Origin of the sequence: Yoonia sp. F2084L (assembly GCF_023015625.1) — a bacterium.
Classification (GTDB): Bacteria; Pseudomonadota; Alphaproteobacteria; order Rhodobacterales; family Rhodobacteraceae; genus Yoonia.
On the sequence record NZ_JALKAH010000002.1, the window covers coordinates 1 to 225,968 of the forward strand.

A 225,968-nucleotide genomic window follows, 5' to 3' on the forward strand; every position below is an offset into this window, starting at 1 on the left:
GCCATCCAATACCATCCGTACAGCGCGTTCGCGGACTTCTGGTGAATACTTGTTCGTTGTCTTTGTCATGATGCTCCATCCTACTCATGAGTTGGAGCCTCCGGCAAACCCGGCGCGGTTCACCATGCATATTTTCTGGCCACTGATCAGCCCCGGCCTTGGAGCGGATCAACGCGATTGGCTTCCGCCCATGCATTCAGATCAGCGCCGCGATAGATGATCTTGCGACCCAAGCGATAGAACGGCGGACCCATGTTTTTGTGACGCCATTGTGCGAGCTTGTCGCGGTCGCCAATGATCTCAAGTTCGCTATCGCCAAGGACGTAGTTTCGGTTTTGCTCGAAGAGATTTGCCATTTTGTGGCCTCCAACTCATTTTCATTGGAAGCAGGAAAAGCAAATGGAGTTGAAACCGCCAAGACCCAAGGAAAGCCCGAATGGGCCAGACCAGAAGACCTAATCTCCGAGACCTTTTGAATACTGTAACAACGCGTTTACTACATCTTTGTGTTGTGACGGCGGTCGGAGACCCCCAAAAACACTCCCAAGGGCGTTGCGAGCCTGCGGTTCGAGGTCTTCCGGCGTCAGTTGGCCAACGGCCCATTTTGCAGCTCGCCGGACATTTGCGCGTATCTTGAGTAGTTGAAAGATCTCCTCAAGTGCTCTGGCATAGTCTGTTGACGGATGACCACCATCTCTGGACGTACCTACGGTTGGTTTTTCTCCGGTTTCCCGTGCGATCTCTCTCGCAAATCGCAACGCAATCGTTCGTGCGTAGTGATTAGGTGGACGTGAGTTATTGCTCCAGAACTCAAGCTCTTGATCCCGCAGCTCTTTCTGGCGCTCAAGCATTGCTTGGTTATAGTCAAACAAGAGCATCGCCAGCACAAACGAGTGTCCGTCTTCTGCTGCATTTTTCTGAATTAGATCAGTGATGTTTGCAGGTCGGTTAGTCCGATATCGTACCCTGACCTGTTCGTCGACATACGTTACCAAAGCCTTCGCGTGTGTGTCGTCGGTAGCGTCAGAGCTGAAACCTTTCGCCAGCAAGCCCAACAAACCTCTGGTCGCCTTTATCGCATCTTTCACATCTTTAAATTCTGCGGAAAACTCTTTCTTGTTGTCATGCAAATTTGGCTTGGAAACATCAAATGGGGGGCCAGCAGCACCCAGAATTGTCGCCGCTTCTTTTTGGTAGAACCGGTTGGTTATAGCTCTAAGTTGCTCAAAAAGGTCAGGCTCTTCCATCAAAAGGTAGGATGAATGACACCTTTTGTCCGGTCAATACTTTGCTTGAGTTGCGTTCAATTGGCGATTTCTTACAAAAGGCCTCATTGGGCTAACCTTACGGTCTTTCATTTTGTGCCTGAAATGAGTGAAGAGGCACAACATCACCGCTTTGGCCGGAAGCAAATGAGGACCATCGCTCCATCAGGCCGCGCCGCCGCTCCAACAAATCGGACCGGGCATAGGCGCGCTCAACGTCTGACCCGACCTTATGCGACAAACTCATCTCTGCCACCTCACGTGGCGCGCCTGCCACCTCAGACGCCCAATCTCTAAATGTAGACCTAAAGCCATGAACCGTGACACCCTCAACGTTCATCCGGCGCAAGAGCATCAACATCGACATATTGGACAAAGGTTTGTGCCGTTTCTGTCCCTCGAACACGTATTCCGACTGTATTGCTTTGAGTGGCTCGATGATCGCCAACATTTCATCAGTCAAAGGGACGCGGTGCAATTCGCCTGTCTTCATCCGTTCTTCCGGGCAAGTCCAGAGCCGTGCGTCGACGTCTATCTCCTCCCACCGCATCCCCAGAACTTCGCCAGTCCGCGATCCGGTCAGGCAAGTGAAGCGTAGGGCCTTGGCAGACATTGCATTGCGCCCCTTTAGGTCAGCGTAGAACGCAGGCACGTCCTGCCAGCGCATTGCCTTGTGGTGTTTGGGCTTGGCCTTCACTTTGGGCAAAGCCCCCGCATCCTTAATTGCCGTTACGGGATTTTCGCCAGACCGAAAGCCTTTGGACCGCGCCACATCGAGAACTGTCTTTATCCGCTGAGCCAGTCGTTTGGCAGTTTCGTGCTTTTCCGTCCAGATCGGCGACAGGCACATCATCACTTCGGGCTGGTCGATACTGTCCAACGGCATGCGCCCAATCTTTGGGAAAGCATAATCGCGCAGGGTGTTGATCCATTGCTGGCCATGCTTAGCATTCTTCCATGTTGGCATCCGCTCAATGTGGACCTGTTGTGCAAATTCTTCAAATGTTGGGATTTCGCGCTGGGCATTGAAACGCGGGTTCAGGCCCTGTTTGGCCATGCGCCGATATTCCAAGGCTCGTTCGCGCGCTTGGTTGATCGTGACTATATCTGCCCCGCCCAATCCAAAGTCGGTGCGCAACGCCGCGCCCTTCTTGTTCTTGGCCCCTTTTACCACAACGCGCACAATCCAACGCCGCGCACCCGAAGGATCGACGACGAGATAGAGCCCGCCGCCATCGCCGTGACGTCCCGGCCCAAGGTTCTCGACCAGCTTCTTTGTCAGTTTGCCAGATAGGGCCATGCAAAATACCACATTCAATACCACTCAAGGTATCAATATAGACGGTATCGAAAGAAACTCAACATAACTGAACGCGGCAAGAAAAATCATGTTAACAAAAGAAAAAGGTCGCCCAAGACGACCCGTTCAAAACGTTCAAGAATGGTTAGTGGCGGACTGGGGAGGATTCGAACCCCCGACCCCTTGATTCGTAGTCAAGTACTCTATCCAACTGAGCTACCAATCCGCGTGCCGTGGCATTTAGACCCCGAACACCGATGATGCAAGTCCCAAATCAGATTCTTTCTCATTCCGCCGCGGGCGCTAGTGCGAGGTCTTCTTTGGGTAGCTGGATCACGAATGTCGTGCCTGTGTCATCTGTGCGTTGCAGCTCCAACCGTCCGCCATGGCCCCGGATCAGGTCCGCGGCGATCACAAGGCCTAGGCCGCTGCCGCCCTTCCGCACGCCGCCCTGAAAAGCCTGGAACAGATGTTCCTGAGCTTTCTTGGGCAGGCCCGGTCCGGTGTCGGTGATTGTCAGTTGCCAGGCCTGGTCATCCTCATAGGCATGCAGGCCAATCTCGCCGGGTTCATTGGTGGCCATGATCGCTTGCCGCGCATTGCGCACGAGGTTGAAGATCACGCGAAAAAGCTGTTCGCCGTCGGCCCGCAGGGTCATGGAGGCCGGGATGTCTTCCGCGAACGACAGCGGATAGTCGGCCGCAGCAAGCCTTTCGCTGTCGATCACGTCACTGACGATTTGGGACAGGTTCACGCGCGACAGGGCCGGGGCAGGTTCATCAACCCGACCAAAGGCAAGCGTTGTTTCGCACAGGTTCACGGCGCGGGTGATTGAGCCGACCAGTTTGGGGGCCATGCGTTTGACCAAAGGATCATCAGAGGATTCGATCCGGTCGGTGAAAAGCTGTGCCGAGGTCAGAATGTTACGCAGATCGTGGCTTACCTTGGCAACTGCACCACCCAATTGCGCAAGCCGTTCCTTTTGCTTGAGCGCACCGGTCAACTGCTGCTGCATCATCTGCAGTGCGTCTTCGGCATCGCGTAGTTCTCTGACACCCGCTGACGGTGTAATGATCTGGCGCGCATCCTCGGGTGACTTCGCGTAGGCCTGCATGTGATCCACGACACCCTTGATCGGCCGCACAAGCAGGATCTGGACCGAGAGAAACAATAGGCTGGCGGTGATGATCGAAATGAATGCCGACAGGAACAGAATGTTGCGCCCATAAGCCAGCAGGGCATTGCGCAGTGGCATTTCATCCATCGTGACTTCGATCAACAGGCCGCCATCACGTACGGGGTTGCCGATCACCCGAATGATCCGGTCTTCGGTATCGACCAATGTCCGCAATGCGTCCGCGATCAATGTCATACTGCTGGGATCGCGCAGATCATAGGTGGCTGTGATGGGCGAAGGAATTGGAGAGGACAGCGCCAGCTGCCTGATCTCGTCCCGCCGCAGGACCACGTTATAAACTTCCGCGTTTTTCAGCAGCTCAACTTCAAGTGCCGGGCTGATCATATCGTCGGCCTCCAGCGCGAGCGAGGCAATCTGCGCCCGTTCCAGTCGCGCCAGCAGATAGTCCTCACGGAACCGCGCGATAGATGGCACGAAGATGAAGACTTCGGCCAGCATCACGAAGATCACCGTGAGGATCAGAAAGCGACCTGAAAGTGAGTTGGTCATGTTTCCTCGCTTGGGGGCTTATGGCAGCCACCGCTGCACGAAGCCGACAACACGCTTTACCGTGGGGTTTTCAAAGAGTCTCGGACTAAAATAAGCGCCCGCGGCCCGTTTGTTAACCTCACTGACGGTCGGATAAGGCAGAACCGTGTTTGCGATGGCCGACATCTTCATCTTATTGGCGATGGCCATGGCCCACATGCCGATCAACTCGCCCGCCATATGGCCTGCGATGGATACACCGACGGGGCGGCCTTTGACGACCATCACTTTGATCAGGCCTTTGTTTTTGCGTTCGGCAATCAGGCGATCATTGTGGTGAAAATCAAACCGGACAACCTCAAGCGCTGCACCATGTTTCTTCTTGGCTTGCGCCTCGGTCAGGCCAACTTGTGCAAGCTCAGGGTCTGTATAGGTGGCCCATGGAATGTGGTCTGTGCGTTGTTTGGACGGCAGTCCGAACAGCATTGACCGGATCAGCACACCGGCGTGGTAGCCCGCGACATGGGTAAATTGCAGGCCGCCAGCAACGTCGCCTGCGGCATAGACCTTTTTGTTGGTGACAGAGCGCAGATCGGGGCCGACTTTCAGGCCCGAACGGTCATGGGCGATGCCACCTGCATCCAGATCCAGTTTATCGGTGTTCACTTTGCGTCCTACTGCCATCAGCAGGTGAGAGCCCGTGAAGTCACCTTTTGGCGTATGCACTGTGATTGTCTTGCCTTTGCCGCTGATCTTTTCGGCTTGGGCTTCTTCGATAATGTTGATGCCTTCGTCTTTCATCTTGTCCAAGACGAACGCGGCCATTTCAGGATCGTCTTTCCCAAAGGCCTTCGCGCCTTCGATGACAGTGACGTTGCAGCCAAGCCGTCTGTGCGCTTGCGCCATCTCCATCCCAATGGGTCCACCGCCGATGACGATCAGATGCTTGGGCTTTTCGCGCAGGTCAAAGATGTCTTCGTTGGTGTAGTGCTTGACCGTGTCCAAACCGGGGATCGGCGGGACGAAGGGGCCGGAGCCGGTTGCCACCACGAAACGGCGTGCTTCGATAATGTTGTCGCCTGCCTGCACTTCGGTTTTGGAGATGAATGTGCCGAATTCTTCGATGACCTGCACGCCCAGACCTTCGAAACGCTCAACGCTATCCACTGGGGCAATGGTCGCGATCACGTCGTGGACGTGGTCTTTGGCGGCACCATAGTCGACCTGCGCCTCAACTTCACCCACACCGTACTTCGCGCCGTGGGACATGGCATAGGCTTGCTTGGCCGACGCGATCAGCGCTTTGGAAGGGACACAGCCATAGTTCAGGCAATCGCCGCCCATTTTGTGGCCTTCCAGCAGGACCACTTTGGCCCCCATCTGGACGGCACCGGCTGCGATGGACAAACCGCCCGAGCCGCCGCCGATGATGCAAATATCTGTTTTGATCCGGTTCATGATTACAGGCCTTTCTTGCCGCGAATGGCATTGATCGCGATGGGCAGAGCGGCGAGTACACACAGCCCGATGATGGGGAAGATGATCTGCGGCTCAAAGATGATGCCAAGGTTCGGGGTTTCGCCGCGGGCAAAAACCTCGCCGAGGCCAGCGCCAACAGAGGTGTAGACAACAGCGCCCGGAATGATGCCAAGGAAGGTCGAGATCACGAAGCGATGCAGTGGCACCTCCAGGAAAGAAGGGATCAGGTTGGCCAGGAAGAAGGGGACAGCAGGAACCAAGCGGATCAGGAAGAGCATGGACCATTGGTTCTCATCAATCCCGTCCTTGATCTTCTTTACGGCACCCTCAGAGCTTTCGAGCTTCTTGCCGAGGCTTTCACCAAACCCCCAGCGGGCGGCAAGGAAGATCGCGGTGGCTCCGATGGTCGCACCAGTCATGTTGAACAGCGCGCCGGGGAACGTCGCGAACAGGAAACCACCAGTCAGCGTGGCGATTGTTGCCCCAGGAAGGGAGAAGGCAACAATCACTACATAGGCTGCGATAAAGACCAGGACGGTCAGCAGATAGTTGGCGTCACGGAAGCTAAGTAGGGCCTCGCGGTTTTCGGCCAATGCCTCGAACGTCAGGTAATCACGCAGAAAAAACGCACCCAGCACGGCAACGACGCCGATAATGATCAGGGGCAGCTTTTTGAGTATCGGGTTGGCGGGGGCTTCGGTCATATCGGTCATCTTTCGGGTCCTATGGGTGTCTGTCGTGGTTGCAGGTTAGATGGACCTATCCCTGCGTTCGCGATACCCACTTCACGGCGCATTGATGCAAAGCACCCTTGATGTTTCAGTTTTGCGGGGGTCGCCCGTGAAGTCTGTAACATTTGACGTGATCGAAATATGGGAATTGTTGCAGTTTCACCCCGGCCAGCGCGTTGACATGCATAGCTACCCCCTCTAAAGGACGGGTCTGAATTGTAGTTCGGCTTCGAATCCCCGTCGTGGATTTGGCCACAAACCGGAGAGCACGCGATGAAGCGCACGTTCCAACCATCAAACCGGGTTCGCAAGAACCGTCACGGATTTCGCGCACGCATGGCCACGAAGGCCGGTCGCAAGATCCTGAACAATCGCCGTGCCAAAGGCCGCGCGAAGCTGAGCGCGTAAGCGCAACAGCCGTTTTGACCGATTTGAAACCGCCGGTTGGGCCTGATGATGGCACTCCGGCGGTTTCTGTTTGCGTATTGACCAAGCGCGCCGACTTTGTGCGCGCGTCTCACGCCCGCCGCCAAGGCACCCCCGGCATCCACCTGCAAGGCCGCAAACGCGCTGAGGGCGAGGCCAAGGGCATCCGCGTCGGTTTTACCTGCTCCAAGAAAGTCGGCAATGCGGTCGCCCGCAACCGGGCCAAACGGCGCCTGCGCGAAGTGGCCCGCATTGTCCTGCCCGAAATGGGCCGGGACGGCTGGGATTACGTGCTGGTGGGTCGCAAAGACACGACCGCGACCCTACCTTTTGAAACATTGGTGGCCGATCTGCGCCGCGCAATGAAAAAGGTCCACGGATGAGCCCCTTTGCCTACATCGTTTCATTGCCCGTCCGGGCCTACCGCTTGGTCTTGTCGCCATGGGTTGGGATGAGTTGCCGGTACCAGCCCACATGCTCGGCCTATTCGCTTGAAGCATTGGAAAGGCACGGGGCGATCAAGGGCAGCTACCTGACAATAAGGCGTATCCTGCGCTGCCATCCATGGGGTGGATCAGGGATTGATAACGTACCGGACTAGGAACAATTCGCTTCTCAAGGCAACTGCGCAGTCGCGGCGAATGACTGTTTTTCAGCCCACTGCGGAAGTCTTCAAATTATGCTGCGCACGCTCGCAGCACAAAAATCGCCGCGACCGCTTGGGCCATGCAGCAGCACAGCGGCGACGAAACCAGCCATTAGAACACAGCGCAGAGCGGATCCGGAGAGCAACTTACGGGTCGCGGACTTAGCGATCCTTCCCGTTGCAAGGGTTTTGAGTTATTCATTCTTAGATGCCTACTTGTAAAGATGCCCCCGGTCTATTGCTGCGGCCCCTTCAGAGGGCGGACTGGGGCTGGGTCTTGGATTGGTTCAGCGATCCATGGCTTAACAAAGAGCTTGGACCGCTAGACGACGCGTGGCTAGAGCACGTTCTGAATCAAGTTGATGGTATTGAACTCGTTGCGACGGAGAGTGAGCAACCAATTGGATTGACAGGAATAACATGGTCCGACGCCACGTCTGGCTATCACACAATCACTAGCTTTTCTGTCAACCCTGCTCAACGAGGACGCGGCATTGGTCGCAAGGTTTTGGATGCAACAATCCGATGGTCTGGGCACCCCAAAGGCAGCGGATGGATTGCATTCGTCGCCAAGGATAACCTCCCGCCGGCCAAATTACTCTTGTCTGCTGGGTGGTTAGAAGACAGCGAGATAAAGGGTATGAGAAAGTTTCGGTGGACTTGATAGGTCTGGGCTCAGAGCCGCCGAATGCTCATTCGGCAAGGCCAAAGCAGAACGCGGATCAAGACCGGTCGTTGGCAAATCAGGAGTTGTGGTTTGCGCATCGGGCGGCGAAGATGTCAGCAGAGCCCATACTACCAATTCTCTGCAGAGCAGCGAAGGTCAGTTTCAAAATTGTGCGAATTGTCTCGCCTAAATCTGTGGTATCCGCCAAGGTTGGTCTTAGTATAATGGGATGAGGGAGATGCTTGTACTACTCAACGGTGCACCCGGCGTTGGAAAGCTCACTGTCGGTCGAGAGCTGTCTTCACTTTTGGAAGCCCGTCTTTTGGACGTCCATACGGTCTACAATCTGTCGTTTGCATTGACTGAGTTCAAATCAGAGGCGTTCTTCAAAACGATTAGGTCCATCTGGGCTCTCGCGGACGAATTAATCTCAGAACTACCTGTAGACGAAACTATTGTTTTTACAGAAACGCTCGCTGCAGGATCACCTTGGGCCGAAGAAACGTGGGCTCGATATGAGCGTCTGGCCAAAGAACGTGGTCCTTTGTGTTCCATCCACCTTAGCTGCAGCCTGGATGAGAACTCTCGCCGCATTTCTTCTATTGGAAGAAGCGACAAGCGTAAGCCTCAAGACCCCGAGTATGCTCGAAGCTGGCATGAACGAGACCGCCCTCTCATGGGGTACGATACTGAGCGTCTGCTCACGCTTGAGACCACAAATCTATCAGCAAGACAGGCAGCCCAATCCATCAGAAAGTGGATATATTCTGAAATCCTAAGTTGATCGCGAAAGCAGTCGTTCATCTTCAGCATCGAAACTTTCACTTCGTCCGCGTCTCGTTGGTCCGGTCGGCTTGCGGTGAAAGTCCAATCTCGGTGCACGCAAAATCATCACCCGCGAATGCCCAGATTGGCGACTCGCGCCGCAATGCAACAACCGGGGTGCCGCAACCGCGAAGAAATGCTGAGTCAGCAAAGTGCGAAACGCGAATGGCGGGCACTGCCCGCCACCTACAGCTTCTCAAACGAAATGGTCACGACCCCGATATCCAACCCATAGCGCTTTACATAAGCCAGATTGAGCAACCGATCCTCGGCCAACAACCACATCCAGTCATCAAATGTCACGCGCAGCGTCTCGGTCTCGCCAGTCGCGGAGGGCACGGGCAGGTCGATCTCGTATTTCCAGTTGAAGCGGTCACCCTGTTCGATGCCCACAGCCTGCCCAATCACGCCGGGGGCGGTGCCGACCCAGCTATCATCGCCGGTTTTGGTCAGCGTCCAGATACGCTGCTCGGTCGATCCGTCCTCATAAACGAAATCCTCGACCAACCGTAGCCGCTCACCATCCCAGTCACCGTCGATGGTCACAACAAAGCTGCGGCGCACCGTGCCAAGAATGTCTTGGAATTGGCCATAGGCCACCAACTCGCCGTCAAAGAACTCTTCAAGGTTCAGTTTGCGGTCGCTGAGTGCGGGATCATCAAACGATGGTTTTCCAGTGCAAGCGGCAAGCAAGACAAAGGCGGTGGCAAGGATCAGACGCATGATGTTCTCCGTTTGTTATAGATGATACGTTCCAATACGCTCTTCGGATGCCAATAGGCAGTGATCTGGCGTCCCGGCACCGCCATCGTAAGGGATGATATCGAAACCCGAGTTGGACTTGGTGCTTCAACGGCGGCCATCATCCCGGCGACAAGGTGCAAGGCAAGATTGCCGAAGTACGCGAACGCTCAGGCGTCGTTCCTGTTGGGTCCTGACCCGGGAGGCAAGCGCCGACAACATCTCGGGCCCGACGATCCGCGCATTGGCTTGTGCCTGGGGTGACAACAGCCTCTCAAACTTTGCCAAACGCGATATTGCGATATGAAAACGCGAGATCGCAGGAGTCGTCGCAGCATGAATGTGGCAACAGTGTGGAGATCGTAGAAACAAGGTTTTTGCGCCCCTGCAGCATTGCGAAGCAGATAAGGGGTGATACATTGTCGCGATAAGCTGTACAATTTGGGAAAAATCGGCTGAATCAACTAATTTTTGCCTGCTTTAGGTGTTCTACTCAATAAGTTGAATACACCGACAGATGGCTGGAGCTAACAAGACCATGCTTACTAGAATTGCGACCATACTGTTATGTTCCGTAGCGCCTGTTGCGCTCATCGCGCAGGAAGTTGAACTGCGCTCTTCCGATGAGTTCATCAGCGTCGAAGGTCAGATCGTTGGCTTTAACGGCGTCATGGTGCGCGTGCTGACATCCGTTGGTGAGGTCAGCGTTCCGGCCTCGGAAGTTGTCTGTTTTGGTGCGGGCTGCCGTGAAATCGTGGCTTCGAATACCTTTGGTCTAACGGCTGATGTGTTTCAGGGCATTAATGATGGCACGCAGACCGCCACACAGGCTGCATCGGATGAAATGACGATTGCGTTTGCGGTTCCGGCTTTTGCCACGTTGTATCGTACCGTGTCAGGCGCTTTTGCGGTCGCAAGCCAGACGGCCACGGATGTCACGCTGGGCGCGAGCGGTGAAATTGCGTTGGCAAGCGGCGATGGCGCGCAGACGGCGCGTATCAGTTTTGCGGCGTCGGATGCGGAAGGCGATATCACTGTGCAAAGCGTTTCGCTGAATGGCACGGCCCCCGCGGCATTCGCGAGCCCCTCTGATTGGGCCGGAAATGGACCGTTCAGCCAACAGATGATAGGTCTGGACGCGTTTTCCGTTGTGGTTGCCCCCAATGCGGAAATTTCACAGATTTCGGTCAATGATCTGGCCCGTATCTTTGCGGGTGAGGTGACGAACTGGTCGCAGATCGGTGGGGCTGATGTGAATATCCTGCCGCTTCAGATGCCAGCCACGTCGCTGATTGGCTCTGATGTCGCAAACCTTGTGATGCAGCCTGCTGGCAAAGAGATTGCGGGCAATGTGCTGACCATGGCGCAAGAGGCCGGTATTGTCGCCTCGATCAACCAGTTCCCAGGCAGCGTCAGCATCGTCAGCACTGGCAGTGCCAACCCAGATCTTGTTGTGCCCGTTGCAGGCTCTTGTGGCGTGGCCGTTGCGCCGACGCCGTTTAACATCGTTTCAGGTGACTACCCTTTGATCCGCCCGATCATGGCAAGCTATGCACAGGCACCCGCCACGCAGTTGGTGACTGAGCTGTTTGACTTCGCGTCCTCTGACGTGGCGCAAGTCTTGTTGGATCGTGAAGGTTTCATCAATAACACAACTATCCGGCAAGACGGGGGCACAAAGAATGCGCGTCTTAGTGGATTGCTGGACGCTTCTTTTGATAGCGATCAGCGTGATGCCGCAGCAGAAATGTTTCAGGCGCTGTTTGACGCAGAGCGTCTGTCAGCGACACTTGTTGGTGGTCAGGTCAGTGGCCCGGAAGGGGCATGGAACCGGGCAGTGCTGCTTGATCTGGCGCAGGCTCTGGGTGATCCCGCGCTTGCAGGGCGCGAGATTGCGTTTGTCGGTATCGGTGAAAGCACGGCAGGGAGTGCCGCTGCCGTCGCGGCATCCGCGGCATCTGCCGCTGCCATGCAGGCTGCCTTTGCGCTGATGGCGTCGCGTGAAATCGCAGCCAGCGACGTGACCCTGGCATCATACGGATTTGGCGACGTGTCCAAAGTGACTTGTATTGATGGGCAAGTCGCAGGCTCCGAGTACACCCGGATCGAGGTTTGGGTCCGCTAATCCAGCCGCGCGACACATCCCGATGATGTTGCTGCGAATGTCAGTCACCCCGGCACAAACCCATCGCGGTGACTATTGTCTTTGCAGGCCCCGCTATTGGTAATCAGGTGGCGTGATATCGCTTAACAGCGGATCACATGCTGTTGTACCTGTCATCCAAAGGGTGCATTTCGACGCCCAGCCACATAGGTAAGACACATGAGCAAACGTATCCTATCCATTATCGCTGCTGTCGCACTGACGCTTTATGCCGGTGCTGCATCGGCGCAGCAACTCAGCTTGTCGCAAATCTCGGCCTATCTGAACCAGCTTCAGACTGCGCAGGGGGGGTTCACGCAGATTAACGAAGACGGGACGCTTTATACCGGGCAGATTTACATCAAACGTCCCGGGCGTATCCGGTTTGAGTATAATGCACCATCTGAATCGATGGTGCTGGCAAGTGGTGGCCAGCTTGCGATCTTTGATGCACGATCGAACACGGGGCCAGAGCGTTACCCCCTTAATCAGACGCCGTTGAGCATTATTCTGGCACCCAATGTCGATCTTGAGCGTGCGCGCATGGTCACTGACGTATCGTCGGATGGCACCACAACAAGCGTGACGGCGCAAGACCCTGATAACCCGAACTATGGCAGTATCCAGATGGTCTTTACCGCCAACCCGGTTGAACTGCGTCAGTGGGTTGTGACGGATGATCTTGGGGTTGAGACGACAGTGATCCTGAACGATCTGGTCGCTGGTGGGTCATTGAGGGACATTCTGTTCAACATTCGCGCTGAAACGCGTAATCGCAGCAACTGAGCAAGCAACAGTCTACAATAAAGGGCGGTCCTCGCGGGCCGCCCTTTTCATGTCATCGTTTGCGGCAGGACCGCAGCTGCTGATCATACATCACCGCGCGCCCTTCGACTTCGCCTGCGATGCGCACCAGCCAGCTTTTGGACCGCCAAGTGCCGCGTTTGAACCCGGTCCGACCATCATGATAGGCCAGATACTGATTGCGGGTGTCGTTGATGGGCACGCCGGTCTCTGCGACGGTCTGGGTCATATACCAGCCCATAAAGTCCGTGGCGTCATTGATATCATCACGTCGCGCGCGGCTGCCACCGGGGCCTTGGCGATACTCCTCCCAAGTGCCATCCAGCGCCTGACTATAGCCAAAGGCAGACGACTGACGGCCCACAGGGATCACACCCAGCGCATAGCGGTGCGGCGTGCGGTTATTACCGATGAATTTGCTTTCCTGATAGATGATTGCCATCAGCGACGGGACCGGCACGCCATATCTGCGCTCGACCGCACGGAATGCACGAAGGTATTCGGGGCGCTCGGACACGATACTGCATGCATCATCAAGGTTACGCGGGGCCGAGAATTCACTCGATCCGCCGCCGCAACTTCCCAGAAGCAACACACATGCCATGGCGCGAAAGAAACTGCTCATCTGCCTCTCGCTTTTCTTTGTTTTTTTCAAGCATAGCGTGTTGCGCGCTGTCTGGGAATCCCCAACGCGGGTTTGTTAGATCACAAATGCAAGGATCAGCGGTAAAACGAGCACCGAAAGCAAGGTTGAGGCGACAACAAGCCCAGCCACAGGTTGCGCATCAGCGCCATATTTCTCGGCCAGAAGGTAGGATGTGACTGCGACCGGCGTTGCGACCTGCACGATCAGGACACCGGCGGCAACCGGATCCAGCCCGAACCACGTCGCCGCCAGCCACCCAGCACCGCCACAGATAACGACCTTGATCACCGACAGGATCACCGCTTGGCCCATCGCCTTGGTTTCCAGCCGCGCGACCGCCACGCCAAGCGTGATCAGCATCATGGGAATCGCCATTTGGCCGATCAATTCAATGGCATTCGTCAGAAATTCAGGCGTTTTCCACCCTTGCCACAAGAACAATGCACCCAGCAAAGTTGCCCCGACCAGCGGTTCCTGGATCACACGTTTCAGTGATCCGGCGCCGGCCACCATCCAAATCCCGATAGTAAAGGACAAGATCGCCATGATCGCGAAAACAACCACCGCATAGCCCAGTCCAATCTCTCCGAAAGCAAAGAGTGCCAGAGGCAACCCAAGGTTGCCCGTATTGCCGAAAATTAGCGGCGCCAGATAGGTTTGCACGTCCAGCCGTGCGAGTTTCACAACAATGAAACAACCAACCATTACAAGGCCGTATGCCACAAATGACGCTAGCGACAGGGCGGCCAAAGCCTGCGGTTCGACCTCGATATTCATTAGCGCGACAAAGATCAAACAAGGCACTGCCAAGGTCATCGCCATGCGCGTCACAAACTGGACCCGGTACTCAAACCCCAGCTTGACCCAGACAAATCCGACAGCCGCCAAAAGGAATACGGGCGCGGTGATATTCAGCACTGTCAGGGCGAGGTTCACAGACTGTTTCCTTTAAATCTTGGTTGCAGGCGTGGACTTTGCGCCTGCAGCGGACGTATATTGCCCTGAAATAGGAAGATCATGTTCAAAACGCGCGCGAAATATCATCTGGGCCAGATTGTTAGGCATCGCAAGCACCCGTTTCGCGGTGTCGTCTTTGACGTGGACGCCATGTTTTCGAATACGGACGAATGGTACAACGCGATTCCCGAGGACAGCCGACCGAAGAAGGATCAGCCGTTTTATCACCTGTTGGCCGAAAATGATCAGAGCTTTTATGTCGCATATGTCTCTGAACAAAACCTTGTTGCCGACTATTCGGGTGAACCAGTGGATCACCCTGATCTGGACGACCTGTTTGGCCCGTTTGAGGATGGCCAGTACCCGTTGCAGGTACAATTGAACTAGCCCTCAAAGGCAACCACCTGTTGCCGCATCTTTCCCAGCCCTTCAATTTCAGCCGTAACAACATCGCCCGCGCGCAAAAAGCGCGGTGGCTTCTGCCCGCCGCCGACGCCCGGTGGTGTGCCGGTCAGGATCAGGTCACCGGGGTGCAGGGTGATAAACTGGCTGACGTGTGCAACGATCTGGCGCACCGAAAAGATCATCGTCGCGGTTGAGCCTGTCTGCATCCGTTGCCCACTGACATCCAGTGACATCGAAAGGTTCTGCGGGTCCGCGACCTCATCCTTTGTCACAAGGTAAGGGCCGATCGGCGCAAAGCTATCGGCGGACTTGCCCTTCACCCATTGGCCGCCCAGTTCGGTCTGGAAATGCCGTTCAGACACATCATTGGCCACGAAGTACCCCGCGACATGATCCAGCGCATCAGCCTCCGCCACATGTAGCGCCCGGCTGCCGATGGCGACGCCCAGCTCAACCTCCCAATCGGTCTTGGTCGCGCCTTTCGGGATGACGATCGGATCGACAGGTCCGGTCACATCGCAGGCTTTCATAAACAGGATCGGGTGCTCCGGGATCGCCATGCCCATCTCAGCGGCGTGGTCGTAGTAATTCAGGCCGATGCAAAAAACACGGCGCACATCGCTTAGGAACGGGGCGGGGGTGCCGGTGATCTTGGGAAGCGCGCCCAAGTCGATGGCCGCCATTCTGTTCAATGCTTCAGGCGTGATCTGCCCGGTTGAGACATCATCAATATGCGCCGACAGATCGCGTATATCCCCGTTTGCATCCATTGCGGCAGGTTTGATTCCGTCCACCGTTCTGATCCGACATAGCTTCATGGCGTGGCTCCCTATTTCACGAAAGTCATAGCGGCACGCCAGAGGGGTGGTCAACGCGGCCGACCATGTTACATCCTGTCGCAAGACCGAAAGGATACCCAAATGCTTGTTGTTGTTTCGCCTGCCAAATCCCTTGATATGGACCCAGTTGATGTGCCCGCCACCGCGCCTGTTTTTCAGGAAGATGCGGTGCGCCTGTCCAAGACGGCCAAGAACCTGACGTTGAAAGAACTCAAAGGGTTGATGGGTATCTCGGACGATCTGGCCCGCCTGAACCGTGACCGGTTCAAGGCATTTGCGGCGCAACCTGATGCTGAGGTGACGAAACCTGCGGCGCTCGCGTTCAACGGGGACACCTATCAGGGGTTGGAGGCGAAAACGCTGGCGCAGGATGACATGGCATGGGCGCAGGATCATCTGCGCATCTTGTCGGGTCTTTATGGTTTGTTGCGCCCGCTTGATGCGATCCAGCCATACCGTTTGGAAATGGGCAGCCGGTTGAAAACCCGGCGCGGCAAGTCGCTTTATGACTATTGGGGCGACACAATCGCCAAGGCACTGAATGCGCAGGCCGAGGCTGTCGGGACCGATACGCTGATCAACTGTGCGAGTCAGGAATACTTTGGTGCGGCCGACCATAAGGCGCTGAAGCTGCGCGTGATCACGCCGGTCTTTATGGAAGTCAAAGACGACAAACCACGCATTGTCAGCTTCTTTGCCAAACGTGCACGCGGTGCGATGGCGCGGTTTGTCGTTGAAAACCGCGTGACCGATGCGGACGGGATCAAGGCGTTCACCTCTGGCTGTTATGCCTACGATCCCGACATGTCCGAAGGCGACAAATGGGTGTTTGTGCGGGATTACCCCGCAGCAGCCTAAGGCTGTGCGACAGCCCCGACCAGCCGTGGTTGCTGCATATTCAAGAATACGTCGGCGACCTTGTGGGCTTCATCGCCGGGGGTCACATCCTGACTATAAAGCGCGCGCAGCAGCTGAAAGTCCGGCTCACGGTTTTCGCGCACGGTGCCGGTATTATCGAAGGTGAACACCGAAGACCCTTGCGAGTCGTTCAGCAGCCCAAGCGTCTGCATGAACTCTTCATAAAGACACTCTGCCACCGGGGTCAGCGCATCATCCATATTCAGGAAGATAAAACCGGCCCGCAGTTCGTCATTCAGTGACATCACGTTGAAATAGCAGCGCATATCGCCACCTTCGGCGAATTGGCGGCTCAGACGCTTGGTGCTTTGGGTCAGCGCGCCAAGGGTAATGCCGTCCTCCAGACCGGTCAGAAAGATAAAGATGCTGCCTGTCACGTTCAGGTCCTGATCCGCTTGCTCGCCTGCAAAGGTTGCCCGGACAATCGACCCCGCGACGCCATCATAGTCAGCGGCAGGCATACGGAATTGCGTGTTTCCGGCTAGGCGTCTGTTGAACTGGCTCAGGTCAAAGAATTCCACCGCGCCAATACCGGGAAAGCCGGGCACCTGCGCGTTTACCATGTCCACCATGCCGTTGATCTGGTCGCGATAGGGATCACCATCGTGAATGACGGTCAGTTTCGGGGGATAGGCCCACCGACGCACCGTGCCGCGTTCAGACGCCAGAATCTCGACAACCTGATCGTAAACGGGTTTTTCCTGCGCTGTGACCACGGCTGGAAGCCCGGCGAAAACGAAAGACAGTAACGTGAGTATTCTTAGCATTCGTGGCATTTTCAGTACTCTCTGGCTGGTACGATGAAGGTGCCCCACGCGATTGAGTATTCGTTGCCACAGCTCAAAAAGCGAGCGGTTTATTGCTCAAATCCCTTGTTCTGCAGATAATTGTTGATTGACGTGTCCTCGCCGCAACACGCGCACCCAAGGGTTGTCTGTCGCCCGGTCATGGAAAGGGAAACCGCCTAAAAATCCGCCGCAATCCGCATGTCGCGCAACGGGCGCACTGCGGCGATGGACGCTTCATAGAGGGGATCGGCTTTGTAGGCGGCCAACGCTTCAACGCTGTCAAACTCTGCATAGACGATCACATCAACTTCGGATGAAAGCGCGTCACTCTGCGTATTCTCGCGAACCTCAAAAACGCTGCTGTGTGGAATGCCCGCAAGCAGTTCCAGCCCCGCCACAATGCGGGGGATATCCGCCTTGTCCTTGGCACTAAAGAACACAACATGGCGCAGGGGCGGGCGGGCAGTCACGGGCAGGTGGCCTTACTCGATCATCAAGGTTGGCTTGTTACAAACATGCCAGCCCAACCGGTGCAAGTACCAAGGCCTGCGTTAAATGCGCTCAATCGCCAAAGCGATCCCTTGGCCGCCCCCGATACACATCGTGATCAAGGCGCGCTTGCCGCCCATCCGCTCAAGTTCATACATCGCTTTGACCGTAATGATCGCGCCGGTCGCACCGACCGGGTGGCCTAATGCAATCGCGCCGCCGTTCGGGTTCACACGGGCCGGATCAAACCCAAGCTCATTGGACACGGCCAGTGCCTGTGCGGCAAAGGCCTCGTTTGATTCAATCACATCAAAATCGTCAACGGTCAGTTTGGTCTTCACCAGCAGGTTTGCGACTGCGGGAACCGGACCAATCCCCATGACCTCAGGCCGGACACCCGCATGCGCATAGCCCAGAATGCGGAATTTCGGGGTGAGGCCTGCATTGGCTGCCGCATCCGCCGTCGCCAGCACAATGGCCGCTGCACCATCGTTAAGGCCAGAGGCATTACCTGCCGTCACTGACCCGTCCTTCTGGAAAGCAGGACGCAGACCGGCAAGCGCCTCTGCCGTTGTCGACTTGGGATGCTCATCCGTGACAAAATCGACCATCTCGCGGCGTTTTTTCACCGGAACCGGTGTGATCTGGCTGTCGAAATAGCCCGCAGCAATCGCAGCCGCAGCACGTTCCTGACTTTGCAGCGCAAAGGCATCTTGGTCCGCACGGCTGATATCATGTTCGCCTGCAACGTTTTCTGCCGTCACACCCATATGTCCGGTGCCAAACGGACAGTTCAGCGCGCCCAGCATCATATCTTGCGTGCGTACATCACCCATCTTGGCGCCCCAGCGCTGGTCCGAAATGATGTAGGGCGAGCGGCTCATGTTCTCGGACCCGCCGGCAAGGCCAAATTCAGCATCCCCCAGCATCAGCGATTGCGCGACCGAGATAATCGCCTGCACGCCCGATCCGCAAAGCCGGTTCACGTTCATGGCGGGGGTCGTATCGGGCACGCCTGCATTCATCGCAGCGACACGGCTGACATACATGTCCTTGGGTTCGGTGTTGATCACATGGCCAAAGGCGACATGCCCGATCTGCGTGCCCTCGACGCCTGATCGTTCCAATGCAGCCTTGCTTACAATCGTGCCCAACTCAATCGGAGACGTCCCCGCCAGCGACCCGCCAAAAGCCCCGATGGCGGTCCTTGCGCCACCCAAAATCACGATATCTGTCATGTCAGCCCCTCCTGTCTATCCTGCCATAGTGGTATCCCAGCCACGCCAAGGAAACAGCAAAACGTGACGGCACATCTTGAAAATTGCCTCTTTATGTCCAAATAGTATACTATCGTATACAGTAAGGGGGAGGTCATGCTGCAAGACCTGACCGGGGGCAATCCGATTGTGATTGTCATCGTTTTCATCGCCGTTGTCTGGCTGCTGACACGCTATGGCAGTGGTCGAAACAAGAACGGAAAAGACGAATGATCACCGCTTTGGATCATATCCAACTGGCATTGCCAGCGGGGGCAGAGGACAAGATGCGCGCGTTTTACTGCGGCGTTCTGGATATGGTTGAAGTCGCAAAACCAGCACCACTTCAGGGGCGTGGTGGATTTTGGGCGCAGGCGGATTCACTTGCTTGCCACTTCGGGGTCGATCCCGACTTTCACCCGGCCACCAAGGCGCATCCGGCCTTTGTGGTGAAGGACCTGCGCGGCCTCGCCAACCGTATCGCCAAGGCCGGACAAGATGTGATATGGGACACCTCACTGCCCGACGTCGCGCGCTTTTTTACGGCCGATCCCGCGGGCAACCGTCTTGAGTTTATTGGTCAAAGCTAGATCCCGCCCGATGCAAATTCCGTCTCAGTCTTTTGAAATCCCCGCGGCGCTGATCGTCTTTTTGTTGGTGGTCTATTGGCTCTACCGGAGTCTGAAACAGCGTGAGCAGGATGAAAACGAAGACGACCCGCGACCCAGAATAAAGCTGCGCGGTCCAGATATGGCGTTCAGCGCCGGGCGCGACGCGGCACAGCAGAACGCCCGATTTCAGCAGGTCTTTATACCGATGGAGCCCGAAGAAGAGGACGCCTTGCGCGACTTCTACCTGCGCGAACTTGGCTTGATGGAAATGCGTGCCCCGAATTATCCGCAGAATCAGGATGGGTTCTGGGCCGTCAGCGGCTCGCGGCAAATCTATTTTGGCACCCAACCGAACTTTGCATTCGATGTCTCGGCCTTGCCGGCTTTCCCGCTGTCCAACTTGGAAGCCGTTGCCGACCGGCTGGCACAAGCAGGCCACCCGGTTGCTTGGGACCGCAGCCTGTCTTACGTGCAATGCCTAGTCGTAACAGACCCAGCAGGCACCCAAATCGCATTGATCGGTGGCTAGAAACTGAACCCTGCATCGTCGTCGGTCAAATCGGTCTAGCCAGACGTCAGACCACTGATCAACGTATTGAGCTGCACCCGCAGTTGATCAATCGTTGTGACGTAAGTGGCCATAAACCCACGCGTCTGCGGCAGGTTTTCGGTGATCTGATCTGCAAAGACGTAAGGCAGGATCAAAAGCGCGAACAGGATCAGAATAAAGAAGAAACCGCGCCGGAAACCGCCGCGTTCAACAGCTTCGCGCTTTTCCTTTTCGGTCAGCCCGGATGTATCGCTCGCCTCGGCGCGGGCGCGCAGGGCCGCGTTGATTTCATTGATATCAGGCACAGAGCGGACGTTGGCGGCGCTGGCTGCTGCCGCCGCAGCGGCACCTTGTCCTGCGGGTATGCCGCCTTCCTCATGTGTCATCTTTGCGATGCGCTGTAGCGTTTCTTTCGTATCCACGGTTTCGGCGCGTTTGGCAGCTTCGGTCGCAGGGGGTTTTGGTGTCTTGGGTCCAGGGAACGCGCCTGCGCGTTTGGCTTCTTCGCGCAGGATGTTTGCGACTGTACTATCGAGTTCTTTGCGCTTTGGTTCCGGCGGCGTATCCGCAGACTCATCTTCCGACAGTGGATCGGATTTTGGCTTTGTCTCTTTCACCGCGTCAGGCAGTTTCGGCGTGACCAGTTTTGAGGTTTCACGCCCCGGAACGGTCGGCTTTTCGGTCTGGAACCACGACTGCTGACAGTTCGAACACTGCACATCGCGCCCCCCTGGTGGGATCGCATCGTCCGAGACTTCGTACTGGGCCTCGCAATTGGGGCAAATCAGCCGCATGGTGTTATTCCTTCTGCCCGGCGTGTTTGGTGGTTTATTATTGTCGCCGCCTGCAATTTAACAACGGAAACGCCAAACGCAAAGGTTTTGCGCACACAGTCCCGCGCAGACATTGAAACCTGTTGCAGATTTGGGCAGAAGAGCGGTGTAGGGCAGGGGAAATGCAGTGATTGAACTTGATAGAGTGTCTTATGGGTATAGAGGTAATCCGCTTTTTTCCCATTTGTCGCTGACACTTGCACCGGGATCGTTTCATTTCCTGACCGGCCCTTCGGGTGCCGGCAAAACAACGCTGCTCAGGCTGTGTTATGCCGATTTGCGCGCGATGGGTGGCAAAGTGCGCCTGTTTGGGCAAGACGCCGCCACCCTGAACCGTGACGCGGTGGCGATGTCTCGTCGACGGATTGGTGTTGTCCATCAGGATTGCCAGTTCCTTGATCATCTTAGTATTGCGGAAAATATTGCCCTTCCGTTGACCGTATCGGACCGTGCCGGAGAGGTCGCTGGTAACCTTGAAGAGCTGCTCAGCTGGGTGGGATTGGATGCGCAAGCACGCCAGCTTCCGCCAGAGTTGTCGGGGGGTGAGCGCCAGCGCGCGGCCCTGGCCCGAGCCGTCATTGTGTCCCCGGATGTGATCATTGCGGATGAACCGACGGGCAATGTGGATTGGGAAATGTCACAACGTTTGCTTGGCCTGCTGATCGAACTCAACAAGATGGGTAAGACGATCCTGATCGCGACCCATGATCTGGCGATGATCCGGTCGATGAAATCAGATGTCAGCGCCCGTGTGCTGCGCCTGCAAGGCGGGCAATTGCAACAAGCCGGGGCAGAGTTGTGAAGGCGCTGCTGGAGCTGATCGTTGGTGATCCACAGGCGGACCGCTCTGTGCCGCCGACGGGCCTGACAGCGCGGTTAACGGTGTTTGTGTCCGTCGTCATGGCGTTTTTGGCGGTGATTACGCTCGCGGTGTCATTGACCACAGGCCGTGTGGCCGGACTCTGGGCCGAAGAACTGGCGCAATCCGCGACCCTTCGCCTGCCTGCTGACCCAGCAACGGCAGACGCACTGTTGCTATCCGCGCTTGAGGTGTTGGAAACGACGCCCGGCATCAGCAGCGTGCGCGCCTTGTCACAAGATGAACAGCAGGCCCTGTTAGAGCCGTGGTTTGGCCCTGACTTACCGTTAGAGGCGCTCCCGGTTCCGCAGTTGATTGAGATTGTAGCGGATGGCGATGGCTATGATGCCGACGGTTTGCGCGCGCGGCTGACCGCGCAGGTCCCCGGTGCGATTTTGGATGATCACACCGCTTGGCGCGCGCCGCTATTGGAGGCGGCAAGTCGGGTTCGATTGATTGGCTGGTCCGTGATCCTGCTGATCGGGGCGACTATTGCGGCAATGATCACGCTTGCTGCCCAAGCGTCATTGGCCGCCAACGTGCAGGTCATTCGGGTGCTACGTCTGGTAGGGGCCAAAGACGCTTATATCGCGCGCGCTTTTGTGCGTCGCTACACCTTGCGCGCGGGTGGCGGTGCGATTGCGGGTGTCATCCTTGGTGTCATCGTCGTTCTTTTGATGCCGCAAGGTGACCCCGGTGGCAGTCTTCTGATGGGTGTGGGCTTTGCCGGGGCAGAATGGCTTTGGCCCTTGCTGATACCGCTTCTGGCTGCGATTGTTGCGTTCTTTGCGACCCGTGCCGCGGCGTTTCGCAGGCTGAAGGAACAAACATGAGCACATCAATTCAATGGGTTCGCTCGCTGATCTTCAACGCGCAGATGTATGTGGCAATGCTGGTGGTCGGTATTCTCTATACGCCTGCTGCGATTTGGTCCGCCGATGGCGCGGTCGCCGGATGCCATGCCTATTGCCGCTACATCCGTTGGAGCGCAGGTTGGATCATCGGCCTCAAGTCCGAAATCCGCGGTGAGCCGCCCACGGACGAGGTGATGGTCGCACCCAAGCATCAGTCCTTTCTTGATGTTCTGATGATCTATGGCGCGATGCCGCGTGGCAAATTCATTTTCAAGGCGATCCTGAAGTATGCGCCTATCATCGGGCAGTTTGGTCTGCGCATTGGATGTATCCCGGTCGATCGCGGTAAGCGCGGGCAGGCGATCAAGCAGATGGTGGCCGATGTGCGTGCTGGCCGCGCCCGTCCGGGCCAGTTGATCATCTACCCTCAGGGGACGCGCATCGCGCCGGGCGTGAAGGCGCCTTACAAGATCGGCACCGGTGCGCTTTATCGCGAATTGGGTCAGCCGGTGGTACCTGTCGCAACAAACGTCGGGGTGTTCTGGCCTAAGCGCGGTGTCATGCGTAAACCGGGCACAGCAGTGTTTGAATTTCTGCCACGGATCGAGCCGGGGTTGGATGTGGATGAATTCATGACCCGGCTGGAACATGATATTGAAACCGCCTCGGACAGGCTCAACAAAGAGGCGGGGTTTTATGGCTGATCATGTGATCAGGGATGTGGCCGTACTCGAAGCGCTTTATGGCACTCCGGGCAAGGCATCCTTGATCAAGGTTGCCCCGCATCTGACCCCGCTTTACCGCAAATGGATCATGGCCTCGCGCCTTTGCATCGTCTCGACCGTCGGGCCCGAAGGAACCGACGGCAGCCCGCGCGGCGATGATGGTCCTGTCGTGCAGGAATTGGATCAGACGACGCTGTTGCTACCCGATTGGCGTGGGAACAATCGGATTGATACGCTAAGCAACATTGTCACTGACGGGCGGATCAGCCTGATGTTCATGATCCCCGGATCGAACAACGTGATCCGGGTGAATGGCACCGCCGCAGTTTCGGTCGCGCCTGATCTGATTGACCGGTTTGAACAAAAAGGGCGTCATCCCCGCAGCGTGGTCGTCATCACCATCGCCGAGGTTTACAGCCAATGCGCGCGGGCGCTGATGCGGGCGCGGGTGTGGACCTCTGACGATGAAAGCGACGATCTGCCGACCGTTGGCGCGTTGCTGGCCGAGCAGGAAGAGGCCTTTGATGGTGCGGAATACGATGCGGCCTGGGCTGATCGCGCCGCCAAAACCATGTGGTAGCTAGCGCAGTGTCAGGTTGCTGTTGCGCCCAAGGACATATCGCAGTGACCAGCCGATAATCACAAGGCTGATAATCAGCCACAACCCGCCCCACATCACTGTCGTGCCGCCGAATTCCTCAGCCAGCATCCGTGCGTCTGACCGCAGGTTGGACCGCGCGATGGTGTCGCTGAAAATGTCGTAAGGAACGTAGATCATGCTGGTTAAGCCAATGATGCGCAGGATCATGTCATTGGCATTATGGCTCAGCTTCACGGACGCCGCGATCATCACAAAACCGGTGGCAATCGTAAAACCAAGCGCAAAGACCTCGCGCACATAAAACCCCGCGATGATCAATATGACGACACCGCACAGCGCCATGACTTGACGATCCAGCTTTGTGCGGGTGGCGGCAATTAGCAAGGCGACACCAATCAGCAGTGACCCCAGATACCCCGCCGTTAAGGTCCAGAAACGGCTGCCGCCCCGGCTGAGGACCAATCCGCCTTGGTCCGGAGATATCGACAAGCTGACGACGTCGCCTCCGGTTAGAACCGTCGCGATGGCATGCGATGCCTCATGAAAGAACACGATCAGGATTTTGAGTGGGACAAGGGCGGTGGTTTGCCAAAACGCAAACACAGCTGCGGTAAGCAGGAGTAGCTGCCAATGCCCCTTCAGAATACGCAAGCCTAGGCCGCAAGCCCTTTGGAACCCAAAGCGAGGTATTTGTTGCGCCGGTCCGCCCGCAGCTTATCGCCCGACAGATCACGCAATTCGTTCAGCATGCTGACAATTGCTTCGCCCACCGACGTGATCGCGGTGTCGGGGTCGCGATGCGCGCCGCCTTCAGGTTCGGGGATGATCCGATCACAAACGCCCAACTCATGCAGGTCTTTGGAGGTCAGGCGCAGCGCTTCTGCGGATTCGCGCATCTTCTCGGCGTCTTTCCACAGGATCGAGGCGCAGCCCTCGGGGCTGATCACCGAATAGACCGAATGTTCCAGCATCGCGACCCGGTTGGCCGAGGCAAAGGCCACAGCCCCACCAGAGCCACCTTCGCCGATCACAACGCTGATCAGGGGCACTTTCAGCTCCAGGCACTTTTCGGTCGACCGGGCAATCGCCTCGGACTGACCGCGTTCTTCGGCCCCTTTGCCGGGGTATGCGCCGGGTGTGTCGACCAACGTAATCACGGGCAGGCCAAAGCGGTTGGCAAGTTCCATCAGACGGATGGCTTTGCGGTATCCTTCGGGGCGGGCCATGCCAAAGTTCCGCTCAATCCGGGATTTGGTGTCATTGCCCTTTTCATGACCGATCACCATCACCGGGATGCCTTCAATCCGGGCAAGACCACCCATCACCGACAGGTCATCAGCAAAGTTCCGGTCCCCTGCAAGGGGGGTATATTCGGTGAAAAGCGCATTGATATAGTCTTGGCAATGCGGACGCTCAGGGTGACGCGCCACCTGACATTTCCGCCATGCGGTCAGATCACCGTAAAGCGACTTGAGCAGATCAGCGGCCTTCCGATCAAGCGCCGCCGCTTCCTTCTCAACATCCATTTCAGGATTTTCGCGGGCCATCGCGCGCAGTTCTTCGGCTTTGCCTTCAATCTCAGCGAGCGGTTTTTCAAAGTCGAGGTATTGGGTCATGGCGGACGGCCTTTTGCATGCGTTCACAGATATATGGCGCATGGATCGGGCAAGTGCAACGGCAGCGGGTTGCCACATTATTGCCATTTGCAATGATCCCGCAAACAGGCGAATGTCCTGCCAAATTGTCGCAGTAAAGGATTTTCACATGCGTATTCTGACGATCACAGCCGCCCTTGCACTTGGCCTTGCGAACCCCGCGTTCGCGCAATCAGTCAATTTTGGCGATGACAGCAGCCAATGGGCAAACGATGGCGAGTGTGACGATGGACGGTTCACAGGCCCCGGTCTGACATCCACACCGCTGCTGCAAGAAGATGTTCTGGCTGATGCGACGGACTGCCGGACCGCTTACGAAGCGGGTCGTCTGACGCTGGCTGGTGTTGCCGACGATGGCACCATTGATTTTGGGAACGACGCTGGCGAGTGGTCCAACGACGGTGAGTGCGATGACATGCGTTTTGCCGGCCCGGGCATGACCACGACACCGCTGCTGCAAGACGACATCATGCGCGATGCAAGCGATTGTCGTGATGCTTACGGCGCAGGCAGGCTCACTTTGGCGGGCCAATAAACGCTTCGCGTCAGCCCGCGATCATCTCGGACTGGCGCACAATCACTTCGGCTTGCTTGATCGACGCAATATCAACTAAGCGGCCCTTATAGACGGTCGCCCCTTCGCCGCGTGCCTTGGCGTCTTCCATGGCGGCAAGAATTTCGCGCGCCTCTGCGACGGCTTCCTCTGATGGTGTGAACACCTCATTTGCCAGCGCGATTTGCTTGGGGTGGATCGCCCATTTACCGACCATGCCCAATGTGGCTGACCGTTTCGCCTGCGCGCGGTAGCCTTCATCATCGCTGAAATCTCCGAAAGGCCCATCGACGGGCAGCACACCATGCGTGCGGCAGGCGGCAACGATGGCCGTCTGCGCCCAGTGCCAAGGGTCGGAATAGTGCCGCGTGTCGCCATGTAGCATGTAGTAGTTTTCCTGCGTGCCCCCGATGCCCGTCGTCTGCATACCCATGGATGCAGCAAAGTCAGCGGCACCCAGGCTCATCGCGGCCATGCGCGGGGAACTTGCGGCGATTTCCTCGACGTGGGCAATGCCGGCCGCAGATTCGATGATGACCTCAAAGCTGATGGGTTTTGTGCGGCCTTTGGCGGTTTCAATCGCTGTGACCAGCGCATCAACGGCATAGACATCCGCCGCGCAGCCCACCTTTGGGATCATAATCTGGTCAATCCGGTCGCCTGTCTGTTCCAGCACCTCGACGACGTCTTTGTACCAATATGGCGTGTCCAACCCGTTGATCCGTACCGAGAGGTATTTGCTGTTCCAATCCACCTCGTTGATCGCCTGAATGACATTGGCGCGCGCGGTGTCTTTGTCGGTAGGTGATACGCTGTCTTCCAAATCAAGGTTGATCACATCTGCCGCACTCGCTGCCATTTTCTCAAACAGCTTGGTGTTTGAGCCGGGACCAAACAGCTGGCAACGGTTCGGACGGGCAGGGGCTGTGGGTTGCAGACGGAATGACATCGGTGATCCTCGGCGTATTTTAATTACGTGACGGTTGTTTGTGTCGGTATATTATTGCGCCAAACCTCACAAGGTGAATATGCAGCCGCAGCAAAGAAATGCTGCGACGCAAAATTTCCGCGAAAATTTTTGACGCTCAGAAGGAAATTCCAGAATTTCCTTCGCCCGTCGCTAAACGCCAGCCTCGACGATGGCCTTGGCCAACATAGGCACCGTCTGCGCGTTCAATCCGGCGATATTCATGCGGCTGTCGCCCACCATGTAAATCCCATGATCCGCGCGCAGCTTTTCAACCATCTCTGGCGTTGTGCCCAACCGGCTGAACATGCCCCGATGGTGCGCCAGAAAATCAAACCGGTCGCTGTTTGTCAGACGCTTGAGTTCATCAGCCAGTTGCTGGCGCAGGTCCAACATGCCGTTGCGGGTTTCTTCCAACTCGGCTTCCCAATCGGCGCGCAATTCCGGGTCTTGCAGTATCGTCGTGACGACCCGCGCGCCGTGATCTGGCGGGAAGGAATAGTTCTGGCGGTTCAGGAAGGCGAGGTTTTGCTGGGTCAGCGCCTGCTGGTCGGCGTCCTTGCAGACGGCCATCAGGATGCCTGTCCGCTCGCGGTAGATACCAAAGTTCTTCGAACAACTGGCCGCGATCAGGCAGTTTTCAAAACTGCTGGCGATCTGGCGCGTCGCTTTGGCATCGTCTGCCAATCCATCGCCGAAGCCTTGGTAAGCGATGTCGATGAACGGCACAGCACCTTTGGTCCGCATAAGGCCGATTACATGTTCCATCTGACCGTAGGTCAGGTTCGCACCTGTCGGGTTGTGGCAACAGCCATGCAGCAAGACGACATCACCGGGTGCCACTTTGTCCAGATCAGCAACCATACCTTCGAAATCGACACCGCGTGTTTCGCTATCAAAATAGCGATACTCGGCCATTTTCATCCCAAGGTATTTGATGATCGACGGATGGTTTGGCCATGTGGGGTTCGATAGCCAAACGGTCGCTTTCGGGGCCGCAATGCGGATCAATTCAAGCGCTTGGCGAATGGCACCTGTACCGCCCGGTGTGGCAACAGCGGCGACACGTTCGTTCAGAACACTGTCGCCAAGCACGAGGTCCTTCATCACAGCACTAAACGCCGGATCACCTGCCAGCCCGGTATAGGCCTTGGTGGACTGGTCCGCCAGAATGCGCCGCTCCGCCTCTTTCACGGCCCGCATGACGGGCGTGTTGCCGGTTGCGTCTTTATAAACGCCTACACCCAGATCGACCTTGTCGGCGCGTGGGTCGGCTTTGAATTTGGCGACGAGGGCCAAGATTTTGTCAGCGGGTTGCGCGGTCAGATTTTCCAGCATGAGTTAGGCTCCGGTGGCGATTGGAAGGTCGGCGTACATGCCCCATTCGGACCATGACCCGTCATATAGCGCATGATCGGTTTTGCCGATCCGTTCAAGGGCAAGTGAAAGGATCGCGGCGGTCACACCCGACCCGCAGGTCGTGATGGCAGGCTTATGCAGATCAATGCCTGCATCCTGAAAGACCGTGCGCAGTGCATTGGGCGCTTTCATGGTTCCATTCGCATTCAAAAGGTCCTTGTAATAGACATTCTGCGATCCCGGAATATGCCCCGACCGCATGCCCTCACGGGGCTCAGGCTCATCGCCCCGAAAGCGACCCGGCGCGCGGGCATCAATGATGCTGTGATCGCCCAGTTTCGCCGCACGAGCGACGTCAGTGACATCGCGCATCCGGTGGGGTTCCATTTTCACCGTCATATGGCGGTCACGGATCGTAGGCGGTGTCGTCGTGGTCTTGTGCCCGTCGGCCAGCCATTTTGGCAACCCGCCGTCCAGGACCGCGATATTGTGCTGGCCCATCAGGCGAAACAGCCACCACACGCGGGCAGCGGAGAACAACCCTGCCCCGTCATAGACAACAACCTGATGGCCATCGCCTACGCCCATCGCGCGCATTCGCGACATGAATTTTTCAACTGGGGGCGCCATGTGCGGCAGTTCAGACCGGCCGTCGCTGATCTCATCAATGTCAAAGAAACGTGCGCCGGGGATGTGGCCTGCGGCGTACTCCGCTTTGGCATCGCGTCCGCTGTCGGGCAGATACCAAGAGGCATCAAAAATCCGCAGATCAGGGTCTTTGAGGTGAGTTGCCAACCAATCGGTGCTGACAAGCGTCCTGGGATCGTCAGATGTAGATGTGGTCATGCGCACTCCGGTTCGCAGTTTGCTGATATCGCGTAGCGCGTAGAGCGTTGCATGACAAGAGTTTGGAGCCAATTCCGGGCGTTTGGGGGGTTACCCATGGGTTACCTTTGCTAAAGTTTTAAATAAAGAAACTGCCCGACTGCATCGCACGCAAGACAAACCTATTCTTAATCCCCATGCCGCAACAGCCGCTGCTTTTGACGGCCCCAGTCACGCTTGGCTTCGGTCTGGCGTTTGTCGTGGTTTTTCTTACCCTTGGCCGTTGCTATTTTTAGTTTCACCAATCCGCGATCGTTGAAATACATCACCAGTGGCACCAGCGTCATGCCTTCGCGTTTCGTGGCGTTCCACAGCCGGGCCAGTTCACGATTCTTGACCAAAAGCTTGCGCTTGCGCCGTTCCTCATGGGTAAACATAGCGCGGTCATAAGGGGCGATGTAGGCGTTGGTCAGCCATAACTCACCATCATCAACGGACGCATAGCTGTCAGCAATGTTCGACTGCCCGGTGCGCAAGGACTTGACCTCGGACCCGGTCAGGATAATCCCGACTTCCAGATCATCTTCGATGGCATAGTCGTAGCGGGCACGCCGGTTCTCGGCGATGACTTTGTAGTTTTTGTTTTCCGGTTTCTTGGCCATAGTTGGGATCAGATAGGGGATGCAGGTCTGACGCACAAGATGTGCCAGATACGCAACCGCATGGAGAGACATGGGATGTTTGTGCAAATCGCACTTGGAACACTGCTGATGCTGTTTTCAATTCTGATCGCAGGCATCAGTTTTTGGTTCATGGAAACGTGGCTGTTGAAGTACCGCCCGTGGCTGACCCGCGCGCCGCATCGCCCGAAACTGATCCTTGTGCTGTGTATCGCGGCGATTTGGATCATGGCGCAGATGACGGCGGGTGTTTGGGCCTGGGCGCTGACCATGATGGCGCTTGGAGTTTTTGATACGTTGGAATTGTCGGTTTACTTCTCACTTGTCGCCTTTACGACCTTGGGTTTCGGCGATGTGCTATTGCCGGTTGAATGGCGGCTGCTGGGTGGCATGGCCGCTGCCAACGGGCTTTTGAACATCGGTCTGGTGACTGCGCTCTTGGTTGAGGCATTGCGTCAGGTGCGTTTACAGCAGTTGCAAATGACAAAGGCCGACAGTTGAGCGTTCCGGTTCTTTCCAACAAGACGGCGCGTCATGTTTTTCTGGAAAAACATGGCCTCTCCGAACGCCCTTCGGGGTCTGGAAAAGGCGCTGATCTGAAAGGTATCATCGACGATCTGGGCTTTGTGCAGCTTGACAGCGTGAATACCTTCGCGCGTGCGCATGATCTGATCCTGTGGTCACGGCGGCAGCAATTTCGCCCCAAGGCGTTGCAGCATCTGCTGCACCGGGACCGACAAGTTTTCGAACACTGGACCCATGATGCGGCCACCATCCCGATGGAAAGCTTTGCCCATTGGCGCTTGCGATTTTCCCGCGATGCGGTGCGAATGGAGGAACGTTGGAAAGAGTGGCGCAGGGGTGATTTCACCGCCAAGATTGACGCCGTGCTGCGGCAGATTTCAGATCAGGGCTGTTGCACCTCTGGTCAGGTCGGCACGGATGAAAGCCGCGGGTCGGGTGGCTGGTGGGACTGGCATCCGTCCAAGACCGCGCTGGAATATCTGTGGCGGTCAGGTCAGGTGTCCGTTCTGCGCCGCGATCGTTTTACCAAGGTTTATGACCTGACCGAACGTGTGATCCCGGCAGAACATCTGAACCGACGTCACCATATTGAGGAAACGATTGAGTGGTGTTGTGCGGGTGCGCTGGATCGTCTTGGCTTTGCCACCAGCGGTGAACTGGCCGCTTTCTGGGATCACGTCACGCCTGCCGAGGCAAAGGCATGGTGTGCCGCCGCCTTGGCAGACAGGCGGGTGATTGAGATTGATGTCGAAGGTGTGGACGGCAAGCTGCGCCGCTCTTTCGCTTGGCCGGATATTCTGGATGAGACGATATCACCACCGGTCCCAAGAGTTCGCATCCTGTCGCCATTCGATCCCGCCTTGCGGGACCGCAAGCGGGCCGAGCGCTTGTTCGGGTTTCACTATCGGATCGAGATTTTCGTCCCCGCGCCCAAGCGCAAATACGGCTACTACGTTTTTCCGGTGATGGAAGGCGACCGCGTGATCGGGCGCATTGACATGAAACGCGAGGACGGTGTTCTGGCCGTGCGTGCATTCTGGCCTGAAGACGGCGTGCGGATGGGGGCAGGTCGCCGAAAGGCGCTGCACACCGAATTGGAGCGCGCTGCTGCCTTTGGGGGCTGCGATGCGTTGGAATTCGCCGATGGTTGGATCAGGTAAGGTGGGTTTAAACCCACCTTACATCAGTTCAACAGTCCCGCATGCACCATCGCGGCGCGCAGTTTTTCCTTTGTTGCATCGGTCAGGCCGATCAGTGGCGACCGCACCTCGTCGCTACAAAGTCCCAGCAAAGACATCCCATATTTTGCACCGACCAAACCGGGCTCTGTAAACACGGCTTCATGCAGTGGCATCAGCCGGTCAAGCTGCGTCAGCGCCTTGGCATAGTCGCCAGCAAGCGTGCTGGCCTGAAATTCTGCGATCAGCTTTGGCGCGATATTGGCAGTGACCGAAATGCAGCCCACGCCGCCGTGGGCGTTGAACCCAAGCGCAGTCGCATCCTCGCCGGAAAGCTGCACGAAATCAGGACCGCAGCGCATCCGCGTCGCGGGCACGCGTGATAGATCGGCTGTGGCGTCTTTGACGCCGATGATCATCTCATGCTTGGCCAATTCCGCCATTGTGTCGGGCGTCATATCCACAACAGACCGAGGCGGAATGTTGTAAATGACAATTGGCAGGCCGCAGTCCGCTGCGGCTGTGAAATGTGCAATCAAGCCGCGCTGGGTCGGCTTGTTGTAGTAAGGCGTCACGACAAGTGCTGCATCGGCGCCCGCTTTTTTGGCCGCTTTCACCAGACGCACGGTTTCTGCGGTATTGTTGGACCCTGCGCCAGCGATCACGGGGATACGCCCCGCCGCTTCTGTGACAACCGTTTCAACCACCAGATCATGTTCGGCATGGGTCAGCGTTGGGCTTTCGCCCGTCGTCCCGACAGGCACAAGCCCGTTGCTGCCTTGCTCCACATGAAAGTCCACAAGTTTTTTCAGCGCGTCCACGTCAACTTGGCCGTTCGCAAACGGCGTGACGAGGGCGGGGAGTGATCCCTTGAACATGGCACGCTTCCTTGTTGTTGATGGCCGTGATTGGCCGTGGGTAAAATCGCGCGGACACTAGGCGCAGTTCGCAAATCCTACAAGCCCCGCTTTTCTGCCGATTGCCGTGTTTGTGAGTTGTTATTGTCCTCCAACACGTTATTTTTCGCACCTAGACCAGCAAAACGGTGGGCCGATGCGACTTCTGATCTGGGTGATGATGACGATTGGCGCGGCCGGGGTGGCGTCGGCACAATCAGTGCATCCCAAAAGCGTCGCAGCCCTTGATGCCATCCAAAGCGGCTGGGACGTGGCCTATCAGATCGCCGAAGACGCTGACCCGGTGACCGCAGATTTGCTGACATGGTTGCGGTTGCGCGATGGCACTGGGACATTTGCTGAATTCAGGGATTTTCTAACCCGCCGCGCGGATTGGCCTGGGCAAAGCATTATCCGCGCGCAAGCCGAGCGCGCGATTGTGCGGGGCGAAAACGCTGAGGCGATCATCGCATGGTTTGAAGATGCTGCACCGCGCACAGGTAAAGGGGCAATCGCCTTGGCACGCGCTCATATTGCATTGGACCAAGCCGATGAGGGCCGCGATGTGTTGCGCGACGCGTGGATCGGTTTGCGTTTAAGCGATGATGGGCAAAAGGCCATGTATGACGCTTTTGGTCCGCAACTTGAGCCATTCCATGCCGCAAGAACTGATGCCCTCTTATGGCGTGGCCGTGCAGAGGATGCGGCCCGGATGCTTCCCTTGATGGAGGAAGACGCACGCGCCCTTGCTGCTGCACGGATCGGGTACATCACACGGGCAAGTGGCCTGCCTGCATTGATGCGAGCGGTGCCAAGGGAACTGCGTGAAGACGCCGGTTTGGCCTATGCGCGTTATTCCTGGCTTGCGGCAAGGGGCGAACGAACCAAGGCGGTTGAAATGCTGTTGGACCGCTCAACAAGCCGTGCGGCGCTGGGCGAGCCGCTTCGCTGGTCTGGTTGGCGCCGGGTGCTTGCACGCTGGGAGATGCGCGAGGGAAGGGCCGAACAAGCGTACACACTGGCGTCGCGTCACTACCTTTCCGAGGGTGCACCCTACGCCGATCTGGAATGGCTGTCTGGCTATATCGCGCTGACATATCTGGGCGATCCTGCACAGGCCTTGACCCATTTTGAAAATGGGCTGCGCGCGTCTAGTAGTCCGATTTCGCTGGGCCGCATGCAGTATTGGATTGGGCGGGCGCACGAGGTGAAGGGCAATGTGGATGCTGCCGCAACTGCCTTTGGTGAGGCCGCCGCACATCAGACCAGTTTTTACGGGTTGCTTGCCTCAGAAAAGGTGGGGCGACCGCTGCGAGCGGCACTCGCCGGGAGCGAAGTTATCTGGGAAGATGCATCCGTGTTTGAGGACGACGCCGTCAAGGCGGCGATGGTCCTGCTCGCAGGCGGCGAACGCGGTGCTGCGGTGACGTTTTTTGCCCATCTGGGACGCACGCTCGATACCGAAGAACTGGCACAGGTCGGTGCCTATCTGTCGGATATAGACGAGCAGTATTATGCTCTTTTGCTGGGGAAATCTGCGGTACGTGCAGGCCAGCTTGTACCGAACATCTACTTTCCCGTGCATGATCTGGCCGAAATGGACCTGCCTGCCGACCCTGCGCTGTCGCTGTCCATCGCGCGACGCGAAAGTGAATTCAACATCGGCATTGGCAGTCCTGTGGGTGCGCTGGGCCTGATGCAATTGATGCCTGCCACCGCGCAAGAGGTCGCAGGTAACCTTGGCCTGCCTTATGCGCGGGGACGGCTGACCAACGATTGGCGCTATAATGCGACGCTTGGCGCCAACTATCTGGCCTATCTGGAGGATGAGTTTGGTCGCAGCCCGGTGATGATAGCCGCAGGCTATAATGCGGGCCCAAGCCGACCCAAGCGCTGGATGGACGAACGCGGTGATCCGCGTCTGCTGGAAATGGATGTTGTAGATTGGATCGAGCATATTCCGTTTCGTGAGACCCGAAACTATGTGATGCGGGTGACCGAGAGTATCCCGGTTTATCAGGCACGTTTGACAGGAGATACCGGCCCGGTACGGTTTACCGAATTGCTGATCGGGTCAAAGCCACTGATCCGCCCCCGCGCGCGGCCCTTGCCGCAGGACGAAGCGGCAGTGACACCGGCGGTCAGGCCCATCGCCCGGCCCTAACTTGTTTTCTTTTTGGCCCGCCATAGGGTGAACAATCCGGCACCCACGACAATGGCAGCTCCGATGGCAACGTTTGGCCTGAGCGTTTCACCCAGTAGCAGCAAACCGATGGCGCTGGCGAAAACCAGTTGCAGATAGGCGAAGGGTTGCACTTCGCTGGCCTCGGCCACCTCATAGGTTTTGATCAGCAGCCAATGTCCGCCAGCGCCCGTGATGCAAAGGGCTGCCATCCACTGCCAATCGGTTGCGGTCATCGGCTCCCAAAACCAGACACCGGCAAGCGTCATCACGACGGCGCCTGAAGTGCCGGTCCAGAAGAAGGACGTGGCGGTACTGTCCTTGCGCGCGGCATAGCGGGTCAGCAGGCCATAAAGCGCGAACATGAATGCGGACGCCAACGGGACTGCTGCGGCAGGGGCGAACACGGTGTAGCCGGGTTGCAAAATGACAAGCACCCCGATGAAGCCGATGCCAATGGCGGCCCAGCGTCTCCAGCCGACCTGTTCGCCCAGAACCGGACCGGAAAGTGCGGCAATCAACAGCGGGTAACAGGCAAAAATCGCATGGCTTTCCACAAGGCCAAGCAGGACGAAGGCGCTGACCATCACGCAGATTTCCAGCGCCAGCAGAACGCCGCGTGTGATTTGCACAATGGGTTGCTTGGTTGCCGCTGCTGCCTTGATAGACCCTGACTGGCGTGTGGCAATCGTGATGACGAAGGCTGCAAAGAACCAATAGCGGATCATGACGATCATGATCACATTGTAGTTCTCGGCCAGATGGCGCGATATGCCGTCCTGGACCGCGAAAACGAAGGTCGTGCAGATCATCAACAGGATGCCGAGGCGGGGGTTATTTTGCATCCGGCAGCCTTGCGCGGGTCATATGACGTTTGCGGCCATAACCGGGGGTGCGGGTGACCTCGAAGCCAGCATCTGTGAGTGCCTGCCGGACATGACCAGCGGCAGAGTAGGTCGCGGCTGTGCCGCCGGGTTTGGTATGCGAAGCGACTGCTTGCAGCAGTGCTGGCTCCCAGAGTTCCGGGTTCTTTGCGGGCGAAAACCCGTCCAAAAACCACGCGTCCGCAGTACCGTCCCAAGCTGGTAGCGTTTTCCGGGCATCGCCGGTCACCACATGCAGAGTAGGACCATCGCTAAGTTTGGTCGGACCCGTCGCAGGTGACCATTCAGCGAGCAGAACATCCGCAAACGGTTTTAGCTGTGGGAAGTGGCCGAGGGCCTCTTGCATGTCGGCTATTTGCATCGGGAACGCCTCGAAAGACGTGAAATTGAGACTGCCGGGACGTCCGGCTTCTGCCCATGCCGCCCATGTCACAAGCAGGTTCAACCCGGTGCCAAACCCAAGTTCTGCGATCTGGAACGCACCGCCAAACCGTGCGGGCAGATCATTGCCTGCCAGAAAGACATGCTCGGTCTCAGCCACGCCGTTTTCCAGCGAATAATATGGATCATCAAAGGCCGTGGCGATCGGCACCCCGCCGCGCCAGTCGAGTTTTGCTGTCTGGTCTGTCATCGGCCCATGCCTTACTTAGGCGTCAAGTTTGGGCGGAAGGATGCGGAATGGCAACGGCTGATGTGACGGTCATGGGGGCAGGGGTGTTCGGCCTGTCTGTGGCCTATGCGTGCGCGCGGCGCCGGGCATCGGTGCGGGTGATTGACCCCAATGGTGTAGCCAGCGGTTCCAGCGGAGGCGTTGTTGGTGCGCTCGCCCCGCATGTGCCGGAGAACTGGAACGAAAAGAAGGCGTTTCAGTTTGACAGCCTGATCATGGCGGAAAGGTTTTGGCGCGATGTTGAAGCGCTGACCGGTGCTGACGTTGGGTATGCGCGCTCTGGCCGGTTGCAACCTTTGGCGGATGAGCATGCGGTGTCTTTGGCGCGCGGGCGTGCTGAAAGTGCGCAAGCATTGTGGCAAGGCAAGGCCGTCTGGGAGGTTGTCGCGGCTGGCGATGCAACATGGATGCCACCTTCGCCCAGTGGGCTGGTGGTCCGCGATACCCTGTCCGCATTGATCCACCCGCGCCGCGCGACGCGCGCCCTAGCTGATGCGGTGATCGCACTTGGGGGTGAGGTGTTGGCAGACGGTGCATCTGAAGGCAAAACGGTCTGGGCGACGGGCTGGCCCGGGATGAAAGAGATTGGCGGCAACGGCGTGAAAGGCCAGGCGGCTTTGTTGCGCTTTGACGCGGCAGGCCAACCGCAGTTGTTTGCTGATGCGCTGCATATCATCCCGCATGGTGACGGAACGGTCGCCGTCGGCTCCACGTCAGAGCGTGATTTTGATGATCCCACGGGCACCGATGCTGCACTTGATGATGTGCTGGCCCGCGCCTATGCGGCTTTCCCGGTGCTGAAGGGTGCCGAAGTGATCGCGCGCTGGGCTGGTGTACGCCCCCGCAGCAAAAGCCGCGCGCCTGTCTTGGGGCTGCACCCGACCCGCGCTGGCGACTACATCGCCAATGGTGGGTTCAAGATAGGCTTTGGCATGGCCCCCAAAGTGGGTGAGGTCATGGCTGATCTGGTCTTGGATGGGCGTAACGTGATCCCTGATGGCTTTCGGGTTTCGCCAAAATTCTAGAATTTTGACAGGCTATAGGATTTCTAGAAATCCTATAGCCCACTAGCGTGTCAGCGGCATGTGTCGGTTCACATCCTTGTAGAGCAGATAGCGAAACGGGCCTGGCCCACCTGCGTAACAAGCCTGCGGGCAGAAGGCGCGCAGCCACATGAAGTCACCGGCTTCAACCTCGACCCAATCCTGGTTCAGACGGTAGACCGCCTTGCCTTCCAGCACATAAAGCCCGTGTTCCATGACATGCGTTTCAGCAAAGGGGATCACGCCGCCGGGTTGGAAATTCACGATATTGACGTGCATGTCGTGACGCATGTCTGCGGGATCGACGAAACGGGTTGTGGACCATGCGCCGTCAGTGTCCGGCATCTGGGCTGTCGTTGCATCGTCTACATGCGTGACGAAGGCGGATGGAACGTCGATACCATCAACTGCCCTGTAGGCTTTGCGTATCCAATGAAACCTTGCAGGCGTGTCGGTGGAGTTGTCTAAGGTCCAATTGCAACCCGGCGGTAGGTACGCATAACCGCCAACGTGTAACTCATGGGCGGTGCCTTCCACGGTCAGCGTGCATCCACCCTCAACGACAAAAAGCACGCCTTGGGCTTGCGGATCACCTTCAGGTTTTGTGCTGCCGCCGCCGGGTGCGACTTCCATGATGTATTGACTGAAGGTCTCGGCAAAGCCGGACAACGGCCGCGCCAGCACCCAAGCGCGTGTTCTATCCCAAAACGGCAGGTTGCTGGTGACGATATCGGTCATCGTCCCTTTGGGAATCACGGCATAGGCGTCGGTAAAGACTGCACGGTCGGTCAGCAGCTGGGTCTGCGGGGGCAGACCGCCTGTGGGTGCATAGTAGGGTGATTTGGTCATGCGGGATCCCTTCGCGACCTATTAAAGATGACGGCCCGCCGCGCAGGAAGTGTCATCCATCCGAAAGGTTCTTTCTGATTTCTTTGATAGTTCAAACCTTTGGGGCCGCCGCGAAAGGCAGATGACCGGTCTTGATCCAGAGCTTTGCGCCTTGGTCTCCGGCAGTGATATGGACTGGTGCGCCTTGCGGGAGGCGCAGCCATGCCCCTGTGTGCAGTTTCTCGCCGGCATCCACACCATCTCCGGCGATGATCAAGACCTCAGCGCCCCCTTGAGGCGTCTCGGCGAGAAGAGCACCAGCCTCCAAAGCGATAAACCGCACCGTCTCGCGGGTGTCTTGGTGCAGTGTCTTCGCCATCAGTCCCGGTCCTGCTGTGGTCAGGTTAGTATCCATTTCCACGCGAAACTGTGTGCGATCATCGGGATCAAACTGCCAGAGTTTCACAAAGATCGTGCATCCTTCGGCTGCACCCGGCGTGTGGGATGTGGTGGGTGGATTGCGCACATAGGTGCCTGCCGGATAATCCCCATGTTCATCCTGAAACACGCCCTCCAGTACGATGAATTCTTCGCCACCCGTATGCGTATGCGCCGAAAACTGGCTGCCCGGCGCATAGCGCACAATTGACGTCGCCCGCGCGACCTCATCCCCGATCCGGTCAAGCATCCGCCGATCCACGCCGGGCATAGGTGAGGGGCTCCAGCCGGTATCGTGGGATTGTAGCAAAACCCTTTGGGTGAAATTGGCGTTCAGTTCCATGTGTTGTCCTTAGAGAGGGGCGATTGTAACGCCAGCACGCGTTAGATGTTGGCGAAGTTCGCGTGCCATTGTGACGGCACCCGGAGTGTCGCCGTGCAGGCAAATGGTGTCGATCTGGCATGGAATGTGCTTGCCCGATTGTGCAATGATCGCGCCTGCTTCCAGCATGTTCAGGATGCGCGGCGCTGCTGTGGCGGCGTCGTGCAGAACGGCACCGGCTTTGCTGCGATCCACAAGGGTTGCGTCGTCATTGTAAGCCCGATCCGCAAAAATCTCACCGGCCCAGTTGCAGCCCAGTTCGCGCACCACCTCTTCCATCGCGGTGGCGGCAAGGACCATGATCACGATCTCAGGATCGACATCGAGCGCCGCCTGATAGCAGGCGCGCGCCAAAGCCTGATCGACCGAAGCCATGTTTGATAGCGCGCCATGCAGCTTCAGATGGCGGACCCGGCCCCCTGCGCGCTTTGCGATTCCCTGTGCGGCACCCAGTTGATAAGCCACTGCATTCGCAATCTCATCGTGTGGGATTGGCAGCTTGCGCCGCCCGAACCCTTTGAGATCGGCAAATCCGGGATGCGCGCCAATCCCGACCCCTTTGGCGACTGCGCGCCGCATCGTTTTGTCCATGACATCCGGGTCACCTGCGTGAAACCCGCAAGCGATATTGGCTGATGAGATGATATCCAGAAGTGCGTCGTCATCACCCATCTGCCAAGGCCCAAAGCCTTCGCCCATGTCCGCGTTCAGATCAACGGTGCGTGTCATATCAAGGTCTTTCAAGATCATCGCCGGGCGTCGCCCCAGAGATTAACTGGTAGCGGAGCAAATCCGCAATGTCATGGGGTGCGCGGATCATGGGTTGGCACAACCGAGTGAGCTGTCGCAGGGTTGCGGCCTGCGATATCGCTGTGGCATCGGCTTCTTCCACGGTCAGAAATTGGAATTGCAAGGACGTTCCGGGGGCCGCCTGCGCGATCTTTGGCAGGTCGGACGGGATCACACTGCCGATCCGAGGGTAGCCGCCGATCGTCTGGCATTCACACAGCAGAACATATGGCACGCCATCGCCTGTCATCTGGATGTCACCCGGCACGATCAGGTCAGAGACGTGGTTCAGCCCGTCGCGGGTGCTGAACCCGTTGCCGTCATAGTCGAGCCTGACCCCTTGGCGGTTACCCCGCGGACTGCGCGTGAATGTCGTTTGGGTGAAGGCTGCCAGCGTTTCGGGTGCAAAGAAGTCGGTTTGCGGTCCCGACATGATACGGATGGTGCCGCCCGCAAAACGATCGGCGACAGGCAGTTTCATCGGTGCGCGCATGCGGTCGGCATCCGCACCAAGCGGTAGCGTATCCCCCGGCTGCAAAGGCTTGCCGATACCAGCCGTCAGATGCGTCGCACGGCTGCCCATGATTGGTGGTGTGGCAATGCCACCAGCGAGGGAGAGATACCCAAAGACGCCTTGTTTTGCGCCGCGAATGGTCAGTTTTGCACCAGCTGGCAGCACGTGGGTTGCGTTCGGGCTGATCGGTTCGCCGTTGATATCGGCTTGCATGACTGCACCGGTGAGCGCGAAGCGCACCGCTTGGTTTACGCTGAATGTGCCGCCAAAACCCATCATCTCAATGGCTGCCTGACCCGGCGGAGTGCCCAGTAATGCGGCCGCTTCCAGCAGTGCCAGAGGATCAGCGGCGCCGCCTGTTGACAGCCCCTGTGCCTTCCAGCCCGGTCGTCCCAGATCCTGCACTGTCAGACCCGGCCCGGCGTTGTGAATGGTCAGTTGCGCGGTCATCGCAGCACCTCGCAAGTGGCACCGCCATTGCTGTCGGGGTTCTGTTTGATGTCTTTGAATTCAGCGTCCGAGACCGCCACAAACTGCACCGCATCACCGGGCGTGAAAGCGAAGGGCTGCGATGTTTCGGGCAAGTAGACCCGAAAAGCGGTTTGGCCGATGTGCCGCCAGCCTGTCGGCGCGTCTGCCGCCCAGATAATCAACTGGCGCACGGCGGTGATCAACGCGCCGCGCGGCAAGCTTTCGGTCAGGCTGGTTTGGCGGGGAATGTCCCAATGGCCGGGCAACATGCCCAGATACGGCTGGCCCGGTGCAAAGCCGATGGCGATCACATGGGTTGTCGCGGCTTCGATTTCAGCGACGGCTTGCGCCGGGGTCAGCCCGGCCAATGCGGCGGCTTCTTCCAGTTGCGGGGCATGATCCGGTCCAAAAGCGGCAGGGATACGCCAAAGCCGCTTGGGTTTGGGATCAGGTGTTTTGTGTTCGGCGATCAGAGCTTGGATGGTTTGCGTCACCGTATGACGGTTTGTCAGTTCAGGGTCGAAGCCGATGCGCACGGACACCAGCGAAGAGGCTACTTCGGTGACCCCTTTCACCCCCGCCTCTAGCACCATGTCGCGGAAGCTCAGCGCGCGGGCGTTCGCCTCTTGCGTCAGGGTCCGGGCAAAGCGCACCAGAACACCATCCACGCCAAGTGGACGCAGGTCTGGGGCGTTTTGCTGCGCAGTCATGCGGCTGGGTTTACGAGGTCTGCGCGGGGCTGTCGATGGGGCCATTGTGCTTTGCCCAGTCCGAAAACCCGTCCTTCAGATGTGCCGCTGGAAACCCCATGTCGTTGAGCGCAGCCACCGTCAGCGCCGAACGCCAGCCCGAAGCGCAGTGAAAGATGAAGGTTCGATCCTGCCCGAAGATGGCCTTGAAATACGGGCTCTCAGGATCGACCCAGAATTCGGCCAGACCGCGCGGGCAATGAAAGCTGCCGGGAATGGACCCGCTGCGCTGCCGCTCGCGCACATCGCGCAGGTCGACAAATGTGACCTGCGGGTCGTCCAACATGGCGATGGCGTCGCCGGTTTCGACCTCTTCGATCCGGGCGCGGGCATTTGCAACAAGGGCTGCGGCGGATGTCTTGAGTTTGAGCATGGTCATGTCCTGCGTTTGGGTTGCTATCATCTTGGGCATAAGCCCCCCCGGATTGTCCAGATCACCGCGACTGAAACAACCTATGACAGTGATATGATCAGGGTTCATTTCACCAAAGTCGTGGTCATGCCGTAGCAGTGTGCCAACGCACACTACTATGACGGAGATAACACCATGCGCGCACCTCAGATGTTGGCCCTTTGCCTTTTGGCAGCCACCGCCGGCCCAGCCTTTGCTCAAGATGAATCCACCGATGTCGACACTATGGCCGACGAGGTGATGGAAGAAACGATGGAAGATGCCATGGCCGATGACGCTATGTCTGACGAAGTTATGGAAGACGCAGCCCCGAGCCTTGAAGATATCGCTGCCTCTGATCCGGCTTTGGATGTGCGCACCAATGAAGATGGCGAAGTGGATGCCATGGTCATGCTGTCCGATGTGCTCTTCAGTTTTGGCGATGCATCGCTTGAGCCTGCGGCTTTGGACGTTCTTGGTGGTATCGCCGAGAAGCTGGACGGCGTAACATCGCTTGAGATTACAGGACACACCGATGCGATTGGTGATGAGAATTTCAACCTCGCGCTTGGTCAGCGCCGCGCTGATGCCGTGCGCGATTGGCTTGTTGCGAACACTGATTTGACGGCTGATGTCGTCACTGCGCGCGGCGTGGGCGAAGCCGATCCGATTGCACCAAACCTGACCGAGGATGGTGCGGATAACCCGGAAGGTCGCGCCGCAAACCGCCGGGTTGAGTTTACGTTGCCTGACGAAGGCTGATCAGTCGCAGTCTAAGTTGAGTTGCTGCCCGCCCTGCATCAGTTTGGCCTCTCTCATGCCCGGATCGTCCGGCAATACGAACGCCAAGTCTGACCGCGCCCGGTTGCGTGATTGTCATGGGCGTAAGTGGTGAGATAACATGATCCGGGTTGATATCGGGCATGACAGAGTGCGCAACAGCGTGGGTCGGATGCAGATTACTGTTGCCTACGCTTATAAAATCATCTGCGACAACACCGATTTTCATGGTTTGGGACCTTGGTCTAATCGAGTGATATGGGCGGCTTGCCCGGCTGGAAACAGGTCGCGCACAAGCGGGTCGTGACCGGGGATGATCAATGATGGCGATGAGGCGAGCCGGTAAAGCGTGTCATACCCATCCAGCATGTTTTGCAAATCAACCACGATGGGAAAGGGTTTGCGGGCCTGAAAATTCTCATAGTAGTGCGCCGCATCTGACGCCAGCACCAGCCACCCCGCCGAGGTCCGCACCCGGACACATTGCAGGCCGCGCGAGTGGCCGCCGATGCAATGCACCGTCACACCGTCCGCGACGTCGCCATCGCCATCATGGAAGATCAGTTTGCCCCCGTATAGCCGTTTGACGGCCTCGCAGATATGGCCTGCCGTAAATGGCGTGCGCAGCGTGTCGTGGCACATGCAGGGGCCGGTGGCAAAAGCCATCTCAGCCGCTTGCATGTGCAGTGTCGCATTGGGAAAAAGATGCAGCCCGCCCGCGTGGTCGTAGTGCAGGTGGGTCACAATCACGCTGGTGATGTCGTCGGCTTGCAGGCCAAGCGGGGCCAGCGCCTCTTGCGGGGCCATGCGGATCGGGCGGTCGCGTGCGGCGGCTTCGGTGTCGTCGTAGCCGGTGTCGACAAGGATCACCTCGTCCCCGCGTCGCAAGATCCACATGAAATAGTCCATCGCATGTGGTTGGTCGTGATTGTCATCAAAGATAAAGCTGTCGGCACGGGTGCGTGCGTTCCTGTCGGCGTATTTGACGGCGTGAACTTCCCAATCGGTCATTGTGTCACCTTATCCCAGATCTGCACCTGTTTGTCTGCGATCATCGGCGCTGTGGCTTTGTCGAAAGCCTGAAAATGCGCGCTACTCAGGTGCAGGTCAAAAGCTGCGCGGTCGTCGTAAAGCTCGTACAGAAAAATCTTGTCAGGCGCGTCAGCGTTGCTGAGTACGTCAAATTGGTGGCACCCGGCCTCATGCATCAGGGACGCGCGCGCGTTTTCCATCATCAAGGGCATGAACGCACCCTTATGACCGGAGCGAAGCTGGAATGTTACGCAAACCGCATACATCGGCGACCCTTTCACTGTGTTTGATCACGTTGGACGATGCGACGACCCTACGCAACTGTACACTGGCTTTATGCATACATTAATGTATACGTTGTCAAGAATTGATCAACAGATAGGATGAAAAATGGGGCGCAGCTTTGATATTGCGGTGTTTGATGGCGATGGGATCGGGCCAGAGATCATGGCACCCACGGTCGCGATCCTACGCCAGCTTGCGGATGCCTCGCCTGAGTATGCCCTGTCATTCACGCATCTTCCCGCAGGTGCAGCGCATTATGCAAGGACGGGCGAAAGCCTGCCTGCCGCTTCTTTGGATGCCGCAGGCAAGGCTGATGCCGTCCTGTTATCAGCGATGGGTCTGCCAGACGTGCGCTATGCCGATGGCACCGAAATTTCGCCGCAGATTGACCTGCGCAAGGCATTCAACCTTTTTGCTGGCGTCCGGCCTGTGCGCATTGGTCCGGGGCATCAGACGCCTTTGAAAATTCCCGAAGGGCGCGAGGTGGATTTTGTCCTGATAAGGGAAAGCACTGAAGGGTTGTTCTATACGCAAGGCAAAGGTGAAGTGACCGAAAACGAAGCGCGCGAGACGATGCTGATTACCCGAGAGGTGAGCGAAAAACTGTTCCGCTTTGCGTTTTCGCTGGCGCAGGACCGTAAAGCGCAGGGGCAAGGAAAGGGCCGGGTCACTTGTGTGGACAAAGCCAACGTCTTCCGCGCCTTCGCCTTTTTTCGTGGTATCTTCGATGAAGAGGCCAAGGCCTTCCCTGATCTGGTCGCAGATCACGCCTATGTCGATGCGACTGCTCTTTGGATGGTGCAGAAGCCGTGGGATTTTGACGTTTTGGTGACCGAAAACATGTTCGGCGATATTCTATCTGATCTGGGTGCGGGCCTGATGGGCGGCCTTGGTGTGGCCCCTTCGGCGGATATCGGATTGGAGCAGGCCGTGTTTCAGCCTTGTCATGGATCGGCCCCGGATATCGCAGGGCAAGGCAAGGCCAACCCGATGGCGATGATCCTGTCTGCCGCGATGATGTTGGAGTGGCTGGGGATGCGGCATGATGTGCTGGCCCTGACAGCGGATGGGCAGCGGCTGCGTCAGGCGGTTGAGCAGGTCATGCAGGATGGCATGTCTGTGACCGCGGATCTGGGTGGTCAGGCCACCACGGCGCAGACGGGGGGCGCAGTTATGGCGGCACTTGCATAATGGTTTTACGCGTCGCTTGCATTGGGGCAGGGTACTTTGCCCAGTTCCACATCGGCAGTTGGCAGCGGATGCAGGGTGCAGCACTTGTGGGTGTTTGCGACCTTGATCGGTCCCGGGCCGAGGCGACGGATGCGCTCGCCTTTGACAACACGGAGCAGATGCTTGGCACTGTGAACGCTGATATCGTCGATATCATCTTGCCGCCAACGGGCCATGCGGCGGCAATCCGGGCGGCCATTGCGGCAAACCCGCGCGTGATCATCTGCCAAAAGCCGTTCTGCACCTCATATGATGAGGCCTGCGAGATGACTGATTTGGCCGAGGCTGCGGGTATCCCGCTGATCATCCACGAAAACTTTCGCTTTCAACCGTGGTACAGGGCGGTCAAAGAACAGATCGTGTCGGGGCGCATTGGTGATCCCTTACAAGCGACGTTCCGACTGCGCCCCGGTGATGGGCAGGGGCCCGATGCCTATCTGGACCGCCAGCCCTATTTTCGTGAAATGCCACGCTTGCTGATCCATGAAACAGGCGTGCATTATGTTGATGTGTTCCGGTTCCTGTTCGGTGATCCGCAACATGTCTACGCTGACTTGCGCAAGGTAAACCAGGTGATTGCGGGCGAAGACGCGGGTTACGTGGTCTTTGATCATCCCAATGGTGTGCGCGCGGTGCTGGATGGCAACCGCTGCCTGGATCACGCCGCTGACAATAGCCGCCGCACGATGGGCGAGGGGTTGTTTGAGGGCACGAAAGGCACTTTGACCATTGCCGGTGATGGGGCGGTGCATTTCCGAGCCTTTGGTGAGGTCGCCGAGGCGTTGGTCTTGGCCTCTGATACGCATGATGGTTTCGGTGGCGATTGCACACATGCGCTGCAATCCCATGTGGTCGCGGGTCTGCTGGATGGCGCACCATTTGAAAACGCAGCACGCGATTACTTGCGGGTCATCGAAACAGAGCGTGCGATTTACCGCTCCGCTGCCCAACACAGCAAGCTGGAAATCTGATGGTCGCGTCCGGTCACCCCAAGCCCAAAAGCAACTCGGCTATCGCTGTCGAAAAGCTGCGGGAACTGATCTTTGCAGGGATACTGCCTGCGGGGTCCAATCATCTGGAAAGTGAGCTTGCCTTGCGGTTAGGCATGTCTCGCACCCCGGTGCGTGAGGCCGCGCTGACGCTTGAGGCGCAGGGATTGGTACAGGTTCAGGCGCGCAGGGGCGTGCGCATCTTGCCTATTTCGATCCGTGATATGGAAGAGATTTACGACGTGCTAACAGCACTCGAAAGCATGGCGGCGGGGCAGGCGGCACGGCAAAACTATGCCGAGGAAGAACTGCAGGAATTGCAACAGACGATTGTTGACATGGAAGACGCGCTGGATCGCGAAGATCGCGAGGCTTGGGCTGCGGCAGATGATAGGTTTCACAAAGAACTGGTGCGTTTGGGCGGCAATGGCCGTGTTGCCACGATTGTCGCGCTGATGGCCGATCAGGTGCGCCGCGCGCGTGCCGTCACGCTCTATCTGCGCCCGCTTCCATTGAAGTCGAACGCAGACCATCGGGGCGTGCTGGAGGCTATTATCACTGGCGATGCTGAACGTGCTACACGCATCCATAGCGCGCACCGCTCAGCATCAAAGAAGACGTTGATGCAGCTTTTGAAGCAAACCAAATTGCATATGCTCTGATAGGCTATTCCCAGCTTATCCGGTGAAAAAGTCGGGTGGCTGCGTCTGGTAACTGTGACACTTCGTCCCTATTTAGGGCCAAATGATTTGCGCCTGCCCGATGTGTTGGGGTTGGTATTTTGACGCCGAAGGATTGCTTCATGTCACCTAATAATCAGCCCGACTTGGCTGGAAAATTGAAATTTGATGATGATAACGGCGCTGGGCGCTCAAAATGGATTGCTGGTGTGCTGGCGCTGATCCTGTTTGGCTGGATGGGCAGCGGGTATATCCTGCCTTCGCAGGCAGCCGAGGATGACGTGGCTCAAGAGCCTGCGCCAAGGGCCGTTGTTGTGGCTGTTATGCCATCGCAAGCCGCAGATGTGCAGCTTGTGCTCAGCGCAGAAGGCCAGTCGGAACCTGATCGCGCTACAATGATCAAGGCCGAGGCTGGAGGGCAGGTTTCCTCTGTCTCAGTCGCGCGCGGCGATCTGGTGACAGCCGGGCAAGAGCTTGGGCGTTTGGATGCCGGAACGTTTGAAGCCCAGCTTTTGCAGGCTGAAACGCAGTTGGAACAGACCACACGTGACCTTAATAACGCGATTGCTTTGCAGGAACGGGGTGTTGCTACCGATGACCGGGTCAGTATGGCGCGTGCTGCAAACGCAGCCGCAGATGCTGCAACAACCGCCGCGCAAGAGCAGCTGGAAAACACCATTATCAGAGCGCCATTTGCCGGGCGCTTGAACGACCTGACCCTTGATGAGGGTGAGTATGTTGATGCAGGTGATATCGTGGCCGAAGTGCTTGATAATGATCCGATCACCGTTGTAATACAGGTCCCCCAACAGGCATTGTCCCGCATCCAGAACGGTCAAATGGCTGAGGTGCAGTTTATCACCGGCGAAGAGCGCACGGGTGTTGTCAGCTTTATCGGAGCAAACGCCGATCAGCAGACACGCACCTTCCGGGTTGAGGTCACGGTCGACAATCCCGACAGTGTGATGCCTGCCGGGCTAAGCGCGCGTATCGCACTGCCGACCGGAAAGGCACGCGGCCACTTTATTTCGCCGGCTATACTGTCGCTGGACGTGAGCGGTGAACTTGGGATCAAAACGGTGGAAGCGGATAACACGGTTTCATTCATTCCGGTTTCCATCGTGCGTGCCCAAACCGATGGTGTCTGGATCACGGGTTTGCCGGACGATGCCGACATCATCACTGTTGGCCAAGGCTTTGTGAATGCGGGTGATGTGGTTGATCCGCGACCGATGGGTGCTGATCAGACAGCGGATATCTCACAATGAACTGGCTGATCGACGCCGCCTTCAACCGCAGCAAGGTTGTGCAGCTATTGCTGGTCTTTCTGCTGGCGGTCGGGACGCTGTCCTACATTTCGATCCCGAAAGAGAGCAACCCGGAGATCCCGATCCCAGTGGTGTATGTCTCGGCTTCCGTCGATGGGATTTCACCGGAAGATTCCGAGGATGTCCTGCTTGGCCCGATGGAGACGGAGTTTGCGTCGCTCACCGGGCTGAAATCCATGACCGCCACGGCCAGCGAAGGGCGCGGCAGTGTGCAGCTTGATTTCGAACCGGGCTTTGACGCGGATGAAGCGTTGGATAAGGTCCGCGAAGGTGCGGACAAGGTTGAGAACGATCTGCCGTCGGATGCCACGGTCGTCGTGACTGAAATCAACACAGCCCTTTTCCCCATCCTGACCGTCATTCTGTCCGGGCCTGTGCCAGAGCGGACGCTGAACAACCTTGCAGAGAACCTGCAAGACGACATCGAGGCCCTTAGCGGTGTGCTTGAGGTTGATGTCGGCGGTAAGCGCACCGAGTTGATGGAAGTGCTGATCGACCCGACCGTGTTTGAGACTTACAACATTACGTTTGATGAATTGATCAGTTCAATTACGAACAACAATCAGTTGATCGCGGCAGGTGCGATTGAAAGTGAGGCTGGGCGTTTGGTGCTTAAGGTGCCGGGCCTGATCGAAAACCTAGCTGATGTTATGGAACTTCCCATTCTGGTGCGCGGGCAGACGGTTGTGACCTTCGCCGATGTGGCCACCATCCGCCGCACATTTGAGGACCCGACCGGGTTTGCCCGCATTGACGGGCAGCCTGCGCTGGCGCTTGAAATCAAGAAACGCGTGGGTGCCAATATCATCGAAACCGTGGCCGAAGTCCGGCAGGTGATTGAGGCGACCCAAGACGAATGGCCCGAAAACGTGCAGGTTCGCTATACGCTGGATGAAAGCGAAACCGTCAAGACGATGCTTTCTGACTTAGAGGCCAATGTCATCGCCGCGATCATTCTGGTGATGATTGTCGTGGTCTATGCGCTGGGCCTACGGTCGTCGCTGCTGGTGGGTTTGGCTATTCCGGGGGCGTTTCTGACCGGCGTTGCGGGCCTCTATTTCATGGGCTTCACGATGAATATCGTGGTGCTGTTTTCCTTGATCCTTGTGGTTGGGATGCTGGTGGACGGTGCGATTGTGACGGTCGAACTGGCGGATCGGTATCTGCACGAAGGCCAGTCCCCGAAAGAGGCCTATGCCCGTGCGGCCAAACGCATGGCTTGGCCAATTATTGCTTCCACGGCGACGACGCTTTGCGTGTTCTTCCCGCTGCTTTTCTGGTCGGGGGTCGTGGGTGAATTCATGAAGTTCTTGCCGATCACGGTAATCTTCACGCTTGCCGCATCGCTGTTTATGGCGCTGGTGTTTATCCCTGTCATGGGCGGCCTGATTGGCAAGCGGCAGGCGCAATCGGCCAAATCCAAAGCCCAGCTTTATGCTGCTGAGCACGGTGACCCACGCACAATGACCGGTTTCATGGGCGGCTATGTCCGCGTGCTGCAATGGTCGATCCTGCGTCCGTGGACCACGCTGAGCTTTGCGATGATGGCGCTGATTGCGTCCTTCGTGGCCTATGGCAGCTTTGGCAACGGATTGACGTTTTTCCCCGATGTTGAACCGGAGTATGCGCAGGTTGAAGTGCGCGCAAAGGATAACTTTTCGGTCTATGAACAAGACAGGTTGGTCCGGCAGGTCGAAGCGCGGTTGGCTGCTTATGACGAGATCGCCAGCGTCTATGCCCGGTCCGGCGGCGGCAATGATGGTGGCGACCGGATTGGAGCCATTCAACTGGAATTGGCAGAATGGGATACGCGGCGCCCCGTTGCCCTGATCGCCGAAGATATTCGGGCCGAGATGGCCGAGATACCCGGTATTGATGTGCAGGTGCAGACGGATTCAGGCGGACCCGGTGGTGGCAAGCCCATCAATTTAGAAGTCGTCGGCAACAATCCCGCTGACCAAGAGGCTGCGGTTGATAAGATCATCGCTGAAATGGACCGGATGGGCGGTTTCATTGATGTGGTCGACACAAGGCCCAGCCCCGGCGTCGAATGGCAAATCTCTGTTGATCGGTCCGAGGCCGCGCGCAGTGGGGCCAATGTCGCTTTGCTGGGGCAGGCCGTGCAATTGTTGACCCGCGGGATCACCGTGGCAGATTACCGGCCCGAGGACAGCGATGGCGAGGTTGATATCGTTGTGCGCTTCCCGGCCGGGGATCGCACGCTTGCCGAACTTGAAGCATTGCGCGTTCCAACGAGTGCGGGCCTTGTGCCGATTTCGAACTTCGTGTCCTTCAATCCCGCCCCCCGCAGTGGTGTGATCACCCGTATCGACCAAGAGCGTGTGGTCACGATCTCGGCTGATGTCGCATCGGGCGTCTTGGCCAATGATCAGACCGTCGCGCTGCAAAACGCGATCACCACGCTTGATCTGCCAGCAAGCGTGCATGTTGAGTTTGGCGGCGAGGCCGAAGATCAGGAAGAGTCGATGACATTCCTGATCGGCGCTTTCTTTTCGGCGATTGGTCTGATGTTCGTGATCCTGCTGACGCAGTTCAACAGCTTTTGGCAGGCCTTTATCGTGATGTCCGCAATTGTGTTCTCTATCGCGGGGGTCTTGATCGGTTTGATGGTCACTGGGCGCCCCTTTGGTGTGGTCATGGGCGGGATCGGTGTGATCGCCTTGGCCGGGATCGTGGTGAACAATAACATTGTTCTGATCGACACCTTCAATCAGTTGAAAGCGCAAGGGTTTTCATCGCTTGAGGCGGCGTTGCGTACCGGTGCGCAGCGCTTGCGTCCTGTGGTGCTGACGTCGGTGACGACCGCGCTTGGCCTGATGCCGATGGTGATCGGTTTGAACATCAACTTCTTCACCCGCGAAATCGTCTATGGCGCGCCCTCTACCCAATGGTGGACAGAGCTGTCCAGCGCAATTGCAGGTGGTTTAGTTTTTGCAACGGTGCTGACGTTGTTGGTGACACCGGCAATGCTGATGCTGAGCGAGCGGCGCGCGAAACGGTTTGAGCCGTCGGGCGCTGGTGGTGCCGTGCCGGCAGAGTAGGGTGGCTGGCTTGCAACGTCGTGCGTTACGGTGCGGTGACGGCTATGCGGGACAAAGCGGACTTGTGCTGATGCAGCTATTGCTAACGCAGCATGCCTTTGCAGGTGCGGCATCTCTATCGTCTCGACTCCGCGTATGTCATTAAAGCGGCCATTCGATGCAGAAATGCCAGCGCTGTCACCGCGATAGCTAATCGGTTTGCGATAGTGCAACGGCCGACACGTATTTGTCTCGAAGTTGGCGGACTGCAAATGCACACCGCCAACTCGGATCAAATATATCTAGGCGATATTCGAAACCGCTTGTTGCTCGCTGAAGCTTACAACCACATTGCCCTTCTTACGCCCCGTATCGACATGAACATGAGCGGCTTTCATATCTTCAAACGCGTAGCTTCGGTCTATGACGGGCTGAAGAACACCTTGCGCGGCGAGTTTTACGACTGCCTCCATAATATCCCGGTGCTCAGACGCGACGCCACCCACCATTTTTTTGCCCGCAAGACGCGCCTTGAGGCCGCCAACAAACATGTCCGATGTGATACCCGCGATCAGGACCATTTTTCCTCCGTCTCGGATCGCGTGCTTGGCTTGCGCCCAAGGCAGCGTTCCGACGGTGTCAACGACCATGTCATATTGGACGCCTGTCTCAACAACGTCTTGCTTGCGATAGTCAAGCACGTGATTTGCACCCAAACCACGAACCATCTCTGCGTTTCCACCGCTACAGACTCCTGTGACATGCGCACCGAGATGTTTGGCGATTTGGACACAGGCCGATCCGACAGATCCAGACGCCCCGTTGATCAGAACCGTCTCACCCTGTTGCAGTTTGGCCTTATTGACCAAAAAGTCGTAGGCCGTTGTTGCACCGAATGGGATCGCTGCCGCGTGTTCAAAGCTGATGTTGTCCGGCTTTGGGGTCAACTTTCCATCCTCAGGCATCGTGATGAACTCTGCATGTGCGCCAAATGCAGCGCCGGGAAATCCAATCACGGCGTCACCGGTTTGATAGCTGGTGACCTCTGAGCCGATCGCTTCGATCACACCGGAAAATTCAGTGCCAAGGATCGGCTTGCGCGGGCCGGTGATACCGAACACCAGCCGCCCCATCAGGCCAAGGCCCTTTGGCATGGTCAGGCTGCGGGCCCGCCAGTCGCCTGCGCTGACGGTGGTAGCGTAAATGCGGATCAAGACCTCATTTGGTTTGGGCGTTGGCTGGGGAAGTGTGACCTGTTCGATCACGTCAGATGAACCGTATTGCGTGTATGAATAAGCAAGCATTGAACGTCTCCTCTATGCGGTTGCAGGTGTGAATTGGGGGGAAATGCGGCCACCGCGGATCAGCAGCCAAAGGCCGAAGCTGATTTCGGAAACTGTCACAATGACCAGCAGCGCGATGTAGGTGTAGTCGAGTGCTGCGACATCCGTGAATGTCAGTTCAACGATACCTTGCAGCAGATAGCCAAATGCGCCGATGAACAGGCCCCGACCCAACAAACGCGGGACGATTCCAGATTTCAGGATCAGCCAGCCAAGCGCCGACAGATGCATCCCAAAGAACAGCTGCCAGACAAAGACGCCCGTCGAATGTGCATCAAAGAACATTTGAACAAGGGCATGGAGTTGCGCTGTGTCCCAGCCGGTGTCACGGGTCAGTAAGATGTAGGGCATCACCCAAAGCAGGATGTTAATCCCCATCACGGTTATCATGCCCGCACGAGATATCAGCGCGACCATCGACATCTTTGGACCTACATTCTGGAACATCTGATAAAGGATCGCGGTGATCGCCAATTCAAACAGGATCACCAAGCTGTCGGCGACGATGCCAAGCTTGAACAGCCCCTGATTGGCCAGCAAGTTGGCGCTTGAAGTAGCGGCATCTGCGGCAACGATCTGCATTGGGACATAGCCGATGCTGAAGCCGCCGCAGACGGCGATTGCGAGATAGAGCGCGCCAGCGGTGCGCGCGGCGCCCGGATCCCAGTTTGTATGTGGACCAGTCGTCATCCTCTTTCCTTTCTTGTTTCCAGTTGATGTTGCGAAGGGTCTACGCTTCAAACCCACCCATGCGAATTGACCAAAATTCCATTTTTGATATGCATATGCGTATGGATTGGCGCGCTGTGAAATTTGACTGGAACAAGGCACGCGCCTTTTTGGTGACGGCAGAGGAAGGGTCGTTATCTGCCGCCGCCCGTGCTTTGGGCATGGCGCAGCCGACGCTTGGGCGTCAGGTTGATGGCTTGGAACAAGAGCTTGGCGTGGTCTTGTTTGAACGCGTGGGCCGTGGCCTGACGCTCACGCCAAGTGGCATGGAGCTGTTAGACCATGTGCGCGGCATGGGGGAGGCAGCGGGCCGCGTCTCGCTGACCGCCCTTGGTCAAAGCCAAGCGCTGGAGGGGTCGATCAGCATATCCGCGAGTGAACTCTATGCCACCGTCCTGCTCGCCCCGATCGTTGCTAGGCTGCGCCTTGAGGAACCGGGTATTCATGTTGAGATCGTCGTTTCAAACCACGCGAGTGATTTGCTGCGCCGCGAGGCGGACATTGCAATCCGCCATTTCCACCCAACAGAGCCTGACCTGATCGCCAAGAAGATCGGAACTGCAGATGCGGTTTTATATGCGGCACCTAGCTATGTTGAAAAACTGGGCCACCCGACCAAGCCCTACGATTTGCGCCACGCTGACTTCGTGAACATGGATCGCAATGGGATGATGCTGAAGGGCCTCAATAGCCTTGGGCTGGGCCTGACGGAGGCCAACTTCCCATTATTGACCGAAAGCTATTTGGTGATGTGGGAGTTGGTAAAGCAGGGGGCCGCCATCGGTATTCTGGATGCCGTCATTGGAGACGCCGAACCTGCCGTTGTGCGGGTCTTGCCTGATCTGGAGCCGTTGTCTTTTCCGATCTGGCTGGTCGCGCACCGCGAACTGACAACCAGCCGGCGGATCCGGCGGGTCTATGATTTCCTTACCGAAGAGCTAAAGCGCTAGTGATGCCGGAGACGGCTAAGTGTCACAGGCGTGATCCCCAAAAACGACGCGATAAGTGCGTGGCTAAAGATGTCTTCATAGCCCGGATAGGTCTCGCGAAACCACTTTAGCCGATCAGCGCCACCGAGTGCTGCAAGACACCACTCTCGATCCGCTTTCTGGTTCAACGCCTCGCGCAGTGCGCCATTGGCCCAGTTGCGAATGGGTTCAGACGAAATCATGAGCTGCGTCAGTTGATCGCTGTCGATCCGGGCAATTGTTGCGCTGGTCGTCGCGACAATCGAAACGAGCGACCGTCCCGCGCGCGTGCGCGCAATGTTGGGTGTCACAACACAGGGCCCGGTGTAGAAACCCACACAGACCTCTTTGCCCTCGGGATCGCAAATGGTACTTATGAGGTGGCCGTCCAAAACAAATATTTCATCTACATGAGGGTCTTCTTGACGCACGATGTGCGCCTTTGCCGCCACCCGCGACGTGGACCATTCAGAAGCAAATTTTTCGACGCCGCCGTCCTGTGACAAGTCGGGCGATTGCATCAGAAACGTTCGTAAATCCATGTCTGCAGGCCTTATCAAATGATAATGCGGGGGGCTTTGTTTGCACGCATCTATCGCACAAACAAAGGAGTTTGAAAAATGATTGATAGAATTTGGGCAAGACATTTAGGGTTGGCAGCTGTTGGCTTTGGAGTGGCCGCTGCGACGGTTTACTATCTGATGATAGCCGTCACGCTCTCACATCTCGAGTCGATATCTGGGCATGTGCCATTTGACATGCGTCCGGTGGGTTACAGCCCACAAGAAGCCACAGCACTTTTGGAAGGCTTGGGTGCCGAAGGACGTAGCTATTACCTAACCCGCCAAATACCACTCGATACCGCCTATCCAGCCCTGCTTGCTTTGACTTTGCTCGCCACGATTTGCTGGTTTGGTCAACGAATACCCAACAGCAGACTGGTTCGCGTCGGCGTTTTCCTTTCGGTCGGCAGTGCGCTGTTCGACTACGCCGAGAACCTTGGGATCATCGCGATGATTTGGAGCTGGCCAGACGTATCAGAGCTTCTGGTATATGCCGTTTCCGCCGCGACAATCGTCAAATCCGCCCTGACAACTTTTGCTGTACTACTGACACTTTGCATTGGTTTCGTTTGGATGCGCCAACCCGGACGCCGGCCATCACCCTATGGGTCGATGAATTCTGCGAAGAACGGATAGGCGCATGTTTTATTTAATGAAAATTCCACAAGCCATGTTCTGGTTCTTGTCTATTGTCGTCGCCCTTGTGTCCTATCGATTTGTTGTGCTTGGGATGGATGAGGCGTTTGCGGGCGCAACCCACCAACTTTTGACATCTAGAGACGCATTCTATCTGCACATCATCACTGCGCCGATTGCCTTGGCCATTGCACCGTTTCAATTATCCAGAAGATTTCGTGCGCGCTCAATTCGCAGTCATCGGTTGATGGGCAAAGTATATTGCACCGCGGTTTTTTTGGCAGGGATGAGCGGCGTCATCATTGGCTTCACCGCCAGGGGCGGCCTGATCGCCCAGTCAGGATTTGTGTTGCTGGGGGTGGTTTGGCTGCTCGCGACGTTGCGTGCGCTGCAAGTCGTCATGCGCGGTCAGATTGCGCTTCATCAAGCATGGATGATCCGCTCAATCGCTTTGACGTTTGCAGGCGTGACGCTGAGGGTATTATTGCCCGTTCAACTTTTGGCAGGCATTTCAATAGACGTTGCTTATCCGGTTGTTGCTTGGCTTTGCTGGGTGCCAAACTTGGTCGTGGCTGAATTCGTCATCCGTAGATCGAAGAATTCACTGGGGCATTATGCCGAGACTAGAAAACAAAACTGCCCTCAAAACTTGCGCTCACCCCTGGGTCCTTAAAGTGGTGGCTTGGTCAAATGATGCCCATCTATTGGATCGTCCGGGTTCGTCACGCAGCTTAGAATGGCGCTACACGATACGAATGGGCCGAACACCATCATCAAAGGGAACGATGCGCCGGCGAAATGAGTGTTCTTCAACACAAACAGGTTCCTGAATCCGGTCCATGCGGAAATGGCGAAAATCTTCACGCACCGGATCCCAAGCGACCAGATACCACAGAGGCGGCAGAATCAGCAAAGCTTGCGGTTCGACATGCCGCTCAGTCTCCGCCCCTTTGGCGTCGCGATAATGAAACTGCAAGAAGAACCCTTTGAGAAATGCTGTCTCAAATGCGGGCAGCAAATCAGGTGCCATCTCTCCGAGATTGGATGTGTCGACTTGCGGCGCGAGAGGCCCGACATAAAGGCAATCCAGCAAGCGGCGTAAATCGCGGATTTTGCCAGTTGGAAGGGCTTTCTCAATTTTGGAAAGCCCGGCGTCAGCAAGGCTTGAGAACGGGAGGTTTCCCGCCGCACGCATGGCTGACACACCAATGATCAATGCGAACACCTCTGCCACAGACAGGCGCGCGGTCGTTTGGATGGAAGACGCATCTAGGCTGAGCCCGCCGCCGCGCCCCGGTTCGGTTTGAATGACGAACCCTTCGTCGCGCAATGCCGCAATGTCGCGGATAATCGTGCTGCGTGAGGCCCCGACTGTTGATGCAAGCGTCTCGATCGTTGAGGTGCCGTTGCGGCGGAGGTTGCGCACAATGGCGTCTTGCCGGCTGCGTGTCTTCATAGTGGGAGCTTATCACAAAAGGTATCAGATTTTGGATTGTTTTTGTCTTAGGCGATCAGGACACAATTAAGGAGGAAACTGAAAATGTCTAAGATCACCAACTTTCCAACTCCCACAGTCATCCCAGTAAACGGTGTCGAACTTGAAGTGTTTGAAGCCGGGCAGGAAAATGCGGACAACCCGATTGTCCTTTGCCATGGTTGGCCAGAGCACGCCTATTCATGGCGACACCAAATGCCTGCGCTCGCCGCAGCAGGCTTCCATGTCATCGCCCCGAACCAGCGGGGTTATGGCAAATCATCACGTCCTGATCAGGTCACGGACTACGATATAACACAGCTGACTGGTGATCTTGCGGCGCTGCTTGATCATTTCGCATATGAAGAAGCTGTCTTTGTCGGCCACGATTGGGGCGCGAATGTCGTGTGGAGCCTCGCACAGTTGCATCCAGATCGGGTGTCCAAGATCATAAATCTCGCATTGCCCTATCAGGCACGCACGTCAAAGCCTTGGATCGCGTTCATGGAAGAGTTCTTTGGTGCCGATAACTACTTTGTCCACTTCAACCGGCAACCGGGCGTTGCTGATGCAGTGCTTGACCAGAACACCTCTCGGTTTCTAAGCAATTTGTACCGCAAAAACGTCCCGCTATCTCCGCCTGAGCCCGGCATGACGATGATCAACCTAGCGCAGGCCGAAGCACCCTTGGGTGAGCCTATCCTCAACGACGAAGAACTTGCGGTTTACGTTGAAGCCTTCGAGAACGCTGGTTTCACCAGCAGTATCAACTGGTATCGAAACATGGACCGCAATTGGCAGATACTCGCGGACGTGGACCCGATCATCCACCAGCCTGCGCTTATGATCTACGGCGAACAGGACATGATCCCGAAATCGGAAAATCTGGCGGATTTCGTGCAAAACGTGGATGTGGTCAGCCTTGATTGCGGGCATTGGATTCAGCAGGAAAAGCCGCAAGAAACGACCCGGACAATTTTGCAATGGTTGGCAGAGAGCGGCGGCACTTAGGGCCCAACGCCACTCAGTAAGCCTGATCGCTCGTGTCGCCAAATTCGCCACCAGAACGGCTGAGCTTGTACAGATCAGCTCCGCAGTACGACGTCGCATGCATCCGTCTCTGTTGCTAAAGAACTGGGTCAGGACGTATTCTGTCAACAGACCACCGGATAGGGGCAATAGTCATGACCGAACAAACCATGGCAGCAGGGTTCGCAGCTTCATTTGCCGACTATGCCTGCGACCGAGGCGCAAAGCGACACGCGTTGCTGGCAGACAGCGGTCTGACAGAGGATGATCTGTCTGATCAGGATAACCGCATTCCAATAGCGGCCTATCAGGCGATGATTGGTGCTGCGATCAGGCAAACTGGCGACACCGCCTTGCTGCTGCGACACACATTGGAAACGCGGTTAGAGACAATGTCGGTCGTGGGTCAGATCGTGCATACTTCGGCGTCACTGCGCCACTCTCTTGAGCAGCTCAACCGCTATTTGCACCTGATGGGCGATGTGGAACTGCCTCCAGGCGTCGACCGGTTCGGATTGCAACACAATGCGGACGGTCTTTGGATCGTTGATCATCTCGTGTTGCCTCCTGACATGTCTTTCTGGTCCGAGGTGTCGTTTGCGCGATTCATCAGCGAATTCCGTCGATCATCTTCGGATGCGACGTTTGAGATTGGGATGCAGGTCACTTATCCGCCGCCGCCGCATGTGGATGAGTATCCTGAACTGTTCCGCGTGCCCGTACAGTTTAATGCGACCCGCAATGCGCTTCAAATTGATCCGGTCTGGGACAGTCCCGACACAGAGTTTGAACCCGGGAATGAATATGCGTTCGGCATCTTTACCCGCCATGCTGATGAGATGCTCGCAAAGTTGCCGGCGGATACCTCGATACGAGCGCAGATTGAAGCCCAGATTTTGCCCAAGATACATGAAGGGTCGATCTCGATGGACAAGATTGCACATGACATCGCGATGAGCCGACAAACACTATATCGGCGCCTGAAGGACGAGGGTGTCACATTCGCTGAGATCCACGATGATCTGCGCCAACGCATGGCGATGGAGTATCTGGGTGGACAAAAGGTCACCGTGAATGAAACCGCATATCTCTTGGGGTTTTCCGAAGCCTCATCTTTTGTGCGCGCCTTCAAGCGTTGGACCGGGCTTAGCCCAACTGCCTACCTTAATCAGGCCGCCTGATGACACTCTGTTACGAAGTGTCAATTCATTGATGCCTGCGGTCATGCCGTTACAGTGCTAGGCTGGCTATCTGCTTTCTCGACAATAAGACGAGAAAGGTCAGACAATGAAAACGCAGATTACCCTTACCACAGCCGCATTGGCCCTTGTGACAGCATGTGCTGACAGCGGCGCAGATTACCAGCCCATCTTGGATGGTACGCCGACCGCAGCTTATCAGGCCGACTTGACGAGCTGTCAGGCGCTTGCCCGCAATCAGAAACAGTTCGATCAGGACACCATGGCCGCAGCTGTCTTGGGTGCTGGCGTAGGTGCCGCACTCGGTGAAGCTGACAGTGGCGACGCGCTGGGTGGCGCTGTCGCAGGCGCACTAGCCGGCGGCATTTCGAGCGCCGTAGATGTAGGCGAGCGGCGCGAAGCCATCGTTGTCGAATGCCTGCGTGGTCGCGGCCACCGGGTCGTTGGTTGAGGGCGCCCCCATGACAAACGTCCTCCGCTTACGCGCCAGACGGTTTCACGCGCTCCATGCCATACTCACTGGTAACGCAGCTTCGGCACCTCTCAAGCATAGCGATCTTTCGGATCACTTGTCCCGGGACATGGGCTTGCCGGAATGCAGGCTGTACGAGCGACCTACCAGCCATCTGGGCATCTGCATTTTCCCTGGCAGACCCTAGCGCCTATCTTCACAAGAAAGCTTGTTGATATGAGACGTGTCTTCATCGCTGGAGCGACCGGCTACCTTGGTCGCCATCTTTGTGCCGAATATCAGCAACGTGGTTGGTATGTGATCGCTCTTGTTCGCAAGACGTCACAAGCAGCGCCGATCGCAGCCGACCAGCTGATTGAAGCCCAAGCCACGGATCCCGAGACTCTGAGAGGTGTCATGGCGGGGGCCGATCTGGTTGTGTCCTGTCTTGGCATCACACGGCAGACGGATGGGCTGGGCTATTGGGATGTTGATTATCAGGCCAACCTCAACCTGCTGCGCGAGGCGGAGCGGGCGGGTGTGGGCCAGTTCGGATATATCCACGTATTGCGCGCCAGCGATATGGCGCAGGTACCGATGGTCGCAGCCAAATCTGCATTCGTCGTGGAACTGCAGCGCTCTGCGGTCGCTGCGACGGTCATTGCACCCACAGGGTACTTTTCCGACATGGCCGATTTCCTGAAAATGGCGCAATCTGGACGGGTTTGGTTGTTCGGCAATGGCAACAAACGGATCAACCCGATCCACGGTGCTGACTTGGCAACCGCCATCGCAGAAGCTGTCGAGGCGCAGCTCGATTGGCAAAATGTCGGCGGACCTGATATTTTTACCCAACGGGAGCTGGCGGAACTCGCGTTTGCCAGCATTGGGAAACCCTCGCGGATTACTCTGCTGCCGGACATTATTCGGCGAATTGCCCTGCGCGTTTTGCCGTTTGTCACGCCCAGCCGCATCAGCGGGCCCGCCCGGTTTTTTCTCAGCGCATTGGCCCTCAACATGGTCGGTGCCTGCCACGGCACGCGGTGCCTGAAAGATTATTTTGAAAACAGCATTGCCGATCTAAAGTCGGCAAGCATCCACCCCATTTCAACTGAAAGGAAAGAATTATGACTATGCAACGTATTGGCGGGATTGCCGCGTTGGTCTGCGCCGCCACCTACATTTTTGGCTTTGTTCTGCTTGTAACAGTTTTCGCTGAATCCGGCTTTGGCACTAACCGCATTGATGCAGCAGGTGTGGTTCAATTCACCGTTGAAAACCAAGCGCTCATGATCACGTGGAACACAGTGATCTATGTTTTGAACTCACTGGCGCTCGCGGTGCTGGTTGTCGCACTGGCAAGCCGTTTGAAAACCAAGTCACCGGATTGGAGCACCATCACGCTGGCCTTTGGTCTGATCTGGACAACGCTTGTGTTGGGCGCGGGTATGATCGGCAACGTCACAACAGAACAGATGGCAGTGCTAGCGCCGAACAACTTTGAAACAGCGGTTCAGACTTGGGAAGCGCTGCACGCTGTCGAACTTGGACTGGGTGGCGGAAATGAAATTGCCGGTGGGGTCTGGATCCTCTGCGTCAGCATTGCGGGCCTGATTTACCAGTCGTTTGGAAAGATCATCGTTGGGCTTGGGCTGCTCACCGGCTTGGGCGGGTTTCTGACGATCCTGCCGCCCTTGGGTGAAGTCGCGGGCGCAGTTTTCGGCCTTGGTGCGATTGCGTGGTTTATCGCGGTGGGCTTGGCGCTTCTCTTCAAGCGCGATGCTGTGGCAATGCAGGCGAGCGCCTGATCTTCAAGAGGTTCGAGGAGTTTGCCGATGACACTTTCGCAAAAGATCCAAGCCCTGATCGACGTGGAATGCGCAAAGGCAAACACCCACGGAGTGATCTTGCGGGTCTCTTCCGGCGATGGTCGCGTGGATTTCAAAGGCATTGCGGGGGTTGCGACCCCCGACACACGGTTTCCAGTCGCGAGCATCACCAAGATGTTTACCGCGACGCTGATCATGCAGCTTGTTTATGAAAGACGGATCAATCTTGATCAGACCGTTCAAAGCATCCTGGCCGATGTAGATCTATCTGGCCTGCAAGTCGTGAAGGGGGTGGATTACGGGCCAACGCTGACTATTCGACATCTGCTTCATCAGACATCAGGCCTTGCGGACTACTATGAAAGTGACCTTGCCATTGACCTGAAAAGCGGCAGGGACCGCAGTTATGACCTATACGATGTCTTGCGTATGACAAAGGCGCTGCCACCGCAGGCGGCACCTGAAAGCGGCAAGTCGCATTACTCGGACACCAATTACCAACTGCTTGGAGCGGTCATCGAAACCGCAACCGGTCAAACCTATGATCAGGCGCTGCAAAGCCGCATTTGTGAACCACTAGGACTGACGCAAACCGGCGTGTTACAGGGAAACGACATGGGTCTTCCGGTATATCACAAAGACAAAAGACTGGACGTCCCTCAAATCCTCGCAAGCATGACGTCGGATGGCGGCATCATTTCTACCATGGATGAAATGCTGACTTTTCTGCGCGCCTTTATGGATGGTCAACTGTTCAAGCCAGAAAACGCTGTCCAAATGCGTCAGTGGAACCGGCTCTTTTTTCCGCTTCAATATGGGTACGGGCTTATGCGGGTCAAACTGCCCCGTTGGATGACGCTGTTTCGCGCCACGCCTGAGTTGATCGGGCACTCCGGGGCAAGTGGATCTTTCGCCTTTTATGCACCGGAACCGGACATTTACCTGATCGGGTCGTTCAACCAGACCGACGCACCGCGGCGGCCCATCGCTTTCATGCTGCAATTGCTGAACCTCGTTGCAAAACACGGGGCATCAAGATGAAACGCATGCTCAAGTGGATGACTGGCGCGGCGGCGGTCCCGATTGCTTTTTTTCTGGTCGTCAGTGATGCCAGATAAGAACAACAGACACAGACGTCTCCAATCCATGATGCGACCCTATGAGAGCCCGCACCACGCTGTTGTCGCCTTTCAGTTGCTCAACGAGAAGGTGACATACCTCCACTCCGGGTCAGAGGTCTCTGATGCCCCGTGTGAGGATTGGTTTTTCGAGATTGGCTCCATCACCAAGGTCTTCACGGCAATCCTGCTCTGTCTGCTGGTCGAAGAGGGTAGGATCGACCCACAAGCGCTGGTGCGCGATATGTCTGACACTTTGAAAGACGTGCCCGAGTGGATTACCCCTGAACGCCTGATTTCGCACACAAGCGGACTGCCGAACTATTTCATGCCCCTATGGAAAGCACTGCTAAGGCAACAGCCGGATGGCCCCTATGCAGCGTTTTCGCGTGAGGACCTGCTCGCGTGGTTCCGAAATCGCCGCGGCAGGCCGCGCCCGTCCACAGATCGGCATGTCTACTCGAACCTTGGTGTGGGCCTATTGGGCGAAGCAATGGCCATCTTGGAAGGGAAGCCTTTCGTTGAACTTCTCGTAGAGAAGGTGACCGGCCCGATGGCACTCAAGGACACAACTGATCATCTCGACAGCGGTCAGCACAACCGCTTCGCCAATCCAAAGACAACCAGGGGCAAATCCATCCCGCCTTGGACATTTCAAGCCTTGGCTGCGGCCGGTTGCCTGCGGTCCACGGCGCAGGATCTCGCTCGTTTTGCCAGTGTCGTTATCCGTGCAGCGAACACCCCCAAAACGGCCCTTGACCGAGCGATCCACAGGTCAACGCTTCCGCTATATGGTCTTGGCCCGAAAGGGGCCATGGCTCCGACAGCGCAATGTTCTGGCTGGCTGTTGGTGACGCCGGACAACCGAGAGCCAGGGTTTCTGTTTCACAATGGCGGAACGGCCGGATCGTCATGCGCCCTCTATGTCAATCCTGAACGGAATGCGGCGTTCGCCATCCTGTCAAACAATGGGGTTGCGGGAAATATATGGGGGAGCACAAAGCTCAACTGGTCCAAGCCGATGAAACATGCCAGTGAGCTGTTTGCTATGGGTTGATTTTGCTAAAGCCGTCACCGCCAATAGCTGTGCCCGATTGTTCAACGTTTCGTTTTGCGCACGGTTCGCATGAACGACCGGTTTTTTGCGGCACGGCGGCATCGGAAATTTGTGACCCTGCAGCAATATTCATGTTGGGAGCGCACGCAGCACAAAATCAATGTGTCCGCTATGGGCTCAAAGCGGCCAAAAGGGTCGCTCGCAGTAAACACGAATCTGACGGAACTGTTTGGCTGAGAATTTGAAGCTAATTGTCATAAGTCGTTGTGGCGCAGCCCTATGGAGGGCTGCGCCACAACCATTTACTTCACATCGAAGCGATCAAGGTTCATGACCTTTGTCCACGCCGCAACAAAGTCGTTCGCGAACTTCGCTTTGGCGTCATTCTGCGCATAGACCTCAGCCAGAGCCCGCAGTTGCGAGTTGGAGCCGAAGACCAGATCGACGCGTGTGCCGGTATACTTGACGTCGCCCGTCGTGCGGTCACGGCCTTCATAGGTGTCATCGCCTGCGTTCTTCCACTCGATCCCCATATCGACGAGGGTTGTGAAGAAGTCGTTGCTCAGCGTGTCTGTCTTGTCGGTGAAGACGCCGTGCCTGGACCCGCCTGCATTGGCACCCAACATCCGTAGACCGCCAACCAGAACCGTCATTTCCGGTGCAGAAAGTGTCAGTAGTTGCGCACGGTCGACCAGCAGCTTTTCAGCAGGCACGTTGAAGTCGGCCTGAAGGAAGTTGCGGAAACCATCGGCTTGCGGCTCAAGCGGTTCAAAGCTTTCTGCATCTGTTTGCTCGGCGCTGGCGTCCATACGACCCGGTGTGAACGGCACGGTGATGTCGTGACCGCCGTTTTTGGCCGCTTGTTCAACCCCGGCACAGCCTGCCAGCACGATCACATCGGCAAGCGATACCTTCTTGCCGCCCGATTGCGCGTCGTTGAAGGACGTTTGCACGCCGGTCAGCGTGTCCAGCACCGAGGCCAGTTGCGCGGGCTGGTTGACCTCCCAATCCTTCTGCGGAGCCAAACGGATGCGTGCACCATTTGCACCGCCACGCTTGTCCGACCCACGGAAAGTGGATGCCGAGGCCCAGGCGGTTGAGACCATTTCGGAAATGGACAGACCAGAAGCCAAGATTTTTGCCTTGAGTGCGGCGATGTCTGCATCGTCGATCAGGTCGTGATCCACAGCTGGGATCGGATCCTGCCAGATCAGGTCTTCGTCAGGCACTTCGTCACCCAAATACAGAACCTTTGGACCCATATCGCGGTGTGTCAGCTTGAACCATGCGCGGGCATAGGCGTCTGCGAACTCATCCGGGTTTTCAAGGAACCGTTGCGAGATTTTTGCATAGGCCGGGTCCAGCTTCATTGCCATGTCCGCTGTGGTCATCATCGGCGCATGTTTGCGTGATGCGTCATGTGCGTCTGGCACGGCATCGCCCATCGCACCGCCTTTGGGGTGCCACTGATGCGCGCCTGCCGGGCTTTTGCCCAGTTCCCATTCGTTGCCCAAGAGTGTTTCGAAATAGCTCATGTCCCATTTCGTTGGTGTCGGGGTCCATGCGCCTTCGATGCCGCTGGTCGTGGTGTGAACGCCTTTGCCGCTTTCGAAGCCGTTTTTCCAGCCAAGGCCCATCTGTTCCATTGGCGCGCCTTCCGGCTCTGGCCCCATCAGGTTGGGATCGCCCGCACCATGTGCCTTACCAAAGGTGTGACCACCAGCAACCAGTGCGACGGTTTCTTCGTCGTTCATCGCCATCCGCGCAAAAGTCTCGCGCACGTCATGGGCTGAGGCGAGGGGATCAGGGTTGCCGTTTGGCCCCTCTGGGTTGACGTAGATCAGGCCCATTTGCACGGCGGCGAGTGGGTTTTCCAACTCACGCTCGCCAGAATAACGGCTGTTTGGTTTATCGGATGTGGCCAGCCATTCATCTTCGCGGCCCCAGTACACGTCTTCTTCGGGTTCCCACACATCGGCGCGACCGCCGCCAAAGCCGAACATTTCCAGCCCCATGGATTCCATCGCGCAGTTGCCGCAAAGCACGAAAAGGTCGGCCCATGAAATCTGGTTGCCGTATTTCTGCTTGATCGGCCACAGCAGGCGGCGGCCTTTATCAAGGTTGCCGTTGTCGGGCCAGCTGTTGAGCGGGGCAAAACGCTGTTGACCGGAGCCTGCACCGCCGCGACCGTCCGCGGTGCGGTATGTCCCGGCTGCGTGCCAGGCGAGGCGGATAAAGAACGGGCCGTAGTGCCCGTAATCCGCAGGCCACCAGTCCTGGCTATCAGTCATCAGGGCGTGCAGGTCTTTCTTCAGCGCCTTGAGGTCGAGCTTCTTGAACTCTTCTGCATAGTCGAAATCCAGACCCATCGGATCAGAGGCTGGCGCGTTCTGGTGCAGGATTTTCAGGTTCAGCTGGTTAGGCCACCAATCCTTGTTCCCGCGCACGCTATGGGTCGTATTGATCGAGGCCCCGTGCATGACTGGGCATTTTCCGGCGTCGTTACCGTCCATTTGTTTTCTCCGATGTTGGTTGCGTTGCGTGCGCTACGTGATTGGTTCAAGATCGCGCTTAGAATCATTCTAGCACGTCACCACCATTGGTTTAAGTTGCATTTTTTGATTGTCATCATAACTTCACATTATGAAGAACCTAACACTGAAACAGCTGCGCTATTTCGAGGCCTTGGCCCGCCACGGGCATTTTGGTCGGGCGGCGGATGCCTGTGCAATCTCGCAACCGGCCTTGTCTGTGCAGATCAAGGAGTTGGAGCAAAGCCTTGGCACACCCCTTTTTGAACGGGGTCCGCGCCATGTCAGTCTGACTGCTTTTGGCGAAGACTGGGCGCTGCGCGTGCGCGAGATCTTGCGCGCTGTTGATGAGTTGGGTGACATGGCCCGCGCGGCGCAAACGGGTTTGGTTGGGCGGTTGCGCATCGGCGTGATCCCCACCATTGCGCCCTATCTTTTGCCCGGTCTCATTGGGCATCTTGCCCGCGTGCATGCTGAGCTTGATGTGCACATCCGCGAAACGGTAACGCCCAAACTGATCGAAGAACTTGGTGATGGGCGCATTGATACGGCGATCGTGGCTTTGCCCGTGGCCGAACCGGGGTTCGAAGAAGTGCCGCTGTTTGATGAAAACCTGATGCTGGTGCGACCCAAGGACGACGGTCATCATCCGGTGCCAAGCCCCGATGCATTGCGTCAGATGCGTCTTTTGATGCTGGAAGAGGGGCATTGCTTTCGCGATCAGGCGCTGTCGTTTTGCAATCTGCAAACGACGATGCCGCGCGAAGGGTTAGACGGCAGTTCACTTTCAACGCTGGTGCAGATGGTGGGTGCGGGCATTGGGGTCACCCTGATCCCAGAAATGGCGGTGAGGGTCGAGACACGCTCTGCCCCGGTCAGTATCGGGCGGTTTGCAGAACCGCAGCCGAAACGTACCGTCGGAATGATCTGGCGCAAGACGAACCCACTGGCCGGTCAATTGCGGCAAGTGGCGGATGTGGTGCAGCAGGTGGGCCTTGGTTTGCCCTGCGATGTCTAGTGATCGCTACTCAGTAACTTACCTAGCAACGGATTCGGGAATTTGCGCGCAACGGTGACAGCATGGAAGCTTTCGGTCAGCCCCATTTGATGATGTGCCTCGATCAGCATCCCGGATTGTAGCTCGTTTTGCACGGCAATCGGCGGCAGCACCGCCAGCCCAATATCTTCGCGCGCTAGCAGGCGCATCATCGCCATATCGTCCACCTCTGCCGCGATTGTCGGGCTGATGTCGTGGCGGGCGCAAAGGCGGTCGAAACCAGCGCGCACCGGGCTGTCTTCGGTTGGAACGATCATCGGATTGTTGCCCAGCAGCTTTGGCAGAGGCAGATCACCGGCAAGGCGCGTGGGCGTGCCAATAAGACTGACGGGCTGGTCCGAGATGGGTTGCGAGATGAAATTCGACATCGCATCGTGGGCCGGGGCGCGATTGGTCAGGACCACATCAAGGCTCAGCGTCTCCAGGCTTTGCAGCAGCTCCACCAGCGTGCCCGAGCGCAGGACGAGTTCTACGTCTGGCAGGCCCAAGAGTGGCCGTAGAAACTCGATTTGAAAGTTACGCGACAACGTGGCCAACGCACCCACCCGCAGCACCTGCCGTGGTCGCCCTTGCTGGCTGAGCGTGCCCAGCAGGTCTTTGCCCGCATCAAAAATCGTATCGGCATAATCCAGCGTGATCCGCCCGGCCTCTGTCAGGTGCAACTGCCGCCCGCGCCGTTCGAAAAGCGCATGACCCAAGCGATCCTCAAGCTTGCGGATTTGAACCGAAAGCGCGGATTGCGACAGGTTCAGTTTGCCAGCGGTCCGTGTGAGGTTGCCATCATGGGCCACAGCCCAGAAATAGCGCAGATGATTGTAATTCATATCTGACATTCATTCGTTTTAAGTGAACGATATGTATCAAACAATGTATTTTTTATCTGGATGCCTTTGCCATATCCCGTCGTGAAATCAAAACGCGCGATGGAGACGACACATGCTGCTCAACGCTTTGCCCTTACTGGCCCCCCTGATCCTGCTCGCGGCGGCATTTGCGCCGCGTTACCTGCAAGATGTCTCAACCGCCAAGGGCGCCCTGTGGGCTGAACAGGCAACGTTGGGGACTATTGCGGTTGCGGTCCTGTCGGCGATTGTTTTGGCGGTGAATGGCAGCGGGGATAGCTTTCTGATTGGCCTGTTTGGCGTCGGTCTGTCGGTTCGCCTTGATATCGTCAGCGTCATCATGTTGCTGCTGGTCACCTTCATCGGCTGGGTCGTGGTCCGCTATGCCCGCACGTATCTGGACGGGGAAGAGCGGCAGGATGCTTTTACCTTTTGGCTGTTGGCGACGCTGGCCACCGTCTTGTTTTTGATACAGTCGGGGAATGTCACGCAGTTCGTCGTGGCATGGATCGCCACCAGCATGTGTTTGCACAAGCTGCTGTTGTTCTATCCAGAACGGGTGGCGGCGCAGCGTGCGGCGCATAAGAAATACGTCATGGCGCGGATCGGTGATGTGGCGGTCATTGGTGCTGCGATTTTACTGGCCAGCAGCTACGGCACGACGCAGATCTCGGCCATTCTTGCGCAAGCAGAGCAGGGGCTGGGCGGCGGTCTGGCGCTGGCGGCTGCTGCGCTAATCGCGCTGGCCGCGATCCTGAAATCGGCACAATTCCCCACGCATGGTTGGTTAACCGAGGTCATGGAGGCCCCGACACCCGTATCCGCCTTGCTACACGCAGGCGTGGTCAATGCTGGTGGCTTTGCCCTGATCCGCTTTGCCGATGTGATGCTGTTGTCGCCTCTGGTTCTGGCAATCCTTGTGATGGTGGGCGGTTTCACGGCGCTCTTTGGGGGGCTTGTCATGCTGACCCAACCAACGGTGAAAGCCTCGCTGGCGTGGTCAACCATCGCGCAGATGGGGTTCATGATCCTGCAATGTGGTTTGGCGCTGTTCCCGCTCGCTTTGCTGCACATCGTGGCGCACTCGCTTTACAAAGCGCACGCTTTCCTGTCGGCAGGCAATGCGGTGCAGAACGTGGCCGCTATTCGTAAACCGGGGCCGGTGGCGGTGCCAGATATGAAGGCGGTGACACGCGCCTTTGTCGTGGCCATTGCGATCTATGGTATCGTTTACGCGATCCTTGGGCTGGGTTTTGACTTTGGCGGCAAGTCCCCTCAAGCAGTCGCCTTGGGCGCGATCCTGATCTTTGGGGTGGCGTACTTGCTGGCCCAAGGTTTTGCAGATGAAGCCCCGCAAGCACTGACCCAACGCACGGCGGTTTATGCGGGAACCGTCACGCTCAGCTACCTTGTGCTGCAACGCGCATCGGAGTGGTTGACCGCAGGCACATTGCCCGCGACCCCGGCAGCAGGCGCGCTGGAATGGGCGTTGATTATCCTTGCAATGATCAGCTTTGGTTTGGTCGCACTGGCCCAAGCGACGTTGCCTTTGTGGTCCTATCACCCCGCAGCACAGGGTCTGCGCGTGCACCTGTCCAACGGGCTCTATATCAACGCGATCTCTGACCGGGTTTTAGGCGGTTGGAAGCGGACATCATCCAATAAAGGAGCAGCACAATGATGGCGGATACTTTTTCGGGCTATGCCGGTGTGCATCTGGAGCTGATTGCAAAGGCAGAAAGCGCGGGCCGCGCGATCCCGCCGCTTTGGCCCTTGTCCTCATCTGTCGCGGTGAATCCGTTTCTGGGCCAGACAGAGCAGAGCCTGCCTGAAGTTGCAGCCTTACTGGACCGGGTTGCGGGCACGGCGGTGACGATGCCGCGTGACTGGTATGCAGCGAAGATCGCGGACGGAACAATCGACGATGCCGATCTTTTGGCGGCACTTGCGCAGTTTCCGGGTGCAACGGATGATGTTGCCGCGCTGAAGGCGGCGGCGCAGATGCCATCCACTGCTACTTCTGCACTGCCGACCATCGCCGATTTGGCCGCTGAGGTTTCGGGCATCGATTGGCCGGGTATCATTGCCGAACGGTTTGGCGTCTGGGCTGCGGGTTACTTTGATGCAGGCCAAGCGCTGTGGCAGACCAAACCGGGCCGCCGCGCCTTTGATGCATGGCGTGATTTTGCCAGCCGCGATCTTACGGCTGAGATTGCAGGGCTTGCCGGGTTTGGTGCGCTGGTCGCGAACACACCGCAACAGACACGCAATGCACTCGTGGCGGCGAGTGATGTGTTGGGCCTGACGGTGGAGGCTTCGCAAACCTATTTCCACCAGTTACTTTTGGGTCTTGGGGGATGGTCGCAGGTCGCGCGCTACCGGCTTTGGCAGGCGGAACTGGCAGGTGGCACGGATGTGACGACCACCGACGTTCTGACGATCCGTTTGATTTGGGAACAGGCGCTTTACGCGCAATATCAATCCCAGATTGACGAAAGATGGGCCGAGGTGCGCGCCGCACATGCCGCCCCCTTGGCTCCAAGCGAGGATCAGTTGATTGATGCAGCTTTGCAGGCCGCGGCTGAGTTTGCTGGTCAGCGCGGGCTGGCGGATACGTTGCAAAAGCCGTCCGAGATCCCGGTTGAAGGACGCCCGGCATTGCAGGCGGCCTTCTGCATTGATGTGCGGTCCGAGGTGTTTCGCCGTGCGCTCGAAAGCGTTGATCCCAGCATTCAGACGTTGGGCTTTGCTGGGTTCTTTGGCCTGACAGCATCGCACCAGAGCTTTGCTTCTGATGTCGCCGAAAAGCGTCTGCCGGTCCTGCTCAACCACGGTGTGACCAGCAAGGCGGGAGGTCCGGCCGACGCGACTGCTGATCAGAACGCGCGCTTTGCTGCGCGTGCGGGCCGGGCATGGGGACGGTTCAAGCTGGCGGCGGTTTCATCGTTTGCTTTTGTTGAAGCAACAGGTCCGATTTATATCAGCAAGTTGATACGCGATGCACTTGGCGTGGACGGCGCAAAAACGCCCGATAAGCAAGCACCGGTTTTGGATGACAGCTTTGGTTTGGAAGACCGGATCGGGGCTGCGACGTCCATTCTTGGGGCGATGTCGCTGACCGATAACTTTGCGCCTTTGGTCCTGCTGTTCGGGCATGGGGCCAATGTGGTGAATAACCCCCACGCCAGCGCGCTGCATTGTGGCGCCTGTGGTGGGTATACAGGCGAGGTGAATGCACGGCTTTTGGCGGGCATTTTGAACGACAAGGACGTGCGCGCCGGGCTGGCCGATAATGGGATCACGATCCCGGAGGATACCCTGTTTGTCGGCGGGTTGCATGACACCACGACGGATGATGTGACGATCTACGAAGGTGATTTCGCGGGGCATCAGCACCAGAGCCACTTGAAGACCGCGCGGGGTTGGCTGGCGTCAGCCGGCAAGTTGGCACGGACCGAGCGGGCTTTGCGCCTGCCGCGTGCGACCAACGGTGACGACATTAGCAAACGTAGCCGGGACTGGGCCGAAACACGGCCTGAGTGGGCATTGGCAGGCTGCAAGGCCTTCATTGCAGCCCCTCGTGCGCGCACAAAGGGCAAAGGGTTGGAAGGTCGCGCGTTCCTGCATGACTATGACTGGCAAAAGGACGATGGCTTCGGCGTGCTTGAGCTGATCCTGACAGCGCCTGTCGTCGTCGCCAGTTGGATCAGCTTGCAATACTATGGCTCTGTCGTGGCTCCCGGTGTTTTTGGGGCGGGCAACAAGCTGTTGCACAACGTCACTGGCGGTATCGGTGTGGTCGAGGGCAACGGTGGCGCGTTGCGCGGCGGCCTGCCGTGGCAGTCGGTCCATGATGGTCAGAACTATGCCCATGATCCGCTGCGCTTGTCTGTCTGTGTGGAAGCACCAGCTGAGGCGATCAATGATATCCTGACCAAGCACCCAAATGTGCGGGCGCTGTTTGATAATCGCTGGCTGCACCTGTTCACGCTGGATGAGCAAGGACGGATGTCCGCACGCTATGAAGGTGACCGCAAGTGGTCGCAGGTGGCAGAGATCACCGAGAAGGCTGCGGCCTGATCAGGCGATAACCTGCAGATGTTGTTTCTGTGAGGCCGTGTCGTGCGCTTGTAGCGACATCGGCCAGCGGATGAACAGCATCGCGGCCCCGTTGATTTGATGATGGCTCAGGGTTTGGACCAGATCGCCAATAGCGCAGGTGGCGGTCACCTGTTCTTTGCGCTGGGCCTTGGCGACGATCTGCACCTGCAATGGCACGCCGGGACAGGTGTTTTGTAGCTGGGCACTGATGCCCTCGGCGGCACCGACGGCCATGTAAAGTGCAACGCAAGTGCCCGGTTTTAGATCACGGATCGGATCGGGAACAACATAGCCCTCTTGCCGATGCCCGGTGGTCAGCACCAGCGTATCCACCTCGCCCCGTTCGGTCAGGCTGTCGCCAACTGCAGCTGCAGCGGCGCAGGCTGCGGTGACACCGGGGACGATTTCAAACGGGATGCTGCTGGCTTTCAGTGCGTCTGTTTCTTCAGTGCTACGCCCAAAGACGCCCGGATCACCGCATTTCAAACGTACGACGCGCTGCCCGCGCTTTGCAGCAGCGACCAGCGTTTGGGTGATCTTTTCCTGCGGCCAACTGTGGCAGCCCGGAGCTTTACCGACGTAGATGCGTTCGGCATCGCGCCGTGCCAGTTCAAGGATTTCAGGGTCAAGCAGTCGGTCATAATAGATCACATCGGCCTCTTGCAGCCGTTGCACGCCGCGCAGAGTGATCAGGTCCTTTGCACCGGGACCAGCGCCAACAAGGCTGACGCTTCCGCCTTGTGTTGCGCCAAACTCGCCGGTTTCAATGGCTGTCTTGATTAGCTTGGCTGCGTCGCGTTCGGCCCCACTGGTAAAAAGCTGGCGCGGCGTGTCGTTGAAAACCCAGCGCCAGAGGTCACGCCGGGCGCGCGGAGCAAGCCGGGCTGCCGCAGCTGTGCGTAGCCTGCCTGCCAATGCAGCCAGATCGCCCAGACTTGGCTCTAACACTTCTTCGAGTTTTGTCTTGATCTGACGGGCCAGTACAGGAGCCGTGCCTTCGGTGCCGATCGCCACAACAACCGGGTCGCGATCAACGATGGATGGGGTGATTGCGTCGCACAGATGCGGTTGGTCGACGACGTTGACGGTGGCACCGGCCTCTTGTGCCAACGCGTGCAGCGCCATGTCTGCACCGGGACAACCCGATGCAATGAAAGCCAGTGCGCTGTCTTGAAAGCTGGCGGGTGCGATGGGGCCGGTTTGATGCGTGATACGCCCCTGTGCGGCCAAATCGGCCAGTTCGGCATCCAGTGCTGGCGCGAGGATGACAAGCTTCGCCTCAGTTTTCAGGATCAACCGGGCCTTTTGTGCGGCCTGCTCACCCCCGCCAACAATTACGACGCGGCGACCTGCCATTTGAAGAAACATGGGAAAGGTTTTCATGCGGAAAGGCTTTCTTGTTGTTGGCGATTGGCCCAAAGAGTGCGGCTCATCTCCTGGGCTGTGGCAATCGTGGGGGCGGCTTTCAATGTCCAAAGTGCAAGTGCCGCAGTGCTGGTAATTGTGGCTATGGCGAACGGGTCTTGTGCAGTGCCTTGCCAAAGGGCGCGCAGATCGACCGCGTGGTTCACCTCATGCAGGCGACGTGTTTCAACAAGAAGTGGGGGCGCGGTCTCATTGATACGCGCGCCGTTCCGCAGGCCAAAAACAGCCACCGATTTTGCGGGGTGCCGTTCGAATTCGCCGCCGCCGCCCTTGATGATCGTCAGTCTCTTTTGGCCAAGCATTGCGGCAGCATCGGACTGTAGACTGCGATAGGACGGGTGAAACACCCCTTGCACTGTCGCAGCGGCGCTGGACGGGTTCCACATCCGCAGGACGGTGTTAAAGCAGGACCGCAGGCCAAAGGTGTTACGCAATTGCAGCAGGGCGAATGCTGCGGGGCAGAGCGTTTCTAACGGGCTGTAGTGTACTTGCGGTCCGGCCAGATCGAGTGCGTCGCGCACGGACGCGGCTGCCGATTGGTGGGAATTCCAGCCATGCATGGAGATGCGATATCTTGCCTGCCCTACTAATCGCGCGGCCAGCAGGAACAGGGGCGCACCCCGGCTGCGGCCCGCAGCATAGGACGGCCAGTCGAGGTCTGCGGCGGGCAATGCCCCGCTGACGTGGCGGCGCAGGGCGGCGGTGAAACCGGCGATCTCTGCGGCTGTTTCGCCGCGCAGGCGCATCACCATCAGAAGGGCGCCCACGGCCTCAGGTGCTGCCTTGCCTTGCAGGATCAGGGTCATGGCCTCTTGCGCTTCGTCCAGTGTCATCGCTCGCGCGCGTCCTTTGCCGCGTGCAACGATCTGGACAAAGGGTGCAAGGCTCATTCGGCGGCCATCGGAAGTGATGCCTCTGTCAAAAGGGTGGCCAGTTCGGGCTTGCAGGACCCGCAGTTCGTCCCCGCACAGGTCACATCGCCCAAGGCGGCCACACTGCGCGCGCCATTTGATGCCGCAGCCAGCAGCGTGTTGCGCCCGACGTTGAAACAGGCGCAAACCGTGGCACCGGGGTCGGGCAGATTGGCGCGGGTGCGGCCTGCCAAAGCGTCAAGGGTAGGGGTGTCGGTTCCGATGCAGCTGATCGCTGCGCTGCGGGACAGGACGACGGGATGGGATGATGCAAAAAGCAGGGCGATGATGATCCCGTCAGCCTGAATTGCGACCCGGACCGCGCCAGTCGCCGGGTCGGTTTGCACCGAGACGTCGCCGGTCGATTGCCCGGCAAGGCGCAGGGTCTCCTGTTCCCAGTCATCGGGCGTTTGGCTGGCCGCAAGCTCGGCCTGCCAACCGGTTTGGGTGCGCGCGATGGCAGCATAGGGCGTTTGGGGGCGCAACACCTCGGCGCTGGCCAGAAAGCCGTACCATTTGGGTTTGTAGAGCTTGGCAGAGACAGCCCCCGATTTCAGCGCGGGCTGCCCTGAGATCGGGTCAGTGACCGGCGCTGTCAGGCTGTTGATCAGGCCGGATGATGACCTTTGTCGTGTCCAGTGCATTGGCGCGAACAGCTGGCCTTGGGCCACACGCGGTGTGACCAGCGCCCGCAGAATTGCACGGCCATATGTGTTTTCCAGAGTGACCAGATCGCCTGCTCCGACTTGCAATGCAGCAGCGTCCTGCGGGTGTATTTCGACATAAGGTTCTGCCAGATGCGGCCCAAGGCGTGCGGATTTCCCGGTCCGTGTCATGGTATGCCACTGATCACGATTGCGCCCGGTGTTGAGGGTGAAATGCTGGGTTGAGACCGCCGGCGCCGCGACCGGGATCATGCGGGCTTTGCCATCGGGATGAAAGAACCGCCCGTCGGCAAAGAACCTGTGGTCGTTGCTGGGCCATTGGGTTGGGATCAGATTGGCATAATCGGCATCGGCGAAAATGCTCAGGTCCAGATCGCGGGGAAATTGCGTTGTGGCGGCATCAAGGGCTACATATTCGGCAAATACATCGGCGGGGGTTTTGTAAGCGAAGGCGGCTCCGAACCCCATGCGCGTTGCGACGTCACTGATGATCGCCCAGTCGGGGCGCGCTTGACCGGGGGCGGGCAAAAACGCCCGCTGTCGCGAGATGCGCCGCTCGGAATTGGTGACTGTCCCGTCCTTTTCACCCCAGCCGGTTGCGGGCAGGCAGACATGCGACAGCATCGTCGTGTCGGTCGCCTCGATGATGTCGGATGTCACGACGAAGGGTACATTGGCGATGGCGGTGGCAACCCCGTCCGCATCAGGCAATGACACGGCGGGGTTCGTTGACATGATCCACAGCGCTTTGATCTGGCCGCTGGCGCAAGCCTGAAACAGGTCGACCGCCTTGAGGCCCGCCTTTGAACAGATCGTTGGGCTTTCCCAAAAAACCTGTACTGCTTGCCTGTGATCCGCGTTGTTCAGTTCAAGATGATTGGCCAGCATATTAGCAAGCCCGCCGACTTCGCGACCGCCCATGGCGTTGGGCTGCCCGGTGGCGGAAAACGGGCCCATACCGGGCTTGCCGATGCGGCCCGTGGCAAGGTGGCAATTCAGTATGGCGTTGACCTTGTCGGTGCCACAGGCGGATTGGTTCACCCCTTGAGAATAGATGGTGACGACTTTCGGGGTATTGGCCCAAAGGTTGAAAAACGTCGTCCTATCCTGGGCGGACAGTCCGGTATCGGACAGGTTGGATGCCCGCGCCGCTGCCACAGTTTCCGCCAGCCCGTTCACGTGGTTGTCGGTGTAGGTCTGATCAAAGCTGCCATGATCGTCGAGATGCGTCAGCAGCCCGTTGAATAGCGCCACATCGCCGTCCGGGGCGATTTGCACGTGTAGGTCGGCCAGATCGGAGGTCGCTGTGCGGCGGGGATCAATGTTGACGACCCGCATATCGGGTCGCGCCTCTTTTGCGGAAGCAATGCGCTGGTACAACACCGGATGACACCACGCGAGGTTTGAACCGACCAGTACGATCAGATCGGCCTCTTCCAGATCGGCGTAGATGCCCGGCACGGTATCAGTCCCAAAGGCCCTTTTGTGCCCCGCGACGGATGATGCCATGCAAAGCCGCGAATTTGTGTCGATGTTGGCAGACCCGATGAAGCCTTTCATCAGCTTGTTGGCGACGTAGTAATCCTCGGTCAGCAATTGGCCAGAGGCATAGAAGGCCACGCTATCTGGGCCGTGCTCGGCTATGGCCATGGAAAACTTTGCTGCCACCAGATCAAGCGCTTCGTCCCATCCGGCCTGCCGCCGACCGATTTTCGGGTGAAGCAACCGGCCTTCCAGATCAATCGTTTCACCTAACGCCGCCCCCTTCGAGCAGAGACGCCCAAAGTTGGCAGGGTGATCGGGGTCACCCTTGATGGTCCCGTCAGACCCCGCCAGAACACCGCAGCCCACGCCGCAATAGGGGCAAGTGGTTTTGGTCAGGCTCATGCCGCGACCCGTGCGCGCAGAAAGGCGCGGTCAAGCAATACGCGCCCGTTTTCGATGCGGGCAGGGTAGGTGGCGACGCGGCCTTCGTCTTGGCCCTGTGCCTCACCTGTTTCCAGCGATATGATCCAGTTGTGCAGTGGGCAGGTCACGGATTTGCCGTGCACAATCCCTTCTGCCAGCGGCCCGGCTTTATGGGGGCAGGCGTTGTCGAGGGCAAAGACCTCGTCCGCGCCGGTGCGAAATACAGCAACGCAGCCAAGCGCCGTTTTGACCATACGTGCGCCACGCTGAGGGATCTCATCCAGGGCCGCAATATCAATCCAGTTGCTCATTCAGCCGCCTCCAATGACAGGTTTGCCAAAGGGCGGTAGCTGTCCGCTTTTTGGCTGGAATGTTCGGCCCACGGGTCTTTGCGGTAGATGGATTGGCTGAGTTCGAACCGGTCGACCAATGCGGCGCGTTCGTCCAGATCATCAACGATGCGTTTCTTGATCCAGTCCAGACCTACTTTGCCCATCCATTTGTAGATCCGGTCGAGATATTTTGCGTTTTCGCGATAAAGCTGTGTGACCGCTTTGATCACGTTAATCGCGTCTTGCTCGGTCGGTACTTGCACCAGCAATTCGGTCTCTTTGACGTCCATGCCCGCCGCCCCACCGATGCTGACCTGATAGCCGCTGTCGACACATACAACACCGATGTCCTTGCATGTCGCCTCGGCACAGTTGCGCGGGCAGCCGGACACCGCGAGTTTCAGCTTGTGCGGTGTCCAAGACCCCCACAATTCCTTTTCCAACTTAATCCCAAGGCCCGTGCTGTCTTGCGTCCCAAACCTGCAATGGTCCGTGCCAACGCAGGTTTTGACGGTGCGCAGACCCTTGGAATAGGCATGACCCGAAACCATACCTGCCGCATTCAGATCAGCCCAGATATCTGGCAGGTCCTCGCTTTTGACGCCCAGAAGGTCGATGCGCTGACCGCCGGTGACTTTGACGGTCGGCACCATGTATTTGTCAGCCGCGTCGGCAATTGCGCGTAACTCATCCGGGGTGGTGATCCCGCCCCACATCCGTGGCACGACGCTGAATGTGCCGTCCTTTTGGATATTGGCATGCTTGCGTTCGTTGATGAACCGGCTTTGCGGGTCGTCTTGGTATTCCAACGGCCAGTCTGCCAGCAGATAGAAGTTTAAGGCAGGACGGCACACATGGCAGCCGCAGGATGTCTTCCACCCGCATTCCTGCCAGACCGCAGGCATTGAGGTCAGTTTTTGCGACTTGATCATGCGCCGTACGTCTTCGTGGGTCATGTCGGTGCAGCCGCAGATGGATGCAGCGGCAGGCACGACGAAATCATCGCCCAATGTGACCGCCAGCACCTGTTCGACCAGCCCCGTACATGTCCCGCAGGACCCTGACGCTTTGGTGGTTGCCCGCACGGTGCCCAGATCAGTGGCACCGCCTGCGATCGCATCTTCGATTTGCCCTTTGCAGATACCGTTGCAGCCACAGATCTCCGCGTCACGCGGTAAGGCTGCAACAGCTGCTAAAGGGTCCAGGGGGGTCCCCCCTTGGTAGGCCGGGCCAAAGATGAGCGTGTCGCGCATCTCGGAAATGTCGGTCTTGTCGCGGATCAGGCCGAAGTACCAGCTGCTGTCGGCGGTGTCGCCGTACATGACCGCACCGACCAGAATGTCATCTTCAACCACCAAACGGCGGTAAACGCCGCGCATCGGATCGCGAAACACGATGTCTTCGCGCCCTTCCCCATCTGCAAAGTCGCCTGCGCTGAACAGGTCACACCCGGTGACCTTGAGCTTGGTTGAAAGTTCTTTCACCACAAAGGCGGCAGGCTCATCCAGCAAGGTCCGTGCGACGACCTTGGCTTGGTCGTATAGTGGGGCGACAAGGCCAAAGAGGTGGCCGTCAAACTCCACGCATTCCCCGACCGCCAGAATGTCCGGGTCAGAGGTCTGCATTTGCGCATTCACTTCGACGCCGCGCGCCACACTGAGGCCCGCATCAGTAGCAAGCCGGGTTTCCGGTCTGATACCCACGGCCATCACGACAAGATCAGCTTCTAGCCCGGTGTTATCCTCAAGCATTACACCTTCCACATGGGTGTCACCCAAAATGGCGGCGGTCGATGCCTGACAGATCACCTTTACGCCCTTGTCATGCAAATCGCGCCGCAGCAGGAACCCCGCGCTTTCATCAAGCTGGCGTTCCATCAGATGCCCCATGAGGTGCAGGACAGTGACATCCATCCCCCGCTCAACCAGTCCGGCGGCCGCTTCAAGGCCCAAGAGCCCACCACCGATCACGACGGCTTTGCCACCCCTGGCGGCCGCATCAATCATGGCGTTAGTATCATCCAGATCACGGTAGGTGATCACGCCGGGCAGGTCTTTGCCTTGGACGGGGATGATGAAAGGCGCAGATCCGGTGGCGATCAGCAGCTTGTCGTAGGGAACCGTGCCGTTCTGGCCTGTGACCGTCTTTGCGTCGCGGTCAATCTCGGTAACATGTTCGCCAAAGCGGCAGGTGACGCCATGCTCTGCGTACCAATCGGCATCATGCGTGACGATGTCGTCATATGTCTTGTCGCCTGACAAAACGGGCGACAGCATGATGCGGTTATAGTTCCCCCGCGCTTCGGCATTGAACAGGGTCACGTCGTAGTCCGCGCCTGCATCGAAGAGGTGTTCAAGCACCCGGCCAGAAGCCATGCCCGCACCGATGACAACCAGTTTTTGAGTCATATCTTTCACTCCGCTGCGATGGCTTTGGGTTTCGATTTTGGGGTCGCGCCGTGCTCGTATTCTTCCAGGAAGTCGAGCACCTCCTGGCGATAGCTGTAGTAATCAGGATGCTCTAACAGCGCCTTGCGCGTGCGCGGGCGTGGCAGGTTCACATCAGTGATCTTGCCGATTGTCGCCTGTGGTCCGTTGGTCATCATCACCACACGATCCGCGAGCAAGATCGCCTCATCCACGTCATGTGTGACGCAGATTGCGGTCACTTTGGTACGCGACCAGACCTCCATCAGCACCTCTTGCAGCTCCCAGCGCGTCAGGCTGTCGAGCATGCCGAAGGGTTCATCCAGTAGCAGCAGTTTGGGCGACAGGGCAAAGGCGCGGGCGATACCGACACGTTGTTTCATGCCGTTGGACAGGCTTGCTGCACCTTTATCCATGCTGTCGGCCAGTCCGACGCGTTCAAGGTAGTATTCGACGATATCCTGCCGTTCGGCTTGGCTTGCTTTGGGGTAAACCTTGTCCACACCAATCGCGACGTTCTCCTTGGCGGTGAGCCATGGGAAGAGGTTGGGTGATTGGAAAACGACAGCGCGTTCAGGATCGGCCCCTTCGACGTTCCAGCCATCGAGCTTGATTGCACCCTTGGAAATCGGGTTGAGGCCTGCAGCCATTGTCAGAACCGTGGACTTCCCGCAGCCAGAGTGGCCGATGAGCGAGATGAACTCGCCCTTGTTGATTTTGAGGTCAAAGTTTTCAACGACGGTAAGTGGCCCTTTGGGTGTGGGATATACCTTGTCCAATTGCGAGAAGTTCAGAAAGCGTTCTTCAATGCCGCTTTCCTGGGCCTTGGCAACGGCGGCGGGCACCCCGTGAATGGGTGTGACGTTGGGCAGGATGCGTGACCCTTCGACTTTGGCGGCGATGCCGACATCCATCAGATAGGTCGTGACCTGCCCACGCAGCGCCTTGAAAGTCCCGTTATTGTTCATTGCAATCCGGTCGCGTGGACGCGGGATATCGACTTTGAATTCATCGCCCAACGTTCCATCCGGGTTCAGTGCGATGATGCGGTCGGCAAGGATGATCGCTTCGTCCACATCATTGGTGATCAGAACGCAGGTCTTTTTGTCCTTTTCCCAAATCGCCTCAATCTCATCGGCCAGATTGGCGCGGGTCAGCGCATCGAGCGCAGATAGGGGTTCGTCCAACAACAGCATTTCAGGGTCCATCGCCAAGGCGCGGGCGACATTGACACGCTGGCGCATGCCGCCGGACAATTCCGCCGGGCGGCGGGTTGCGGCGTGGCTGAGGCCCACCATGCCAACGTAGTGATCGACTTTCGCGGTACGTTCCGCCTTGGACAGATCGGGGAACATGGTGTCGACGGCGAGGCCGACATTCCCGTTCACCGTCAGCCAAGGCATTAGTGAGTAACTTTGAAAGATCACACCACGCTCACGGCCCGGTTCGGTGATGGGCGCACCCTTGTAGGTGACGCTGCCACCGGTGGGCTGTTCCAGCCCGGCCATCATGTTGATCAGGGTCGTTTTGCCTGTGCCCGAGAAGCCGAGGATGACAACGAATTCACCGATCGCCACATCGAGATTGATGTCTTTCAGGACGGGTGTTTCATCGTAGTTTTTGCTGACGTCTTTGAAGGAAAGAATGCTCATCTGGGTCACCGGTTCGCTGAGAAGGTGAACATGGATTGCAGGGCGTACATGACCCGATCCAGCAGGAAGCCGATGATGCCGATCGTGAACACGGCAACCATGATGCGGGCGAGCGACTGGGACGATCCGTTTTGGAACTCATCCCAGACGAATTTGCCAAGACCGGGGTTCTGGGCCAGCATTTCGGCCGCGATCAGAACCATCCAGCCAACACCGAGCGACAGGCGCAGACCAGTGAAGATCAGCGGCAGGGCGGAGGGCAGCACCAGTTTGGTGATCTTGGTGTAGGTGTTCATTTTTAGCACGCGGCTGACGCTGACGAGGTCTTTGTCGATGCTGCTGACGCCAAGGGCAGTGTTGATCAGTGTAGGCCAGAGGGAACAGAGGGTCACGGTGATGGCTGAGATCAGGAAGGACTTGGAAAACAACCCGTCGTTGGTCGTATAGACGGCTGAGACAATCATCGTGACAATCGGCAACCACGCGAGTGGTGAGACGGGTTTGAAAATCTGGATCAGCGGGTTCAGAGCAGCGTTGGCTGTGACTGACAGGCCGGCGGCGATACCCAGCGGGATGGCGACAATAGATGCGATCAGGAAGCCGAAGAATACAGTTTTGATCGAGGTCCAGATTTGATCGTAATAGGTTGGCTTGCCGGTATAGACCCGCTCGCGCACCCGGTCTGCGTTGCCTTCAGCGATCAGTTCGGCATTGCGGGCGTCTTGGCGTTCATAGAAAGCAATTTCCTTTTGCGCCTCTCGCTGTGCATCGGCGTGCAGATTACCGACTTGTTCCCAAACCTGAGCGGGGCCGGGGACGGCACCAAGGGATGTCTGAACCTTCGGTGCCAATGTGCCCCAAGCGATCAGGAATGCCGCGATAGCCAGCAGTGGGACACCCAAGAGCTGCCAGATCTCTTTGACCTGCGCGCGTGGGTTATCCCCGGCGGCAGCCTTCAGGATGGGTGTCAGCCATGACAGGCCGAAGACCTTGAACCACGCGTCAGCCTTGTTGATGCGGGTAAAACGCCGGGCGCGGCGGGCCTCAATGTCGAGTGTATCTGGGTCAATCGCGGTCATGGGTTTATCCATTTGCTGCTTTGAAAGAAGGGTGGGCTGAAGCCCACCTTACGTTTCCGCAAGGTGGGCCAGAGCGATTAGCCTTGGATTTCGCTACCGACGACGCTCTGGCCGCTTTTCAGGCCAATCGGCAGGCTGTCGATATAGGCGTTGGGCGCGCGCCCGTCGTAGCCGATCCCGTCAATGATATCGGCGGCGGGGGTGGGCTCTTTGAAGCCGTCGCTGTCCCAGGGGAAGTCCGCCGCGTTCGCCATCCCTTCATCGACCAGCATGCGGGCGGCTTCGAGATAGATGTCAGGGCGGTACACCTTGGCGGCGGTCTCAAAGTACCACTCATCCGGCTTCGTTTCAGGGATTTGACCCCAGCGGCGCATCTGGGTCAGATACCAGATCGCGTCAGAGTAAAACGGATACGTCGCGTTGTAGCGAAAGAACACGTTGAAGTCTGGGGCAGGGCGCACATCGCCTTTTTCAAACTCGAAGAAACCGGTCATCGAGTTGGCGATCACCTCGTAGTCTGCCCCTACATACTCAGAACGCGACAGAATTTCGACTGCTTCGGGGCGGTTGGCGTTGTCATTTTCATCCAGCCAGATGGCGGCGCGGATCAAGGCCTTGGTCAGCGCTATTGTCGTGTTGGGGTTTTCCTCCGCAAACTCTTCCGTAATGCCAAAAACCTTTTCAGGGTTGTTCTTCCACATGTCGTAGTCGGTGATGACCGGCACACCGATGCCTTTGAACACGGCCTGCTGGTTCCAGGGCTCGCCTACGGCATAGCCAAAAATCGTACCGGCCTCCATCGTGGCGGGCATCTGCGGGGGTGGTGTAACTGATAGCAGCACATCTGCGCCGATCTGGCCCGAGATGTCCTGTGGGCTATAGTATCCCGGCTCTAGCCCGCCAGCTGCCAGCCAGTAACGGATTTCATAGTTGTGGGTGGAGACAGGGAAAACCATACCCATATTGAAGGGGATGCCTTGGTCTTTGTAGTCTTCAACCACGGGGGCGAGTGCGCTGGCGCTTATCGGGTGCTGCGGGCGGCCATCGTCCATCAAGGGCACGTTTGGCTTCATCTCTTCCCAGATTTCATTGGAAACGGTGATGCCGTTCCCGTTCAGGTCCATGGAGAAGGGGGTGATGATATGGGCCTCGGTGCCGTAACCGATGGTGGCGGCAAGCGGCTGTCCGGCCAGCATATGCGCGCCGTCCAACTGGCCGCTGATCACGCCATCCAGAAGCACCTTCCAGTTGGCCTGCGCCTCAAGCGTAACAAACAGACCTTCGTCTTCGAAATATCCGAGTTCATAGGCGATGGCCAATGGGGCCATATCGGTCAGCTTGATAAAACCAAGGGTAAGCTCGTCCTTTTCAAGCTCTAGAAATTCGGCCGACGCGGTCGATGCGATCAGGCTGGTTGTCGCAAGGACAAGTGAAAGTGTGTTTCTCATCTATTGGTTCCTTTCAGTGCCAAGATGGCCAAAACGAAAAAAAGCCGCGCGTCAGGTTCACGGGGGAGGAGCTCCGTGTTCCAAACGAGCGGCTTTGCTCTTGTAAAAGCACAGGCCAGCATTGACCGATGCAGAAGTGGGGGCGACGATGCCCTTCGATTTCATTAGGAATGAAGGGTGCGATCCGCACAATGATTTTTTCTGCGCTGCCGCATGATTTTACGCGGCGGTGCAGAAACTGCCTAGTTATTCATCCCTTTTCCGCGCTGAAATCAAAGGTTCTGCCGTCAAAGAAGGCATCTGGCGCAAGAATCATATGGCCGCGTGACGACGCAACAGCCGTTTCAAACCGCAGTGACCCTTCGATTTTCTGCGATGCACCGGGCATGTCAGCGCCGATCCCAACAAGGTTCTGCCGATAAAGATCTGACCGAAAGCATGTTTTTGCTTTTTCAACATCGGCAGCATCCGCGCCAAGCTGATGCGCGATCCAAGCCGCCTGACTGCGCCACGGAAAGCTTGCGGCATGTTTGTGAAACTGGACAAACCGGTCGACCTGCATGGGGTTTTCATCCGCGCTGGGCGCAATATGGCCTGTGAGTGCGGGGTCAATCAGGTCTGGCGAAAGGCTTAGGTGTTCACTGCGTCCCAAAATCTCAACCGCGAGGGGTTTGTTCTTTTTGGCATCAAGCCACTGGGCCGCCTGATAGACGGCGCGCATTAGCTTGCGCGCCGTGTCGCTATTGGCCTCAATCCAGTCGCGGCGCGCAGCGAGCACCTTTTCGGGCGCGAATTGCCAGACATCGCCGCCCGACATCATCAGCCGGGCCACGCCCCGTTGCACGGCGACGCTGCCCCAAGGCTCACCTACCCAAAATGCATCGACGAACCCGTCGGCGACGGCATCGGCCATGCGTGGGGGTGGCACAGTGACTTCTTCTATGATCAGCTTTGGTGCGGTTGATGTCCAATAAGACAATAGCAGGCGGTGCATTGAGTAGTGGAAGGGGACGCCGACGCGCAAAGGTTTGTCGTTCACTTGCGCGATCTTGGTCAGCAATCCTTTCGCGTCACCAAAGGATACATCCCCAATCTGGGACGCCAAGCTCTGCGACACCCCGAAAACGGTACCATTGACCGACAGCACCATCAAAGCGTCGATCTGCGCGTTTAATCCGCCCAAACCAATCGACATTGCAACTGGCATGGGCGACAGCATCTGTGCGGCATCCAAATGCCCCAGCGTCAGCATATCGCGCAGGGCTGACCACGACGGTTGGCGCACCAGATTGAGCGCAAGCCCTTCTTCAGCGGCGAACCCCAGTTCTTTGGCGATAACCAGAGGCGCGCAGTCAACCAGCGGGACATAGCCGCAATGCAGGACAGTTCCGGTCACGACAGCAGGTCCGCCGCTGTAACAAGCGCATGTGCGACGTCAATGACCTTACGCCCTTGGCTCATCGCGGTTTTGCGCAGCAAGTTATATGCATCATCTTCCGACAACCCGCGCTGGCGCATCAGGATGCCCTTGGCGCGGTCAATGGTTTTGCGATCCTCAAGGGCCTGCTTGGCCGCATCCAGTTCTGACTGCATCTGACGCATAATCTGAAAACGCGCGATTGCCGTCTCCAGAACCGGTTTGATCCGATGCATAGTGAGGCCATCAACGACATAAGCGCTGACACCGGCGTTCAATGCGGCCTTCGTCAAATTGTCATCTGTTTGGTCGACAAAGAGAGCGACGGCACGCTTTTCGGTCTGCGTCACATAGGAAATATGTTCGAGTGTGTCACGATCTGGATTGGCCAGATCAATCAGCACGATATCAGGGGCAAACTCGCGGACTGTACGATCAAGGGCCGAGATCTGGCCCAAGGCTTTGACGTCACTCCAACCTGCCGCGTTCAGCGCATCGACGATGTCGCGCACTTTGGCGGGATCGGCTTCGACGACAAGAATGCGGAGGTTTTCGCTCATGCCACCGTCATTGTCGGCTGCGGGCAGCAGGTCTATTGAGCCACGCAGATTTTCTGCGTTGCAGCAATGGGAATGTCACAAATGAGGCAAATATCAATCACCTGCCCAATGCGCGTGCAGTTGTTTGGCGTCAGTGCAGGGTTATCCCGCCCCGCCCATGCGCACGGATCGCCTGCGCAGGAACTCCAGCGTGAAAAGAAGTGCGGCAGACAGGACCACGAGCAGTGTTGCGACTGCAAGGATCGTTGGATTGATCTGTTCGCGTAGTCCAGAAAACATTTGCCGGGGGATTGTCCGTTGTTCTGGCCCTGCCAAGAACAGAACCAGCACAACCTCATCAAAGGAGGTCACAAAAGCAAAGAGCCCGCCAGATATCACGCCGGGCCGGATCAGTGGGATCACAACGTCCCAGAACACTTTCACCGGTGATGCCCCAAGGCTGAGGCCCGCCACAAAAAGCGTGCGGTCAAAGCCGCTGAGGGTGGCTGTGACCGTGATGATGACAAAGGGCACGCCGAGTGCTGCGTGCGCGATGATCAGGCCGGTATAGGTGCCGACCAGATTAAACTGGGTGTAGAAGAAGAACATGCCCGCCGCGATGATGATCAGCGGGACAATCATCGGCGACAGCAAAAGCGCCGTAATCAACCGCTTATAAGGCATCCAGGGCGACGCCAGCCCAACTGCGGCCAGCGTGCCAAGGGTGGTCGCAATGAAAGCAGCGGCAATCCCCACAACAAAGCTGTTCCAGATCGCCAGCCGCCATTTTTGGTCATCTACGATCTCTTGATACCAGCGCAACGAATAGGCGTCCGGGTCCAGCGACAGCATGCCTTCGGTAAACGTGAAAAACGGCTCTGCATTGAACGATAATGGCATCATCACAAGGATTGGCATCATCAGGAAAAACAGAACAAGAAACGCGAACACGCGCAAAGCGTAATGGCCCGCGATATGCCAGAGTGTGAAGTATTCGGGAAACTGCTTCATACTCTAACCCAGCTTGATGTTGTCGGTGCCGACGAAGCGGTCAAACAACCAGTAAAGCACCAGAATGAGAACCAGCAGCAGCGATCCAAGCGCCGCTGCCAGTTCCCAGTTGTTCGACTGCTGCATATGGAACGCGATGATGTTTGAGATCATTTGCCCATCGGTCCCGCCCACCAGCGCTGGCGTAATGTAATAGCCGACCGAAATGATGAAGACCAAAAGCGCGCCTGCGGACAAGCCGGGCAGGCTCATGGGCAGGTAAATCTTATACCAAGCACCAAGTGGTTTGCTGCCCATCGACATGGCCGCACGCATATAGCTTTGGTCGATCCCGCGCATCACCGCATAGAGAGGCAACACCATGAATGGCAACAGGATGTGCGTCATGGCGAGGATGGTAGAGAATTGCGTATAAAGCAGTTCGAGCGGTTGATCCGTAATCCCAATGGCAAGAAGCGTGGAGTTCACCACGCCGTTGGTTTGCAACAACGCGATCCATGCTGTTGTCCGCACCAGAAGTGACGTCCAAAACGGCAACAGGACGAACACCATCAGAAAGTTCGCCATACTGTCCGACGCATGCGCCATGTAGAACGCAAGCGGATAGCCCAGCAGGATCGTCAACACCGTGATGATCAGAGCCATGCGCAGGGTTTTCGTATACAGCTTGACGTAAATCTGTGTGTCCCGTTGAACGATGTTTCCGTCCGGGCCGCGTTCAAGGTCCACAGAGGTCAGGTAATAGCTTGTGGAATAGGCCTGACCTGCTGCTTTCACCGCACTCCATGTAGCCGGGTCTGCCCAACGATCATTCGCTTCTATCAAGAGGGCCGCGCCATTCGTGGCAATTTCGGTATCATCAACGCGGCGTAGGCTGCGTGCGGTTGATTTCACAACGCTCGACATGCCCGGCAGCGCGCGGTTGATTTCATCGGCCAGCTGGCCAGATGTGCGATCATTCGCCATGCGTTTCATGTCGGCGGCGAATTGTATCAGGACCGTGTCATCGGGAATTTCTTCGCCAGACCAATCCCCAAGCGCGACCAAAGTATCAGGTATCAGATTTGCGACCGTCGGATTGTGGATGCTGCGATACAGCATCGTCGTGATCGGTGCGACAAAGGCGAAGATCACAAACACCAATAGCGGCGTTACAAACAGGAACGCCTGCAGCTTGCGCTTGCGCACTTCGCGCGCGGCGTTGCGCGCGTCAGCTGGGATTAGTCCGGGTGCAATATCGGTCATAGTGTGACTTTTGATGTCCCCCGCGCCCGATCAAGGCGCGGGGAACAATGGCTTATTGCAGCAGCCATTCGTTGAACTTTTCACCAAGGCTTTCGCCAAAGTCGGCCCAGAAGATGCCGTCTGCTTTCAGACCTTTGTCAAGGTGTGCGGTCGGCAGGTCCTGCTTTACGCTTTCTGGCAGCAGTGCCTGGGCAGACGCCCGGGTTGGGCCGTAGGCTACATCCTGCATGCCGGACAATGGCACTGTCTGTGTTGCGAACTTGATGAACTCCATCGCGGCGTCCATGTTTGGCGTACCGCGCATGATGGCCCAGACATCAAGGTCATACACGTGACTGTCCCAACCAATCGCGAAAGGTGAGCCTTCCTGAATGGCAGCAAAGATACGGCCATTGGCAGACTGCACCATCTGTGCGCCACCGTCGTTCAGCAAAACGGGGGCCTGCGACCAGCTATCGTACCAAACAATGTCTTCCTTGATGGTATCTAGCTTGGCGAATGCTTGCGCTTGGCCTTCATCTGTCGAAAGAACCTCGTACACGTCTTCAGGTGCGACACCATCGGCAATCAAAGCCCATTCCATGTTCACCTGCGGGCGCTTGCGCAGGCCACGCTTGCCGGGGAAGGCTTCGGTGTCAAAGAAGTCGGCGATTGTCTGCGGACCGGGGCCGTTTTCGGTGTTGTAGGCAAACACGATGGACCACACGATGTTGCCCACACCGCATTCATTTGCCAAAGCGTCAGGAATGAAATCTTCTGCCGCGGGCGTCCCATCATCGCCCGCAGGCAGGACAGATTGGTCAATGATCTCAAGATAACCTTCGGAACAAGCGCGTTCGAGGTCGATCACTTCGACATCGACCACATCCCACTGGATGTTGCCAGCTTCGACTTGCGCTTTCATCTCTGCGATGCCGCCGCCGTAATCCTCGAACAGGATATTCATGCCGGTTTCGGCGACGAAGGGATCAATCATATGCTCTTTTTGTGCAGCACCATATGCGCCACCAAAAGATGTGACGGTCAGATCTTGCGCCGCAAGGGGGCTGGCAGTCAGCGCCAAAGCAGCAAGTAACGTCAGATGTTTTTTCATCAGTGTCTCCTTGTCAGTCCGGGTGTTTTGCAGGGCCCCGGTTTGCCCTGTTTCGCTTACCCAGCCGGGAAAGCGATGCAATCGGATGCCAGCCAAAGAAGCTGGGCTTCGGCACCGTCGTCAAACTCTGGTGCAGATAAGTCGTTGAGAACCTTCACGATAATGTCGGTCCCATCGGGCAGTTTGAAGTAATAGCGGATGAAGTCGCCAACATAGATGCGTGTGTTGAAACGCACTGTCAGGGCATTGTCATAGGCGTGGGTTGTGGGGTGAATGAACAGCTTTTCGGGGCGGATCGACACCTGACAGGGGCCACCCTCGCTCAGGCCCTCAGCCAATTGCGCAACAACAGTACCCCCATCCGTCTGCACCTGTACTGTGTTGCCTTGGATCGCCGTCACTTTGCCGGGGACGAAGTTATTCTCTCCGATAAAACCCGCCACAAATGCGTTCGATGGGCGTTCATAAAGTTCGGCAGGTGGTGCGCATTGCTGGACAACACCGTCATTGAATACCGCAATCCTGCTCGACATCGACAAAGCTTCGGTCTGGTCATGGGTCACATAAATCACGGTGAAACCAAGCTGTTTGTGCAAGCGCGTAATCTCAAACTGCATCTGTTCGCGCAGGTTTTTATCGAGCGCCCCAAGCGGTTCATCCATCAAGATCAGCGTAGGCTCAAAGATCATGGCCCGCGCCAAGGCCACGCGCTGCCGCTGACCACCAGACAATTGGCCCGGACGGCGATCACCAAAGTCTGACAGTTCCACCAGTTTCAGGTATTCCGCCACCCGGTCTTTGATCTGGGCCTTGGGCATTTTGCGCACGGTCAGCGGATAGGCCAGATTTTCGGCCACGGTCATATGCGGAAAAAGGGCATAGTTCTGAAAGACCATGCCGATGTTGCGCTTGTAAGGGGCTGTGCGGTTAATCGACTTGCCCGCAATCGCGATATCGCCTGAGGTCACGCTTTCGAACCCGGCCAGCATCATCAATACGGTCGTCTTGCCTGACCCGGATGGCCCAAGCAACGTGATGAATTCGCCATCCCGCACGTCCATGTTAAAGCCTTTGACCACAAGGTTTTTCTGGTCGTAGCTTTTCTTGACGTCATCGAAACGCAGAAATGTCTCTGATCCGAGATCTTTCATAGCCGTACAAACACTCCCCCAAGTGATTGCCCTGACTTAAGCAGGTGCGATGAGTTTGCACAACAGCGATCTCAGTCGCGTGCGACCTTCCCGTCTTGCAACTGGCCGACTACCGCAAATCGGCAATCACGACGCCATCGCGCGGCAATGCGCCGGGTGACACAAGCTCTATTTTGCCGGTCAGCTTAAGAACTTCCTTGATGGAAGCCGCGAACACTCCCTCGTCGCTGGCTTGTGTTTCAAGCTTGACCACCATCTCATCGCGTTGTCCGTCATGGCTGACTTCGATACGTGCGCGTGCGATTTCCGGGTGGCGGGCAACAAGGCTTGCGACTTGTTCGGGCCGCACGAACATGCCTTTGATCTTGGTGGCCTGGTCGGCGCGTCCTTTCCAGCCAGCAAGTCGCATATTGGTGCGCCCACAAGGCGAAGTACCCTGAACGATGGCTGAAAGATCGCCTGTGGCGAACCGGATCAGCGGATAGTCGGGGTTGAGCGGGGTTACGACCACCTCGCCGATGTCGCCGGGCGTCACTGGATCACCGGTGCCGGGTGTCACGATTTCCACCAATGCGCCTTCGTCGACGATCATGGGGGTGTCCGCGACGGTTTCGTAGGCGATGTTGCCGACGTCTGCGGTGCCGTAGCATTGCAGGCAGGTGATGCCACGATCAGCGTAGGCTTTTCGGACCGGCGGGAACAACGGCCCACCTGAGACGAGCGCTTTGGTGATCCCCGACAGATCAACGTCCATCTCATCGGCCTTGGCAAAGATCGCACCAAGGTAGTCTGGCGTCCCAGCATAGGCCGTTACGCCAAGGTCATGCGCGGCGCGCACCTGTAATTCCGTTTGGCCCGGTCCGGCAGCAAAGACCTGTGCGCCGACAGCTATAGCGGCACTTTCGAACATCGCGCCAGCCGGGGTGAAATGGTAGGAAAAGGTGTTTTGCACCACATCGCCGGCGCCGATGCCCGCAGCGCGCAAGGCGCTGGAAAAACGCCACCAGTCCGCACCTGACCCACCGGGTTCATAGATCGGGCCGGGCGACTGGAATAGACGGGTGATCCCTTTGGTGGGAATGCCTCCAAAAGGCGGGTTTGCGGCTTGTGCTGCGCTCAGTTCCGACTTGCGCAGTACCGGCAGCTTGGCAAGATCGGCAAGCGACGTGACTTGCGCCGCGGCTTCAGGATCCAGTTGCGCTTTCAGTTGCGCAAGTTGATCGGCCTCGCGCGCATCGGCTGATCGCGTCTCGCGGGGATCAAGGGCGGTCATGCCAGCCACCTTTTGCGACGACGATAACTTCGCACGTCGCGGAATGACTTTCGTCCCTCGTCGGACATGCCCAGGTAAAACTCTTTGACGTCGGGGTTGTCGCGCAGTTCGGCAGCCGGACCTTCCATGACGACGCGTCCGCTTTCCAGAATGTATCCGTGGTGCGCGAACCGCAAAGCGACATTGGTGTTCTGTTCGGCCAGCAGGAAGGACACGCCTTCGTTTTCGTTCAGGTTCTTCACAATTGTGAAAATCTCTTCGACCAGTTGCGGGGCGAGGCCCATTGAGGGTTCATCCAAAAGGATCGTCTCGGGCCGTGACATCAGCGCGCGCCCAATGGCGCACATCTGCTGTTCACCGCCTGAGGTATAGCCGGCTTGGCTTTTGCGCCGCTCTTTCAGACGTGGGAAATAGTTGTAGACCAGTTCAAGGTCATCATTGACCTTGGCGCTGCCGTCGCGCCGCGTATAGGCGCCGGTCATCAGGTTTTCTTCGATGGTCAGGTGCTCAAAGCAATGGCGACCCTCCATGACCTGAATAACGCCACGCTTCACCAGATCAGACGGAGAGCTGTCCTGGATGCGCTCGCCGCGATAGGTGATTGAGCCTTTGGTCACCTCACCGCGCTCCGAGTGCAGCAGGTTCGAAATCGCCTTCAATGTCGTCGTCTTGCCAGCGCCGTTGCCCCCCAAAAGGGCCGTGATGCCGCCTTTGGGCACATTTAGCGACACGCCCTTCAGCACAAGGATCACGTGATTGTAGATCACTTCGATGTTGTTGACCTCTAGCAGGGTCTCAACTTTTGCATCGTCCAGCATAGCGCTTTGATCCATCTTTAGATTGTTTGGATTGGGTGGCCCTATGCAGGGCCACCCTGTTGTTGTTTAGAGACAACCTGGTTCGATGTTGTTCTCTGCGGCAAAGGCCGCGGAGTCCTCGGCGATCAGCGGATCAATGACGCTGTCATCCGGCGCAATATAGTCGGTCAGGGCGACCCATTGCGCATCTGCTGCATTCCACTGCTGGACAATGCCAAGGCCGGACCCACCGTGGTTTTCGCACGATACGCTGAACTCTGGTCCGATCTGGGACATACCCAGTTCGGCCATGCGGGCCTCGGTGATTTCCAGATTTGCCATGCCGTCACGTACCATCGCGGCAGTCACGTCAGACACGCCGTGGATTTCCTGCGCTTTGGCAATCGCCTCGGCTGCCAGCATTGCGGCATACATCCCACGTGTATAAAGCACCGAACCCACGTTTGATCCGTCACCAGCAGCATTGCCAGCTTCGTGCACAAGCGTCCGGATTTCGTCGAACACAGGCAGGTTCGCATCAATCCGGTTCATGTTCAGCGATTTGTACCCGTCAGCACCGGCGCCCGCTGGGGTCACGTCATGCTCGGCCCCGGCCCACCAGTTGCCGATGAAGTTTTCCATCGGGAAACCAATGTTGGACGCTTCCTGCACGGCAACCTGGTTCATCACGCCCCAGCCCCACATCAGGACATAATCAGGACGTTCGCGGCGGATTTGCAGCCACTGTGATTTCTGTTCCTGACCGGGGTGGTCGACGGCCAGTTGGCTGAGTTCAAACCCGTGCATCGCGGACAGTTCTTCCAGCGTGCGGATCGGTTCCTTGCCGTAGGCAGAGTTGTGATAGATCAAAGCGATCTTTTTGCCTGACAGATCACCACCGTTTTCTTCCAGCAGGTAGTTCACCATTACGGACGCGGCATCCCAATAGTTCGCAGGGTAGTTGAAGACCCAGTTGAACACTTCGCCATTGGCGGCGGACGTGCGGCCATAGCCCATCGTATGGATCGGGATTTCATCCACGGTCGCTTTGGGGATGATCTGATACGTGATCCCGGTGGACAGCGGTTGATAGATCAACGCACCTTCGCCCTTGGTGCTTTCATAGCATTCCACACCTTTTTCGGTGTTGTAGCCGGTCTCGCATTCGACAATGCGGATCGGCTCACCGCCGATGCCGCCATCGCGGGCGTTCAGCAGGTTGAAATAGTCCTGATACCCGTCGCTGAATGGCGTACCACCAGCAGCGTAAGGTCCGGTGCGGTACGACAGGTCAGGGATGACCAGTTCGGCCATCGCCGGTGCAGCGGCTAGTGTGCCTGCCAAGGCCATTGCGGCCAGTTTCTTCATCTTCATCGGTATTTTCCTCCCATAGGTTTTCCGATCGTACTTTGAGCAATTTCGCCCATTTAATGCGGGAACGGCCAAAGCCGCAGTTTCTCTTTCGTCAGCCGCCAAAGCTGGGCCAATCCATGCGGTTCCTTGATCAGGAAGAACATGATCAGCGCGCCGACGATCACCAATTGGAAATGGGCGACCAAATCGGTGGGCCAGCCCATCACATCTACGCCCAGCCATTTCAGCGCGACGGGTAGCAGCACAAGGAATGCCGCCCCGGCAAAGCTGCCGAAGATCGACCCAAGGCCACCAATGATGATCATGAACAGCACAAGGAACGACTTCTGGATACCAAAGGCTTCACCCACTTCGACAGCACCCAGATACACTGCAAAGAACAGCGCGCCTGCGATACCCACAAAGAAGGAACTGACGGCAAAGGCAGTCAGTTTGGCCTTCAACGGGTTCACGCCAATGATCTCGGCCGCAATATCCATGTCGCGGATGGCCATCCAGGACCGCCCGATTGTGCCGCGCGTCAGGTTGCGGGCGATGATTGCACAGACCGTCACAAAGAACAGGCAAATCAGATATTGTGCCCATGCCGGTGTGCTGGGGCCTGTGACTGCCACGCCAGCGACCAATCTCTCTGGCGCGCTGATCTGGCCGGAGGCAGAGTAGTTGTAGAACCAGCTGACTTTGTTGAAGAGCCAGACGAGGAAAAACTGCGCGGCCAAGGTGGCAACGGCAAGGTAGAACCCCTTGATCCGCAAGCTGGGCAGGCCAAAGGCCGCGCCGACCACAGCGGTGATCCCGCCCGCCAACACGATATGGATCATGATGTTCACATCGGGAAAGGACGTCATCAGCTTGTAGCAGGCATAGGCCCCTACTGCCATGAAGCCGCCCGTGCCCAGCGACACCTGCCCGCAATATCCGGTCAGGATGTTCAGCCCGATCGCCGCAATCGCATAGATCAGAAAGGGTACCAGCAGCGAACTGGCCCAATAGTCGTTGATCACAAAGGGGATCACCAACCAGGCCACGGCCATCGTCACCCAGAACCCGATCCGGTCCAGCTTGAGCGGGAAGGTCTGGTTGTCGGCCACATAGGACGTCTTGAAATCACCGGCCTCACGATAGAGCATTACATTGCACTCCTTTCGTCGAGGTATTTGTTGCAAGCTGTGACAACTGCGGCCATGCCCCACAAGAAGACAAGATCATAGAAACTCCTAACCAAGGCTGCGACGTAGATCGTGCGCTCCACGCTTTGAAAGCTGCTTCCTAAGGCGCCGGGCGATGTTGTGACCCGTAGTTCCCAGATGTTGGCCCCTGTGATTAGGATGCCAAACACAAAGAGGAGTGCTGGAACAAATCGAAAGATTGGTTGCAACTGCGCCATCATACCCTCTCAATAATTCTTTCGCCAAACAGCCCCTGCGGGCGGAACACCAGAAACAGCAGCGCCAGCACATAGGCGAACCAGTTTTCAGTCGCACCGCCCAGATAGGGCGCGCCGATCAGATATTCGAAGAGCTTCTCACCCACGCCAATGATCAGCCCGCCGACAATCGCGCCGGGGATGGAAGTGAAACCACCCAGCATTAGCACTGGCAGCGCTTTCAATGCGATGAGCGACAGCGAAAACTGAACGCCCGATTTCGCCCCCCACATGATACCCGCGACCAGTGCCACAAGGCCCGCCAGCGACCACACAAGGATCCAGATAAAGTTGAGCGAGATGCCGACGGATAAGGCTGCCTGGTGATCATCGGCGACAGCGCGCATCGCGCGTCCTTGCTTGGTGTATTGGCTAAAGGCGATCAGCCCGGCCACAAGGATGATCGCCACGACAGTCGCCACCATATCCAGTTTGTCGATAAAGAAGCCGAAGAAGTCGTCGCCACCCAATCCGGCTGTTGCCTCTTCCACCCAAAGCGACCCGCCTTGCGGTAAGCCCACTGCCAGTGTCTTGATGTCTGACCCCCACATCAGATCGCCGACACCTTCAAGGAAGTAGGCAAGCCCGATGGTGGCCATGAACAGAATGATCGGTTCCTGCCCAACAAGATGTCGGAAAACAAACCGCTGCACGCCCCAAGCAAAGATCACCATGACGATCAGGGTCAGGATGATGGCGGCGAGGACGGGGACGTTCCATCCGAAATAGTGGATATCGGTCCCAAAAATCGCGTTGATCAGATGCGCAAAGGGCACCTGACCCGACATGATCCCGGCCAATGTCAGGGCCGAGAACAGCGCCATCACGCCTTGGGCATAGTTGAAGATGCCGGACGCTTTGTAGATCAGCACAAAACCAAGGGCGACAAGGGCATAGAGGACCCCTGCCATCAGGCCGTTGATGATGACTTCGATACCGTACAGGAAATCAGCGGACATCAATTGCACTCCGTTGGAAAAAGCTCACAGGATGCCGGGCTGTTCCCAACCCGTGCTGCCGTTAGAAGTGCTATGGTTGCCGTTGGACGTTCCCCGACCAGAAAATTGGTTAAAGAAACTTGAACAAAGCCGTCATCGACCGGTGTGGTTGCCCAACCACCGGCCCGTCGGGATGGATTGACGCGCGATAACCCAGCTGGACCCTTACTTCTAAAACTATCCGGAAGAGCCTCATTCCAGTCCGAAACATTAGCGTCCACAGACGCCGAGAGAGACATAACTGTACAGTTGCCAATTTCATCACGCTGCATATCAACTACAGACCATCCACCATCATCGGCTACCCAAATTGCTTCGGGTTCAGAACTAAACCCGAGGTTCTCGGCAAGCTCAGTGATTTGAGCGGCTGATAAGGCGGTCAAATCGTCACGCTGCACTGCCGTATTCGTCAACGCCTGCATAACGCAATACCTCCAAAAACCATCAAACATACTATCGGCATGGCCTGCGCGCGGCTGCACTATTACACCCACGAAAACTAAGGGAATCACGATTCTAATCATGTGCCACCCCCAGATAGGCATCGATCACCTCTTGATTGTTGCGCACCTCATCTGGGGTGCCGTCGCCGATCTTGCGGCCGTAATCCATAACGACGACGCGGTCGGACAGGTCCATGACCACGCCCATGTCGTGTTCGATCAGGGCGATTGTGGTGCCGAACTCATCGTTCACGTCCAGAATAAAGCGGCTCATGTCCTCTTTTTCTTCGACGTTCATGCCCGCCATCGGTTCGTCCAGCAGCAGCAGATCAGGTTCAGCGGCCAGCGCGCGGGCCAGCTCGACGCGCTTTTTCAGACCATAGGGCAGGCGGCCCACGGGGGTCTTGCGGATGGCCTGAATTTCAAGGAAATCAATGATCCGTTCTACCGCCTCGCGGTTTTCGTTCTCTTCGCGCTGGGCCTTGCCCGCCCAGATCGCCTGCGCCAGCATGTTGCTTTTGATATGCCCCATACGGCCTGTCATGATGTTGTCGAGCACGGACATACCTTCAAACAAGGCGATGTTCTGAAAGGTGCGCGCGACGCCTTGGCGGGCCACCTGAAAGGGCTTCATTGGTGGGCGTTTCTGGCCGCGAAAGTAAACTTCGCCCTCTTGCGGTTTGTAGAAGCCTGAGATGACGTTCAGCATGGATGATTTACCAGCCCCATTCGGTCCGATAATCGCGCGGATTTCGCCTTCGCGGATGTCAAAACTGATCGCCTTGATCGCCTCGACCCCGCCGAAACGCAGGGTGATGTTGCGCAGATCCATCATGACGCCACCGATCTGGCGCCCGTCCTCGGTCACATACGGCGCGTCTTTGTCCATGACAGCGTTCTGGTTCATGCGGCCACCTGCGCTTTCGCAATCACCGTGGCATCGCGGATGTCGAGCGTGGCTTTGATCTTGCCTTTGCGCCCATCCTCATAGGTGACTTCGGTTTCGGTATAGATGGTATCAGAGCCGTCATAGAGCGCATCAATCAGGTCTTGATACTTCTCTGCAATCACCGCGCGGCGGACTTTGCGTGTTCGGGTCATTTCGCCATCGTCCGCGTCCAGTTCCTTGTGCAGCACGAGAAAGCGATGAATTTGGCAGGCCGCCAACATGTCATCCTGCGACACGGAGTCGTTCACCGCATTCACATGCGCCAGCACCGTATCAAGCACCTGCGGGTGCTGCGATAATTCCTGATAGCTGGAATAAGCGATGTTATTGCGTTCCGCCCAGTTACCCACTGCTGTCAGGTCGATGTTGATAAACGCGGTGCAACGGTCGCGGCTCGCTCCAAAGACAACGGCCTCAAGGATATTAGGATAGAACTTGAGCTTGTTTTCGATATATTTCGGGGCAAACAGGCTGCCGTCTGCCATTTTGGATACATCCTTGATCCGGTCGATAATCCGGAGGTGGCCTGAGGTTTCTTCGATAAAACCCGCATCCCCGGTCGCGACCCAGCCTTCGGGGTCTTTGGTGGATGCGGTGCTTTCAGGGTTGCGGAAATACTCCACGAATGTACCCGGCGAGCGATAGAAGACTTCGCCGTTTTCGGCGATTTTCAACTCCACACCGGGCGATGGTACGCCAACAGTATCGGAACGTACTTCGCCGTCAGGCTGCTGTGTGATGAAAACGGTCGCCTCGGTCTGCCCGTATAGCTGTTTGAGGTTGATCCCAAGACTGCGGTAGAAATCAAACAGCTCAGGGCCAATCGCCTCGCCCGCTGTATAGCCAACACGCACACGGCTCATGCCGAGGCGGTTTTTTAGCGGACCGTAGACCAGATATTTGCCAATGCTGTGCAGCAAGCGGTCCTTAAATCCGACAGTTTTCCCATCGAGCAGCTTTGGCCCGACCTCTTTGGCGTGCTCCATGAAATAGGCGAACATCCAGCGCTTGAAGCGGCTGGCGTCTTCCATGCGGATCATCACTTGGGTCAGGTGCCCTTCGAAAATCGCGGGTGGTGCAAAGAAATACGTCGGGCCAATTTCGCGCAAATCGGCGTTCATCGTCTCTGCGCTTTCAGGACAATTCACGCAGAATGCCGACCAATAGGCCTGACCGATGGAGAAAATGAAATCACCGACCCAAGCCATTGGCAGATAGGCGAGTGTTTCTTCGCCAGCGCTCAGGTGATCAAATTCGGATGAGTTCTTGGAGGTCTCGATCACATTGCGATTGGACAGCACCACGCCTTTGGGGCGGCCTGTGGTGCCTGAGGTATAAAGCATCACGCAAGTATGGTCGTAGGTCAGCGCGTCACGACGTGCGTTCAGTTCTTTGGACAGTCGTGCTTTGGCGGCGCGGCCTTCGTTCTGGATGTCGGCAAAGGACGTGATTTCACTATGGTCGTATTTGCGCATCCCACGCGTGTCGTAATAGATCACATGGTCGATCCCATGGACCGTTTCCTGCGCCTCGATGATTTTGTCGACCTGTTCCTGATCGCCCGCAATCGCAAAGCGCGCGCCGCAGTTTTCCAGCACATAGGTCATCTCTTCGACGACGGCGTCCTGATAAAGCGGGACGGGCACAGCGCCTACCGATTGCACGGCAACCATCGACCAGTAAAGGGCAGGGCGGTTGCGGCCAATCACGGCGACATGGTCGCCAACGCTCACACCCAGATCAAGCAGGCCCAAGGCCAATGCCTCAACTTCGTCAGCGGTTTCGGCCCAGGTCCAGCTTTGCCAAATCCCGAATTCCTTTTCGCGGTAAGCTGCTTTGTTGCCATAACGCTTTGCGTTGCGCGCCAACAAATGCGGCACGGAGACCAAGGTCTCTTGCTGGTTTTGATCCGTCATGCATCCTCCCAAACGCAATCGCGAACGACCTTCAATGTTCCTCCCAAAGGTCGCGTACGATTCTTTTGACAGACAAGTTTTTCAGAAGTTTATCCGAAATGTTGCGAAACCTTGCAAGCGTCACATGCTCTTGTGGTGTGCCAACCAAGTGCTACTGATATGGGATGAACCGCATGTCACCCACCCATGAAACCCTGACGCAGGCTGGTCTGAACCTGATCAGCCAAGCGATTTCGATCTATGATCAGGACTTGCGGCTTGTCCTGGCCAACCGACAATTTCAGCGGATGTTTGACCTGCCAAAAGCACTGGTTGAGCCGGGTGGGTCCTTTGAGGAAACCCTACGTATCTTGGCAGAACGGGGCGATTATGGCGTGCTGGACGATGTTGATTGCTTTCTCGCTGAAAGGGTCGCACAGGCCAAAGCGTTTGAGCCGCATTACTTTGAACGTACCCGCGCAAACGGCACAACGATTTCGGTTGAAGGCAGCCCGCTTGAAGGCGGCGGCTGGGTAGCTGTTTACTCTGACATCACGGAACTCAAGACCCAAGAAGCGCTGTTGCGCTCGCGCTCGGACAACCTGTCGGAAGAATTGATTTCGCGGTCAGAAGAACTGGCTCGCGCAAACCGCACATTGACTGCGACGGTGACGGCGCTGGAAGAAGCCAAACGCCAGCTTTTGGCGTCACAGGCCCGGCTAAACCTGACTAATTCCATGATTCCGGCGCATATCGCACGGGTCAATCGCGACGGGGTCTATACCTACACCAATCACAAACTGAACTCGATCGTCCCCGGCCGTTCAAACGACATCGTCGGCAAACATATGTCCGATGCCTTGGGGCAAGAGGTGTACGAAAAAATCTCGGATGGTTTCGCTGCAACGCTGCGCGGTGATGCCCCTGTGGTTGAATTCGAACATAAAGAGGCGGGACGCTATAACCGGGTCGCGTTCACGCCAGACGTGAACGATGATGGTGAAGTGGTTGGCGCATATCTGCTTTCGGCCAATGTGACCGAACAGGTGCGCGCGCGGCAAGCGCTTGCGCATACCAAACGCCGGGAACTGGCGGCCCAACTGACCAGCGGGCTGGCGCATGATTTCGGTAACCTGCTGACGATCATTTTGGGCGAGCAGGACAGGCTGGCCCGGCTGGATGACATGCCGCAAGACGCGTTGACGTTTCTTGAAACGATCAAGTCTGCCGCGCGACGCGGTGGCGATCTGATTGCCGGCCTTGGAGAATTGGATGCGCAGCGGTCCATCAACATCCGACTGACTGACTTTGCAGGGTTCTTGAAACAAACGACCCTCTTGGCGAAGGCGGCAACACCTGATGACATCACGCTTACTGTGATCAACAAAGTCAGCGCCTCTCATCTGATGATCGACGCGGGTTTTGCGCAAGATGCGCTGCTGAACCTTGTGTTGAACGCAATTGACGCGATTGAGGGGGCGGGTGCGGTGACGGTCACCGTGTTAGTGGATGCCGCTGATTATTTGACATTCTGCGTTGAAGATACCGGATCAGGGTTTTCACAAGACGCGCTTGCCAACGCTTTGGCACCCTTCTTCACGTCTAAATCCGATCGGGCAGGGCGGGGGCTTGGGCTGTCCACGACCTTTGACTTTGCGCGATCAAGTGGCGGCACGGTGCGGCTGGCAAACCGTAAAGAGGGGGGCGCACAAGTCTCAATGCTGGTGCCCTATTTACCGGCGGACCCGGTCGTGCCGGGTGTTGTCCTTCTGGTGGAAGACAACGTCGATATCCGACAAACAGTGCGGGGCTATCTGCAACGTATGGGCCACGCGGTTGTCGAAGCTGATACTGTTGAAGAGGCACAGAAACTGGCCGTGGTTGGCGATATCACATTTGTGGTCACCGACCTGATGCTCAAAAACGGTGGCACCGGATTTGCATTGGCAGAACATTTGCGCAAACGCAGAAGCGACCTGCCGGTTCTGATTGTGACGGGGCTTCCTCAGAGCGATCCGCAGTGTCAGCTGGCGGCAAAAACCTATCCGATCTTGCGCAAACCCTTTGAATTTGATGCCTTGGTGACGGAAATGAACAAGGCGACACGCACATGAAACCCGGCCCCCTGATTACGGTTCTTGACGACACGCCGGAAATCCGCAGCATTCTGTCGGATGCATTAGAGCAGGCAGGGTTCAGAGTGCGGTCTTTCGGGCGCGCGGCGGATTTCGAACAGGCCTGCAAATCAATATCGCCGGATGCGTGCATCATTGATCTGGGGCTGCCTGACAGTGACGGGCTGGCGCTGGTGCACCGCTTTGCCAGCCAGTCAGATGTGCCGATCCTGATCATCTCGGGCCGATCGCGCACGCAGGATAAAATCGTGGGGCTGGAACTGGGGGCCGACGACTACATCATCAAGCCATTCGAAGTGGAAGAAGTGATTGCCCGGCTGCGCGTTATCTTGCGACGGACAAATGCCGAACCTCACAAGAGTGCCACCCAGACGGCGCGGTTTTGCGGCTGGACCGCAGATCTTAACCTGCTTCAACTGACGAAGGACACGGGCGAAAGCCAGAACCTGACCTATGCTGAAAACGAAATACTGAAAATGTTTCTCGCTTCGCCCAACCGTTTGATCAGGCGCGAACAGATCCTCGACTATCTGGGAAGCAACGCAGACGACGCCTATGACCGTTCCATCGACGTCAAGGTTTCAAGGCTACGCACCAAACTTGGCGATGATGCGCAAGACCCACGTATCATAAAGACCGTCTACGGCGCCGGATATATATTTGTTGCTGAGATCCTTGAAGGATGAGTTTATCGTCAGGCGCTAATCTGACAAACTGACGGTGTGAATCTAATGGGTCCTGACCCTAAGTCATTTATTTGCAGGTGTATGGTGGAGCCTAGGGGAGTCGAACCCCTGACCTCTTGCATGCCATGCAAGCGCTCTCCCAACTGAGCTAAGGCCCCATCCTGACAGCATTCGCTGCGTTACGCTGTCTATGCAGCGATCCGGGCGAGATCAAGTAAAAATCACGCCCGAAGCGGTTGTTTTAGTCGTCGTCGCTTGCTGGCACGTCGGCCAATTCATCCAACGACACCGTGTCATCGTCTTCGTCATCTTCCAGGACATCATCGCCCAGATCGACGTCGTCGCTATCGTCGTCATCGTCATCAAGCACCAGTTCTTCTTCTTCCGAAGTTTCCTTGGCTTTCTTGGTCTGCGCATCCTCGGCATCCGCGACCATTGTGCGGGTCTTGGATGTGTCTACAGTGACCTCATTGCCCGTGTAGGGGCTGATGATTGGTGTCGCGTTCAGGTCGTAAAAGCGTTTGCCGGTTTCGGGGCAAAGGCGCTTTGTGCCCCACTCTTCCTTAGGCATAGGCTATCCCTTCAAAATCCTAGTCTTCCCTTGCGGGTGATCGGTGCCAACTGCCATAAGTGCAGAGCCGAGTCAAAGCCTTTGGCACATGAAATATGAGTAGTTGGATATGGGCCGTCATACACTTGAAGGCAACCCCCCGATTGAGGTCACTTTGCGCCATTCTGCACGCGCCAAGCGATTGTCGTTGCGTGTGTCGCGTCTGGACGGTCGTGTCACGCTGACGTTGCCGCATCATGCGCCTACCCGCGAGGGGATCGCGTTCCTGCGCAACAAAGAGGCGTGGTTGCGTGGCCATCTGAGTGACCTGACGCCTGTATCGTCGGTCGCGGTGGGTCAGACCGTGTTGTTTCGGGGTGCGCCAGTGCCCGTCGTTGTCGGTACGGCCAAGAGGGCGCGTCTGTTGGATCACCAGATCGAAGTCGCGGCACAGGCCCCCGCAGCACCCCAGATCAAAGCGTTGTTTCGCCATCATGCACGGGATGCATTGGCGCAAGCCTCTGATAAATATGCGGCGGCGTTGGGCCAGACCTACACGCGTCTGTCGATCCGTGACACCCGATCGCGCTGGGGGTCGTGTTCCAGCCAAGGCACGTTGATGTATTCATGGCGCTTGATCATGGCCCCGCCTGAAGTGCTTGATTATGTCGCCGCGCATGAGGTCGCCCATTTGGTTGAGATGAACCACCAGCCCGCATTTTGGGCTGTCGTGGCACGGCTTTGCCCCGATTATGCGCGCCATCGGCAATGGTTGCGTCAGCATGGCGATCAATTGCACCGCGTGACCTTCAACGATTGACCTCGGCGTTGTTTGTGATCACAAACAACGGATGATGATCCAACCACGCCCGCAAGACAGCACAACGGCCGCGCATGAGCGCGTCTATCGGGCTTTGCGGACACAAATCATGCATGGCGAAATCCCCCCCGGCGAAGCGCTGACACTGCGCGGGATCGGCAAGGCGTATGACGTCTCGATGACCCCCGCGCGTGAGGCGGTGCGCAGGCTGGTCGCGGAAGGGGCGCTTTTCCTGTCGTCCTCGGGCCGTGTTTCGACCCCGGCTTTGTCCAATGAACGTATCGAAGAACTGGCGACGTTGCGCGCTTTGTTAGAGCCTGAGCTGGCGTCGCGCGCGTTGCCCCGTGCCCATTTCGCCCTGATAGAACGCTTGGAAACCATCAACCAAGGTGTCAGCCAAGTGATCGCCCGCCATGACGCCACGGGTTATATTCGCATGAACCTTGAATTTCATCGCACGCTGTATCTGCGCGCGCAGGCGCCTGCGATGCTGGCGATGGCGGAAACGGTCTGGCTACAGTTGGGCCCGACGATGCGCGCGCTTTATGGGCGACTGAACCGGACCGAGCCGCCTTATCATCATAAGCTGATCCTATCTGCGCTGAAGGCCGGGGATGAACCCGGTTTACGTCTGGCGGTCCGTGCGGACGCAACGCAAGGTCTGCGCATGTTGAAAGGCTGACCCTAACTTTGGGTGACAGGAAACGCATCGAGATCTTCAAGCGCGATATTCATGACGCGACGAAAGTCTTCGCCTGGCATGCCGATGCCATGCGCCAGATCGGATAGAAACGCATGCTCGGACGGTAGAATACGCCCGCTGGACAGCGCGATAAAGAAAGCACCCCGCATCATCACGTCTTTTTCAGAGTCGCGCAGACCGCGGCCAAAGTCGACAAAATCCTGTGGCGATAGGTTCATGTCGATATGGTCCGTAATACGGATCACATCGGCGGCCTGTACATTGCGGCGTGTCAGCCGCCGTGCCGTTTTCCCAATAAGTGAGATTTCTGAGGCCGCAACGATACCGTCGCATTTGCCCACATAACACATCGCCGTCAGTATGCGCTGCGCCGCTTTCTTGCGCATCGGTCCTCGCAGATCATAGCCCATCAGTGACTTGATGCGCCGAATGATGACTGCGATGAGACCAAGCGCCAAGGCGATCCAGATGCCATAGTTGCGCAGGTTCCGCTCAAGACTGTTCTTGGCTTCAGAAGGCAAGGTTGGGTCCACAAGGTTCAGCGATTGCGCTGTTTCCATCTGTGCTTGTGTGAAAGGCCGGTCTGCGATCAAGTTGCACCCGTCGCTGGATAACACATAACCGACGATATCGCTGGACAGTGTATAGCCAAGGATCCGAAAGTCACGGGTCGCGTAACATAGCGACAACGTGTCGGCAGCCGGTCCGGGGATCTGTGTATCGGCAAGATATTCGATCCCGTCAAACATCCCGCTGCTGGTCGTAAATGCCTGCGCCGGGCTACCGGCGAAAAGACTGAGCAGCAAAATATATATGAAACGCTTCATCGGAGTTCTCTGGTTCACCACTCAATAACTTTTGTACCAAACCCGAAGAATGTGGCGCGTATGTGTTCTTAACTGTGCCAGTATGCGGCATTTGTCATCACTTCAGGGGGTTAATGGCCGCTGACGCCGGGTAATGTTTATCCAAATGCGCGCCGAAATATGGGCCCGAGACGTCATCTGAGGCCCTTTCATAGCTACTTTGTCACGCTTACGCGTGAATTGCGCCGTCCCCGCAGGCTAGTGCAGCTTCGCGTACCGCCTCCGAATAGGTCGGATGCGCGTGGCATGTGCGTGCAAGGTCTTCTGCTGCCGCCCCAAACTCCATTGCGACACAGATTTCGTGGATTAGGTCACCTGCCATCGGGCCAATGATATGCGCGCCAAGCACCCGGTCTGTTGTGGCATCAACCAGTATTTTAACAAAGCCGTCGCCTGCGAAATTGGCTTTGGCGCGCGCGTTACCCATGAAGGGGAACTTTCCGACTTTGTAGGCACGCCCTTGTTCTTTCAGGGTTTCTTCGGTCTCGCCGACATTGGACACTTCAGGGTGCGTATAGATCACGCCGGGGATCACGCCATAGTTCACGTGCGGGTGCTGGCCTGCGATGCCTTCTGCCACGGCCATGCCTTCGTCTTCGGCTTTATGCGCCAGCATAGGTCCGGCGATTGTGTCACCGATCGCGTAGATGCCTGCGATATTGGTAGCGTATCTGTCGTTGGTTTTGATCTGGCCACGCTCGGACATTTCCACGCCCAAAGCATCAAGACCAAGGCCGTCGGTGAATGGTTTGCGCCCTGTTGCGACCAGAACAGTGTCAGCTTGCAGCGTATGTTCACTGTCGTCTTTGCGCAGTTTATAGGTAACAGTGGCCTTGTTTCCTTTGACCGCAACACCTTGGACAGCAGCGCCGAGGGTGAACTTCAGCCCTTGCTTTGTCAGCATTTTCTGGAATTGACGCGCGATCTCTTTGTCCATGCCGGGGGTGATGGCGTCGAGGAATTCGATGACCTCAACCTCAGACCCCAAGCGGGCGTAGACTGAGCCGAGCTCAAGCCCAATCACACCTGCGCCGATAACGACGAGTTTTTTAGGAACTTTGCCCAGTTCCAGCGCGCCGGTGGATGTGACAACTGTCTTTTCATCGACCTCAACGCCGGGCAAACCTGAAGCTTCGGAGCCGGATGCGATGACGATATGCTTGGCCTCATGGACCTCATCGCCGACCTTGACTTTGCCTGCCTCAGGAATGGACCCCCAGCCTTTCAGCCAGTCTACCTTGTTCTTTTTAAACAGAAATTCGATGCCGCCGGTGTTTTGGGCAATCGTTTCATCCTTGTAGGACAGCATCTGCTTCCAATCGACCGAAGGTGTTTTGCCCTTCAGGCCCATTGAGGCGAAGTTATGCTCTGCTTCATGCAGCATATGGGTGGCGTGCAACATTGCTTTGGACGGGATGCAGCCCACGTTCAGGCATGTCCCGCCCAGCGTGTCGCGCCCTTCGACGCAGGCCACTTTCATGCCCAATTGGGCGCAACGAATAGCGCAGACATAGCCGCCGGGGCCGGCGCCGATTACGATGACGTCATAGCTGGACATGGGGTCTCCTTAAGCGAGCAATATTGCGTACATATCCTGTACAGAACCTGTACGTACAGTTTTTCATATCAAAGCTGACAGTATCATCAGCATGGTTGAGAGGAACCCCACAAACCAGATCAGCGAACGCCAAGGCGTGAGGCCGAAATAATAAGCGGGGATATAGAGGATGCGGGAACCAAGATAGGTCCATGCGCAGGCAGCGGAAAACCCGGTGCCTTTATCGCCAAGAGTGATAACGACAACGGCGATGGTGAACAGGATCAGCGCCTCAAAATGGTTGTTGAGCGCGCGATAAAGGCGGCCTGTCTTGTCACTGAGCAACTCGACCATAGGTTTGCCCATGCGGCTGTTGTCACGCGGTGACAACGTTTTCCCGACACCAAGTTCGATATTGGCAGGGATCGCCATGAGGGCGAATTGGACGCCTTGGAGCAGGGCGGCGAGAGCGAGGACGGTGAGTTCGGGGGTCATTTTACCTCTGCTTTTGAGTCATCGGAAATCGGTCTGGAGGAATTTGAGTTGCGAGTTTCATCGTCCGGTTTCAAGAACGGAAGACAAATTGCATCTAAATATGCCAAGTTGCGATTTGCGAGCCATTTAATCCCTAAAAGAAGAGTAATGCCTAAAATAATGCACCCTAGAAATCTCTTTATTTCATGTGTTTCGATCAGGTGAAAAAGAAGCCCGAACATGAAAATCACGACTAAGACTGCCGTCCCCTGCAGTACTGTAAGGGAAGACGTATAGTAGTCGTATTCCCTTCCAATAATTGAATTGTCAATTTTGGCAATTTCACCAACCATAGTGAGGTGTGAATTTGTGTCTCCAGAAACCCATAGGGCTCTTCCACATGCCAAACATATCTCTCCGATTACGTACACTATAAACAGAACCATTGCTCCCAAAAGGAAAGTTTCTGCATTGCTAGCTGTATCTAACCAAGTGCTTATGTCAGCTAGAAATAACGCTATTACTCCGTCGTCTAAAAATTTCTTAGGACGCTCCATCGAAGCGACTAGGTCTGAAACATCGGTTTTCGTTTCGTCGACAAGTTCTATAAATAATGTTGCTTCGCCAAGAACTCTTTGGGCTTCCAACTTAATAGCCGGAAGCAACGCCGCGATGGACGCATGCAAGATAACTATTACGGCGATAGCTCCAAAGCCGATGGTCGTAAATGCGCGTGGCCAGCGAGGTGCAATCGTTGAAAGCACGGCTTACAAATCCATCAACAACCGTCGCGGATCTTCCAACGCCTCTTTCACCCGCACAAGGAATGTCACCGCCCCTTTACCATCCACGATCCGGTGGTCGTAGGACAGGGCCAGATACATCATCGGACGGATCACGACTTCGCCGCCTATCGCCATCGGGCGGTCCTGGATCTTGTGCATGCCGAGGATGCCGGACTGTGGCGGGTTCAGGATGGGCGAGGACATCAGCGAACCATAGACCCCGCCGTTGGAGATGGTGAAAGTGCCGCCTTGCATTTCGGCCATGCTCAGCTTGCCGTCGCGGGCTTTGGCGCCCATTGCGGCGATGCTTTTCTCGATTGTCGCGAAAGACATCTGATCGGCGTCGTTGATCACCGGTACCACAAGGCCCGTGGGCGTGCCTGCGGCGATCCCCATGTTGACGTAGTTTTTGTAGACCACGTCGGTGCCGTCGATTTCGGCGTTGACCTCTGGCACTTCGTTCAGGGCGTGCACGCAGGCCTTGGTGAAGAAGGACATGAAGCCAAGTTTGACGCCGTGTTTCTTGAGGAAGAGGTCTTTGTACTCGTTGCGCAGGGCCATCACCTCGGTCATGTCGACCTCGTTGCAGGTGGTCAGCATGGCGGCGGTGTTCTGGCTGTCTTTCAGACGCTTGGCGATGGTCTGCCTTAGCCTTGTCATTTTGACCCGCTCTTCGCGTTCGGCCTGGCTGGCCGCCACTGGTGCGCGCGGGGCTGGTGCCGAAGAAGGCGCGGGAGCGGCTGATGAGAGCGCGTTGAGGACATCCTCTTTCATCACGCGCCCGTCTTTGCCCGTCCCTGCCACGTCAGAGAGGTTGTTTTCCGCCATCAGTTTTTTGGCGGATGGGGCGTCTTCGACGTCTTTTGCTGCCGCAGGCGCGGGTGGCTCATCGGCCTTTGGGGCCTCTTCGCTTTTCTTCGCCGCAGGTGCCGGTGCTGCATCGCCTTCGGCGATTTGGGCCAGCAGCGCATCGACGCCAACGGTTTCGCCTTCGGCGGCAACAATCTCGGACAGGGTGCCAGCGACGGGGCTGGGTACCTCGACCGTCACTTTGTCTGTTTCCAGTTCGCAGAGCATTTCATCAACGGCAACGGCATCGCCGGGTTGTTTGAACCATGTGGCGACAGTGGCCTCTGTCACGGATTCGCCAAGGGTCGGGACGCGGACTTCGGTGCTCATTACTTTGTTCCTTTGATGGTCAGCGCATCGTCAACGAGGGCTGTTTGTTCTGCTTTGTGTTTGCTGGCCAGACCTGTGGCAGGCGAGGCGGCGGCGGCACGTCCGGCATAGACGGGGCGCGTGTGTTTGGCTTTGATCCGGGTCAGGACCCATTCGATGTTGGGCTCCATGAAGGACCAGGCACCCTGGTTCTTGGGCTCTTCTTGGCACCAGACCATTTCAGCGTTCTTGAACCGTGTCAGTTCGTTGACGGCTGACTGTGCGGGGAACGGGTAGAACTGTTCGTAGCGCATGATGTAGACATCCTTGATGCCGCGCGCGTCGCGTTCTTCCAGCAGGTCATAGTAGACTTTGCCCGAACACATCACGACCCGTTTGATCTTGCTATCGGCCACCAGTTTGGTGTCTGAATTGCCCTGCTGTGCATCGTCCCACAGGACGCGGTGGAAGGAGGACCCGGTCGTGAATTCTTCGCGCTTGGACACGGCCATTTTATGCCGCAGCAGCGATTTGGGTGTCATCAGGATCAGCGGTTTGCGGAACGTGCGGTGCAGTTGCCGCCGCAGCAGGTGGAAGTAGTTCGCAGGCGTCGTACAATTTGCCACGATCCAGTTGTCACCACCGCACATCGTCAGGAACCGTTCCAGACGCGCGGATGAGTGTTCAGGCCCTTGCCCTTCATACCCATGCGGCAACAGGCAGACGAGGCCGGACATGCGCAACCATTTGCTTTCGCCAGAACTGATAAACTGGTCGAACATGATCTGCGCACCATTGGCGAAATCGCCGAACTGTGCTTCCCAAAGTGTCAGCGCGTTTGGTTCGGCCAGCGAATAGCCGTATTCGAAACCAAGTACCGCGTATTCGGACAGCATCGAATCGATTACTTCGTACTGCGCCTGACCCTCGCGGATGTGGTTCAGCGGATAGTACCGATCTTCGTTGTCCTGATTGATCAGACCCGAATGGCGGTGGCTGAATGTGCCGCGCGTACAGTCTTGGCCAGACAGGCGCACAGGATAGCCTTCGGTGAGTAGCGATCCGAAGGCCAATGCTTCGCCAGTGGCCCAGTCGATGTTTTCGCCGGTCTCGAACATCTTGGCTTTGTTTTCGATCAGGCGCCCGATGGTTTTATGCAGCGGGAAGTTTTCGGGCGCTTTGGACAGCGCCTCGCCCACGGCATTGAAGGTGGCATCCTCGATCGCGGTCACGCCGCGTTGATAGTCCTCGTCCTTGCGGTCGAGGTGGGACCATTTGCCATCCAGCCAATCGGCCTTGTTGGGTTTGAAGTTCTTGCCCGCTTCGAATTCTTCATTCAGGTGCGCCTGAAACGCGGCCTTCATGTCTTCGATTTCGCCTTCGGGGATCAAGCCATCGCTGACCAGCCGTTCGGTGTACAGCGTCAGCGTGGTCTTTTGCTTTTTGATCTTTTTGTACATCACCGGGTTGGTGAACATCGGCTCATCGCCTTCGTTATGTCCGAACCGGCGGTAGCAGATGATATCCAGCACCACGTCCTTGTGGAACTTCTGGCGGAACTCGGTCGCAACACGGGCGGCGTGCACCACAGCCTCCGGGTCGTCGCCGTTGACGTGGAAGATCGGGGCCTCAACCATCAGCGCGATGTCTGTGGGATAGGGGCTGGAGCGGCTGAAGTGCGGTGCGGTTGTGAAACCGATCTGGTTGTTCACGACGATATGCATGGTGCCGCCGGTCTTATGGCCCTTGAGGCCGGACAGGCCGAAACCTTCGGCCACAACGCCTTGGCCGGCAAAGGCCGCATCGCCATGCAGAAGGATGCCCATAACTCGGGTGCGGTCTTCGTCGTTTTTCTGGTCCTGCTTGGCGCGGACCTTGCCCAGCACAACCGGGTTCACCGCCTCCAAGTGGGATGGGTTTGCTGTCAGTGAAAGGTGCACCGTGTTGTCGTCGAAACTGCGGTCTGACGACGCGCCGAGGTGGTATTTCACGTCGCCCGACCCATCGACATCCTCGGGCTTGAACGACCCGCCTTGGAATTCGTTAAAGATCGCGCGGTAGGGTTTTTCCATCACATTCGCCAGCACCGACAAACGGCCACGGTGGGGCATACCGATGATGATTTCATCCAGACCCAGCTGACCGCCGCGTTTGATGATTTGCTCCATTGCGGGGATCAGGCTTTCGCCGCCATCAAGGCCGAAACGCTTGGTGCCCATGTATTTGACGTGCAGGAATTTCTCGAAACCCTCAGCCTCGACCAAAGAGTTCAGGATCGCCTTGCGCCCTTCTTTGGTAAAGGCGATTTCCTTGCCGTAGCCTTCGATCCGCTCTTTCAGCCAACCCGCCTCTTCGGGGTTGGAGATGTGCATGTATTGCAGCGCGAATGTGCCGCAATAGGTGCGCTGCACGATGGCGATGATTTCGTTCATCGTCGCCACTTCAAGGCCAAGAACGTTGTCGATGAAAATCGGGCGGTCCATGTCTTCGGGCGCGAAACCGTAGGATTTCGGGTCCAGTTCCGGGTGCGGTGTGTTTTCACGCATCCCCAGCGGGTCGAGGTCGGCAATCAGGTGACCCCTGATGCGGTAGGCGCGGATGATCATCAGCGCGCGAATACTGTCGAGGACCGCGGCACGAACTTGGGATTCGTCCAGTTCGACGCCCTTCTCGGCGGCCTTTTCCTTGATCTTCTGGCCTGCGGCTTCGGGTTCGGCGGGCCACTGGCCGTCAAGGGCGGCGGTCAGATCATCCGCCGGGGCAGGGGGCCAATCAGCGCGCGCCCAAGAGGGGCCAGCGGCCTCTGCCTTGGCATCTGTTGGGGCATCGCCGAGCGACCGGAAGAACGCCTGCCAGCTTTCATCGACCGCGCCGGGGTTGTCGGCGTAGCGGGCATAGAGCTGTTCCACATATTCCGCGTTATGCCCTTGCAGGAAAGACGAGGCGTGGAAGACGTCGTTGGGGGAGTGATCGTTCATGAGGGGACCTCGTGAGGGTTGGGGCCGAATTCAGTTGCACCGTCTTCTGAAGGGCGCATGAGCAAGATAACAAGTACGATGGGGCAGACGATCCACAAGATCCAAGAGATCAGTCCGAGGATGGTGGTTATCGACACCGCAAGACCAAACGAAACTTTTGACAAAGCGTAAAAGATTACGACGGTTAGGACGCTGGATAGAGGACCCAAAACGAGCATTGCTAATCCAAAATAGGCTTTTGCTCCCACGTCGTGTAACCGGCGGGAAGTAGCTGCCGAGAGTAAGAGATAGAAGCATCCTGCAATCGTCAGCGAAATTGCGCTCCAGTCGATCCTATATAAGTACCAGGCGGTCTGACGCTCTAGTGATTGGGTCGTTTCGCCAGTGAAGGCGCTGGTCTTTGTCACCAGCACATCAGAGGTGACAGATGAGAAGAAACTTGTATGGGGATATAGTAGAACCGCAGCCACCGCTCCAACGAATACAGCAAACCACCAAAACTCAGACCGCGAGGCGCGGCCTTTGAATTGGAAAGACTTGGCGAGACAAGTCTTGATGGCTGTCGCAGGTCCCATGTGACTACGCCGCTTTTTTCACGGGATTGTATTGTTCGAGGTTTTCAACCTTATGCCCTTGCAGAAAAGAAGAGGCGTGGAAGACGTCGTTGGGGGAATGGTCGTTCATGACCGCTATCCTTTTACCTTGGTAACACTGCAGTAGTGAGAAAGAGATCGTTTTCTAGGTCTATATCTAGAAGCTCATTGATACCTTGGGTATCGAAGATCGTGAGGGCTGCGTCGCGCAGTTTGATGCTATCTGTTCCTCGGAGGAAATCTGGACCTGTTATTGACGAGTACTTCATCAGAGTGCTCCCAGTCGGACTATTGAAGAGGATCGCTCGCGAATTCGTCAATTCTTCCAACCACTCAGAATTTTCTGAAAGCAATCCACTTGCTACACAATAGGTGTTGTCAAGACGGTCCAACCTCAGCGCAAGGAACTGCTCCGTTTCACCTGCAAGGGAAACGAAATAACCGACACGTCCGATTGGTGAGCTAAGGCGGCTTTTGATACCTTCTAGTCTATTGGCAAAGATCCCACGGTGAAGCTCGTCGCCAAGAGCTTGAGATAGTTCATTGGCGGAGTAGATCACAGCCAAGCTGTTAGCAGCGCTGTCAGAAACTTCGTCAGGAGAAACTCGAACCCAACCCAGGTCTTCAAGCTGTGCCTGATAATCCTCAACAGTTTCCATGACGGTCGTACAAATAACGGCCGTGTCTTCCATATAAGGGCTGAGAGTTTGGGCTTGCAGCAAGGACCCTTGGACCGCGAACGTAGTGATCGCGGTTATCGCTGAGAAGAGTTTTTGCATGCGTCGCATGGTGTCAGCCAATCGCTTCCAGCACAGCCTCGCCCAGTGTCGCGGGGCTGTCCGCCACCACGATCCCTGCGGACTTCATCGCTTCGATCTTGCTTTCCGCGTCGCCTTTGCCGCCTGCCACAATCGCGCCGGCGTGGCCCATGCGGCGGCCGGGAGGGGCGGTGCGTCCGGCGATGAAACCGGCTGTTGGCTTCCAGCGCCCCTTTTTCTTTTGGGCGGTCAGGAATTCGGCGGCTTCTTCCTCGGCGGACCCGCCGATTTCGCCGATCATGATCATGGAATGCGTTTCGTCGTCATCAAGGAACATATCCAGCACGTCGATATGCTCGGTTCCCTTAATGGGGTCGCCACCGATGCCGACGGCGGTGGACTGGCCCAAGCCGCTGTCAGAGGTCTGCTTGACCGCCTCATAGGTCAGCGTGCCGGAACGGGAGACAACGCCGACCGATCCGCGCTTGTGGATGTGGCCGGGCATGATGCCGATTTTGCACGCATCAGGCGTGATGACACCAGGGCAGTTGGGGCCGATCAGACGCGAAGCGGAGCCTTCCAAGGCGCGCTTCACGCGCATCATGTCGAGGACAGGGATGCCTTCGGTGATGCAGATGATCAATTCCATTTCGGCGTCGATGGCCTCAAGGATACTGTCGGCAGCAAAGGGCGGCGGCACGTAGATGACAGAGGCATTCGCTTCGGTCACCGCTTTCGCCTCATGCACCGAATTGAAGATCGGCAGGTCCAGATGCGTCTGACCACCTTTGCCGGGGGTTACGCCGCCGACCATCTTGGTGCCATAGGCGATGGCCTGTTCAGAGTGGAATGTCCCCTGCGAGCCGGTAAGGCCCTGGCAGATGACTTTGGTGTTTTCGTTTACGAGAATGGCCATGTTGGTGGCTCCTTAAAATCTTTTCATCGCGGTGGGTTGCACCCACCCTACGGGATCAACCTTTGACGGCTTTAACGATCTTCTGCGCGCCGTCTTTCAGGTCGTCCGCTGCGATCACGTCGACGTCGGAGTTGTTGATGATCTCTTTGCCTTTTTCCACGTTCGTGCCTTCCAGTCGCACGACCAGCGGCACCTTGAGGCCGACTTCTTTCACTGCCGCAATCACGCCTTCGGCGATGACGTCGCAGCGCATGATGCCGCCGAAGATGTTCACCAGAATGCCTTTGACGTTGGGGTCGGATGTGATGATCTTGAACGCCTCGGTCACTTTTTCCTTGGTCGCACCGCCGCCCACGTCGAGGAAGTTGGCAGGCTCGGCCCCGTAGAGCTTGATGATGTCCATCGTCGCCATGGCAAGGCCCGCGCCGTTGACCATGCAGCCGATTTCACCGTCGAGCGCGATATAGTTCAGGTCGAACTTGGACGCGGCGAGCTCTTTGGGATCTTCTTCCGTCTCATCCCGCAGGGCGGCGACATCGGCGTGGCGGTAGACCGCGTTGCCGTCGAAGGCGACCTTGGCGTCGAGCACTTTGAGGTCACCGCCGTCTGTGACGATCAGCGGGTTGATTTCGAGCATCTCCATGTCTTTTTCAACAAAGGCGCGGTAGAGGTTGCCCATCAACGCGACGCATTGTTTGACTTGCTGCCCTTTCAGCCCCAAAGCAAAGGCGACGCGACGCCCGTGGAAAGGCTGGTACCCTGTCGCGGGATCAACGGTGAAGTTGAGAATTTTCTCTGGCGTGTTCTCGGCCACTTCTTCGATGTCCATGCCGCCTTCGGTCGAGCAGACGAAACCAATGCGGCTGGTCTGGCGATCGACCAGCAGGGCAAGATACATTTCAGTCTCAATGCCGGAGCCGTCTTCGATGTAGATGCGGTTGACTTGCTTGCCAGCGGGGCCGGTCTGGTGTGTGACCAACGTACGGCCCAGCATCTTCTTGGCTTCCTGCGCGGCTTCCTCAACCGACTTTGCCAGACGCACACCGCCTGCTTCGCCTGCATCAGCTTCCTTGAACTTGCCTTTGCCCCGGCCACCTGCGTGGATCTGTGCTTTGACGACCCAAAGCGGTCCGTCCATTTCGCCAGCGGCGGTTTTGGCGTCCTCGGCGCGGGTCACAGGGCGTCCGTCCGAGACGGGCGCGCCATAGCTGCGCAACAAGGCTTTGGCCTGATATTCGTGAATGTTCATAAGACAATTCCAATTTGGCTACGGTTGGTCGCAGCTAAACATAGAAAAATCAGGGGTTATAAGCGAAAAATGCGAAATCGCCAGAAATTCGCACATTTGTGATCACAGTAAAAATTTCTGTGATCACAAAAAGGCTCTGCCTTGAATTGCTTCAACTTTAATCAGTTTTGAAAGATTCGCGATGATGATAGCAAAGACATTATGGTGAATGACACTGCAACATGGGCCGTCGTGGCAACGGTGGATGAACCGCCTGCATTGGTGCAGGCCTTTGTGGCGTGGTATTTGTCGTTGGGGGCCGCGCATGTCTTTGTTTATTGCGACAGGCCCAATGATCCTGTGCAAACCATGCTGGCAGAGTTGCCGCAGGTGACGTTTGTGGCCTGTGACGATGCACATTGGCTGAGGGTCGGCAAAAGCCGACCGCGTCGCCATGAGGTGCGGCAAGTGCGCAATGCGCAGGATGCCTATCTGCGCACGGATGCGGATTGGCTGCTGCATTGTGATGCGGATGAGTTTTTGTTTGCCGATACAGTTGTTGGTTCGCATTTGGCGGCTGTTTCGGACGATACCGATTGTCTTGTATTGTCGGTGGCAGAGCGGGTTCATCGGCCCAGTGATACGCTGGCCAGCATTTTTGAGGGTGCCTTTCGCCGGCCATTTCGCGATGCTGCCGATCGCGGGCGCGAGGTTTTTGGTCCTGATTTCGACCTGACCTATCGTGGGCTGACGGGGCATGCGCAGGGTAAGGCCTTTGTCCGCACAGATCGCCCCATGCAAATGTCTATTCATCGTCCGCGGTCGCGCGGTGCAGATCAGGACATTGCGCTGGAACGGGCGCAGGTTGATCGCTTGGAACTGCTTCACTTTGAAGGACTGACCCCGGCATATTGGGCCTTTAAGCTGACGCGCATGATCGAGGCTTTGCAGGAACGGGACGGGATGCCGCCGTCACAGCATAGGCGCAAACAGGCGGATGCGTTGATTGCAGCGCCGGATCAGGCGGCTGACCTTTACCGCCGTTTGAAGTGCCCGGATGCCGCTACCATTGATGTTCTTGAGCGGCTGCGGCTTTGGGCGACCCCCACATTTGATCCCGCATCTGCCGTTGTTCGTTACTTTCCCAATGCGGCATTTGACCCAAGCCCCGCCGCGATTGACCTGTGGCTGCAAGAGAATAAACAGCGGGTTGTTTCATATTTGCATAAGTAGCGGTGCCTGACGAAAAAGGGCCGCCCGATGGGCGACCCTCCAGATTACTCATTTCCACCAAGGCTTAGGCCAAGCTGCTGTCGATACCTTTGCAGGCCTCAACCAGACCTTTCACGGCGTCGACGGATTTATCGAACATCGCTTGTTCGTCCTTGTTCATCTTGATCTCAACGACACGCTCGATCCCGCCTGCGCCGATCACCGTCGGGACACCGACGTAGAACCCGTCAAGCCCGTAAGCGCCTTTGACGTGTGCTGCACATGGCAGCAGGCGCTTTTGGTCTTTGAGGTAGGCTTCGGCCATCTCGATGCCTGATGTGGCAGGTGCATAAAAGGCCGAGCCTGTTTTCAGCAGGCCCACGATTTCAGCACCGCCATCGCGTGTGCGTTGGACGATCGCGTCCAGCTTTTCTTGCGTGGTCCAGCCCATATCGACCAGATCTGGCAGAGGGATGCCGGCCACCGTGGAATAGCGTGTCAGTGGGACCATTGTGTCGCCGTGGCCGCCCAGAACGAAGGCGGTGACATCGCGCATGGAGACATCGAATTCGTCCGCCAGGAAGTGACGGAAGCGCGCGCTGTCCAGAACACCCGCCATGCCGCAAACCATGTGATGTGGCAGGCCGGAGAATTCGCGCAGCGCCCAAACCATTGCGTCCAGTGGATTGGTGATGCAGATGACAAAGGCGTTGGGCGCGTGGGCAGCGATGCCTTCGCCAACGGATTTCATAACCTTCAGGTTGATGCCCAGCAGGTCATCGCGCGACATGCCCGGCTTGCGGGCCACGCCGGCGGTGACGATGCAAACGTCTGCGCCAGCGATGTCTTCGTAGCTGTTGGCGCCTTTGAAGCTGCCGTCAAACTTGGCTGCCGGGCCGGATTCGGCGATATCAAGCGCCTTACCTTGTGGGATGCCTTCGGCAATATCGAAGAGCACGACATCGCCGAGTTCTTTGACGGCTGCGAGGTGTGCAAGCGTGCCGCCGATCTGTCCGGCGCCGATAAGGGCAATCTTTGGTCTGGCCATTGAAACGGGTCCTTTGGTGATTTGGCTTTCGGCGCTTTGGGTAAGGGTTTGGCGGCCTGCGTGCAAGTGTGCTGCATTGCGGCATCACGTAAAGTGCGGTGGCCAAGTCTTTGGCAAACCGCTAACGAGACGTGAATGAAGGACAAATCGGGCCCTCTACGTGATTGAATTTGGCTGGCAATTTTTTGCAGTTGGTATCCCTGCGATCATTTTCGGAGGGATATCAAAAGGTGGCTTTGGCTCCGGGGCCGCATTTGTGGCGGGCGCGATTCTTGCGCTTGTTGTGCCGCCGGGGGTCGCTTTGGGGATTGTGCTGCCGCTCTTTATGCTGGTGGATGCAGCGACCTTGCGCCCCTATTGGGGCAAATGGCATTGGCCCTCTGCGAAAGGGCTGATGTTGGGCGCTGTCCCCGGCTGTATCATTGCAGCCTTGCTTTATGCCGTCGTTGATGCGGATATGTTTCGCCTGTTGATAGGTGCGATCTGTCTGGCGTTTGTGGCATTCCAGTTGGCGCGTGCAAGGGGGTGGCTGACCATCAAGGAAATGCCGTTCCGCGCGCCGGTGGCTTGGTTTGCGGGCATGGTCAGTGGTTTTACCAGCTTTGTCAGCCATGCGGGTGGTCCGCCCGCCGCAGTCTTTCTGCTGTCACAGGGCCTCAGCAAGACGGCATATCAGGCCACAACGGTGGTGACGTTCTGGGCGATCAACTGGATGAAGGCGGTCCCTTACGCGTTTCTAGGTATCTTTAGTTGGGATACGCTCATGGGCAGCCTGGTATTGGCACCTTTTGCCTTGCTTGGCGCGTGGATCGGCGTGAAAGCCCACCATCTGGTGCCTGAGCGGTTGTTCTTCGGGCTGACCTACGTGTTGTTGGTCTTGACGGGTGTCCGGCTTATCTGGGTCGCGTTGTCGTAAGCCGGACCCTGATTTCAGCTTTGGCTGTCGAAGTTGGCCAAAGGTTCGTTCACATATTGATAGGCTTGGCCTGCTGCGACAAGGCAAGTGGGCCCGCCCGGACGCGTTACCGTGATGGTCCACGATCCTGTGTCCATCGAGGCAAAAACCTCAACCACCGCATTGTCACTGCCCAGCCCGATGGATTGACGGCTTTCGCCATAGCGTTCGCCCAGTCGTTCGACCACGATTGCATGGTCTGCGCAATTGCCGCTCTGTGCGCTGACCGGTTGCGCGGCAAGCAATGCGGCACCAATGCCAAATGACATCAGGAAAAGTGTACGTCTCATTTTGTTCCCCTTTTTACGAAAGGCCACCGCAGCATCGGCGCGATTTGCCAAGTGGATCAAATTCTGCGTTCAACTTGCGCTAAATTGGTTAACACACCGTAACGATGCCTATTTTGCTGCATTGCGGCATTTTCACCTTGAATGAATTGCGAAATTCTGGCGTTGTTCGCGCAACTTTATTGCGAGGAAGATTCGATGCATGACCGTCCATACCGATCCGCTCTTTACATCCCCGGGTCCAAGGACCGCGCGCTGGATAAGGCGCGCGGGCTGCCTGTTGATGTGATCCTGTTTGATCTGGAAGATGCGGTGGCACCCGATGCCAAGGTAGCGGCCCGCGACACGCTTTATGCAGCGCTGGCAGATGATGGCTATGGTGCCCGATTGAAGATCGTGCGGATCAATGGGCTGGATACCGAATGGGGTGCTGCGGATGCCGCAGCCGTCGCTGCGATGAACTGCGATGCGATTTTGCTGCCGAAGGTGAATGGCCCCGAAGATGTGGACAGGCTTGCCGCTTTGGTGCCTGATCTGCCGATCTGGGCGATGATGGAGACGCCGCAAGGCATTTTGAATGCGCAGAGCATCGCTTCACACCCACGGATTGCGGGTTTTGTTTTGGGGACGAATGATCTGGCGAAAGATCTCAATTCACGGACCCGTGCCGCTTTGACGATGTCGTTGCAGCACTGCCTTTTGGCCGCGAAGGCTGCGGGGGTCGTGGCATTGGATGGTGTCTATAACGCCTTCAAGGACGAAGAAGGACTGCGCGGCGAATGCGCCGAAGGTCGCGACATGGGTTTTGATGGCAAGACGCTGATCCACCCCGCCCAGGTGGCGATTGCAAACGAAGCCTTTGGCCCGACTGACGATGAAATTGATCTGGCCCGCCGTCAGATCGCGGCGTTCGAGGCGGCAGAGGCCGAAGGGCAGGGCGTTGCCGTGGTCGATGGCCGCATTGTTGAGAACTTGCATATCGTGACCGCCCGGGCGACCTTGGCGAAAGCTGACGCCATCGCCGCATTGGAGACCACATGAACTTACTGATCGCAGGAGTTGCCCTTTGGTGGGCAGCGCATTTGTTCAAACGGCTTGCGCCCGGACCGCGTGCGAAGCTCGGTGAACCTGGCAAGGGGCTTGTCACGGTTTTGATCGTGGTCAGTATTGTGCTGATGGTGCTGGGATACCGCGCCGCCGAGGGCGCAGTCTATTGGGGCCGTGAGCCGATGTGGGTTGGTATCAATAACCTTCTGATGGTCTTGGCCTTCTATTTCTACGCAGCTAGCGGTGCCAAGGGCGCCAAGATCTGGCTAGGTACAAAGGTGCGCCATCCGCAGCTGACAGGTTTCTCGATCTGGGCCTTCGCGCATTTGCTTGTGAATGGCGACACCCCTTCGTTCATTCTGTTCGGCGGTTTGTTGGTCTGGGCTATCGTTGAAATTCTTCTCATCAACACGCAGGAAGGTCCGTGGAATCGGCCGCCGCAAGCCCCATTCAAGAAAGAGATCGTGGCAGTTGTGATCACGCTTGTGATCGTTGGCGTTGTGATGGGAATTCACTATGCGCTAGGCGTGACGCCTTGGGGGTAACGGCATGAAAATCTATCGTTTATTGACTGAGGATGACACATCGGCTTTTTGCCATAAGGTGTCTGAAGCCTTGTCCAAAGGATGGGAGCTTTATGGCGATCCGACCTATGCGTATGACCACGCCAATGGCGTGATGCGTTGCGGGCAGGCGGTGACGAAAGATACCGACACGTCTTATTCTTCAGACATGAAGTTGGGCCAGCAATGACCAAGACGAACGCTGGCCGCTTTTTTGAAGATTATGCCATTGGCGATGTGATCACCCATGCCGTGCCGCGCACCATTTCGGGGGGTGAGCGGGCGATGTATCATGCGCTCTATCCTGCAAGGGGCGCGCTGTATTCGTCGGATGAGTTTGCGCGGGCTTGCGGTTTGCCCGGCTCGCCAGTGGATGATCTGGTCACGTTCCATACTGTGTTTGGCAAGACGGTGCCGGATGTTTCGCTCAATGCTGTAGCCAACCTTGGTTATGCCGAAGGCCGCTGGCTACGCCCGGTTTATCCCGGCGATACGTTGGTTTCGCAGTCCGAAGTGATTGGGGTGAAGCAGAATTCCAATGGTAAATCTGGTGTTGTGTGGGTTCGGACCACGGGGCGTAATCAGCGTGACGAGGTGGTGCTGAGTTATGTGCGCTGGGTGATGGTGCGTAAGCGTGATGCAACGCCTGCGCCGCATACGGTAATACCAGAGCTTGCGGCTGCGGTGGCGCCCTCTGATCTTGTGGTGCCGGATGGTTTGTCCTTTGACGGCTATGATTTTGACCTTGCCGGTGAGCCGCATCGCATGCGTGACTATGCTGTGGGCGAAGTGATCGACCATGTTGATGGCGTGACCATCGAAGAAGCCGAGCATATGCTGGCCACTCGCCTGTGGCAGAACACTGCCAAGGTGCATTTTGATGCGACCAATCGGCCTGATGGCAAGCGGCTGATTTATGGCGGGCATGTGATCTCGCTCGCACGCGCGCTGTCTTTCAACGGCTTGGCCAATGCGCAGATGATCGTTGCGCTGAATGCGGGCGCGCATGCCAACCCTTGTTTTGCGGGCGATACGGTGCGGGCGTGGTCTGAGGTGCTGGATACGGCTGAGACTGCTGCTCCCGGCGTCGGCGCGATCCGGTTGCGATTGGTTGCGACCAAGGGTGATGCGGGTGTCTTGCGTGGCGATGATGGCAAGTACCACCCGGATGTGCTGCTTGATCTGGACTATTGGGCGTTGATGCCTGTCTAGCCCCACAGATGTGATTTGCGCGGGCCTGATCCACCGCTAGGGTGACCGTATGCGTGCGATCTTTTGTGCCTGTCTGATAAGTTTTGCCGTTCCCGCGCAAGCGTGCGAGGTCGCCTTGATGCTGGCAGTCGATGTGTCAGGGTCTGTCGATCCGACAGAGTATCGCATCCAGATGGAGGGGTTGGCTGCGGGATTACTGGACAGTTCGGTCTCGGCCGCGCTGATAAGCGGTCAGTCAAAGCTGGCGTTGATGCAATGGACTGGCACCAGCCGTCAGGAGGTTGTGATTGGTTGGACGACAATGCGCGACGATACGGATGTCCTGGCCTTTGCCAGCGAGGTGGTCGCCGCACCGCGCCTTTGGCGTAATTTCTCGACCGCGATTGGAGAGGCATTGGCGTTGTCGCTGACACACTTCGCGCAGGTGCCCGAGTGCGCGCGTCATGTTCTCGACATCTCAGGCGATGGCCCAAGCAATGAGGGGCGTTTGCCCACTTCGGTCTGGTCCGAATTGCAGGCGGCAGGTGTCACCGTGAATGCGTTGGTGATTGAGGCCAGCATACCTGGACTAACCAAGTATTTTGAAAGTGACGTGATCACAGGGCCGGGCGCCTTTGCCGCGACGGCCAATACTTTTGATGAATATCCGCGCGAAATCGCGCGCAAACTGCTGCGCGAATTGACCAAGTCTTTGGCCGCCGCGGAGTTAAGCGGTCGTTAACTTGTGATCACAGATTTTCTAAGTGTGATCACAAGCTGTAGAAACCCACCAACACGCGACCATTTTTCACGCATCTATCGTGTCAGCCCGCGTGACTCTGCCAAAAAAATCGTGCAAAAAGAACCCAAAGGCGTCGTCTCGCCGGACGACACATGCCAACGAAGGGAACAGTTATGGCTGACGTGAACCGGGGCAATCGCCCGCTTTCACCGCATTTGACGATTTATCGTCCGCAATGGACCTCAATGTCCTCAATTCTTGTACGGATCACGGGCAATGCGCTGATCGTGGCTGCATTGATGATCGTTTGGTGGTTCGTCGCCGCCGCTGCGGGGCCTGAGGCTTTCGCAACCGCAAACGGGTTCGTGACCAGCTGGTTTGGCGATTTGGTCATGACACTGTCTGTCTTGGGCCTGTGGTATCACCTGCTGGGCGGCTTGCGCCACTTGGTCTGGGACAGCGGGCGCATGCTTGATGTTGATAAGTCTGAACTGGCGGCGCAAATGATGATGGTGCTGTCGGTGTTGTTGACCATCTTTACCGTTATTGTCGTTTAAGGGGGGCGCAGACATGGCATTTTTGACCGACCGCAAGCGCGCAACCGGTATGGGGTCTGCCAAGACCGGAACACACCATCACTGGCAAATGATGGTAACCTCCGTCGCTTTGCTGGTGCTGACGCCGCTTTTCATCTTCACCTTCGGGTCGATTCTTGGGTCCTCCTATGAAGAGGTGATTGCCTATTATCAGCGTCCATTCCCGGCTGTCGTCGCGATCCTGACCTTGTTGGTTGGCTTTTTTCATTACCGGTTGGGTGTCCAAACCCTGATCGAGGATTATGTTCACGGTTTCGCCCGCAAAGCGGCGATCATCTGCATGATCTGTGTATCCTATGCGGCGGCTGCCTTTGCGATCTTCGCAATCATCCGCATCGCCCTTTAATTCTTTCGGAGCAACCTCAAGATGGCAGCCTACGAATACGAAACACATACCTATGACGCGATTGTTGTAGGGGCCGGCGGCGCTGGGCTGCGGGCAACTTTGGGTCTGGCTGAACAAGGCCTGCGCACCGCCTGTATCACCAAGGTCTTCCCGACCCGTTCGCACACTGTGGCCGCTCAGGGTGGCATCGCCGCGTCCTTGGGCAATATGGGCCCGGATAGCTGGCAGTGGCATATGTATGACACGGTCAAGGGTTCGGACTGGTTGGGTGACACTGACGCGATGGAGTATCTGGCGCGAGAGGCACCGAAGGCGGTTTATGAGCTGGAGCACTACGGCGTGCCGTTTTCGCGCACCGAAGAAGGCAAGATTTATCAACGGCCCTTTGGCGGGCACACGACTGAGTTTGGTGAAGGCCCGCCCGTGCAGCGCACTTGCGCCGCCGCTGACCGCACCGGCCACGCCATTTTGCACACGCTTTATGGTCAGTCGCTGAAACAGCAGGCCGAATTTTACATTGAATATTTCGCCCTTGATCTGATCATGTCGGATGACGGCATCTGTCAGGGTGTGATCGCGTGGAAGCTCGATGACGGCACGATGCATGTCTTCAACGCCAAAACCGTTGTGTTGGCGACTGGCGGCTATGGCCGTGCGTATTTCAGTGCCACATCTGCCCACACCTGCACAGGTGATGGTGGCGGTATGGTGGCCCGTCAGGGACTGCCGTTACAGGATATGGAATTTGTGCAATTCCACCCGACGGGCATCTATGGTGCTGGGTGTCTGATTACTGAGGGTGCGCGCGGCGAGGGTGGTTATCTGACCAATTCCGAAGGCGAGCGGTTCATGGAGCGCTATGCGCCCAACTACAAAGACCTTGCCCCGCGCGATTACGTCAGCCGCTGCATGACGATGGAAATCCGCGAAGGCCGCGGTGTGGGGGCGGGCGGTGATCATATTCACCTGAACCTGAACCACTTGCCGAAAGAGGCTTTGGCCGAACGGCTACCGGGTATTTCAGAAAGCGCGCGCATCTTTGCGGGCGTCGATGTGACGAAAGAGGCGATCCCGGTGCTGCCGACCGTGCATTACAATATGGGTGGTATTCCGACGAACTATTATGGTGAGGTTTTGAACCCCACCAAAAAGGACCCAACCGCTGTTGTGCCGGGTCTGATGGCTGTGGGCGAGGCGGGTTGTGCCTCTGTTCATGGGGCGAACCGGTTGGGATCGAACAGCTTGATCGACCTTGTGGTCTTTGGCCGTGCGGCAGCGATCCGTGCTGGTGAGGTTGTCGATCGTGATGCGCCGAACCCGACGCTGAACCAAGCTTCTGTTGACCAGTGCTTTGACCGCTTCGACGGGTTGCGCCATGCGAAAGGGACAGTTGGCACCGCCGAACTGCGTCTTGAGATGCAGAAAGCGATGCAGGCGGATGCAGCGGTGTTCCGCACCGACAAGACGCTCGGCGAAGGTGTGGCGAAGATGACGGCAATTGCGGAAAAGATGGACGATCTCTCGGTCACCGACCGCAGCCTTGTCTGGAACAGCGATCTGATGGAGACGCTGGAACTGACAAATCTGATGCCAAACGCACTGGCCACGATTGTGGGTGCTGAGGCGCGTAAGGAGAGCCGTGGCGCACACGCGCATGAGGATTACGCGACGCGCGATGATGAAAAGTGGCGGGTGCATACACTAAGCCACATTGATGCAGCCAAAGTGAAGTTGAGCTATCGCCCGGTGATCACGAAAGGTTTGACCACCGAAGCCGAAGGCGGCATCTCTGAGGCCAAGATCGCACCCAAAGAGAGGACATTCTGATGCGTGCTTTAGCTCTTCCTTGTACGGCTGTGCTCATGCTGGCCGGTTGTATGCAGGACCTTGGCCCTGCTGGTGATACGCTGGCGCGTGATGCGGCAAAAGGTGTGGTCAATACCACCGTACAAAGCCGGTTCCCGGGCGTTGATGCACGGCCCTATACCGACTGCATCATTGATAACGCATCAGGTGGCGAGATTATCCAGATCGCTGAAGCGGCCCTTGTGGGGACCAGTCAGGCAACGACCAACCTGATCGTTGATATTGCGCAGCGGCCAGATACGGTACGTTGTGCTTTGAATAGCTCGCTGGGGACAACGGGGCTGGGTTTGTGAAGCGTTTGTTCGTTCTTCTCAGCGCGTTGGCGGTCACCGCATGTGGTGAAGTCTCGCCCGAGCGTGCCGCAGATCGCTGCGAGGAACGCGCGCGCGCAGCGCAGGGGCCCGAGGTTGGGGTGACGGTCGGTGCGAACAGCAACAGCGGAGCCTTCGCAGACGCCAGCATCGGCATCAGTTTAGACGCAATTCGCGGTCGCGACCCGATTGAAGTTTATGAGAGCTGTGTTTTTGGTTTGACGGGTGAGTTACCGGTGAGGCCAGCGCGGTTGCGGGCGATATAGGCGGCAGACTGGCTTTTGTTCACGGGTGTAAACTCATTTTTTTGCGAATAATCGCAGCAGATCTTGCAGCGGAGAAGTTTGCATTCACGTGAACGCGCGCCTGATCGCCCAGCTGCTCGACCGTTTGCTGATTTTCCAGCAGTGTTCTGATTGCAGTTTCCATTGCTGCCGCATCGTGTTCATCGACAAGGATGCCATGTTTGCCGTCTTCGACAGCCTCGGGAATGCCGCTGTGACGGGTGGTGACGACGGCAAGTCCCGATGACATAGCTTCAAGAATGGCAACCGGTAGCCCTTCAATATCTCCATCAGCTGCGGTGACGGAGTGCTGCAAGAAACAACTTGCTTTTTGCATCAATCCTTGCACTTTTTGGTGCGATGCCGCGCCATGTAAGGTGATTTTGTCGGATAACGCATGTTCTGCTACGTACCCTTTGCAGTCTTCAAACAACGGTCCATCCCCAATAAAATCAAGATGCGCATTTGGCCAGTCTTTTGCGGCAGACGCGAAGGCTGAGATGGTGATATGCGGCGCCTTCTTTTCTACGAAGCGCCCAACGGCGAGGCATCTTTGCGGTATGCGGTCTGAGAGCTGAAAAGCATCTGGTTCGATGCCACAAGGTGTGATGGTTATCAAATCCTCCGGGCACCCGATCTCGATCAACTTATTCGCCAAGAAACGCGAGGGCGCAAAGAACCCCTCAGCTTGTTTAAACAGCTTCTGGTATCTGCGAACGGTCTTGGGTTTCCTGATCTCTTTGGATGCGTCGTATCCGTGGAAATGCACAAAATAACGGCAGTCAGCTTTTCGTGCTGCGGGTAACAGCTTATATCCCAGACCACCAAACTCCGCCATCATTGCTGTGACGCCATGTTCGCGCAAGAAGCCCGCTATGATGTGGTTTGGTCCTCTTAGCTGGTTCAGACCTGATACCGTTCTGCGCGATGTCGCATCAATGATCACCGCGGGCTTCTCGCCCAGATACAGATGCGGCCCTGGAAGCTGTGGTGCCTTTGGCGTCTCAAGCGACACGAAGACAGTCCGGTTCGGCGCTATGAGTTTGCCGTGCTGCCTTACAAATGTTTGCGAGTTTTCGCTAAATGTTGCCGACGCTAGTGCAAACAATTGTTCAGCCTTATACTGTGTCCGAAGCGGAGTAGTCGCAGCACATTAATCAGGTGTGCAGAAAATAACCATGTTGAAAGAGTAAGGTCGGGCGTTGCGTCATATTCATCTTATCGATACCTCAATTGGCTCGGACAATATTGGCGATGAAATAATCGTCCAGGAGGCAAAAAAACACCTCCTTCCCTTGCTGACGGACGCCTACATCTCAACCTCGGCTGGTCACGACGGTCTTGGGAATTACAGCCGCGATATCGCTGCATCTGCGGATGCGATTGTCCTTCTGGGCACGAACGCATTGAGTGCAAAGTACAAGGGCGGGTCAAAATATATTTGGCACGTCGAAAGGCAAGATCTGCCAATCCTTCGAGAGAAGGTGGTTCTTTTTGGTGTGGGCGCGAACAGAGATTTTCGAAAGATTGACAGAAAGCAGCTGAAATTTCTCAAGCATGTGCTGTCCCCGAACCATATCCATTCCGTTCGTGACGAAACTGCGGCCCGCATTGTACGCGCATGCGGGCTTGATGTGTTGAACACCAGTTGCCCTACACTTTGGACCGAACCGACCGTCAATGCGGATCGGGCATCCCCGGCAACGACGGTTTGTTTTACACTGACAAAGCATAAGGGAGACCCGGCAGACCTTGATCTCCTGCACGTTCTACAAAAGACTTATGAGGAAGTATGGTTCTGGCCTCAGCAGCCCCGCGACTTGGCATATTTGCAACAGATGGTTGGCCGTCAAGATGTGAAAGTCTTGCCCGCCAATCTTACGAGCTATGATGCATTTCTGGCTGGAAGAAGTGTCGATGTGGTCGGTACACGGCTACACGGTACGATACGCGGCCTTTTGCACGGTCAGCGGTCTATTGTGGTCGCGATCGATAATCGTGCGCGCGACATAGGCGCAGAAACCGGACTTCCAACAATAGCGCGCGCTGACGTGAATGATCAATTGGCAAACCTTCTGGACAGCGATTTCACGACGACTTTGCAATTGCCCACACAGAACATTGCGAAATTTCTCGCGCAGTTTCGTGTCAGCTAGCTACATTGAGCAGCGGCGTGACATTTTGCAACACGTCAGAACAGGAATTTAACGTCGAGTTTTCATGACTTAGACGGAAAGCCGCATTGTTCTTGGTGCGTTGAAGAGCTATGTTTTACGTGTAAGCGAAGGAAGACAAATGGTACAACTCACACTTCCCAAGAACTCCCGCATGAAGGTGGGTAAGACCTGGCCAAAGCCGGAGGGCGCTACCAATCTGCGCAAAGTGCAGATTTATCGCTGGAATCCTGATGATGGGCAGAACCCACAGCTGGATACTTATTTCCTTGATATGGACACATGTGGTCCGATGGTTCTGGACGCGCTGATCAAGATTAAGAATGAGATTGACCCCACGCTCACCTTCCGCCGGTCCTGTCGTGAAGGGATTTGCGGGTCTTGCGCGATGAATATCGACGGGATCAACACGCTTGCTTGCATCTATGGCATGGATGAAGTGAAGGGTGACGTGAAAATCTATCCGCTGCCGCATATGCCGGTGATCAAGGATTTGATCCCCGATCTGACCCATTTCTATGCGCAGCACGCCTCTGTCATGCCATGGCTTGAAACAAAGACGAACCGCCCCGCAAAAGAGTGGAAGCAATCAGTTGATGACCGCAAGAAGCTGGATGGCTTATATGAGTGCGTCATGTGCGCGTGTTGTTCAACATCCTGCCCGTCTTACTGGTGGAACGGTGACAGATACCTTGGGCCAGCAGCGCTGTTGCATGCGTACCGTTGGATCATCGACAGCCGTGATGAGGCGACAGGCGAGCGTTTGGATGAATTGGAAGATCCGTTCAAGCTCTACCGCTGCCACACGATCATGAATTGTGCCAAGACCTGCCCAAAGGGTCTGAACCCCGCCAAGGCGATTGCGCATATCAAAGGCATGATGGTCGAACGGGTCGTTTGATGATCGAGAGGTCGGAGGGGGGCCGTCTGCCCCCCGCTGCGCCCCCCCGAGGATATTTTTGGGCCAATAATAACGAAGCGTTAACCGTAATACAGCGATTGTAGTGTCGCGGTACAGGCAGGGATGCCGATGACCGTGGCCGGTAATGACCGGATGGGCTCGTTCTTTGGGACGGGCCCATAGTTATTATTGGCCCATAAATATCCTGGGGGAGGACCGGTACGGGCCGGGGGCAAAGCCCCCTCAGGTCGTCAGCTAAATGCCGCTGCCAAAGCAATCTCAACCATATCGCCAAAAGACCTTTCACGATCTTCCGCAGGCAGTGCTTCATGCGTGATCAGATGATCGCTGACCGTCAGCACCGCCAGGGCCCGCCGCCCGTGTCGCGCGGCAAGGTTGTAGAGTTCGGCCGCTTCCATTTCGACGCCCAGAATACCATGCCGGATCATCTGTTCGTTCAGATCGGGGCGTTCATCATAGAAGACATCTGACGAATAGATGCCGCCCACATGGGTTGGCACGCCTTTCGCCTTGGCCGCATCGTGGGCCGCGGCCAACAGCCCGTAATCGGCACAGGGTGCGAAGTTCAACTCTTTGAATATCCCGCTTGATGGGGTGGAAAGGGTCGAGGCCGTCATCGCCAGGATAACATCCCGGATGCCCACGCTGTCCTGCATGCCACCGCATGATCCAATCCGGATCAACGTTTGCGCATCATAGTCTTTGATCAGCTCATTCGCGTAAATCGACAGTGACGGCATGCCCATGCCGGACCCTTGGATCGTGACAGGGTGACCATTCCATGTGCCGGTGAACCCGAGCATCCCGCGCACTTCGTTGATGCAACGTGCGTTTTGCAGAAACGTCTCTGCCGCCCATTTGGCCCGATAGGGGTCGCCGGGCATCAAAACGGTGGGGGCGATGTCGCCTGTCTTTGCGCCGATATGGATTGTCATGCTGGGCCTCCTGATGTGTCGAGGCCCAGCTTAGGGTCATGCGTCTAAAGGGGAAAGCTAGATTTCCATTGCGTCTGGTGACGTGCCGCCTGCGATCGCCTTTTTGAACCAATCAGGCTGGCGGCCTTTGCCAGTCCAGGTTTGATCGGCGTTTGCGGGGTTCTTGTATTTCGGCGCAGACGCGGTTTTTGGACCGGTCTTTGCTTTGCGGGTTTTGCGCACAGGCGCGTCCGCCGTAATTTCTGCCAACGAAAAGCCATGCGCTGCGGCCGCTTTTTCGGCCGCGGCCAGTGCGGCTTTCTTGTCTTTCTCAGCCAATTTCACCAAAGCTTTTTCAACATTGGCTTTGAGCTTTTCAAGCTCTTTTCGTGTCATTGATTTCAGGTCAGGTTTCATATTTACCACTCCAATTGATAAGCGTGGCAATAGCACCGTCATGCGTGAGGGACACGTCGAAAACGAAATATGCTGTACTTAAGCGTATTTTCTGCCGATTATTCTGCTGCGACAGAGCGCGGGTCGACCAATTCTACGATATCGCCCATGATTTTGTTTAACTCAAAGTCTTTTGGCGTGTAAACGCGGGCCACTCCCATTGCGCGCAATTCATTTGCGTCGTCGTCAGGGATAATGCCGCCTGCAATCACCGGGATGTGGGTGATCCCGGCGGCGTTCAGTCGTTTCATCACGTCACGTACCAAGGGAATATGAGAGCCCGAAAGAATGGATAGGCCGATCACGTGGCAATTGCCATTTTGTGCGGCTGTCACGATTTCTTCTGGTGTGAGGCGGATGCCTTCGTAGTCGATGTCCATACCGCAATCGCGTGCGCGCGCGGCGATCTGTTCAGCCCCATTCGAATGGCCATCGAGCCCCGGTTTACCGACAAGGAACTTCAGGCGGCGACCCAATGCTGCGCTGACCAGATCGACTTGTTCGCGTAACTCTTCGAGGCCTTCAGTTCGGTTCGATGGGTTGCTGCTGACGCCTGTTGGCGCGCGGTACTGCCCAAAGACGCTGCGGATGACGTCAGACCATTCGCCCGTTGTGACGCCAGCGCGCGCGCAAACGATTGAGGGGGGCATGATGTTGCTGCCGTCTTGTGCTGCTGCGCGCAGTGCTGAAAGCGCCTTTGTGACGGCTCCACTGTCGCGGTCGGATTTCCATGCGTTCAGGCGGCGCAATTGGTCAGCCTCCGCTTCTGGGTCCGACACCATGATTGCATCATCGCCAGCGGTCAGCGGTGAGGGTTCGCCCGCTTGCCATTTGTTGACGCCAACGACCGTGGTGTCCCCGCGTTCAATGCCGCCAATGCGCGCTGCATTGCTTTCGACAAGCCGGGATTTCATATAGGCAATTGCGCCGACTGCACCGCCCATTCCATCAATTTGCGCCAATTCGGCGCGGGCGCCGTCTTTAAGCTCATTTACTTTGCGATCAATTGCGGGGTTGCCGTCAAATAGATCGTCGAACTCCAACAAGTCAGTTTCATAGGCCAAGATCTGTTGCATCCGCAGCGACCATTGCTGGTCCCATGGGCGAGGTAGGCCAAGCGCTTCATTCCATGCAGGCAATTGCACGGCGCGGGCGCGGGCATTTTTGGATAGTGTGACAGCGAGCGTTTCCAACAAAATACGATAGACGTTGTTTTCGGGTTGTTGCTCGGTCAGGCCCAGCGAATTGACCTGCACACCATAGCGGAAACGACGGTATTTCGCATCTTCCACGCCATAACGATTTGCGCAGATTTCATCCCATAATTCGACGAAGGCGCGCATTTTACAAAGTTCAGTAACGAAACGGATGCCTGCATTTACGAAGAATGAGATGCGACCAACCATTGCTGGGAAATGCTCTGGCGGGACTTTTCCTTTGAGGTCGTCCAAAACGGCAGTGGCCGTTGCCAATGCGAAGGCGAGCTCTTCCTCGGGCGTCGCCCCGGCCTCTTGCAGATGATAGGAACACACGTTCATCGGGTTCCACTTTGGCAGGTGTTCGCGTGTGTAGGCCGCGACATCGGTGATCATCCGCAGCGACGGCTCTGGCGGGCAGATATAGGTGCCGCGTGAGAGGTATTCCTTGATGATGTCGTTTTGAACAGTGCCTTGCAGCGCGCTGACATCTGCGCCCTGTTCCTCGGCGACCGCGATGTAGAGTGACAGCAACCAAGGTGCTGTCGCGTTGATCGTCATGGACGTGTTCATCTGGTCCAACGGAATATCGTTAAAAAGGGCGCGCATATCGCCTAGATGGCTGATGGGCACGCCGACTTTGCCAACCTCGCCTTTCGCCAGCACGTGATCGCTGTCATAGCCTGTCTGCGTGGGCAGATCGAAAGCAACTGAAAGACCGGTTTGCCCCTTGGCAAGGTTGCCACGATAAAGCGCATTGGATGCCGCCGCAGTCGAGTGACCTGCATATGTCCGAAACAGCCAAGGGCGATCTTTCTGCGGTTGCGACATATGCGGCTCTCCTGAATCAGTCTACGTAATTTAATTTCGCGCAGACCCCGTTTATCGGACATTTTATGGCGCTGTCAATTCGCTGCGTTGCGGCATCATGGGATTTACGTCTGCACCGTTCCCTGTCACCTTCGCGCTATGACGCAAACGATTTCAATGCCGATCTGGGCGTTCGTTCTGATGGTCCTGTTCGCCGCAGTGACCTTTGCGTCGCATTTCCTGTTCCCTTCGGTCCGCTGGTTCTTCCGTAAGCGTGCCGAACGGGTGATCGCGCGGGTGAACGAGCGGCTGCAACGCCCGATCGAGCCGTTCAAGCTGGCGCGTCGCTACGACATGATCCAGCGATTGATCTACGATCCCGAGGTGACGCAAGCCATTGTGGAACATGCGCGCAAAGAAAAGATCCCCGAAAACGTAGCCTTTGAGCAGGCACGTCGCTATGCGCGCGAAATTGTTCCAGGCTTTTCAGCCACGGCTTATTTCAGTGTCGGTATCCGTTTGGCACGCTGGCTGTCGAAGTCGCTTTACAGGATCAAGCTGGGCACCTTTGATCGTAAGCGACTACAAGAGATTGATCCCGATGCAGCCGTTGTTTTTGTGATCAATCATCGCAGCAACATGGATTATGTGCTTGTGACTTACTTGGCGGCAAACGCCGGTGCACTGTCCTATGCGGTCGGTGAATGGGCGCGTGTCTGGCCATTATCGCCGATCATTCGTGCGATGGGAGCCTATTTTATCCGGCGTAAATCGCGTGGCGCTCTCTACCGCAAGGTGCTGGCTCGCTATGTGCAGATGGCGACCCGTGGCGGCGTAAGCCAAGCGGTGTTTCCTGAAGGCGGGTTGAGCCTGAACGGATTGCTTGCCCCACCACGAATGGGGCTGTTGAACTATATCGTTGACGACTTTGACCCGAACGCTCGCGAAGTGATCTTTGTTCCTGTCGCGCTGAACTATGACCGCGTGCTTGAGGATACGATCCTGATTGCCGCCGACAAATCAGGGACCCGCAAATTCAAACCGCCTTTGCTCGCGGTTCTGACGCGTGTGCTGCGTCATGTTGTGTTGCGGGTCACGCGCAGGTTTCGTGGGTTCGGTACGGCATCCGTCAGCTTTGGCGAACCGCTTGAGCTGTCCAAGTATCATGCCCAAGAAAGTCAGGACCTGACCGAAGCGATTGCCACGGAACTGATGAAACGGATTGCCGATGTCACACCGGTGCTGGGTGTGCCGCTGGTGTCACGTCTTATACTGGAGCAAGAACAGACCACTATCGCCGATCTTGAGGCGGGTGTGACCCGTTCCATCGCGTTCCTCAAAGACCGCCGGTTACCTTGTCCGCGTCGCAGTGCCACCGAGGTCGTGCATGATGCGCTTAGCCGGATGGGCGGGCGTGATCTGGTGCACGAATCTGCGCAAGGTGTGACTGTCACGCCCAAGGGTCGCGACATCCTGACCTTCTATGCCAACTCAATTGCGCATCATTTTGATGCAGGTGCAGCAAATTCAGACGATATTTCTGCGGCTGCAGAGTAATTAAATTACAAAAGTAGGCTTGATTGGGTTGCAAAGTTACTTTGTGATCGCGTATTTATGCATCAACGCGACCGATTCTGCGGTGCGGCAACAACGGAACCTGAGTGATGGAGACTGAGATGGCCCTCGACCAAGCTGGATACACGGCACCTGAGAAAGACCTGTATGAAGTGGGCGAAATGCCACCCATGGGCCATGTGCCAGCGCAGATGCACGCATGGACCATTCGCCGCGAACGTCATGGCGAGCCGGACAAGGCGTTCCAGTTGGAAGTTGTCGATGTCGCACAGCCTGACAGCAATGAAGTACTTGTTTTGGTCATGGCCGCTGGCGTGAACTACAATGGTGTCTGGGCGGGCCTTGGTATTCCGATCAGCCCCTTTGATGTGCATAAGGCTGACTTTCACATCGCCGGGTCTGATGCGGCTGGTATCGTTTGGGCCGTTGGTGACAAGGTCAAGCGCTGGAAGGTCGGGGATGAGGTGGTCATCCACTGCAACCAAGATGATGGCGATGATGAGCACTGCAACGGTGGCGATCCGATGTATTCAGAAAGCCAGCGGATTTGGGGTTATGAAACACCTGATGGGTCCTTTGCGCAGTTTACCTGTGTGCAGTCTCAGCAATTGATGCATCGTCCACAGCACCTGACGTGGGAAGAGAGCGCCTGCTATACGCTGACGCTTGCCACAGCCTATCGGATGCTGTTTGGCCACGAGCCACATGATTTGAAGCCCGGTCAGAACGTGCTGGTTTGGGGTGCGTCAGGTGGTCTGGGATCTTACGCGATCCAGTTGATCAATACAGCAGGTGCCAATGCGATCGGTGTGATCAGTGACGAAAGCAAACGCGAGTTTGTCATGTCGCTGGGGGCCAAGGGCGTCATCAACCGCAATGACTTTGACTGCTGGGGGCAGCTGCCCACGGTGAACACGCCTGAATACAACACTTGGCTGAAAGAGGCCCGCAAGTTCGGCAAGGCGATCTGGGAGATCACGGGTAAGGGCGTCAACGTCGATATGGTGTTCGAGCACCCCGGCGAGGCGACGTTCCCTGTGTCTTCATTGGTTTGCAAAAAAGGCGGCATGGTTGTGATCTGTGCTGGCACCACCGGATTTAACTGCACCTTTGATGTGCGGTACATGTGGATGCATCAGAAGCGTTTGCAGGGTAGTCACTTTGCTCACCTTGCCCAAGCCAGCGCCGCCAACAAACTGATGTTGGAACAGCGCCTTGATCCGTGCATGTCGGAGTGCTTTGAGTGGGGCGCTATTCCCGCCGCCCATACCAAGATGCGCCGCAACGAACATAAGCCCGGCAATATGGCTGTTCTGGTGCAGGCACCCAAGATGGGTCTGCGGACTTTTGAGGACACGCTTGAGGCCTCGCGCGACTGTTAAGCTGACCAATTTTCCAAGCTGGGCGCGGCTGGAAACAGCTGCGCCTTTTTTGTTGGCCATCCCATTTTTTTGCAAAAGACACACTTATGCCCAAAAGACAAAATACACCCTAGGGTTGTTAAAGGTTAATTAACGATTTGCGGGGACGGTGACGCATGGGACGAGACTGGATCATTGATGTGCTAGCCGATCTGCGCCAATTTACGCGTGAGAACGATTTGCCTATGCTCACGGCGCAACTTGAAGAGGCGGGGCTTGTTGCTCAGGTCGAAATCGCGTCTTTGACGGAACATGGCGCGCTTACGCCGCGCACTGATGCAGATTGTGGTCTTGGGATCCCAACAAAGCTAAGTATCTCGCGCCGCAGCTAATCAAGGCCGCTATCGTGGTGAATTGCGCTGGCTACGCCTTGGGCGTCTAGATACAGTTGCTGGTATGAACGCACCCACGATTACATTCTCCGAGGATCAGGCTGAGGCTTGGGATAGCGTGACGGTTGCGTTGCGTCAGTCAGGTGTTGATCTGGACGATAGCCTGCTTCAGCCGCCGCAGTCGGATACGACATCTGTGATGGCCGTGATCGGCAAGGCCGGGTCTGGAAAGACCATGCTGCTGGCCAAACTCTATCATGCGTTGGAAGAAGCCGGTGTTGACGTCATTTCCGGCGACTGGGAAGGGCGCAAGCGCAAGGACAGGCGCACCCTGGCGATTTTGGCCCCCACGAATAAAGCGGCGAGTGTTCTTCGCAATCACGGTGTACCTGCGACGACGATCCACCGTATTCTTTACACGCCTGTCTATGATCCCGAGTATGAAAAGGTCGCCGAATGGCTGGCCGGGCAGGGTGACAAGCCCGAGATTGAAGGGCTGACGGATGTGGCGCTTGACCGTGCCTTTGCGTCTTTTCAGGCCAACAAATCAGTGCCTGCCGCTTTGGCTGCTGCGGGTCTGCGGGGCAGCGATTTTATCACAGGCTGGAAACGCCGCGAAGAGGCGCTGGATATCGGTTTTGTCGATGAAAGTTCCATGCTGGATGAAAAGCAGTTTGAGGATCTCAAAGAGATTTTTCCGACGCTGCTTCTCTTCGGTGATCCCGCGCAATTACCGCCGGTGCAATCGTCGGGTGGCATGGTTTTTGAAACATTGCCTGCGCCGCGTGTCCTCACGCTCAGCCGTATTCACCGGCAGGATGCGGGTAACCCGATCCTTGATCTGGCGCATGCGCTTGCTGACCCGCAGTTAGATTTTCACAGCTTTGAACGGATGGTCGAAGAGGCTGCGAAAGAGGATGAACGTGTTGTCATGGCGCAAAGGGTCGAGGCCGATTTGATGGCTCGCTCCCCTTGTCTGGTCTGGCGCAATGCGACCCGTATCCGGCTGATCCATGCGTTTCGCGCCGCCTTTGACGCGCCGAGGGATGAGCTTTTGGCAGGTGAGCCGTTGATTTGTGACGGGATCGAGTTACCGCTGAAGCACCGTAAGAAAAGGCTCGATCTGGAAGCGCGCGGACTGATCAAGGGCGCGCAGGTTGTCTACCTTGGACCGGGCAAGAAACCCGGATTTTCACGCTTGCATGTGATTGGGGCGGAAGACCCGCAAGTCAGTGCCGCCAGCATTGTGAAGATCGAACAAGAAGGCGACGAAGAGCCGTTTATCCCATTTGCCGCGAAGATGGGCGCGACTTTCCTGCATGGTGCTGCGGTCACGATCCATAAAGCGCAAGGGTCGCAATGGGATACGGTGCAGGTCTTTGCGCCAGATATTTATGCCGCGTCCCGGATGGGCCGGGTTGAAGCAGGCCAGCCGCTTTGGAAACGGCTGGCCTATGTTGCGATCACGCGGGCTGAAACCCAGCTACGCTGGGTTGTGCGAAACCGTTTGGCAAGGCCACAAGGTGTGCTGCGTGTTGACGATCTTGAGGTCCCAGCGGCCCCCTTGGAATTGAAGAGCGAAGAGATATGAAATCAATCATCATCACTGGGGCCAGCAGCGGGATTGGACGTGTGACGGCCGCGCATTTCTTGGCGCAAGGCTGGCGGGTCGGTCTGATTGCACGGCGCGAAGATGCTTTGCAGGAAATGGCGCAGGACAATGCTGTCATCATGCCATGCGACGTCACCGATGAGGCGGCGGTCAATGCAGCTTTTGCCGGGTTTGGTCATCTTGATGTCTTGTTCAACAATGCCGGTATGTTCGGCCCGCAGACAACAATTGATCAGATCGCCTTGGATGACTGGAAGCAGGTCGTCGATGTGAACCTGACGGGTATGTTTCTTTGTGCCCGCGCTGCCTTTCGTCAGATGCGTGCGCAGACCCCGCAGGGTGGGCGGATTATCAATAACGGCTCGATCTCGGCCTATACGCCGCGCGAAGGGTCGATCTGCTACACGACGACCAAGCATGGTGTGAGCGGTCTTACCAAGACACTGTCGCTGGATGGGCGCGCTTTTGATATCGCTTGTGGGCAAATTGATATTGGCAACGCCCGCACCGATTTGGTTGTCGGCTTGGAAAAGACCCGCGCGGCGCAGGGGCTGGAGCCGCTACCAAGCATGTCGGTGGAAGACGTGGCCCGATCCGTCTTTCACATGGCAACGCTGCCGCCAGAGGCGAATGTGCAATCCATGATGGTGATGGCAACAAAGATGCCGCATATCGGGCGTGGCTAGCGGCGGAAGACGCTGAATGCAGCCGACGCACCCCAGCCCGCCGCAATCGCGATGGACAGCGACATCAACCCGTAAAGGAACGGGTTTTCATGGGCGAGGTTGTAAAGCCAGCGTTCAAGTCCGACTTTCTTGACTGGGATTGTGGTTGCGTAAAGGTCCACGATTTGACGATCGCGGGTCAGGTAAATCTCAACCTTGTAGTCACCCTCGGTCAGGTTAGCGGGCAAAGGGATCAGCGTGCGGAACAGGGATTCTTCCTCAACCCAGACGCCTTCTGGCAAGGTCTGATACAGGCCCTGTCCAGCGCGGATGCGGATCAGTGCCTGGGTGAACCTTTCGGCCCCCGACACGGTTGCCCCGACCGAGCGGATAGCCCTGCTTGTGCTGATACGCGTATTCAGGTCCTCGGTCGCGGTCAGGATTTCATTCAGGGGTCTGTTTGTTGCGACAGCATAGAACGTCGGCGCAACATCCACTTCCACAGATTCGGTGTTCACCCAAATCCCAAAACGGCGGTCTTTCTTGCGCACAGTCACAGGTTCGTCCGGGCCTGCGACCGTCACGATCACGCCCAAATCCCCATCGGCTTGGATCGGGGCTTCGCGTTTGATCGCGCCAAAGATCAGGATTTCAGACCCTTCAAACGTAGCGGTGATTGCGACCTCATCCCGGCTGAGGCCAAGCACGATTTCCTCGGCTTTTGCTGGCAAGGCCAGCATGAGAAAGAGAGCAACAAAGCGGATCATGAGTGCCCCCCGGTGCCCAGAGAAAAGAGCTCGGACGGCATCACCAGAAGGTCGAACGCCAGTTTGCCACAGACGGCCAACACCATGATAGCCAACCAGATGCGCAGTTGCTCGGCTTTCATGCGCACGCCGATGCGCGTGCCGATTTGTGCGCCGATAACGCCGCCGACAAGCAGCAGCACGGCCAGTACGACATCGACGGTAAAGTTTGTTGTCGCGTGCAGCATCGTCGTAAAGGCGGTGACAAAAATGATCTGGAACAGAGACGTGCCGACAACCACTTTCGTGGGCATGCCCAAGAGGTAGATCATCGCAGGCACCATGATAAAGCCGCCACCGACACCCATGATTGCTGCCAAAACACCAACAAGAACGCCGACTAAAAGTGGCGGAATGACCGAGATATAAAGACCCGACACCCGGAATTTCATTTTGAACGGAAGGTTGTGGACCCAGTTATGTTTGCGCCGCGTTGGAGGAGCGCCACCCGGTCGGGAGGATTTGCGGATCGCGTTCAGGCTTTCGATAAACATCAAAGAGCCGATCATCCCAAGGAAAACCACATAGCAAAGCTGGACCAGCAATTCGACCTGACCAAGCGCCTTGAGATAGTTAAACAGGATAATACCAAGGCCAGAGCCGATCAGGCCCCCGATAAGCAGCACCGTTCCCATTTTGAGGTCAACGGTCTTTCGCTTCAAATGCGCGAGTACGCCAGAAAAGGACGAAGCAACAATTTGGTTGGCTTCAGTGGCAACCGCAACAGCGGGAGGGATGCCGATGAAGAACAAAAGCGGCGTCATCAAAAAGCCGCCTCCGACCCCAAACATGCCCGACAAAACGCCCACAATTCCACCAAGCCCCAATAAAAGGAAGATGTTCACCGAAATTTCGGCGATAGGGAGGTAAATCTGCATGAACTAAATCCGGGCGCTTGTGCCACTTTGTAGCACCAAAAACCTAATCATGCGTTGTGTCAAATGATGTCAGGGGAATAATGATGCAAACGCAGCATTTCCGCCACGTGGACATACCGGTGCAGACAGATTGGACCTACGAAAGGGCGCGGAGATAGCCTCGCAAAACTTTCTCAAGCTTGGCGGCACCGATGGGGGCCATCGCTTTGGTGTGTTCATGGCTGATTGCTTCGTCGCTCATGCCCGCCGCCATGTTCGTGATGGTGGAAATGGCCGCAGCTTTCAGCCCAAGAAAGCGCGCGAGGATCACCTCTGGAACTGTCGACATGCCGACAGCATCGGCGCCCAACATCTTGATCGCGCGAATTTCAGCGGGCGTTTCAAAAGACGGCCCCGAATACCAAGCATAGATACCATCAGCCATGTCGACCTGAGCGGCTTCAGCAGCCTTGTGCAAGTCGGCTCTGATCTGCGGATCATAGGCGTCTTTCATCGGGACGAAGCGTGCATCCGTAGGCTCGCCGATAAGCGGGTTAAGACCAGAGAAGTTGATGTGATCAGACAGGCACATGATCGAACCCGTCGGCATATCAGGCTGCATAGAGCCCGCTGCATTGGTCGCGATCATGGTGTCAGCGCCCAGTTCTTTCAACACTTCGAGTGGTAGCCGCATCGCATCACCCCGCCCGCTTTCATAGTAGTGCGCGCGCCCGCCAAAAACGGCGACACGCACGCCTTCAAACGCACCGACGACGATGTTGGGGTTGTGGCCGGACACGCCTGCATGTGGAAATCCGGGGAGGTCTGCGTAGGGGATGGCTATGCCGTCCACTTCATTTGCGATGTGCCCAAGGCCAGAGCCAAGGATCAGGCCAATGCGCACAGGCGCATCGCCCGCGATACCTTTGATCTGTTTGGCGAGGTCTTTAGCGTTCTTTGACATAAGGTTCGCCCCCGGCGCGTGGCGGGATCGCCTTGCCAACGAAACCGGCGAGGATCACGACGGTCAAGATATAGGGCAATACGTCAAGAAACTGTCCGTTCACTTGGAAGCCGACCACGTTTTCAATCACGTCAGGGCGCAAGGACATCGCTTGCAGGAAGCCGAACAGCAGGCAGGCGTAAAGCGCGTACCATGGACGCCACTTGGCAAAGATCAGCGCGGCAAGCGCGATAAATCCACGACCGGCGCTCATGTCTTTGACAAAACCGGCCTGTAGGGCAGTCGCAAGATATGCACCGGCGATGCCGCAAAGGATGCCGCAGATACCGACCGCCGCAAAGCGCAGCCAGATGACCGAAACGCCCGCAGTATCAACCGCAGCTGGATTTTCACCTACCGCACGCAGGCGCAAGCCAAAACGGGTGCGGAATAGTATCCACCATGTAAGGGGCACCATCAGCAGTGCGACATAGACCAATATCGTATGGCCAGAAATAAGCTCGTAATAGATTGGCCCAAGGATGGGAACATTTTGCAAAGCTTCCGCAAAGGGCAGGTCAATCGGGTTGAACCGCGCATCGCCTGTCAGCTGCGGCGTGCGTCCACCTTGCCGGAACCAGCTTTGCGCAATGACAACCGTTAGACCAGCGGCCAGAAAGTTGATCGCGACCCCGGAGATCAGTTGATTTCCTCGGAACGTGATCGAAGCCAGACCGTGAACCACGGACAGCATCATGGAGGCGCCAATGCCTGCAAAAAGCCCCAGCCATACGCTGCCAGAAACGGCAGCGATGGCGGCTGATAGGAAAGCTGCTGCCAGCATCTTGCCCTCTAGCCCGATATCAAAGATACCGGCCCGCTCGGAAAACAGACCTGCAAGGCAGGCCAGAAGAAGCGGGGTTGCCAGACGCAAAGTTGCGTCCAGCATTTGCAAGAGGGTCGCAAAGTCCATTTACGCTGCTTTCTCCATCAGGAATGGGAAGAGGCTGAAGAAGCGATCAGCGACCTCCGGGTTCTTGCGTAAGTAGGATTCAGCCTCTGCTTGCGTGATATCGACCGCCTGGGTCTTGTCACGCCGCAAAAAGAACTGAAGTCCTAACATCGCGTCGAACCGCTCGTCGGTAATGAACGGGTCATGTGGGACGCGCGGCATGACGCTTTCATTGGGCATCAAAACGCTTGTAGGTTTCTGAAGCGACAGTAGTGCAACCAGATGTGGTGGCACTTCGCTTGCGGGTGTGCGGTCGATCACATGGTGAACCCACTGGTGGAGTTCCTCCATCGTAATCATCCCAAGTGCAAGACAACTGAGCACAAAGCCCAGATCTGCACCGGTGTCGTCTTCGACACCTATTTTAAAAGGTCCTGCCTTCATTGTTTTGCTCTCCTCATTGATAGGAATAGCCGCTCGAGCGGCATGCGCACCATATTGTCCAGTGCGCCCGTAAAGAGGATCACCAATGCCTGTATTACGATGATCAACTCACGGGGGATCGACGTCCATAGGGCGAGTTCTGCGCCGCCTTGATATAGAAAGCCGAAAAGAAGGGCCGCCAGTAACACCCCGAAAGGATGGCTGCGCCCCATCAGTGCGACGGCGATGCCAATAAAGCCCGCCCCCTCCACTGCGTTCAGGACCAGCCGTTCGGCCTCGCCCTGTACGTTGTTGATGGCCATCATGCCGGCAAGAGCGCCTGAGATAAGCATGGCAACCATAATAATTTTGGTCGGGCTGATGCCCGCATATTTCGCGGCTGTTTCGGAGTGACCGAAAGACCGGATTTCATAACCCAGCCGCGTTTTCCAGATCAGCGCCCAAAGGGCGACACATGCGGCCAACGCGACAAAGAAGGTGATGTTTGCAGGGGCGCCACGAAAAAACGTGGTTTCGCCGAAGTTGAACATATCTTGGAAGGACGGCAGGTGGGTCGCCTCGGGGAATTTGGGTGTGGCAGGTTCCATGCCGGGGGCCTTCAGCGCGCCAATCAGGAAATAGTTCAGAACAGCGGCCGCGATAAAGTTGAACATGATCGTCGTGATCACGATGTGGCTACCGCGCTTGGCTTGTAGGAATGCGGGGATCGCGGCCCATGCCGCACCAAAGATTGCAGCACCAATCGTGGCACCAAGCAATGCGAGCGACCAATGCGGCCACGGGATAAAGAGACAAATGATCGCAACGCCGAGGCCGCCGATCAGCGCTTGACCTTCGCCGCCGATGTTGAACATCCGGGCGTGGAACGCGATGGATACGGCAAGTCCGGTGAAGATGAAATTGGTTGCGTAATAGAGTGTGTAACCCCAGCCGTAGGTTGAACCGAGCGCGCCATCGACCATCAGTTTGAGCGCTTCCCAAGGGTTTTCACCGATGGCAAGGATGACCAATGCTGACAGGATCGCGGCCAAAAGGATCGAGATCAAAGGGATCAAGATCACATCAGCCCACTTCGGCATGACGTCCATTACGCTGCTTCTCCGCTCATTCCTGCCATCAGCAGTCCGAGTTCTTTTTCATCTGTTTCTTGAGGCATTCGCTCGCCCATTATTTTTCCGTCGAACATAACGGCAATGCGGTCTGAGAGCGACAAAATCTCTTCCAACTCGACTGAAACCAGCAAAATTGCTTTGCCCTGATCCCTAAGTGCAACAATCTGCTGGTGGATGAATTCGATCGCGCCGATGTCCACGCCGCGTGTGGGTTGGCCGATCAGCAGTAGATCAGGGTTCTGCTCAATCTCGCGGGCGAGCACGATTTTCTGCTGGTTACCGCCGGAAAAGCTCTTGGCTTCAAGGTTTGGATCAGGGGGGCGCACATCAAAACGCGCCATCTTTTCTTCGGTATCTTTGTAGATGGCCGCATTGTTCATAAACAGTTTTGAGCGTTGGTATTCGGCATCATGGTGATAGCCGAAGGCAGTGTTTTCCCATGCGTGAAAGTCCATGATCAGACCTTCGCGTTGGCGGTCCTCTGGCACATGGCTGATCCCGCGTGCCCGCCTGCTTTGCCCGTCAGATTTGGCACCGGTTAGGTCGATCTCTTCGCCGTTCACCAAGATCGTGCCCGTGCCCTTTTCATAGCCACCCAACACTTCAAGCAATTCAGACTGCCCGTTGCCTGCTACACCAGCAATCCCAAGGATTTCGCCCGCATGCACATCAAAGCTGACGCCTTTGACGCGGTGTACGCCTTTGTCGTCGGTGACGTTGAGGTCTTTGACCTCAAGAATTTTGCGCCCAATCTGTGCTGGCGCTTTATCGACGCGCAGCAGCACTTTGCGGCCAACCATCAGTTCAGCCAGTTCTGGCGGGCTTGTCTCGGACGTCTTGACTGTCGCGGTCATCTCGCCCCGGCGCATGACGCTGACGGTATCTGTGATTTCCATGATCTCGCGCAGTTTATGCGTGATCAAGATGATTGTTTTACCTTCGCGCTTGAGGTTTTCAAGGATGCGAAACAGGTGATCGGCCTCGGCCGGGGTAAGCACGCCGGTGGGTTCATCAAGGATCAGGATGTCAGCCTTGCGATAGAGTGCCTTGAGGATTTCGACGCGCTGCTGCATGCCGACCCCGACTTCTTCGATCAGGGCGTCAGGATCGACATTCAGTTCGTATTCTTCGGCGAGGCTCTTCAGTTCGCGCCGAGCGCGGGCAAGCGAAGGGCGCAAGAGCCCGCTGTCCTCGGCACCAAGAACGACGTTCTCCAGCACCGTGAAGTTTTCAACCAGTTTGAAGTGTTGGAACACCATTCCGATGCCTGCAGCGATGGCCGCTTGACTGTCAGGAATTGCAGTTTTCTGACCAGAGATGAAGATTTCGCCCGCGTCAGCCTTATAGAACCCATATAAAATCGACATTAGGGTCGATTTACCTGCGCCGTTCTCTCCGATGATCCCGTGGATTGTGCCGGGCATGACGCGGATGGAGATATCTTTGTTTGCCTGAACAGGGCCAAAGGATTTGGAAATACCTTTGAGTTCAATGGCGGGGGCTGCGTCGGTCATCGTGACACCTGTTCTTTGGAATGCAAAAGGCCGCGCGGATTTCTCAGCGCGGCCTTGTGTTATGGCCTGAATGTCAACTTAGAAGTCGAGCGCAGGGCAGCTTTCGTCGGAGGTGTAGTCATGGACCGATAGCTCGCCTGATGCCATGTCGGCTGCGGCACCATAGGTGGCTTCCAGCATTTCGTAGGACACGATTGGCTCATTGTTGGCATCCATCGCGAAGCCTACACCACGGTTTGCAACGCTCATTACGTTAAAGCCGGTTTCGAGATCTTCGCCAGCCATCATCGCATCATAAACCGCGTTATCAACGCGCTTCATCATGGATGTCAGAACCTGACCCGGGTGCAGGTAGTTCTGGTTCGCGTCCACACCGATAGAGAAGATGTCTTCGTCCGCAGCGGTCTGTAGAACGCCAACACCTGTGCCGCCAGCAGCCGCAAAGACAACATCCGAACCTTGGCTGATCTGCGCCAGTGTCAGCTCGGAACCCTTAACCGGGTCGTTCCAAGCGGCAGGTGTTGTACCTGTCATGTTTGCAATCACATTGATATCTGCGTTCACCGCTTTTGCACCCTGTGCATAGCCACAGGCGAATTTGCGGATCAGTGGGATATCCATGCCACCAACGAAGGACACCGTGCCCGTCTCGGACGCCATCGCAGCCATCATGCCGACAAGGTATGACCCTTCGTGTTCGTTGAACACCACGGAACGGACGTTGGGCGCGTCAACGACCATGTCGATGATTGCGAACTTGGTGTCTGGATAGTCGGCTGCAACCTCGGCAAGTGGTGTCGCCCATGAAAAGCCTGCCATGACGATCGGGTTTGCACCGGATTCAGCGAAGCGGCGGATCGCCTGCTCGCGCTGCGCATCGGATTGGATTTCAACTTCGGCGTAAGAACCACCGGTTTCCTGTGCCCAACGCTCGGCCCCGTTATAGGCGCTTTCATTGAAGGATTTATCGAACTTGCCGCCAAGATCGAACAGGATGGCAGGATCTGCAGCAGCGGTACCAGCTGTCAAAGCCAGCGCGGCAGATGCGCCAAGGAATTTGTGCATAAGTGTCATTGTTATTTCTCCCAGGTCGTTACGCGAGGTTTTTCGCGGGTGCCACGCACCCCCTCATTTGAAAGTCGAGCCGATCTATCGTCGGTCATCACATGATAAGGCCTTGCCTTGCAGGGAAGATCAACTGCTTTTTAAGGATTCAGGCGGGTGGGGTCCCCGAAAACGAGAGTTATCAACAGGCTGACGCAAAGTCAGGTTATGGTCAGCGCTTTGCGCAGCACCAAAGCGGCGACGGGTGCACCATCTTTGGGCAGATAGTATCCCGGACGACGGCCCACTTGGGTATAACCGGCAGCGGCGTAAAGCGCTTGCGCTGCCGTGTTGTCTTCGGCGACCTCAAGGAAAATCGCCTCTGCTCCTTCAGCGCGCGCGCGTGTTTCGCCGCTCTGCAATGCTTTGCGCGCACGTCCTTGTCTGCGTTCGTCGGGGTGCGTTGCGAGTGTGAGCACTTCTGCCTCGCCCGCCACGGTGCGGATCAGAATAAAGCTACCAGTATCGCCTTCTGCAAAGGTGCCCGATTGGCCAAGCAAGGTCGCGAATTCCTTCGTGGACCATGCGCGTGTTGCGCTGAAGGCGGCGGCGTGGATGCGCGCGAGGTCTTCGGGGGTCATGGCAGCAGCAACGGTGCCGGGTCACGCGGCGGGGCGGCGTCAGCGCTGCGGATGTAGAGCGGCGTAGGGCGAGTAGTGTCAGCACCCAGTTTGCTTGCCGCGATTTTTGCCGTCGCTGCGATAAGGTCTGCCGCTGCTGTCTGAGGGCCCGCTTCCAGCGGAACCTGCACAGGGTCAGTCGTCATGCCGTCTATATTGAACGTCTGTTGGTAGGATTGCCCCCGCGGCGCGGGAATCGTTGCTGTGAACGGTCGTTCCTGACCCAAGGCGCGGGCTTCGAACCCGTTCACGCCGATGGCGGGTTTGCCCAAACCCAGCGCCAGTCCGCGTGCTGCTGACACTGCGATGCGGATGCCAGTAAAGTTGCCCGGTCCGACGCTGACACCAATGCCATCGAGGTCGCACCAGTTGATGCCTTCGTCATGCAGCATCTTTTCCAGCATGGGCATCAGGTGTTCGGCCTGACCCTTGGCCATCTTATCTACACGGGTGACAATCCGGTCGCCCAACAGCAAAGCGGCGGCGCAATGCGCCGCCGATGTATCAAATGCCAATAGCTTTACTTTAGGCTGCAACCGGTCGTACCTCGACCACCTCGGGAATATAGTGCCGCAACAGGTTCTCGATGCCCATTTTCAAGGTCAGCGTGGACGACGGGCAACCGGCACAAGCGCCTTGCATGTGCAGATAGACGATCCCGCGTTCAAATCCATGGAACGTGATGTCGCCACCGTCTTGAGCCACAGCGGGCCGCACGCGTGTATCCAGCAGTTCTTTGATCTGACCCACAATTTCACCATCTTCGCCGGTATGTTCAGCGTGGCCGCTGACGGGCTTGTGATCTTCCGCCATCACGGATTGGCCGGACTGGTAATGTTCCATAATCGCGCCAAGGATACCCGGTTTGATATGGTCCCATTCGACGTCATCTGCCTTGGTCACAGTGACGAAGTCAATCCCGAAGAACACGCCGGTAATGTTGCCCGTCGCAAAGATACGCTTCGCAAGCGGCGAGCCTTCGGCGGCGTCAATGCTTGGGAAATCGGCGGTGCCGACCTCAAGCACGTTCTGGCCAGGCAGAAACTTGAGCGTTGCGGGGTTTGGTGTTGATTCAGTCTGGATGAACATGGGGCCAACCTTTTTTGTCAGGCTTTAGATATGCGCATGAAGGGCCGCCGAGTCAAGGTTTGGAATGGTTCTAAACTGAAAATCAGCCGTCAAACCAAGTTATGGGCCGCCATTTCGGTGAAGGCAAAGATATTCAGGCCGATGTGGCACAGAATGCTAAACCCGATGCTGCCTGTTTGCATGCGCGCCAACGTCCAAAGTGTCCCAGCAAATGCCGCACCGCCCAACAGTGCGGGAGCGCCGCCAGTCACAACAACCCCGGCGGCAAAAAGCAGGGCGATATGCCAAGCGGTGAACAGAATGATTTGGCCAAACTGCGCAGTCTTTGAGGCATTATCCCGCAGCAGCGTGCCGCGCCAAAAGACTTCCTCCAGCGTACCGTTCATCAGTGCGCCAAGCACCATCACGCCTACAACCCAAAGCGGCAACGGATTGTCCCAAAGTGCAATGCCCGCCGCCCCAGCGACGCCAAGGACCAAAAGCGCATTCAAAGCAATCAGGGGGCGGCTGGGTAAGTCCAGACGAAACTTGGCGCGCTGGAAACCGCCACGCCAGAGGATCAGTGGGACCAAGACGCAAACCCAATAAAAGCCGAGTCCAGCACCATATCCCCAAAAGGGCGGCAGATTGCGCGTGAAAAAGTAAAACACTACCGCCAGCACAGGCATGGCAGCGGCGATGCCCCATGCCGCAGACCGATCCATCAAGTGATCGCTTCAAGCCGTTCTTTTGATAAATCACCCGGCACGATCGTGATCGGTATTGGCAAACTGCCGGATTGACGGCTCAGATGCGTGACAAGCGGGCCGGGGCCTTTGCTGTCATCCCCCGCACCAAGCACCAGAATCCCAACTTCAGGGTCTTCATTGACATGTGCCATGATCTCGACCAGCGGTTCGCCTTCACGGATCACCAGCTCAGGATGAACGTTTTGTTTGTCGCGCATCCATTTTGCAAAGACCTCGTAATGGACTTCGATCCGTTCGCGGGCTTCGGCGCGCATGATTTCACCCACACCGATCCAGTGATTGAACTCATCTGGCGGAATGATGGACAGAATCGTGACACCGCCACCAGTGTGGGCGGCCCGCATCGCCGCAAACCGCATCGCGTTCAGACATTCGCGGCTATCATCCAAAACGACCAAGAACTTACGCATGACGGTCTCCCTCTTCGCTCCAATACTGGAGCATGATCCGGGTGGTGGCAACGACAGATTATGGCGCTTGATAGGTCCAAATCTCAGGCCGAGCTTGCAGCCCAATCCCAATACATATCGCGGACCTGTCGTGTCACGGGTCCGACCTGATACTGGCGGTCTTCGAAGGCCGTAACAGGTGTCACTTTGGACATATTGCCTGATAGAAAGACCTCGTCCGCGCCGCGAAAATCATCAAATGTCAGGACGGTTTCATGCACATGCACCCCGTCTGCTTTGAGATTGGTGATGTGCCGCGCACGGGTGATCCCGGACAGGAACGTCCCGTTCGGGATCGGCGTGAAGACTTCGCCATCCTTGACCATGAACACATTTGCAGTCGCGGTTTCGGCGACATTGCCCATCGCGTCGGCGACAAGCGCATTGCCAAAGCCACGGGCGCGCACCTCGGCCAGCATCCGGGCGTTGTTGGGGTAAAGACAACCAGCCTTGGCGTTGACAACTGCGTCGTCGATGACAGGGCGACGGAACTTGGTCAGACCCAAGGTGGTTGAGGCGGTCACGGGGGCAAAGGGGATTTCCTCAAGACAAATGGCAAAGCCTGTTTCCTCGGGACTGGGTACAATCGCTGTCGGATCGCCATGGATCGCCCAATACATCGGCCGGATATAGACAGCGGCCCCTTTGGGGTAGGGCGCCAACCCCTCTTTCGTGATCGCGATCATGTCTTCGGTGCTGACCGTCGGGGTGATCATCAATGCCTCTGCTGAACGGTTCACGCGGGCGCAGTGCAGGTCCAGATCAGGCATCAGCCCGTTCACGAAGCGTGCGCCATCAAACACCGTGGTCCCCAGCCATGATCCATGATCAGCCGCGCGCATGATAGGCACATTGCCTTCATGCCATGTGCCTTCGAAATACGTGCGGATGTTGGTACCGGTGGCCATTATGCGCCCTCCCTCTTGGGCGAACCCTAGGCGCGGGTCTTGCTAAGGTAAAGTGGGAGCGGCGCCCGATGCCGGGGAACACCGGACGCCAGAGTGAGCCGAGGTGATGCGTGGGACGGGTGAGCACCAAGGCTGGGCTGGCAGAGCGAATCTATGCCGCGCACTTGGATGGTCCCACCTATACGATTCAGTTTTGTGACGGTGAATTGGCAAGGGCGAGCAGCGCTGGCATATCAAGCGGGTCATTGACCATGCGCAGTTCACCCACCTCATTGCGGGGCCAGTCCGCCATTGGTTTGTCGACGTAGAGTTCCACACCGTTGTCGTCCGGATCACGCATATAGACTGCCTCGCTCACGCCGTGGTCGGCGGCACCGTCGAGCGGGATACCTGCGGCCATGACACGCGCAACGACCTGTGCCAGAGCCGATCTATCAGGATACAAGAAAGCAGAGTGGTAAAGCCCTGTATGCCCGGCAGGCGGCGGTGTTGCGCCAAGGCTGTCCCATGTGTTCAGACCGATGTGGTGGTGGTAATCTCCGGCCGCGAGAAAGGCCGCTCTTGCGCCATAGCGCTGCGTTACGGCAAACCCCAAAAGGTCTGAATAGAACGAAATGGCGCGATCCAGATCCGACACGCGTAAATGAATATGGCCGACGCGGGCTGATGCGATCGTAGACATGGGTGGCCTCTCAATGCTTGGTTCACCAGATTTAGGCGATCACATCAGGCGACAGAAGAGCCACTTGCGCATGGCGTCTGTGCGCAGGTCCACACAAGCGTGCTAGCTGCGCAGCAAGCCCACGATATCGTATGTATCCCGCAGAATTGGGTTTGCGATGGCGCGCGCTTTTTCGGCCCCTGCACCCAAGATGCGGTCGATCTCTGCCGGATCAGCCATGAACCGCGCCATTTCGTCCGCGATGGGAGCAAGTTTTGCCACTGCCAGATCGGCCAGCGCTGGTTTGAACGTGCCCCATTGCGCGCCGGAGTATTCGGCAATCACGGCCTCGGGCGTCATGTCATTAAGGGCCGCGTATATTTCGACCAGATTGCGCGCTTCGGGGCGACCGGCAAGGCTTTCCACTGTATCGGGCAGTGGTTCCGGATCGGTTTTTGCCTTGCGGAACTTCTTGGCGATCTTGTCGGCATCATCGGTCATGTTGATGCGTTCCATGTCGCTTTCGCCTGACTTCGACATCTTCTTGGTCCCGTCACGCAGGTTCATGATGCGCATCGCAGGGCCTTCGATGACCGGTTCGGTCAGAGGGAAGAAGTCCGTCTTAAAGTCGTGGTTGAACTTGGCCGCGATATCGCGCGTCAGTTCCACGTGCTGTTTCTGGTCTTCGCCCACAGGCACGTGGGTCGCGTGATAAATCAGGATATCGGCGGCCATGAGAGCGGGGTATGCATAAAGGCCCAGCGACACTTTTTCCGCGTTGCTGCCTGCTTTGTCCTTGAACTGGGTCATGCGGTTCATCCAACCTACACGGGCCACGCAGTTGAAGATCCAACCGAGTTCGGCATGTGCTGCCACTTGGCTTTGATTGAACAAAATGGATTGGCTGGGGTCGAGACCCGCAGCTAGATAACCTGCTGCCACTTCGCGGGTCATGTTGGCCAGCTCTTTGGGGTCCTGCCAGACTGTGATTGCGTGCATATCGACCACGCAATAAACCGTTTCCATCTGACCCTGCATACCAACAAAGCGTTTGATCGCCCCCAGATAGTTGCCCAGCGTCAGCCCGCCGGAGGGTTTGATCCCTGAGAAAACGCGCGGTGTGAAATTTGTCTGGCTCATGGTGCAATGTCCGGGGTGGATTTCGGGGCAGGGCTCGCATACCCATGTCCGAGCGACCCGTCAACGTCAACAGCCCCAGTGAGCCCCCTATGAAGCCAGAAAGCCCGTTCAACGCTTTGCCACCTGTGGTCATCGCGCTGACCCTTTTGATAATTGGTATCGAGGCCGTGTTTCAATTGGCCAACGCCGGCATTATCGGTGGCCCCCGCGGTGTTGGCTGGCGGATTGCGGCGATTGAGGAATACGGGTTCTCTGCTGCTGTGCTGGATCGGGTTTTGGTGAATGGTGACTATTCGCTCGATATGCTCAAACGGTTTGTCACCTATCCGTTTGTGAACGTGCAGATCACACAGGTCGCCTTTTGTGCCGCCCTGACGCTGGCTTTGGGTAAGTTCACGGCTGAGTACTATGGGCAGGTGAAGGTTTTGTGTCTTTATGTTGCGACCAGCATCATCGGGGCGATCGCCTATGGTATGCTTGTTGAGGGCACGTATCCTTTGTTGGGCGGTTTTACACCCGTTTACGGTTTGATCGGTGCCTATACCTACGCGCTTTGGTTGCGGTTGGGGAACGCGGGCGAGAACCAGATCATGGCGTTTCGGTTGATCGGGTTTCTTTTGCTGATCCAGTTGATCTTTGGTCTGATCTTTGGCGGCAACAGCCAGTGGATTGCAGAGCTGACAGGCTTCTTTTCGGGGTTCGTGATGTCTGCGGTTTTGGCACCGGGTGGGTGGAGCAGCCTTGTGGCGCGATTGCGCGAACGCTCTTAGCGGCGCAGATTGCGGCGGAACTCTGAGAGTTTGAATGCGCCTAGCAGATGCCCGAGCCCGAAGTAGCTGATGATGCCAATGGCGACTAAAGCCAACAGCGCCACATAGCGGACGGTCGCAATTGCGAAAAACGGTTTCATCACGGTTGCGGTGATGATCAGGATTAGCCCCATGCCAAGGGCGGCCAGAACGATTCTGATTAGGCGTGTCTTGAACCGTGCGTCAAACTTAGCCGCATCACCCATCGTGCGCGTTCCGCGCATCAGCAGAATGACCATCGCCCAGCCGGTCAAAGAAGTGCCAATAGCCGCAGCCGCAAAGCCAATGATGGGAGATAAACCAATCGCCAAAGCCGCATTTAGCACCATCGCAATCAGCGCGTAATAGAATGGTCGCTTTGTGTCTTCGCGCGCAAAAAACAGCGGTTGCAGCGTCTTTTGCAGCACAAAGGCTGGCAGCCCCAGACCATATATAGCAACGGCGAGGGCCGTTGCGGCGGTGTCATCGCTGGTGAAAGCGCCGCGCTCAAACAGCACACTGACGAGCGGCAGCGGGATCACCATCAGCGCGACCGATGCGGGGATCGTCAGTGCCAGGCTGATCTCTGAGGCGCGGTTGAACGCGTCGCGCCCGCCTGTTTCGTCCCCGGCGCGCAGGCGGCGTGAAAGGTCCGGCAGCAGCACGACACCGATGGCGATGCCGACCACACCAAGCGGGAGTTGATAGAGCCGGTCAGCGTAGTTCAGCCATGCAACAGCACCTTCAAAGAAACTCGCCACCTGACGGCCCACAAGCAGGTTGACCTGTACGACTCCGCCTGCAAGGGCGGCAGGGGCTGCGATGATGGCAAGGCGTTTCAGTTCTGGCGTGATCTTTGGCAAGCCAATGCGCAGCGTATATCCGGCACGTTTGGCAGCGATCCACACGACGGTAAGCTGCGCGATGCCAGCAAGGGGGACGGCGTAGGCGAGGGACTGGCCGATGATGCTTTGACCATCCGGTCCGGTGCAGTCACATGTCAGCCCCGTGATGATCAGCGCGATCACGAAGATGATGTTCAACAGCACAGGTGCTGCTGCGGCGGCTGTAAAGCGACCTGTGGCGTTCAAGACGCCCGAAAGTAAGGCTGTGAGCGAGATAAACAGGATATAGGGAAAGGCGATCCGTCCATAATAGACGGCAAGGTCAAACCGTTCGGTGCCAAGAAACCCGCTCGCCATCATTGCCACAAGCGCGGGCATGAAGATGACGCCAATCACGGTAAAGACCGTCAGGATGCCCCCCAGTCCGACAAATGCGTCCTGCGCAAAGCGCTGGGCATCGTCGTCACCTTCGACCTTCTTTGAAAACATGGGCACAAAGGCCATGTTGAACGCGCCTTCGGCAAAGAAGCGGCGAAACAGGTTGGGCAGGGAGAATGCGACCAGAAACGCCTCGGCCACCGGACCTGTGCCAAGGTAGGCCGCGATCATGATATCGCGTACAAACCCCATCACACGGCTGAGCAAGGTCCAGATGCCGACCGTAAAAAAGCCAGTCATGAGGCGAATGGGTTTCACGCGCAGGGCTCCAAAGTTTCTAGAAACTTTAGTCCAATTATTTGGAAAAAATTGGCCTGTGTTACGACGATCACCCCGCCACCGCCCGCTCAGCACCCTGCGCAATTGCTTCGCGTAATTTACGCTCAAGCCCGGCACGCTTTGCTTCTGAGTGGTACTTTAGCCCCACGATGTCCTTGACGTAAAACGTATCCACAACCTGCTCTCCATATGTCGCGATGACGGCTGAGGCGATGTAGACATGCGCATTCGCAAGAGTTCGGGTCAAATCGTAGAGAAGTCCGGGACGGTCGCGCGTGTCGACCTCGATGATTGTGTAAATCTCGGATCCTTCGTTATCGAAGCTGATGTTGGTAGGCACTTTGAATGCACGCTCGCGTTTTTTGATCTTGTCTTTGTCTTTCAGTGCTTCCTTGGCGACGACTTCGCCCTTCAGCGTGCGTTCGATCATTTTGCGCAGACGGGGCAGGCGCGCGGCCTCGTAGGGGTTGCCGTCGTTGTCCTGCACCCAGAAAACGGCCGTCGCATAGCCGTCTTTGGATGTGTATGTCCGCGCGTCCACGACGTTCGCGCCGACCAGTGCAAGCGCCCCGGTCATGCGGCTAAAGAGGCCCGGATGATCCACCATCGCAAAGCAGGCGCGCGTGGCATCGCGGTCTTCATCCAGCATCAGGTCGATCTTGATCTCATCATCCGCGATTTCGCGCAGCAGCTTGGCAAAAACGGTTTGCGCCGAAAGCGGAAGACCCTGCCAGTAAGGGCCATAGTGTCGTCCGACTTCGGCTTTAAGCGCCTTGTTGTCCCAATCAGAAAGGGCCGCACGCAGCGCGCGTTTGGCCTCTACCTCGCGGGTTTCGCGGTTGAGGTCTTCAAGACCGGTTTCCAATGCAGACTTAGTCGCTTTGTAAAGGTTGCGGATCAGCACCGCTTTCCAGTTGTTCCACGTCCCCGGACCAACACCGCGAATGTCACAGACTGTAAGGGCGGTCAGCAAATCCAGCCGCTCAACCGATTTCATCGCCTTGGCAAAACCGCGCACTGTGCGCGGTTCCGAGATATCGCGCTTTTGGGCAATGTCGGACAGCAACAGGTGATATCTGATCAACCATTCGACCGTTTCGCATTCCTTCTTGTTCAGCCCCAGACGCGGTGCCACTTTGCGTGCAATCTGGGCGCCAAGGATGGAGTGATCTTCGTCCCGGCCCTTTCCGATGTCATGCAGCAAAAGCGCGATATAGAGCACTTTGCGGTTCACGCCGCGTTCCAGAATGCCCGAGACAACAGGCAGTTCTTCAATCAGCTCTTTGCGTTCAATCTGGGCCAGGTTGCTGATGCATTGAATCGTATGCTCATCAACGGTGTAGTGGTGATACATGTTGAATTGCATCATCGCGACGATAGGTGCGAATTCGGGAATGAACGCGGCCAATACGCCCAATTCATTCATCCGGCGCAGCGCGCGTTCAGGGTTGCCATGTTTCAGCAGCAGATCAAGGAAAATACGGCGTGCTTCCTTATTGTCACGCATCTCGGCGTCGATCAGATCAAGGTTGGCTGAGATCAGGCGCATTGCGTCAGGATGCAGCAATGTGCCTGTGCGCAACGCCTCTTCAAAGATACGCAGCATATTCAGCTTATCGGCAAAGAATGCCTTTTCACTGGCAACGGTCAGCCGGTTTTGCTTGATGGCATAAGGGGCCTTGGCCCGTTTGCTTCGTCCAAACAGACGCAAGAGCATTGGTTCTTGTTTGGTGTGGTTGGCTTCCAACGCAGTCAGGAAAATACGTGTCAACTCGCCGACATGGGTCGCCTGCCGGAAATAGGCTTGCATGAAATGCTCAACGCCCCGCCTGCCGCCGTGGTCGGTGTAACCCATGGCTGCTGCAACCTCGACCTGCATGTCGAATGTCAGCTGATCTGCGGCCCTATTCGCAATGAGGTGCAAGTGGCAGCGCACGGCCCAAAGAAAATCCTCGGCGGTGACGAAGGTTTCAAATTCTTCGGCGGTGAAAACCTTCAGATCGACCAATTCGGCAGCGTCTTTAACTCCGTTCACGTATTTGCTGATCCAAAAAAGCGATTGCAGGTCGCGTAGCCCGCCTTTGCCCTCTTTGACATTGGGTTCGACCACATAGCGTTGCCCACCTTGCTTACGGTGCCTTGTTGCGCGTTCTTCCAGCTTGGCCTCGATGAATTCGCTGGCTGTTGATTTGAACAAGTCAGACCAGAGCTTGTCGCCCAATTCAGTCGCAAGCTCTGCGTCCCCTGCAAGATAGCGGTATTCGACCAGCGACGTGCGGATCGTATAGTCTTCTTTGGCGAGCCGCAGACAGTCCTTCACGGTCCTGCTGGCATGCCCGACCTTCAGCTTCAGATCCCATAGCATATAAAGCATGGATTCGATCACGCTCTCTGCCCAGGGCGTGATTTTGTAGGGCGTCAGAAACAGCAGATCAACATCGGAATGCGGTGCCATTTCGCCCCGTCCGTAGCCGCCAACCGCAATCAGCGAGAGCCGCTCGCCTTCTGTCGGGTTCGGTAGCTTGTGCAGATGCTCAGTCGCGACATTCAGCACCGTTTTGACAATCTGGTCGGTCAGCCAGCTATAGGCACGCGTGGTCTGGCGCGATGCAAAGGGCTGCGCTTGAAAGGCGGTGGCAATCTGTGACATGCCCGCTTTGCGCGCCTGCCGCAAAGCGGCAACGGTCGCGGCGCGAACGTCCTTTTCCGATTTTGCAGAAAGAATGGCCTCTGCGATCTGGGTCTGCACCGCTTGCGCATCAAAAATGACAGACGCCGGACAGATCAAACCGTCCGGCGCATCTGCCTGCAAAATAAGGTTGGGTTCAGAGGCCGGGGCCACCAAAGCTTCTTGGAGCTTGTTCAAGGATCACAACCTGATTGTTTTCAATAGTAGCAACGGCAAGCCCACGCTGGTTCAGGCCGTTCGGCAAAAGGCGAAAGACGCCTGACGTCCCACGAAACCCTTGCGGCTGGGTCAATGCAGATTTGGTCACTGCATCGGAATTTCCTGCCGCAGCAAGAGCCCCAATCGCCGCAATTCCGTCATAGGCCAAACCTGCGAGCGGATGCGGTTGCGCGCCATATGTCGCCGCATAGCGGTTTGCAAACAGCGTCGACGTGCCCGGATCAGGCATCGCAAAAAGACCGCCCTCAAGTCCCGGCAAGGCTGCCAATTGCGGCAGCGTGTCCCAGCGTGTCAGACCGATAAACCGGCTGCGGTCAGTATCCATCCCTGCATCCGGCAAGGCTGTTGCCAGGATAGGCAAATCGGCACTCGCTCCGGCCGTTGTGAACACGGCTTGTGCACCAGAGTTTCGCACGTTTGAAACAATCCGCCGTGTCGCGGTAAAAATGCCTTGTTGCGACAGCGCATAGCTTTCAACGCCAACCACCTCTGCGCCATTACTTTGTACGGCTGTAGTAATGGCGTCGCGGCCGACCCGTCCGGGCAGGTCATCGCCATGCACGACCATATAGCGGCTGATGCCTTGGCGTGACCCGTATTGTACGAGCCGCTCGGCGGTATTGCCGAATGTCGCGCCAAGGATAAATACATTACCACCTGCGAAAGCGCGGTTGTTTGAGAAGGCGAGCACATTCACGTTGCGGCCCGCGATTGCGACACCAGCGGCGTTTGCCGCTTCGCCGTAAAGTGGCCCAATGATGATCTTTGCACCTGCATCAACAGCCTGTCTTGCTGCGATGGCGGCCTGTTGTGGATTGCCGCCAGCGGTGTTGTAGACCGTCAGATTGACACTGGCACCTTGCAGGTCTGCAATAGCCAATCGGGCGGCGTTTTCAAAATTCTGGGCAAGTTGATTGTCGGTTGCCTGCGCTGACCCACCCGGCACCAGCAAAGCGACTTCAATGGGGGCTGTCGGATCAATCTGCTGACCGACATTGGCATCCGGTGCCAAGGTCACGTCGCAGGCGGCAAGCCAGAGCAGGGCGGTAAAGGCAAAAAAACGAGCAAGCGTCTTGCGGGCGTTGCTGAAACGGGCAAACATACGCGGTATCCCTCCTGGTTCGCGCGATTGGCGTTTGGGTTTGACCCAAAGTCCTGCCGCGATATTGAGGCTCATCATAAAGCAGGGGGCAGCCGGGTCCAGAGATGAATTATATAACCAAGCCACTCTCTGCCGGTCTGTACTTTGTGGCCACACCGATTGGGTCCGCGCGCGATATGACATTGCGTGGTCTGGATATTCTGGCCTCGGCCGATTTGATCGCTGCAGAAGACACCCGCACGGCGCGCAAACTGATGGAAATTCACGGCGTGCCGTTGAATGGCCGCAAGGTCGTGGCGTTCCATGATCATAGTGGTGATGGCGCTGTGGCGCGGCTGGTTGCAGATATCAAAAGTGGAGTTTCGGTGGCATACGTGTCCGAGGCGGGCACACCTTTGATAGCGGATCCGGGGTATGAATTGGGGCGCGCTGTGATTGCCGAAGGGTTGCCGGTGACTTCAGCGCCAGGTGCATCTGCTGTACTTGCGGCACTGACCGTTTCCGGGCTTGCCACGGACCGGTTCGCCTTTGTTGGGTTTCTGCCTGCGTCAAAGAAACAACGCGAAACCGAGATCGCCGGACTGCGGGATGTGCCGTTTACGTTGGTGTTTTACGAAAGCCCGAAACGTGTTGGGGAAATGTTAGGCAATTTGCGCGATGTTCTGGGGGGTCAGAGAGAAGCGGTCGTTTGCCGCGAGCTGACAAAAAAGTTTGAAGAGGTGACGCGCGGGACATTGGCGGAACTGGCAGATGCATTTGCGGCGCGATCCGTGAAGGGTGAAATCGTTGTTCTGGTTGGGCGCGCTGGTGCGGTTGATGTGGCCAACGATGATATCACCGGCGCTTTGCGCGAGGCGATGAAAACGATGCGGGTCAAGGATGCGGCAACAGTTGTGTCAGGGGCGTTGGGTTTGCCGCGCAGGCAGGTCTATCAGATCGCACTGGGTTTGGGAGAAGACGATTGACCGGAACAGTCGGGTATCACGCAGGGCTTGCTGCTGAAGATATCGTTGCAAATGATTATGCAGCGCGCGCGCACGATATCGCGGCGCGTCGCTGGCGTGGAAAAGCTGGCGAAATTGATCTGATTGTGCGGGACGGGGACACCGTTGTTTTCGTCGAAGTGAAGAAAAGCCGCAGTTTTGCGACCGCCGCTGGCCGGCTGGGTCGTCGGCAGATGGAACGCATTGTTACCAGCGCGACAGAGTTTCTGACTGATGAACCGCGCGGTCAACTGACCGATGTGCGCTTTGATCTGGCAGTTGTGAATGGCATGGGTCGCCTCAAAGTGATCGAAAACGCCTTTATGGAAATGTGACATCCCATTGCACATGATCTGTGGCTAGGCCATCAACGCGGCATATCATCTATGCAAGAGGCCGCACCATGTCGCTGAAGATCGCTTTCCAGATGGACCCTATTGGTCCGATTGATATTGATGCCGACAGCACCTTTCGGATTGCCGAGGAGGCACAGGCGCGCGGGCATAGCCTGTTCTACTACACACCGGACAAGCTGGCCTATGATCAGGGTCGCGTAACGGCCACAGGCTGGCCTTTGACGGTGCAGCGTGTGAAGGGCGATCACTTCGCACTTGGCGATGAACAGACCGTGGATCTGGCTGAATTTGATGTGGTTTGGCTGCGGCAGGACCCGCCTTTTGACATGGGCTACATCACAACCACGCATATTCTGGACATGATCCACCCGGATACGATGGTTGTGAACGACCCGTTTTGGGTGCGGAATTATCCTGAAAAGCTGCTGGTGTTGAATTTCCCTGACCTGACCCCCCCAACAATGATCGCCCGAGACCTTGAGACGTTGAAGCGTTTTCGCGCGCAGCATGGTGATGTCATTCTCAAGCCGCTTTATGGCAACGGCGGCGCAGGTGTCTTTAAGCTGAAAGCAGATGACAGCAATCTGGCATCCCTTCATGAGCTTTTTGCGGGCATCAATCGAGAGCCACTGATCATGCAACAGTTTCTGCCGGCCGTTTCCAAGGGCGATAAACGTGTGATCCTGGTCGATGGTGAACCCGTTGGCGCGATCAACCGTGTACCGGCCGCAGGAGAAACACGCTCAAACATGCATGTTGGCGGGCGACCTGAAAAAGTTGACCTGACCGACCGCGACCGCGAGATTTGTGCGCGAATTGGCCCGCTTTTACGCGAAAAGGGTCAGATTTTTGTTGGTATCGATGTGATCGGTGACTGGCTGACCGAGATCAATGTGACCTCGCCCACAGGCATTCAGGAGCTTGAGCGTTTCGACGGCGTCAATATCGCCGAGAAGATTTGGCACGCGATTGAGGCGCGCCGCTAGACTTCTTTTGCCATAGCCAACCGGTAACTGACAGCTTCGGCAACATGTGGTTTGCGCACGTCTTCGGACCCTTCCAGATCAGCTATTGTACGCGCGACGCGCAGGACCCGGTGATAGCCGCGTGCTGACAACCCGAACCGTTCGGCGACTTTGATGAGAAGCGCACGACCTTTGGTATCGGGTGTGGCGATTTCATCCAATAGATGTCCTTCGGCATCTGCGTTGACCCGCACATCGGGGTGGCCGACAAAGCGCTCTGTTTGTGCATCACGGGCCTGACGCACGCGGGCAGCGACATCAGCAGAGCTTTCGCCGCTTTCTGGCAAATCCAGATCGGTGAAGGCAACGGGCGGCACTTCGACCCGTAGATCGAACCTGTCCATCAATGGCCCTGAAATGCGCCCCATGTAGTCCTCGCCACAGACGGGCACCCTCGCGCAGGCGCGCGCGGGATCAGCCAGATACCCGCATTTGCAGGGGTTTGCAGCAGCGACCAGCATGAACCGGCAAGGATAGCGCACATGCGCATTGGCACGCGCGACGACCACCTCTCCGGTCTCGATGGGTTGCCGCAGTGTTTCCAACACTGTGCGCGGGAACTCTGGAAATTCATCCATGAAAAGTACGCCGTTGTGGGCAAGGCTGATCTCGCCGGGTTTGGCGCTGCGGCCACCACCCACGATTGCTGCCATGGATGCCGTATGGTGCGGCTCGCGAAACGGGCGTTCGCGGTTGATGCCGCCTTCATCGAGCAATCCAGAGAGGGAGTGGATCATTGATGTCTCTAACGCTTCTGTCGGCGTCAGTTGCGGCAGGATGCCGGGAATACGTGCTGCCAGCATGGATTTGCCCGATCCCGGTGATCCGACCAAAAGCAGGTGATGCCGTCCTGCTGCGGCGATTTCCAACGCCCGTTTGGCCCGTTCCTGGCCTTTCACCTCGGACAGATCGCGCGCGCCTGTTTGGCTTAAAACTTCGCCGGGTTCGGAGGGTTGCAGCACGGCCTGTCCAGTGAAGTGCCTGACCATTTCGGCCAAACTGCGCGGGGCGATGACATTGACTGCGCCTACCCAAGCGGCCTCTGCGCCGCAGGCATGCGGGCAGAGGAGGGTGCGATTATCCTGTCCTGCCGCCATGGCGGCGGGCAGCGCGCCCACGACAGGCACAAGAGTGCCGTCAAGCGAAAGCTCACCCAAGGCGACGGTTTGTTCGGCATCGTCGCGGGGTATGATGTCAAGCGCTGCCAGTAGCGCCAAGGCGATAGGAAGATCGAAATGCGACCCTTCCTTTGGCAGATCAGCGGGGGACAGATTGATGGTGATCCGCTTTGACGGCAGCGCAATCGCCATCGCGGTTAACGCAGCGCGCACTCTTTCGCGCGCCTCGGATACGGCTTTGTCCGGCAGGCCTACGATGGAAAACGCAGGGATTCCGGGTGTGACGGCGCATTGGACTTCGACCAGCCGCGCCTCAACCCCTTCGAATGCTACCGTGTAGGTCAAAGCGACCATCGCGTTCCCCCGTTCTTGGTTAACGGGTAGGCGCAGGTTCTTTAAGAATGGTTAATCTGTGGCGCTAGGCCAGGGTATTTGGCCAAGGTCGCTTGGGTAGGGCCACGGTTCATGTACTTCTTCCAAGGCGGCTTTGCGCCATGACAGGAATGCGGAATCATTCAGGTGCGCGTCCACGTAGTCTTTGGCCGCAGCACTGACCGGCAGATTATAAGCTGTGATGCGCATTGCGACTGGTGCATAGAAAGCGTCAGCCAGTGAGTAGTTGCCAAACAGCCACGGCCCACCGCTCCCGTGTTGTTTACGTGCCAATGTCCAGAGCATTTCAATTCTTGCCAGATCGTCTTTCACTGCTTGCGAAGCTTCAAAGCCCACCCATCCAAAGCGGATCATCATGGGGCAAGCATCGCGCAATGCCTGAAAGCCGCTGTGCATTTCTGCCGTGATAGAGCGAGCCAAAGCGCGGGCGGCGCTGTCGCGTGGGTACAGGTCAATGTCCGGGTGACGCTCGACCAGCGTTTCAGCCATGGCAATACTGTCGCTCAGGATGTGCCCTTCTGCCGTTTGCAGAACGGGTACGGTTTTGGCGGGTGCAAGATGCGCCAGATCTGCTTGCATTGTGCCGGAGTACAGCCCCACCATATGCGTTTCAAAAGAAAGCCCGAATTTCTCGAGCATAAGCCAGCCGCGCAAGGACCAGCTGCTGAAGGTGCGATCACCGATATAGAGTTGATATGTCATGACTGCCTTCTTAATGGCCGGCCTTACCCAAGACGAACGATCTTATGTGAACAGCCCCATCAAGGGTTGTGATTGATAGGCCCGCTGGTCCATCGACCATCCGCATGCTCCAGCACTGTCACGGAAAGGTTGTCGATCCGATGGCTGAATGCCTCGTATGCCCCGATGCCCAGAGCGCGCTGCACTTGCGTCAGGATTACACCAAAGTGGGCCACAACGATCAGATCGCTATGCCCGCCTGCCAAGTATGCATCAATTGCGGTGTCGACCCTTTGACGAACGGCGTTCCAACTTTCACCACCCGGCGGCGTAATATGTCCCGGCGTTTCCCAATAGGCCCGGATCGTCTTGGGGTCCTCGGCCTCCACGTCAGCAAAGCTGCGCAGTTCCCAGTCACCAAAGTTGATTTCCCGCAAGCTTGGATCATGTGGCAACCTGATGTCGGGCGTCAGTGCGTCCGCTGTTGCACTGGCGCGGATCAGATCGGATGAAACAACCGGGGCATCGGGCAAGTATCCGCGCAACCGTTTGAGGGCATCGGTATCTGACAAATCTGCCGGAATGTCCGACCACCCGACCATTGTTTTGGCATGTGTGGGGCCGTGGCGTACCATCCAGAGCTTAGTCACGGCGTACTGCCTTTGAGTGTCCGCGGGATGCCGGCCATGACTGCGACGACCAATTCGGCCTCTGCTGCCAGTCTTTGGTTCAGACGCCCTTGCGCATTGCGAAATCGGCGTGACAAGGCGTTGTCGGGCACGATGCCTTGGCCAACCTCGTTTGAGACGATCACAACCGGTGCTTGGCAATCTGCCAAGGCGGATAACAGTGCGTTGCTGTAGTGTTCGACATCATGGTCGCCCAAGATCACATTGGTTAGCCAAAGCGTGACGCAATCAATTAATATGGGATCAGTGCCGGTGCATTTTCTCAACGCGCCTGCGATGTCGATTGGTTCTTCGATTGTGGTCCAGCCGTCCCCGCGCATGTGTCGATGACGTGCAATTTTTTCGACCATTTCCGCATCGAATGCTTGGGCCGTCGCGATATAGACTGGAGTGCCCCCGGCCTGTAAAATAAGGCTTTCAGCATAGGCGGATTTGCCAGAGGCAGCGCCACCTAGGACAAGCGTGAGGTTCGGCAATGGCATAAGCGATACTTTTTGTGATCCATTTTCTTCAACCCTGCGTAACTATTTCAGACAACAAAGTTAATGCACCTCACTGCACGCATGGGAGAAATACAATGGGCGTTTCCGGTTTTTCTGATCAGACTTTGTCTCGGACGGCGATGAAAGCAGAGTTGCTTGACGCTGAAACCGAGCTAGCGTTGGCTTATGCGTGGCGGGATGAACGTGATGAACAGGCCCTGCATCGCCTGATCACGGCTTATATGCGTCTGGCGATTTCAATGGCCTCGAAATTCAAGCGTTACGGCGCGCCAATGAATGATCTTATTCAGGAAGCATCGGTTGGTCTGATGAAGGCGGCCGATAAATTTGATCCTGACCGTGGCGTGCGCTTTTCAACCTACGCGGTTTGGTGGATCAAAGCGTCCATTCAGGACTATGTGATGCGCAATTGGTCGATGGTGCGTACCGGGTCCACGTCTTCGCAAAAGTCGTTGTTCTTCAACATGCGCCGCGTACAGGCTCGGTTAGAGCGCGAAGCGGCGGCTGAAGGTAGAGCCATAGACAAGCACAAGATGCGCGAATTGATCGCAATAGAAGTTGGCGTGCCGCTTCATGATGTAGAGATGATGGAAGGCCGGTTGTCTGGGTCCGATTTTTCTTTGAATGCGACCCAATCGGTCGAAGATGAAGGCCGCGAATGGATTGATGCGTTAGAGGATGATGGTCCGCAGGCGGCTGAAACAGTCGAGAGCAATCATGACAATGATACGTTGCGCCAGTGGTTGCTGACCGCGCTAACCGGTCTGAACGATCGTGAGCAGTTCATCGTGCGTGAGCGTAAGCTGCGAGAAGATCCACGTACTTTGGAAAGCCTCGGCACAGAGCTTGGACTGTCGAAAGAACGTGTGCGCCAGCTTGAGGCCGCCGCATTCGGCAAGATGCGCAAAAGCCTTGAGTCCCAAAGTTCTGAGGTCCACGCATTTTTTGCATGACCCAAGACATTGTGTTTCCGGTCTGATCTGACCTAGTGTCAGGCGACCCCGACCGGAGACCTTTGATGCTGGCAGACAAGCATATTCTGTTGATTGTAGGAGGCGGCATTGCCGCCTTCAAATCGTTGGACCTTGTGCGCCGTCTGCGTGAACAAGGGGCACAGGTCACGCCGGTTTTAACCAAGGCGGGTGTAGAGTTTGTAACTCCGCTCAGTTTGTCTGCCCTTTCCGCGTCAAAGGTGTACCAAGACCTGTTCAACCTCACCGATGAGGCCGAGATGGGGCATATCGAATTGTCCCGCGCGGCTGATTTGATTGTAGTGGCCCCTGCCACAGCCGACCTGATGGCCAAGATGGCAGGTGGTTTGGCGAATGATCTGGCTTCAACCCTGCTTTTGGCCACTGATAAGCGCGTTTTGATTGCGCCTTCCATGAATGTGCGGATGTGGGATCACCCCGCCACTCAACGCAATCTGGCGACATTGCAGGGTGACGGCATCTTGGTCGTGGGCCCGAATGAAGGTGATATGGCTTGTGGTGAATACGGGCCCGGGCGGATGGCCGAGGTGCCCGAGATTATTGCAGCTATTGATGCGGCTTTGGCAGACGGCCCACTGAACGGCCGACATGTTTTGGTGACCTCTGGCCCAACGCATGAACCGATTGATCCGGTGCGTTACATCGCCAATCGCTCGTCTGGCGCACAGGGGACCGCGATTGCCAAGGCCCTGGCGGCACTGGGTGCTGATGTGACCTTTGTCACCGGCCCGGCAGATGTGCCGCCTCCGATGGATATGACCGTGGTGAAAGTACAGACAGCGCAGGAAATGCTTGAGGCCGTGCAAGCGGCGGGTGCTGCGGATGCGGCTGTTTTTGCCGCTGCGGTGGCTGATTGGCATGTAGCCAATGCCGGGGATAGCAAGATCAAGAAGGATGGTTCGGGCCTGCCAAAGCTCGATTTTGCAGAGAACCCGGATATTCTGGCGACCGTATCGCAAATGTCCAAGGGACGTCCCAAGCTTGTGGTTGGCTTTGCCGCTGAAACCGATGATGTCATCGCCAATGCGACGGCCAAACGTCTACGCAAGCAGTGCGATTGGATCGTAGCGAATGATGTATCGCCAGAAACGGGCATCATGGGCGGGTCTGAAAACGCAGTGACGTTAATCTCGGCGGATGGCGCGGAAAGCTGGCCGCGTATGTCGAAAGACGCCGTTGCTGCAACACTTGCCCAACGTATTGCCGAGGCGATTGCGTGAGCGTGACGATCCGGTTTCTTTGGGAAGAGGGTGCAGATCAAAGCGTTGGTTTGCCTGCCTACGAGACCGCAGGGGCTGCGGGTGCTGATCTGAGGGCCAATTTTTCGGATCGCGCGTCTGTGATGTTGGCAAAGGGTGCACGGGCATTGGTCCCCACGGGTCTGCGTATGGCGATCCCTGACGGCTTTGAGGTCCAGATCAGACCGCGGTCAGGCTTGGCTCTGAAGCATGGTATCACGCTGCTGAATACACCGGGCACCATTGATAGCGACTATCGCGGCCCTTTGGGTGTGATCATGGTAAACTTGGGTGACGAAAGCTTTGCGATTTCGCATGGGATGCGGATTGCACAGATGATTGTCGCGCCAGTCATACAGGCGCGCTTTGAAACGGTGCATGATCTTGATGAAACGGCCCGGGGCGCAGGCGGCTTTGGGTCAACCGGCAAATGATTATGGTTGGCACAATGGCAATCACCCTTTGGGTGATTGGATGGGCGATGAAGGTGCCCTATGCCGTGCGCTGGAACATGATGGCGATCTTGTTGGTGGGCGTCATGATCATTCATTTCATCCTGCCCAATGGTCACCCTTTGCGGATGGCGACAGGGGGGGATGCGCGGCTCTGGGCGATTTTCTTTGGCTTCGGCATCTTGGTTTGGGTCTACCGGAAATTTCTGACTAACTTGCGCGCCCGCGTGCAAACCCAAGAAACGCCCGCGCCGAAATCGGACAGTTTTTCACCCACGGAATTGGACCGCTACGCGCGCCACATTATCCTGCGCGAGGTCGGTGGGCCGGGCCAGAAGGCGTTGCGCGATGCGAAGGTTCTTGTTGTGGGTGCCGGGGGATTGGGCGCACCTGCGCTGCAATATCTGGCGGCAGCGGGTGTCGGGACCATTGGTGTGATTGACGACGATGTGGTCGAGAACGCCAATCTGCAACGGCAGGTGATCCACCTGGACCGCAATATCGGTATGCCCAAGGTCCATTCTGCGGCAGAGGCGATGGTGGCGCAAAACCCCTTTGTGACCGTGCGGCCCTATCATCGCAGGCTGGAAGCGGATATCGCCGAAGAGCTGTTTGCCGACTATGATATGGTGCTGGATGGTACTGATAACTTTGAAACACGGTATCTGATCAACAAGACTGCGGTCACCACCGGGCGTCCGTTGGTTGCAGCGGCGCTCACCCAATGGGAAGGACAGATCAGCGTTTATGATCCGGCCAAAGGCACGCCATGCTATGAATGCGTATTCCCCGAGGCGCCAGACCCGTCGTTGGTTCCAAGTTGTGCTGAAGCGGGCGTGATCGGCCCGCTTCCCGGCGTGATCGGCGCGATGATGGCGGTTGAAGCGGTCAAGCTGATCACGGTTGCAGGCGATCCTCTTGCGGGCCGTTTGCTGATTTACGACGCACTCTACGCGCAGACCCGCACAATTGGTGCGAAACCGCGCGCGGATTGCCCGGTCTGCCATGGCAGGGGCTTGCGCGAGGCGGACTGACGTTCATACTGCGGACAAACACAAATCTGGGGAGATTGACATGAGATTACTTGCAACACTGGTCGCGGGCCTTTTGGCGACAACAGCGGTCGCGGATGGCCATTTGCCAGACCTAGAAGGCCGCGAAATCGTTGTTGTGACGGAAAACGCCTATCCCCCTTTGCAGTTCATCGACAGCAATGGTGATGCGGTTGGTTGGGAATATGATGCGATGGCTGAAATTGCCGAGCGGCTGAATGCGACCATTGTTTATGAAAACATCAGCTGGGACGCGATGATTCCAGCCGTGTCGGAAGGCCAGTTCGATATGGGCATGACCGGGATCACGATCCGCGAAGACCGCGCTGAAGTCGTTGATTTTTCAGACAAATATATGACATCCGAAATGGTCATGATGGTGCGCGGTGATGAGGACCGCTTTGCCGACGCCGCCAGTTTTGCTGCGGACGACGACCTGCTGATGGCAGCCCAGCCCGGCACAACGCCGTTCTACGTTGGTGTCTATGACGTGCTGGATGGGGACGAAGCGAACCCACGCATCAAACTGATGGAGACATTTGGGGCGACAGTTCAGGCGCTACGCACGGGTGACGTTGATCTGGTGCTGACCGATGGCACAGCGGGTAACGGCTATGTTGATGCCTCCGATGGTGGGCTCAAGATTATCGGTGAAAAGTTGGGGACCGAGGATTTTGGTTTCATCTTTCCCAAAGGCTCTGATCTGGTTGAACCGATCAATGCCGCGATTGCCGATATGACGGCGGATGGCACGATTGATGCGCTGAACACGACGTGGTTCCTTGAATACAAGCTGGGCGAATAGGCACTGATGTGGAGGTCCGGGGTCACGCCCGATGATCCCTACCTCCCCCAATGACAAGGACTTCCCTTGGTGGCTGGTCGCTGTGGTGGCGATTGGTATCTACCTGTTTTGGCAGGTCCTGACGGTTGAAGAATACAGCCGCGTTTTGTCGACCCTAAGGCGGGGCATCTGGGTAACGATCTATGTGACGGTCGTGTCCTACACGATGGCCTGCGTGCTGGGTCTGTTGCTTGCCCTGGCCGTTCTGTCGCGTTCATTGATCCTACGCCAGATGGCGCGGTTCTACATTGAGATTGTGCGCGGCATCCCGATTATCGTGCTGTTGCTCTACGTGGCCTTCGTGCTTGCCCCTGCCATGGTCGCAAGCTGGAACTGGATCGCGGAAGGCATCGGGTTCGATCCTATCCGCACCCGTGATTTCTCGCTTTTATGGCGCGCGGTGATTGCACTGACCATCGCCTATTCGTCCTTTCTGGCCGAGGTATTCCGCGCGGGGCTACAATCGGTCGACGAAGGGCAGATCGAAGCGGCAGAGGCGCTGGGCCTCAATCGCTGGCAGCGGTTTCGCTTTATTGTGTTTCCGCAAGCGCTCAAGACCATCCTGCCACCTTTGGGCAATGATTTCGTCGCGATGGTGAAGGATTCCTCGTTGGTCAGTGTGCTGGGTGTCACCGACGTCACCCAATTGGGCAAGGTGACGGCAGCGGGCAATTTTCGCTACTTTGAAACCTATAATGTGGTGGCGCTTGTGTATCTCACGATCACGATTACCCTCTCCATAGCGCTACGCCGATTTGAGAGACGGATGCGGTCCCGGTGAGCGCCGAATCTGCGTTTTTTTGCCAAGAAGAAGCCATTGAGGTGGCACCTGGGGTAACGAAGCCCTACCTCTACCGCAAAGGAGTTCTGCCATGACAAATCCACTGCTTGCCGACTGGAACACACCGTTTGAATTACCGCCTTTTGATCTGATATCTGACGATGATTATGCGCCGGCGGTCGAGGTGGCCTTGGCCGAGGCGCGCGCCAACATTGCGGCGATCGCGGACAATCCTGAGCCGCCGAGTTTTGCCAACACAGTTGAGGCGCTTGAGCGCGCTGAGGAAACACTGGGGCGTGTTCTAGGTGCGTTCTACAATGTCGCCGGTGCGGACAGTAATCCCAAACGAGAGGAGCTTCAGCGCGACTTTGCACCGATGCTGAGCGCCTATGGCTCCGAGGTTGTCGAGAATAAAGCACTTTTTGCGCGGGTTGAGGCGGTTTGGGATCGTCGCGCGGAATTGGATCTGACTGATGAACAGCAGCGCGTCCTGATGCTGTCACGGCGCGGCTTTGTCCGGGCAGGGGCGCAGTTGGAAGGCAAAGCCGCCGAGGACCTGCGCGCGGTGAAATCGCGCCTGTCGGTGCTTGGCACCGAGTTTACCCAGAACCTGCTGTCGGATGAGCGTGAATGGTTCATGCCGCTTGGTGCGGACGATTTGATTGGCTTGCCAGATTTTGTTGTGGCCACAGCCAAAGCGGCGGGCGAGGAGAAAGAAGCGGGCGGTCCCGTTGTTACCCTGTCCCGCTCTCTGATTGTGCCTTTCCTGCAGTTCTCAGAGCGGCGCGATTTGCGCCAGAAGGCCTATGAGGCTTGGGGCGCGCGCGGGGCCAATGGTGGTGACACCGATAACCGTGGCATCGCGGCTGAGACTCTGAAACTGCGCGAAGAGCGGGCGAAACTGCTGGGGTATGACACCTTTGCCGATTTCAAGCTTGAGACCGAAATGGCAGGCACGCCGGGGGCCGTGCGTGATCTTTTGATGAAGGTCTGGGAACCTGCAAAGGCGGCGGCCGAGGCGGATGCCGCCATTTTGCAGCGTATGCTGCATGCGGATGGTTTTGACGGGCCGCTGGAGCCTTGGGATTGGCGCTTCTATGCAGAGAAACGGCGCAAGGAACTGCATGATCTCGATGAGGCAGAGCTGAAGCCGTACTTGCAATTGGACCGGATGATTGATGCTTCATTTGCATGCGCAAACCGGCTGTTCGGACTTGAATTCGAACCGATTGAGGGACCTGTCTACCACCCCGATGTGCGCCTTTGGGAAGTGACCCGTGACGATGAACATGTAGCCGTCTTTATCGGTGATTATTTTGCACGTGGGTCCAAACGGTCGGGCGCATGGTGTTCGGCGATGCGGTCGCAACACAGGCTCGGGCGCGATGTGCGACCGCAGGTGATCAATGTCTGCAACTTTGCAAAGCCTGAGGCAGGAAAGCCGGCTTTGTTGTCCTACGACGATGCGCGCACGCTGTTCCATGAGTTTGGCCACGCCTTGCATCAGATGCTGTCGGATGTGACTTATGAAAGCATCTCGGGCACGTCTGTGGCGCGGGACTTTGTTGAATTGCCCAGCCAGCTATACGAACACTGGCTTGAGGTGCCTGAGGTGCTGGCGGAGTTTGCAACACATGCTGACACCGGCGCGCCCATGCCAGAGGATTTGTTGGAACGTATGTTGGGTGCTGCGACCTATGATATGGGGTTTCAGACGGTTGAATATGTGGCCTCTGCCCTTGTTGATTTGGGCTTTCATGATGGGTCCGCTCCGACGGATCCAATGCAGCGTCAGGCGGAGATCCTCGAAGAAATCGGGATGCCCAATGCTATTCGTATGCGCCACGCAACCCCGCATTTTGCCCATGTCTTTGCGGGGGATGGCTATTCCAGCGGCTACTACAGCTACATGTGGTCAGAGGTGATGGACGCCGACGCATTCGCCGCATTCGAAGAGGCAGGTGGCCCGTTTGATCCCGAGACCGCCAAACGATTGGAAGAGACAGTCCTGTCATCTGGTGGATCGGTTGATGCCGCTGAGCTTTACATCGCTTTCCGTGGGCGTCTGCCGGGTGTTGAGGCTCTGCTCAAAGGGCGTGGGTTGGATAAGGCCGCCTAGTCGCGGATTTCTGCGTCAGCCACGCCCCAGATCGTCGTCTTGGGGACCCAGCCTTTGTAGCCACCCGCAGTCAACTGACACCATTCAGGGTTACAATCGCCAAGGCGTGCCACCACACCTGGCTCTAGCAAAGCGTTTTCCAGCGCGTTTGGTTCCGGCCGTGCACGCAATGCTGTTTCTGGCTCTTCAATCACAACGGTGCGCGCGCCGGACAGCATGCGGTAATGCACCCAGCCACCCTGTCCGTCGCGGTCGATCACGCGGCGCCAGTGGCCGTATTCAGCGACCACTTGCAATGGCATATCGCGGCGTTGAAACACCCAGTCGATCCGGTGGGACAAGGACGGGCCACGGCGCACGTTGGCTTCGCTGGCACGTAAAGACACATAGCGTGGCAAAGGCAGGTTTGTTTCGGGTCCGATTGCAGGCCCCGTGTCGCTGGTCTGCGCAGAGACAGCGCCCATACCCAAGACAATCGCAAACGTTGCGATCTGAAACACGCGAAACCAATGCGCCACTGCACCCATTGTTTGCCCTTACTGCTCACTTTTGCGGCGCGCGGTTCTTGTGCTGCGCGTCCCTTTCGCGCAACCTGCCATGACAAGGCCGATTTGAAAACCCGTGGGAGGGCATTGCATGCCAGGTAAGCAGTTAAGTGTTGTCGTGACGCGACGGTTGCCCGAGGTGGTCGAAACCCGGCTGAAAGAGCTTTTTGACGTCGAACTGCGCGATGACGACACACAGATGACGAACGATCAACTCGCCGAAGCGATGGCGCGCGCTGATGTTTTGGTATGCACCATCACAGATCAGATTGATGCTAAGTTGCTGGGGCGTGCAGGCGAGCAGTTGAAACTGATCGCGAATTATGGCGCGGGCGTTGACCATATTGACGTGGCCACGGCGCGCCAACGCGGCATTCACGTCTCGAACACCCCTGGTGTTGTGACCGAAGATACCGCCGATATGGTGATGGCGCTGATCCTCGGTGTCACGCGCCGTATGGCCGAAGGGCTGCGTGTCGCTCAGTCCGAGGATTGGCGCGGTTGGGCACCGACTGCGATGTTGGGTGGCCGGATCAAAGGGCGTCGTTTAGGTATTCTGGGCATGGGCCGGATTGGTCAGGCCGTCGCGCGCCGCGCTGCTGCATTTGGCATGCAGGTACATTACCACAACCGCAAACGTCTGCGGCCTGAGGTTGAGGAAGAACTGGATGCGACCTATTGGGAAAGCCTTGATCAGATGGTGGCCCGTGTCGATATTCTGTCGATCAACTGCCCACATACCCCATCTACATTTCACCTGATGAATGCCCGACGATTAAAGTTGATGAAACCTGATGCTGTGATTGTGAACACGTCACGCGGCGAGGTGATTGATGAAAATGCTCTGACGCGGATGTTGCGCGCAGGTGAGATCGCGGGTGCGGGCCTTGATGTGTTTGAACGGGGGCATGAGATTAATCCGCGCCTGCGCGAATTGCCTAACGCGATCTTGCTGCCGCATATGGGGTCAGCGACCCTCGAAGGGCGTATTGAGATGGGCGAAAAAGTGATCGTGAATATCAAGACCTTTGCCGATGGTCACAGACCGCCTGATCTGGTCGTGCCAGCGATGCTTTAGCCTGCCCAGATTTCTGGCAAGGTTTTGAACTTATCGTCTTCTTCAATGATGTTGATGTAATGTCTCATTGAGTGCGCAAAGAGGCTTTTGTGCTTCACAGACTTGAACAGTTTTGTCTTTCCCATGTGGTGGTAGGCTGAAGGAACCTTTGGCACCGGGTCATCGGTGCGGTTCACAAGCAGGCAACGCCCGTCTTTTACAACGCCGTGTTTGCTCCATTTGGGGCGCGGGGCGGCAAAGCCGATGGCCGGTGTGTTGTAGGTCTTGGACAGGATCTGTGCCGCGGCAGCACCTAGCGAATGACCGATGATGTAGTTGGGCGTGACGCCTTCGCGCTTGAGCCATTCAAAGATTTCGATCGAATACCGCAGAAAACCCTGGTGCCATTTGGTGCCTGATGCGCCTTTTTCGCTGCTGGTTGCATGTTTCAGCACAAAACGCTGACCACCCAGTCGCAGCGGGCGCAGGTTGAATTTGACATAGTCGCGGACCGAATTCGAACCTGGCAACAGCAAGATGTTCCCTTCCAGCAAATGCGCCTGTACGTCGTTGTGATCCAGGGACTTGATAACGCGGGGGCTGACGATCCGGCCTGCCTTGTAGCTGGCGTCGGCCAAAGTTGCTGCATCTTTCAAGCGATAAATCGTCATACCATTCCCCTAAATGGCCCTAACGAAACACGGCATGAGTGATTTGCCTAGTAGGGAAAGCCTGACCCCTTGTCGGTTTTGCGCTTTAAGCGGTCGGCTGGTTCTTTCGCGCGGCTGCGGTTTCGCGCAAGTTAACGCCAAGGATGCCAAGGGAGTCGTCATCATGAAAACGCAGGTCAAAGCACTGGTTGTCGGTGGCGGCGCGGTTGGCACGTCGATTGCTTATCACTTGGCCAAAGCCGGTTGGGATGATGTGATGCTGCTAGAGCGGGATGAGCTGACCTCTGGTTCAACATGGCATGCTGCGGGCTTGCTGCCTTTGTTCAACATGTCTTTTGCGACGACCCATATCCACAAGTATTCGGTCGATTTCTATAAATCGCTTGAAGAGGAAACCGGGTTGAACGCTGGTTTCGCTGTCGTTGGCAACCTGCGCATGGCGCAGACGCAAGAGCGGATGGATGAGTATATGCTCTATGCGTCCACTGCTGAAACCTGTGATGTGCCTTACGTCTGGATGACCCCCGATGAAATCAAGGCGAAGTGGCCGTTAATCCGCACGGAGGACCTGAAAGGCGCGCTTTACCACCACACCGATGGCTACATTAATCCCGCCGATGTGACCCAGGCGATGGCCAAGGGCGCGCGTCAGCATGGTGCGATCATTGAACGCAAGTGGCAGGCTGATGCCTTTGAATGGAACGGTGAAGCGTGGGAGGTGACCTGCACCAAGATGGTTGAGAAGGGCGGTAACCTTGTGCCCTCGGACGAGCAGATTGTGATTACGGCAGAGCATGTTGTCACTGCCTCTGGCAACCACGCGCAGACGACGGCCAAGAAGCTGGGGATCAAAATCCCAGCGATTCCGGTCGAGCATCAGTTCATCGTGATGGATAAAGACCCCGCGCTGGAAGCGTTCCGCGCTGAAGGCAATGTCGAACACCCCGTGGTCCGTGATGCGGATGCACAGTCTTATGTGCGCGAAGAACGGGGCGGTTGGATTTTGGGGGTCTATGAAAAGGGCGCACCGGCAGTTTTCGAATATGGTGTTCCCGATAGCTTCCGTGCCGATCTGTTCCCGCTCGATCTGGAGCGGATTGAAGAGCAGTATATGGCGATGATCCATCGCATTCCGTCTTGCGAAGACAGCGGGCTGAAGGACGATTTCAACGGCCCCATTTGCTATACGCCTGATGGCAACCCGTTGGTTGGTCCCGCGCCGGGGCTGACGAACATGTGGCTGGCTGAAGGGTTCTCGTTCGGGATCACGGCGGCGGGTGGTACGGGCTATTACCTTGCGCAAATGATGGTTGATGGCGAGGCTGAGATCGACATGGCGTCGCTTGACCCCAAACGCTATGGCGACTGGATGACGACCGAGTTTGCGGCGCGCAAGAACGAAGAATGCTATGACCACGTTTACGTGCTGCATCACCCCGATGAAGAGCGCCCGGCTTGTCGTCCGTTGCGTACATCGCCTGCTTATGATCGCCAAGCCGCCCGTGGTGCGCAGTTTGGGTTTGTGAACGGATGGGAGCGTCCAAACTACTATGCGCCCGAAGGCTTCAACGATCATGATAGCCGGTCTTTCCGCCGCGGCGGGTGGTGGCAATATGCTGTGGAAGAGGCCAAGGCGATCCGCGAAGGCGTTGGCCTGATCGACGCGACAGCCTTTGCCAAACACCGGATCAGCGGACCGGGGGCCACGGCGTTTTTGGATTGGTTCACGACGAATAAACTGCCGCGTGTTGGTCGGATTAACCTCACGTATGCGCTGACAGATCATGGCACGACACGTACCGAATTCACGATCGTGCGGCTGGCCGAGGATGACTACTACTTGGTTTCGGCTGGTGGCTGGCACGCCTATGATCAGGACTTTCTCTACAAAGCGGTCATGGAGAAAGAGGAAGAGTTCGGTCGGATCAACGAACAGGACGTGACGACGCAGTGGGGCGTTTTTGCGATTGCTGGTCCCAAGTCGCGGGATGTCTTGAATGCGGTGATCAAGGACGCGGATCCGGCGACAGCACTGTCAAATAAACGCTTCCCTTGGCTATCTGCCAAGCAGATTGAGTTGGGCATGTGTCCCGTGAACGCGATACGGGTTGCCTATACTGGCGAGTTGGGTTGGGAGTTGCATCACCCGATTGAGATGCAGAACTACCTCTTTGATCTGCTCGAAAAAGCGGGTGAGCCGCATGGTATGAAACTGGTCGGCGCGCGGGCGCAGAATTGGCTGCGGCAAGAGAAGTCTTATCGTGCGTTTGGGACGGAGTTGGGCCGGGATGCGACACCGCTCGAGGCCGATTTGCCACGCTTTGTTGATTTGTCCAAGGATTTCAACGGTAAGGCCGCGATGGAAGCGAAGGGTATCCGCTCTAAATGTGTCACCCTCCTTATTGATGGTCCAGATGATGCCGATCCTTGGGGGCGTGAGGCGCTTTATGCAATGAATGGCACCCGTGTTGGCCGTTTGACGTCGGGTGGGTATTCGGTGGCATTCGAGAAGTCGATTGGGATGGGCTATGTGAAGCCGGAATTGGCTGAAGTCGGGACGAGATTGCAGGTTAAAATGCTGGACACGCTTTGGAATGCAGAGATTGTGGAAGACAGCCCCTACGACCCCAAAAACACCACAATCCGCTTGGATGGTTGACAGAAGCGACCCTGTAAGGTGGGTTTAAACCCACCTTACGTCAAAGAAAGGGTCGCATATGTCTGATAAGATCGCAGTGGAAAACATCAATACGCTCGGCAAGACCACTAACGTGGATAAGGCCAAGTATACCGCCATGAAAGACGCGATGCTGGCCACTTTGCCGAAGGCTGCACCGGGCATGACTGCGAAAGAGGTCAAGGAAGCTGCCAAAGTGCATTTGCCCGAAGAATTGTTTCCGGGCGGTGCGACCGCCGGATGGTGGCAGAAGTGCGTGCAGCTTGATTTAGAGGCGAAGGGCCTGGTGATCCGAGAGGACACGAAACCGCTGCGGTTTCATCAGGTTTAGGGACCGGCGCGCCGTTCAGTACGGAGGGGCGTCTTTTGCTGGCCCTGTACGTCAAAGTTTGCGGGATCCAGCCATGCCTCAAATCCCGCCTTCACCTGTGGCCAGTCGCAATCGAGGATCGAAAACCAAGCCGTGTCACGATTTCGCCCTTTGTAAACCAGTGCCTGCTTGAACAACCCGTCATACTGGAACCCAAGCCGCGCAGCTGCCAGTCGAGATGGCGCGTTGAGCGCGTCGCACTTCCATTCGTATCGGCGATATCCCAATTCATCAAAAACACGCTTCATCATCAGATACATCGCTTCGGTCGCCATCGGCGTCCGCTGTAGGACTGGTGAGAATGTGATGTAACCCACCTCTGCCACACCATTTTCGGGTTGGATCCGCAGGTAACTGGCGACACCAATCGGCTGCCCAGTCGTCTTGTCGATGATGGCGAAGAATAGCGGGTCTTCGCTGTGGCACGCATCAGCGACCCATGCGGCGTAGTCAGCCTCAGATTTGAACGGCCCCGCGGGCATGTAGGTCCAAAGTGTGCCTGTTTCATCTGCCGAAAAGGCTGCGTGCAGCGCGGCACTGTGACCCTGCTCCAGTGGAACCACGTTACAGGTACGTCCGTACATCGGGGTGCGAGGCAGCGGTTTACAGCCCGCCCATCCCAGGACCGGTGCACCGATGGGTTGGCCGTGGGTATTGGTATGATCCGTCATGCGAACCTGTGTGGTGAAAGTGCGACGATTGTCTCTGGCGGCAATGTAGATGCAGCACCGCTGATCAGGTCGGCAAGCAGTTGGCTGGCGGCTGGGGCCGATTGCATCCCGTAGCCGCCTTGCCCGGCGCACCAGATGAAACTGGGGTCGCGGGCATCGGGGCCAATGACCAATGTCCTGTCTGACGCAAAAGTTCGCAGTCCCGCCCAAGAGCTGAGCAGGCGGTTGACTGGTTCCGTTACATGGGCCTCATACCGGGCGAGCCCTTCTGCCAGCACCATGTCATCAGCATACGCATCATGCGGTGTTGTTGGGTCTTCCTCGGCGGGTGACACGATCAGCGCGCCTGCGTCAGCCTTGGCATACCACCGCTCGCCTGGGCCGAACAGCATTGGCCATGTGCTCACGTCGTGCCCGCCGGGTGCCGGGATACGCGCCATTGAGCGGCGCAGCGGTGTAAAGCCAAGTGGCGCGATACCTGCCAGTTCAGCAATGTGATCGACCCAGGCGCCAGCGGCGTTGACCAGATTGCGGGTCTCATAGGTTGTGTCGCCCGCGGTGACAGACCAGCCGTGTTCTGTGCGCGTGATCGCGGCGACGGTAGATTTTGTGGTGATGGCGCCACCATTTTCGCGCGCCATCCGGGCGAAAGTCTGGATCAGCTTATCGGTGTCGATATCCCATGCGGAGGCATGATAGGCGGCGCGATTGACCACGCCTTCATTCAGGATCGGCACCATAGCTTTGGCGTCTTCGATACTGATCGTTTCAAGCTGCATTTGGTGTTGGTCCGTGTCAAAGGCCTCGGTATCGTCTGACGTGCCGATCAGCATCAGCCCACGGGGGCTGAGTACGCCTGCGTCCTCGTGAAACCTGCGGCTGGCTTTGTTCAGTTCGATTGTGGAGGGCTTGCCGTAGTTTTCTTCGAACATCGCCGCCGACCGGCCTGATGTGTGATATGCCAGTGCATCTTCACCTTCCAGCAACACGACCTTGCCAAGTTGCGATAGCCGCGCAGCGGCGGAGGTTCCGGCGACGCCGCCTCCGATGATAAGAAAGTCGATCATGCTTCTTCGAGCCTGTCTGTGGCTGGTGCGGGGGTGATGCTGAGGGCGGTGATTTCGGCATAAAGCGCAGGCGTCATTTCAAAGCTTTCCGCAGCTAGTGACGGCTCTAGCTGTTGTACGGATCGCGCTGAGATGATCGGCAGCGGTCTAACCGGATGATGCGCAGCCCAAGCCACAGCAAGAGTTGCCGGATCAAAACCCTGCCGTACTGCTAACGCGGCAAGCTTGGCTGCGGTCTCATGCATCCACGGCTGATCATACCTGGCTTTGTAGCGGTCATCCTGGGTCAAACGCCCAGTTTCTCCGCTACTGTACTTACCCGTCAGAAGCCCGCCACCTAATGGTGAGTAAGGCACAATCACGATTCCCTGATCTGCAGCCATCGGAAACAGCTCAACCTCGCTTTGGCGTTTGACAAGGTTGTACATCGGCTGAATGACATCAATTTTGGTGCCGAGAGACCTAGCAACCGCCTGCGCCTTCATGACCTGCCATGCGGCGTAATTAGACACGCCGATATGCCGGATCAGGCCACGCGATTGCAGATCAGCGAGGGCGCTGAAGGTTTCTTCCAATGGCGTCTCATCGTCGAAACGATGCATGTAAAGCAGATCGACGGCGTCTTCGTTCAATTGCTGGCGGCAGGTTTCAAAATGCTTGCTGATATTGGCTTTCGAGGCCCCTCCGACATAGCCAACCTTGGTCGCCAGATAAATGTCGTCGCGTGCCGGTTTAATCAATGCGCCGGTGATCTTTTCCGAAGCGCCGCCGGTGTATCCGACCGCTGTGTCAAAGTGATTAATGCCACTGTCCCATGCCGCCTCAAACATGGCTCGGCTGGCCGCCTGATCTGCGGTGCCCCCAAATTGCATTGTTCCGAATGTAAGCCGCGATAGCGGTGCGCCATTGCGCGTTGTCAAATCTGTCATTTTCGAACTCTGGCATGCATGTGGTATGATGAAAAGATATTGTCAGTCGGAGGGGCCCGGATGGGACGTGAAGCTGTTGCCGTTTGCCATTGGCAGGGTGAAGTCGCCGAGGCGAAATTGCATTTGGACGGGGCTGCGCTGCAGTTGCGCGGCGATCTGCGTCTCGACATCCCGCGTGGGCATATCAAGGACGTCACGCTTGTTGATGAAGGGGTGCGTGTTGCCACGGATGGGCCAGAGTTGGTGATGGAATTTGGTGCTGCTGAAGCTGTGCGATGGCAGAAGGCCCTTTTGAAGAAGCCGCCGACCTTGGCTGAGAAACTGGGGATTTCTGCGGACAACCCTGCCTTTATCCAAGGAGCATTTGAAGACGTGCCTCTGGAAGAGGCTTTGACAGGGGCCACGGTCCAGACGGTATCTGATGCGACCTTATTGATTGCGATTTTGATGGAAGAGACAGATTTGCATGCGGCCTCTGATCTTGCCTTGGCTCATCCTGAAAAGCATATCTGGATGGTGCACCGCAAAGGCAAGGCTGCTATTGTCGGCGATACCGTGATCCGCGCGCATATGCGCGGACTGGGATTTATCGACAGCAAAACCAGTGCCGTGTCTGATCAATTGACCACAACACGGTATCGTTTGCGCGCCAAGTAGCGGCGGCCATTGACAGCCTTGGCAATGGAATGGCTACTACGCGTCAGACAAACCGGAACCCTGATCAAAGATTGCTGATGCTGATTGCCTTGCCCCTTTTGCACTTGTCAGGTCCTGCGGCATGACAGGGTTGCCTGTCGCAAAGCCCGGGCAAATCATTGGCCTGTTGGGAGGGTCCTTTGATCCACCGCACGAGGGGCATGTGCACATTACAAAGGCCGCGTTGAAACGGTTTGGGTTGGATCGGTTATGGTGGTTGGTGTCGCCGGGCAATCCGTTGAAACAAGATGGACCAGCACCTTTGGCTGAACGGATGCAGGCGGCGACTGCGATGATGCAGCATCCACGCGTCATAGTGACAGACATCGAGGCGCACATGGGCACCCGGTACACCGCACAGACACTTGCTGCATTGCACCGCCGGTATACCGGTGTACGGTTTGTGTGGTTGATGGGGGCCGATAACTTGGCGCAGTTTCATCGCTGGCAGGACTGGCAATGGATCATGGAGACCGTACCGATTGGCGTGGTAGCCCGTCCGGGCGACCGTATGTCTGCACGCATGTCCAAAGCGGCCAAGGTCTATGCCCAGGCCCGCGTTCCGGGACGGGCGGCCCATATCCTCGGCCGCTTGGACGCGCCCGCTTGGGCTTTTGTGAATTTGCCGATGTCTGATCAGTCATCCACCGCAATCAGACAGCGAGGTGAGTGGTGATGCAATTGTCGCGTCGAGCAATGCTGGCAGGTGCGGTGTCGACGCTTGCGACAACAGGTTTTGCCGATGCGCCGCTGACCTCGATACGCCCCCTTGCGCGCACTCCAGCCAAGGATGCCATTCGCAAGATGGTCGCCGGTCGCGGGTTCTCTGGCGATCTGGGGCTGAAGGTTGTTGATCTGCAATCTGGCGAGGTGCTGGAAGATATTTCATCGCAAACGCCCCAGCCACCGGCGAGTGTGACAAAGGCAGTGACGGCGCTCTACGCGCTGGAAACGCTTGGGGTCGGTTATCAATATAAAACACGTCTGATTGCGCAAGGAGACATCGAGGACGGCATTTTAGATGGTAATTTGATCCTCGTAGGAGGCGGTGACCCAAACCTTGTGACTGATCAAATTGCTGAGCTTGCCCAAAGTTTCAAAGATACCGGCCTGCGCGAGGTTCGGGGTGACTTTCTGGTGTGGGACAATGCCCTGACGAACCTTGATGAGATTGATGCGGGTCAGTTGGATCATCTTGGTTATAATCCGACCATCACCGGGCTGAACCTGAACTACAATCGGGTCCATTTTGAATGGAAGCTGGAGGACGAAGATTATGTGACAGCGCTGGATGCGCGCAGCGAGAATTATCGGCCTGCCGTCACGACTGCACGCATGAACATCGTGGATCGCACGACGCCTGTGTTCACCTACCGGGATGCTGGCGATGTGGATCAATGGACCGTTGCCAGACGCGCATTGAACAAGGAAGGGTCGCGTTGGTTGCCGGTCCGGCATCCTGCGCTTTATGCCGGCGAGGTCTTTGCCACCTTTGCGCGTAGTCATGGAATTGTACTGAAGGCACCCAAGGAAACGATGGATATGCCAGAGGGTACCGTACTGGCAAGTTATGAAAGTGCACCACTGCGTGAAATGATGCGCGGTATGCTGCGATATTCGACGAATATCACGGCCGAGGCTGCGGGTCTGACGGCGACCGCCGCGCGAGTGGGGCAGCAGCGCGGTTTACGCACGTCGGCCTTGGGGATGGCGCGCTGGGCGGATGCGCGGGCGCAGGGTATCGCACCTTTCTTTGTGGACCACTCAGGGTTGGGGGATCAGTCACGTATTTCGGCTAGTGATATGGTGCGTTTGTTGGGTGCCACGGATGTCATGCCAACACTGAAGCCTATCCTGCGCGACGTCAGATTGGTGGATGATAACCAACGGGTGATCGAAGACCCGGCGATTTCGATCAAGGCCAAAACCGGCACGCTGAACTTCGTCGCTACCCTTGCGGGCTATGCGCGCACGAAAAGTGGGCGTGATCTGGCCTTTGCGATTTTTGCCTCTGATCTCGCGGCACGTGAGGTGGGAAAAGCGCACGGTGCCGAATCCCCGCCCGGCGCGCGTGGTTGGAACCGGCGCGTGCGCAGTTTGCAGCAAGATATCCTCAAGCATCTGGTGTTAAGGCTGACCTGATCAGAGCGTCATATGCCGGGCCCGTGCGCCGCGTTCGATGGCGGCGGCATGGAGGCGATCAAGCTCTAATTCATCACGAATCTCTTCCAGCATGCGCAATTCGGCGCCAAGGATGCGGCCATCTGCCGCCGCCACGTCGCAAGACAGCGCATAAGCGGTCTCATAAAGATGATCCGGCAGCGCATCGCGGATCAAGCCAAACAGCGCCTCAAGCCCATCTTCCTGCTCAAGCAGATCAAACACCATCTTCGACATGCGCGGCAGGCGTTCGGCATCGTAGCCTGCGAAAACAGGCAAGTTATTGATCGCATTGCTCATTTTCACGAGCTCGGCGGTGCGGATATGCTCGTCTGACGCGGACATCGCAATCATCAGGGCGGCAAGCGCGTCTTGCGCGGTCATCGGGGCGTCTTCGAGCATCATCATTTCCTTTGGTTCTGTCCCACATTTATTGACGCCTTGCCTGTCTCGCAATAGGGAGTGCGCGTTGCGGCGTCACAATGACACCCCCCAAATGAAGTGAGAAAACCATGAGCAGTATGCGCGAAGCGGCGATGACGTCGAAGGCCTGGCCCTTTGAAGAGGCGCGCGCATTGCTTAAACGCTATGAAAACAAGGCACCAGAGAAGGGCTATGTCTTGTTTGAAACGGGCTATGGTCCGTCTGGCCTGCCGCATATCGGCACGTTTGGTGAAGTTTTGCGCACCACGATGATTATGCGCGCGTTTCGTGTGATTTCCGACATTCCGACGAAGCTGATCTGTTTTTCGGACGATCTGGACGGCATGCGCAAGGTGCCCGGCAACGTGCCGCAGCAGGACATGCTGGCGGAACATATGCATAAGCCGCTGACATCGGTGCCTGATCCGTTCGGGACGCATGAAAGCTTTGGCCACCACAACAACGCAATGCTGCGACGGTTCTTGGATACGTTCGGGTTTGAGTATGAGTTTTACTCAGCACGTGAGTTCTATAAGTCCGGTCAGTTTGACGAGATACTGCTGCGCGCCGCCGCGCGGTATGACGACATCATGGCGGTGATGCTGAAATCGCTACGCGAAGAACGCCAAGGCACCTATTCGATTTTTCTGCCAATCCATCCCGAGACTGGGCGCGTCCTTTATGTGCCGATGAAAAATGTGGATGGCGACAAGGGCGAAGTGACCTTTGATGACCCCGACGGTCGCGAATGGACCCTGCCTGTCACGGGCGGCAATGTGAAATTGCAGTGGAAGCCGGACTTCGGCGCGCGCTGGGCTGCGCTGGACGTCGATTTTGAGATGTACGGCAAGGAACACGCGACCAACACCGCAATCTATGACCGGATTTGCGAGATTTTGGGCGGGCGCAAGCCGAACCACTTCTCTTATGAGTTGTTTCTTGATGAGAACGGCCAGAAGATTTCGAAGTCCTCCGGCAACGGTATCTCGATTGACGAATGGCTGACATATGCGTCGACTGAGAGCTTGAGCTATTTCATGTACCTCAAGCCGAAAACAGCGAAGCGCATGCATTTCGATGTGATTCCGAAGGCTGTGGATGAGTATCATCAGCAGCTGCGCGCCTATGCGACGCAGGATGAGGCAGGCCGGGCGAACAACCCGGTATTCCACATCCACGGTCATAACGTACCCGCCTCGGATATGGTTGTGTCGTTTGCGATGCTTTTGAACCTCGCGTCGGTGTCGGGTGCTGAGGATAAGGATACGCTCTGGGCTTTTATCCAGCGTTACGCGCCAGAGGCGTCTGCAGAAAAGAACCCGCAGATGGATCAGGCGGCAGGCTTTGCGGTGCAGTATTACAATGACTTTGTGAAACCCACCAAAGTGTACCGTGCGCCAACCGATCAGGAACGCGCCGCTTTGACCGATTTGGCAGGGCGGTTGAAGGGCTGGGACGGCGGACTGGATGCCGAAGAACTGCAAACGATGGTCTTCGCTGTCGGCAAAGAACATGGGTTTGATCCGCTGCGTGCATGGTTCACGGCGCTTTACGAAGTGCTGTTGGGCGCGTCACAAGGACCGCGTTTTGGCGGTTTCATCGCGCTCTACGGCGTGGATGAAACGGTGGCTTTGATCGAAAAGCAACTGGCAGCGACGGCGTAACCACAAAAAGAAACCAAACTGATCAGCGTCTTTTTGCGTATGTATTATAGGGATACGCAAAGGAGACGTTGATCATGCGCATTGCAAAACTCATTTTGGTGTTCTGGCTGGCGGCCACATCGGCCTTTGCTCAAGACTCTGATGCAATCGAAGGTGTGATTGGCAGCCAGCTTGAGGCGTTTAATAATCGCGATGTTTCAGAGGCTTGGCAGTACGCCAGTCCCAATATCAAACGTCTGTTCGGTAACCCTGGCAGTTTTGGCATGATGGTCCAGCAGGGGTATCCGATGGTCTGGGATAATGCCGATGTGCGGTTCTTGGAATTGCGGGATATTGCGGGCAACCTTTGGCAGAAGGTCATGGTGCGCGATGCGCAGGGTGGTTTGCACATTCTGGACTATCAGATGATTGAAACATCTGACGGCTGGCAGATTAACGGCGTTCAGTTGTTGGCGGCACCCGATGTCGGGGCCTAGGTTGTTGCGTCACCAACCGTGACGGTGCCCTCAGGTTCTTTTTAACTCTGATCATTAGGCCTTGAGACGGGTGGCCCGGTTTTGTGCCGGGCCTTTTGCGTTTCTCAAACAACAAGGGCCTTTTTCATGAACAAAGCCATTACTGATGGGATCGTCTTTGATCCGCTGCCATTTTCTGCGGGGCTTGCGCTCTGGTCGACGACCGACGGCACACCTGGTTCGGATTCATATGCGTTCAGCGGGTCGGGTGTTTTCGTTGCTGCTGATCAGGATTTTGCGGGCTGTCTGGAACTCGTAAAAACAGATCCGACAACGCGCGTGCGCTATATGGGTGAAACACCGATCATAGCGGGCTGCTATTTGCAGATCACCGCGCGGGTCAAGGCCGTTGCCGGTGCGCTGCCTGCTGTCAGCATTGCCGGTTGGGCCGGGCAGGGCGGTGGACTTCAGCTAACGGGTGTGACCGAGGCTGGGCCATCGGTGCAATTGACCACCTATGGCGAGGTTGTCGAAGTCACAGCCATCGTTGCCACGGCGGATCGCAGCGGTGTTGATCTGGTTTGGACGGGCGCGCAATACGGCCACTTTGGTATTGATTTGACAGGCCCTACGGGCGGTGTTGTCCGCGTGGATGATATCACCGTCAGCGACGTATCCTCCGTCTTTACGCGCGATCTGGTTGGTCTTGTCGATGTGCGTGACTATGGCGCGAAAGGTGACGGGGTGACTGATGACAGTGCCGCGTTCAATGCGGCTGATGCGGCAGCCGCCGGTCGGACGATCATGGTGCCAGCCGGTGATTACCTGCTGGAAAGCAACGTAACGATGGAAAACCCGGTGCAGTTTCAGGGACGGATCGTGCAGACCCCCGAGAACCGGTTTATCCTGCAACGCGATTACGACTATGACAGCTATCTCGCGGCATTTCAGAACGAAGAGCTGGCTTTCAAGAAAGCCTACCAAGCGCTGATCAACTTTGCCGATCACGATTCGCTTGATCTTTGCGGGCGGCGTGTCTTGCTGACCGAACCTGTTGATATGCAGGCCGCAGACCCTAGCCGTACCCGGTTTGAAACGCGCCGCGTGATCCGCAACGGTCAATTCCAGCCCGCTGACGGTGCCGCGTGGGATACAGTTGAGGTGATGTCGCAGGCGACTTATGCGGCCAATGACGACAACCGGCTGACGAATGTCGTCAACATCGCAAGCATTCCTGTGGGTTCACTGGTGCAAGGCAATGGCGTTGGACGCGAGATATACGTCACGTCTGTCAATGAAAGCGCACAAACTCTGGAACTGAGCCGCCCACTGTTTGATGCAGAAGGCACGCAGGATTTCACCTTCACACGCTTTCAATACATGTTGGACTTCTCAGGATACGAAAAACTGAGCCAGTTCAACCTGGATGATATCGAGTTCCAGGGCCGCGGTATCGCAAGCGGGATCATGATGGCGCCTGATGGCTTTACCTTCCACGTGCGCGATTGTTTCATTAACCGGACCAAGGATCGCGGGATCACCTCACCGGGACGTGGCTGTCAGGGCATGATGCTTGACCGGTGCAACCTGATTTCGGATGAGCAGGATATTCCCGTGGCTGACCGTGTCAGCGTTGCTTTCAATGCCAACGCCAATGACGTCAAAATCCGCAACAACCGGACCAGTAAGTTCAAGCATTTCTGCGTCTTGGCCGGATCGGGTAACCTGATTGCAGGCAATCACTGGTTCCATGGCGATGATGAGGTCAATGGCCTGCGCTTGGGCGGCATCATCCTGACTTTGCCCAACCCCAAGAGCATCTTTACGGGCAACTATTGCGATAACAACTTTATCGAGTGGACCAATGAACATGACAGCACGCCTGCCTTGGGTACTCAGTTTTCCTTTGGCGGTCTGACTATTACGGGCAATATGTTCACCACGAATGATGTCGCCGACTGGTTCAACTTCATTGTGATCAAACCTTACGGGCCGGGCCACTTCATCAACGGCTTTTCCGTCGTAGGAAATGTGTTCCGCTCACTGAATGGCCGCATTGACCGGGTCGAAAACGTGGATACCACATTTGCCGATCTTGATTATGCTCGCACCCGCAGCTTTGAATTCTCAGGTAACACCTTCCACAACGTGAACGAGCCTGTGTCGAACCCGGCATCCCTGTCGCATCAGCAATCAACGGAGGCCGCGACATGGGTGATGCAGACAGATACTGCGCTGCCCTTTGATGGACGTGCCTTAACCGTCGAAAGCGTGATGCCGATGGGTGCAATCACCGATACGGGCGAGAACCGCGTGCATGACCTGCCGTGGTCTGAAGGCGCACAAGGCAGCGATTTCCGCGATGTGCACTTGAACTGGAGCACGGCGGTCAAAGGTCAGGTCCGGTATCAGGTCAGGATGGATCAGACCGACTAAGCTACAACGGCACGAAAGCATTAGGGGCACCCATTGGGTGCCCCTTTTTCTATGTGTTTTCCCCGTCTTATGCTGCAGTGCAGAAAAATGCTGCACTCGCGAAGCGTTTGGGGTATAATTACAGGGAATCTGAAAACAACCCTAAGGGACAACACTATGATACCCGCATTCACAATCTCACTTGCCGCGCAGGGAATGCACGCCGCTAGCGCCGTTATTGGTCAGCAAATGCGCTTTGCCGATGCCGTGATTGATCAGGCCTCTGTCGCGCAGCGTGCAATCATGCAGCCATATACTGGCGCGCCGAACGCGTCTGTCACGGCGAGAAAGAAGGTCGTGAAAAAAGCAGCAGCCAAATCGAAGGCTGTGCCGGTCAAAGCGCAACCATCCGCGGTCAAGCCCGTCGCAAAACCGGTCGTAGCTAAGGCTAAGCCAGTTGTTGTAACGCCAAAAGCGACGACACCTGTAGAGGCGAAACCTATCGCAAAAGCCGCAGCACCAGTCAAAACAACAACGCCAACGAAGGCCGCGGCGCCGAAGGCGAAAGCTACGCTAAAACCTGCCACTCAGGCTGCTGCACCGACGCCTGCGAAGCAATCAGCGCCAGTCAAAGCGCAACCGGAATTCAAATCCACTCAGACAAATGCAAAGCCAGCGGCTGAAAAAGCCGCGCCGAAAGCCGCAGCAAAGCCTGCGGTAGCGAAAGCGGCGCCAAAGGCGGCCGCAAAGCCTGACACAAAGACGGTGACGTCAAAGCCTGCAAAGCCAGCAGCGCAAAAGGCGAAGGCCGCAAAACCTGCTGCAAAAGTAGACGCTGTTCAGCCCGCATCAAAGGCAAAAGCAGCGCCACGCGGCAAGACGGTGACGGTTCCTGACACCCCTTGGGACGGCAAAGCTGCCCCGCAGAAATCGTAATTTGACTGCACAGCAATAAGGCCCAAACCCACCATGCAAAATTTGCATGGTGGGTTTGCACAAATGGACGTTGTTGTGCATTGGGCGCAGGCATAGCTGTCAAAACGGGAGGCCACACAACCCGTTTTATGAGGCTAAAAATGTCACTGCGTCCAGACAACACACTTATTTCCAACCGCGAGATGCTGATCGAGCTATTCCTTACGCCGTTCCGCGCTCTTGGGGCTGCTATCGAAAACTACGCGGTCAGCAATGCGCGTACACAAACACTGCAAGCTATCGCCGCAATCCCCGAAGAAGAGCTTCGTGCAAAAGGTCTGACCCGTGCAGATGTCGTCAGCATGAATTTTCGGCACGACGCCTAAGTATCACACGGTGACAGATACGGCTGAAACCATGCCGTGTTAAAAACCAATAAGGGCGTGCCATTGGTGCGCCTTTTGTGTAAATCCCTTAACGATTTGCTGATGTTTCGGTCAGGTCACTTTACAAAGTGTAAATTCCCTATCCGTGATCCCTTGGATTCACTGTCATTTTCGCCATGATGCGTGATGAGGAGGCTGCGTGCGACGTGCGCAGTGAAAGATAAAGATCAGGGGGGATTTAGCATGACCGATCAACCAGCCGGAACCTATGCGCCATCGGCCGATATGGCAGCAGGGGCACATGCCGACAAAGCGACCTATGATGCGATGTATAAGGCGTCCATTGACGATCCAGAGGCGTTTTGGGGCGAGCATGGCAAGCGGCTTGACTGGATCAAGCCCTATACCCGCGTCAAGAATACAAGCTTTGCACCGGGCAATGTGGACATCAAATGGTATGAAGACGGCACGCTGAACGTCAGCGCCAACTGCATCGACCGGCATCTGGAAACGCGGGGCGAGCAAACCGCGATCATCTGGGAGCCTGACAGCCCGGATGAGGATGCCGTCCACATCACCTACAACATGCTGCACGAGAAAACGTCGCTTATGGCGAACGTCCTCAAGGAAATGGGCGTGGGCAAAGGCGACCGCGTGGTCCTTTATCTGCCGATGATCCCAGAGGCTGCTTATGCGATGCTGGCCTGCGCGCGGATCGGGGCGATCCATTCCATCGTTTTCGCTGGTTTCTCGGCCGAAGCATTGGGCGCGCGGGTCAATGCCTGTGACGCCAAAGTAGTGATCACTTCCGATGGTGCCCCGCGTGGTGGGCGCGTGACCAACCTCAAAGACAGCGTCAATCAGGCGCTGCTGAACGATTTTGACGAGGTGAAATGCCTCGTGGTCAAGCGCACCGGCCAACAGATCGCCTGGCGTGAAAACCTTGATTACTGGCTGCACGAGATGGAAGAAAAGGTCAGCAGCGACTGCCCGCCAACAGAAATGAACGCCGAAGATCCGCTGTTCATCCTCTACACTTCAGGCTCGACCGGTCAGCCTAAGGGGGTTGTACATTCCAGCGGCGGCTATCTGGTCTATGCGGCGATGACGCAGCAATACACATTTGACTACCATGACGGTGATATTTTCTGGTGCACGGCCGATGTCGGCTGGGTCACCGGCCACAGCTATATCGTCTATGGCCCGCTGGCGAATGGTGCGACGACGGTCATGTTCGAAGGGGTGCCGACCTATCCTGACGCCGGTCGTTTCTGGGCCGTTTGCCAGAAGCACAAGGTGAACCAGTTCTACACCGCCCCGACGGCCATTCGCGCGCTGATGGCACAGGGCAATGCGTTTGTTGAGAAGTATGACCTGTCCGATATCAAGGTGCTGGGTACCGTAGGCGAGCCGATCAATCCAGAGGCCTGGAATTGGTACAACGACGTCGTCGGCAAAGGCAAAGCGCCCATCGTCGACACATGGTGGCAGACCGAAACGGGGGGTCATCTCCTTACGCCGCTGCCCGGGGCGACGGCGACCAAGCCCGGCTCTGCCACCTTGCCGTTCTTCGGCATTCAACCGGTGATCCTTGAGCCGACCTCTGGCGAAGAAATCCACGACACCGCCGCTGAGGGCGTGCTTTGCATCAAGGACAGCTGGCCTGCCCAGATGCGCACCGTGTGGGGTGATCATGAGCGGTTCGAGAAAACGTATTTCAGCGACTACAAGAACTACTACTTCACTGGCGACGGCTGCAAGCGCGATGCAGATGGGTATTACTGGATCACGGGCCGCGTTGATGACGTCATCAACGTGTCGGGTCACCGGATGGGGACGGCCGAGGTGGAAAGCGCCTTGGTGGCCCACGCCAAGGTCGCAGAAGCCGCCGTCGTCGGTTATCCGCACGCTATCAAGGGGCAGGGCATCTATGCCTATGTCACGCTGATGAACGGCGAGGAACCATCCGATGAGCTGCGCAAAGAGCTGGAAACATGGGTCCGGTCCGAGATCGGCCCGATTGCCAAGCCCGACTTGCTGCAATGGGCGCCGGGGCTGCCAAAGACGCGTTCGGGTAAGATTATGCGGCGAATTTTGCGCAAGATCGCCGAGGATGATTTCGGGGCGCTGGGCGATACGTCGACTTTGGCCGATCCGTCGGTGGTGGATGACCTGATCGAGAACCGAATGAACAAAGCCTAGCGTATGCTTGAACGACGAAAAGGCCGCATGGATTTCCATGCGGCCTTTTGTTCATGCCTAGGTGCGGCTGCTCAACAGTTTTAGACCAGCAAGTGCAAAAAACGTACCCAAGATGCCCTGGATAAACCGGCGCGCTTTCGCGTAAATCCGCACCATGACAGGTGTCGAAAATGCCAGCGCGTAAAGCAGGTGGCATATGATGGACAGGATGAAAGTGCCGATAACAATCGCCAGCGCCACCCAAAGCGGCGCACCGTCTTGCAATCCAAGCGAGATGATCGCGATCCACGACAATGCGGCCTTGGGGTTGGTCATCTGAATGATATAGCCACGCCGCATGTATCCAAATGCAGTGCGGCGTCCACCTGCAAGTTCTTTCGCTTCTATGTCATGGGGGGAGGCTGCGGATTTAAACGCCTTGTAGGCCAGCCAAAGCAGATATGCACCGCCGAATATCTTTATCACCAACAGTGCGGATGCGTAGGTGGCCAAAAGCGCCGATAGCCCAAAAGCAGTCAAAAGTGACCATGTGAGCGACCCGACCGCGACCCCCATAGCAAGGGCAACGCCAGAGGTGCGCCCCACGCTCATGGACGTTCCCATGACGGCCAGAACATTCGGCCCGGGGCTGGCGATGCCCAGCAAAAACGCGGAATACGCCAGCATAATTCCCGGAAGATAAAGAGCAAAATCCTGCATTTTGGAGCCTTTCAAATCTTAAATGTGTTCACACAATGTTCTCGGTCTGCTATTTTGGCAATTCATTTCTTGCAGGGTGATCTTTTCGCTCACTGACCCTGCTCAATCTTCACATTTACCTTTTCGCTCTCAAGCAGCTTCACTTCCCTCTGCGGGAACGGGATGCTGATACCGTGTTCTGCGAATGCGTCCCAAAGCGCCAGATAGACATTCCCGCGTATGTTCGTCAGGCCGCCAGTGGGGTCTCTGATCCAGAACCGCAGCAGGTAGTCCACCGAACTGTCGCCAAATCCGATGATGTGACAGACGGTGGGGCGATTGCTCAGCACGCGGTCCACGCCTTGTGCGGCTTCAATGGCAATACGGCGCACCTCATGCGGGTTGTCGTGATAGGCCGTGCCAAAGTTGATATCGAGACGGACGAAGTCGTTCGAATGGGACCAGTTGACCACTTGGCCAGTGATCAGGTCCTCGTTCGGGATCAGGTATTCGCGCCCGTCGCGGGTGACGACCGAGACATAGCGCGCACCCAGCGAATTGATCCAACCAAAGGTATCGCCAAGGCTGATCACGTCGCCGGGTTTGATCGACTTGTCGAGCAGGATGATCACACCTGACACAAGGTTCGAGACGACCTTTTGCAGACCGAAACCAAGGCCCACACCAATTGCACCGGAAAGCACCGCAAGCCCGGTCAGGTCAATTCCAAGCGCACGGACCCCAACGAAGAATGCCGCGCCATAGAAAGCGATCTGCACGCCTTTGACGATCAGCACTTGCATTGATGGGCTGATGTCTTCGTTTGATTTGATCCGGCTTGAGGTGGTTCTGGTCAGGAACCGTGCAAGCGTGATGAGCACGCCAAGAATAACGAGACCCTGAATAAGCAGCAGCAAAGAAAACCGGATCTCTCCGATGCTGAAGCCAATACTGTCAAGCAGGCGCTCTGCTACATCCAGCAGCCCCAGAATCTGCAAGGTGGCCCACGTCCATGCGCCATAGCGGACAAACTTGCGCAATGTCGGGCTTTTGATCAGGCGGGTGGCAAAGACAATCAAAAGCCACGCCAGCGCCAACGTACCGATCACGCTGAGCAGATAACTGCGACTGGGCCATGTCACCTCGCGCATCGTGAAGACCACAACCCACATCAGCAAAACAAAGAAGATTGCCCGCAGACGTTGATGCACCACAACCAGAATGCGCATGCGCCACTTCGGCCAGTTTTCGCGCGATCCCATCCACGCCCGGATGCGTGGGCCCATGATCGCACGCAGCAGATGCGCGGCTATGAAAACACCCAGGGCGATCAGCAGTTGATACAGGTTCCATGTGCGGAACATGCTTTCGCCGAAGGTTTGCGCTTGCGTCAACAAGTCTGTGCCGATGCTCAGCACCTCATCAAGCGGAGCGCCCGCGATGTCATCGGGCGTTAGCGTTGATCCATTGTCGTGTACGGCCATGTATCCGGATTCACCTGTTGCTGTCGCAGCGTGACACGCAAGGTGAATGCGATCAAGTCAGCGCTGCTTGTGACCAGCGTGCTGCACTCTCGCCGTGTTAACGTTTGTTTTCTTGTCTGGAGGTTTTGAAAGGTCTATCAAAAACAGAACTTAGATCACAAGGTTTGGATCCTCATGGATATCAGTATCATTCTTTTGTTGTTGGCCGGTGGTGCGCTGCTTATCCCGCTGCTTGGCGGTGACGATGACGACGATGATGACGCGAACGAAATTTCAGGCACCCTCGAAGACGACGAGCTTGAGGGCACCGAAGGAGCTGATTTGATTCGGGGCTTTGCTGGTGATGACATCATCAATGGCAATGGCGGTCTGGATGTACTCATCGGTGGCGACGGTAACGACACCATCACTGGTGGCGAAGATCGTGATGAGATTTTTGGCCGCGCAGATGACGACATATTGTTCGGTCTTGGCGGTGATGACACCATCGAAGGTGGCGCTGGCATTGATACGATTGATGCTGGTGAAGGCAATGACATCGTGCGTGCCGGCAATGGCAATGACGTCATTTTTGGCAACCTCGGCACTGATAGACTACGTGGTGAAGACGACGATGATGACATCTTTCTTTGGGGTGCTGAAGGTCGGGCGTTTGGCGGTGACGGCGAAGATGAGCTTGTCATGGTTACAGGCCGCGGTGTGCTCGAGGGTGTTGCGGGTGTAAATGACTTCTATGCTTTGGCCAATGATGGCGATGACCAACAAACGGTCGCGATTATTGAAGATCTCGGCGTTGGCGATGAAATCTTTCTGACAATTGATACAAGCGACGCAGGTGCGGAGGATGCTGATCTTCTTGTCACAATCACCGAAGGCATGATCAACGGCAGCGCGGGCTATAACATCGAGGTGTCGTTCCAGAACGAAGCTGATGAGCCGGGTGATGGCGAAACCTTCGAAACTGCGCGCGTGTTTGTACTTGGGACAAGTACACCGATCGAAACGCTTGTTGACTCCATCAAGGTCGATGTGACCGTGAATGCGGGTCTTTCTACCGATGCAGCACAGGACACCTTTGAGGCCGTTAGAGCGGGCGCTGCGGCAGCCGCTGCGACAAGTACCCCCGCCTAAGTGACAGGTGTTCGCTAGTGTGGGCCTTGCAGCTTCGGCTTGCCTTCTGTATCTGATCGCGCATGAAAAAGGTTTTTGACATGGATGATCGCGCCCGGCTGCCTTGGCGGTTTTTTGGTGCGCTCGGCACAATCCTTGCCCGCGACTAACACCGCCGTGTTTCCGCACGCCTGACGACCACTGACATTTTGATACGGGAGAGGACAATGTCCCCCAAAACGCTCTATGATAAAATCTGGGACGCGCATGTCGCCCATGAAGCCGATGACGGCACCTGCTTGCTCTATATCGACCGCCATCTGGTCCACGAAGTGACCAGCCCGCAAGCCTTTGAAGGGCTGCGCATGGCAGGCCGCAACGTCCGCGCGCCAGAGAAAACAATCGCCGTACCGGACCACAACGTGCCAACAACACCGGGCCGTAATGATCCAAAGAACATGACCGAGGACAGCGCCATTCAGGTGGCTGCTTTGGACACCAACGCCAAGGAATTTGGCATCCACTACTATCCTGTCTCTGACGTGCGTCAGGGCATCGTGCATATCGTCGGACCCGAGCAGGGTTGGACGCTTCCCGGCATGACCGTTGTCTGTGGCGATAGCCACACGGCGACCCATGGTGCTTTTGGCGCGCTGGCGCATGGTATTGGTACGTCGGAGGTGGAACATGTGCTGGCCACGCAAACGCTGATCCAGAAGAAGTCGAAGAACATGAAGGTTGAGATCACGGGCAAATTGCGCCCGGGTGTCACGGCCAAGGACATTACCCTGTCTGTTATTGGGGCGACCGGTACCGCAGGCGGCACCGGCTATGTCATCGAATACTGCGGTGAAGCGATCCGCGATCTGTCCATGGAAGGCCGCATGACGGTCTGCAACATGGCCATCGAAGGCGGCGCGCGCGCTGGTCTGATTGCGCCGGATGAGAAGACATATGAGTACTGCAAAGGTCGCCCCCATGCGCCCAAAGGTGCGGCTTGGGAGGCTGCGGAAGCTTACTGGCGCACGCTCTATACCGACGAAGGCGCGCATTTCGATAAGGTCGTGACGCTGAAAGGCGAAGACATTGCGCCTGTGGTGACATGGGGCACATCGCCCGAAGACGTACTGCCGATCACGGCTGTTGTTCCTTCTGCCGATGACTTCAAAGGCGGTAAGGTTGGTGCGGCGCAACGCTCGCTCGACTACATGGACCTCAAGCCCGGCACACCGCTGTCCGAGATCGAGATCGACACTGTCTTTATTGGCTCCTGCACCAACGGCCGGATCGAGGATCTGCGCGCTGCGGCAGCGATCCTGAAAGGCAAGAAAAAGAAAGACGGGCTGCGGGCGATGGTTGTGCCCGGCTCTGGTCTGGTCCGTGCGCAGGCTGAGGAAGAGGGGTTGGCCGATATATTCAAGGAAGCCGGTTTCGAATGGCGTCTTGCAGGCTGTTCCATGTGTCTGGCGATGAACCCGGATCAACTGGCACCCGGCGAGCGCTGTGCCGCGACATCGAACCGGAACTTCGAAGGGCGGCAAGGTCGGGGCGGTCGCACGCACCTGATGTCACCTCAGATGGCCGCGGCAGCGGCCATTACGGGCAAACTGACCGACGTGCGCGAGATGATGTAAGCGGCGCGCTTATCAAACCCTGCCGGGTTTTCTTCGCGAAGAAGGACCGCAGGGACTGATGAGCAGCCCCGAAAGGACAAAAAATGCAGAAATTTACAAAGCTCAGCGGCATCGCCGCACCGATGCCATTAGTCAATATCGACACTGATATGATCATCCCCAAGCAGTTTTTGAAGACGATCAAGCGGTCTGGCCTTGGCGTGAATCTCTTTGATGAGATGCGCTATGATGACGACCGTAACGAAATCGCGGATTTCGTTCTGAACAAGCCGCAGTATCGTGAGGCGCAGATCATTGTGGCTGGCGATAACTTTGGCTGCGGTTCATCCCGCGAACATGCGCCATGGGCCATTGCGGATTTCGGAATCACTTGTGTCATCGCGCCCAGCTATGCCGACATCTTTTACAACAACTGCTTCAAGAACGGCATCCTCCCGATTGCCTTGCCGCAAGAACAGGTCGATGTGCTGATGAAGGATGCCGAGAAGGGATCAAACGCGCGGATCGAAGTTGATCTTGACGCACAGACGGTCACCACCTCGGACGGCGAAACATTCAGTTTTGAGGTGGATGCCTTCAAAAAGCATTGCCTGATGAATGGCCTCGATGACATCGGACTAACGATGGAGAAAGCGGCGTCAATTGATACGTTTGAAGCACAGGCAAGCGCAGCGCGCCCTTGGGTTTAGGCCCCTCGTTTTTTGCTTTAAAAGGCCGCGGGTGTAAGCGGCCTTTTTGTTTGCGCATGTCTGTCACACACGGATAGATTGAAGGTGCTGGTCGTGGTACATCTTAGCGTGATAGACACTTGATAAGTGTTGGTGCATTTTTGCACCTATGTGGTGACATTCTGGCACCACTTGTATTTCAAAGTCGATGGAAAGCCCCGCCCGGTGATGCCTTTGGTTGATGCAACGCGCTGGATTTGTTCAGAATTACACCAATAATAAGATATTCGCTGTCTTGTGTGACCTTGCCGTTCAAAAACGCCCGTCACACCAGATGGCGGCACAAATGAGGAAGATGCGCAGTGCTAGCCCGACTGCCCGGAGCATTGGTGAGAGCCGTTTTGGTCGTGATGTTGATCGTCATGCCATACGCGTTGCTGCCCAGCAGCGACAACGACAACGCGCAGATCATTGTGCTTGTCGCGATCTTTGGCGCGCTTTTCACGATTGTTGAATACAGCTCAAGCAGCCCAAGCCTTGTTGAGTTTCGCGATGCGCCACCATTCAACCGCATCCGATTTTCGGCACTTTTTGCAACCGTCCTATGCCTCGCCGTGATCTTTCGCGGCAGTGATACGCCATCATCAATCTCAGCTTACTTTCAACAAAGTGGCAGCGTCATAGGTCAAGCGATTGATTTTCCCTATTCGCCTGTGCGCCTGATGGTGCTGATGATGCCCGACGGCACCAGCCCCGCCGTTATTGAGCGCCTGCGCGATGCTGCCGGTCTGAGCTATCTGGTATCAGTTTTTTCGGTCATCTGGTTCATTATCCGGCTGCGCCTTGACCGTTGGCCGCGCCGCACAGAGGCGTTTAATGTCTGGATCAATCTGCCAACATTCGACCCGACCGCAGGTGGTGACGTGGTCAAACGCCTCCAACGTGACAGTCGTATTAACATTATCTTAGGATTTCTGTTGCCCTTCTTGGTGCCAGCAATCGTAAAGCTTGTGGCGGCCCTTGGGACGCCGATCAATCTTGATAATCCACAGACGTTGATTTGGACGGTCTCTGCATGGGCATTCTTGCCGGCCAGTATTTTGATGCGCGGTGTCGCCCTCAGTCGGGTTGCGCAGATGATCCAGATGCAACGCAGAAAAGCGTCCGATCGCTAGGTATTTGGGTTTGGCTGGCTGTCTTCACCGCGATCACCAGTCCGGTTGACGCCGACACCTACCGCATTGCCACATTTGCAGCCCCACTCAGCCGGGATGGTCCCGGTTTGCTACTGCGCGATATCAAACGGGACGAAGATCCGCAGATTGACGCCACCCGCAGTATCATAGCCGCCATATCACCCGATATCATTGTCCTGACAGATTTTGATTATGATCTTGACGGGGTCGCCTTGGCGGCCTTTGCGGCCTCTTTTGATCCGCACTACCCGCATCATTTTGCACTGCAACCTAACGCCGGGCTTGCCACCGGGCTTGATCTGGATGGGAATGGGCGTTTGGGGGATGCCCGCGATGCGCATGGATATGGGCGTTTTGCGGGTGATGGCGGTATGGCAGTCCTGTCGCGCTATCCCATAGATCCGTCACAGGTGACCGATCTGTCGCGCCTTTTGTGGAAAGACCTGCCCGGTGCCACCTTGCCGCAAACGGCAGATGGCCCGTTCCCGAGTGCAGCGGCACAACAGGTCTTGCGCTTGTCCTCAACCGGGCACTGGATCGTCCCGGTCATCTTGCCTGATGGCCCGCCGCTGGCGCTGCTGGCATTTTCCGCGACGCCACCGGTTTTTGATGGTCCTGAGGATATGAACGGGCTGCGCAACCGGGATGAGTTGCGCATGTGGGAGGTGGTGTTGGATGGTGGATTTGGCCCGCCCCCCGGGTCGTTCGTGATCGCAGGTAACGCCAATCTTGATCCTGACGACGGACAAGGACTGTCTGACGCGATGGCACGGTTCCTTCAAAACCCAAAGCTACAGGATCCGCTGCCCAGCCAAGACACCGCAGACTGGCCGGAGGACGGTCCGGGCAATCTGCGGGTGAGCTATGTCTTGCCCTCTGTGGATTGGACAGTGACGGACGCTGGCGTCGTCTGGCCTGCGCCAGACGATCCTATGCGTGCCCTAGTTGGTGATGACGGTTTGGCTGCTGGCCCGCACCACCTTGTCTGGGTTGATATCAGCCGGTAAGCCTGCAAGCATCACATCCTCCAGATCGGTCGGCTCAAAATCGGGCAGCAGCCTATTGAACCTGTCTGACCCAATCTGATGCGGCATCGCGTAGAGGTAGCGCATTTCGCGCATTTCACGAGCTAATTCCCACAACGGGCTGAGAAGCGTCATGATCCACCACGGAAAGCGGGTGATCTTGATTGTGCGGCCTGTCGCATCGGATACGGCGGCGTGCAAATCACTGGTCGTAAATGCGTGGCCCGGGAAGGGAACATCTTCGAACTGCCCAAGCTCTGCCCGCTGTTCGGCAAGCTGCACAGCTGCGCGCGCCCAATCAGGAACATAGGCATAGGCCTGCAACGTCTTGGGGTCCGCCGCTGCGGTGATCCTGTCCTTCTTGATATCGCGCATCACGAGCATACTCATGATGTCACCGTTGCCTGCGGGGTCGATAAAGTTACCTGCACGCAGCACGATGGTCTGCACGCCCGAGGCACGATAGCTCTCTTCCATTTCAATACGCACGCGGCCCTTTTTAGTGGTCGCAAGGTGCGGTGTGTTTTCATGCAGTACGCCGGGCTGATCACCGTAGTTATAGATATTGCCAGGGATAATCACCGTCGCCCCGCTGGCTTTGGCCGCTGCGATCACCTGTGCGGTGATTTCGGGAATAGTACGCTCCCACGCGTGATAGGCGGGCGGGTTCAGGCCGTTGACGATCACATCAACGCCTTGGGCAGCTTTCACCATGTCGCCTGTTTTGCGGTCATAGTGGCGCACTTCCCAGCCCGCATCCCAAAACGCGTCTGTTGCGCGGCTGCCGATCTTGCCGGACCCGCCAAGAATAAGAACTGTCTGTTTCATTTATGCGTCTCCCATACGGTTGCTGAGGACAATGTGTGCTATTCAAATCGAGAAATGAATTGCCAGAATTCGCAGATCATGTATTCAATATTGAATGGATAAATCACTCGGATCATTGGACTGGTCGCTGGTCCAAGCCTTTTTGGCAGTGGCTGAAACTGGCAGTCTTTCCGCTGGCGCGCGAGAGTTGGGCACAAGCCAGCCCACGCTCGGGCGCCAGATCAAAGCAATTGAGGCGCAGTTGGGTGCTGAGCTTTTTCGCCGCCAACCGCGCGGCTTTGCACTCACGCAGACAGGTGCAGATCTGGTTGCTCCAGCCATTGCAATGCGCGACGCCGTTCAACAAATCGCCCTTACCGCAGCTGGCCGGCAAGCCCAGTTGGAAGGCACCGTTCGGATCACGGCCAGCGTGGCGACCTCGGCGATGCATCTGCCCTCGATCATTGCCAAAATTCGCAAACTGGAACCCGAAATCGCGATTGAACTCGTGCCGAGCGACGACACCAGCAACCTGCTTTATCGCGAGGCAGACATCGCGGTACGTATGTACCGCCCCACTCAGCTTGATCTGGTGACACAGCATATCGGGGATATTGCATTGGGGGTCTTCGCCGCCAAATCCTATTTGGCAGAGCGTGGTGTGCCGCAATCGCTTAGCGAAGCCACTGGACATGACTTTGTTGGCTATGACGCACTTCCCCATATTATTGATGGCATGATCAAGGCAGGTATTGATGTTGACCGAGACTGGTTCAAGGTGCGCTGCGACGATCACATCGCTTATTGGGAACTGGTGCGCGCGGGATGCGGCATTGGTTTTGCACAAAGGAACGTGGGGTCTATTGATCCGCTGGTGACCGAATTGATGCGCGACATCACAATCCCACCTTTGCCGATTTGGCTGACTGCGCATGAAGCGATGCGCCAGACACCGCGGATCAGGCGTGTTTGGGACTTGTTGGCCGAAGGACTTAGGCCCTTGGTATCTTGAACCCCGCCGCCCTTCGCGCTAGGGCCTTTGCAACCTAATCAAGCAAGGACCAAACCTATGGCAAACCCTTCTCTTTTGATCCTCGCCGGCGACGGCATCGGCCCTGAAGTTATGGACGAAGTGAAGCGGATTATTGGCTGGTTCGGCGATAAGCGCGACCTGACTTTTGTCGTGTCCGAGGATTTGGTCGGTGGTGCGGCCTATGACGCCCACGGTGTGCCCCTGCATGATGACACAATGGCCAAGGCCCAAGAAGTGGATGCCGTTCTGTTGGGTGCGGTCGGCGGTCCGAAGTATGACAATCTGGATTTCAGCGTAAAACCCGAACGCGGGTTGTTGCGCCTGCGCAAAGAGATGGACCTGTTTGCGAACCTGCGGCCGGCACAGTGTTTTGACGCGCTGGCGGATTTTTCTTCTCTCAAGAAAGACCTGATCGCGGGTCTTGATATCATGATCGTGCGCGAACTGACCTCTGGCGTCTATTTCGGCGAACCCCGCGGGATCCACATCGAAGACAATATGCGCGTCGGTATCAACACCCAACGGTATACCGAGGCCGAGATTGAGCGTGCAGCCCGCGCCGCCTTTGATCTGGCGATGAAGCGTGGCAAAAAGGTCTGCTCGATGGAGAAGGCCAATGTAATGGAAAGCGGCATTCTGTGGCGTGACGTGGTGACCGAAGTGCACGCAGATTACCAAGAGGTCGAACTCAGCCACATGTATGCCGACAACGGTGCAATGCAGCTGGTTCGCGCACCTAAGCAGTTCGACGTGATCCTGACGGACAACCTCTTTGGCGATATCCTGTCTGATTGTGCAGCCATGTTGACGGGTTCACTGGGTATGCTGCCATCCGCCTCGCTTGGCCTGCCGATGGCAAATGGGCGACCGAAAGCGATGTATGAACCTGTCCACGGTTCGGCACCTGATATCATGGGCCAAGCCAAGGCGAACCCGATTGCCTGTATCCTGAGCTTCGCGATGGCACTGCGGTATTCCTTCGATGAAGGCGCAGAGGCGGACCGTCTGGAAGCCGCGATCGAAAAAGTGCTCGCTGATGGCGCACGCACGGGTGATCTGATGGGGCCGGAGGACGGAACACCGCTGAGTACGACTGAGATGGGTGATGTGATTTTGACGGCACTTGATGAAAGTCTGTGACGCAGATCAGGCCATATGACCCTACACTTGCGCAGGATTTCCTCGCCCTGAACCGTGCGGTGCTGGTGCATTACGACATTGCGCCGGCCACGTCAGCCGAGGAAGCGAGGCTGATCGGCCTGCTTGATCAGGGCCGCTATCTGTCATGCGAGATAGCCTATGTTGATGAAATACCGGCCGGTTTTGCCACATGGGCGTTGGTTTTCCCGGCAGGTGCTGGAATGGCTTTGTTCATGAAGGAACTCTTTGTGGCACCTGCGTTTCAAGGGCAGCGTGTGGGACGGGCCATGATGGCGCACCTGACCCAGATTGCGATAAACGAAGGGTGCAAAAGGATCGATTGGCAAACCGATGGTGACAATACGGGCGCGCGCGCGTTTTATGCCAGTATTGATGCACCTGTTGTTGATAAGGTAAGTTACCGCGTGACGGCATCGGACTATGACCGCTTTTTAAATCACGGCACCAGCAAAAGCTGACCGCCGCATAAAGGATGACCCGGATGTCCCCGAATGCCAAAGGTGCATTGTTGGCGTTGCTTGCCTTTGGCATCTTCTCGATACATGACGTCGTGGTGAAAATCTTGGGCGGGATCTATTCGCCGTTCCAGATCGTGTTTTTCAGCGTCTTGCTCAGCTTTCCGCTGGCGATGGTCATGCTGATGCGGGATGTGACGCCGGGGACGCTGGTGCCGGTCCATCCATGGTGGCTGGCTTTGCGGACCGTTGCCGCAGTGGTCACGGGTGTGTCTGCCTTTTATGCGTTCTCCGTCCTGCCACTAGCCCAAACCTATGCGATCCTTTTTGCAGCCCCCTTGCTGATCACAGTCCTCGCCATCCCGGTTTTAGGTGAAAAAGTGCGCCTGCGCCGCTGGATTGCGGTGTTGGTTGGGCTTGGCGGGGTGATGGTGGTGTTGCGGCCCGGCCAAACCGATCTGTCGCTTGGCCACCTTGCGGCCTTGGCTGCTGCTATCGGCGGGTCATTGGCTTCCATCGTGGTGCGCAAGATCGGGTCTGAAGAACGGCCCGTGGTCATGTTGCTTTATCCGATGATGGTGAATTTCATCATCATGGCTTGCGCGCTGCCGTTCGTTTACAAACCCATGCCAATTGAGCATCTTGGCCTGCTTGCAATCATCGCAACCTTTGCATGGATCGCCAGCCGTCTGGTGATTGCGGCGTATCAATCTGGTGAGGCAGCCATCATTGCCCCCATGCAATACAGCCAGATCATCTGGGCGACGCTCTTTGGCTCTGTGTTTTTTGATGAGACTATTGATCAGGCGACGACAATCGGTGCCGGGATTATCATTGCGAGCGGCCTTTATATCGTGCTGCGCGAAAGCAAGAGCGGCAATTCTGAGAATACCCCGGTTTTGCGAACGCGGTCACGTTCTGAGACTGGCACGACGCCGCGCGTGTCGCTATTTATGCGTGCTGCTGGTAAGATCCCCCCACGCCCTGACGATCCTTAGCCAGCGGCTTCCGGCGGCGCAAAGCTATGTGGATTGGCGCGTGCCCAGCGTTCGCGATAAATCGGGTTGTCATCGCCGTCATCAAGCAAGAAACCTTCGCGCAAGTAGGTGTAGACATCCGCAGCCTCAGTCATTTGACCGTCAGCTTTGCGGGTCATGAAGTGATAGGGCAGGAACCCGCAAGGATCATCCAGACCAGCGGCACCCGCCATCTCACCCAAGGCTTTCAACGTGTTGGCATGGAAACGCGCAACGCGCTTGCTTTTGTCGTTGACGTTCAGGGCCGCCTGGCGCATCGGGTCTTGCGTGGTCACGCCGACAGGACAGTGGTTCGTATGACAGGCCTGTGCCTGAATGCAGCCAATGGCGAACATGTAACCGCGGGCCGAGTTGCACCAATCCGCCCCAATCGACAGCGCCTTGGCAATATCAAAGGCACTGACGACTTTACCCGCCGCCCCGATTTTCACCTGATCGCGAATACCCGCGCCACGCAGCGTGTTGTGCACGAACGTCAGCCCTTCGACCATCGGCATGCCGACGTGGTTTGCAAACTCCAATGGGGCAGCACCTGTGCCGCCTTCGGTGCCGTCCACCACAATAAAATCCGGGATAATCTCGGTCTCAAGCATAGCCTTCACCATGCACATAAATTCGCGCCGGTGCCCAATGCAAAGCTTGAACCCGATAGGTTTGCCACCTGACAACTCGCGCAGCTGGCCGACAAATTGCATCAGCTCCATCGGGCCAGAAAACGCGCTGTGGCCTGCAGGCGAGACACAATCAACACCCATTGGAATGTCGCGGGCTTCGGCGATTTCAGGTGTAATTTTTGCTGCTGGCAGCATCCCACCATGGCCGGGTTTGGCCCCTTGGCTTAGCTTGATCTCGATCATCTTGACCTGATCGTTTGCTGCTTGTTTCGCGAATTTTTCAGGGTTGAACGTGCCGTCGTGATTGCGGCAGCCAAAGTAGCCCGAACCCACTTCGTAGATCAGGTCACCGCCACCTTCGCGGTGATACCGGCTAATGCCGCCTTCGCCGGTGTCATGGGCAAACCGGCCTTCTTTTGCGCCTTTGTTCAGGGCCGAAATTGCATTCGCGGACAGCGACCCAAAGCTCATGGCAGAGATGTTGTAAAGCGAAGCGCTATAGGGCTGTTTGCACTTGTCCCCGCCAACAAGCACACGAAAGTCAGTGTCGTCAAAATGGGTCGGCTCGACCGAGTGCGTCAACCAAGAATACCCAGCTTCATACACGCGTTCATGGCTGCCAAAGGGGCGTTTGTCCTCGGCCCCTTTTGCGCGTTGATAAACAAGCGAGCGTTGTTCGCGGCTGAACGGCTGTTCCTCTTGATCACCCTCGATCAGATACTGGCGAATTTCAGGACGGATTTTTTCGAACAGAAACCGGATGTGACCCAATACCGGGTAATTGCGGACAATCGCGTGGCGCGTTTGGTTCACGTCCCTTATGCCAAGAATTGTCAGCGCGGCAAAGACAATGAAAAGAACAAAGACCCACGGTGCCCAAAACCCCGCAACAAATGTCACAACGGCCATGAGGCCAACAAAAACGAACGTTGCGTAACGCTGCAACGAGATCAGTTCACGCACAACATACCCTCCCTCTTTTGAGGTAGACTAGGCCGCTCAATTCATTAACGAAAGGCTGATTTGATTAAGTTTTGATCACAAAAAGAAAATGACACTGTTAGAAGTCTGCGGTCACGCCCGGCAGATCCAGTGCCTTGATCAATTCGCGCAGTTCTTGGCGAGCAGCAACGTTTGAGATATTCATACCCTTCACGCCGATATCTCGCAGGTCCAGCAAGGTTAAGCCACGCGGAAAAAGCTCGCGGAAAATCACGCGTTCATTGAAACCGGGGGCGGTGCGAAATCCGATCCGCTTGGATAGTTTGGCGATGACCGCTTCCATCTTTTTCTTGTTCACCATCGCCTGCGCACCCATGCGGTTGCGCACCACCACCCAGTCGATAGGTTTGAGCCCCGCCTGGCTGCGCAACTGCCGCGCATTCCAGACCATTTCGGAATAGACCGAAGGCCCCGTGATCTCTTCCCCGTCGCTGTCCACATGCGCCAGCAGGTCAAAGTCGATGAAACTATCATTGAGCGGCGTGATCAGTGTGTCTGCCAGCGAATGGGCCACTTGGCTCAGGCGCGTGTGCGATCCGGGGCAGTCAATCAGGATGAAGTCCGATGTTGGCTCCATCTTGGCCACGGCCATCGACAGACGGTGGTCAAAGGCGTTTTCGCCCGGCTTCAGCGCATCTTGGTCAATCTCTGGCAGGTCGTGATAGGACGGGGTGGGTAGGTCCAGCCCCTTTTTCATCAAAAAGGCTTCGCGGTTACGCACATAACGTCCCAGCGTTTTCTGGCGCAAATCCAGATCAAGCGTACCAACCTTATGACCCATCCGCGCAAGGGCTGTGGCCACATGCATCGACACGGTGGATTTGCCCGCACCGCCCTTTTCGTTGCCGACCACGATAATATGCGCCACTGGACGATTCCCTACTAATCAAGCTTTGCAAAACTATATGATGTGGTTGGGACAAGGGAAAGCACATGAAACACGCATGCGGGATGTTTTTCCCGGCACCCTTGACACAAGCGCCACAAAGCCTCATGTGCCACACAACCGACGCAAGCTGCCGCGTGAGCAGAGCGAGACCGCAGGTCTATCCGCAAGGCGTCGCTTAAACTTCAGGTTCCCACATCACGCAGGGGTCCCGCGCCACATCGGCGCCCGGACAATGCGGTCTTGGCTGTCAGCATATTGGCGCAACCTTTGCACGGGTTCATGGCGTTCTGCCGTGGGCCAAATGATATGCGCGGGCTGCTGGCCTGCTAGAAATTAGGATATTCCTTTATGGATTTCGACATGCTGGGCCTTGCGCCCCGACTGGTAAACGTACTCAAAGAACAAGGGATCACTGATCCCACACCAATCCAAACCCAAGCCATTCCGCACGCCATGAATGGCCGCGATGTGATGGGTCTGGCCCAAACAGGCAGCGGCAAGACCGCAGCCTTTGGTCTGCCCATGATCCACGCGCTGTTAAAGGCAGGCGTGAAGCCAAACCCCAAAACAACGCGCGGTCTAATCCTCGCCCCAACACGCGAACTGGCCAAACAGATTGCCGATAACCTGACCGCCTATACCAAAGGCACCCACCTCAAAGTGGCGTTGGTCGTTGGCGGGGCAGGGATCGTCGCCCAAACGAAACGGCTTGCTGGTGGTGTTGACCTGCTGGTCGCCACACCCGGTCGCCTGATCGACCTTTTGGATCGCCGTGCGGTACGGTTGGACGAAACCATTTATCTGGTCCTCGATGAGGCCGACCAAATGCTCGACATGGGCTTTATCCATGCGCTGCGCCGGATCGCACCACTGCTGGCAAAAGACCGTCAGACGATGATGTTTTCCGCCACGATGCCGAAACTGATGGGCGAGTTGGCAGGTACCTACCTGACCGACGCCGTGCGCGTGCAGGTGAACCCTCCGGGGCAGGCCGTGAAGAAGATCAACCAGTCGGTGCACTTTGTGGCACAAGCCGCCAAGACCGACCTGTTGGTTGAGCTGCTGGACAAGCACCGTGATGAGTTGGCAATTGTCTTTGGCCGCACCAAGCATGGCTGTGAAAAGCTTTATAAAGTGCTTGAGAAGAAGGGCTTTGCCGCTGCATCCATCCACGGCAATAAATCTCAGGGGCAACGGCAACGCGCGCTTGAGGCTTTCAAGGCAGGCAAAACCCGCGTCTTGGTTGCAACGGATGTGGCCGCGCGCGGTCTGGACATTCCCGATGTACGTTTCGTCTATAACTACGACCTGCCCAACGTTGCTGAAAACTACGTTCACCGGATCGGCCGGACAGCACGCGCCGGGGCAGATGGGAGCGCTGTCGCATTGGTTGCACCCGATGAGATGATCGAATTGAAAGACATCGAGAAAGCGATGAAGGATACCATTCCCGTCGCTTCAGGCCGCGAATGGGAAATCCAACCGGGCCAGAAAAAGCGCCCCAATGGCGGCGGCGGCGGTGGGCGCCGTGGCGGTGGTGGCGGTGGACAGCGTTCCGGCGCGCCACGCGCAGCCGGCAAACCCGGCGGCGGTGCAGGCAAACCCGGTGGGCGTCGCCGCAATGGCGGCGGTGGTGGAAACCGGTCGCGCGGGCAATCGGCAGCTTAGAGCGCGCTCCAAATCATGAGTATCGCGAGATGCCATCTGACTTTTCAGGTGGCATTTTGTTTTTGGGTGGATGACTGCTTTGAGCCCAGTCTTCCCATTCGCCAAGTCTTGGCGAAAGTCTACTTTCGCTTTGGCAGCAAATCCGAACTAGTTCTCGTTATTGTGACAAATGAAAAGGGTCGTGCGAGCAAGCCCAGCACGACCCTTCCAAATATCTAGCCGCTTAGCTTAACGACTGATCTCGTCGGAGATAATGGTCAGCATCGCGCGCAGCCATGCCGGATTGCCCTCAGCCGCGATAACTGCATTGCTGAGCGTTGTTTTTTCGCTGTCAGGTAGATCTAGCGTGTCGATAAGAGCAACTACTTTGTCAGCATCGAAACCTTCGATGGTCAATAATTCTTCCGACATCGCCATGAGGTCTTCTGTGGTGTCCTCTGTCGCAGCGGATGCTTCTAGCGCGGCGGCGGCGTCGACTTCAGCTGCTTGCGCTTCTGCTGCGGCGGCCACCTGTGCGGCAGCTAAAGTTGCAGTCGCTTCTGGTTCGGCTTGTGCAGCAGCAGTTTCGGTCTCTGCGGCAGCAGCTTCGGGTTGCTCAGCGGCTTCCGTGCCTGATGTAGATGCCACCAACTCCTCACCGTCAATACATGGGATGTTGAGTTCCATACCTAAAAGAAGCACGGACCGGTCCGGACCAATCTGATCTGCATTTGCGGCATAAATCTCATCTACACGGCGCGCGGTGCCATATGCCCACTCTGAGATATTCGAAAGGCTGTCAGCCCTCTCAACGACATAGGTTGTTCCGCAGACGATTTCGTCAGAGTGCGCGAACATCGGCGTACCCAAGCTGACCCCGATGAGTGCCAGGCTAATGTTGGCGATTTTGAACTTATTCATTTGAGAACTCATAATCTGTTATCGGCTTGTTAGTATTTGCACGCAAATGCTGACTAAAATATGACCGATTTCACTCAAACCGCGTAAGTACCGCTGCGTTATCTACCGTCATTTTGGGGGCAAGCGCGGGGTCAGCTTCACATTGGCAAGGTCAGGACGGATGTAAGGATCGCAGTCATTGATAGAATGACAATGAACACCCCCCATTCAACCAGTATTGATCGGGCCAGGTGTCGTGCTGCTGTGTGGTCGCCAGCTTGCATGCGTGGAATGAACCGCATTTTGTTGGCAGCGGCCAGCGTCAAAAGACCACCGACAAGTATGACCTTAATGATCAACGCGCGGCCATAGGCACCATTTACTAAGGCACTTAGCGTGCCGACCAGGACGTAACCCATATAGAGACCCGCCAATACAAGAAGCGGGACCAAAACCATCGCAAGCCGTCCAAAACGATGCCCCACCGAAACCGCCTCCGGTAGTTGCGCCGGATGCAGCGAAAGTTTACGCAGCGGCGACAACACTCCGATCCAGAAACAAACTGCGACGAGGTGGAAAAGCAGGATCAGGTTCAGCATGATACTGTCACGATCCGGGATATGTCCGATATGCGCAAAGGACCATAGTGCTATGATCCCCCCGATCGTTGACAAGAGTAAGCCGCGCCGTCCCAGAAACACGCCAACAATCAGTAACCCAAGACCCACCACGCGCAGGACAAATGCCGTCCCGACTGGCGTTGTCCATAATAGACCCAGCATTTCAGGATCTGTCATGCCAGACACGTCACCGGTCAGCATCGCGCCACGCAAGCAGAACCCGACAAGTGTCGCAAACAAACCAATAACGGCAAAGAAGATGATAAACGGCCGATTGATTTTCAGTTGCAAAACCAAACTCACAAGAACGCTGCCGAAAGAAGTAAACACCCCCAGGTAAAGTCCAAACTTCGCCAAGATGGACGCCATGCCCCAAAAATCAAGCACGTCTATTCAACGGTAAAAGCAAATGACCCATTCAGGGCATGGCCATCATCGCCCAGTCCACGCCATTCCACCAGATACGCCCCTATACCCATCGGTTCTAACGGGATGACATAATCAGAGATGAAATCGCGAAATTCACTCAAATTCAGATCAACCCGTGTCTCATCCGCATGGGTCATGCTGACGCGCGTCAGTCTGATCCCGCTGGTGAAATTCATAACGATTTCGGTCGGAGCGTCTGTCAGCGCCGCCTCGTGCGCGGGCAATGTTGTTTCAAGCAGCGAATGTGCGACAGCAGCCGTTCCAGACAGAAACGCAAATAGCACTGTCAGCAAGGTTCGCTTCATGTTTCCATCTTTCCGTCATTAAGCGCGACTACAGCTCTGCCGCTGTGTCAGTAACTTATAAGCGCTTCATGGCAATATCTGGACTTTTTCGCGCCATGTAAACGGAACTCTTCGATTTGGCTAAACGGATATCCTGTCCCTCCGCACCCTCGACCTTAGCCTAAGTCCCGATGAACAGTGAATACCATGCTAGCTCATATTGGCTTTCAATTTCGCCAGTAACGCTTCATCTGCCAATTTCCTAAGCGCCTGCCGCCCTATCCAATTGGCTGTCTTGTCATCCATGTCTTTCAGATCGGTTGCGAACTGAACGGCCGTGCGATTGAGCGCGTAGTTGCGTTTCCCGGCGGCACGAAGCGCCATGTCGATGGCTTTTTTGACAAGTGGACGTTCATCAATGGCCGCCGCGCGCATCAAGGGGAAGGTCGCTTCAAACGTGGCGTTTGACGCCGATTTGTCATGGAAGGCCAGTGCCCAGACCAATGCAAAGCTGGCACGCCGCACAAATTCTTCACTGTTCGGCGCCCACTGATGCACCTTGTCCCATGCGAAGTCCGTTCGGTCGAACAGGTCAAAGCACGCCGTGTCACAGATCGCCCAATTGTCGAAGTCGCTACACCACTGGTCCGCCTGTTTAGACGTAAGCTTGTCGAGTTCTGCCAGAAAGACAGCCATCGTGCGTGCCTCGTAGCGACCATCTTTCCACAGTTGCAGTGCGAGGTCATGGTCGCGATCAAGGGTTTTGGCGTAGCGTTTCATGTCACCCATGCGGACACCAAAGGCGCGTTCATTGGGAATGCCATACCGTAGCAGCCCGGCCTTGGTTTCCGCACTGCTATTGTCTTGTAGCCACGATATGACTTGTTCGGCTTTCATGGATGATCATGCCGCATTGAACGCAGCTTCAAGCGTTCTAATCTCGATCTTGCTCATGTCCATCATCGCAGCTTGCGCACGTCCTGCGGCTGCCTGATCCTCCGCCCCCAGCAGGTCGGACAGCGCCTTTGGAACGATCTGCCACGAAACACCAAACCGATCTACCAGCCAGCCACAGCGACCTTCTTCTCCACCGTCAGAGGTCAATGTGTCCCAAAGCCGATCAGTTTCGGTTTGATCGACTGTCATGACGGAAATCGATGCAGCAGGCGTTTGCTTGAATTGAGGGCCACCATTGAGAATTTGATACGGTGTCCCTGCAAGAGTGAAATCGACAACGACGGCGTCGCCATCAGGTGCTGCGCGGACGACGTTTTCAATCTTACTGTTTGGGATCAGGGCAATATAGGCATTTGCTGCTGCTTCCCCATTGTTCTCAAACCATAGGCAGGTTCTGACCTTGTGATCATTTGTCATTTCTTGCGGCCTCCGTTGCTTTGGGGTGAAAGAGTAGTTCCAGATATCGTTTCAAGTGGTCGAGGCTTTCGACAGCGGCAGCGCTATTGTTCGTGGCCTTCGCCACAACAAAAGAACCCTGGATGACGGCTTGGATATGTGTTGCCAGGCCAATTGGGGTCCAATCAACATCCAGCGCCGACTGACTGATCGCTTCCGCAATATCAGCCTCCAGCGTTTCAGCATGGCCTGTAATACTTGCACCACAGGCATCGCGAATGGCCGGATAGCTTTCAAAGGTTTCCTGGGCCATTGTGCCGACCAGACAGGTAAAATCAGCCAGGTCACCCTGAATGATGGCTTTGCGAAAATCGACATAGGCGATGAGACGATCGGCTGGATCTGCCGCGTCATGATAGGGTGCAGTACGGAAGATGTCTGAGGCGACTGCGGACCAATGATCTGCAGCAGCCACGCCGACATCTTCCTTGCTCTTGAAATGATGAAAGTAGGCTCCTTTGCTCACACCGGCTCGCTTGCAAAGGTCGTCTACGCTTGTGGCCGAAAACCCCTTCTGGCGAATTGCATCCATTGCGGCATTCAGAAGCCTTGTGCGGGCGTCACCACTTTCAGGCTGATATTTTGTGGGTCTTGGCATAGCCTTAAAATACCGACTATACGGTATGTTTGTCAATCCAGATCGAAAGCCATTTGGCGAAGAAACCGGGGCGAACGCATCCATAGGTCACCTGCCTATCGCCGCAACGAAGAGCTTGAAGTTGATGAATTCGAGATTGTCCTCAACTACTCCGAACGTTGGCAGAGCTAGCCATCACAACGATAGAGCCGAACGGGCTTGGTTGACCCTCTCGCGATCAGGCCCTTTGCCTCTAGGTCCAATTGCACAGCCTTGAGCCACCAGCCAGCTTTTGCACCCCCCGGAAACACTTCTTCCGACAGGCGCTTCAACAACTCTGCTTTCGCCTCGGCAACCGTGATCCCAGGTGCTGTGTTGGGCAACACAGGTAGCAGTGCTTCACGCATGGCCATGTATTTGACGCGATCAACACGTTCGGTCCGGTGTGGCGATGTAATGCTCTCGATTTCAATCTTGCTATCGGCTTCAGACATGAAGGTCTCCGCCCACGACAATTTTGGGATTGCGAAAGCCCATTTTGACCCATGCACCAAAGAGCCGGGCGTAGAAAGATAACGAATGCTGCTTCAGGTTTGGAACATCGTTGGGCAGGCCCTCGGCGCTTGCAAGATCGCCTGTCATCGTGCGCATTTCCAGCTTTGGCAAAGCATCCTCGGGCCACAATTGTCCATAGAGGCTAAGCCAATGACCGCCTTTCATCTCCATGAATACGGGCGTGTTGCAGCAAGAGGCAATCACGCGCCGGGTACCTGCATCCGATGACAAGCGATACTCTCTCAATTGATCTGCACCGGTTAGAAACCGAACGCGGTCCTTGCGGTGCATGACAAAGGGCGTTGCCCCCTTTTCGTCCACGATGCGCGGTGCTTTTGGCAACGTCATCATGACGTCGCCCGCTTTCCGGCAACTGTCACAAAGGCACTCCACACTCGCAATATGCGGCCCGTCAACTTCTAAGGTTACTCGCCCGCAAGCGCAGCCTACTCTTTGGGGTGTCGTCATCAGATCATCCTCGAATCCTTATTAATTAGACTGGACCGTCCAGTTTGATCTGTCAAGAATGCGTGCTATGTCGTCGCCTAATCGAGTAAGAGGCCCAACGATGTCGAATGGAGCAGCCACCCGCGTCCGCCGAAGTCGCGAGAAGATCCTCGCGGCGGCAGAGACCGTGTTTTTACAGCATGGGTTTCTTGGCACCAACATGGACGTGGTCGCCGAAAAAGCAGGTGTGTCCAAGCAAACTGTTTATGCGCATTTCAAATCCAAGGAAGCGTTATTCATTGAGGTCGTGGAAGCTATGACCGGTGGTGCTGCGGAAGAAATCGGCGAGGATATAGAAGATGTGTTCGGGGATCAAAGGGTCGAGGATTACCTGCGCGAGGTTGCTATCGACCAACTGACAGTCGTTCTGACGCCGCGCCTGATGCAGCTTCGCCGGATGGTCATTGGCGAAGTCGAACGGTTCCCTGAATTGGGAAAATCTCTGTACATCAACGGACCTATGCGATCCATCAAACGGCTTACGCGGGCATGCGATCACTTCACGAGCGTCGGCCAATTGTACACCCCACACCCCGAGGTGGCCGCAACCCAATTCAACTGGATCGTGATGGGGGCGCCGACAAACGCCGCAATGCTGCTGGGCGACAAGGGGATACCCCAAGAAAGCCAACTTCGCGCCCATGCAAAGGAAGCCGTTCGGATATTTCTGTGCGCTTATGGTGTGCATTCTCCGTGATACATGTGCGGTACACAGCTAATCATTCTGTTGGCATTCAGTAAGGCAGCGCGCGCTTGACCCAAACATAACCACTCAGCTATGAATCTAATCATATCTGACGGGTTATGAATAATGTCTGAGAACGTGACCACATTGCTGAAGGTTCTGGCTGACCCCAGCCGCAGAGCAATCTTTGAACGATTGTGCCGTGGCGGCGAGTTGACGGTTGTTGTCTTGACCGAACATGCCGGGATTTCACAACCAGCCGTTTCCAAGCACCTTGGCGTGCTGAAACGCGCGGGCCTGGTCAACGACCGTCAGGATGGACGCAAAACACATTATTCGCCCAAACCGCGCGCGCTTGGCCCACTCACGGACTGGGCCGCTGAAATGAACGGTTTCTGGGAAGCGCGCTTTGATGATCTTGAAGACCTGCTGAAAAGGACAGACCAATGAACGATACGGCAACCCAGACACAATCCGTCGTCGTCGAACGCGACATCGCCTGAGGTCGAGAAAACCGCGAAAGACGCACTGACTCTGCCGAACGACCTGTTAGATGCCTTCTCGGCTGATCCGGATTATGCGACGGCTTTTGATGGGCTCACCCGAGGTCGCCAGCGCAGCTACATCATCCACATCAACGCTTCAAAGAAACCTGAAACGCGAGCAAACCGGATTGCCAAATCGCGTGACAAGGGTCTCAAGGGCAAGGGTCTACTGGAGCGTTGAAGCCTCTGGGTCGCCAAAGGAAACGGAAGTCCGCTGAGTGACCCGAAAGCGATCTTAGCGCGATTGCAGCGAATGTCTCAAAGGTCCCGCAAAGCAGGCATCCAAAAACAAAACGCCGCCCTGAAATCGGAGCGGCGTTTCAAAATCATAGGGTGGGTGAAACCCACGCGCGTGTCTTAAAAACCAAGACCAGCGTATTTGTTCTTGAACTTGGACACACGGCCACCGGCGTCCATCAGACGGGTGGAACCACCGTTCCATGCTGGGTGCACGGATGGGTCAATATCCAGCGACATTGTATCGCCTTCCTTGCCCCAAGTGGATTTCATCTGCACCACGGTGCCATCGGTCATTTTGACGTCGATGATGTGGTAGTCGGGATGCGTATCTTTTTTCATAGGTTCGATCCTTACGCTTCAGCGCCCTTGGGCGCTTTGTAGTTGGCGACTTCTGCGATACGTGCGGACTTACCGCGACGCGAACGCAGATAGTACAGCTTGGCGCGACGCACGCGACCACGGCGGACCACGGTGATGCTGTCGATATTGGTGGAATGCAGCGGGAAAACACGCTCCACACCTTCGCCAAAGGAAATCTTGCGCACTGTGAAAGACCCGGCAATGCCTTTGCCGTTCTTGCGGGCGATGCACACGCCCTCGTAGTTTTGCACACGGCTGCGTGTGCCTTCAGTCACTTTGTAACCGACGCGGATGGTGTCACCCGCTTTGAAGTCCGGGATTGTCGCCCCAAGTGCGGCGACTTGTTCCGCTTCGAGTTCTGCGATCAGGTCCATCTGAAACGCTCCTTAAAATGCTTGCGGTTATCCGCAATGTTTGTTCGCGTGGCCCAGAGCTCTGTGTCGTTTCCGGGTCCAGTCACCTGCCCGCCAGAGATGCGTCATCATTTCTTTATTGTGGTCGTCCGGCCTGCCTGGTGAGGCATGCACCAACGAAGGTGCTCTCAGTATCCAGATGGTTCCATAAACCAACGCCCGGAATCAGCGAGGCTGACCGGGAATGCTGCCGTATAAGCGGATGCCCGCAGCGGATCAAGGGGTTTTGGGGCGTCTCGCAGGGAGATTGTTGGGCGTGACATGGGCCAGCGCGCCGTCCCCATAGGATTTCACGACCTCCGAGATCACAACATGAAACCCACCATACCATTTCTCGTACTGGGCCTTGGCTTCAACATGCAGCGGATGGCTCGAAAACGCCTTCAATGCAGCCTGATCTTCCCAATAGTAGATCGCGTTCTTTATGGAGCCGTCCGTACTTACCCAATTCTCTTTCCCCAAGAACCCGGGCGTGGTTTCCGCAGCTTGCGCAATCAACCCATCAAGGCGAAAGAACGCCTCATCCAGATCAGTCTCTGCAAATATGAAACTCGCACTTAGAATGGCCACACCTTCGTCAACTTTCTATGTCCAATCAAACTTCGGGGTGGGGCGAAGCCGAGGGGCAGCGCCCCTTGCATTGTGCGACAAACTGGACATCCCGCGCCTGTCATGCTCAAAGCGCCTCAACAGGAGACGTGTCCCATGACCACCACCAGATTCGCCCCATCGCCGACCGGCTGGCTGCACATCGGCAACCTGCGCGCGGCGCTGTTCAACTATGCCATCGCGCGCCAGCAGGGCGGCACTTTCATTTTGCGGATCGACGACACGGATGCGGAACGCTCCAAAGATGAATATGTCGCAGGCGTCAAAGAAGACCTGACATGGCTTGGCTTCACGTGGGACCGGGTGGAACATCAGTCGGCGCGCATGGCAAACTACCTTGCCGCCAAACAAAAGCTGATCGACATGGGGCGTCTTTATGAGTGTTTCGAGACACCGGTTGAACTCGACCTGAAGCGCAAAAAGCAGCTGAACATGGGTAAACCGCCGGTCTACGATCGTGCGGCTTTAGACCTGTCTGACGCCCAAAAAGATACGCTGCGGGCCGAGCGCGGCTCGCATTGGCGGTTCAAGCTGGATCACAAGCGGATCGAATGGACCGACGGAATCATCGGCGACATCTCCATTGATGCAGCCTCGGTCAGTGACCCGGTGCTGTTCAAGAATGACGGGCAAATTCTCTACACACTGGCATCCGTTGTGGATGACACCGAAATGGGCATTACAGATGTCGTGCGCGGCTCGGATCACGTGACCAACACGGCCACACAAATCCAAATGATCGAAGCATTGGGCGGGGATGTCCCTCGTTTCGCACACCATTCCTTGTTGACTGGCCCGCAGGGAGAGGCGCTGTCAAAACGCCTTGGCACGCTGGCTCTGCGCGATTTGCGCAAGCAAGGGATTGCACCACAAGCAATCCTGTCGCTGATGGCGCGTTTGGGCTCGTCAGACCCGGTCGAACTGCGCGGTACCATTGCCGAAGTCGTGGAGGGGTTCGATATCGCGAAATTCGGCTCTGCGCCCACAAAGTTTGACGCGCAAGACCTGATCCCACTGACAGCGCGCCATTTGGCAACCCTCGGGTCCGGTGATGTGGCCGATGTTTTAACATCGGCTGGCGTGCCCGACGATGTCAAAGATCCATTCTGGAATGTCGTGCGCGACAACATCAACAACTTGGACGAAGTGGCCGATTGGTGGGCGCTGTTCCGCGATGGCGCGACACCATTGGTCGAGGACGAAGACCGTGAATTTGTGGCGCAAGCCTTCGCGATGCTGCCGCCGTTGCCCTATACGCCCGCCACATGGGCCGAGTGGACCACTGCCGTGAAAGAGGCGACAGGCCGCAAAGGCAAGGGCCTGTTCATGCCGCTGCGCAAGGCCGTCACAGGCCGTCAGCGTGGGCCTGAAATGGCCGATGTGATGCCGCTGTTGCAAACCGCACCGACACTCGACTAGCTTATAATGCTCGAAATTGGGCGGGTGTCCTGAGCTCTTTTGAACCATGCATGATCTCAAAGCAGGTGCCGCACTGACATGAGCGAACCCGACGCCAAAGCCAAGTTTACCCAAGGCAGCCTGTTTGGGCATATCTCAGTGATGTCACTGACGGCCTCTATTGGCTTGATGGCTGTATTCCTTGTCGATTTTATCGATATGATTTTCATCTCGATGCTGGGCAAGGCTGAACTGGCCGCGGCCGTCGGATACGCCGGTGCGATCCTGTTTTTCACGACCTCGTTCGGGATAGGCATGGCGATTGCGGCGGGTGCGTTAGTTGCACGGGCTTTAGGTGCCGGGCAGGCCGCAGAGGCGCGCAGGCGTGCGACGAATTCGTTGATCTATGGCGTTGTCTTCGGTGCGATTTTCGCCGGTGTTGTATGGCTCAACCTCGCATTTCTTGTCTCGCTGCTTGGTGCCACTGGCGAAACCCTCGACCTTGCCGTGCATTACCTGCAAATCATCGTCCCCTCGCTGCCGTTTCTGATGATCGGGATGATCGGTGGCGCGATCTTGCGCGCGCATGGGGATGCCCGCCGCGCGATGATGGCGACGATCTGGGGCGGGCTGGTGAATGCTGTGCTGGACCCAATACTGATTTTCGGGCTGGACCTTGAACTGACGGGTGCGGCCATCGCCAGTGTTTGCGCACGGCTGGTCATTGCAATCACGGCGTTACTGCCTTTGATCCGGCATTACGATGGGTTTGATAAACCAACCCCCAGCAGCCTGACGATTGATCTGCGTCTGATCCTTGCAATCGCTGTTCCAGCAATCCTGACCCAGCTGGCGACACCAATCGGCCAAGCCTATGTGACCCGTGCAATGGCGGAATTCGGGGAAGAGGCCGTGGCCGGCATGGCCATCGTTGCGCGGATGACGCCTGTTGGCTTTGGTATCATCTTTGCGCTGTCCGGCGCGATCGGACCAATTATCGGACAGAACGCGGGCGCAGGGTTGAATGACCGGGTACGTGGTGCTTTCCGCGATGGACTTTTGTTCACTGGCATTGTCGTGCTTGTTGTCTCGACCCTCTTTTTTCTGGCACGCCCCGGTATCCAGATGCTGTTCCAGCTCGAAGATGGGCTCGCGCTTACCCTTGTGTTCCTTTTTGCCGGACCGCTGTCGTTGATGTTCTTTTTCAACGGGGTGATTTTCGTAGCGAATGCGGCGTTCAACAACCTTGGGCACCCGTTCTATTCGACGGTGGTGAATTGGGGGCGGCACACCCTGGGAACGATCCCCTTTGTGATCGTTGGGGCCGCTTGGTTCGGTGCCCCCGGTGTGTTGATCGGGCAGTATCTGGGCGGCGCGGTCTTCGCAGTTTTTGCCGTATTGCTGGCCCGCCGCGTCATGGCCAAGCAAGACACCGAGGCCGAACCGTCCGAACCTTTCGCCCGCCAAGCGCGCCTATTCAGCCTTCTGCATCACCGCCGCTAGATGTGCATCAACCAACCCGCGTTCTTTTGCGCTAAGGCGTTGGTGGCGGGAATATATCGGCGCGGCACGGTCATCAAGTACAGGCAAATCCCAACCGTCAGTCGTGTCAAAGAAATGGGCAACGCCTTCATGCCCATGCATCCGCAGGTATCCTTGTACGACAACGTCGACATAGCTCAGCAAGATCGGATGATCCTCCGCATCCGCCACATGGATCAGTTTGACCTGATAAACAGCCGTGGGCGCTTTGGGTCCATCGTGGTGCACTGCTTCGCTGACATCATGGCGTTGATACGCGGCCTCGCGCTGATCCAACGCCTGCCAGTCGGCACCGGGCACCTGTGCAAGGACCCCATGCAGTGATGTCCGGGCACAGGGTGCGACCGAAAGGTAAGCTGCCTTGCGCAAGTTCGTGCGCCGCCAAACGCGCCGCCAGCCGTGCAACACCGCAGGACGCGGATCGCCGTAGTCATGGGTCGCCAGATTGACAAGGCTGCCATAGCCAAAGAACGCAGGATCGCTCATTCGCGCGCCCGCAGCACTTGCGCGGGTTTGGCCGACAGCGGACGCCATGCAAAAGCAAGCCCCGCCAGCAGCGACGCCATCACGCCGCCCCCGATGATCATCAGCGCGTTAGACCAGATGACGGTATAGTCGGTTTCCATGATAAAGGTCGAAACGGCCCAGCCACCCAGGATGCCAGCACCCAAAGCCACAATCCCGGCAGCCAAACCAAGGATAGCCGCCCGCAACGCAAAGCTCGTGATGATCCGGCGACGCGATGCCCCCAGCGTTTTCAGCACGGCAGATTCGAACGTGCGCGCCCGTTCACCGGCAGCGGCAGCACCGATCAGAACCAAAAAGCCGGTCACGAGTGTGATCAGCGCGCCGTAGCGCGTGGCCGCTGAAATGCCGCCGACCAGTTCAATCACTTGATCAATCGCATCGCGAATGCGGATGGCGGTGATGTTGGGATAGGCCGTTGCCAGATCGCGCAGGATCGCGGCTTCGGCCTCTTCTTCGGCATAGACCGTGGAAATCCAACTATGCGGCGCGCCCGCCAATGCCCCTTGGTTCATTGCCAGCACAAATCCGATGCCAGCGTCTTCCCAGCTGACATTGCGAAAGCTGGTCACCTCGGCGGTGATGTCGCGGCCCAGCACGTTGACTGTCATCATGTCGCCCAGTTGCAAACCCATCTCGGCTGCTTCTTCGGCGGCAAAGCTGATTTGCGGCGGTCCTGCGTAATCTGCAGGCCACCATTCGCCCGCGGTAATCTCGGTACCGGTGGGTTGCGCGTCTGCGTAGGTGATACCCCGGTCGCCTTGCACAACCCAATGCCTGCCTGCCGCCTCATCCGCGGGTTGCCCGTTGATCTGGGTGATGATGCCCCGCAACATCGGCGCGGTATCAACGCGGCTGACAGCATCGTCGGTGTCAAGGCGTTCGCGGAAGCCCGCGATCTGATCAGGTTGGATATCAACGAAGAAATAGCTGGGCGCCACATCAGGCAGGTCGTTGGAAAATGAGCTGCGCAGGTTGCCGTCGATCTGTCCAACCGCTGCCAGCACTGTCAATCCAAGGCCAAGCGAAAGCACGACAGACGTTGCCTCGCCCCCGCGCGCGCCAATGGACCCAAAAGCAAGGCGCAAGGCAGGGCGGCCGCGTGCCGGTTTGCGAAAACGGCGGGCGATCCAGCGGATAGCGATCGCTGCCAGCACGAGAATGGCCAATGCGCCTGCAATACCGCCTGCGGTCCAGAGCGTCAGAAACACCGTGCCGGAAAACCAAATCGCCGCAGCGATCAATGCGGCAAGTAGCGCTGCAATCGCGATCAGATAGCGGGCGCTGGGCAGGGTCGCGCTTGCTGTGAATGCGTCGCGAAACAGGGTTGCGGCTCGGATGTCTTCGGTTTTGGCCAGCGGCCACAGTGTGAAGACAAGTGCGGCAAGCACGCCATAGACCGCCGCCTCAAACAGCGGGGCGGGATAGACGGTGAAAACCGCGGGGATGGGCAGGCGTGCCTCAATGATCGGGGCAAATAGGACCGGCAGGCCCGCGCCAAGGATCAGGCCGATCAGCACACCGGCGACAGTCAGAACGCCGATCTGGATAAAGTACGTCTGAAAGATGATCTTTCGCGTTGCACCAACCGTCTTAAGCGTGGCGATCACGCCGGTCTTGCCTGCCAGATAAGCGCGCACCGCCGCCGAAACACCAACACCGCCCACGGCAAGGCCGGACAGCCCGACAAGGATCAGGAAGGCTCCGATCCGATCGACAAACTGCGCGACACCGCCTGCACCACGGCGGCTATCGCGCCAGCGCAGGCCGCTGCCGCTGAATTCTGCGTCGGCTTGCGCCTCCAGCGCCTCCAGATCAGTGCCCTCCGGCAAATCCAAACGGTATTGCGTAGAAAAGAGCGTACCTTCCGCGATCAAACCCGACCCGGCCAGATCATCGGTCAGAACAATGGTGCGCGGGCCAAGGCCGAACCCGCCAGCGGCGTTGTCGGGATAACGATCAAGGATGGCACGCAGGGTGAACGCTTGTTCGCCCAGGCGGAAGGTGTCGCCGGGCGCAAGGGCAAGCCTGTCGGCAAGCACGCGTTCCATCACACCGCCTTGGTCAGCAAGCGCTTCGGGCAAAGGGATCGGCGGATCAAGCTGGACCTCGCCAATCAGCGGATAAAGATCATCAACGGCGCGTATTTGGGTCAACCCGCGCTCTGCCTCACCATTGCGATCAACGACCACCATAGAGCGGAAATCAACGGTTTCAGACACCTGATCTGAGACGCTCAGAAGCCACTCCAACTCGGCCTCGCGGGCAAAGCGGTAGGTAAACTCGACCTCTGCATCACCGCCCAAAAGGGCCGCACCGTCGCGCTTGAGACCCGCTTCAATCCCGGCGCGTACGGTGCCAACAGCAGCAATGGCGGCAACACCCAACGCAAGGCAGGCCAGAAAGACCCGAAAGCCGCGCAAACCGCCGCGCAATTCGCGCGCAGCAAAACGGGACGCAATGGCAAGGCTCATTCGGCGGCCTTTGCCATTGGCGCATCAATGCGCCCATCACGCAGACGCACAACGCGGTCGCAGCGATTTGCCAATTCGTTCGAATGGGTGACCATGATCAGCGTCGCGCCATGCCGGTCGCGCAGACCAAAGAGCAGATCAATGATTGCCTGCCCGTTGGTTTCATCCAGATTGCCGGTCGGCTCATCAGCAAGCAAAATGCGCGGTCGCGGTGCAGAGGCGCGGGCAAGCGCGACGCGTTGCTGTTCGCCCCCTGACATTTGATTGGGATAGTGGTCGATCCGATCAGCAAGGCCCACTGCGGCAAGTTCTGCCTCGGCGCGGTCAAACGCATCCTTCGCACCGGCCAGTTCCAGCGGGGTTGCAACGTTTTCAAGTGCGGTCATCGTCGGGATCAGGTGGAAAGATTGGAACACCACCCCCATATTGTCTCTACGAAAGAGGGCAAGCTGGTCTTCGTTCATCGCTGTCAGGTCTTGGTTCAAGGCCTTGATTGTCCCCGATGTCGCCTGTTCCAGCCCGCCCATCAGCATCAGGAGCGATGATTTGCCAGACCCACTCGGCCCCACAAGCCCCAGCGTTTCCCCTGCCGCCACGTCGAGCGAGATATCATGCAAAATGTCTACGCGGCCAGCATTGCCATCAAGCGACAGGTTGGCATTGGCAATGGAAAGCACAGGGTCGTTCATGGGGCGGGCCTCGGATCAGCTATCTGCCTTTGCATATGGGGCCGTTTCGCGCGCTGCCAAGTTGGTTGCCGCCCTTTTGATCACCACAACGGTTGCGCAGGCGGAAACAATGACGATTGCCGCATTGGGCGACAGTCTGACAGCGGGCTATGGATTGCCGCAGGCGCAAGGGTTCGTGCCACAGCTTCAGGCGTGGTTGCAGGATCAAGGTGCGAATGTCACCGTCATGAATGCGGGCGTGTCTGGTGACACCACGGCGGGTGGGCTCAGTCGTGTCGACTGGACTTTAACGCCTGAGGTGGATGCGATGATCGTCAGCCTGGGCGGCAACGACTATCTGCGCGGGTTGGACCCTGCTGTCAGCCGCGCCAATCTTGATGGGATTTTGGCGGCGGGGCAAGAAGCCGGGGTTGAAATGCTTTTGGTCGGGCTGTCCGTTGGCACGAATTACGGCCTTGATTACAAACAAGAGTTCGAAGGGATGTATACAGAGCTTGCCGCCAAATACGACGTACCTCTTTATGCGGACTTCGCGGCAGGACTGCGGGCTGCTGCGGGGATGCAAGACGGCATGGCTGAGTTTTTGCAAGACGATGGGATTCACCCCAACGCCGATGGGGTTTCAGTGATTGTCGCGGCAATGGGCCCTGCGGTTCTGGACCTTGTGATGCCGGCTGAGTGAACGATGCCCGGGCGGTTCTTTCTGACCGAAACGATTGAAGGGTTTACCGATCCGCCGCGCCTGAACATCGCCCCCGGTCAGGATGTGATCACTCTGACTACCGAGCGTCCAAGACACATGCGCTAGGGCATGATCCCTGTTGGCCGCGTCAATGCGCGGGGCCGCCCGGTGATGGAAACCATTGTGAATGCGCGCTCGGAAACCGTGTTCGACAAATCCGCTTTTGCCGATGTGCAGCGGGCCATCGTTCCGGCGAGCGGCTGGTACGAATGGACGGGTGAGAAACGCCGCAAACAACCTTGGCGGATCACCCGCAAGGACGGCGAATTGCTGTATTTCGCCGCCATCTATGACGTCTGGAACGGGCCAGGCGGCGTTCAGGTGCATCAGGTGGCGACCGTGACCTGCCCGCCATCGGCGGATGTGCGCGATATCCATCACCGCATGGGGGTGATCCTGACACAAAGCCAGTGCGCGCAGTGGTTGGAGGGCGATGAAACGGGTGCCAAAGACCTGATGGTCCCCCTTCCCGATGGCAGTCTGCGCGTGCAAAAGGCGGATGATGTGGACTGGGATGGTGCCTGAGGCTAAGCTTGCCGGTCTAAACCAACAAAAAAGGGAGACACATCATGTCAGTTGCTAAGGTCACAGAGATCATCTCATCCTCGTCCAAGTCATTCGACGATGCGGTGGAAAACGGGATCAAGCGGGCGTCAAAGACGCTCAAAGGGATCACGGGTGCGTGGGTTGCAGACCAAAAAGTGACCGTGAAGGACGGCGAGGTGGATGAGTACCGCGTTGTCCTGAAAGTCACCTTCATTCTGAACTAAAAAAATGGGCGCCTGAAAACGGCGCCCATTTCATAAAATTGCTAAACTATAAATTCGCCTTAATCGGCAAGTGTCAGGTTAATAGCACTTTCTCGGCCATCGCGGCCTGCTTCGATATCAAAGTTGACCTTCTGGTCGTCCTTAAGACCGGTCAGCCCTGACCGCTCAACAGCTGAGATATGAACGAAAACGTCTTTGCTGCCGCCATCGGGTGCGATGAAGCCATAACCTTTGGTCGTGTTGAACCATTTGACAGTGCCTGAAGCCATGTCCTTGTTTCCTTATCTATCCCGCTCGCGGAAGTGCAGCGGCGTGGCTCGGTCAAACGTGATCGAAAGACTGGGCCGAGGAGGAAACAGTGGTCGATTAGTCAACTTTGCAGTCTCATTATTACACAAGACAGACGCATTTTCAACAATTTCGAAAGAGATTGATCACGCTGAGTTAACAATAAAAAATGGCGCGCGGAGGCCGCGCGCCACGATTTTTCAAAGAGTTCGCTTACGCGAGTGCGAGATTAACCGCAGATTCGCGACCATCACGGCCAGCTTCGATGTCAAAAGTAACTTTTTGATCATCTTGCAGGCCTGTCAGGCCGGAACGCTCAACAGCGGAGATGTGAACGAATACGTCCTTCGCGCCGCCATCAGGTGCGATAAAGCCGAAGCCTTTTGTAGTGTTAAACCATTTCACGGTGCCAGTAGCCATCGTGTTTTTCCTTTAGTATCAATGCTGTCCGCGAGATTGCGACAGCTTGGCGTCGTCAGTGTCAAGATCGAGAGACTGCAGCCGAAAGGGAAAACAGTGGTCGAGTTGGATAACGTGTGCAATGACCATGTGGGGGGTAAACCACAACAATTCAAGTGAAATTTTCGTAACACCTTGATTCTGATAATTTATCGCGCGTCAATTTTAGCGGATATGCGCCTAGAATAGTGACAACTTAAGGCATACCGCATCTGGAAAAACCAAGTGTCGAATGGGCGCGCTTAGGCACGCGCCACATCGATAAGGGTGTTCCCGCAATTTCCGCTTTAGAAGTTGTAGGACGCACGCAGCGAAAGGCTGTTCACGGTGGCGTCTACGTCTGCCAAGTTCGCAGCGACTGGAAACTCAAACTCAAAGTTACGTGTCACAATTTCTGCACCGAGACCGAACTGATCGTTGATCGCATAGTCTAGGCCAAGGCCGAATAGTGTACCGAGTTCGGTCTGATCAAAATCTCTGTCTGGTGCGGTGTCATCGTCAATGACGAAGGTGCCGGACGATGCACCAACAACCACATATGGCATGATATTGCCGCTGTCGTAGCCAACCCGCCCCTTAAAGTCGATGATGGACGAGTACTCATACTCATCTTCAAAGTCCTCTTCGTTCGCAGCACCGACCATGAAAGAAACCTCGCCGCCGAATACATAAGCGCCAGATTGCATGTTGTAGCCTGCAAAAGCGCCCAACATCTGACCCTCGAGAGGGAAGTCTACATCGTTGTATGTGTTGTCACCGCTAAAGGTTGCAAACGATGCGCCAGCATAAAACCCATCCAAGGCAGATTGCGCATTGGCTGCGCTGCCGGAGACCATTGCCACTAGAAGTGCTATATGTTTGATTTGCATTGAAGAACCTTTCATTTCATCCTTGAAAAAGCGGCGGATCTAAACGTCTGTCCCCACCCGTATTTACGTCATCATCACGTTAAAGGAGAGGCCACACAATCGGAGACTACTGAGAGAATTTGTTTCGCGATTTGCTGTGGTATTTATGCTATGACTCACGCGGACATCTGGACCAGGTATCATTGCCATCAACGCGAAAGGGCCCGCTGATGCGAGCCCTTGTGATTTTATAATCGCGCGTGAGGTGCCCTAGTTGCTCGCGGCGATCATATTCGTGACAAGATCGTAAAGCTCTTGGGCGGGCAGACCCTTGGCTTCGGTCTCGGCGATCCATGCAGCGGCGGCTGGTCCTGCGACCTCTTCGTTGATAGCCGACACGATTTCATCATTGATGGTGATCTCAACAATCTCGTTGTCTCTCAGGGCAGGACCCCAGGCTGACATGGTGACGCTATTGTAGTTGTTCACATAGTGCTCAAGCGCTTCATCGACCGACGACAACAGCGCCACGCGGTGCGGTGTCGAAAGCCGTTCAAGCGCAGTTGTGTTGACGACAACAGGGCAATTCGACGTGCCCGGGTTCAGGTTTGTCGTCCACCACGTACCGCTGTCGATCGTCTCAAATGCCATATGAGCGTGCGGTGCGAAGGCGACGGCGTCTACCTCACCGTTGCTCAAAGCATCTTTTACGGCCGGGGCTGGTATCGTGATTGATTCAGCACCCAGTGCTTCAATCGCGTGGCGCGCGCCACCTGACGCACGGATCGTCATGTTTGAAAAAGCAGCCAGAGACGTCGGCGGAAAGCCAACCCCAATGATATTGTTTTGCGGCTGTGGCGATGGCATCAGCAAAGTGGCATTCCATCGCGCCATGTCCGCGACGGTTGCGGGATGTTCGTAGACCGCAAGCGATAGTTCGACCTCTTGCTCAAGC

General features: G+C 56.7%; 231 protein-coding genes and 2 tRNA genes (1 of these 233 running past the window's edge). 103 read left to right on the top strand and 130 right to left on the bottom strand.

What is annotated here, in order from left to right; genetic code table 11:
• Positions 1-146 precede the first annotated feature (146 nt).
• From MWU60_RS05475 to MWU60_RS05505, 7 genes are all read right to left on the bottom strand, one after another.
• A complete protein-coding gene (locus MWU60_RS05475) occupies positions 147-356 on the bottom strand; it encodes a MerR family transcriptional regulator (RefSeq protein ID WP_247226197.1) in 210 nt (69 codons plus the stop codon).
• A 99-nt stretch (positions 357-455) separates the two neighbouring features.
• Positions 456-1,247: a hypothetical protein gene (locus tag MWU60_RS05480; RefSeq protein ID WP_247226198.1), complete on the bottom strand. Its 792-nt coding sequence runs from the start codon at positions 1,245-1,247 to the stop codon at positions 456-458.
• Between the two features lie 97 nt (positions 1,248-1,344).
• Positions 1,345-2,565 (bottom strand): site-specific integrase, encoded by a 1,221-nt coding sequence (locus MWU60_RS05485; protein ID WP_247226199.1) that lies wholly within the window; start codon positions 2,563-2,565, stop codon positions 1,345-1,347.
• Positions 2,566-2,714: 149 nt separating this feature from the next.
• A tRNA-Arg gene (locus tag MWU60_RS05490) sits at positions 2,715-2,791 on the bottom strand.
• A gap of 60 nt (positions 2,792-2,851) precedes the next feature.
• Complete coding sequence (locus MWU60_RS05495) at positions 2,852-4,252, bottom strand: HAMP domain-containing sensor histidine kinase (protein ID WP_247226200.1); 1,401 nt, start codon at positions 4,250-4,252, stop codon at positions 2,852-2,854.
• Between the two features lie 18 nt (positions 4,253-4,270).
• On the bottom strand, positions 4,271-5,689 hold the full coding sequence (locus MWU60_RS05500) for an FAD-dependent oxidoreductase (protein ID WP_247226201.1): 1,419 nt from the start codon (positions 5,687-5,689) through the stop codon (positions 4,271-4,273).
• A 2-nt stretch (positions 5,690-5,691) separates the two neighbouring features.
• Entirely contained in the window at positions 5,692-6,423 is a 732-nt protein-coding gene (locus tag MWU60_RS05505; RefSeq protein ID WP_247226202.1) for a TVP38/TMEM64 family protein, read from the bottom strand.
• A gap of 291 nt (positions 6,424-6,714) precedes the next feature.
• Between MWU60_RS05505 and rpmH the strand changes: the two genes are divergently transcribed.
• The 4 genes from rpmH to MWU60_RS05525 all read left to right on the top strand — a co-directional run bounded on the left by rpmH (position 6,715) and on the right by MWU60_RS05525 (position 8,964).
• Entirely contained in the window at positions 6,715-6,849 is a 135-nt protein-coding gene (rpmH, locus tag MWU60_RS05510; protein ID WP_008231458.1) for a 50S ribosomal protein L34, read from the top strand.
• 14 nt (positions 6,850-6,863) lie between these two features.
• Entirely contained in the window at positions 6,864-7,250 is a 387-nt protein-coding gene (gene rnpA / locus MWU60_RS05515; protein WP_247226203.1) for a ribonuclease P protein component, read from the top strand.
• Positions 7,247-7,468 (top strand): membrane protein insertion efficiency factor YidD, encoded by a 222-nt coding sequence (yidD, locus tag MWU60_RS05520; protein ID WP_247226204.1) that lies wholly within the window; start codon positions 7,247-7,249, stop codon positions 7,466-7,468. Before rnpA ends, yidD begins: the two co-directional genes overlap by 4 nt.
• Before the next feature lie 950 nt (positions 7,469-8,418).
• Entirely contained in the window at positions 8,419-8,964 is a 546-nt protein-coding gene (locus MWU60_RS05525; protein ID WP_247226205.1) for an AAA family ATPase, read from the top strand.
• Between the two features lie 227 nt (positions 8,965-9,191).
• Here the strand turns inward: MWU60_RS05525 and MWU60_RS05530 are convergent, their stop codons facing one another.
• Positions 9,192-9,728 carry a DUF3833 domain-containing protein gene (locus MWU60_RS05530; protein WP_247226206.1) on the bottom strand — a complete coding sequence of 179 codons (537 nt, stop codon included), beginning with the start codon at positions 9,726-9,728 and terminating at the stop codon, positions 9,192-9,194.
• A gap of 556 nt (positions 9,729-10,284) precedes the next feature.
• Between MWU60_RS05530 and MWU60_RS05535 the strand changes: the two genes are divergently transcribed.
• Both MWU60_RS05535 and MWU60_RS05540 read left to right on the top strand, forming a co-directional pair.
• Entirely contained in the window at positions 10,285-11,871 is a 1,587-nt protein-coding gene (locus MWU60_RS05535) for a substrate-binding domain-containing protein (RefSeq protein ID WP_247226207.1), read from the top strand.
• A 198-nt stretch (positions 11,872-12,069) separates the two neighbouring features.
• Positions 12,070-12,675 (top strand): outer membrane lipoprotein carrier protein LolA, encoded by a 606-nt coding sequence (locus MWU60_RS05540; protein WP_247226208.1) that lies wholly within the window; start codon positions 12,070-12,072, stop codon positions 12,673-12,675.
• 52 nt (positions 12,676-12,727) lie between these two features.
• Here the strand turns inward: MWU60_RS05540 and MWU60_RS05545 are convergent, their stop codons facing one another.
• Positions 12,728-13,318: a lytic transglycosylase gene (locus MWU60_RS05545; protein ID WP_247226209.1), complete on the bottom strand. Its 591-nt coding sequence runs from the start codon at positions 13,316-13,318 to the stop codon at positions 12,728-12,730.
• A 75-nt stretch (positions 13,319-13,393) separates the two neighbouring features.
• On the bottom strand, positions 13,394-14,275 hold the full coding sequence (locus tag MWU60_RS05550) for an AEC family transporter (RefSeq protein ID WP_247226210.1): 882 nt from the start codon (positions 14,273-14,275) through the stop codon (positions 13,394-13,396).
• 81 nt (positions 14,276-14,356) lie between these two features.
• Between MWU60_RS05550 and hspQ the strand changes: the two genes are divergently transcribed.
• Complete coding sequence (gene hspQ / locus MWU60_RS05555) at positions 14,357-14,683, top strand: heat shock protein HspQ (RefSeq protein ID WP_247226211.1); 327 nt, start codon at positions 14,357-14,359, stop codon at positions 14,681-14,683.
• Here hspQ and MWU60_RS05560 read toward each other — a convergent pair.
• On the bottom strand, positions 14,680-15,519 hold the full coding sequence (locus MWU60_RS05560) for a fumarylacetoacetate hydrolase family protein (RefSeq protein WP_247226855.1): 840 nt from the start codon (positions 15,517-15,519) through the stop codon (positions 14,680-14,682). The genes hspQ and MWU60_RS05560 overlap by 4 nt on opposite strands.
• Before the next feature lie 102 nt (positions 15,520-15,621).
• On the opposite strand from MWU60_RS05560, the gene yaaA reads away from it, so the two are divergent.
• Positions 15,622-16,398 carry a peroxide stress protein YaaA gene (yaaA, locus tag MWU60_RS05565; protein ID WP_247226212.1) on the top strand — a complete coding sequence of 259 codons (777 nt, stop codon included), beginning with the start codon at positions 15,622-15,624 and terminating at the stop codon, positions 16,396-16,398.
• Here yaaA and MWU60_RS05570 read toward each other — a convergent pair.
• The 3 genes from MWU60_RS05570 to MWU60_RS05580 form a co-directional block, all read right to left on the bottom strand.
• The gene (locus MWU60_RS05570; RefSeq protein WP_247226213.1) at positions 16,395-17,225 is read right to left on the bottom strand and encodes a DUF2927 domain-containing protein; all 831 of its coding nucleotides are present in this window, start codon (positions 17,223-17,225) and stop codon (positions 16,395-16,397) included. The genes yaaA and MWU60_RS05570 overlap by 4 nt on opposite strands.
• 197 nt (positions 17,226-17,422) lie before the next feature.
• A complete protein-coding gene (locus MWU60_RS05575) occupies positions 17,423-17,716 on the bottom strand; it encodes a Dabb family protein (protein ID WP_247226214.1) in 294 nt (97 codons plus the stop codon).
• A gap of 81 nt (positions 17,717-17,797) precedes the next feature.
• Complete coding sequence (locus MWU60_RS05580; RefSeq protein WP_247226215.1) at positions 17,798-18,973, bottom strand: acetyl-CoA C-acyltransferase family protein; 1,176 nt, start codon at positions 18,971-18,973, stop codon at positions 17,798-17,800.
• 248 nt (positions 18,974-19,221) lie between these two features.
• Here MWU60_RS05580 and MWU60_RS05585 point away from each other — a divergent pair, with 248 nt between their 5' ends.
• Together MWU60_RS05585 and MWU60_RS05590 are read left to right on the top strand one after the other, a co-directional pair.
• Complete coding sequence (locus MWU60_RS05585; RefSeq protein ID WP_247226216.1) at positions 19,222-19,581, top strand: VOC family protein; 360 nt, start codon at positions 19,222-19,224, stop codon at positions 19,579-19,581.
• Positions 19,582-19,591: 10 nt separating this feature from the next.
• Positions 19,592-20,131, top strand: a complete 540-nt coding sequence (locus tag MWU60_RS05590) for a hypothetical protein (protein ID WP_247226217.1) — start codon at positions 19,592-19,594, stop codon at positions 20,129-20,131.
• 35 nt (positions 20,132-20,166) lie between these two features.
• Here the strand turns inward: MWU60_RS05590 and MWU60_RS05595 are convergent, their stop codons facing one another.
• Positions 20,167-20,946, bottom strand: a complete 780-nt coding sequence (locus MWU60_RS05595) for a zinc-ribbon domain-containing protein (protein WP_247226218.1) — start codon at positions 20,944-20,946, stop codon at positions 20,167-20,169.
• 166 nt (positions 20,947-21,112) lie between these two features.
• On the opposite strand from MWU60_RS05595, the gene MWU60_RS05600 reads away from it, so the two are divergent.
• The 4 genes from MWU60_RS05600 to MWU60_RS05615 are packed head-to-tail and all read left to right on the top strand — an operon-like array spanning position 21,113 to position 24,003.
• Positions 21,113-21,787 (top strand): ATP-binding cassette domain-containing protein, encoded by a 675-nt coding sequence (locus MWU60_RS05600; RefSeq protein ID WP_247226219.1) that lies wholly within the window; start codon positions 21,113-21,115, stop codon positions 21,785-21,787.
• Positions 21,784-22,677, top strand: a complete 894-nt coding sequence (locus tag MWU60_RS05605) for an FtsX-like permease family protein (protein WP_247226220.1) — start codon at positions 21,784-21,786, stop codon at positions 22,675-22,677. The genes MWU60_RS05600 and MWU60_RS05605 overlap by 4 nt, the downstream gene beginning before the upstream one ends.
• Positions 22,674-23,402: a lysophospholipid acyltransferase family protein gene (locus MWU60_RS05610; protein ID WP_247226221.1), complete on the top strand. Its 729-nt coding sequence runs from the start codon at positions 22,674-22,676 to the stop codon at positions 23,400-23,402. The genes MWU60_RS05605 and MWU60_RS05610 overlap by 4 nt, the downstream gene beginning before the upstream one ends.
• Positions 23,395-24,003 carry a pyridoxamine 5'-phosphate oxidase family protein gene (locus MWU60_RS05615; protein ID WP_247226222.1) on the top strand — a complete coding sequence of 203 codons (609 nt, stop codon included), beginning with the start codon at positions 23,395-23,397 and terminating at the stop codon, positions 24,001-24,003. The genes MWU60_RS05610 and MWU60_RS05615 overlap by 8 nt, the downstream gene beginning before the upstream one ends.
• Here MWU60_RS05615 and MWU60_RS05620 read toward each other — a convergent pair whose 3' ends face one another.
• Both MWU60_RS05620 and MWU60_RS05625 read right to left on the bottom strand, forming a co-directional pair.
• Complete coding sequence (locus tag MWU60_RS05620; protein WP_247226223.1) at positions 24,004-24,675, bottom strand: M50 family metallopeptidase; 672 nt, start codon at positions 24,673-24,675, stop codon at positions 24,004-24,006.
• Positions 24,676-24,677: 2 nt separating this feature from the next.
• Positions 24,678-25,640: an acetyl-CoA carboxylase carboxyltransferase subunit alpha gene (locus tag MWU60_RS05625; RefSeq protein WP_247226224.1), complete on the bottom strand. Its 963-nt coding sequence runs from the start codon at positions 25,638-25,640 to the stop codon at positions 24,678-24,680.
• Positions 25,641-25,788: 148 nt separating this feature from the next.
• On the opposite strand from MWU60_RS05625, the gene MWU60_RS05630 reads away from it, so the two are divergent.
• On the top strand, positions 25,789-26,214 hold the full coding sequence (locus tag MWU60_RS05630) for a hypothetical protein (RefSeq protein WP_247226225.1): 426 nt from the start codon (positions 25,789-25,791) through the stop codon (positions 26,212-26,214).
• 10 nt (positions 26,215-26,224) lie between these two features.
• On the opposite strand, the gene MWU60_RS05635 is transcribed toward MWU60_RS05630, so the two are convergent.
• From MWU60_RS05635 to smpB, 4 genes are all read right to left on the bottom strand, one after another.
• On the bottom strand, positions 26,225-27,181 hold the full coding sequence (locus MWU60_RS05635) for an L-malyl-CoA/beta-methylmalyl-CoA lyase (protein ID WP_247226226.1): 957 nt from the start codon (positions 27,179-27,181) through the stop codon (positions 26,225-26,227).
• 171 nt (positions 27,182-27,352) lie between these two features.
• Positions 27,353-28,537: an amino acid aminotransferase gene (locus tag MWU60_RS05640; RefSeq protein ID WP_247226227.1), complete on the bottom strand. Its 1,185-nt coding sequence runs from the start codon at positions 28,535-28,537 to the stop codon at positions 27,353-27,355.
• A 3-nt stretch (positions 28,538-28,540) separates the two neighbouring features.
• Positions 28,541-29,404 carry a 3-mercaptopyruvate sulfurtransferase gene (sseA, locus tag MWU60_RS05645; RefSeq protein WP_247226228.1) on the bottom strand — a complete coding sequence of 288 codons (864 nt, stop codon included), beginning with the start codon at positions 29,402-29,404 and terminating at the stop codon, positions 28,541-28,543.
• 167 nt (positions 29,405-29,571) lie between these two features.
• Positions 29,572-30,045, bottom strand: a complete 474-nt coding sequence (smpB, locus tag MWU60_RS05650; RefSeq protein ID WP_247226856.1) for an SsrA-binding protein SmpB — start codon at positions 30,043-30,045, stop codon at positions 29,572-29,574.
• Between the two features lie 75 nt (positions 30,046-30,120).
• On the opposite strand from smpB, the gene MWU60_RS05655 reads away from it, so the two are divergent.
• On the top strand, positions 30,121-30,564 hold the full coding sequence (locus MWU60_RS05655; protein ID WP_247226229.1) for an ion channel: 444 nt from the start codon (positions 30,121-30,123) through the stop codon (positions 30,562-30,564).
• A complete protein-coding gene (locus tag MWU60_RS05660) occupies positions 30,561-31,748 on the top strand; it encodes a crosslink repair DNA glycosylase YcaQ family protein (protein WP_247226230.1) in 1,188 nt (395 codons plus the stop codon). Before MWU60_RS05655 ends, MWU60_RS05660 begins: the two co-directional genes overlap by 4 nt.
• A 23-nt stretch (positions 31,749-31,771) precedes the next feature.
• On the opposite strand, the gene dapA is transcribed toward MWU60_RS05660, so the two are convergent.
• Complete coding sequence (gene dapA, locus MWU60_RS05665) at positions 31,772-32,644, bottom strand: 4-hydroxy-tetrahydrodipicolinate synthase (RefSeq protein ID WP_247226231.1); 873 nt, start codon at positions 32,642-32,644, stop codon at positions 31,772-31,774.
• A gap of 175 nt (positions 32,645-32,819) precedes the next feature.
• On the opposite strand from dapA, the gene MWU60_RS05670 reads away from it, so the two are divergent.
• On the top strand, positions 32,820-34,826 hold the full coding sequence (locus MWU60_RS05670) for a lytic transglycosylase domain-containing protein (RefSeq protein WP_247226232.1): 2,007 nt from the start codon (positions 32,820-32,822) through the stop codon (positions 34,824-34,826).
• Here the strand turns inward: MWU60_RS05670 and MWU60_RS05675 are convergent.
• Positions 34,823-35,689 (bottom strand): DMT family transporter, encoded by an 867-nt coding sequence (locus tag MWU60_RS05675; protein ID WP_247226233.1) that lies wholly within the window; start codon positions 35,687-35,689, stop codon positions 34,823-34,825. The genes MWU60_RS05670 and MWU60_RS05675 overlap by 4 nt on opposite strands.
• Complete coding sequence (gene mnmD / locus MWU60_RS05680; RefSeq protein ID WP_247226234.1) at positions 35,679-36,359, bottom strand: tRNA (5-methylaminomethyl-2-thiouridine)(34)-methyltransferase MnmD; 681 nt, start codon at positions 36,357-36,359, stop codon at positions 35,679-35,681. The genes MWU60_RS05675 and mnmD overlap by 11 nt, the downstream gene beginning before the upstream one ends.
• 47 nt (positions 36,360-36,406) lie before the next feature.
• Between mnmD and MWU60_RS05685 the strand changes: the two genes are divergently transcribed.
• Positions 36,407-37,423: an FAD-dependent oxidoreductase gene (locus MWU60_RS05685; RefSeq protein WP_247226235.1), complete on the top strand. Its 1,017-nt coding sequence runs from the start codon at positions 36,407-36,409 to the stop codon at positions 37,421-37,423.
• 42 nt (positions 37,424-37,465) lie between these two features.
• On the opposite strand, the gene MWU60_RS05690 is transcribed toward MWU60_RS05685, so the two are convergent.
• From MWU60_RS05690 to MWU60_RS05715, 6 genes are all read right to left on the bottom strand, one after another.
• Complete coding sequence (locus MWU60_RS05690; RefSeq protein ID WP_247226236.1) at positions 37,466-38,290, bottom strand: bifunctional allantoicase/(S)-ureidoglycine aminohydrolase; 825 nt, start codon at positions 38,288-38,290, stop codon at positions 37,466-37,468.
• 91 nt (positions 38,291-38,381) lie between these two features.
• The gene (locus tag MWU60_RS05695; RefSeq protein WP_247226237.1) at positions 38,382-39,050 is read right to left on the bottom strand and encodes a cupin domain-containing protein; all 669 of its coding nucleotides are present in this window, start codon (positions 39,048-39,050) and stop codon (positions 38,382-38,384) included.
• 9 nt (positions 39,051-39,059) lie between these two features.
• Positions 39,060-39,818 (bottom strand): 5-oxoprolinase subunit PxpA, encoded by a 759-nt coding sequence (locus MWU60_RS05700; protein WP_247226238.1) that lies wholly within the window; start codon positions 39,816-39,818, stop codon positions 39,060-39,062.
• A 1-nt stretch (position 39,819) separates the two neighbouring features.
• On the bottom strand, positions 39,820-40,842 hold the full coding sequence (locus tag MWU60_RS05705) for a biotin-dependent carboxyltransferase family protein (protein ID WP_247226239.1): 1,023 nt from the start codon (positions 40,840-40,842) through the stop codon (positions 39,820-39,822).
• Complete coding sequence (locus MWU60_RS05710) at positions 40,839-41,573, bottom strand: carboxyltransferase domain-containing protein (RefSeq protein WP_247226240.1); 735 nt, start codon at positions 41,571-41,573, stop codon at positions 40,839-40,841. Before MWU60_RS05710 ends, MWU60_RS05705 begins: the two co-directional genes overlap by 4 nt.
• Before the next feature lie 10 nt (positions 41,574-41,583).
• Positions 41,584-41,985, bottom strand: a complete 402-nt coding sequence (locus MWU60_RS05715; RefSeq protein WP_247226857.1) for a rhodanese-like domain-containing protein — start codon at positions 41,983-41,985, stop codon at positions 41,584-41,586.
• A gap of 174 nt (positions 41,986-42,159) precedes the next feature.
• Between MWU60_RS05715 and MWU60_RS05720 the strand changes: the two genes are divergently transcribed.
• Positions 42,160-42,765 (top strand): OmpA family protein, encoded by a 606-nt coding sequence (locus MWU60_RS05720; protein WP_247226241.1) that lies wholly within the window; start codon positions 42,160-42,162, stop codon positions 42,763-42,765.
• A 243-nt stretch (positions 42,766-43,008) separates the two neighbouring features.
• On the opposite strand, the gene MWU60_RS05725 is transcribed toward MWU60_RS05720, so the two are convergent.
• Both MWU60_RS05725 and MWU60_RS05730 read right to left on the bottom strand, forming a co-directional pair.
• Positions 43,009-43,794: an N-acyl homoserine lactonase family protein gene (locus MWU60_RS05725; RefSeq protein ID WP_247226242.1), complete on the bottom strand. Its 786-nt coding sequence runs from the start codon at positions 43,792-43,794 to the stop codon at positions 43,009-43,011.
• On the bottom strand, positions 43,791-44,081 hold the full coding sequence (locus MWU60_RS05730) for a putative quinol monooxygenase (protein ID WP_281493230.1): 291 nt from the start codon (positions 44,079-44,081) through the stop codon (positions 43,791-43,793). The genes MWU60_RS05725 and MWU60_RS05730 overlap by 4 nt, the downstream gene beginning before the upstream one ends.
• 124 nt (positions 44,082-44,205) lie before the next feature.
• On the opposite strand from MWU60_RS05730, the gene MWU60_RS05735 reads away from it, so the two are divergent.
• The 5 genes from MWU60_RS05735 to MWU60_RS05755 all read left to right on the top strand — a co-directional run bounded on the left by MWU60_RS05735 (position 44,206) and on the right by MWU60_RS05755 (position 51,389).
• Entirely contained in the window at positions 44,206-45,291 is a 1,086-nt protein-coding gene (locus MWU60_RS05735) for an isocitrate/isopropylmalate family dehydrogenase (RefSeq protein WP_247226244.1), read from the top strand.
• Complete coding sequence (locus MWU60_RS05740) at positions 45,291-46,301, top strand: Gfo/Idh/MocA family oxidoreductase (protein WP_247226245.1); 1,011 nt, start codon at positions 45,291-45,293, stop codon at positions 46,299-46,301. Before MWU60_RS05735 ends, MWU60_RS05740 begins: the two co-directional genes overlap by 1 nt.
• The gene (locus MWU60_RS05745) at positions 46,301-46,981 is read left to right on the top strand and encodes a GntR family transcriptional regulator (RefSeq protein ID WP_247226246.1); all 681 of its coding nucleotides are present in this window, start codon (positions 46,301-46,303) and stop codon (positions 46,979-46,981) included. Before MWU60_RS05740 ends, MWU60_RS05745 begins: the two co-directional genes overlap by 1 nt.
• Positions 46,982-47,121: 140 nt before the next feature.
• Entirely contained in the window at positions 47,122-48,267 is a 1,146-nt protein-coding gene (locus MWU60_RS05750; RefSeq protein WP_247226247.1) for an efflux RND transporter periplasmic adaptor subunit, read from the top strand.
• Complete coding sequence (locus tag MWU60_RS05755; protein WP_247226248.1) at positions 48,264-51,389, top strand: efflux RND transporter permease subunit; 3,126 nt, start codon at positions 48,264-48,266, stop codon at positions 51,387-51,389. Before MWU60_RS05750 ends, MWU60_RS05755 begins: the two co-directional genes overlap by 4 nt.
• 281 nt (positions 51,390-51,670) lie before the next feature.
• On the opposite strand, the gene MWU60_RS05760 is transcribed toward MWU60_RS05755, so the two are convergent.
• Positions 51,671-52,672, bottom strand: a complete 1,002-nt coding sequence (locus tag MWU60_RS05760) for an NAD(P)-dependent alcohol dehydrogenase (protein WP_247226249.1) — start codon at positions 52,670-52,672, stop codon at positions 51,671-51,673.
• Positions 52,673-52,684: 12 nt separating this feature from the next.
• Positions 52,685-53,401 carry a DUF4386 domain-containing protein gene (locus tag MWU60_RS05765; RefSeq protein ID WP_247226250.1) on the bottom strand — a complete coding sequence of 239 codons (717 nt, stop codon included), beginning with the start codon at positions 53,399-53,401 and terminating at the stop codon, positions 52,685-52,687.
• An 89-nt stretch (positions 53,402-53,490) separates the two neighbouring features.
• Between MWU60_RS05765 and MWU60_RS05770 the strand changes: the two genes are divergently transcribed.
• Positions 53,491-54,390 (top strand): LysR family transcriptional regulator, encoded by a 900-nt coding sequence (locus MWU60_RS05770; protein WP_247226858.1) that lies wholly within the window; start codon positions 53,491-53,493, stop codon positions 54,388-54,390.
• Here the strand turns inward: MWU60_RS05770 and MWU60_RS05775 are convergent.
• A complete protein-coding gene (locus MWU60_RS05775) occupies positions 54,387-54,950 on the bottom strand; it encodes a Crp/Fnr family transcriptional regulator (RefSeq protein WP_247226251.1) in 564 nt (187 codons plus the stop codon). The genes MWU60_RS05770 and MWU60_RS05775 overlap by 4 nt on opposite strands.
• 78 nt (positions 54,951-55,028) lie before the next feature.
• Between MWU60_RS05775 and MWU60_RS05780 the strand changes: the two genes are divergently transcribed.
• On the top strand, positions 55,029-55,607 hold the full coding sequence (locus MWU60_RS05780) for a hypothetical protein (protein ID WP_247226252.1): 579 nt from the start codon (positions 55,029-55,031) through the stop codon (positions 55,605-55,607).
• A 4-nt stretch (positions 55,608-55,611) separates the two neighbouring features.
• The gene (locus tag MWU60_RS05785; RefSeq protein WP_247226253.1) at positions 55,612-56,280 is read left to right on the top strand and encodes a DUF2306 domain-containing protein; all 669 of its coding nucleotides are present in this window, start codon (positions 55,612-55,614) and stop codon (positions 56,278-56,280) included.
• Between the two features lie 69 nt (positions 56,281-56,349).
• Here the strand turns inward: MWU60_RS05785 and MWU60_RS05790 are convergent, their stop codons facing one another.
• The gene (locus tag MWU60_RS05790) at positions 56,350-57,063 is read right to left on the bottom strand and encodes a WYL domain-containing protein (RefSeq protein WP_247226254.1); all 714 of its coding nucleotides are present in this window, start codon (positions 57,061-57,063) and stop codon (positions 56,350-56,352) included.
• Between the two features lie 84 nt (positions 57,064-57,147).
• Between MWU60_RS05790 and MWU60_RS05795 the strand changes: the two genes are divergently transcribed.
• The 7 genes from MWU60_RS05795 (at position 57,148) to MWU60_RS05825 (ending at position 63,764) form a co-directional block, all read left to right on the top strand.
• Positions 57,148-58,092, top strand: coding sequence for an alpha/beta hydrolase (locus tag MWU60_RS05795; protein ID WP_247226255.1), 945 nt, complete (start codon positions 57,148-57,150; stop codon positions 58,090-58,092).
• Between the two features lie 173 nt (positions 58,093-58,265).
• Positions 58,266-59,291 (top strand): AraC family transcriptional regulator, encoded by a 1,026-nt coding sequence (locus MWU60_RS05800; protein ID WP_247226256.1) that lies wholly within the window; start codon positions 58,266-58,268, stop codon positions 59,289-59,291.
• A gap of 106 nt (positions 59,292-59,397) precedes the next feature.
• Positions 59,398-59,760 (top strand): glycine zipper family protein, encoded by a 363-nt coding sequence (locus MWU60_RS05805; protein WP_247226257.1) that lies wholly within the window; start codon positions 59,398-59,400, stop codon positions 59,758-59,760.
• A gap of 237 nt (positions 59,761-59,997) precedes the next feature.
• Positions 59,998-60,891 (top strand): SDR family oxidoreductase, encoded by an 894-nt coding sequence (locus MWU60_RS05810; protein WP_247226258.1) that lies wholly within the window; start codon positions 59,998-60,000, stop codon positions 60,889-60,891.
• Positions 60,888-61,568: a hypothetical protein gene (locus MWU60_RS05815; protein ID WP_247226259.1), complete on the top strand. Its 681-nt coding sequence runs from the start codon at positions 60,888-60,890 to the stop codon at positions 61,566-61,568. Before MWU60_RS05810 ends, MWU60_RS05815 begins: the two co-directional genes overlap by 4 nt.
• Positions 61,569-61,595: 27 nt before the next feature.
• Complete coding sequence (locus MWU60_RS05820) at positions 61,596-62,630, top strand: serine hydrolase domain-containing protein (protein WP_247226260.1); 1,035 nt, start codon at positions 61,596-61,598, stop codon at positions 62,628-62,630.
• 108 nt (positions 62,631-62,738) lie between these two features.
• Complete coding sequence (locus MWU60_RS05825; protein WP_247226261.1) at positions 62,739-63,764, top strand: serine hydrolase domain-containing protein; 1,026 nt, start codon at positions 62,739-62,741, stop codon at positions 63,762-63,764.
• Positions 63,765-64,066: 302 nt separating this feature from the next.
• Here the strand turns inward: MWU60_RS05825 and katG are convergent, their stop codons facing one another.
• A complete protein-coding gene (gene katG, locus MWU60_RS05830; protein WP_247226262.1) occupies positions 64,067-66,277 on the bottom strand; it encodes a catalase/peroxidase HPI in 2,211 nt (736 codons plus the stop codon).
• Between the two features lie 130 nt (positions 66,278-66,407).
• Between katG and MWU60_RS05835 the strand changes: the two genes are divergently transcribed.
• Positions 66,408-67,313 (top strand): hydrogen peroxide-inducible genes activator, encoded by a 906-nt coding sequence (locus MWU60_RS05835; RefSeq protein WP_247226263.1) that lies wholly within the window; start codon positions 66,408-66,410, stop codon positions 67,311-67,313.
• Here MWU60_RS05835 and MWU60_RS05840 read toward each other — a convergent pair.
• The gene (locus MWU60_RS05840) at positions 67,310-68,185 is read right to left on the bottom strand and encodes a LysR family transcriptional regulator (RefSeq protein WP_247226264.1); all 876 of its coding nucleotides are present in this window, start codon (positions 68,183-68,185) and stop codon (positions 67,310-67,312) included. The genes MWU60_RS05835 and MWU60_RS05840 overlap by 4 nt on opposite strands.
• Positions 68,186-68,288: 103 nt before the next feature.
• Between MWU60_RS05840 and MWU60_RS05845 the strand changes: the two genes are divergently transcribed.
• Together MWU60_RS05845 and MWU60_RS05850 are read left to right on the top strand one after the other, a co-directional pair.
• Positions 68,289-69,875, top strand: coding sequence for a proton-conducting transporter membrane subunit (locus MWU60_RS05845; RefSeq protein ID WP_247226265.1), 1,587 nt, complete (start codon positions 68,289-68,291; stop codon positions 69,873-69,875).
• The gene (locus tag MWU60_RS05850; protein ID WP_247226266.1) at positions 69,872-72,274 is read left to right on the top strand and encodes a DUF2309 domain-containing protein; all 2,403 of its coding nucleotides are present in this window, start codon (positions 69,872-69,874) and stop codon (positions 72,272-72,274) included. The genes MWU60_RS05845 and MWU60_RS05850 overlap by 4 nt, the downstream gene beginning before the upstream one ends.
• Here MWU60_RS05850 and cysG read toward each other — a convergent pair whose 3' ends face one another.
• The 22 genes from cysG to MWU60_RS05960 form a co-directional block, all read right to left on the bottom strand.
• Positions 72,275-73,678 (bottom strand): siroheme synthase CysG, encoded by a 1,404-nt coding sequence (gene cysG / locus MWU60_RS05855; RefSeq protein WP_247226267.1) that lies wholly within the window; start codon positions 73,676-73,678, stop codon positions 72,275-72,277. It lies immediately after the preceding gene.
• Positions 73,675-74,610: a glycosyl transferase family protein gene (locus MWU60_RS05860; RefSeq protein ID WP_247226268.1), complete on the bottom strand. Its 936-nt coding sequence runs from the start codon at positions 74,608-74,610 to the stop codon at positions 73,675-73,677. The genes cysG and MWU60_RS05860 overlap by 4 nt, the downstream gene beginning before the upstream one ends.
• On the bottom strand, positions 74,607-77,183 hold the full coding sequence (locus MWU60_RS05865; RefSeq protein WP_247226269.1) for a nitrate reductase: 2,577 nt from the start codon (positions 77,181-77,183) through the stop codon (positions 74,607-74,609). The genes MWU60_RS05860 and MWU60_RS05865 overlap by 4 nt, the downstream gene beginning before the upstream one ends.
• The gene (gene nirD / locus MWU60_RS05870) at positions 77,180-77,515 is read right to left on the bottom strand and encodes a nitrite reductase small subunit NirD (protein WP_247226270.1); all 336 of its coding nucleotides are present in this window, start codon (positions 77,513-77,515) and stop codon (positions 77,180-77,182) included. Before nirD ends, MWU60_RS05865 begins: the two co-directional genes overlap by 4 nt.
• Complete coding sequence (nirB, locus tag MWU60_RS05875) at positions 77,512-79,944, bottom strand: nitrite reductase large subunit NirB (RefSeq protein ID WP_247226271.1); 2,433 nt, start codon at positions 79,942-79,944, stop codon at positions 77,512-77,514. The genes nirD and nirB overlap by 4 nt, the downstream gene beginning before the upstream one ends.
• Before the next feature lie 5 nt (positions 79,945-79,949).
• Positions 79,950-81,614, bottom strand: a complete 1,665-nt coding sequence (locus MWU60_RS05880; protein WP_247226272.1) for an ABC transporter ATP-binding protein — start codon at positions 81,612-81,614, stop codon at positions 79,950-79,952.
• A gap of 5 nt (positions 81,615-81,619) precedes the next feature.
• Positions 81,620-82,693 (bottom strand): ABC transporter permease, encoded by a 1,074-nt coding sequence (locus tag MWU60_RS05885; protein WP_247226859.1) that lies wholly within the window; start codon positions 82,691-82,693, stop codon positions 81,620-81,622.
• 77 nt (positions 82,694-82,770) lie between these two features.
• Positions 82,771-84,141, bottom strand: coding sequence for a CmpA/NrtA family ABC transporter substrate-binding protein (locus MWU60_RS05890; RefSeq protein WP_247226273.1), 1,371 nt, complete (start codon positions 84,139-84,141; stop codon positions 82,771-82,773).
• A 250-nt stretch (positions 84,142-84,391) separates the two neighbouring features.
• The gene (locus MWU60_RS05895; RefSeq protein WP_247226274.1) at positions 84,392-85,537 is read right to left on the bottom strand and encodes a CmpA/NrtA family ABC transporter substrate-binding protein; all 1,146 of its coding nucleotides are present in this window, start codon (positions 85,535-85,537) and stop codon (positions 84,392-84,394) included.
• The gene (locus MWU60_RS05900; protein ID WP_247226275.1) at positions 85,534-86,118 is read right to left on the bottom strand and encodes an ANTAR domain-containing protein; all 585 of its coding nucleotides are present in this window, start codon (positions 86,116-86,118) and stop codon (positions 85,534-85,536) included. The genes MWU60_RS05895 and MWU60_RS05900 overlap by 4 nt, the downstream gene beginning before the upstream one ends.
• Positions 86,119-86,259: 141 nt before the next feature.
• A complete protein-coding gene (locus tag MWU60_RS05905) occupies positions 86,260-87,108 on the bottom strand; it encodes an ABC transporter permease (RefSeq protein ID WP_247226276.1) in 849 nt (282 codons plus the stop codon).
• Between the two features lie 3 nt (positions 87,109-87,111).
• The gene (locus MWU60_RS05910; protein ID WP_247226277.1) at positions 87,112-88,353 is read right to left on the bottom strand and encodes an ABC transporter permease; all 1,242 of its coding nucleotides are present in this window, start codon (positions 88,351-88,353) and stop codon (positions 87,112-87,114) included.
• A 52-nt stretch (positions 88,354-88,405) separates the two neighbouring features.
• A complete protein-coding gene (locus MWU60_RS05915) occupies positions 88,406-89,446 on the bottom strand; it encodes an ABC transporter substrate-binding protein (protein ID WP_247226278.1) in 1,041 nt (346 codons plus the stop codon).
• Between the two features lie 56 nt (positions 89,447-89,502).
• Positions 89,503-90,597 (bottom strand): ABC transporter ATP-binding protein, encoded by a 1,095-nt coding sequence (locus tag MWU60_RS05920; protein WP_247226279.1) that lies wholly within the window; start codon positions 90,595-90,597, stop codon positions 89,503-89,505.
• Between the two features lie 109 nt (positions 90,598-90,706).
• The gene (locus tag MWU60_RS05925; protein ID WP_247226280.1) at positions 90,707-91,870 is read right to left on the bottom strand and encodes an AMP-binding protein; all 1,164 of its coding nucleotides are present in this window, start codon (positions 91,868-91,870) and stop codon (positions 90,707-90,709) included.
• Positions 91,867-92,688, bottom strand: coding sequence for an ABC transporter ATP-binding protein (locus MWU60_RS05930; RefSeq protein WP_247226860.1), 822 nt, complete (start codon positions 92,686-92,688; stop codon positions 91,867-91,869). The genes MWU60_RS05925 and MWU60_RS05930 overlap by 4 nt, the downstream gene beginning before the upstream one ends.
• Positions 92,689-92,754: 66 nt before the next feature.
• A complete protein-coding gene (locus MWU60_RS05935) occupies positions 92,755-94,041 on the bottom strand; it encodes an ABC transporter substrate-binding protein (protein ID WP_247226281.1) in 1,287 nt (428 codons plus the stop codon).
• 53 nt (positions 94,042-94,094) lie between these two features.
• A complete protein-coding gene (locus MWU60_RS05940) occupies positions 94,095-95,171 on the bottom strand; it encodes a branched-chain amino acid ABC transporter permease (protein ID WP_247226282.1) in 1,077 nt (358 codons plus the stop codon).
• 256 nt (positions 95,172-95,427) lie between these two features.
• Positions 95,428-96,426, bottom strand: coding sequence for a branched-chain amino acid ABC transporter permease (locus MWU60_RS05945; RefSeq protein ID WP_247226283.1), 999 nt, complete (start codon positions 96,424-96,426; stop codon positions 95,428-95,430).
• Positions 96,426-96,989, bottom strand: coding sequence for a hypothetical protein (locus MWU60_RS05950; RefSeq protein ID WP_247226284.1), 564 nt, complete (start codon positions 96,987-96,989; stop codon positions 96,426-96,428). The genes MWU60_RS05945 and MWU60_RS05950 overlap by 1 nt, the downstream gene beginning before the upstream one ends.
• Entirely contained in the window at positions 96,982-97,815 is an 834-nt protein-coding gene (locus MWU60_RS05955) for an ABC transporter ATP-binding protein (protein WP_247226285.1), read from the bottom strand. Before MWU60_RS05955 ends, MWU60_RS05950 begins: the two co-directional genes overlap by 8 nt.
• On the bottom strand, positions 97,812-99,773 hold the full coding sequence (locus MWU60_RS05960) for an AMP-binding protein (protein ID WP_247226286.1): 1,962 nt from the start codon (positions 99,771-99,773) through the stop codon (positions 97,812-97,814). Before MWU60_RS05960 ends, MWU60_RS05955 begins: the two co-directional genes overlap by 4 nt.
• Positions 99,774-99,946: 173 nt before the next feature.
• Between MWU60_RS05960 and MWU60_RS05965 the strand changes: the two genes are divergently transcribed.
• Both MWU60_RS05965 and MWU60_RS05970 read left to right on the top strand, forming a co-directional pair.
• Positions 99,947-101,866 carry a PAS-domain containing protein gene (locus MWU60_RS05965; protein WP_247226287.1) on the top strand — a complete coding sequence of 640 codons (1,920 nt, stop codon included), beginning with the start codon at positions 99,947-99,949 and terminating at the stop codon, positions 101,864-101,866.
• Entirely contained in the window at positions 101,863-102,573 is a 711-nt protein-coding gene (locus MWU60_RS05970) for a response regulator transcription factor (RefSeq protein WP_247226288.1), read from the top strand. Before MWU60_RS05965 ends, MWU60_RS05970 begins: the two co-directional genes overlap by 4 nt.
• A gap of 82 nt (positions 102,574-102,655) precedes the next feature.
• Here the strand turns inward: MWU60_RS05970 and MWU60_RS05975 are convergent.
• Together MWU60_RS05975 and MWU60_RS05980 are read right to left on the bottom strand one after the other, a co-directional pair.
• Positions 102,656-102,731 (bottom strand) — tRNA-Ala (locus tag MWU60_RS05975).
• Positions 102,732-102,814: 83 nt separating this feature from the next.
• Complete coding sequence (locus MWU60_RS05980; RefSeq protein ID WP_247226289.1) at positions 102,815-103,144, bottom strand: TIGR02300 family protein; 330 nt, start codon at positions 103,142-103,144, stop codon at positions 102,815-102,817.
• Positions 103,145-103,253: 109 nt separating this feature from the next.
• Here MWU60_RS05980 and MWU60_RS05985 point away from each other — a divergent pair, with 109 nt between their 5' ends.
• Both MWU60_RS05985 and MWU60_RS05990 read left to right on the top strand, forming a co-directional pair.
• Entirely contained in the window at positions 103,254-103,943 is a 690-nt protein-coding gene (locus MWU60_RS05985; protein ID WP_247226290.1) for a SprT family zinc-dependent metalloprotease, read from the top strand.
• Positions 103,944-103,974: 31 nt separating this feature from the next.
• Positions 103,975-104,625, top strand: a complete 651-nt coding sequence (locus MWU60_RS05990; protein WP_247226291.1) for a GntR family transcriptional regulator — start codon at positions 103,975-103,977, stop codon at positions 104,623-104,625.
• A gap of 2 nt (positions 104,626-104,627) precedes the next feature.
• Here the strand turns inward: MWU60_RS05990 and MWU60_RS05995 are convergent, their stop codons facing one another.
• The 10 genes from MWU60_RS05995 to sucC form a co-directional block, all read right to left on the bottom strand.
• Complete coding sequence (locus MWU60_RS05995) at positions 104,628-105,473, bottom strand: TerB family tellurite resistance protein (protein ID WP_247226292.1); 846 nt, start codon at positions 105,471-105,473, stop codon at positions 104,628-104,630.
• A gap of 208 nt (positions 105,474-105,681) precedes the next feature.
• Complete coding sequence (lpdA, locus tag MWU60_RS06000) at positions 105,682-107,070, bottom strand: dihydrolipoyl dehydrogenase (protein WP_247226293.1); 1,389 nt, start codon at positions 107,068-107,070, stop codon at positions 105,682-105,684.
• A gap of 63 nt (positions 107,071-107,133) precedes the next feature.
• The gene (locus tag MWU60_RS06005; protein ID WP_247226294.1) at positions 107,134-107,544 is read right to left on the bottom strand and encodes an MAPEG family protein; all 411 of its coding nucleotides are present in this window, start codon (positions 107,542-107,544) and stop codon (positions 107,134-107,136) included.
• Positions 107,541-108,287 carry a hypothetical protein gene (locus MWU60_RS06010; RefSeq protein WP_247226295.1) on the bottom strand — a complete coding sequence of 249 codons (747 nt, stop codon included), beginning with the start codon at positions 108,285-108,287 and terminating at the stop codon, positions 107,541-107,543. Before MWU60_RS06010 ends, MWU60_RS06005 begins: the two co-directional genes overlap by 4 nt.
• 3 nt (positions 108,288-108,290) lie before the next feature.
• Positions 108,291-109,487, bottom strand: coding sequence for a 2-oxoglutarate dehydrogenase complex dihydrolipoyllysine-residue succinyltransferase (gene odhB, locus MWU60_RS06015; RefSeq protein WP_247226296.1), 1,197 nt, complete (start codon positions 109,485-109,487; stop codon positions 108,291-108,293).
• Positions 109,487-112,444 (bottom strand): 2-oxoglutarate dehydrogenase E1 component, encoded by a 2,958-nt coding sequence (locus MWU60_RS06020; protein WP_247226297.1) that lies wholly within the window; start codon positions 112,442-112,444, stop codon positions 109,487-109,489. The genes odhB and MWU60_RS06020 overlap by 1 nt, the downstream gene beginning before the upstream one ends.
• Positions 112,441-113,019 (bottom strand): DUF805 domain-containing protein, encoded by a 579-nt coding sequence (locus tag MWU60_RS06025; protein ID WP_247226298.1) that lies wholly within the window; start codon positions 113,017-113,019, stop codon positions 112,441-112,443. Before MWU60_RS06025 ends, MWU60_RS06020 begins: the two co-directional genes overlap by 4 nt.
• A 122-nt stretch (positions 113,020-113,141) precedes the next feature.
• The gene (locus MWU60_RS06030) at positions 113,142-113,729 is read right to left on the bottom strand and encodes a hypothetical protein (RefSeq protein ID WP_247226299.1); all 588 of its coding nucleotides are present in this window, start codon (positions 113,727-113,729) and stop codon (positions 113,142-113,144) included.
• 100 nt (positions 113,730-113,829) lie between these two features.
• The gene (gene sucD, locus MWU60_RS06035) at positions 113,830-114,711 is read right to left on the bottom strand and encodes a succinate--CoA ligase subunit alpha (RefSeq protein ID WP_247226300.1); all 882 of its coding nucleotides are present in this window, start codon (positions 114,709-114,711) and stop codon (positions 113,830-113,832) included.
• 55 nt (positions 114,712-114,766) lie between these two features.
• The gene (gene sucC / locus MWU60_RS06040; protein WP_247226301.1) at positions 114,767-115,960 is read right to left on the bottom strand and encodes an ADP-forming succinate--CoA ligase subunit beta; all 1,194 of its coding nucleotides are present in this window, start codon (positions 115,958-115,960) and stop codon (positions 114,767-114,769) included.
• Positions 115,961-116,161: 201 nt separating this feature from the next.
• Between sucC and MWU60_RS06045 the strand changes: the two genes are divergently transcribed.
• Positions 116,162-117,172, top strand: coding sequence for a glycosyltransferase family 2 protein (locus tag MWU60_RS06045; protein ID WP_247226302.1), 1,011 nt, complete (start codon positions 116,162-116,164; stop codon positions 117,170-117,172).
• 64 nt (positions 117,173-117,236) lie between these two features.
• On the opposite strand, the gene mdh is transcribed toward MWU60_RS06045, so the two are convergent.
• Positions 117,237-118,199, bottom strand: coding sequence for a malate dehydrogenase (mdh, locus tag MWU60_RS06050; RefSeq protein WP_247226303.1), 963 nt, complete (start codon positions 118,197-118,199; stop codon positions 117,237-117,239).
• A gap of 160 nt (positions 118,200-118,359) precedes the next feature.
• On the opposite strand from mdh, the gene MWU60_RS06055 reads away from it, so the two are divergent.
• The gene (locus MWU60_RS06055; protein ID WP_247226304.1) at positions 118,360-119,115 is read left to right on the top strand and encodes a sulfite exporter TauE/SafE family protein; all 756 of its coding nucleotides are present in this window, start codon (positions 118,360-118,362) and stop codon (positions 119,113-119,115) included.
• A gap of 14 nt (positions 119,116-119,129) precedes the next feature.
• Here MWU60_RS06055 and MWU60_RS06060 read toward each other — a convergent pair whose 3' ends face one another.
• Complete coding sequence (locus tag MWU60_RS06060; RefSeq protein ID WP_247226305.1) at positions 119,130-119,444, bottom strand: hypothetical protein; 315 nt, start codon at positions 119,442-119,444, stop codon at positions 119,130-119,132.
• A 195-nt stretch (positions 119,445-119,639) separates the two neighbouring features.
• Between MWU60_RS06060 and MWU60_RS06065 the strand changes: the two genes are divergently transcribed.
• From MWU60_RS06065 to MWU60_RS06110, 10 genes are all read left to right on the top strand, one after another.
• Positions 119,640-120,482, top strand: a complete 843-nt coding sequence (locus MWU60_RS06065) for a CoA ester lyase (protein ID WP_247226306.1) — start codon at positions 119,640-119,642, stop codon at positions 120,480-120,482.
• Positions 120,479-121,033 (top strand): NnrU family protein, encoded by a 555-nt coding sequence (locus MWU60_RS06070; protein WP_247226307.1) that lies wholly within the window; start codon positions 120,479-120,481, stop codon positions 121,031-121,033. The genes MWU60_RS06065 and MWU60_RS06070 overlap by 4 nt, the downstream gene beginning before the upstream one ends.
• Before the next feature lie 4 nt (positions 121,034-121,037).
• Complete coding sequence (locus tag MWU60_RS06075) at positions 121,038-121,241, top strand: DUF1737 domain-containing protein (protein WP_247226308.1); 204 nt, start codon at positions 121,038-121,040, stop codon at positions 121,239-121,241.
• Complete coding sequence (locus MWU60_RS06080; protein ID WP_247226309.1) at positions 121,238-122,263, top strand: MaoC family dehydratase; 1,026 nt, start codon at positions 121,238-121,240, stop codon at positions 122,261-122,263. The genes MWU60_RS06075 and MWU60_RS06080 overlap by 4 nt, the downstream gene beginning before the upstream one ends.
• 49 nt (positions 122,264-122,312) lie before the next feature.
• Complete coding sequence (locus MWU60_RS06085; RefSeq protein WP_247226310.1) at positions 122,313-122,984, top strand: DUF1194 domain-containing protein; 672 nt, start codon at positions 122,313-122,315, stop codon at positions 122,982-122,984.
• 173 nt (positions 122,985-123,157) lie between these two features.
• Complete coding sequence (gene sdhC, locus MWU60_RS06090; protein WP_247226311.1) at positions 123,158-123,541, top strand: succinate dehydrogenase, cytochrome b556 subunit; 384 nt, start codon at positions 123,158-123,160, stop codon at positions 123,539-123,541.
• A 13-nt stretch (positions 123,542-123,554) separates the two neighbouring features.
• The gene (gene sdhD, locus MWU60_RS06095) at positions 123,555-123,926 is read left to right on the top strand and encodes a succinate dehydrogenase, hydrophobic membrane anchor protein (RefSeq protein ID WP_247226312.1); all 372 of its coding nucleotides are present in this window, start codon (positions 123,555-123,557) and stop codon (positions 123,924-123,926) included.
• A gap of 21 nt (positions 123,927-123,947) precedes the next feature.
• Positions 123,948-125,753: a succinate dehydrogenase flavoprotein subunit gene (gene sdhA, locus MWU60_RS06100; RefSeq protein ID WP_247226313.1), complete on the top strand. Its 1,806-nt coding sequence runs from the start codon at positions 123,948-123,950 to the stop codon at positions 125,751-125,753.
• Entirely contained in the window at positions 125,753-126,085 is a 333-nt protein-coding gene (locus MWU60_RS06105; RefSeq protein ID WP_247226314.1) for a succinate dehydrogenase, read from the top strand. The genes sdhA and MWU60_RS06105 overlap by 1 nt, the downstream gene beginning before the upstream one ends.
• Entirely contained in the window at positions 126,082-126,369 is a 288-nt protein-coding gene (locus tag MWU60_RS06110; protein ID WP_247226315.1) for a hypothetical protein, read from the top strand. Before MWU60_RS06105 ends, MWU60_RS06110 begins: the two co-directional genes overlap by 4 nt.
• Before the next feature lie 19 nt (positions 126,370-126,388).
• Here MWU60_RS06110 and MWU60_RS06115 read toward each other — a convergent pair whose 3' ends face one another.
• The gene (locus tag MWU60_RS06115; protein ID WP_247226316.1) at positions 126,389-127,495 is read right to left on the bottom strand and encodes a glycosyltransferase; all 1,107 of its coding nucleotides are present in this window, start codon (positions 127,493-127,495) and stop codon (positions 126,389-126,391) included.
• A 94-nt stretch (positions 127,496-127,589) separates the two neighbouring features.
• On the opposite strand from MWU60_RS06115, the gene MWU60_RS06120 reads away from it, so the two are divergent.
• On the top strand, positions 127,590-128,543 hold the full coding sequence (locus MWU60_RS06120; protein ID WP_247226317.1) for a polysaccharide pyruvyl transferase family protein: 954 nt from the start codon (positions 127,590-127,592) through the stop codon (positions 128,541-128,543).
• 139 nt (positions 128,544-128,682) lie between these two features.
• Complete coding sequence (locus tag MWU60_RS06125; protein WP_100369262.1) at positions 128,683-129,462, top strand: succinate dehydrogenase iron-sulfur subunit; 780 nt, start codon at positions 128,683-128,685, stop codon at positions 129,460-129,462.
• Between the two features lie 251 nt (positions 129,463-129,713).
• On the opposite strand, the gene deoD is transcribed toward MWU60_RS06125, so the two are convergent.
• The 3 genes from deoD to MWU60_RS06140 all read right to left on the bottom strand — a co-directional run bounded on the left by deoD (position 129,714) and on the right by MWU60_RS06140 (position 132,880).
• The gene (deoD, locus tag MWU60_RS06130) at positions 129,714-130,418 is read right to left on the bottom strand and encodes a purine-nucleoside phosphorylase (protein ID WP_247226318.1); all 705 of its coding nucleotides are present in this window, start codon (positions 130,416-130,418) and stop codon (positions 129,714-129,716) included.
• A 57-nt stretch (positions 130,419-130,475) separates the two neighbouring features.
• Positions 130,476-130,814, bottom strand: coding sequence for an H-NS histone family protein (locus MWU60_RS06135; protein ID WP_247226319.1), 339 nt, complete (start codon positions 130,812-130,814; stop codon positions 130,476-130,478).
• A 98-nt stretch (positions 130,815-130,912) separates the two neighbouring features.
• Positions 130,913-132,880 (bottom strand): protein meaA, encoded by a 1,968-nt coding sequence (locus MWU60_RS06140; RefSeq protein ID WP_247226320.1) that lies wholly within the window; start codon positions 132,878-132,880, stop codon positions 130,913-130,915.
• Positions 132,881-133,018: 138 nt separating this feature from the next.
• Between MWU60_RS06140 and MWU60_RS06145 the strand changes: the two genes are divergently transcribed.
• From MWU60_RS06145 to MWU60_RS06165, 5 genes are all read left to right on the top strand, one after another.
• Positions 133,019-134,416, top strand: a complete 1,398-nt coding sequence (locus MWU60_RS06145) for a 1-acyl-sn-glycerol-3-phosphate acyltransferase (RefSeq protein WP_247226323.1) — start codon at positions 133,019-133,021, stop codon at positions 134,414-134,416.
• A gap of 119 nt (positions 134,417-134,535) precedes the next feature.
• Positions 134,536-135,816, top strand: a complete 1,281-nt coding sequence (gene ccrA / locus MWU60_RS06150) for a crotonyl-CoA carboxylase/reductase (RefSeq protein ID WP_247226328.1) — start codon at positions 134,536-134,538, stop codon at positions 135,814-135,816.
• Positions 135,817-135,971: 155 nt separating this feature from the next.
• Entirely contained in the window at positions 135,972-136,187 is a 216-nt protein-coding gene (locus MWU60_RS06155) for a hypothetical protein (RefSeq protein ID WP_247226329.1), read from the top strand.
• Between the two features lie 64 nt (positions 136,188-136,251).
• Positions 136,252-137,778 (top strand): AAA family ATPase, encoded by a 1,527-nt coding sequence (locus MWU60_RS06160; RefSeq protein ID WP_247226330.1) that lies wholly within the window; start codon positions 136,252-136,254, stop codon positions 137,776-137,778.
• Positions 137,775-138,485: an SDR family oxidoreductase gene (locus MWU60_RS06165; RefSeq protein WP_247226331.1), complete on the top strand. Its 711-nt coding sequence runs from the start codon at positions 137,775-137,777 to the stop codon at positions 138,483-138,485. Before MWU60_RS06160 ends, MWU60_RS06165 begins: the two co-directional genes overlap by 4 nt.
• Here MWU60_RS06165 and MWU60_RS06170 read toward each other — a convergent pair.
• From MWU60_RS06170 to trpS, 16 genes are all read right to left on the bottom strand, one after another.
• Positions 138,482-139,231 (bottom strand): TIGR02186 family protein, encoded by a 750-nt coding sequence (locus MWU60_RS06170; protein ID WP_247226332.1) that lies wholly within the window; start codon positions 139,229-139,231, stop codon positions 138,482-138,484. The two genes, MWU60_RS06165 and MWU60_RS06170, sit on opposite strands and share 4 nt — an antisense overlap.
• A complete protein-coding gene (locus MWU60_RS06175; RefSeq protein WP_247226333.1) occupies positions 139,228-140,148 on the bottom strand; it encodes a sulfite exporter TauE/SafE family protein in 921 nt (306 codons plus the stop codon). The genes MWU60_RS06170 and MWU60_RS06175 overlap by 4 nt, the downstream gene beginning before the upstream one ends.
• Before the next feature lie 136 nt (positions 140,149-140,284).
• On the bottom strand, positions 140,285-141,091 hold the full coding sequence (locus MWU60_RS06180) for a purine-nucleoside phosphorylase (protein WP_247226334.1): 807 nt from the start codon (positions 141,089-141,091) through the stop codon (positions 140,285-140,287).
• On the bottom strand, positions 141,075-142,043 hold the full coding sequence (locus tag MWU60_RS06185) for an ABC transporter permease (protein ID WP_247226335.1): 969 nt from the start codon (positions 142,041-142,043) through the stop codon (positions 141,075-141,077). The genes MWU60_RS06180 and MWU60_RS06185 overlap by 17 nt, the downstream gene beginning before the upstream one ends.
• Positions 142,044-142,466, bottom strand: coding sequence for a hypothetical protein (locus MWU60_RS06190; RefSeq protein WP_247226336.1), 423 nt, complete (start codon positions 142,464-142,466; stop codon positions 142,044-142,046).
• Entirely contained in the window at positions 142,463-143,554 is a 1,092-nt protein-coding gene (locus MWU60_RS06195; RefSeq protein WP_247226337.1) for an ABC transporter permease, read from the bottom strand. The genes MWU60_RS06190 and MWU60_RS06195 overlap by 4 nt, the downstream gene beginning before the upstream one ends.
• Entirely contained in the window at positions 143,554-145,092 is a 1,539-nt protein-coding gene (locus MWU60_RS06200) for an ABC transporter ATP-binding protein (RefSeq protein ID WP_247226338.1), read from the bottom strand. Before MWU60_RS06200 ends, MWU60_RS06195 begins: the two co-directional genes overlap by 1 nt.
• Positions 145,093-145,170: 78 nt before the next feature.
• On the bottom strand, positions 145,171-146,166 hold the full coding sequence (locus MWU60_RS06205; RefSeq protein ID WP_247226339.1) for a BMP family ABC transporter substrate-binding protein: 996 nt from the start codon (positions 146,164-146,166) through the stop codon (positions 145,171-145,173).
• A 191-nt stretch (positions 146,167-146,357) separates the two neighbouring features.
• Positions 146,358-146,777 (bottom strand): GNAT family N-acetyltransferase, encoded by a 420-nt coding sequence (locus MWU60_RS06210; protein ID WP_247226340.1) that lies wholly within the window; start codon positions 146,775-146,777, stop codon positions 146,358-146,360.
• A complete protein-coding gene (gene tsaB / locus MWU60_RS06215) occupies positions 146,774-147,352 on the bottom strand; it encodes a tRNA (adenosine(37)-N6)-threonylcarbamoyltransferase complex dimerization subunit type 1 TsaB (protein WP_247226341.1) in 579 nt (192 codons plus the stop codon). Before tsaB ends, MWU60_RS06210 begins: the two co-directional genes overlap by 4 nt.
• Complete coding sequence (locus tag MWU60_RS06220; protein ID WP_247226342.1) at positions 147,342-147,905, bottom strand: NifU family protein; 564 nt, start codon at positions 147,903-147,905, stop codon at positions 147,342-147,344. Before MWU60_RS06220 ends, tsaB begins: the two co-directional genes overlap by 11 nt.
• 89 nt (positions 147,906-147,994) lie before the next feature.
• A complete protein-coding gene (locus tag MWU60_RS06225) occupies positions 147,995-148,609 on the bottom strand; it encodes a CPBP family intramembrane glutamic endopeptidase (protein ID WP_247226343.1) in 615 nt (204 codons plus the stop codon).
• A complete protein-coding gene (locus tag MWU60_RS06230; protein WP_247226344.1) occupies positions 148,609-149,064 on the bottom strand; it encodes a universal stress protein in 456 nt (151 codons plus the stop codon). The genes MWU60_RS06225 and MWU60_RS06230 overlap by 1 nt, the downstream gene beginning before the upstream one ends.
• An 83-nt stretch (positions 149,065-149,147) precedes the next feature.
• Entirely contained in the window at positions 149,148-150,011 is an 864-nt protein-coding gene (locus MWU60_RS06235; protein ID WP_247226345.1) for a branched-chain amino acid aminotransferase, read from the bottom strand.
• Positions 150,012-150,198: 187 nt separating this feature from the next.
• Positions 150,199-150,693 carry a VOC family protein gene (locus tag MWU60_RS06240; protein WP_247226346.1) on the bottom strand — a complete coding sequence of 165 codons (495 nt, stop codon included), beginning with the start codon at positions 150,691-150,693 and terminating at the stop codon, positions 150,199-150,201.
• A gap of 102 nt (positions 150,694-150,795) precedes the next feature.
• The gene (trpS, locus tag MWU60_RS06245; RefSeq protein WP_247226347.1) at positions 150,796-151,812 is read right to left on the bottom strand and encodes a tryptophan--tRNA ligase; all 1,017 of its coding nucleotides are present in this window, start codon (positions 151,810-151,812) and stop codon (positions 150,796-150,798) included.
• An 89-nt stretch (positions 151,813-151,901) separates the two neighbouring features.
• Here trpS and MWU60_RS06250 point away from each other — a divergent pair, with 89 nt between their 5' ends.
• Complete coding sequence (locus tag MWU60_RS06250; protein WP_247226348.1) at positions 151,902-152,582, top strand: rhomboid family intramembrane serine protease; 681 nt, start codon at positions 151,902-151,904, stop codon at positions 152,580-152,582.
• On the opposite strand, the gene murJ is transcribed toward MWU60_RS06250, so the two are convergent.
• From murJ to MWU60_RS06265, 3 genes are all read right to left on the bottom strand, one after another.
• A complete protein-coding gene (gene murJ / locus MWU60_RS06255; RefSeq protein WP_247226351.1) occupies positions 152,579-154,141 on the bottom strand; it encodes a murein biosynthesis integral membrane protein MurJ in 1,563 nt (520 codons plus the stop codon). The two genes, MWU60_RS06250 and murJ, sit on opposite strands and share 4 nt — an antisense overlap.
• 70 nt (positions 154,142-154,211) lie before the next feature.
• The gene (locus tag MWU60_RS06260) at positions 154,212-157,007 is read right to left on the bottom strand and encodes a [protein-PII] uridylyltransferase (protein ID WP_247226861.1); all 2,796 of its coding nucleotides are present in this window, start codon (positions 157,005-157,007) and stop codon (positions 154,212-154,214) included.
• Positions 156,988-158,172 (bottom strand): penicillin-binding protein activator, encoded by a 1,185-nt coding sequence (locus MWU60_RS06265; protein ID WP_247226352.1) that lies wholly within the window; start codon positions 158,170-158,172, stop codon positions 156,988-156,990. The genes MWU60_RS06260 and MWU60_RS06265 overlap by 20 nt, the downstream gene beginning before the upstream one ends.
• 104 nt (positions 158,173-158,276) lie before the next feature.
• Between MWU60_RS06265 and rsmI the strand changes: the two genes are divergently transcribed.
• The 3 genes from rsmI (at position 158,277) to gshB (ending at position 160,497) form a co-directional block, all read left to right on the top strand.
• On the top strand, positions 158,277-159,137 hold the full coding sequence (rsmI, locus tag MWU60_RS06270) for a 16S rRNA (cytidine(1402)-2'-O)-methyltransferase (RefSeq protein WP_247226353.1): 861 nt from the start codon (positions 158,277-158,279) through the stop codon (positions 159,135-159,137).
• Entirely contained in the window at positions 159,134-159,490 is a 357-nt protein-coding gene (locus MWU60_RS06275; protein WP_247226354.1) for a YraN family protein, read from the top strand. Before rsmI ends, MWU60_RS06275 begins: the two co-directional genes overlap by 4 nt.
• A 68-nt stretch (positions 159,491-159,558) precedes the next feature.
• Positions 159,559-160,497, top strand: coding sequence for a glutathione synthase (gshB, locus tag MWU60_RS06280; protein WP_247226355.1), 939 nt, complete (start codon positions 159,559-159,561; stop codon positions 160,495-160,497).
• On the opposite strand, the gene MWU60_RS06285 is transcribed toward gshB, so the two are convergent.
• The 4 genes from MWU60_RS06285 to cobU are packed head-to-tail and all read right to left on the bottom strand — an operon-like array spanning position 160,494 to position 163,899.
• Positions 160,494-162,008, bottom strand: a complete 1,515-nt coding sequence (locus tag MWU60_RS06285) for a YifB family Mg chelatase-like AAA ATPase (RefSeq protein ID WP_247226356.1) — start codon at positions 162,006-162,008, stop codon at positions 160,494-160,496. The two genes, gshB and MWU60_RS06285, sit on opposite strands and share 4 nt — an antisense overlap.
• Before the next feature lie 51 nt (positions 162,009-162,059).
• Positions 162,060-162,749: a glutathione S-transferase gene (locus MWU60_RS06290; protein WP_247226357.1), complete on the bottom strand. Its 690-nt coding sequence runs from the start codon at positions 162,747-162,749 to the stop codon at positions 162,060-162,062.
• Between the two features lie 59 nt (positions 162,750-162,808).
• The gene (locus tag MWU60_RS06295; RefSeq protein ID WP_247226358.1) at positions 162,809-163,378 is read right to left on the bottom strand and encodes a histidine phosphatase family protein; all 570 of its coding nucleotides are present in this window, start codon (positions 163,376-163,378) and stop codon (positions 162,809-162,811) included.
• Positions 163,375-163,899 (bottom strand): bifunctional adenosylcobinamide kinase/adenosylcobinamide-phosphate guanylyltransferase, encoded by a 525-nt coding sequence (gene cobU, locus MWU60_RS06300; RefSeq protein WP_247226359.1) that lies wholly within the window; start codon positions 163,897-163,899, stop codon positions 163,375-163,377. The genes MWU60_RS06295 and cobU overlap by 4 nt, the downstream gene beginning before the upstream one ends.
• Before the next feature lie 95 nt (positions 163,900-163,994).
• On the opposite strand from cobU, the gene MWU60_RS06305 reads away from it, so the two are divergent.
• The 7 genes from MWU60_RS06305 (at position 163,995) to MWU60_RS06335 (ending at position 171,398) form a co-directional block, all read left to right on the top strand.
• A complete protein-coding gene (locus tag MWU60_RS06305; RefSeq protein ID WP_247226360.1) occupies positions 163,995-164,873 on the top strand; it encodes an RNA polymerase factor sigma-32 in 879 nt (292 codons plus the stop codon).
• Positions 164,874-164,938: 65 nt separating this feature from the next.
• Positions 164,939-166,132, top strand: a complete 1,194-nt coding sequence (coaBC, locus tag MWU60_RS06310; protein ID WP_247226361.1) for a bifunctional phosphopantothenoylcysteine decarboxylase/phosphopantothenate--cysteine ligase CoaBC — start codon at positions 164,939-164,941, stop codon at positions 166,130-166,132.
• Positions 166,129-166,584, top strand: coding sequence for a dUTP diphosphatase (dut, locus tag MWU60_RS06315; protein WP_247226362.1), 456 nt, complete (start codon positions 166,129-166,131; stop codon positions 166,582-166,584). The genes coaBC and dut overlap by 4 nt, the downstream gene beginning before the upstream one ends.
• Positions 166,581-167,636 (top strand): molybdopterin-synthase adenylyltransferase MoeB, encoded by a 1,056-nt coding sequence (moeB, locus tag MWU60_RS06320; protein WP_247226363.1) that lies wholly within the window; start codon positions 166,581-166,583, stop codon positions 167,634-167,636. The genes dut and moeB overlap by 4 nt, the downstream gene beginning before the upstream one ends.
• Positions 167,637-167,676: 40 nt before the next feature.
• The gene (locus MWU60_RS06325) at positions 167,677-168,459 is read left to right on the top strand and encodes a transporter substrate-binding domain-containing protein (protein ID WP_247226364.1); all 783 of its coding nucleotides are present in this window, start codon (positions 167,677-167,679) and stop codon (positions 168,457-168,459) included.
• 31 nt (positions 168,460-168,490) lie between these two features.
• Positions 168,491-169,279: an amino acid ABC transporter permease gene (locus tag MWU60_RS06330; protein WP_247226365.1), complete on the top strand. Its 789-nt coding sequence runs from the start codon at positions 168,491-168,493 to the stop codon at positions 169,277-169,279.
• A gap of 91 nt (positions 169,280-169,370) precedes the next feature.
• Positions 169,371-171,398 carry a M3 family metallopeptidase gene (locus MWU60_RS06335; protein ID WP_247226366.1) on the top strand — a complete coding sequence of 676 codons (2,028 nt, stop codon included), beginning with the start codon at positions 169,371-169,373 and terminating at the stop codon, positions 171,396-171,398.
• On the opposite strand, the gene MWU60_RS06340 is transcribed toward MWU60_RS06335, so the two are convergent.
• Complete coding sequence (locus MWU60_RS06340) at positions 171,395-171,925, bottom strand: SH3 domain-containing protein (protein WP_247226367.1); 531 nt, start codon at positions 171,923-171,925, stop codon at positions 171,395-171,397. The genes MWU60_RS06335 and MWU60_RS06340 overlap by 4 nt on opposite strands.
• A gap of 109 nt (positions 171,926-172,034) precedes the next feature.
• On the opposite strand from MWU60_RS06340, the gene MWU60_RS06345 reads away from it, so the two are divergent.
• Positions 172,035-173,021 carry a D-glycerate dehydrogenase gene (locus MWU60_RS06345; protein WP_247226368.1) on the top strand — a complete coding sequence of 329 codons (987 nt, stop codon included), beginning with the start codon at positions 172,035-172,037 and terminating at the stop codon, positions 173,019-173,021.
• On the opposite strand, the gene MWU60_RS06350 is transcribed toward MWU60_RS06345, so the two are convergent.
• On the bottom strand, positions 173,018-173,671 hold the full coding sequence (locus MWU60_RS06350; protein WP_247226369.1) for a hypothetical protein: 654 nt from the start codon (positions 173,669-173,671) through the stop codon (positions 173,018-173,020). The two genes, MWU60_RS06345 and MWU60_RS06350, sit on opposite strands and share 4 nt — an antisense overlap.
• A 163-nt stretch (positions 173,672-173,834) precedes the next feature.
• Between MWU60_RS06350 and MWU60_RS06355 the strand changes: the two genes are divergently transcribed.
• The gene (locus MWU60_RS06355) at positions 173,835-176,330 is read left to right on the top strand and encodes an FAD-dependent oxidoreductase (RefSeq protein WP_247226370.1); all 2,496 of its coding nucleotides are present in this window, start codon (positions 173,835-173,837) and stop codon (positions 176,328-176,330) included.
• Between the two features lie 58 nt (positions 176,331-176,388).
• Positions 176,389-176,679 carry a hypothetical protein gene (locus MWU60_RS06360; protein ID WP_247226371.1) on the top strand — a complete coding sequence of 97 codons (291 nt, stop codon included), beginning with the start codon at positions 176,389-176,391 and terminating at the stop codon, positions 176,677-176,679.
• Here the strand turns inward: MWU60_RS06360 and MWU60_RS06365 are convergent.
• The 3 genes from MWU60_RS06365 to MWU60_RS06375 are packed head-to-tail and all read right to left on the bottom strand — an operon-like array spanning position 176,676 to position 179,385.
• The gene (locus MWU60_RS06365) at positions 176,676-177,389 is read right to left on the bottom strand and encodes a GNAT family protein (protein ID WP_247226372.1); all 714 of its coding nucleotides are present in this window, start codon (positions 177,387-177,389) and stop codon (positions 176,676-176,678) included. The genes MWU60_RS06360 and MWU60_RS06365 overlap by 4 nt on opposite strands.
• Positions 177,386-178,456, bottom strand: coding sequence for an FAD-dependent oxidoreductase (locus tag MWU60_RS06370; RefSeq protein ID WP_247226373.1), 1,071 nt, complete (start codon positions 178,454-178,456; stop codon positions 177,386-177,388). The genes MWU60_RS06365 and MWU60_RS06370 overlap by 4 nt, the downstream gene beginning before the upstream one ends.
• Entirely contained in the window at positions 178,453-179,385 is a 933-nt protein-coding gene (locus MWU60_RS06375) for an aldo/keto reductase (protein ID WP_247226374.1), read from the bottom strand. Before MWU60_RS06375 ends, MWU60_RS06370 begins: the two co-directional genes overlap by 4 nt.
• Positions 179,386-179,445: 60 nt before the next feature.
• On the opposite strand from MWU60_RS06375, the gene MWU60_RS06380 reads away from it, so the two are divergent.
• The 3 genes from MWU60_RS06380 to dacB all read left to right on the top strand — a co-directional run bounded on the left by MWU60_RS06380 (position 179,446) and on the right by dacB (position 182,223).
• Positions 179,446-180,042, top strand: a complete 597-nt coding sequence (locus MWU60_RS06380) for a hypothetical protein (protein ID WP_247226375.1) — start codon at positions 179,446-179,448, stop codon at positions 180,040-180,042.
• Between the two features lie 121 nt (positions 180,043-180,163).
• Positions 180,164-180,757, top strand: coding sequence for a nicotinate-nucleotide adenylyltransferase (locus MWU60_RS06385; protein ID WP_247226376.1), 594 nt, complete (start codon positions 180,164-180,166; stop codon positions 180,755-180,757).
• Positions 180,757-182,223 (top strand): D-alanyl-D-alanine carboxypeptidase/D-alanyl-D-alanine-endopeptidase, encoded by a 1,467-nt coding sequence (gene dacB / locus MWU60_RS06390; RefSeq protein WP_247226377.1) that lies wholly within the window; start codon positions 180,757-180,759, stop codon positions 182,221-182,223. The genes MWU60_RS06385 and dacB overlap by 1 nt, the downstream gene beginning before the upstream one ends.
• Here dacB and MWU60_RS06395 read toward each other — a convergent pair whose 3' ends face one another.
• Positions 182,224-182,643 (bottom strand): tellurite resistance TerB family protein, encoded by a 420-nt coding sequence (locus MWU60_RS06395; RefSeq protein WP_247226378.1) that lies wholly within the window; start codon positions 182,641-182,643, stop codon positions 182,224-182,226.
• A 110-nt stretch (positions 182,644-182,753) separates the two neighbouring features.
• Here MWU60_RS06395 and MWU60_RS06400 point away from each other — a divergent pair, with 110 nt between their 5' ends.
• The 6 genes from MWU60_RS06400 to acs all read left to right on the top strand — a co-directional run bounded on the left by MWU60_RS06400 (position 182,754) and on the right by acs (position 190,701).
• Positions 182,754-184,328 carry a lysine--tRNA ligase gene (locus MWU60_RS06400; RefSeq protein WP_247226379.1) on the top strand — a complete coding sequence of 525 codons (1,575 nt, stop codon included), beginning with the start codon at positions 182,754-182,756 and terminating at the stop codon, positions 184,326-184,328.
• Between the two features lie 74 nt (positions 184,329-184,402).
• Positions 184,403-184,804 (top strand): DUF4864 domain-containing protein, encoded by a 402-nt coding sequence (locus MWU60_RS06405; RefSeq protein ID WP_247226380.1) that lies wholly within the window; start codon positions 184,403-184,405, stop codon positions 184,802-184,804.
• 126 nt (positions 184,805-184,930) lie between these two features.
• Positions 184,931-187,219 (top strand): glycosyl hydrolase family 28-related protein, encoded by a 2,289-nt coding sequence (locus MWU60_RS06410; protein WP_247226381.1) that lies wholly within the window; start codon positions 184,931-184,933, stop codon positions 187,217-187,219.
• A 156-nt stretch (positions 187,220-187,375) separates the two neighbouring features.
• Positions 187,376-188,134: a hypothetical protein gene (locus tag MWU60_RS06415; protein WP_247226877.1), complete on the top strand. Its 759-nt coding sequence runs from the start codon at positions 187,376-187,378 to the stop codon at positions 188,132-188,134.
• A gap of 140 nt (positions 188,135-188,274) precedes the next feature.
• Entirely contained in the window at positions 188,275-188,499 is a 225-nt protein-coding gene (locus MWU60_RS06420; protein ID WP_247226382.1) for a DUF1127 domain-containing protein, read from the top strand.
• Between the two features lie 243 nt (positions 188,500-188,742).
• The gene (acs, locus tag MWU60_RS06425) at positions 188,743-190,701 is read left to right on the top strand and encodes an acetate--CoA ligase (RefSeq protein WP_247226383.1); all 1,959 of its coding nucleotides are present in this window, start codon (positions 188,743-188,745) and stop codon (positions 190,699-190,701) included.
• A 57-nt stretch (positions 190,702-190,758) separates the two neighbouring features.
• Here acs and MWU60_RS06430 read toward each other — a convergent pair whose 3' ends face one another.
• Positions 190,759-191,400 (bottom strand): LysE family transporter, encoded by a 642-nt coding sequence (locus MWU60_RS06430; RefSeq protein WP_247226384.1) that lies wholly within the window; start codon positions 191,398-191,400, stop codon positions 190,759-190,761.
• 89 nt (positions 191,401-191,489) lie between these two features.
• Positions 191,490-192,863: a mechanosensitive ion channel domain-containing protein gene (locus MWU60_RS06435; RefSeq protein ID WP_247226385.1), complete on the bottom strand. Its 1,374-nt coding sequence runs from the start codon at positions 192,861-192,863 to the stop codon at positions 191,490-191,492.
• 174 nt (positions 192,864-193,037) lie between these two features.
• Between MWU60_RS06435 and MWU60_RS06440 the strand changes: the two genes are divergently transcribed.
• The 5 genes from MWU60_RS06440 (at position 193,038) to MWU60_RS06460 (ending at position 198,478) form a co-directional block, all read left to right on the top strand.
• Positions 193,038-193,994 (top strand): calcium-binding protein, encoded by a 957-nt coding sequence (locus tag MWU60_RS06440; protein ID WP_247226386.1) that lies wholly within the window; start codon positions 193,038-193,040, stop codon positions 193,992-193,994.
• A 206-nt stretch (positions 193,995-194,200) separates the two neighbouring features.
• Positions 194,201-195,607 (top strand): 3-isopropylmalate dehydratase large subunit, encoded by a 1,407-nt coding sequence (leuC, locus tag MWU60_RS06445; RefSeq protein WP_247226387.1) that lies wholly within the window; start codon positions 194,201-194,203, stop codon positions 195,605-195,607.
• 83 nt (positions 195,608-195,690) lie between these two features.
• A complete protein-coding gene (gene leuD, locus MWU60_RS06450; protein ID WP_247226388.1) occupies positions 195,691-196,296 on the top strand; it encodes a 3-isopropylmalate dehydratase small subunit in 606 nt (201 codons plus the stop codon).
• Positions 196,297-196,637: 341 nt separating this feature from the next.
• Positions 196,638-197,450 carry a hypothetical protein gene (locus MWU60_RS06455; RefSeq protein WP_247226389.1) on the top strand — a complete coding sequence of 271 codons (813 nt, stop codon included), beginning with the start codon at positions 196,638-196,640 and terminating at the stop codon, positions 197,448-197,450.
• Positions 197,351-198,478 carry an endonuclease/exonuclease/phosphatase family protein gene (locus MWU60_RS06460; protein ID WP_247226390.1) on the top strand — a complete coding sequence of 376 codons (1,128 nt, stop codon included), beginning with the start codon at positions 197,351-197,353 and terminating at the stop codon, positions 198,476-198,478. The genes MWU60_RS06455 and MWU60_RS06460 overlap by 100 nt, the downstream gene beginning before the upstream one ends.
• On the opposite strand, the gene MWU60_RS06465 is transcribed toward MWU60_RS06460, so the two are convergent.
• A complete protein-coding gene (locus MWU60_RS06465) occupies positions 198,413-199,324 on the bottom strand; it encodes an NAD-dependent epimerase/dehydratase family protein (protein WP_247226391.1) in 912 nt (303 codons plus the stop codon). The two genes, MWU60_RS06460 and MWU60_RS06465, sit on opposite strands and share 66 nt — an antisense overlap.
• Before the next feature lie 94 nt (positions 199,325-199,418).
• On the opposite strand from MWU60_RS06465, the gene MWU60_RS06470 reads away from it, so the two are divergent.
• From MWU60_RS06470 to MWU60_RS06485, 4 genes are read left to right on the top strand one after another with little or no spacing between them, the layout of a single operon-like run.
• Entirely contained in the window at positions 199,419-200,315 is an 897-nt protein-coding gene (locus tag MWU60_RS06470; RefSeq protein WP_247226392.1) for a LysR family transcriptional regulator, read from the top strand.
• Between the two features lie 57 nt (positions 200,316-200,372).
• Positions 200,373-201,476, top strand: a complete 1,104-nt coding sequence (gene leuB / locus MWU60_RS06475) for a 3-isopropylmalate dehydrogenase (RefSeq protein ID WP_247226393.1) — start codon at positions 200,373-200,375, stop codon at positions 201,474-201,476.
• A complete protein-coding gene (locus tag MWU60_RS06480; protein WP_247226394.1) occupies positions 201,473-201,955 on the top strand; it encodes a GNAT family N-acetyltransferase in 483 nt (160 codons plus the stop codon). Before leuB ends, MWU60_RS06480 begins: the two co-directional genes overlap by 4 nt.
• A 23-nt stretch (positions 201,956-201,978) precedes the next feature.
• On the top strand, positions 201,979-202,950 hold the full coding sequence (locus MWU60_RS06485) for a DMT family transporter (RefSeq protein ID WP_247226395.1): 972 nt from the start codon (positions 201,979-201,981) through the stop codon (positions 202,948-202,950).
• Here MWU60_RS06485 and MWU60_RS06490 read toward each other — a convergent pair.
• Complete coding sequence (locus tag MWU60_RS06490; protein WP_247226862.1) at positions 202,947-204,512, bottom strand: FMN-binding glutamate synthase family protein; 1,566 nt, start codon at positions 204,510-204,512, stop codon at positions 202,947-202,949. The two genes, MWU60_RS06485 and MWU60_RS06490, sit on opposite strands and share 4 nt — an antisense overlap.
• A 151-nt stretch (positions 204,513-204,663) precedes the next feature.
• Positions 204,664-205,473 (bottom strand): division plane positioning ATPase MipZ, encoded by an 810-nt coding sequence (locus tag MWU60_RS06495; RefSeq protein WP_247226396.1) that lies wholly within the window; start codon positions 205,471-205,473, stop codon positions 204,664-204,666.
• Positions 205,474-205,842: 369 nt separating this feature from the next.
• On the opposite strand from MWU60_RS06495, the gene MWU60_RS06500 reads away from it, so the two are divergent.
• Complete coding sequence (locus MWU60_RS06500) at positions 205,843-207,162, top strand: DEAD/DEAH box helicase (protein ID WP_247226397.1); 1,320 nt, start codon at positions 205,843-205,845, stop codon at positions 207,160-207,162.
• A 228-nt stretch (positions 207,163-207,390) separates the two neighbouring features.
• Here the strand turns inward: MWU60_RS06500 and MWU60_RS06505 are convergent, their stop codons facing one another.
• The 8 genes from MWU60_RS06505 to MWU60_RS06540 form a co-directional block, all read right to left on the bottom strand.
• Positions 207,391-208,062 (bottom strand): LysM domain-containing protein, encoded by a 672-nt coding sequence (locus MWU60_RS06505; RefSeq protein WP_247226398.1) that lies wholly within the window; start codon positions 208,060-208,062, stop codon positions 207,391-207,393.
• Between the two features lie 137 nt (positions 208,063-208,199).
• Positions 208,200-208,952 (bottom strand): CopD family protein, encoded by a 753-nt coding sequence (locus MWU60_RS06510; RefSeq protein ID WP_247226399.1) that lies wholly within the window; start codon positions 208,950-208,952, stop codon positions 208,200-208,202.
• A gap of 98 nt (positions 208,953-209,050) precedes the next feature.
• Positions 209,051-209,395: a copper resistance protein CopC gene (locus tag MWU60_RS06515; protein ID WP_247226400.1), complete on the bottom strand. Its 345-nt coding sequence runs from the start codon at positions 209,393-209,395 to the stop codon at positions 209,051-209,053.
• Positions 209,396-209,584: 189 nt separating this feature from the next.
• The gene (locus MWU60_RS06520; RefSeq protein WP_247226401.1) at positions 209,585-210,271 is read right to left on the bottom strand and encodes a DNA alkylation repair protein; all 687 of its coding nucleotides are present in this window, start codon (positions 210,269-210,271) and stop codon (positions 209,585-209,587) included.
• A gap of 6 nt (positions 210,272-210,277) precedes the next feature.
• Positions 210,278-210,748: a VOC family protein gene (locus MWU60_RS06525; protein ID WP_247226402.1), complete on the bottom strand. Its 471-nt coding sequence runs from the start codon at positions 210,746-210,748 to the stop codon at positions 210,278-210,280.
• Positions 210,738-211,469, bottom strand: a complete 732-nt coding sequence (locus tag MWU60_RS06530) for a TetR/AcrR family transcriptional regulator (RefSeq protein WP_247226403.1) — start codon at positions 211,467-211,469, stop codon at positions 210,738-210,740. Before MWU60_RS06530 ends, MWU60_RS06525 begins: the two co-directional genes overlap by 11 nt.
• Before the next feature lie 83 nt (positions 211,470-211,552).
• On the bottom strand, positions 211,553-211,858 hold the full coding sequence (locus tag MWU60_RS06535) for a hypothetical protein (RefSeq protein WP_247226404.1): 306 nt from the start codon (positions 211,856-211,858) through the stop codon (positions 211,553-211,555).
• Positions 211,851-212,267, bottom strand: coding sequence for a hypothetical protein (locus MWU60_RS06540; RefSeq protein WP_247226405.1), 417 nt, complete (start codon positions 212,265-212,267; stop codon positions 211,851-211,853). The genes MWU60_RS06535 and MWU60_RS06540 overlap by 8 nt, the downstream gene beginning before the upstream one ends.
• Before the next feature lie 220 nt (positions 212,268-212,487).
• Between MWU60_RS06540 and MWU60_RS06545 the strand changes: the two genes are divergently transcribed.
• From MWU60_RS06545 to MWU60_RS06555, 3 genes are all read left to right on the top strand, one after another.
• Entirely contained in the window at positions 212,488-213,123 is a 636-nt protein-coding gene (locus MWU60_RS06545; protein WP_247226406.1) for a TetR/AcrR family transcriptional regulator, read from the top strand.
• 114 nt (positions 213,124-213,237) lie between these two features.
• Positions 213,238-213,561: a metalloregulator ArsR/SmtB family transcription factor gene (locus tag MWU60_RS06550; RefSeq protein WP_247226407.1), complete on the top strand. Its 324-nt coding sequence runs from the start codon at positions 213,238-213,240 to the stop codon at positions 213,559-213,561.
• Positions 213,562-213,645: 84 nt separating this feature from the next.
• Positions 213,646-213,837 carry a YdeI/OmpD-associated family protein gene (locus tag MWU60_RS06555; RefSeq protein ID WP_281493248.1) on the top strand — a complete coding sequence of 64 codons (192 nt, stop codon included), beginning with the start codon at positions 213,646-213,648 and terminating at the stop codon, positions 213,835-213,837.
• Positions 213,838-214,013: 176 nt separating this feature from the next.
• On the opposite strand, the gene rpmE is transcribed toward MWU60_RS06555, so the two are convergent.
• The 3 genes from rpmE to MWU60_RS06570 form a co-directional block, all read right to left on the bottom strand.
• A complete protein-coding gene (gene rpmE / locus MWU60_RS06560; protein WP_055293927.1) occupies positions 214,014-214,235 on the bottom strand; it encodes a 50S ribosomal protein L31 in 222 nt (73 codons plus the stop codon).
• Between the two features lie 11 nt (positions 214,236-214,246).
• Entirely contained in the window at positions 214,247-214,630 is a 384-nt protein-coding gene (rplS, locus tag MWU60_RS06565; protein ID WP_247226408.1) for a 50S ribosomal protein L19, read from the bottom strand.
• Between the two features lie 255 nt (positions 214,631-214,885).
• Positions 214,886-215,239 (bottom strand): DUF4188 domain-containing protein, encoded by a 354-nt coding sequence (locus tag MWU60_RS06570; protein WP_247226409.1) that lies wholly within the window; start codon positions 215,237-215,239, stop codon positions 214,886-214,888.
• A 135-nt stretch (positions 215,240-215,374) separates the two neighbouring features.
• Between MWU60_RS06570 and gltX the strand changes: the two genes are divergently transcribed.
• Positions 215,375-216,697, top strand: a complete 1,323-nt coding sequence (gene gltX, locus MWU60_RS06575; protein ID WP_247226410.1) for a glutamate--tRNA ligase — start codon at positions 215,375-215,377, stop codon at positions 216,695-216,697.
• A gap of 78 nt (positions 216,698-216,775) precedes the next feature.
• Entirely contained in the window at positions 216,776-218,179 is a 1,404-nt protein-coding gene (locus MWU60_RS06580) for an MATE family efflux transporter (protein ID WP_247226411.1), read from the top strand.
• Here MWU60_RS06580 and MWU60_RS06585 read toward each other — a convergent pair.
• From MWU60_RS06585 to MWU60_RS06595, 3 genes are read right to left on the bottom strand one after another with little or no spacing between them, the layout of a single operon-like run.
• Entirely contained in the window at positions 218,150-218,704 is a 555-nt protein-coding gene (locus tag MWU60_RS06585; RefSeq protein ID WP_247226412.1) for a gamma-glutamylcyclotransferase, read from the bottom strand. The two genes, MWU60_RS06580 and MWU60_RS06585, sit on opposite strands and share 30 nt — an antisense overlap.
• Positions 218,701-221,217: an FtsX-like permease family protein gene (locus MWU60_RS06590; RefSeq protein WP_247226413.1), complete on the bottom strand. Its 2,517-nt coding sequence runs from the start codon at positions 221,215-221,217 to the stop codon at positions 218,701-218,703. Before MWU60_RS06590 ends, MWU60_RS06585 begins: the two co-directional genes overlap by 4 nt.
• Entirely contained in the window at positions 221,214-221,906 is a 693-nt protein-coding gene (locus MWU60_RS06595; RefSeq protein WP_247226414.1) for an ABC transporter ATP-binding protein, read from the bottom strand. Before MWU60_RS06595 ends, MWU60_RS06590 begins: the two co-directional genes overlap by 4 nt.
• Between MWU60_RS06595 and MWU60_RS06600 the strand changes: the two genes are divergently transcribed.
• Genes MWU60_RS06600 through MWU60_RS06615 form a run of 4 tightly spaced genes read left to right on the top strand, consistent with a single transcriptional unit; the run spans position 221,884 to position 223,418 of the window.
• Positions 221,884-222,588, top strand: a complete 705-nt coding sequence (locus MWU60_RS06600) for an arylesterase (protein WP_247226415.1) — start codon at positions 221,884-221,886, stop codon at positions 222,586-222,588. The two genes, MWU60_RS06595 and MWU60_RS06600, sit on opposite strands and share 23 nt — an antisense overlap.
• Before the next feature lie 3 nt (positions 222,589-222,591).
• Positions 222,592-222,714, top strand: coding sequence for an SOS response-associated peptidase (locus tag MWU60_RS06605; protein ID WP_247226416.1), 123 nt, complete (start codon positions 222,592-222,594; stop codon positions 222,712-222,714).
• A gap of 3 nt (positions 222,715-222,717) precedes the next feature.
• Positions 222,718-223,173, top strand: a complete 456-nt coding sequence (locus tag MWU60_RS06610) for an SOS response-associated peptidase (RefSeq protein ID WP_247226417.1) — start codon at positions 222,718-222,720, stop codon at positions 223,171-223,173.
• A 44-nt stretch (positions 223,174-223,217) separates the two neighbouring features.
• Complete coding sequence (locus MWU60_RS06615; protein ID WP_247226418.1) at positions 223,218-223,418, top strand: dodecin family protein; 201 nt, start codon at positions 223,218-223,220, stop codon at positions 223,416-223,418.
• Positions 223,419-223,477: 59 nt separating this feature from the next.
• On the opposite strand, the gene MWU60_RS06620 is transcribed toward MWU60_RS06615, so the two are convergent.
• From MWU60_RS06620 to MWU60_RS06635, 4 genes are all read right to left on the bottom strand, one after another.
• Positions 223,478-223,687 (bottom strand): cold-shock protein, encoded by a 210-nt coding sequence (locus tag MWU60_RS06620; RefSeq protein ID WP_108816498.1) that lies wholly within the window; start codon positions 223,685-223,687, stop codon positions 223,478-223,480.
• Positions 223,688-223,919: 232 nt separating this feature from the next.
• On the bottom strand, positions 223,920-224,126 hold the full coding sequence (locus tag MWU60_RS06625; RefSeq protein WP_247226419.1) for a cold-shock protein: 207 nt from the start codon (positions 224,124-224,126) through the stop codon (positions 223,920-223,922).
• A gap of 326 nt (positions 224,127-224,452) precedes the next feature.
• The gene (locus tag MWU60_RS06630; RefSeq protein ID WP_247226420.1) at positions 224,453-225,034 is read right to left on the bottom strand and encodes an outer membrane beta-barrel protein; all 582 of its coding nucleotides are present in this window, start codon (positions 225,032-225,034) and stop codon (positions 224,453-224,455) included.
• A 249-nt stretch (positions 225,035-225,283) separates the two neighbouring features.
• Positions 225,284-225,968 carry the 3' portion of a C4-dicarboxylate ABC transporter substrate-binding protein gene (locus MWU60_RS06635; protein WP_247226421.1) on the bottom strand. It continues 524 nt past the right edge of the window, so the window shows 685 of its 1,209 coding nt (coding positions 525-1,209); the start codon falls outside the window, past its right edge; the stop codon is at positions 225,284-225,286.

Coding starts and splice junctions, on each gene's coding strand:
- MWU60_RS05770 (WP_247226858.1), top strand. CDS start 53,491: ATGCATATGCGTATGGATTGGCGCGCTGTGAAATTTGACTGGAACAAG.
- MWU60_RS05810 (WP_247226258.1), top strand. CDS start 59,998: ATGAGACGTGTCTTCATCGCTGGAGCGACCGGCTACCTTGGTCGCCAT.
- smpB (WP_247226856.1), bottom strand. CDS start 30,045: ATGGCCAAGAAACCGGAAAACAAAAACTACAAAGTCATCGCCGAGAAC.
- MWU60_RS06460 (WP_247226390.1), top strand. CDS start 197,351: ATGGGCATTCTTGCCGGCCAGTATTTTGATGCGCGGTGTCGCCCTCAG.
- MWU60_RS05960 (WP_247226286.1), bottom strand. CDS start 99,773: ATGACGGATCAAAACCAGCAAGAGACCTTGGTCTCCGTGCCGCATTTG.
- MWU60_RS06165 (WP_247226331.1), top strand. CDS start 137,775: ATGAAATCAATCATCATCACTGGGGCCAGCAGCGGGATTGGACGTGTG.
- MWU60_RS05790 (WP_247226254.1), bottom strand. CDS start 57,063: ATGAAGACACGCAGCCGGCAAGACGCCATTGTGCGCAACCTCCGCCGC.
- MWU60_RS06600 (WP_247226415.1), top strand. CDS start 221,884: ATGGAAAGCACAGGGTCGTTCATGGGGCGGGCCTCGGATCAGCTATCT.
- MWU60_RS06105 (WP_247226314.1), top strand. CDS start 125,753: ATGCGTGCTTTAGCTCTTCCTTGTACGGCTGTGCTCATGCTGGCCGGT.
- MWU60_RS05745 (WP_247226246.1), top strand. CDS start 46,301: ATGGTCGCGTCCGGTCACCCCAAGCCCAAAAGCAACTCGGCTATCGCT.
- MWU60_RS05525 (WP_247226205.1), top strand. CDS start 8,419: ATGCTTGTACTACTCAACGGTGCACCCGGCGTTGGAAAGCTCACTGTC.
- MWU60_RS06500 (WP_247226397.1), top strand. CDS start 205,843: ATGGATTTCGACATGCTGGGCCTTGCGCCCCGACTGGTAAACGTACTC.
- dacB (WP_247226377.1), top strand. CDS start 180,757: ATGCAATTGTCGCGTCGAGCAATGCTGGCAGGTGCGGTGTCGACGCTT.
- MWU60_RS05850 (WP_247226266.1), top strand. CDS start 69,872: ATGATGGCGGATACTTTTTCGGGCTATGCCGGTGTGCATCTGGAGCTG.
- MWU60_RS05560 (WP_247226855.1), bottom strand. CDS start 15,519: ATGAAGCTATGTCGGATCAGAACGGTGGACGGAATCAAACCTGCCGCA.
- MWU60_RS05595 (WP_247226218.1), bottom strand. CDS start 20,946: ATGCGGCTGATTTGCCCCAATTGCGAGGCCCAGTACGAAGTCTCGGAC.
- MWU60_RS05905 (WP_247226276.1), bottom strand. CDS start 87,108: ATGAAGCAGTTTCCCGAATACTTCACACTCTGGCATATCGCGGGCCAT.
- MWU60_RS05475 (WP_247226197.1), bottom strand. CDS start 356: ATGGCAAATCTCTTCGAGCAAAACCGAAACTACGTCCTTGGCGATAGC.
- MWU60_RS05980 (WP_247226289.1), bottom strand. CDS start 103,144: ATGCCTAAGGAAGAGTGGGGCACAAAGCGCCTTTGCCCCGAAACCGGC.
- MWU60_RS05835 (WP_247226263.1), top strand. CDS start 66,408: ATGAAGAACCTAACACTGAAACAGCTGCGCTATTTCGAGGCCTTGGCC.
- MWU60_RS05735 (WP_247226244.1), top strand. CDS start 44,206: ATGGGGCGCAGCTTTGATATTGCGGTGTTTGATGGCGATGGGATCGGG.
- moeB (WP_247226363.1), top strand. CDS start 166,581: ATGATTATGGTTGGCACAATGGCAATCACCCTTTGGGTGATTGGATGG.
- MWU60_RS06470 (WP_247226392.1), top strand. CDS start 199,419: ATGGATAAATCACTCGGATCATTGGACTGGTCGCTGGTCCAAGCCTTT.
- MWU60_RS05880 (WP_247226272.1), bottom strand. CDS start 81,614: ATGAGCATTCTTTCCTTCAAAGACGTCAGCAAAAACTACGATGAAACA.
- MWU60_RS06395 (WP_247226378.1), bottom strand. CDS start 182,643: ATGCTCGAAGACGCCCCGATGACCGCGCAAGACGCGCTTGCCGCCCTG.
- MWU60_RS06220 (WP_247226342.1), bottom strand. CDS start 147,905: ATGTTCATCCAGACTGAATCAACACCAAACCCCGCAACGCTCAAGTTT.
- MWU60_RS05740 (WP_247226245.1), top strand. CDS start 45,291: ATGGTTTTACGCGTCGCTTGCATTGGGGCAGGGTACTTTGCCCAGTTC.
- MWU60_RS06060 (WP_247226305.1), bottom strand. CDS start 119,444: ATGAGACGTACACTTTTCCTGATGTCATTTGGCATTGGTGCCGCATTG.
- MWU60_RS05925 (WP_247226280.1), bottom strand. CDS start 91,870: ATGACCGCCCTTGATCCCCGCGAGACGCGATCAGCCGATGCGCGCGAG.
- cysG (WP_247226267.1), bottom strand. CDS start 73,678: ATGAAAACCTTTCCCATGTTTCTTCAAATGGCAGGTCGCCGCGTCGTA.
- MWU60_RS06160 (WP_247226330.1), top strand. CDS start 136,252: ATGAACGCACCCACGATTACATTCTCCGAGGATCAGGCTGAGGCTTGG.
- MWU60_RS06070 (WP_247226307.1), top strand. CDS start 120,479: ATGAACTTACTGATCGCAGGAGTTGCCCTTTGGTGGGCAGCGCATTTG.
- MWU60_RS06345 (WP_247226368.1), top strand. CDS start 172,035: ATGCCAGGTAAGCAGTTAAGTGTTGTCGTGACGCGACGGTTGCCCGAG.
- MWU60_RS06225 (WP_247226343.1), bottom strand. CDS start 148,609: ATGGATCGGTCTGCGGCATGGGGCATCGCCGCTGCCATGCCTGTGCTG.
- deoD (WP_247226318.1), bottom strand. CDS start 130,418: ATGACAATCCATATCGGCGCAAAGACAGGCGACATCGCCCCCACCGTT.
- MWU60_RS05720 (WP_247226241.1), top strand. CDS start 42,160: ATGCGCGCACCTCAGATGTTGGCCCTTTGCCTTTTGGCAGCCACCGCC.
- MWU60_RS06530 (WP_247226403.1), bottom strand. CDS start 211,469: ATGGATGCGTTCGCCCCGGTTTCTTCGCCAAATGGCTTTCGATCTGGA.
- MWU60_RS05610 (WP_247226221.1), top strand. CDS start 22,674: ATGAGCACATCAATTCAATGGGTTCGCTCGCTGATCTTCAACGCGCAG.
- MWU60_RS06465 (WP_247226391.1), bottom strand. CDS start 199,324: ATGAAACAGACAGTTCTTATTCTTGGCGGGTCCGGCAAGATCGGCAGC.
- MWU60_RS05915 (WP_247226278.1), bottom strand. CDS start 89,446: ATGAAAAAACATCTGACGTTACTTGCTGCTTTGGCGCTGACTGCCAGC.
- MWU60_RS06325 (WP_247226364.1), top strand. CDS start 167,677: ATGAGATTACTTGCAACACTGGTCGCGGGCCTTTTGGCGACAACAGCG.
- MWU60_RS06380 (WP_247226375.1), top strand. CDS start 179,446: ATGGGACGTGAAGCTGTTGCCGTTTGCCATTGGCAGGGTGAAGTCGCC.
- leuC (WP_247226387.1), top strand. CDS start 194,201: ATGTCCCCCAAAACGCTCTATGATAAAATCTGGGACGCGCATGTCGCC.
- nirB (WP_247226271.1), bottom strand. CDS start 79,944: ATGACTCAAAAACTGGTTGTCATCGGTGCGGGCATGGCTTCTGGCCGG.
- MWU60_RS05545 (WP_247226209.1), bottom strand. CDS start 13,318: ATGAGCAGTTTCTTTCGCGCCATGGCATGTGTGTTGCTTCTGGGAAGT.
- MWU60_RS06355 (WP_247226370.1), top strand. CDS start 173,835: ATGAAAACGCAGGTCAAAGCACTGGTTGTCGGTGGCGGCGCGGTTGGC.
- MWU60_RS06520 (WP_247226401.1), bottom strand. CDS start 210,271: ATGAAAGCCGAACAAGTCATATCGTGGCTACAAGACAATAGCAGTGCG.
- MWU60_RS06615 (WP_247226418.1), top strand. CDS start 223,218: ATGTCAGTTGCTAAGGTCACAGAGATCATCTCATCCTCGTCCAAGTCA.
- MWU60_RS06140 (WP_247226320.1), bottom strand. CDS start 132,880: ATGTCGCAACCGCAGAAAGATCGCCCTTGGCTGTTTCGGACATATGCA.
- rsmI (WP_247226353.1), top strand. CDS start 158,277: ATGAATTATATAACCAAGCCACTCTCTGCCGGTCTGTACTTTGTGGCC.
- MWU60_RS05825 (WP_247226261.1), top strand. CDS start 62,739: ATGCGACCCTATGAGAGCCCGCACCACGCTGTTGTCGCCTTTCAGTTG.
- MWU60_RS05710 (WP_247226240.1), bottom strand. CDS start 41,573: ATGACTGCGCAGCAAAACGCCCCAGACCTGCGTCCACTTGGCGTGGAT.
- MWU60_RS05990 (WP_247226291.1), top strand. CDS start 103,975: ATGATGATCCAACCACGCCCGCAAGACAGCACAACGGCCGCGCATGAG.
- MWU60_RS05640 (WP_247226227.1), bottom strand. CDS start 28,537: ATGCTGGAAAATCTGACCGCGCAACCCGCTGACAAAATCTTGGCCCTC.
- MWU60_RS06190 (WP_247226336.1), bottom strand. CDS start 142,466: ATGAAGGCAGGACCTTTTAAAATAGGTGTCGAAGACGACACCGGTGCA.
- MWU60_RS06350 (WP_247226369.1), bottom strand. CDS start 173,671: ATGACGATTTATCGCTTGAAAGATGCAGCAACTTTGGCCGACGCCAGC.
- MWU60_RS05930 (WP_247226860.1), bottom strand. CDS start 92,688: ATGCTGGACGATGCAAAAGTTGAGACCCTGCTAGAGGTCAACAACATC.
- MWU60_RS05540 (WP_247226208.1), top strand. CDS start 12,070: ATGAGCAAACGTATCCTATCCATTATCGCTGCTGTCGCACTGACGCTT.
- MWU60_RS06545 (WP_247226406.1), top strand. CDS start 212,488: ATGTCGAATGGAGCAGCCACCCGCGTCCGCCGAAGTCGCGAGAAGATC.
- MWU60_RS05780 (WP_247226252.1), top strand. CDS start 55,029: ATGATTGATAGAATTTGGGCAAGACATTTAGGGTTGGCAGCTGTTGGC.
- rplS (WP_247226408.1), bottom strand. CDS start 214,630: ATGGACCTGATCGCAGAACTCGAAGCGGAACAAGTCGCCGCACTTGGG.
- coaBC (WP_247226361.1), top strand. CDS start 164,939: ATGCTGGCAGACAAGCATATTCTGTTGATTGTAGGAGGCGGCATTGCC.
- MWU60_RS05690 (WP_247226236.1), bottom strand. CDS start 38,290: ATGACCAAATCACCCTACTATGCACCCACAGGCGGTCTGCCCCCGCAG.
- cobU (WP_247226359.1), bottom strand. CDS start 163,899: ATGCCATTGCCGAACCTCACGCTTGTCCTAGGTGGCGCTGCCTCTGGC.
- MWU60_RS05860 (WP_247226268.1), bottom strand. CDS start 74,610: ATGAGCCTTGCACCCTTTGTCCAGATCGTTGCACGCGGCAAAGGACGC.
- lpdA (WP_247226293.1), bottom strand. CDS start 107,070: ATGTCCAGCTATGACGTCATCGTAATCGGCGCCGGCCCCGGCGGCTAT.
- rpmH (WP_008231458.1), top strand. CDS start 6,715: ATGAAGCGCACGTTCCAACCATCAAACCGGGTTCGCAAGAACCGTCAC.
- MWU60_RS05890 (WP_247226273.1), bottom strand. CDS start 84,141: ATGAGAAACACACTTTCACTTGTCCTTGCGACAACCAGCCTGATCGCA.
- MWU60_RS06620 (WP_108816498.1), bottom strand. CDS start 223,687: ATGGCTTCAGGCACTGTCAAATGGTTCAACACGACCAAAGGTTATGGC.
- yidD (WP_247226204.1), top strand. CDS start 7,247: ATGAGCCCCTTTGCCTACATCGTTTCATTGCCCGTCCGGGCCTACCGC.
- MWU60_RS05615 (WP_247226222.1), top strand. CDS start 23,395: ATGGCTGATCATGTGATCAGGGATGTGGCCGTACTCGAAGCGCTTTAT.
- sdhA (WP_247226313.1), top strand. CDS start 123,948: ATGGCAGCCTACGAATACGAAACACATACCTATGACGCGATTGTTGTA.
- MWU60_RS06250 (WP_247226348.1), top strand. CDS start 151,902: ATGAAGCCAGAAAGCCCGTTCAACGCTTTGCCACCTGTGGTCATCGCG.
- MWU60_RS05500 (WP_247226201.1), bottom strand. CDS start 5,689: ATGAACCGGATCAAAACAGATATTTGCATCATCGGCGGCGGCTCGGGC.
- MWU60_RS06625 (WP_247226419.1), bottom strand. CDS start 224,126: ATGGCTACTGGCACCGTGAAATGGTTTAACACTACAAAAGGCTTCGGC.
- MWU60_RS05585 (WP_247226216.1), top strand. CDS start 19,222: ATGATCACCGCTTTGGATCATATCCAACTGGCATTGCCAGCGGGGGCA.
- MWU60_RS06020 (WP_247226297.1), bottom strand. CDS start 112,444: ATGAACGATCACTCCCCCAACGACGTCTTCCACGCCTCGTCTTTCCTG.
- MWU60_RS06210 (WP_247226340.1), bottom strand. CDS start 146,777: ATGACCCCCGAAGACCTCGCGCGCATCCACGCCGCCGCCTTCAGCGCA.
- MWU60_RS05755 (WP_247226248.1), top strand. CDS start 48,264: ATGAACTGGCTGATCGACGCCGCCTTCAACCGCAGCAAGGTTGTGCAG.
- MWU60_RS05765 (WP_247226250.1), bottom strand. CDS start 53,401: ATGACGACTGGTCCACATACAAACTGGGATCCGGGCGCCGCGCGCACC.
- MWU60_RS05865 (WP_247226269.1), bottom strand. CDS start 77,183: ATGAGCCTGACCAAAACCACTTGCCCCTATTGCGGCGTGGGCTGCGGT.
- MWU60_RS06170 (WP_247226332.1), bottom strand. CDS start 139,231: ATGATCCGCTTTGTTGCTCTCTTTCTCATGCTGGCCTTGCCAGCAAAA.
- MWU60_RS05700 (WP_247226238.1), bottom strand. CDS start 39,818: ATGACACGCACCGTTGATCTGAACGCGGACATGGGCGAAGGCTTTGGG.
- MWU60_RS06630 (WP_247226420.1), bottom strand. CDS start 225,034: ATGCAAATCAAACATATAGCACTTCTAGTGGCAATGGTCTCCGGCAGC.
- MWU60_RS06025 (WP_247226298.1), bottom strand. CDS start 113,019: ATGGGACCTGCGACAGCCATCAAGACTTGTCTCGCCAAGTCTTTCCAA.
- acs (WP_247226383.1), top strand. CDS start 188,743: ATGACCGATCAACCAGCCGGAACCTATGCGCCATCGGCCGATATGGCA.
- MWU60_RS05705 (WP_247226239.1), bottom strand. CDS start 40,842: ATGACCGCGCAACTGACCATTCACAACGCCGGGCCGGGTCTGACAGTG.
- MWU60_RS05775 (WP_247226251.1), bottom strand. CDS start 54,950: ATGGATTTACGAACGTTTCTGATGCAATCGCCCGACTTGTCACAGGAC.
- MWU60_RS05505 (WP_247226202.1), bottom strand. CDS start 6,423: ATGACCGATATGACCGAAGCCCCCGCCAACCCGATACTCAAAAAGCTG.
- MWU60_RS05840 (WP_247226264.1), bottom strand. CDS start 68,185: ATGTCAGATATGAATTACAATCATCTGCGCTATTTCTGGGCTGTGGCC.
- katG (WP_247226262.1), bottom strand. CDS start 66,277: ATGGACGGTAACGACGCCGGAAAATGCCCAGTCATGCACGGGGCCTCG.
- MWU60_RS05590 (WP_247226217.1), top strand. CDS start 19,592: ATGCAAATTCCGTCTCAGTCTTTTGAAATCCCCGCGGCGCTGATCGTC.
- MWU60_RS06595 (WP_247226414.1), bottom strand. CDS start 221,906: ATGAACGACCCTGTGCTTTCCATTGCCAATGCCAACCTGTCGCTTGAT.
- MWU60_RS05480 (WP_247226198.1), bottom strand. CDS start 1,247: ATGGAAGAGCCTGACCTTTTTGAGCAACTTAGAGCTATAACCAACCGG.
- MWU60_RS06420 (WP_247226382.1), top strand. CDS start 188,275: ATGTCACTGCGTCCAGACAACACACTTATTTCCAACCGCGAGATGCTG.
- MWU60_RS05845 (WP_247226265.1), top strand. CDS start 68,289: ATGCTGCTCAACGCTTTGCCCTTACTGGCCCCCCTGATCCTGCTCGCG.
- MWU60_RS05900 (WP_247226275.1), bottom strand. CDS start 86,118: ATGAGCGAAAACCTCCGCATTCTTGTCGTCGAAGCCGATCCCGCCAAA.
- MWU60_RS06540 (WP_247226405.1), bottom strand. CDS start 212,267: ATGACGTTGCCAAAAGCACCGCGCATCGTGGACGAAAAGGGGGCAACG.
- MWU60_RS05485 (WP_247226199.1), bottom strand. CDS start 2,565: ATGGCCCTATCTGGCAAACTGACAAAGAAGCTGGTCGAGAACCTTGGG.
- MWU60_RS05535 (WP_247226207.1), top strand. CDS start 10,285: ATGCTTACTAGAATTGCGACCATACTGTTATGTTCCGTAGCGCCTGTT.
- MWU60_RS05625 (WP_247226224.1), bottom strand. CDS start 25,640: ATGACCCAATACCTCGACTTTGAAAAACCGCTCGCTGAGATTGAAGGC.
- MWU60_RS05920 (WP_247226279.1), bottom strand. CDS start 90,597: ATGAAAGATCTCGGATCAGAGACATTTCTGCGTTTCGATGACGTCAAG.
- MWU60_RS06235 (WP_247226345.1), bottom strand. CDS start 150,011: ATGGCCACCGGTACCAACATCCGCACGTATTTCGAAGGCACATGGCAT.
- mdh (WP_247226303.1), bottom strand. CDS start 118,199: ATGGCCAGACCAAAGATTGCCCTTATCGGCGCCGGACAGATCGGCGGC.
- MWU60_RS05750 (WP_247226247.1), top strand. CDS start 47,122: ATGTCACCTAATAATCAGCCCGACTTGGCTGGAAAATTGAAATTTGAT.
- trpS (WP_247226347.1), bottom strand. CDS start 151,812: ATGAGCCAGACAAATTTCACACCGCGCGTTTTCTCAGGGATCAAACCC.
- MWU60_RS06485 (WP_247226395.1), top strand. CDS start 201,979: ATGTCCCCGAATGCCAAAGGTGCATTGTTGGCGTTGCTTGCCTTTGGC.
- MWU60_RS06045 (WP_247226302.1), top strand. CDS start 116,162: ATGGTGAATGACACTGCAACATGGGCCGTCGTGGCAACGGTGGATGAA.
- MWU60_RS06205 (WP_247226339.1), bottom strand. CDS start 146,166: ATGACACTTATGCACAAATTCCTTGGCGCATCTGCCGCGCTGGCTTTG.
- hspQ (WP_247226211.1), top strand. CDS start 14,357: ATGTTCAAAACGCGCGCGAAATATCATCTGGGCCAGATTGTTAGGCAT.
- MWU60_RS05815 (WP_247226259.1), top strand. CDS start 60,888: ATGACTATGCAACGTATTGGCGGGATTGCCGCGTTGGTCTGCGCCGCC.
- MWU60_RS06305 (WP_247226360.1), top strand. CDS start 163,995: ATGGGCGTTTCCGGTTTTTCTGATCAGACTTTGTCTCGGACGGCGATG.
- MWU60_RS06590 (WP_247226413.1), bottom strand. CDS start 221,217: ATGAGCCTTGCCATTGCGTCCCGTTTTGCTGCGCGCGAATTGCGCGGC.
- MWU60_RS06365 (WP_247226372.1), bottom strand. CDS start 177,389: ATGACGGATCATACCAATACCCACGGCCAACCCATCGGTGCACCGGTC.
- MWU60_RS06030 (WP_247226299.1), bottom strand. CDS start 113,729: ATGGAAGACACGGCCGTTATTTGTACGACCGTCATGGAAACTGTTGAG.
- MWU60_RS05785 (WP_247226253.1), top strand. CDS start 55,612: ATGTTTTATTTAATGAAAATTCCACAAGCCATGTTCTGGTTCTTGTCT.
- MWU60_RS05970 (WP_247226288.1), top strand. CDS start 101,863: ATGAAACCCGGCCCCCTGATTACGGTTCTTGACGACACGCCGGAAATC.
- MWU60_RS06340 (WP_247226367.1), bottom strand. CDS start 171,925: ATGGGTGCAGTGGCGCATTGGTTTCGCGTGTTTCAGATCGCAACGTTT.
- MWU60_RS06290 (WP_247226357.1), bottom strand. CDS start 162,749: ATGACATATCAACTCTATATCGGTGATCGCACCTTCAGCAGCTGGTCC.
- MWU60_RS05670 (WP_247226232.1), top strand. CDS start 32,820: ATGCGACTTCTGATCTGGGTGATGATGACGATTGGCGCGGCCGGGGTG.
- MWU60_RS06230 (WP_247226344.1), bottom strand. CDS start 149,064: ATGCGTAAGTTCTTGGTCGTTTTGGATGATAGCCGCGAATGTCTGAAC.
- MWU60_RS06240 (WP_247226346.1), bottom strand. CDS start 150,693: ATGTCTACGATCGCATCAGCCCGCGTCGGCCATATTCATTTACGCGTG.
- MWU60_RS06605 (WP_247226416.1), top strand. CDS start 222,592: ATGCCCGGGCGGTTCTTTCTGACCGAAACGATTGAAGGGTTTACCGAT.
- MWU60_RS06330 (WP_247226365.1), top strand. CDS start 168,491: ATGATCCCTACCTCCCCCAATGACAAGGACTTCCCTTGGTGGCTGGTC.
- MWU60_RS05760 (WP_247226249.1), bottom strand. CDS start 52,672: ATGCTTGCTTATTCATACACGCAATACGGTTCATCTGACGTGATCGAA.
- mnmD (WP_247226234.1), bottom strand. CDS start 36,359: ATGACAGACCAGACAGCAAAACTCGACTGGCGCGGCGGGGTGCCGATC.
- yaaA (WP_247226212.1), top strand. CDS start 15,622: ATGCTTGTTGTTGTTTCGCCTGCCAAATCCCTTGATATGGACCCAGTT.
- rpmE (WP_055293927.1), bottom strand. CDS start 214,235: ATGAAAAAAGATACGCATCCCGACTACCACATCATCGACGTCAAAATG.
- sseA (WP_247226228.1), bottom strand. CDS start 29,404: ATGACCACATCTACATCTGACGATCCCAGGACGCTTGTCAGCACCGAT.
- MWU60_RS05795 (WP_247226255.1), top strand. CDS start 57,148: ATGTCTAAGATCACCAACTTTCCAACTCCCACAGTCATCCCAGTAAAC.
- MWU60_RS05685 (WP_247226235.1), top strand. CDS start 36,407: ATGGCAACGGCTGATGTGACGGTCATGGGGGCAGGGGTGTTCGGCCTG.
- MWU60_RS06515 (WP_247226400.1), bottom strand. CDS start 209,395: ATGAAGCGAACCTTGCTGACAGTGCTATTTGCGTTTCTGTCTGGAACG.
- MWU60_RS06435 (WP_247226385.1), bottom strand. CDS start 192,863: ATGGCCGTACACGACAATGGATCAACGCTAACGCCCGATGACATCGCG.
- MWU60_RS06005 (WP_247226294.1), bottom strand. CDS start 107,544: ATGACCCCCGAACTCACCGTCCTCGCTCTCGCCGCCCTGCTCCAAGGC.
- MWU60_RS06505 (WP_247226398.1), bottom strand. CDS start 208,062: ATGAATAAGTTCAAAATCGCCAACATTAGCCTGGCACTCATCGGGGTC.
- MWU60_RS06525 (WP_247226402.1), bottom strand. CDS start 210,748: ATGACAAATGATCACAAGGTCAGAACCTGCCTATGGTTTGAGAACAAT.
- MWU60_RS06200 (WP_247226338.1), bottom strand. CDS start 145,092: ATGACCGACGCAGCCCCCGCCATTGAACTCAAAGGTATTTCCAAATCC.
- MWU60_RS06335 (WP_247226366.1), top strand. CDS start 169,371: ATGACAAATCCACTGCTTGCCGACTGGAACACACCGTTTGAATTACCG.
- MWU60_RS05580 (WP_247226215.1), bottom strand. CDS start 18,973: ATGACAGATATCGTGATTTTGGGTGGCGCAAGGACCGCCATCGGGGCT.
- MWU60_RS06360 (WP_247226371.1), top strand. CDS start 176,389: ATGTCTGATAAGATCGCAGTGGAAAACATCAATACGCTCGGCAAGACC.
- MWU60_RS06175 (WP_247226333.1), bottom strand. CDS start 140,148: ATGCAGATTTACCTCCCTATCGCCGAAATTTCGGTGAACATCTTCCTT.
- leuB (WP_247226393.1), top strand. CDS start 200,373: ATGGCAAACCCTTCTCTTTTGATCCTCGCCGGCGACGGCATCGGCCCT.
- sdhC (WP_247226311.1), top strand. CDS start 123,158: ATGGCTGACGTGAACCGGGGCAATCGCCCGCTTTCACCGCATTTGACG.
- MWU60_RS06085 (WP_247226310.1), top strand. CDS start 122,313: ATGCGTGCGATCTTTTGTGCCTGTCTGATAAGTTTTGCCGTTCCCGCG.
- MWU60_RS05935 (WP_247226281.1), bottom strand. CDS start 94,041: ATGAAGATGAAGAAACTGGCCGCAATGGCCTTGGCAGGCACACTAGCC.
- MWU60_RS05730 (WP_281493230.1), bottom strand. CDS start 44,081: ATGTATGCGGTTTGCGTAACATTCCAGCTTCGCTCCGGTCATAAGGGT.
- MWU60_RS06535 (WP_247226404.1), bottom strand. CDS start 211,858: ATGTCTGAAGCCGATAGCAAGATTGAAATCGAGAGCATTACATCGCCA.
- ccrA (WP_247226328.1), top strand. CDS start 134,536: ATGGCCCTCGACCAAGCTGGATACACGGCACCTGAGAAAGACCTGTAT.
- MWU60_RS06125 (WP_100369262.1), top strand. CDS start 128,683: ATGGTACAACTCACACTTCCCAAGAACTCCCGCATGAAGGTGGGTAAG.
- MWU60_RS06415 (WP_247226877.1), top strand. CDS start 187,376: ATGATACCCGCATTCACAATCTCACTTGCCGCGCAGGGAATGCACGCC.
- MWU60_RS05725 (WP_247226242.1), bottom strand. CDS start 43,794: ATGACCGATTGGGAAGTTCACGCCGTCAAATACGCCGACAGGAACGCA.
- MWU60_RS05910 (WP_247226277.1), bottom strand. CDS start 88,353: ATGACCGATATTGCACCCGGACTAATCCCAGCTGACGCGCGCAACGCC.
- MWU60_RS06550 (WP_247226407.1), top strand. CDS start 213,238: ATGTCTGAGAACGTGACCACATTGCTGAAGGTTCTGGCTGACCCCAGC.
- MWU60_RS06370 (WP_247226373.1), bottom strand. CDS start 178,456: ATGATCGACTTTCTTATCATCGGAGGCGGCGTCGCCGGAACCTCCGCC.
- MWU60_RS05940 (WP_247226282.1), bottom strand. CDS start 95,171: ATGCTCTATCGTGAGGCCGGTGATTTCAAGACGTCCTATGTGGCCGAC.
- MWU60_RS05945 (WP_247226283.1), bottom strand. CDS start 96,426: ATGTCCGCTGATTTCCTGTACGGTATCGAAGTCATCATCAACGGCCTG.
- MWU60_RS06265 (WP_247226352.1), bottom strand. CDS start 158,172: ATGTTTGCCCGTTTCAGCAACGCCCGCAAGACGCTTGCTCGTTTTTTT.
- MWU60_RS05985 (WP_247226290.1), top strand. CDS start 103,254: ATGGGCCGTCATACACTTGAAGGCAACCCCCCGATTGAGGTCACTTTG.
- MWU60_RS06075 (WP_247226308.1), top strand. CDS start 121,038: ATGAAAATCTATCGTTTATTGACTGAGGATGACACATCGGCTTTTTGC.
- MWU60_RS05530 (WP_247226206.1), bottom strand. CDS start 9,728: ATGCGTCTGATCCTTGCCACCGCCTTTGTCTTGCTTGCCGCTTGCACT.
- MWU60_RS06490 (WP_247226862.1), bottom strand. CDS start 204,512: ATGGCCGTTGTGACATTTGTTGCGGGGTTTTGGGCACCGTGGGTCTTT.
- MWU60_RS05950 (WP_247226284.1), bottom strand. CDS start 96,989: ATGATTAGAATCGTGATTCCCTTAGTTTTCGTGGGTGTAATAGTGCAG.
- MWU60_RS06580 (WP_247226411.1), top strand. CDS start 216,776: ATGAGCGAACCCGACGCCAAAGCCAAGTTTACCCAAGGCAGCCTGTTT.
- MWU60_RS06180 (WP_247226334.1), bottom strand. CDS start 141,091: ATGTCAAAGAACGCTAAAGACCTCGCCAAACAGATCAAAGGTATCGCG.
- MWU60_RS05805 (WP_247226257.1), top strand. CDS start 59,398: ATGAAAACGCAGATTACCCTTACCACAGCCGCATTGGCCCTTGTGACA.
- gltX (WP_247226410.1), top strand. CDS start 215,375: ATGACCACCACCAGATTCGCCCCATCGCCGACCGGCTGGCTGCACATC.
- MWU60_RS06065 (WP_247226306.1), top strand. CDS start 119,640: ATGCATGACCGTCCATACCGATCCGCTCTTTACATCCCCGGGTCCAAG.
- leuD (WP_247226388.1), top strand. CDS start 195,691: ATGCAGAAATTTACAAAGCTCAGCGGCATCGCCGCACCGATGCCATTA.
- MWU60_RS05715 (WP_247226857.1), bottom strand. CDS start 41,985: ATGCTCAAACTCAAGACATCCGCCGCAGCCCTTGTTGCAAATGCCCGC.
- MWU60_RS06285 (WP_247226356.1), bottom strand. CDS start 162,008: ATGGTCGCTTTGACCTACACGGTAGCATTCGAAGGGGTTGAGGCGCGG.
- MWU60_RS05570 (WP_247226213.1), bottom strand. CDS start 17,225: ATGCTAAGAATACTCACGTTACTGTCTTTCGTTTTCGCCGGGCTTCCA.
- MWU60_RS06440 (WP_247226386.1), top strand. CDS start 193,038: ATGGATATCAGTATCATTCTTTTGTTGTTGGCCGGTGGTGCGCTGCTT.
- odhB (WP_247226296.1), bottom strand. CDS start 109,487: ATGAGCACCGAAGTCCGCGTCCCGACCCTTGGCGAATCCGTGACAGAG.
- MWU60_RS06610 (WP_247226417.1), top strand. CDS start 222,718: ATGATCCCTGTTGGCCGCGTCAATGCGCGGGGCCGCCCGGTGATGGAA.
- sdhD (WP_247226312.1), top strand. CDS start 123,555: ATGGCATTTTTGACCGACCGCAAGCGCGCAACCGGTATGGGGTCTGCC.
- MWU60_RS05800 (WP_247226256.1), top strand. CDS start 58,266: ATGACCGAACAAACCATGGCAGCAGGGTTCGCAGCTTCATTTGCCGAC.
- MWU60_RS06585 (WP_247226412.1), bottom strand. CDS start 218,704: ATGAGCGATCCTGCGTTCTTTGGCTATGGCAGCCTTGTCAATCTGGCG.
- MWU60_RS05820 (WP_247226260.1), top strand. CDS start 61,596: ATGACACTTTCGCAAAAGATCCAAGCCCTGATCGACGTGGAATGCGCA.
- sucC (WP_247226301.1), bottom strand. CDS start 115,960: ATGAACATTCACGAATATCAGGCCAAAGCCTTGTTGCGCAGCTATGGC.
- MWU60_RS05965 (WP_247226287.1), top strand. CDS start 99,947: ATGTCACCCACCCATGAAACCCTGACGCAGGCTGGTCTGAACCTGATC.
- MWU60_RS06375 (WP_247226374.1), bottom strand. CDS start 179,385: ATGACAGATTTGACAACGCGCAATGGCGCACCGCTATCGCGGCTTACA.
- MWU60_RS05955 (WP_247226285.1), bottom strand. CDS start 97,815: ATGAACCAGAACGCTGTCATGGACAAAGACGCGCCGTATGTGACCGAG.
- MWU60_RS05675 (WP_247226233.1), bottom strand. CDS start 35,689: ATGCAAAATAACCCCCGCCTCGGCATCCTGTTGATGATCTGCACGACC.
- gshB (WP_247226355.1), top strand. CDS start 159,559: ATGTCGCTGAAGATCGCTTTCCAGATGGACCCTATTGGTCCGATTGAT.
- MWU60_RS06135 (WP_247226319.1), bottom strand. CDS start 130,814: ATGAAACCTGACCTGAAATCAATGACACGAAAAGAGCTTGAAAAGCTC.
- MWU60_RS06145 (WP_247226323.1), top strand. CDS start 133,019: ATGACGCAAACGATTTCAATGCCGATCTGGGCGTTCGTTCTGATGGTC.
- MWU60_RS06410 (WP_247226381.1), top strand. CDS start 184,931: ATGAACAAAGCCATTACTGATGGGATCGTCTTTGATCCGCTGCCATTT.
- MWU60_RS06385 (WP_247226376.1), top strand. CDS start 180,164: ATGACAGGGTTGCCTGTCGCAAAGCCCGGGCAAATCATTGGCCTGTTG.
- MWU60_RS06195 (WP_247226337.1), bottom strand. CDS start 143,554: ATGGACGTCATGCCGAAGTGGGCTGATGTGATCTTGATCCCTTTGATC.
- MWU60_RS05695 (WP_247226237.1), bottom strand. CDS start 39,050: ATGGAACTGAACGCCAATTTCACCCAAAGGGTTTTGCTACAATCCCAC.
- MWU60_RS05495 (WP_247226200.1), bottom strand. CDS start 4,252: ATGACCAACTCACTTTCAGGTCGCTTTCTGATCCTCACGGTGATCTTC.
- MWU60_RS05655 (WP_247226229.1), top strand. CDS start 30,121: ATGTTTGTGCAAATCGCACTTGGAACACTGCTGATGCTGTTTTCAATT.
- MWU60_RS06080 (WP_247226309.1), top strand. CDS start 121,238: ATGACCAAGACGAACGCTGGCCGCTTTTTTGAAGATTATGCCATTGGC.
- dapA (WP_247226231.1), bottom strand. CDS start 32,644: ATGTTCAAGGGATCACTCCCCGCCCTCGTCACGCCGTTTGCGAACGGC.
- nirD (WP_247226270.1), bottom strand. CDS start 77,515: ATGAGCAACTGGATTGATATTGCGGCCCTGGATGAGATCCCTCAGCGT.
- MWU60_RS06155 (WP_247226329.1), top strand. CDS start 135,972: ATGGGACGAGACTGGATCATTGATGTGCTAGCCGATCTGCGCCAATTT.
- MWU60_RS06185 (WP_247226335.1), bottom strand. CDS start 142,043: ATGGACTTTGCGACCCTCTTGCAAATGCTGGACGCAACTTTGCGTCTG.
- MWU60_RS06400 (WP_247226379.1), top strand. CDS start 182,754: ATGAGCAGTATGCGCGAAGCGGCGATGACGTCGAAGGCCTGGCCCTTT.
- MWU60_RS05885 (WP_247226859.1), bottom strand. CDS start 82,693: ATGACCGCGATTGACCCAGATACACTCGACATTGAGGCCCGCCGCGCC.
- sucD (WP_247226300.1), bottom strand. CDS start 114,711: ATGGCCATTCTCGTAAACGAAAACACCAAAGTCATCTGCCAGGGCCTT.
- MWU60_RS05635 (WP_247226226.1), bottom strand. CDS start 27,181: ATGTCATTCCGTCTGCAACCCACAGCCCCTGCCCGTCCGAACCGTTGC.
- MWU60_RS06430 (WP_247226384.1), bottom strand. CDS start 191,400: ATGCAGGATTTTGCTCTTTATCTTCCGGGAATTATGCTGGCGTATTCC.
- MWU60_RS06405 (WP_247226380.1), top strand. CDS start 184,403: ATGCGCATTGCAAAACTCATTTTGGTGTTCTGGCTGGCGGCCACATCG.
- MWU60_RS05995 (WP_247226292.1), bottom strand. CDS start 105,473: ATGAAGCGTTTCATATATATTTTGCTGCTCAGTCTTTTCGCCGGTAGC.
- MWU60_RS05630 (WP_247226225.1), top strand. CDS start 25,789: ATGCGTATTCTGACGATCACAGCCGCCCTTGCACTTGGCCTTGCGAAC.